General features: G+C 56.0%; 201 protein-coding genes and 1 riboswitch (2 of these 202 cut by a window edge). Of the genes, 105 read left to right on the forward strand and 96 right to left on the reverse strand.

All coding sequences use genetic code 11. The features are described from left to right. The 6 genes from HCH_RS00490 to HCH_RS00515 all read right to left on the reverse strand — a co-directional run. Positions 1–762: the 5' portion of a Ni/Fe hydrogenase subunit alpha gene (locus tag HCH_RS00490; protein ID WP_011394103.1), read on the reverse strand. It extends 711 nt beyond the left edge of the window; the window shows 762 of its 1473 coding nt (coding positions 1–762); the start codon lies at positions 760–762; its stop codon lies beyond the left edge, outside the window. Positions 763–773: 11 nt separating this feature from the next. Continuing rightward, entirely contained in the window at positions 774–1337 is a 564-nt protein-coding gene (locus HCH_RS00495; RefSeq protein ID WP_011394104.1) for an NADP oxidoreductase, read from the reverse strand. Continuing rightward, positions 1334–2092: a 2Fe-2S iron-sulfur cluster-binding protein gene (locus tag HCH_RS00500; RefSeq protein ID WP_011394105.1), complete on the reverse strand. Its 759-nt coding sequence runs from the start codon at positions 2090–2092 to the stop codon at positions 1334–1336. The genes HCH_RS00495 and HCH_RS00500 overlap by 4 nt, the downstream gene beginning before the upstream one ends. Then, positions 2089–4002: an NAD(P)H-dependent oxidoreductase subunit E gene (locus tag HCH_RS00505; RefSeq protein WP_238384950.1), complete on the reverse strand. Its 1914-nt coding sequence runs from the start codon at positions 4000–4002 to the stop codon at positions 2089–2091. The genes HCH_RS00500 and HCH_RS00505 overlap by 4 nt, the downstream gene beginning before the upstream one ends. 68 nt (positions 4003–4070) lie before the next feature. Continuing rightward, positions 4071–4748: an SIR2 family NAD-dependent protein deacylase gene (locus HCH_RS00510; RefSeq protein ID WP_011394107.1), complete on the reverse strand. Its 678-nt coding sequence runs from the start codon at positions 4746–4748 to the stop codon at positions 4071–4073. A gap of 135 nt (positions 4749–4883) precedes the next feature. After that, complete coding sequence (locus HCH_RS00515; RefSeq protein WP_011394108.1) at positions 4884–5426, reverse strand: glutathione peroxidase; 543 nt, start codon at positions 5424–5426, stop codon at positions 4884–4886. Between the two features lie 196 nt (positions 5427–5622). On the opposite strand from HCH_RS00515, the gene HCH_RS00520 reads away from it, so the two are divergent. The 4 genes from HCH_RS00520 to HCH_RS00535 all read left to right on the forward strand — a co-directional run bounded on the left by HCH_RS00520 (position 5623) and on the right by HCH_RS00535 (position 10496). Next, positions 5623–6393: a glutathione S-transferase N-terminal domain-containing protein gene (locus HCH_RS00520; protein WP_011394109.1), complete on the forward strand. Its 771-nt coding sequence runs from the start codon at positions 5623–5625 to the stop codon at positions 6391–6393. Between the two features lie 320 nt (positions 6394–6713). Beyond that, entirely contained in the window at positions 6714–7727 is a 1014-nt protein-coding gene (locus HCH_RS00525) for a hypothetical protein (protein WP_041598334.1), read from the forward strand. 100 nt (positions 7728–7827) lie between these two features. Beyond that, on the forward strand, positions 7828–8712 hold the full coding sequence (locus tag HCH_RS00530; RefSeq protein WP_011394111.1) for a Tll0287-like domain-containing protein: 885 nt from the start codon (positions 7828–7830) through the stop codon (positions 8710–8712). A 350-nt stretch (positions 8713–9062) separates the two neighbouring features. Beyond that, positions 9063–10496: a serine/threonine-protein kinase gene (locus HCH_RS00535; RefSeq protein ID WP_083769686.1), complete on the forward strand. Its 1434-nt coding sequence runs from the start codon at positions 9063–9065 to the stop codon at positions 10494–10496. A gap of 57 nt (positions 10497–10553) precedes the next feature. Here the strand turns inward: HCH_RS00535 and HCH_RS00540 are convergent, their stop codons facing one another. Further along, positions 10554–11918, reverse strand: a complete 1365-nt coding sequence (locus HCH_RS00540) for a substrate-binding domain-containing protein (RefSeq protein WP_238384951.1) — start codon at positions 11916–11918, stop codon at positions 10554–10556. Between the two features lie 286 nt (positions 11919–12204). On the opposite strand from HCH_RS00540, the gene HCH_RS00545 reads away from it, so the two are divergent. The 3 genes from HCH_RS00545 to HCH_RS00555 all read left to right on the forward strand — a co-directional run bounded on the left by HCH_RS00545 (position 12205) and on the right by HCH_RS00555 (position 17531). Then, complete coding sequence (locus tag HCH_RS00545; RefSeq protein WP_011394114.1) at positions 12205–12957, forward strand: DUF1566 domain-containing protein; 753 nt, start codon at positions 12205–12207, stop codon at positions 12955–12957. Between the two features lie 93 nt (positions 12958–13050). Beyond that, on the forward strand, positions 13051–14055 hold the full coding sequence (locus tag HCH_RS00550; protein WP_011394115.1) for a serine/threonine protein kinase: 1005 nt from the start codon (positions 13051–13053) through the stop codon (positions 14053–14055). Between the two features lie 236 nt (positions 14056–14291). Further along, positions 14292–17531 carry a DUF2339 domain-containing protein gene (locus tag HCH_RS00555; protein WP_011394116.1) on the forward strand — a complete coding sequence of 1080 codons (3240 nt, stop codon included), beginning with the start codon at positions 14292–14294 and terminating at the stop codon, positions 17529–17531. Between the two features lie 3 nt (positions 17532–17534). Here the strand turns inward: HCH_RS00555 and HCH_RS00560 are convergent, their stop codons facing one another. Continuing rightward, positions 17535–18395 carry a dienelactone hydrolase family protein gene (locus HCH_RS00560; protein WP_011394117.1) on the reverse strand — a complete coding sequence of 287 codons (861 nt, stop codon included), beginning with the start codon at positions 18393–18395 and terminating at the stop codon, positions 17535–17537. A 180-nt stretch (positions 18396–18575) separates the two neighbouring features. On the opposite strand from HCH_RS00560, the gene HCH_RS00565 reads away from it, so the two are divergent. The 4 genes from HCH_RS00565 to HCH_RS00580 all read left to right on the forward strand — a co-directional run bounded on the left by HCH_RS00565 (position 18576) and on the right by HCH_RS00580 (position 24395). After that, positions 18576–20492, forward strand: a complete 1917-nt coding sequence (locus tag HCH_RS00565; RefSeq protein WP_011394118.1) for a PhoX family protein — start codon at positions 18576–18578, stop codon at positions 20490–20492. Between the two features lie 179 nt (positions 20493–20671). Beyond that, positions 20672–21631 (forward strand): fatty acid desaturase family protein, encoded by a 960-nt coding sequence (locus HCH_RS00570; RefSeq protein WP_041598335.1) that lies wholly within the window; start codon positions 20672–20674, stop codon positions 21629–21631. 274 nt (positions 21632–21905) lie between these two features. After that, entirely contained in the window at positions 21906–23525 is a 1620-nt protein-coding gene (locus HCH_RS00575) for an endonuclease (RefSeq protein ID WP_011394121.1), read from the forward strand. A 177-nt stretch (positions 23526–23702) separates the two neighbouring features. Next, complete coding sequence (locus tag HCH_RS00580) at positions 23703–24395, forward strand: DUF2461 domain-containing protein (RefSeq protein ID WP_011394122.1); 693 nt, start codon at positions 23703–23705, stop codon at positions 24393–24395. Between the two features lie 20 nt (positions 24396–24415). Here HCH_RS00580 and HCH_RS00585 read toward each other — a convergent pair whose 3' ends face one another. Then, entirely contained in the window at positions 24416–25207 is a 792-nt protein-coding gene (locus HCH_RS00585; protein WP_011394123.1) for an SDR family oxidoreductase, read from the reverse strand. Between the two features lie 39 nt (positions 25208–25246). Next, positions 25247–25870 carry a LysE family translocator gene (locus HCH_RS00590; RefSeq protein WP_011394124.1) on the reverse strand — a complete coding sequence of 208 codons (624 nt, stop codon included), beginning with the start codon at positions 25868–25870 and terminating at the stop codon, positions 25247–25249. Positions 25871–26006: 136 nt separating this feature from the next. Between HCH_RS00590 and HCH_RS00595 the strand changes: the two genes are divergently transcribed. Further along, a complete protein-coding gene (locus HCH_RS00595) occupies positions 26007–26747 on the forward strand; it encodes a DUF6901 family protein (RefSeq protein ID WP_011394125.1) in 741 nt (246 codons plus the stop codon). Here the strand turns inward: HCH_RS00595 and HCH_RS00600 are convergent. Further along, positions 26744–27304, reverse strand: coding sequence for an RNA 2'-phosphotransferase (locus HCH_RS00600; protein ID WP_011394126.1), 561 nt, complete (start codon positions 27302–27304; stop codon positions 26744–26746). The two genes, HCH_RS00595 and HCH_RS00600, sit on opposite strands and share 4 nt — an antisense overlap. Positions 27305–27323: 19 nt before the next feature. Continuing rightward, the gene (locus tag HCH_RS00605) at positions 27324–28052 is read right to left on the reverse strand and encodes a pyridoxine 5'-phosphate synthase (protein ID WP_011394127.1); all 729 of its coding nucleotides are present in this window, start codon (positions 28050–28052) and stop codon (positions 27324–27326) included. Positions 28053–28284: 232 nt separating this feature from the next. Between HCH_RS00605 and HCH_RS00610 the strand changes: the two genes are divergently transcribed. From HCH_RS00610 to HCH_RS00620, 3 genes are all read left to right on the forward strand, one after another. Next, positions 28285–29982, forward strand: a complete 1698-nt coding sequence (locus tag HCH_RS00610; protein WP_041598336.1) for a hypothetical protein — start codon at positions 28285–28287, stop codon at positions 29980–29982. An 86-nt stretch (positions 29983–30068) separates the two neighbouring features. Next, positions 30069–31778, forward strand: a complete 1710-nt coding sequence (locus HCH_RS00615; RefSeq protein WP_041598337.1) for a hypothetical protein — start codon at positions 30069–30071, stop codon at positions 31776–31778. A gap of 139 nt (positions 31779–31917) precedes the next feature. Then, positions 31918–33684, forward strand: coding sequence for a DUF4153 domain-containing protein (locus HCH_RS00620; protein WP_011394130.1), 1767 nt, complete (start codon positions 31918–31920; stop codon positions 33682–33684). A 210-nt stretch (positions 33685–33894) separates the two neighbouring features. Here the strand turns inward: HCH_RS00620 and HCH_RS34380 are convergent, their stop codons facing one another. Further along, the gene (locus HCH_RS34380) at positions 33895–34767 is read right to left on the reverse strand and encodes a hypothetical protein (RefSeq protein ID WP_011394131.1); all 873 of its coding nucleotides are present in this window, start codon (positions 34765–34767) and stop codon (positions 33895–33897) included. A 386-nt stretch (positions 34768–35153) separates the two neighbouring features. Continuing rightward, positions 35154–35258: riboswitch (TPP riboswitch) on the forward strand. A gap of 108 nt (positions 35259–35366) precedes the next feature. Between HCH_RS34380 and thiC the strand changes: the two genes are divergently transcribed. From thiC to HCH_RS00655, 6 genes are all read left to right on the forward strand, one after another. Continuing rightward, complete coding sequence (gene thiC / locus HCH_RS00630) at positions 35367–37283, forward strand: phosphomethylpyrimidine synthase ThiC (protein ID WP_011394133.1); 1917 nt, start codon at positions 35367–35369, stop codon at positions 37281–37283. A 4-nt stretch (positions 37284–37287) separates the two neighbouring features. After that, the gene (thiO, locus tag HCH_RS00635; RefSeq protein WP_011394134.1) at positions 37288–38352 is read left to right on the forward strand and encodes a glycine oxidase ThiO; all 1065 of its coding nucleotides are present in this window, start codon (positions 37288–37290) and stop codon (positions 38350–38352) included. Continuing rightward, on the forward strand, positions 38342–38551 hold the full coding sequence (gene thiS / locus HCH_RS00640) for a sulfur carrier protein ThiS (RefSeq protein WP_011394135.1): 210 nt from the start codon (positions 38342–38344) through the stop codon (positions 38549–38551). The genes thiO and thiS overlap by 11 nt, the downstream gene beginning before the upstream one ends. 47 nt (positions 38552–38598) lie before the next feature. Further along, on the forward strand, positions 38599–39387 hold the full coding sequence (locus HCH_RS00645; protein WP_011394136.1) for a thiazole synthase: 789 nt from the start codon (positions 38599–38601) through the stop codon (positions 39385–39387). After that, positions 39380–40843 carry a thiamine phosphate synthase gene (gene thiE, locus HCH_RS00650; protein WP_011394137.1) on the forward strand — a complete coding sequence of 488 codons (1464 nt, stop codon included), beginning with the start codon at positions 39380–39382 and terminating at the stop codon, positions 40841–40843. The genes HCH_RS00645 and thiE overlap by 8 nt, the downstream gene beginning before the upstream one ends. Positions 40844–41120: 277 nt before the next feature. Further along, the gene (locus HCH_RS00655; RefSeq protein WP_011394139.1) at positions 41121–41918 is read left to right on the forward strand and encodes a substrate-binding periplasmic protein; all 798 of its coding nucleotides are present in this window, start codon (positions 41121–41123) and stop codon (positions 41916–41918) included. 35 nt (positions 41919–41953) lie between these two features. Here the strand turns inward: HCH_RS00655 and HCH_RS00660 are convergent, their stop codons facing one another. From HCH_RS00660 to HCH_RS00675, 4 genes are all read right to left on the reverse strand, one after another. After that, complete coding sequence (locus HCH_RS00660; protein WP_041598339.1) at positions 41954–43759, reverse strand: ABC transporter ATP-binding protein; 1806 nt, start codon at positions 43757–43759, stop codon at positions 41954–41956. 302 nt (positions 43760–44061) lie between these two features. After that, a complete protein-coding gene (locus tag HCH_RS00665; RefSeq protein WP_011394141.1) occupies positions 44062–44736 on the reverse strand; it encodes a hypothetical protein in 675 nt (224 codons plus the stop codon). Between the two features lie 163 nt (positions 44737–44899). Then, complete coding sequence (locus tag HCH_RS00670; RefSeq protein ID WP_011394142.1) at positions 44900–46156, reverse strand: endonuclease/exonuclease/phosphatase family protein; 1257 nt, start codon at positions 46154–46156, stop codon at positions 44900–44902. 267 nt (positions 46157–46423) lie between these two features. After that, on the reverse strand, positions 46424–46846 hold the full coding sequence (locus tag HCH_RS00675; RefSeq protein WP_011394143.1) for a DUF4399 domain-containing protein: 423 nt from the start codon (positions 46844–46846) through the stop codon (positions 46424–46426). Positions 46847–47123: 277 nt separating this feature from the next. Between HCH_RS00675 and HCH_RS00680 the strand changes: the two genes are divergently transcribed. After that, positions 47124–47780, forward strand: a complete 657-nt coding sequence (locus HCH_RS00680; protein WP_011394144.1) for a DUF2959 family protein — start codon at positions 47124–47126, stop codon at positions 47778–47780. A 135-nt stretch (positions 47781–47915) separates the two neighbouring features. On the opposite strand, the gene HCH_RS00685 is transcribed toward HCH_RS00680, so the two are convergent. Continuing rightward, complete coding sequence (locus tag HCH_RS00685) at positions 47916–48248, reverse strand: hypothetical protein (RefSeq protein WP_011394145.1); 333 nt, start codon at positions 48246–48248, stop codon at positions 47916–47918. A gap of 322 nt (positions 48249–48570) precedes the next feature. Here HCH_RS00685 and HCH_RS00690 point away from each other — a divergent pair, with 322 nt between their 5' ends. Beyond that, positions 48571–49044, forward strand: coding sequence for an acyl-CoA thioesterase (locus HCH_RS00690; RefSeq protein ID WP_011394146.1), 474 nt, complete (start codon positions 48571–48573; stop codon positions 49042–49044). Between the two features lie 19 nt (positions 49045–49063). Here HCH_RS00690 and HCH_RS00695 read toward each other — a convergent pair whose 3' ends face one another. The 4 genes from HCH_RS00695 to HCH_RS00710 all read right to left on the reverse strand — a co-directional run bounded on the left by HCH_RS00695 (position 49064) and on the right by HCH_RS00710 (position 52383). Then, a complete protein-coding gene (locus HCH_RS00695) occupies positions 49064–49480 on the reverse strand; it encodes a CBS domain-containing protein (RefSeq protein ID WP_011394147.1) in 417 nt (138 codons plus the stop codon). 25 nt (positions 49481–49505) lie between these two features. Beyond that, positions 49506–50948, reverse strand: a complete 1443-nt coding sequence (locus HCH_RS00700) for a dihydrolipoyl dehydrogenase (protein WP_011394148.1) — start codon at positions 50946–50948, stop codon at positions 49506–49508. Between the two features lie 92 nt (positions 50949–51040). Further along, entirely contained in the window at positions 51041–51775 is a 735-nt protein-coding gene (locus HCH_RS00705) for a glutathione peroxidase (RefSeq protein ID WP_011394149.1), read from the reverse strand. A gap of 335 nt (positions 51776–52110) precedes the next feature. Continuing rightward, complete coding sequence (locus HCH_RS00710) at positions 52111–52383, reverse strand: RNA recognition motif domain-containing protein (protein ID WP_011394151.1); 273 nt, start codon at positions 52381–52383, stop codon at positions 52111–52113. A 663-nt stretch (positions 52384–53046) separates the two neighbouring features. Here HCH_RS00710 and HCH_RS00715 point away from each other — a divergent pair. Continuing rightward, positions 53047–55191 carry a ricin-type beta-trefoil lectin domain protein gene (locus HCH_RS00715; RefSeq protein WP_011394153.1) on the forward strand — a complete coding sequence of 715 codons (2145 nt, stop codon included), beginning with the start codon at positions 53047–53049 and terminating at the stop codon, positions 55189–55191. Between the two features lie 141 nt (positions 55192–55332). Continuing rightward, complete coding sequence (recQ, locus tag HCH_RS00720) at positions 55333–57144, forward strand: DNA helicase RecQ (RefSeq protein WP_011394154.1); 1812 nt, start codon at positions 55333–55335, stop codon at positions 57142–57144. A gap of 5 nt (positions 57145–57149) precedes the next feature. Here recQ and HCH_RS00725 read toward each other — a convergent pair whose 3' ends face one another. From HCH_RS00725 to osmF, 4 genes are read right to left on the reverse strand one after another with little or no spacing between them, the layout of a single operon-like run. Then, positions 57150–57884, reverse strand: a complete 735-nt coding sequence (locus HCH_RS00725) for an ABC transporter permease (protein WP_011394155.1) — start codon at positions 57882–57884, stop codon at positions 57150–57152. Beyond that, positions 57884–58951, reverse strand: a complete 1068-nt coding sequence (locus HCH_RS00730; protein WP_011394156.1) for an ABC transporter ATP-binding protein — start codon at positions 58949–58951, stop codon at positions 57884–57886. The genes HCH_RS00725 and HCH_RS00730 overlap by 1 nt, the downstream gene beginning before the upstream one ends. Beyond that, a complete protein-coding gene (locus HCH_RS00735) occupies positions 58948–60081 on the reverse strand; it encodes an ABC transporter permease (RefSeq protein ID WP_238384952.1) in 1134 nt (377 codons plus the stop codon). Before HCH_RS00735 ends, HCH_RS00730 begins: the two co-directional genes overlap by 4 nt. Positions 60082–60131: 50 nt before the next feature. Then, a complete protein-coding gene (gene osmF / locus HCH_RS00740; RefSeq protein WP_011394158.1) occupies positions 60132–61055 on the reverse strand; it encodes a glycine betaine ABC transporter substrate-binding protein OsmF in 924 nt (307 codons plus the stop codon). 490 nt (positions 61056–61545) lie between these two features. Between osmF and HCH_RS00745 the strand changes: the two genes are divergently transcribed. The 4 genes from HCH_RS00745 to HCH_RS00760 all read left to right on the forward strand — a co-directional run bounded on the left by HCH_RS00745 (position 61546) and on the right by HCH_RS00760 (position 63617). After that, the gene (locus tag HCH_RS00745) at positions 61546–61782 is read left to right on the forward strand and encodes a hypothetical protein (protein WP_041598340.1); all 237 of its coding nucleotides are present in this window, start codon (positions 61546–61548) and stop codon (positions 61780–61782) included. Positions 61783–62100: 318 nt separating this feature from the next. Next, positions 62101–62445: a hypothetical protein gene (locus HCH_RS00750; protein ID WP_011394159.1), complete on the forward strand. Its 345-nt coding sequence runs from the start codon at positions 62101–62103 to the stop codon at positions 62443–62445. A 71-nt stretch (positions 62446–62516) separates the two neighbouring features. Continuing rightward, positions 62517–63254 (forward strand): PLDc N-terminal domain-containing protein, encoded by a 738-nt coding sequence (locus HCH_RS00755; protein ID WP_011394160.1) that lies wholly within the window; start codon positions 62517–62519, stop codon positions 63252–63254. 9 nt (positions 63255–63263) lie between these two features. After that, entirely contained in the window at positions 63264–63617 is a 354-nt protein-coding gene (locus HCH_RS00760) for a hypothetical protein (RefSeq protein ID WP_011394161.1), read from the forward strand. 38 nt (positions 63618–63655) lie between these two features. On the opposite strand, the gene rtcA is transcribed toward HCH_RS00760, so the two are convergent. The 5 genes from rtcA to HCH_RS00785 form a co-directional block, all read right to left on the reverse strand. Continuing rightward, positions 63656–64657 carry an RNA 3'-terminal phosphate cyclase gene (gene rtcA, locus HCH_RS00765; RefSeq protein ID WP_011394162.1) on the reverse strand — a complete coding sequence of 334 codons (1002 nt, stop codon included), beginning with the start codon at positions 64655–64657 and terminating at the stop codon, positions 63656–63658. 49 nt (positions 64658–64706) lie between these two features. Further along, positions 64707–65921, reverse strand: a complete 1215-nt coding sequence (locus HCH_RS00770; RefSeq protein ID WP_085944406.1) for an RtcB family protein — start codon at positions 65919–65921, stop codon at positions 64707–64709. 225 nt (positions 65922–66146) lie between these two features. Next, on the reverse strand, positions 66147–67736 hold the full coding sequence (rtcR, locus tag HCH_RS00775; protein ID WP_011394164.1) for an RNA repair transcriptional activator RtcR: 1590 nt from the start codon (positions 67734–67736) through the stop codon (positions 66147–66149). Positions 67737–67913: 177 nt separating this feature from the next. Next, the gene (locus HCH_RS00780) at positions 67914–69278 is read right to left on the reverse strand and encodes an alanine/glycine:cation symporter family protein (RefSeq protein ID WP_011394165.1); all 1365 of its coding nucleotides are present in this window, start codon (positions 69276–69278) and stop codon (positions 67914–67916) included. Positions 69279–69502: 224 nt separating this feature from the next. Then, positions 69503–70753: a D-amino acid dehydrogenase gene (locus HCH_RS00785; RefSeq protein ID WP_011394166.1), complete on the reverse strand. Its 1251-nt coding sequence runs from the start codon at positions 70751–70753 to the stop codon at positions 69503–69505. A 499-nt stretch (positions 70754–71252) separates the two neighbouring features. On the opposite strand from HCH_RS00785, the gene HCH_RS00790 reads away from it, so the two are divergent. The 4 genes from HCH_RS00790 to HCH_RS00805 all read left to right on the forward strand — a co-directional run bounded on the left by HCH_RS00790 (position 71253) and on the right by HCH_RS00805 (position 74753). After that, on the forward strand, positions 71253–72008 hold the full coding sequence (locus HCH_RS00790; protein ID WP_011394168.1) for a nucleotidyltransferase domain-containing protein: 756 nt from the start codon (positions 71253–71255) through the stop codon (positions 72006–72008). Between the two features lie 146 nt (positions 72009–72154). After that, positions 72155–73078, forward strand: a complete 924-nt coding sequence (locus tag HCH_RS00795; protein WP_011394169.1) for a GGDEF domain-containing protein — start codon at positions 72155–72157, stop codon at positions 73076–73078. A gap of 131 nt (positions 73079–73209) precedes the next feature. Then, positions 73210–73848: a protocatechuate 3,4-dioxygenase subunit beta gene (locus HCH_RS31995; RefSeq protein WP_011394170.1), complete on the forward strand. Its 639-nt coding sequence runs from the start codon at positions 73210–73212 to the stop codon at positions 73846–73848. Positions 73849–73955: 107 nt separating this feature from the next. Continuing rightward, a complete protein-coding gene (locus HCH_RS00805) occupies positions 73956–74753 on the forward strand; it encodes a carbon-nitrogen hydrolase family protein (protein WP_011394171.1) in 798 nt (265 codons plus the stop codon). 2 nt (positions 74754–74755) lie between these two features. Here HCH_RS00805 and HCH_RS00810 read toward each other — a convergent pair whose 3' ends face one another. Further along, positions 74756–76408: a ricin-type beta-trefoil lectin domain protein gene (locus HCH_RS00810; RefSeq protein ID WP_011394172.1), complete on the reverse strand. Its 1653-nt coding sequence runs from the start codon at positions 76406–76408 to the stop codon at positions 74756–74758. A gap of 371 nt (positions 76409–76779) precedes the next feature. Between HCH_RS00810 and HCH_RS00815 the strand changes: the two genes are divergently transcribed. Next, on the forward strand, positions 76780–77067 hold the full coding sequence (locus HCH_RS00815; protein ID WP_011394173.1) for a hypothetical protein: 288 nt from the start codon (positions 76780–76782) through the stop codon (positions 77065–77067). Positions 77068–77178: 111 nt separating this feature from the next. Here the strand turns inward: HCH_RS00815 and HCH_RS00820 are convergent, their stop codons facing one another. The 5 genes from HCH_RS00820 to HCH_RS00840 form a co-directional block, all read right to left on the reverse strand. Next, the gene (locus HCH_RS00820) at positions 77179–77931 is read right to left on the reverse strand and encodes a helix-turn-helix domain-containing protein (protein WP_011394174.1); all 753 of its coding nucleotides are present in this window, start codon (positions 77929–77931) and stop codon (positions 77179–77181) included. Positions 77932–78050: 119 nt separating this feature from the next. Further along, positions 78051–79211, reverse strand: a complete 1161-nt coding sequence (locus HCH_RS00825; protein ID WP_011394175.1) for a DUF1513 domain-containing protein — start codon at positions 79209–79211, stop codon at positions 78051–78053. Position 79212: 1 nt separating this feature from the next. Next, positions 79213–80325, reverse strand: coding sequence for an imelysin family protein (locus tag HCH_RS00830; RefSeq protein WP_011394176.1), 1113 nt, complete (start codon positions 80323–80325; stop codon positions 79213–79215). A gap of 11 nt (positions 80326–80336) precedes the next feature. Next, positions 80337–81860: a di-heme oxidoredictase family protein gene (locus HCH_RS00835; RefSeq protein WP_011394177.1), complete on the reverse strand. Its 1524-nt coding sequence runs from the start codon at positions 81858–81860 to the stop codon at positions 80337–80339. An 89-nt stretch (positions 81861–81949) separates the two neighbouring features. Further along, positions 81950–83329 carry an imelysin family protein gene (locus HCH_RS00840; RefSeq protein ID WP_011394178.1) on the reverse strand — a complete coding sequence of 460 codons (1380 nt, stop codon included), beginning with the start codon at positions 83327–83329 and terminating at the stop codon, positions 81950–81952. Positions 83330–83552: 223 nt separating this feature from the next. On the opposite strand from HCH_RS00840, the gene HCH_RS00845 reads away from it, so the two are divergent. Beyond that, positions 83553–84185 carry a flavin reductase family protein gene (locus HCH_RS00845; RefSeq protein ID WP_011394179.1) on the forward strand — a complete coding sequence of 211 codons (633 nt, stop codon included), beginning with the start codon at positions 83553–83555 and terminating at the stop codon, positions 84183–84185. A 16-nt stretch (positions 84186–84201) separates the two neighbouring features. Here the strand turns inward: HCH_RS00845 and HCH_RS00850 are convergent, their stop codons facing one another. From HCH_RS00850 to HCH_RS00870, 5 genes are all read right to left on the reverse strand, one after another. Next, positions 84202–84780 (reverse strand): AAA family ATPase, encoded by a 579-nt coding sequence (locus tag HCH_RS00850; RefSeq protein WP_011394180.1) that lies wholly within the window; start codon positions 84778–84780, stop codon positions 84202–84204. Between the two features lie 50 nt (positions 84781–84830). Continuing rightward, positions 84831–85172 carry a ParD-like family protein gene (locus HCH_RS32000; protein WP_011394181.1) on the reverse strand — a complete coding sequence of 114 codons (342 nt, stop codon included), beginning with the start codon at positions 85170–85172 and terminating at the stop codon, positions 84831–84833. A gap of 103 nt (positions 85173–85275) precedes the next feature. Then, positions 85276–85638, reverse strand: a complete 363-nt coding sequence (locus HCH_RS00860) for a translation initiation factor Sui1 (protein ID WP_011394182.1) — start codon at positions 85636–85638, stop codon at positions 85276–85278. Between the two features lie 43 nt (positions 85639–85681). Then, positions 85682–86698, reverse strand: coding sequence for a YheT family hydrolase (locus HCH_RS00865; protein ID WP_011394183.1), 1017 nt, complete (start codon positions 86696–86698; stop codon positions 85682–85684). Between the two features lie 91 nt (positions 86699–86789). Further along, a complete protein-coding gene (locus HCH_RS00870; RefSeq protein ID WP_011394184.1) occupies positions 86790–88217 on the reverse strand; it encodes a PLP-dependent aminotransferase family protein in 1428 nt (475 codons plus the stop codon). A gap of 199 nt (positions 88218–88416) precedes the next feature. Here HCH_RS00870 and HCH_RS00875 point away from each other — a divergent pair, with 199 nt between their 5' ends. The 6 genes from HCH_RS00875 (at position 88417) to HCH_RS00900 (ending at position 91666) form a co-directional block, all read left to right on the forward strand. Then, positions 88417–88644, forward strand: coding sequence for a DUF1127 domain-containing protein (locus tag HCH_RS00875; protein WP_011394185.1), 228 nt, complete (start codon positions 88417–88419; stop codon positions 88642–88644). Between the two features lie 196 nt (positions 88645–88840). Beyond that, the gene (locus tag HCH_RS00880; RefSeq protein ID WP_011394186.1) at positions 88841–89455 is read left to right on the forward strand and encodes a LysE family translocator; all 615 of its coding nucleotides are present in this window, start codon (positions 88841–88843) and stop codon (positions 89453–89455) included. Positions 89456–89585: 130 nt separating this feature from the next. Further along, the gene (locus HCH_RS00885; protein ID WP_011394187.1) at positions 89586–89906 is read left to right on the forward strand and encodes a hypothetical protein; all 321 of its coding nucleotides are present in this window, start codon (positions 89586–89588) and stop codon (positions 89904–89906) included. A gap of 39 nt (positions 89907–89945) precedes the next feature. After that, positions 89946–90680 carry a helix-turn-helix transcriptional regulator gene (locus HCH_RS00890; protein ID WP_011394188.1) on the forward strand — a complete coding sequence of 245 codons (735 nt, stop codon included), beginning with the start codon at positions 89946–89948 and terminating at the stop codon, positions 90678–90680. Continuing rightward, a complete protein-coding gene (locus tag HCH_RS00895) occupies positions 90677–91093 on the forward strand; it encodes a hypothetical protein (RefSeq protein WP_011394189.1) in 417 nt (138 codons plus the stop codon). Before HCH_RS00890 ends, HCH_RS00895 begins: the two co-directional genes overlap by 4 nt. 3 nt (positions 91094–91096) lie before the next feature. Continuing rightward, complete coding sequence (locus tag HCH_RS00900; protein WP_011394190.1) at positions 91097–91666, forward strand: class I SAM-dependent methyltransferase; 570 nt, start codon at positions 91097–91099, stop codon at positions 91664–91666. A 75-nt stretch (positions 91667–91741) separates the two neighbouring features. On the opposite strand, the gene HCH_RS00905 is transcribed toward HCH_RS00900, so the two are convergent. Continuing rightward, positions 91742–93166 (reverse strand): DUF6880 family protein, encoded by a 1425-nt coding sequence (locus tag HCH_RS00905; RefSeq protein WP_011394191.1) that lies wholly within the window; start codon positions 93164–93166, stop codon positions 91742–91744. Between the two features lie 124 nt (positions 93167–93290). Between HCH_RS00905 and HCH_RS00910 the strand changes: the two genes are divergently transcribed. Then, on the forward strand, positions 93291–93866 hold the full coding sequence (locus HCH_RS00910; protein ID WP_011394192.1) for a DUF924 family protein: 576 nt from the start codon (positions 93291–93293) through the stop codon (positions 93864–93866). A gap of 18 nt (positions 93867–93884) precedes the next feature. On the opposite strand, the gene HCH_RS00915 is transcribed toward HCH_RS00910, so the two are convergent. After that, complete coding sequence (locus tag HCH_RS00915; RefSeq protein WP_011394193.1) at positions 93885–95567, reverse strand: alpha-glucosidase; 1683 nt, start codon at positions 95565–95567, stop codon at positions 93885–93887. A gap of 328 nt (positions 95568–95895) precedes the next feature. Between HCH_RS00915 and HCH_RS00920 the strand changes: the two genes are divergently transcribed. From HCH_RS00920 to hspQ, 8 genes are all read left to right on the forward strand, one after another. Then, entirely contained in the window at positions 95896–96303 is a 408-nt protein-coding gene (locus HCH_RS00920) for a glyoxalase superfamily protein (protein WP_011394194.1), read from the forward strand. 116 nt (positions 96304–96419) lie between these two features. Next, a complete protein-coding gene (locus HCH_RS00925; RefSeq protein WP_041599107.1) occupies positions 96420–97697 on the forward strand; it encodes an ABC transporter substrate-binding protein in 1278 nt (425 codons plus the stop codon). A 59-nt stretch (positions 97698–97756) separates the two neighbouring features. Continuing rightward, on the forward strand, positions 97757–98674 hold the full coding sequence (locus HCH_RS00930) for a carbohydrate ABC transporter permease (protein WP_011394196.1): 918 nt from the start codon (positions 97757–97759) through the stop codon (positions 98672–98674). Between the two features lies 1 nt (position 98675). Next, the gene (locus HCH_RS00935) at positions 98676–99521 is read left to right on the forward strand and encodes a carbohydrate ABC transporter permease (RefSeq protein ID WP_011394197.1); all 846 of its coding nucleotides are present in this window, start codon (positions 98676–98678) and stop codon (positions 99519–99521) included. 54 nt (positions 99522–99575) lie between these two features. Beyond that, positions 99576–101198 carry an alpha-glucosidase gene (locus tag HCH_RS00940; RefSeq protein WP_011394198.1) on the forward strand — a complete coding sequence of 541 codons (1623 nt, stop codon included), beginning with the start codon at positions 99576–99578 and terminating at the stop codon, positions 101196–101198. Between the two features lie 73 nt (positions 101199–101271). Next, a complete protein-coding gene (locus tag HCH_RS00945; protein ID WP_011394199.1) occupies positions 101272–102300 on the forward strand; it encodes an ABC transporter ATP-binding protein in 1029 nt (342 codons plus the stop codon). A 39-nt stretch (positions 102301–102339) separates the two neighbouring features. Continuing rightward, positions 102340–103182, forward strand: a complete 843-nt coding sequence (locus HCH_RS32005) for a helix-turn-helix domain-containing protein (protein ID WP_011394200.1) — start codon at positions 102340–102342, stop codon at positions 103180–103182. 74 nt (positions 103183–103256) lie between these two features. Next, positions 103257–103568, forward strand: a complete 312-nt coding sequence (gene hspQ / locus HCH_RS00955; RefSeq protein ID WP_011394201.1) for a heat shock protein HspQ — start codon at positions 103257–103259, stop codon at positions 103566–103568. Here the strand turns inward: hspQ and HCH_RS00960 are convergent. The 3 genes from HCH_RS00960 to yeiP form a co-directional block, all read right to left on the reverse strand. Then, a complete protein-coding gene (locus HCH_RS00960) occupies positions 103565–105091 on the reverse strand; it encodes a HAMP domain-containing sensor histidine kinase (protein WP_011394202.1) in 1527 nt (508 codons plus the stop codon). The genes hspQ and HCH_RS00960 overlap by 4 nt on opposite strands. A gap of 28 nt (positions 105092–105119) precedes the next feature. Continuing rightward, positions 105120–106253 (reverse strand): ABC transporter substrate-binding protein, encoded by a 1134-nt coding sequence (locus HCH_RS00965; protein ID WP_158304916.1) that lies wholly within the window; start codon positions 106251–106253, stop codon positions 105120–105122. Positions 106254–106395: 142 nt separating this feature from the next. Further along, on the reverse strand, positions 106396–106965 hold the full coding sequence (gene yeiP, locus HCH_RS00970) for an elongation factor P-like protein EfpL (protein ID WP_011394204.1): 570 nt from the start codon (positions 106963–106965) through the stop codon (positions 106396–106398). A 137-nt stretch (positions 106966–107102) separates the two neighbouring features. Between yeiP and HCH_RS00975 the strand changes: the two genes are divergently transcribed. Genes HCH_RS00975 through HCH_RS34385 form a run of 3 tightly spaced genes read left to right on the forward strand, consistent with a single transcriptional unit; the run spans position 107103 to position 109514 of the window. Beyond that, complete coding sequence (locus HCH_RS00975; RefSeq protein WP_011394205.1) at positions 107103–108947, forward strand: carbamoyltransferase family protein; 1845 nt, start codon at positions 107103–107105, stop codon at positions 108945–108947. Further along, complete coding sequence (locus HCH_RS00980) at positions 108940–109362, forward strand: SxtJ family membrane protein (RefSeq protein WP_011394206.1); 423 nt, start codon at positions 108940–108942, stop codon at positions 109360–109362. Before HCH_RS00975 ends, HCH_RS00980 begins: the two co-directional genes overlap by 8 nt. Beyond that, the gene (locus HCH_RS34385) at positions 109362–109514 is read left to right on the forward strand and encodes a DUF5989 family protein (RefSeq protein ID WP_011394207.1); all 153 of its coding nucleotides are present in this window, start codon (positions 109362–109364) and stop codon (positions 109512–109514) included. The genes HCH_RS00980 and HCH_RS34385 overlap by 1 nt, the downstream gene beginning before the upstream one ends. A gap of 44 nt (positions 109515–109558) precedes the next feature. Here the strand turns inward: HCH_RS34385 and HCH_RS00985 are convergent, their stop codons facing one another. Continuing rightward, on the reverse strand, positions 109559–110398 hold the full coding sequence (locus HCH_RS00985) for a pirin family protein (RefSeq protein ID WP_011394208.1): 840 nt from the start codon (positions 110396–110398) through the stop codon (positions 109559–109561). A 131-nt stretch (positions 110399–110529) separates the two neighbouring features. On the opposite strand from HCH_RS00985, the gene HCH_RS00990 reads away from it, so the two are divergent. Continuing rightward, positions 110530–111426: a LysR family transcriptional regulator gene (locus HCH_RS00990; RefSeq protein ID WP_011394209.1), complete on the forward strand. Its 897-nt coding sequence runs from the start codon at positions 110530–110532 to the stop codon at positions 111424–111426. 59 nt (positions 111427–111485) lie between these two features. Further along, positions 111486–112943 carry an aminoacyl-histidine dipeptidase gene (locus HCH_RS00995; RefSeq protein WP_011394210.1) on the forward strand — a complete coding sequence of 486 codons (1458 nt, stop codon included), beginning with the start codon at positions 111486–111488 and terminating at the stop codon, positions 112941–112943. 88 nt (positions 112944–113031) lie between these two features. On the opposite strand, the gene HCH_RS01000 is transcribed toward HCH_RS00995, so the two are convergent. The 4 genes from HCH_RS01000 to recC all read right to left on the reverse strand — a co-directional run bounded on the left by HCH_RS01000 (position 113032) and on the right by recC (position 122578). After that, entirely contained in the window at positions 113032–113478 is a 447-nt protein-coding gene (locus HCH_RS01000) for a CBS domain-containing protein (protein ID WP_011394211.1), read from the reverse strand. Positions 113479–113880: 402 nt separating this feature from the next. Beyond that, positions 113881–115818: an exodeoxyribonuclease V subunit alpha gene (gene recD / locus HCH_RS01005; RefSeq protein WP_011394214.1), complete on the reverse strand. Its 1938-nt coding sequence runs from the start codon at positions 115816–115818 to the stop codon at positions 113881–113883. Beyond that, positions 115815–119360: an exodeoxyribonuclease V subunit beta gene (gene recB, locus HCH_RS01010; RefSeq protein WP_011394215.1), complete on the reverse strand. Its 3546-nt coding sequence runs from the start codon at positions 119358–119360 to the stop codon at positions 115815–115817. The genes recD and recB overlap by 4 nt, the downstream gene beginning before the upstream one ends. Next, positions 119357–122578 (reverse strand): exodeoxyribonuclease V subunit gamma, encoded by a 3222-nt coding sequence (gene recC / locus HCH_RS01015; RefSeq protein ID WP_011394216.1) that lies wholly within the window; start codon positions 122576–122578, stop codon positions 119357–119359. The genes recB and recC overlap by 4 nt, the downstream gene beginning before the upstream one ends. A gap of 470 nt (positions 122579–123048) precedes the next feature. Here recC and HCH_RS01020 point away from each other — a divergent pair, with 470 nt between their 5' ends. From HCH_RS01020 to HCH_RS01055, 8 genes are all read left to right on the forward strand, one after another. Continuing rightward, complete coding sequence (locus HCH_RS01020; RefSeq protein WP_011394217.1) at positions 123049–126030, forward strand: M14 family metallopeptidase; 2982 nt, start codon at positions 123049–123051, stop codon at positions 126028–126030. A gap of 447 nt (positions 126031–126477) precedes the next feature. Then, a complete protein-coding gene (locus HCH_RS01025) occupies positions 126478–127341 on the forward strand; it encodes an outer membrane protein OmpK (RefSeq protein ID WP_011394218.1) in 864 nt (287 codons plus the stop codon). Between the two features lie 128 nt (positions 127342–127469). After that, on the forward strand, positions 127470–127958 hold the full coding sequence (locus tag HCH_RS01030) for a GNAT family N-acetyltransferase (RefSeq protein WP_011394220.1): 489 nt from the start codon (positions 127470–127472) through the stop codon (positions 127956–127958). A 106-nt stretch (positions 127959–128064) separates the two neighbouring features. Next, positions 128065–128715: a GTP-binding protein gene (locus HCH_RS01035; protein ID WP_011394221.1), complete on the forward strand. Its 651-nt coding sequence runs from the start codon at positions 128065–128067 to the stop codon at positions 128713–128715. 23 nt (positions 128716–128738) lie between these two features. Next, entirely contained in the window at positions 128739–129926 is a 1188-nt protein-coding gene (locus tag HCH_RS01040) for a sensor histidine kinase (RefSeq protein WP_011394222.1), read from the forward strand. Positions 129927–129933: 7 nt separating this feature from the next. Continuing rightward, positions 129934–132171, forward strand: a complete 2238-nt coding sequence (locus HCH_RS01045) for an ATPase, T2SS/T4P/T4SS family (RefSeq protein WP_011394223.1) — start codon at positions 129934–129936, stop codon at positions 132169–132171. Positions 132172–132387: 216 nt separating this feature from the next. Continuing rightward, positions 132388–133779 (forward strand): DUF3696 domain-containing protein, encoded by a 1392-nt coding sequence (locus HCH_RS01050; RefSeq protein ID WP_011394224.1) that lies wholly within the window; start codon positions 132388–132390, stop codon positions 133777–133779. Continuing rightward, entirely contained in the window at positions 133779–134264 is a 486-nt protein-coding gene (locus tag HCH_RS01055) for a hypothetical protein (protein ID WP_041598341.1), read from the forward strand. Before HCH_RS01050 ends, HCH_RS01055 begins: the two co-directional genes overlap by 1 nt. Positions 134265–134314: 50 nt before the next feature. Here the strand turns inward: HCH_RS01055 and HCH_RS01060 are convergent, their stop codons facing one another. The 5 genes from HCH_RS01060 to HCH_RS01080 all read right to left on the reverse strand — a co-directional run bounded on the left by HCH_RS01060 (position 134315) and on the right by HCH_RS01080 (position 138698). Further along, positions 134315–134905, reverse strand: coding sequence for a hypothetical protein (locus HCH_RS01060; RefSeq protein WP_011394225.1), 591 nt, complete (start codon positions 134903–134905; stop codon positions 134315–134317). A 322-nt stretch (positions 134906–135227) separates the two neighbouring features. After that, positions 135228–135560, reverse strand: coding sequence for a hypothetical protein (locus HCH_RS01065; RefSeq protein WP_011394226.1), 333 nt, complete (start codon positions 135558–135560; stop codon positions 135228–135230). A 117-nt stretch (positions 135561–135677) separates the two neighbouring features. After that, the gene (locus HCH_RS01070; RefSeq protein ID WP_011394227.1) at positions 135678–136814 is read right to left on the reverse strand and encodes an ABC transporter permease; all 1137 of its coding nucleotides are present in this window, start codon (positions 136812–136814) and stop codon (positions 135678–135680) included. Beyond that, on the reverse strand, positions 136808–137737 hold the full coding sequence (locus tag HCH_RS01075; protein ID WP_011394228.1) for an ABC transporter ATP-binding protein: 930 nt from the start codon (positions 137735–137737) through the stop codon (positions 136808–136810). Before HCH_RS01075 ends, HCH_RS01070 begins: the two co-directional genes overlap by 7 nt. Then, positions 137730–138698 (reverse strand): HlyD family secretion protein, encoded by a 969-nt coding sequence (locus HCH_RS01080; RefSeq protein WP_011394229.1) that lies wholly within the window; start codon positions 138696–138698, stop codon positions 137730–137732. The genes HCH_RS01075 and HCH_RS01080 overlap by 8 nt, the downstream gene beginning before the upstream one ends. Before the next feature lie 236 nt (positions 138699–138934). Between HCH_RS01080 and HCH_RS01085 the strand changes: the two genes are divergently transcribed. The 4 genes from HCH_RS01085 (at position 138935) to HCH_RS01100 (ending at position 143023) form a co-directional block, all read left to right on the forward strand. Beyond that, positions 138935–139378, forward strand: coding sequence for a hypothetical protein (locus HCH_RS01085; protein WP_011394230.1), 444 nt, complete (start codon positions 138935–138937; stop codon positions 139376–139378). 72 nt (positions 139379–139450) lie between these two features. Next, positions 139451–140491: a selenide, water dikinase SelD gene (selD, locus tag HCH_RS01090; RefSeq protein ID WP_011394231.1), complete on the forward strand. Its 1041-nt coding sequence runs from the start codon at positions 139451–139453 to the stop codon at positions 140489–140491. Beyond that, complete coding sequence (mnmH, locus tag HCH_RS01095) at positions 140492–141631, forward strand: tRNA 2-selenouridine(34) synthase MnmH (RefSeq protein WP_011394232.1); 1140 nt, start codon at positions 140492–140494, stop codon at positions 141629–141631. 42 nt (positions 141632–141673) lie between these two features. Continuing rightward, positions 141674–143023 (forward strand): esterase/lipase family protein, encoded by a 1350-nt coding sequence (locus HCH_RS01100; protein WP_011394233.1) that lies wholly within the window; start codon positions 141674–141676, stop codon positions 143021–143023. 1 nt (position 143024) lies between these two features. On the opposite strand, the gene HCH_RS01105 is transcribed toward HCH_RS01100, so the two are convergent. Next, entirely contained in the window at positions 143025–143651 is a 627-nt protein-coding gene (locus HCH_RS01105; protein WP_011394234.1) for a YopT-type cysteine protease domain-containing protein, read from the reverse strand. A 161-nt stretch (positions 143652–143812) separates the two neighbouring features. On the opposite strand from HCH_RS01105, the gene HCH_RS01110 reads away from it, so the two are divergent. Then, entirely contained in the window at positions 143813–144241 is a 429-nt protein-coding gene (locus HCH_RS01110) for a hypothetical protein (RefSeq protein WP_011394235.1), read from the forward strand. A gap of 37 nt (positions 144242–144278) precedes the next feature. Here the strand turns inward: HCH_RS01110 and HCH_RS34525 are convergent, their stop codons facing one another. Next, positions 144279–145103, reverse strand: coding sequence for a DUF1186 domain-containing protein (locus HCH_RS34525; protein WP_202945286.1), 825 nt, complete (start codon positions 145101–145103; stop codon positions 144279–144281). A gap of 126 nt (positions 145104–145229) precedes the next feature. Here HCH_RS34525 and HCH_RS01120 point away from each other — a divergent pair, with 126 nt between their 5' ends. Further along, positions 145230–145994 carry a hypothetical protein gene (locus tag HCH_RS01120; RefSeq protein WP_148212439.1) on the forward strand — a complete coding sequence of 255 codons (765 nt, stop codon included), beginning with the start codon at positions 145230–145232 and terminating at the stop codon, positions 145992–145994. Positions 145995–146067: 73 nt separating this feature from the next. Here HCH_RS01120 and HCH_RS01125 read toward each other — a convergent pair whose 3' ends face one another. Both HCH_RS01125 and HCH_RS01130 read right to left on the reverse strand, forming a co-directional pair. Then, positions 146068–146643 carry a YceI family protein gene (locus tag HCH_RS01125; protein ID WP_011394238.1) on the reverse strand — a complete coding sequence of 192 codons (576 nt, stop codon included), beginning with the start codon at positions 146641–146643 and terminating at the stop codon, positions 146068–146070. Between the two features lie 614 nt (positions 146644–147257). Beyond that, positions 147258–147743: a DUF6843 domain-containing protein gene (locus HCH_RS01130; protein ID WP_041598343.1), complete on the reverse strand. Its 486-nt coding sequence runs from the start codon at positions 147741–147743 to the stop codon at positions 147258–147260. On the opposite strand from HCH_RS01130, the gene HCH_RS34350 reads away from it, so the two are divergent. Further along, the gene (locus HCH_RS34350; RefSeq protein WP_011394240.1) at positions 147742–147972 is read left to right on the forward strand and encodes a hypothetical protein; all 231 of its coding nucleotides are present in this window, start codon (positions 147742–147744) and stop codon (positions 147970–147972) included. The two genes, HCH_RS01130 and HCH_RS34350, sit on opposite strands and share 2 nt — an antisense overlap. On the opposite strand, the gene HCH_RS01140 is transcribed toward HCH_RS34350, so the two are convergent. The 4 genes from HCH_RS01140 to HCH_RS01155 form a co-directional block, all read right to left on the reverse strand. After that, the gene (locus HCH_RS01140) at positions 147962–148489 is read right to left on the reverse strand and encodes a DUF6843 domain-containing protein (protein WP_011394241.1); all 528 of its coding nucleotides are present in this window, start codon (positions 148487–148489) and stop codon (positions 147962–147964) included. The genes HCH_RS34350 and HCH_RS01140 overlap by 11 nt on opposite strands. Before the next feature lie 197 nt (positions 148490–148686). Further along, a complete protein-coding gene (gene pulA, locus HCH_RS01145; protein WP_011394242.1) occupies positions 148687–152265 on the reverse strand; it encodes a pullulanase-type alpha-1,6-glucosidase in 3579 nt (1192 codons plus the stop codon). A 319-nt stretch (positions 152266–152584) separates the two neighbouring features. Beyond that, entirely contained in the window at positions 152585–153844 is a 1260-nt protein-coding gene (locus HCH_RS01150) for an ABC transporter substrate-binding protein (RefSeq protein ID WP_011394243.1), read from the reverse strand. A 518-nt stretch (positions 153845–154362) separates the two neighbouring features. Beyond that, complete coding sequence (locus tag HCH_RS01155) at positions 154363–154950, reverse strand: cysteine hydrolase family protein (protein WP_011394246.1); 588 nt, start codon at positions 154948–154950, stop codon at positions 154363–154365. Between the two features lie 153 nt (positions 154951–155103). Here HCH_RS01155 and HCH_RS01160 point away from each other — a divergent pair, with 153 nt between their 5' ends. Then, a complete protein-coding gene (locus HCH_RS01160; RefSeq protein WP_011394247.1) occupies positions 155104–156105 on the forward strand; it encodes a GlxA family transcriptional regulator in 1002 nt (333 codons plus the stop codon). Between the two features lie 6 nt (positions 156106–156111). On the opposite strand, the gene HCH_RS01165 is transcribed toward HCH_RS01160, so the two are convergent. Both HCH_RS01165 and HCH_RS01170 read right to left on the reverse strand, forming a co-directional pair. Further along, positions 156112–157536, reverse strand: a complete 1425-nt coding sequence (locus HCH_RS01165) for an HDOD domain-containing protein (RefSeq protein WP_011394248.1) — start codon at positions 157534–157536, stop codon at positions 156112–156114. A gap of 116 nt (positions 157537–157652) precedes the next feature. Then, positions 157653–158555: an SDR family oxidoreductase gene (locus tag HCH_RS01170; RefSeq protein ID WP_011394249.1), complete on the reverse strand. Its 903-nt coding sequence runs from the start codon at positions 158553–158555 to the stop codon at positions 157653–157655. 132 nt (positions 158556–158687) lie between these two features. Between HCH_RS01170 and HCH_RS01175 the strand changes: the two genes are divergently transcribed. From HCH_RS01175 to HCH_RS01210, 8 genes are all read left to right on the forward strand, one after another. Beyond that, positions 158688–159614: a DMT family transporter gene (locus tag HCH_RS01175; protein ID WP_011394250.1), complete on the forward strand. Its 927-nt coding sequence runs from the start codon at positions 158688–158690 to the stop codon at positions 159612–159614. A 142-nt stretch (positions 159615–159756) separates the two neighbouring features. Beyond that, positions 159757–160512, forward strand: coding sequence for an RDD family protein (locus HCH_RS01180; protein WP_011394251.1), 756 nt, complete (start codon positions 159757–159759; stop codon positions 160510–160512). Then, positions 160509–161474 (forward strand): stage II sporulation protein M, encoded by a 966-nt coding sequence (locus HCH_RS01185; protein WP_011394252.1) that lies wholly within the window; start codon positions 160509–160511, stop codon positions 161472–161474. Before HCH_RS01180 ends, HCH_RS01185 begins: the two co-directional genes overlap by 4 nt. Continuing rightward, a complete protein-coding gene (locus tag HCH_RS01190; RefSeq protein WP_011394253.1) occupies positions 161461–163047 on the forward strand; it encodes a DUF4129 domain-containing protein in 1587 nt (528 codons plus the stop codon). The genes HCH_RS01185 and HCH_RS01190 overlap by 14 nt, the downstream gene beginning before the upstream one ends. Next, the gene (locus HCH_RS01195; RefSeq protein WP_011394254.1) at positions 163034–164266 is read left to right on the forward strand and encodes a DUF4350 domain-containing protein; all 1233 of its coding nucleotides are present in this window, start codon (positions 163034–163036) and stop codon (positions 164264–164266) included. The genes HCH_RS01190 and HCH_RS01195 overlap by 14 nt, the downstream gene beginning before the upstream one ends. Next, complete coding sequence (locus tag HCH_RS01200; protein WP_011394255.1) at positions 164263–165246, forward strand: AAA family ATPase; 984 nt, start codon at positions 164263–164265, stop codon at positions 165244–165246. Before HCH_RS01195 ends, HCH_RS01200 begins: the two co-directional genes overlap by 4 nt. After that, positions 165243–166616, forward strand: coding sequence for a DUF58 domain-containing protein (locus HCH_RS01205; protein WP_011394256.1), 1374 nt, complete (start codon positions 165243–165245; stop codon positions 166614–166616). The genes HCH_RS01200 and HCH_RS01205 overlap by 4 nt, the downstream gene beginning before the upstream one ends. Positions 166617–166687: 71 nt before the next feature. Next, on the forward strand, positions 166688–167461 hold the full coding sequence (locus tag HCH_RS01210) for a BPSS1780 family membrane protein (RefSeq protein ID WP_011394257.1): 774 nt from the start codon (positions 166688–166690) through the stop codon (positions 167459–167461). 18 nt (positions 167462–167479) lie between these two features. Here HCH_RS01210 and HCH_RS01215 read toward each other — a convergent pair whose 3' ends face one another. The 4 genes from HCH_RS01215 to HCH_RS01230 all read right to left on the reverse strand — a co-directional run bounded on the left by HCH_RS01215 (position 167480) and on the right by HCH_RS01230 (position 172446). Beyond that, positions 167480–168259 (reverse strand): hypothetical protein, encoded by a 780-nt coding sequence (locus HCH_RS01215; RefSeq protein ID WP_148212440.1) that lies wholly within the window; start codon positions 168257–168259, stop codon positions 167480–167482. 195 nt (positions 168260–168454) lie between these two features. After that, positions 168455–170197: a sugar phosphorylase gene (locus tag HCH_RS01220; protein WP_011394259.1), complete on the reverse strand. Its 1743-nt coding sequence runs from the start codon at positions 170195–170197 to the stop codon at positions 168455–168457. 115 nt (positions 170198–170312) lie between these two features. Continuing rightward, entirely contained in the window at positions 170313–171539 is a 1227-nt protein-coding gene (locus tag HCH_RS01225) for a glycosyl transferase (protein ID WP_011394260.1), read from the reverse strand. A gap of 70 nt (positions 171540–171609) precedes the next feature. After that, a complete protein-coding gene (locus HCH_RS01230; protein ID WP_011394261.1) occupies positions 171610–172446 on the reverse strand; it encodes an HAD-IIB family hydrolase in 837 nt (278 codons plus the stop codon). 576 nt (positions 172447–173022) lie between these two features. On the opposite strand from HCH_RS01230, the gene HCH_RS01235 reads away from it, so the two are divergent. Then, positions 173023–174267, forward strand: a complete 1245-nt coding sequence (locus tag HCH_RS01235; protein WP_011394263.1) for an HD-GYP domain-containing protein — start codon at positions 173023–173025, stop codon at positions 174265–174267. Between the two features lie 11 nt (positions 174268–174278). Further along, the gene (locus HCH_RS01240) at positions 174279–175577 is read left to right on the forward strand and encodes a putative bifunctional diguanylate cyclase/phosphodiesterase (RefSeq protein ID WP_011394264.1); all 1299 of its coding nucleotides are present in this window, start codon (positions 174279–174281) and stop codon (positions 175575–175577) included. Between the two features lie 20 nt (positions 175578–175597). Here the strand turns inward: HCH_RS01240 and gap are convergent, their stop codons facing one another. The 6 genes from gap to HCH_RS01270 all read right to left on the reverse strand — a co-directional run bounded on the left by gap (position 175598) and on the right by HCH_RS01270 (position 181940). Further along, positions 175598–176596, reverse strand: a complete 999-nt coding sequence (gap, locus tag HCH_RS01245) for a type I glyceraldehyde-3-phosphate dehydrogenase (RefSeq protein WP_011394265.1) — start codon at positions 176594–176596, stop codon at positions 175598–175600. A gap of 128 nt (positions 176597–176724) precedes the next feature. Continuing rightward, positions 176725–178953, reverse strand: coding sequence for an NHL repeat-containing protein (locus HCH_RS01250; protein WP_011394266.1), 2229 nt, complete (start codon positions 178951–178953; stop codon positions 176725–176727). Positions 178954–179025: 72 nt separating this feature from the next. Continuing rightward, positions 179026–179796 (reverse strand): substrate-binding periplasmic protein, encoded by a 771-nt coding sequence (locus HCH_RS01255; RefSeq protein ID WP_011394267.1) that lies wholly within the window; start codon positions 179794–179796, stop codon positions 179026–179028. A 229-nt stretch (positions 179797–180025) separates the two neighbouring features. Next, positions 180026–180742, reverse strand: coding sequence for an FKBP-type peptidyl-prolyl cis-trans isomerase (locus tag HCH_RS01260; protein WP_011394268.1), 717 nt, complete (start codon positions 180740–180742; stop codon positions 180026–180028). Positions 180743–180868: 126 nt separating this feature from the next. After that, complete coding sequence (locus HCH_RS01265) at positions 180869–181372, reverse strand: DUF4124 domain-containing protein (protein WP_238384953.1); 504 nt, start codon at positions 181370–181372, stop codon at positions 180869–180871. A gap of 4 nt (positions 181373–181376) precedes the next feature. Then, positions 181377–181940: a TIGR02444 family protein gene (locus HCH_RS01270; protein WP_011394270.1), complete on the reverse strand. Its 564-nt coding sequence runs from the start codon at positions 181938–181940 to the stop codon at positions 181377–181379. A 48-nt stretch (positions 181941–181988) separates the two neighbouring features. On the opposite strand from HCH_RS01270, the gene HCH_RS01275 reads away from it, so the two are divergent. Further along, a complete protein-coding gene (locus HCH_RS01275) occupies positions 181989–183899 on the forward strand; it encodes an ABC-F family ATP-binding cassette domain-containing protein (protein WP_011394271.1) in 1911 nt (636 codons plus the stop codon). 112 nt (positions 183900–184011) lie between these two features. Continuing rightward, the gene (locus HCH_RS01280; protein ID WP_011394272.1) at positions 184012–185118 is read left to right on the forward strand and encodes a branched-chain amino acid ABC transporter substrate-binding protein; all 1107 of its coding nucleotides are present in this window, start codon (positions 184012–184014) and stop codon (positions 185116–185118) included. Positions 185119–185220: 102 nt separating this feature from the next. Here HCH_RS01280 and ppx read toward each other — a convergent pair whose 3' ends face one another. Then, positions 185221–186768 carry an exopolyphosphatase gene (ppx, locus tag HCH_RS01285; protein WP_011394273.1) on the reverse strand — a complete coding sequence of 516 codons (1548 nt, stop codon included), beginning with the start codon at positions 186766–186768 and terminating at the stop codon, positions 185221–185223. Positions 186769–187049: 281 nt separating this feature from the next. Between ppx and trxA the strand changes: the two genes are divergently transcribed. The 4 genes from trxA to HCH_RS01305 all read left to right on the forward strand — a co-directional run bounded on the left by trxA (position 187050) and on the right by HCH_RS01305 (position 191453). Then, entirely contained in the window at positions 187050–187376 is a 327-nt protein-coding gene (trxA, locus tag HCH_RS01290) for a thioredoxin TrxA (RefSeq protein ID WP_011394274.1), read from the forward strand. A gap of 202 nt (positions 187377–187578) precedes the next feature. Beyond that, on the forward strand, positions 187579–188841 hold the full coding sequence (gene rho, locus HCH_RS01295) for a transcription termination factor Rho (RefSeq protein WP_011394275.1): 1263 nt from the start codon (positions 187579–187581) through the stop codon (positions 188839–188841). Between the two features lie 133 nt (positions 188842–188974). Further along, positions 188975–190441 (forward strand): 4-hydroxy-3-polyprenylbenzoate decarboxylase, encoded by a 1467-nt coding sequence (gene ubiD, locus HCH_RS01300; RefSeq protein WP_041599123.1) that lies wholly within the window; start codon positions 188975–188977, stop codon positions 190439–190441. Then, positions 190410–191453 carry a CDP-6-deoxy-delta-3,4-glucoseen reductase gene (locus HCH_RS01305; protein ID WP_238384954.1) on the forward strand — a complete coding sequence of 348 codons (1044 nt, stop codon included), beginning with the start codon at positions 190410–190412 and terminating at the stop codon, positions 191451–191453. The genes ubiD and HCH_RS01305 overlap by 32 nt, the downstream gene beginning before the upstream one ends. 21 nt (positions 191454–191474) lie before the next feature. Here HCH_RS01305 and HCH_RS01310 read toward each other — a convergent pair whose 3' ends face one another. The 6 genes from HCH_RS01310 to HCH_RS01335 all read right to left on the reverse strand — a co-directional run bounded on the left by HCH_RS01310 (position 191475) and on the right by HCH_RS01335 (position 197775). Then, positions 191475–192725 carry a heme biosynthesis HemY N-terminal domain-containing protein gene (locus tag HCH_RS01310; RefSeq protein WP_011394278.1) on the reverse strand — a complete coding sequence of 417 codons (1251 nt, stop codon included), beginning with the start codon at positions 192723–192725 and terminating at the stop codon, positions 191475–191477. Then, positions 192722–194125, reverse strand: coding sequence for a uroporphyrinogen-III C-methyltransferase (locus tag HCH_RS01315; RefSeq protein WP_011394279.1), 1404 nt, complete (start codon positions 194123–194125; stop codon positions 192722–192724). Before HCH_RS01315 ends, HCH_RS01310 begins: the two co-directional genes overlap by 4 nt. 72 nt (positions 194126–194197) lie before the next feature. Continuing rightward, positions 194198–194980, reverse strand: a complete 783-nt coding sequence (locus HCH_RS01320) for a uroporphyrinogen-III synthase (protein WP_011394280.1) — start codon at positions 194978–194980, stop codon at positions 194198–194200. After that, positions 194964–195899, reverse strand: a complete 936-nt coding sequence (gene hemC / locus HCH_RS01325) for a hydroxymethylbilane synthase (RefSeq protein WP_011394281.1) — start codon at positions 195897–195899, stop codon at positions 194964–194966. Before hemC ends, HCH_RS01320 begins: the two co-directional genes overlap by 17 nt. 120 nt (positions 195900–196019) lie before the next feature. Next, entirely contained in the window at positions 196020–196760 is a 741-nt protein-coding gene (locus HCH_RS01330; RefSeq protein WP_011394282.1) for a LytR/AlgR family response regulator transcription factor, read from the reverse strand. A 40-nt stretch (positions 196761–196800) separates the two neighbouring features. After that, positions 196801–197775 (reverse strand): sensor histidine kinase, encoded by a 975-nt coding sequence (locus HCH_RS01335; protein ID WP_238384955.1) that lies wholly within the window; start codon positions 197773–197775, stop codon positions 196801–196803. Between the two features lie 250 nt (positions 197776–198025). On the opposite strand from HCH_RS01335, the gene argH reads away from it, so the two are divergent. The 10 genes from argH (at position 198026) to HCH_RS01380 (ending at position 210733) form a co-directional block, all read left to right on the forward strand. Further along, positions 198026–199432, forward strand: a complete 1407-nt coding sequence (gene argH, locus HCH_RS01340) for an argininosuccinate lyase (RefSeq protein ID WP_011394284.1) — start codon at positions 198026–198028, stop codon at positions 199430–199432. 122 nt (positions 199433–199554) lie between these two features. Next, positions 199555–202470: a class I adenylate cyclase gene (locus HCH_RS01345; protein ID WP_011394285.1), complete on the forward strand. Its 2916-nt coding sequence runs from the start codon at positions 199555–199557 to the stop codon at positions 202468–202470. Positions 202471–202614: 144 nt separating this feature from the next. Beyond that, entirely contained in the window at positions 202615–202761 is a 147-nt protein-coding gene (gene lptM / locus HCH_RS35130) for an LPS translocon maturation chaperone LptM (protein WP_371747882.1), read from the forward strand. A gap of 76 nt (positions 202762–202837) precedes the next feature. Then, positions 202838–204109: a diaminopimelate decarboxylase gene (gene lysA / locus HCH_RS01350; RefSeq protein WP_011394286.1), complete on the forward strand. Its 1272-nt coding sequence runs from the start codon at positions 202838–202840 to the stop codon at positions 204107–204109. Between the two features lie 12 nt (positions 204110–204121). Beyond that, positions 204122–204952 carry a diaminopimelate epimerase gene (dapF, locus tag HCH_RS01355; RefSeq protein ID WP_011394287.1) on the forward strand — a complete coding sequence of 277 codons (831 nt, stop codon included), beginning with the start codon at positions 204122–204124 and terminating at the stop codon, positions 204950–204952. A 120-nt stretch (positions 204953–205072) separates the two neighbouring features. Further along, positions 205073–205804, forward strand: coding sequence for a DUF484 family protein (locus HCH_RS01360; protein ID WP_011394288.1), 732 nt, complete (start codon positions 205073–205075; stop codon positions 205802–205804). A 36-nt stretch (positions 205805–205840) separates the two neighbouring features. Continuing rightward, positions 205841–206740, forward strand: coding sequence for a tyrosine recombinase XerC (gene xerC, locus HCH_RS01365; protein WP_202945317.1), 900 nt, complete (start codon positions 205841–205843; stop codon positions 206738–206740). Between the two features lie 217 nt (positions 206741–206957). After that, positions 206958–208694 (forward strand): GGDEF domain-containing protein, encoded by a 1737-nt coding sequence (locus tag HCH_RS01370; protein WP_011394291.1) that lies wholly within the window; start codon positions 206958–206960, stop codon positions 208692–208694. 222 nt (positions 208695–208916) lie between these two features. Next, on the forward strand, positions 208917–209957 hold the full coding sequence (locus HCH_RS01375) for a response regulator (protein ID WP_011394292.1): 1041 nt from the start codon (positions 208917–208919) through the stop codon (positions 209955–209957). Between the two features lie 152 nt (positions 209958–210109). After that, positions 210110–210733 carry a response regulator transcription factor gene (locus HCH_RS01380; RefSeq protein WP_011394293.1) on the forward strand — a complete coding sequence of 208 codons (624 nt, stop codon included), beginning with the start codon at positions 210110–210112 and terminating at the stop codon, positions 210731–210733. 202 nt (positions 210734–210935) lie between these two features. On the opposite strand, the gene HCH_RS32015 is transcribed toward HCH_RS01380, so the two are convergent. Together HCH_RS32015 and HCH_RS01390 are read right to left on the reverse strand one after the other, a co-directional pair. Next, on the reverse strand, positions 210936–212936 hold the full coding sequence (locus HCH_RS32015) for an ATP-binding response regulator (RefSeq protein WP_011394294.1): 2001 nt from the start codon (positions 212934–212936) through the stop codon (positions 210936–210938). Positions 212937–213267: 331 nt separating this feature from the next. Continuing rightward, entirely contained in the window at positions 213268–213501 is a 234-nt protein-coding gene (locus HCH_RS01390; RefSeq protein WP_011394297.1) for a DUF2789 domain-containing protein, read from the reverse strand. A 252-nt stretch (positions 213502–213753) separates the two neighbouring features. Here HCH_RS01390 and HCH_RS32020 point away from each other — a divergent pair, with 252 nt between their 5' ends. Then, positions 213754–216294 carry an ATP-binding protein gene (locus tag HCH_RS32020; protein ID WP_148212442.1) on the forward strand — a complete coding sequence of 847 codons (2541 nt, stop codon included), beginning with the start codon at positions 213754–213756 and terminating at the stop codon, positions 216292–216294. A 175-nt stretch (positions 216295–216469) separates the two neighbouring features. Next, positions 216470–216835: a hypothetical protein gene (locus HCH_RS32025; protein ID WP_011394299.1), complete on the forward strand. Its 366-nt coding sequence runs from the start codon at positions 216470–216472 to the stop codon at positions 216833–216835. 27 nt (positions 216836–216862) lie between these two features. Here HCH_RS32025 and HCH_RS01405 read toward each other — a convergent pair whose 3' ends face one another. The 5 genes from HCH_RS01405 to HCH_RS01425 form a co-directional block, all read right to left on the reverse strand. Continuing rightward, positions 216863–217102 (reverse strand): CPXCG motif-containing cysteine-rich protein, encoded by a 240-nt coding sequence (locus HCH_RS01405; protein WP_011394300.1) that lies wholly within the window; start codon positions 217100–217102, stop codon positions 216863–216865. Between the two features lie 32 nt (positions 217103–217134). Beyond that, on the reverse strand, positions 217135–217926 hold the full coding sequence (locus HCH_RS01410; RefSeq protein ID WP_011394301.1) for a hypothetical protein: 792 nt from the start codon (positions 217924–217926) through the stop codon (positions 217135–217137). A 68-nt stretch (positions 217927–217994) separates the two neighbouring features. After that, a complete protein-coding gene (locus tag HCH_RS01415; RefSeq protein ID WP_011394302.1) occupies positions 217995–218288 on the reverse strand; it encodes a DUF2470 domain-containing protein in 294 nt (97 codons plus the stop codon). Between the two features lie 158 nt (positions 218289–218446). Continuing rightward, positions 218447–218998 carry an alpha/beta fold hydrolase gene (locus HCH_RS01420; RefSeq protein WP_011394303.1) on the reverse strand — a complete coding sequence of 184 codons (552 nt, stop codon included), beginning with the start codon at positions 218996–218998 and terminating at the stop codon, positions 218447–218449. A 52-nt stretch (positions 218999–219050) separates the two neighbouring features. Beyond that, complete coding sequence (locus HCH_RS01425; protein ID WP_011394304.1) at positions 219051–219608, reverse strand: thioredoxin family protein; 558 nt, start codon at positions 219606–219608, stop codon at positions 219051–219053. Positions 219609–219707: 99 nt separating this feature from the next. Between HCH_RS01425 and HCH_RS01430 the strand changes: the two genes are divergently transcribed. After that, entirely contained in the window at positions 219708–220298 is a 591-nt protein-coding gene (locus HCH_RS01430; protein WP_011394305.1) for a hypothetical protein, read from the forward strand. 26 nt (positions 220299–220324) lie between these two features. On the opposite strand, the gene HCH_RS01435 is transcribed toward HCH_RS01430, so the two are convergent. From HCH_RS01435 to HCH_RS01450, 3 genes are all read right to left on the reverse strand, one after another. Further along, positions 220325–220810, reverse strand: a complete 486-nt coding sequence (locus tag HCH_RS01435; RefSeq protein WP_148212443.1) for a hypothetical protein — start codon at positions 220808–220810, stop codon at positions 220325–220327. Next, entirely contained in the window at positions 220783–221448 is a 666-nt protein-coding gene (locus tag HCH_RS01440; protein WP_011394307.1) for a GntR family transcriptional regulator, read from the reverse strand. Before HCH_RS01440 ends, HCH_RS01435 begins: the two co-directional genes overlap by 28 nt. A 479-nt stretch (positions 221449–221927) precedes the next feature. Beyond that, the gene (locus HCH_RS01450; protein ID WP_011394308.1) at positions 221928–222962 is read right to left on the reverse strand and encodes a Leu/Phe/Val dehydrogenase; all 1035 of its coding nucleotides are present in this window, start codon (positions 222960–222962) and stop codon (positions 221928–221930) included. 374 nt (positions 222963–223336) lie between these two features. Between HCH_RS01450 and HCH_RS34080 the strand changes: the two genes are divergently transcribed. Together HCH_RS34080 and HCH_RS01460 are read left to right on the forward strand one after the other, a co-directional pair. Continuing rightward, positions 223337–224158 carry a hypothetical protein gene (locus HCH_RS34080; protein ID WP_011394309.1) on the forward strand — a complete coding sequence of 274 codons (822 nt, stop codon included), beginning with the start codon at positions 223337–223339 and terminating at the stop codon, positions 224156–224158. Beyond that, complete coding sequence (locus tag HCH_RS01460) at positions 224136–224990, forward strand: fructosamine kinase family protein (protein WP_049780813.1); 855 nt, start codon at positions 224136–224138, stop codon at positions 224988–224990. The genes HCH_RS34080 and HCH_RS01460 overlap by 23 nt, the downstream gene beginning before the upstream one ends. A gap of 10 nt (positions 224991–225000) precedes the next feature. On the opposite strand, the gene HCH_RS01465 is transcribed toward HCH_RS01460, so the two are convergent. Further along, the gene (locus tag HCH_RS01465; RefSeq protein ID WP_011394311.1) at positions 225001–225948 is read right to left on the reverse strand and encodes an NADP-dependent oxidoreductase; all 948 of its coding nucleotides are present in this window, start codon (positions 225946–225948) and stop codon (positions 225001–225003) included. A gap of 401 nt (positions 225949–226349) precedes the next feature. Between HCH_RS01465 and HCH_RS01470 the strand changes: the two genes are divergently transcribed. Next, complete coding sequence (locus tag HCH_RS01470) at positions 226350–227297, forward strand: L,D-transpeptidase family protein (RefSeq protein ID WP_011394312.1); 948 nt, start codon at positions 226350–226352, stop codon at positions 227295–227297. Positions 227298–227306: 9 nt separating this feature from the next. Here the strand turns inward: HCH_RS01470 and HCH_RS01475 are convergent, their stop codons facing one another. Continuing rightward, on the reverse strand, positions 227307–227597 hold the full coding sequence (locus tag HCH_RS01475; RefSeq protein WP_011394313.1) for an Lpp/OprI family alanine-zipper lipoprotein: 291 nt from the start codon (positions 227595–227597) through the stop codon (positions 227307–227309). A gap of 295 nt (positions 227598–227892) precedes the next feature. On the opposite strand from HCH_RS01475, the gene HCH_RS01480 reads away from it, so the two are divergent. Together HCH_RS01480 and HCH_RS01485 are read left to right on the forward strand one after the other, a co-directional pair. Then, positions 227893–229860 (forward strand): sensor histidine kinase, encoded by a 1968-nt coding sequence (locus HCH_RS01480; RefSeq protein WP_011394314.1) that lies wholly within the window; start codon positions 227893–227895, stop codon positions 229858–229860. Between the two features lie 4 nt (positions 229861–229864). Continuing rightward, positions 229865–230686 carry the 5' portion of a sigma-54-dependent transcriptional regulator gene (locus tag HCH_RS01485; protein WP_011394315.1) on the forward strand. 567 nt of this gene lie beyond the right edge of the window, so 822 of the gene's 1389 nt are visible here — the first part of the coding sequence; it begins with the start codon at positions 229865–229867; its stop codon lies off the right edge, out of view.

Consider the following 230686-nt stretch of genomic DNA (forward strand, 5'->3'; position numbering starts at 1 on the left):
GGCGGCGTCAGTGGCGCGCAGGCCGCCGTGATACAGGTCCAGCGCGCCGTCTTCGCGCACCAGGGACAAATGACTGGAGTTGAAGTTGGCGAACTGCTCCACCTGAGACAGGTGTTCAAGCGTATAACGCTTGGCGACGTCCACCGCGCCTTTGGCCCAGACTTTCATCTGCTCAATGTCCTGCAACAACAGATCTCTTTCCTGCAGCGACAGGTTCTTGTTGATGCCGCCGGGGATGGCGCCGGTGCCGTGAATTTTCTTGCCGGCGGTATGCAGAATCACTTCCTGGCCGTACTTGCGCATCAGCACGCCTTGTTTGGCCAGATCGGGAAACTCTTTGATGACATTGAAGATATTACGCTTGCCGCGGGGCGCATCGAAGCCGAATAGCAGGTCCGGCGAACTCAGATGGAAGAAGTGCAGCACGTTGCTCTGCATCACCTGGCCATAGTGCATGAGGCGACGCATTTTCTCCGCTGTTGGCGGCAAAGCGTCGGCGCCGACGATCACATCCATCGCCTTGGCGGCGGCGATGTGGTGGCTGACCGGGCAGATGCCGCAAAGCCGCTGTACGATTACCGGCGCCTCCCACAACAGACGTCCGCGTATGAATCGCTCGAAGCCGCGGAACTCCACGATATGCAGGCGGGCTTCCGCTACATTGTTGTCATCGTCCAGATGAATGGTGACCTTGCCGTGACCTTCCACGCGGGTGACCGGTTCGATTTCCACAATGCGGGTTTTGGGCTTATCAAGATTCATCGGCGCCAGTCCTAATCGTATTTGATCATGTGGTATTCCTGCGGCGCCGGCTCACCTTTGATCAGCGCCGCCAACGTGGCCCACAGCACTTCACCGGAAGGCGGGCAGCCGGGAATCTGGTAGTCGATTTTGACCACTTCCGCGCAGGTGTACACCTTGTCCAGCAACAACGGCAACGCGGCGTCATTGGGAATCTGATTGCTGGGGTTATACACCTTGGCGCTGCTGGAATAGGCTTCCTCCAGACATTCCCGCAACGGATCTTTTGAGTGCATGATGGCGTTGCGCATCACCGGCAGGCCGCCCATGATAGCGCACTGCCCCACCGCCACCAGCACATCGCAGTGCTTGCGGAACTCCTGCAGGGTATGGACGTTTTCTTCATTGCAGCAGCCGCCTTCTATGACGCCGATATCGCAACGGCGGGAAAACGTTTTGAAATCGGTCAGCGGCGAGCGGTCAAACTCCGCCAGCTCCATTAATTCCAGGATATGCTCGTCCATGTCCAGTAAAGACATGTGACAACCGAAACAGCCGGCCAGGGAAACCGTGGCGATGCGTTTTTTCCGCTTCATGACTGCTCCTCGGACGGATCGATCTGATGCACGGCGATACGGTTTTTATGGCGGGCCTCGATTTCCCAGCCGATGGGCTTGTTGTCGAACTGGCGTTGGCCTATCGGGGCGAAAAAACCTTCGCGTTTACGGATAATGCAGCCTACCGGACAAACTTCCAGAGACATGGCGTAGTCGTCAATGGAGGCGTCGGTGGCGGCCAGGTTCTCTGCATTGACGCCAATCCTCTTGTGGATGCCGCGTCCCACATATTCAAAGATATTTTTGCCGTCCACATCACGTGAGGCTCGGATGCAGCGTCCACACAAGATGCAGCGGTTGGTGTCCAGGGCGATATCCGGATGAGAGGCGTCCACCGGACGCACCGGTTGCAGATAGGGATACAGACTGTCCTGGGATATCCCCAGGCGATACGCCATGGCTTGCAGCTCGCAGCGTCCGCTGGCCTCGCAGATCGGACACAGGTGGTTGCCCTCGTGAAACAGCATGCGCACTAGATCGCGACGATAGCCCTGAACCTGCGGCGTATCGTTTTCGACAGCGACGCCCGGCTCCGCTGGTTGAGTGCAGGCCGCTGCAGTGCGACCGTTGACCTTCACTGTACAGACGCGGCAACTGCCTTGCGGAACCAGTCCTTCCACGTCGCACAGACGGGGAATGTAAACGCCGGCGTCGTCGCAGGCGTCCATGATGGTCTGGCCGGGTTGGGCGACGACGGTTTCGCCGTCCACCGTAAATTCGAACTCTGTGCTCATTCCTTGTCTCCATAAGCCGGGTCATAGATGAGCGAGCGCCGCTTGGCGATGATTCTGGCTTCATCCAGCGCCTTTTGAATATTGAAGCCCGCCTGCATGCCTCCGGGTCGTTCTTTCACCATGGCGGAGTACACCAGAGGAAAATATTCCATAGTGGAGAGAATGGGATTGGGAGAAGTATGGCCGAGCCCGCAGCGACTGGTGGCGATGATGGTGTCGCTCAGGCTGCGCAGATAATCCAGATCCTCCGGTTCGCCTTCGCCATGCATGATTTTTTCCAGTCCTTTTTTCAGGAAAACATTGCCCACGCGACAAGGCGTGCAGTAGCCGCAGCTTTCTTCAATAAAGAAGTCCATGTAGTAGGCGGCGGCTTCAAGAATATTGCGGGAGCTGTTGAAGCAAACAATAGCGCCGGCGGAGGCGAGATCTTCAAAACACAGACGACGGTGAAACTCGGTGCGCCCGACAATCTGGCCGCTGGCTCCGCCTACAACAATTGCAGCGGCGTCCTGTGCGCCCGCCTGCGTGAGAATTTCCGCCAGTGTGACGCCGAAAGCGATTTCGTAAATTCCGGGGCGGACGCAGTCTCCGCTGACACTGAGCAGCTTGGTTCCTGAACTGCCCGTGGTTCCCATGCCGCGGAACCATGGCGCGCCTTGCTCCATGATGCGCGGAACGCAGCTCAGGGTTTCGACGTTATTAACAACAGTAGGGTGGCCCAGGTAGCCGGATTGCACAGGAAACGGCGGACGGTTTTTGGGCTCGCCGCGTTTGCCTTCGCAGGAGCTGATCAGAGAGCTTTCTTCCCCGCAAATATAGGCGCCGGCGCCCATCTGAATACGGATATCGAAAGAAAAATCGTCTCGCCCCAGAATGCCTGCGCCCAGTAAATTCTGTTCCCGGCGACGTTGCAGCGTTGCTTCCAGATAGGCGCGCAGATAGCGGTATTCACCGCGCAGATACAAGATGCCGTGACGGGCCCCCACCGCATAGGCGGCGATCGTCATGCCGGCGAACAGCAGGTCGGGTTTCTCGGTCAGCAGTACGCGATCTTTGAACGTGCCGGGCTCGCCTTCATCCGCGTTGCAGATGACGTAACGTTCTTCGGCGGGAGTGTTCGCCGCCAGTCGCCATTTTCTGCCAGTAGGGAACCCGGCGCCGCCGCGTCCGCGCAGAAGCGACTCCTCGACCTGGGCGATCACCTCCAGCGGCGATAACTGCAAAGCGGCTTGTAGGCCCTGATCTGGGTTGGCGTCGGTCAAGAGGACTGGTCCGGGCTGGCGAATGTTATTGCGCACCATGGCCTGGACCAGGGGATGGCTGTTGGCGCCATCGCCGGTTTTGCCGATCAGCGTTTGCGGATCTTTGGTCTTGCGCAGGGTTCGCAGAATATTTTTGACCTTGGCTGGCGTCAGACGGGTGACGACCACATCATTGATCAATACCGCAGGCGCCTGATCGCACATGCCGATGCAGGGCGTAAACTCCAGGGAAAAAGCGCCGTCGGCGCTGGTTTCGCCCGGCTGGATTCCGAGAGCGTCGGAAAACGCCTCGGCCACGGCTTGGGCGCCGGCATGACGGTCAACGATGTCATCGCACAAGCGAATCGTGATATCGCCTTTGCGCTTGTCGGAAAAAAATGCATAGAAGCTGACAACGCCTTCCACTTCCACCCGATAGGTCCCGGTTAGGGCGGCGATCAGCGACATAGCGTCGCCATCAATGCAGCGTAGTTTGTCCTGCACCTGCCACAGGATGTCCATCATCCGGCGCGGATCGTTGTCATAGTCGGCGCAGGCTTGCTTGATGAGAGTTGCGTTATCGTTATCCATGCTTCGTCCCGTCGGCGCGTGCGAGATTTCCCGGTTGGGTTGATGACGCTGAACGACGGATGCATGTCGCAACGCCACCCAGCGTATTCCATAGTATCGTCAGTCAGGGAAGAGACTTTGACTTGTGTCTGTTTTCCCCTGAAACATCATAGCTTAAGGGATGCGATCCATTCAGGTACGCCGGCGCAGGCGGTTTTACGGATAATCGTGGCGCCTTTGACTTTCACATCCTCGCCGGGATCAATTACCGTTATTGGACAATTGGGCCGCGCGCAGTCAACCAATCCCGCGGCGGGATAGACCTGCAGGGAAGTACCCACCACTAACAGAACGTCCGCCGTGGCGACAATATCCGCAGCGGATTCCAGCATAGGAACCATTTCTCCGAACCAGACCACATGAGGGCGCATTTGTTTGCCTTGGGGGCAGAGGTCGCCCAGGGCGATATCCTGGTCATTCATTTCGACCAGGTAGGATTCATCCACGCTGCTGCGCGCCTTCATGATTTCACCGTGCAGATGCACCACGTTGCTGGACCCCGCGCGTTCGTGCAGGTCGTCGATGTTTTGCGTGATGATGGTGACGCGATGTTGCGACTCCAGCGCAGCGAGCGCCGTGTGCGCAGCATTGGGCTGGGCTTCCCGGGCCTGCTGGCGGCGGGTGTTGTAGAACTCCAGCACTAATTGCGGGTTGCGTTCCCAGCCGCCGGGAGACGCCAGATCATGTACGCTGTATTGTTTCCATAGTCCGCCCACGTCCCGAAACGTAGGCAGGCCGCTTTCGGCGCTTATGCCAGCGCCGCTGAGCACGACGATATGAGCCACGAACTTTCCTCAGATTATATATAGCTGTGCGTTCGCCGGCGGAACCGGCCTGAACAGGGCCGCGTAAGGTAAGCGGCCCAATACGGCTAAACATAGCCCGCTGCGGCGCAGGGGTAAAGCATGGACGGCTCAGCTTTAGAGAACGCTTTCCACGGCGGCGATGAAGTCCGCATCTTCCGGTGTGGTGCGACTGGGAAATGCGGCGACGACGCGACCTTCTTTGTCTACCACATATTTGTGAAAGTTCCATTGCGGAGGTTGCCCGGTTTGCTCCGCCAGGTTTCGGAACAAGGGATGCGCGTTGGGTCCTTTGACGGGATGGGCGTCTGTCATGGTGAAAGTCACGCCGTAATTGACGAAGCACACTTCGGCGGTTTTTTCTGCGTCATCGTCTTCTTGGTTGAAGTCGTCGGAAGGCATACCGATCACTTCCAGACCTTTCTCCTGATAACGCTTATACATCGCCTCCAAACCTTTGAACTGAGGCGTGAAGCCGCAATAGCTGGCGGTATTGACGATCACCAGCGGCTTGCCGACGAAGCGCTCACATAAATTGATGGTCTGGCTGGTATGCAGCTTTTTGACCTCGCCGTCCAGTAAGGCGGGACATCCCGCCAACGTTGAGGCGCTCTGGCAAAGTAGAAGACTCAATAGCGTGGGTTTTAATATTTTGGGCATGACCGTTTTCCTTGTTAGTCAGTACTGAATGATTGTGCGACAAGGAGTCGTGGAAAGTCTATTCCGGCGACAAGCGCCACTCCGCTGCGTTTAATCTCTACGGCGCATATCTTCATAGAGATTGCGAGAGCCACTTGATCCTGTGAAAAAAGCGGGCATAGAATAACTGACCTTTGGTCATTACGAGGCGTTAGTCATGTTCAACTCTCATAATTTTGATGTGCTGGGCTCTACTCTTGCTTCCACTCTGCGACGTTGGCGAGGGACCATGGGGAGCCGGAAAACGGCGCAACCTGACAAAGCGCCGGAACTTTTTGATCGCGAAGGCTGTGCGCATTGTCGCCTGGTGCGGGAAGCGCTGACGGAGTTGAATCTTGACGCCATGATTTATCCGGTTCCACAAGGGGGCGTCAGACACCGTCAGCGTTTACAGGAACTTTCCGGTGGCGGGGCGGTCCCATTTCTGTACGATCCGAATACGGAAGAAAAAGTTACGGGCGCACAGGACATCGTCACTTACCTGTTTCGTCAATATCGCGCTAAAGAGCCGCCTGCGGCGCTAAGGGAGTCCTTCATCAATCTGACTGGCTCCAGGCTGGCGACTATGGTGCGAAGAGGGAAAGGCCTGAAGGCGGCGCCGTCCAATACGCCGAAAAAACCGCTGGCGCTGTATAGTTTTGAATCCAGTCCATACTCGCGACTGGTTCGTGAACGCTTATGCGAACTGGAAATACCCTATCTACTGATCAATCTGAGCAAGCAGCAGCTGGCGGATATGGGGCCAGCTGTGCGACGGCTGCATTTTGGTGAATATAAACCTTTGCCGGGAAGCAAAAGGGACGCTTTTCTCAAGGAGCATGGGCGTGTACAGGCGCCGTTTCTGGTTGACCCGAATCGCAGCGAAGGCGCGGGACTGTTTGAATCCGCGGAAATTCTTAAGTATTTGAACGCCGCCTATGCGGCTTGAACCTGCGGTTTGTGCTGATAATTACTTGAAAGCATTAACATTCCCACCGCGTTATACTGTCGCTCCGTGACCTATCGCACGTCCCTGTAACCTAGTGGAACGTGCGCCGCGTGTTCTATAAGGGAGAGTCCTTTCATTTGGGAGTGGGCGAAATGAGGAGGGCGTTTCGCAACAAACTCTCATGACTATATAAAATAGGCATTGAAGCCAACGCGGGCAATTGCCATGATTAGCAGCTCGGCCTGCGCCGCTTATCGCGGTCGGATGCGCCAATTATGGAATCTCGAACAACTATCTGGATGAATGTGCTAAGGCTAGAAATGAAAACTAAGTTGTCTGCGAAGGACTTGTGCTTCTCTATTCCGCGTAATCTGCTGCTGGCGGGAGCGGTTGCTCTCAGCGGCTGTAACATGTCCTCAATTAAACCCTCAACGGACTCCGGCTCCAAGACGGAAGACAAGCAGTACGCCACCTCCTCTACCTCTGAAACGACCCATGCGACAACGTCGCAAGACGTGGCGACGGCAACGACGCCCGCTATGACGGACGCGACGCCGGCAACGGGTTCCGTCACGATGGAAAGCGCCAGCGACGCTGATCAAACCAGCGCCAATAATGCTGCGCAGAAAACCACATCGACCGCTAAACAGAAAACCGCGACCTCCGCCGCTAAAAAGCCCGTAAAGGAAAAAACCGCGAGCAAGAAAACTTCCAGCTCTTCAAACGGGTCCTCCGTGAAAAAGAAAGAACCGGAAAAGACTCAGACCAAATCGGTGGCGGCTAAAGAAAACGCAAAGAAAGAGTCAGCGAAAAAAGAGACAGTAGAAGCCAGCGCAGAGACAAAACCCGTCGTTGAGACCGCTATGCTGTCGCAACCAAAAGATACATCAGGACTACAGATTACCGGCAGCATGTTGCCCTATGATTTTGGCGGCTGGATGCTGGAGAAGGATTGGGACAGCGCGCACATCGGCGTATGCCGGTTACGTTCTGAACGCCATCCGATATTCGACGGCTATGAAAACTCCAGCGTATGGATTGAGGTATTGGCCAAAGAGGTCAATGTATACACCCGATCGAATGTCGATCTCACCTATCCTGGCGTTGGCCTGCAATTAGCTGAACAGACCGTTCTGGACTTTAATGAAGTGTTTCAGGAAACAAACGCGCGGATAAAAGGAGACCATACCCGCGCGCTGCAAAACGCCAGCAAACTGACGGTTAAAATAGGTTTTTGGCCCAGCTGGCCGCAAACCCAAACCCAGCAGGCGGTGATACCAGCGACGGTATTGAAGCAGGCGATACCGGTTTTTCTTAACTGCAAAAACCTGTAACACGCCGACCAGATACGGGATGAGCGGCGGCGTCAAAGGTAATTGCAACGACCGCCCGGCCTGACAATAAAGTAAATCATAGCTGAAGGATGTTTCGGGGATGACCTTAAGACTTAAATTTAACCTTGTATTAGGTTTGGCTTCTTGCGCCGGCATCGCCCTGGCGGCTTTCCTGGTGTATGAGCTATTGCAGAAAAACGCGCGGGAAGAGGTGCTCGACAGCGCCCGGATCATGATGCAGAGCGCGTTCGCCGTTCGCGGCTATACCGTTGACGAAGTACGCCCGCTGCTGGCGTTGCAGCAAAAGCGTCAGTTTTTGCCGCAGACCGTGCCAGCTTACGCGGCGCACCGTTATATCGGCAAACTGCAGAAGGAATATCCTGAATACAGCTACCGGGAAGCCACATTGAACCCAACCAATCCCGCGGACCGCGCTTCGGATTGGGAGGCGGACATTATTAACCATTTCCGCAACAACGATGACGCGCCGGAACTGGTCGGCACTCGGGAAACGCCGACAGGCCCTTCACTGTACATGAGCCGCCCGATCAAGATCACCGACCCGAAGTGTCTGGCTTGTCACAGCACTCCCAGCGCGGCGCCGCAGACCATGATCGACATGTACGGCAGCTCCAACGGTTTCGGCTGGAAACAGGATGAAGTGGTCGGCGCCCAGATCGTGTCGGTGCCCATGTCGCTGCCGCTGCAACGGGCGGACGAAACCTTCAAACTGTTCATTGGCTTGCTGGTGGGCGTGTTCCTGGTGATTGCGGTGCTGCTCAACGTTATGCTGGATTTCGTGGTTATCCGCCCGGTTAAGAAACTGTCGGATAAAGCCAACGAGGTCAGCCTGGGCGCTTTGGAAGCGGAAGAAATGCCGGTGAAAGGCAACGATGAGATTTCTTCTCTGACGCAGTCCTTTAACCGTATGCACCGCAGTTTGGCTAACGCTGTCAGATTGTTGGACGAAACTGGCGAGCCTTGAACATAAAGCAGTCAATTCAGGTGAGACGCCAGCGCGCCCGACGACTGTGTCGGGCGTGGGTTGATTACAACCTTTTAAGTGGCCGCTATGGCGATGACGTGAAGGTTCGCGCTATATTGGCCGCATTGTAAGTCAAGTCCGGGACCTCTTCTCAAGCTTACAAAAATCAACGAATTGGTTTGTATGGTTCGAGTAAGCGTAGAGTAAGCTTACCTATACTGAAGGACTTTTGGGGATACGCCGCACTGCTCTGTGCGCAGGCGGGTTAAATCGGATGTTACACGGAAGACGGCTGTCGGCGCCCGCTCACCAGCGGCGCGGCGGTTTGCTTTGCTCAGTACGTAAGAACTATGTCGACGAAACCACCATTTGACGTAATCGGAAAATATAGCGTTGAGTCCACCATCGGCCAGGGCGCAATGGGCGTGGTGTACAAAGGTCATGACCCGGATATTGATCGCCCGGTCGCTATCAAAATGCTACACGCCCACCTGATGGTGGATCAGTCCGACGGAGGCCTGCTTGCCCGTTTCCGTCAGGAAGCCCAGGCGGCGGCCCGCTGTCTGCACACCAATATTGTTACTGTCTTCGATTTTGGCGTTTTCAAGAACTCGCCTTATATGGTGATGGAGTTCGTCGACGGCATCGACCTGCGTTCTTTCCTGCGGGAAAACATGCAGCTTTCCGTGCGTCAGATCGGCGATTTGGTGATTCAGGTGCTGGAAGCCCTGGACTACGCGCATCTGAAAGGGGTGGTGCACCGCGACGTTAAACCCGCCAACATTCTTTTGCTGGAGTCCGGCCATGTGAAAGTGACGGATTTCGGCGTCGCTAAACTGGATACTTCAGAGCTGACCAACGTCGGCGACGTGATCGGCACACCCAGTTACATGTCCCCTGAAGCGTTGCGCGGCGACAGAGTGGATGGGCGCAGCGACTTGTTTTCCGCTGGCATCGTATTGCTTGAATTGATCGCCGGCAAACGTCCGCAAAAGGGCGGCTTGCCCTGGACGGAAAAAGAAATCCTGCAGTTCATCGCCGACAGTCCCACGCTGCCGGTGCAATTGGATCGCGCTTTCTCCAGCTTGTTGGCGAAAGCGTTGACCGCAGATCCAAGTGATCGTTATGAAACCGGGCAGGAATTCGCTATCGCGCTGAAGACGCTGCTGGCGCCTAATCAGGTGTACGTGCCGGATCTCAACGATCTCGCCGCTACGGTGATCCAAAGCAAGGTCACTTTCGCCGGCCGTCAGTCGGATCAACCTTCTACATACAGTTCGTCTTCAAGCTCCCAGATCGCGTTGTCGCCGGAAGTTTCTCTGATCCTGAGTCAGACGCTGGCGCCGTTTCTGGGGCCGGTTGCGCACCATATGATCCGCAACGCCGCCGCATCCTCTACGACATTACAGGAGATGATTGAGAAACTATCTCGCCATATTCCCAATGAAGTCGAGCGACGTAATTTCCTCAATACGTTGAATCGCACCGGGATTCGCTCTATGCCCAGCGAAACCACCGGTAGCGGCGCGTCGCGCATCACCACCATTGGTTCGCGCTCGTCCATCAGGCCCGGACAAGCTGGTCCGCTGACGCTGAGCGGAGAAACATTGCAGAAGCTGACCCAGTTGCTGGCTCATCATGTTGGCCCGCTGGCTTCTCGGCTGGTGCGTAAGTCGGTGAAAAGCTCATCGGATATGGAGACGTTGTTCAAGGATTTGGCTAACAGCATTCCAGACGAATCGGAACGCACCCAGTTTATCTCCAAGGCGCGTAAATCCATCTAACGCGGACCCTATCTAAAAAGACAGCATCGCCGCTAGTGAGCCAGCGGCGATCGATTGTTATTTCGCGTCTTTACGCACCCAGACTTCCACCCGTCCATTACGGCTCGCGCCATGTTCGCCGCCGGTGGCGCCCACAGTCTTGTATTGGCCGTAGCCGGTAACGGCCTTAACCTCTGCACCGCGCTCTTTCAACGCACGACTGACTGCGGTAGCGCGGAGTTCAGACACCATTTGCGCGCGCAGCTCATCCCCGCTTTTATCTGCGAAACCAATCAGCATCAGATCCGTTGGCGAGCGACTGCTTTCACGCAAATACTCCAGTAAACGCTCCAGATCGCGGTGGGCCTTGTTATCGAGCTTGCTGCGTCCCGCGGCGAAACGGAAGTTAACCGTCAACCGGTTGTAATTACGGGTTAACTGGCGGAAAGACTCTGGAACGCTGTTATCCAGCTTGGGGGCGACTTCCATAATGTTTTGAGAAACAAAGCCGCTGTTCGCGACAATATCCTGACCCGTCGCGGAGTGAGTGAAGTGGATGAACCCGTCAATGGCGGACTTATCCGGACGACCACTGGTGTAAAAGAACAAGCGACGCGCCAGGGGGTAATCTTCCGTAGCCAGGCTGAGCTGGTCGGGAGCGATGGCGGGGCCGTTCGCCTCAGCGACCGCCAGGGCTTTGCTGCTGCGTACTGAAGCAAAGCCGCTGAAACCAATAGCGCCGCGGTCTTTGCTGACGTCATCGGATAGCTGATCATTGGATTCATAGCGCCTGGCGGCTTTCACCAGCTTGTAGTCGTCACCGAGCACCAGGTTGGAGAAGGTATCCCAGGTGCCTGAACTTTCGTCACGGGCGTAAACGGTAACCGCCATGTCTGGGCCGCCGACCTGCTTCCAATTGCTGATTTTGCCGGAAAACAGCTCCGCCACCTGAGTGGTGGTAAGCGATTTCACCGGATTGCGCGGATGCGCCAGAATGGCCAGGCCGTCAACGGCGATGACATGTTCCGATTCCAGCGCTTTCAGGTCTGCGCGTTTCTGATGCTCCTTCGCTTCGGAGTCTTTGACGGGACGTGATGACGCCCAGACACCCGCCTCTCCGGATTTTAATGCTTTATAACCGGTGCTGGAGCCATGAGCGGCGACTTTGACGGCGATGGGTTGGCCTTGCACGGTTCCGCTGACGACGGCTTCATTTTCTTTGCCAGCGCTTTTCACCGTGACGTTCTGCGCTCCGCGTTCTTCCAAGTAGCGCTTCACCAGGGCTGGGGCCAAGGCGGCGCCAATGGTGTTGGAGCCATGAACCTCGAATAAATATCCTTTTGTGGGAATGTCTTCCTGACTGAATGGGGTTAACGCATAGACACGCAGGCTGGCGAAGATAAGCGCCAGGCTTATGAAAGCAGTGAACCGACGTGCGCGCACAATTTTTATATCTCTCATTTGAAAAGAATAGTGTGTCAGGTTGGAAATGAGCGTTGATGCTATTAAGTATTTATGACAGAAATATGACAGAACTGTAACAAAAGGTTCCAGGTTGAAAGCCTCATTGTTTCAGCTTCGGCACGAGTGCGTGAAAAAGCATAGCCTCGCTAAATGAATAAAATATGATAGATAAGAGGCGTTGTTTTCCTGAGAGTCCATAATAATTTGGATAGAGGCTATCCTCAGAGCCGAATCTTCCGCTTTCTGATAACGAGTTGAGCCTGCTATGCGTCGATCCGTTGCCTGGGCCACATTCCTGGAAGTGCTATGTGCGATTCTGCTGATGGCGGCGTTGATCGCCGCGTTGTTGTATATCTTCAATACGCCTGAAGCATCCGTGCAGGAAGAGACGTTAGCGCTTGATCAGGGCAGTCCGGAACTACCCAATAGTGTAAGCGGCTCAGGAGAGCGGGATCAGCCTCTTGTCAGCATGGAGGAAGGCCCCCGATTCGTTAAAATTGACGCCGGCGGCGTAGAGTTGGCGCCGGAGGCGGGGGATTGGTCCTGCGTACTCGATCGCAGCACTGGACTGTTGTGGGAAGTGAAGCGGGTTGACGGCGGTTTGCAGGATGCGGAGCACACCTACTCGTGGGCGCGGGAAGGCGACCTGCCGGCTGATGCGGAGCCGGACGCGCCACCGCCGGGAGGCAGCGTCTATAACCGTGGCCTGTGTCTGTATTCTGAGTGCGATACGGCAGCGTATGTGCGGGAAGTACGTGAATTAGGTCTGTGCGGCGCTTCCGACTGGCGTCTGCCTGAGGCGGCGGAGCTGCGTACTTTGGAGCACCCCACCCGTTATTATCCGGATATCGATACGGACTTCTTCCCCAACACGATCTCCGGCAATTACTGGACCTCGACGGAAGTGGAAAAGGCGAGGACGCTGGCTTGGTCCGTGGACTTTAACAATGGCTTCCCCTACATCGCTGAAAAGCGTCTGGCCCATCACCTTCGGTTAACCTCAGGACCTGTTCGCTAAGGACGTTATCGCGTTTCTATGTGGGTAAGGTTCACTATCGCTGAACCGGCTCAGATCTGCTATGTTGGGCGCACTTGGATACAGGATCTCAACATGACTGCGCCGAACACACATCCCTTCGATGCTTTAACCCCCGAATTTATCATGGACGCCGTCGAGAGCCAGGGCTATTTGTGCGATGGACGTATTTTCGCTCTCAATAGCTACGAAAACCGCGTCTATCAGGTCGGCATAGAAGGCGCCGATCCCTTGATCGCTAAATTTTACCGGCCGAATCGCTGGAGTCGGGAGCAAATCCTCGAAGAACATGAGTTCTGCTACGAACTGGTCGAGGCGGAGCTGCCCGTGGTGGCGCCGCTAAGAATGAATGATGGGGAAACGCTGCCGCAAGCTGGCGAATTCCACTTCTCTCTGTTCCCTCGCAAAGGCGGCCACGCGCCGGAACTGGATAACTTCGACAGCCTGCTGACGCTGGGCCGCCTGCTGGCCCGTATTCATGCGGTGGGAGCGGTCAAGCCCTTTCAGCACCGCCCGCGCATCGATACGCAAAGCTTTGGCCGCGACGCGGTAGCGTTGGTCAGGGAACAATTCGTCCCCAGTGAGTTACGCGCTTCCTATGACTCATTGACGCGCGATCTATTACAGGCGCTGGAAGAAATCATCGGTGACGGCGGCGACTATGTTTATATCCGCACTCATGGCGATTGTCACGTAGGCAACATTCTGTGGCGCGATGATGCGGCGCATTTTGTCGACTTTGACGATACCCGCATGGCTCCGGCCATACAGGACCTTTGGATGTTGCTCTCCGGCGACCGTCCCAACCGCACTGCGCAGTTGGTGGAGATCGTCGAGGGTTATAACGAATTCTATGATTTCCGCCCTTCTGAACTGAGACTGGTTGAAGCGTTGCGGACGTTACGCATGTTGAACTATTGCGCATGGCTGGCCAGCCGTTGGAGCGATCCCGCGTTTCCGCGCAATTTCCCCTGGTTCAACTCCGCCCGTTACTGGGGGGATCACATCCTGGAGTTACGTGAGCAACTTGCGGCGTTAAACGAAGAGCCTTTGCGACTCCCTTCCTACCAAGTTCGCTAAAACGCGATTCAATGAGATTGTATCGCCATGTAGGTATTGAAAACCGATACCTTACATGGCGGATTCCAACACTTCCCAGTTGCAGCTTCCGCTTTGCACAAAGCTCTTACATGTTGAGAGATGGCTGAAATCAGTTCTACCGTTAATAATTTCCTGCGTAGATGCGATGTGCCGGCGGTGAGTTCACATCGGTGATTCAGCTTTGGTCGTAAAACTATTCAAGGTGCGTGGTCAGCATGGACATTCTTATTCTTCTGGTAGTCGGCGCGGTGGTCGGCGGAGCCGCTTTGCAGTCCTTTGGCGGCGCGCTGATGGGCGCTGCGTTGGGCGCTTTGGCGGCCAGCTTTCATCGCCTGCAGATCAAAGTTCAAAAGCTGGAGAAAAAAGTCAGCGCATTTGAAAAAGCGCGTTCTGAGCCTGTCGCCGCACCGCCGCCAACGGTGGATCTCCCTCTTGCCTCAAACATGGAAATAGCGCCGTCACCGCAGCCTATGGCGACAACCTCGACAACTGTGACGGAAAGCGTGACGGTGTTGGGTGAGGTTGACGAGGTTAGGGAGAAGGTGGAGGACGCTTCTCTTGATATCAGCGACCTGCAGTTGGATCTGGAGCCGCCTTCAGCGCAGGCAGCCGAGATGGGGCAAACGTCCGACACCACATCGACAATGCCTGAGACAGAGCCGTCCCTGGAAGAACCCGCTATTACGCAAGCGCCGCCGGCTAAGGTTGTTCAGCCCGACTCCCTACGCGCCGCGTCAGCTGAACCGCCAGCTCCCAATATTGCCGACAAAGTAATGGCTTGGGTGACCAATTACTTCACCGGCGGCAATATTGTGGTGCGAGTGGGCGTGATTATCCTGTTTTTCGGCGTGGCGTTTTTATTGAAGTACGCGTCGCAAAAAGTCGTTATTCCCCTAGAGCTACGTTACCTGGGTGTGGCGGCGGGCGCCGCCGCCATGTTCGCTATCGGCTGGCGTTTACGCCGTAAAAATCAAAGCTATGGCCTCATTATGCAGGGCGGCGCGATTGGCCTTTTGTACATCATTATCTTCGCCGCATTCCGCCTGCATGGTTTGCTGTCTTCACTGACCAGCTTCTCATTGATGGTGGCGGTGGTGTGTTGCGGCATATTGATCGCCGTTTTGCAGAACGCCCATGCGCTGGCGGCGGTGAGCGTCATCGGCGGCTTCGCTGCGCCCATTCTCGCCTCTACCGGGCAGGGCTCGCATGTGGAGTTGTTTACTTACTATTTGCTTCTCAATCTGGGCGTTACCGCCATCGCCTGGTTTAAGTCCTGGCGCACGCTGAACTGGTTGGGGTTTGTTTTCACTTTCGGCATCGGCATGATCTGGGGCGCGCAGTATTACACCCCCATGTTCTTCCATTCTACTGAACCCTTCCTGATCGCCTTTGCGGTGATGTATAGCTTGATCGCCCTGCTGTTCGCCTTGCGTCAACCTCCCAACTTGAAGGGCCTGGTGGATGGCACCCTGGTGTTCGGGACGCCTACGGTCTTTATCGCCCTGCAATCGTTGATGGTTAAAGACACGCAATACGCCATGGCCTGGAGCAGCGCAGGCGTTGGCGTTTTCTATCTGACCCTGAGCTTGCTGGTGCGCGCACGTCCCCAGATGCGCTTGTTGTACGAATGCTATCTGGCGTTGACGGTGGCGTTTCTCACTCTGGCGATTCCTCTCGCCTTTGACGGCCGCGTTACTTCTGCGCTGTGGGCGGTGGAAGGCGTCGCCCTGTTTTGGGTGGGCGCGCGCCAACAGCGGCTGCTGCCGCGCTTTTCCGGACTGGGGTTGATGCTCTTCGGCGGCGGGATGTATCTCACTGAGCCGCCATCCCAGGAACCGCAATGGTTTGTGTTGAATGCGGACTTTATTGGAACTTTGCTGGTGGCCATCGCAGGTGGGCTCGCCGCCCGCATCGCGATGCGTTATCAGGATCGCCTGTTGCGTCAGGAAGTGCAGTGGGCTCCGATTATTCTGTCTTTGTGGGCCTATGCATGGTGGATGGCGGGCGGTCTGTTTGAGATTCATCGACACATTGCAGATACGCACCTGCCGATAGCCGGCAGTCTGTTCACTGTGCTGACCGCGGCGGCCTGTCAGTTCTTTGCGGGAAGATGGCGCTCGCCGCACTTGCCCTGGTTGGCGATGGCGAGTTTTGTGATCGGGGTGATCCACCTGTTTATGCACTATCAGGTAGACGCCCGCGCTATCGCGTGGCTGAACGCAGATTTCCTGGCGTCCATGACGTTGGTGTCGTATGCCTTAGGAGCGGGGATATTCGCCTGGCGCGGCGAGCAAAGCCGGTATTTTGCGCCGGCGGAAATGGTCAACGCGCTGGTGCTGGGCGTGGCGGTGGCGTTAGGCTCTTTGGCCGGCGGGGTCGAAGCTGCGGAGCAGTATCCGTCAGCGATGGAGGCGTCGGCGTTTTTACTGTTCTACACGTTCTTCATCGGCGTCTTTGCGCTTTCATACCTGCGCTTGCAATGGGCGACAGCGGCTTACCCCGCGTTATTGCTGGCTCCGGCGATATTACTTGTTTTGTTCATTTATGTGCTGGAATACCGGGCGTTATACGCCAACGCCGGCTGGTTAGCGTTCCCAGTGGCGTGGGCGGCGCATTTCGGATATCTGCGCCTGATACAGGATCGCGTACGCGCGCCAGTAGGTCTGTTTCACTGCGTAATGCTCTTAGCTCTGATTTTCGCAATCACTTGGCAGATTCATTTTGAAATCACCGGCGAATATGATCCTGAAACCATGGCCGGGCAGGCGATATGGGGATTGGTTCCCGCTCTGGCGTTGCTGGCTCTGCGGCGCGGCATGTCCTCGGTCTGGCCCTTTAGGCGCTATCCGAACGAGCTGCTGCAGTGGCTTCCACGCGCAATAATGGCGAGCGTTGGATTGTGGATGTTGTGGAGTAACATGGTTGCGCCGGCGAACAAGGGGCTGGCGCTGTTGAACCCGCTTGATCTGGTGAACCTACTGGCTTTGTGGGTGCTGTGGACGGAGGTGCGCCGCCATGGCGCGCTGGATGCGCTTAAGCAACGAGTCGCTTCATATGGCGTGGTGGCGGCGTTTTGCTTCCTGTGGCTCAACGCAGCCCTGTTTCGCGCATTTCATTTTAGTCTGGCGATACCTTATCGCTTCGACGATATGGTGTCGTCCATTGTGGTGCAGAGCGGCATGAGTCTGCTGTGGAGCATTGCGGGCATGCTGTGCATGCTGGTCGGCGCGCGCAGGGCGCATCGCTCTGTATGGATGATCGGCGGCGGACTGATGGTGGCGGTGGTGGCCAAACTGTTTCTTTTCGACCTCTCCGGTACGGGCACCGTGGCCCGTATTGTGGCCTTTATCAGTGTTGGCGTGGTGTTGTTGCTGGTGGGTTACTTCGCGCCGGTCCCGCCCCGGGAGGGCGCTGAGAAAGCGCCCTCGTCGGAAGCGGAAAGTGGTGTGGAGTAAGCGTCAGGCCAAGGCTTGTTTAAGGAAGGCGATGGTGCGCTCCCAGGCTAACTGAGCGGCTTTCGCGTCATAACGGGAGGCGTTGGCGTCATTGTGAAAGGCGTGATTGACGCCTTCGTACATGTGCAGTTCATAGCGCGCGCCAGCGGCGTCCAGGGCTTCACGGTAGTCGGGAATGCCCTGGTTAATACGGTCATCCAAACCCGCATAGTGGAGTTGTAGCGGGACTTTGATCCTGGCTGCGTCAGCAGCGCTTGCCTGCCTGCCGTAAAAGGCCACGGCGGCGCTGAGATCCTGAGAGTGAGCCGCCAACTGATTGGCCATGGCGCCGCCCCAACAGAAACCAACGCAGCCTACCTTGCCATTGCAGTCCTCGCGTTTTTTGACGTAGGAGACCGCCGCCTCAAAGTCGCGGCGAGCCTTGTCGCCGTCCAATTGCGCAATCATGCCGCGGGCTTTGTCCTGATCGCCCGGCGTGCCTCCCAGAGGGGACAACCCATCCGGAGCAAGGGCGATGAAGCCCGCCAGCGCCGCGCGTCTCGCCACGTCTTCAATGTGTGGATGCAGTCCTTTATTCTCATGAATGATCACTACGCCAGGCAGCGGTGCGGATGTGTCTTTGGGTTTGGCGAGATAAGCGCGGATGACGCTCTCGCCGCCGGGATACTCCACATAATCGCTGGATAAACGGGAGTCGTCCTTAGCGATGGTTTCCGCCCGTGCGTAGTTGTTTTCCAGTAGTGGGAGAAGGGCCATGGCCGCCGTGGTCCCGCCAGCAAGTCTGGTCAGGCGCTCAATGAAGGTTCTGCGACTCATGGTGGAGTGCGTGTATTCGTCGTAAAGCTGGATGTACTTTTGTTCCATGGAAAGCTCCTTCTCTTGTTGATCCGCTATTGATCAGCGGCTTGTCGCCGCGCAGGCGCATTCTTGTTTTTGGGTACTGCTTAACTAACGAAAATCTTTAGCCGTAACCGCTCAGTTCACGAAACTGTCATTTACTTGCAGTAAAAGAGCTGTCGGATCAACGCTGTTAAGGTTTAAAAAATGACTGTACAACATCCTCAATATGGTTGGGAAATCAAAGACTCTGATGACATTCCCTCCAGTCCTGAGCAGGGCCGGAGCTTCTTTGACATCCTGCAGGCGCGGACTTCCCGTCGCAGCGTACTGCGCGGTTTCGCTGCGGGCGCGGCGGCCTCCGGCGTTTCACTGACCGGCTGCAGCGCAATCATGGCTGGCTCGGACAAGGGAGAGCTGACTTTCACGGAGTTGCCTCACGGCCAGGATGAAACATTCCATGTGGCGCCCGGTTATGAGCACGACGTCCTGATCAGCTGGGGCGATAAAGTGTTAGCGGATGCGCCGGCGTTTGATCCCCATAACCAGAGCGCGCAAGCGCAATCCAAACAGTTCGGTTACAACAACGATTTTGTCGGCTTTCTGTCTTTACCGTTGGGCTCCGACAATTCAGATCACGGTCTGCTGGCTGTGAACCACGAATACACTATCTCTGAGCTGATGTTCCCAGGTTCGCCGAAAACGGACCAGATGAGCAAGGCGCAGGCGGATATCGACATGATGGCGCACGGTCTCAGCATCATCGAAATCAAGAAAACCGACGGCAAGTGGGCGGTTGTGCAAGGCTCAAAATACAACCGTCGCATCACGCCGGTAACGGAAATGCGCATGACCGGCCCGGCCGCCGGCAGCGACCGCTTGCGCACCGCGATTTCCCAGGATGGAGTAAGAACCCTGGGCACCTACGGCAACTGCGCCGGCGGCGTCACGCCCTGGGGTACGGTATTGACCGCTGAAGAAAATGTGCAGAACTACTTCAAAGGCGATCCGACCAAGACCAAAGAAGCGGAAAACTACAGGCGCTTTGGCTTATCCGGCGAACATGAATACGCCTGGGCCAATTACTATGACCGCTGGAACCTGGCGAAAAGCCCCAACGAACCGCTGCATGTGGGCTGGATCGTGGAGATCGACCCGTTTGATCCCGAATCCAGGCCGCAAAAGCGCACTGCCCTGGGTCGTTGCAAGCATGAAGGCTGTAATGTCTATGTGAACAAGGACAACCGCGTGGTGGCCTACACCGGCGACGATCAACGCTTCGAGTATGTCTACAAGTTTGTGAGCAAGAACAAATACGATCCCAGCAACCGCGCCGCCAATATGCGCCTGCTGGAGGAAGGAACGCTGTACGTGGCGGAGTTCACGGACGGCGGTCTGGTGACCTGGCGTCCGCTGGTATTCGGCCAGGGCCCGCTGACGGCGGCCAACGGCTTCCGTAATCAGGGCGATGTCATGATTGACGTGCGTAAGGCGGCGGATCTGCTCGGCGCCACCCGCATGGATCGCCCTGAAGATGTGGAAGTGAACCCACAAACCGGTTCAGTGTTTGTGATGCTGACTAACAACAGCAAGCGTAAGGAAGGCGACACCAACGCCGCCAACCCTCGCGCCAAAAACCAGTCCGGCCATATTATCGAAATGACGCCGCCGGATGGCGACCACACAGCGGATCGCTTTATGTGGGATATGTTCATTATCGCCGGCAATCCGCAGACGGAAGGCGCTAAATATCACCCGGATATTTCCGCCAACGGCTGGTTCGCCGACCCGGACAACTGCGCCTTCGACAATCACGGCAACCTCTGGATCGCGACCGACGGCGCCTACAAAGACGGCGTCGCCGATGGCGTCTGGGCCTGTGCGGTATCCGGCGAAGCGCGTGCGTTGACCAAACATTTCCTGCGCACGCCGTTGCAGGCGGAGCTGTGCGGGCCGTTCTTCACCCCGGACAATCAGTCTTTCTTCTGCTCGGTGCAGCATCCCGGCGAAGAAGGTACTTATGATCAACCCACCACGCGCTGGCCGGATTTCCGCAACGACCTGCCGCCGCGTCCTTCCGTAGTGGCGATCAATAAGACCGGCGGCGGCCGCATCGGTAGCTGACGCATTATCGATCGCATAATCTGAAGGTAACGAGAAAACCGGTGCTGGAAACAGCGCCGGTTTTTTTTATGCGTGAATGTTTATTGAGCGTTTTCGCCAATGGTTTGGAAGATTACGCCATTCTCCGACGCTGGCGATCTTAATAGTATGAATTTGCGTTCACACTTTAGATGACAGCTATGAAACTCGACAGCTATCTCTCCAAACAAGAACAACAAGAATTAAGACAGGGCTCCAATTTTCGGGGCATGATAGGCTTCGTGACTACTTGGGGGCTGATCGTCGGTGTGAGCGCGCTTTTTGCTCTCTATCCTAATGTTTTCACTCTGATTCTGGCGCTCGTCGTGCTCGCCAATCGGCAGCTGGCGTTGGGGATTTTATTGCATGACTGTTCCCATCGCTCCTGGTTCCGTAGCCAATGGCTGAACGATCAGCTGGGACACTGGCTGGCTGGCGTTCCGGTGCTGGTTCCGTTGCCTTTCTATCGCAAATATCACTTTATTCATCACGTTAAGACCGGCGCGGACGAAGATCCGGACGTGGGCAATATCCGCAGCTATCCGGTCAGTAAAACCAGTATGCGACGTAAGGTTTTTCGTGACTTCACCGGGCAGTCCGGGCTGAAGAATGCGTTGGCGCTGCTGCTGTATGTGAATACCGGCAGACCCGGCAACGCAGTGTCCATGGGGGTGCAGACCCGGCAGGTCGATAAGGCGGAAGTGCGTCGCACCACGCTGCGTAACTTCAGCCATCTGTTGCTGATGCACGGCGGTTTCCTGGGTCTGTGTGTGGCGTTGGGCCACTGGGAAGTCTATCTGTTGTGGTGGGTCGCCTATATCTTCACGTACCCCTTTATCATCCGCGTGCGCCAGGTCGCCGAACATGGGGCTATGCCGGCGTTATCCTCCGATGACGTGCGCGACACCACGCGCACCACGCTGGCGCGCTGGTGGGAGCGTCTCTTGTTTGCGCCACATTATGTGAACTATCACTGCGAGCATCATGCTTTGCCCACTGTCCCCGGTTATAACCTGCCGCGCATGCATCAGATGCTGCGCGACCGCGGCTTCTATCAGGATAAGCCCGCAGCCTTGGTTGTCGGCTATCCAGAGATCATCCGTAAAGCCGCTTCCGCCTAAATCTTTCTTACCTTCATATCCGTCTTTTCTGCCTTTTTTGTTTTTCTGACTTTGCGCATTCCTGCGCGCTTTTTGCGTGCGCGTAATCCGCTCGTAACTCCCTGTTGTAGCGGTCTTAGTCCATATAACGTCTACCATTTCACCTGTACGGCCTATTCTTTGCTGACCAGAAACCGGCTATCAATATCGTCACAAAAATAACCATAAGCTGTCATAGCGGCCACGTAGGGTATTCCAGTTGTACGCCCGGCATTACTAACCTGGAGCCAGTTAAATGAATAAGAACCTATGGATGATCCTGCTGGGGGCGATGGGGCAAATGATCTGCCCGTCTTCTCATGGGGAATTGTTGATCAGTGAAGTGTTGTACGACGCGCCTGATAACGACGCGTCGCAAGAGTGGGTGGAAATTTTCAATCCGTCCTGCCAGAGCGTGAGTCTGGCGGACTACAGTTTGCAGGACAACGGCGGCGCTTATCCATTGAGCGGTGTGATCGGCGCGGGTTCTTATGTCAGCGTGGCGAAGAACACGGCTGGATTCCAAGGTCTGTTCGGGGCCAACCCGACGCTTTCAGGAATGTCCTTAAGTCTCGGTAACTCCGGTGATTTCGTCAAGCTGATGAAAGGGACTCAGGAAGTGGACATGGTGGCCTGGGAAGGGGCGGTGTCCCAGTGGTATTTGAATGCGCAAAATGTGTCTCTGATGCGCTTCGCCAGCGACGACACGGACACCCAGCAGGACTGGATCGTCGCCGCGACGGCGGGCGCGCCGGGCGTGGGCGATCTTGACGCCGGCTGCGGCGGGTCTGACCAGGGACCCGGCGACGACTCGCCGACCACAGGCGCCCTCGTCAACGGCGTCGCCAAGACAGGACTGGCGGGCGCAGCAGGCTCGCAGACGTTCTATGTCGGCGAGGTTCCCGCCGGCGCGGTCAGCCTTAAGTTCGAGCAGTACGACGGCAAAGGCGATGCGGACTTATTCGTGCGTTTCGGCGCGGCGCCCACTTCCTCTGTCTACGACTGTCGCCCCTATGCGGGAGGCAACAACGAAACCTGCGAATTTAAAGGCCCGGCAGCGGGGGATTATCACGTCATGGTGAGCGGCTATAGCGATTACAGCGGGCTCAGCCTGCGTATGAGCTACAGCGTCGACAGCGGAGGCGATGATGGATACGACGACGTTGACGGCTATTACTCTTCCGCGATGGGGAAAACCGGGGCGGCGCTGAAATCAGCGCTCAATGGCATTTTGCGTGACCATGCGGCAATGAGTTACTCCCAGGTTTGGGACGCCCTCAAGTACACGGATGAAGACCCTGACGACAGCGGGAATGTGATGTTGTTGTATTCCGGCCGCTCTATCGACAAAGACGATAACGCCGGACAGTCCAATTCCGGCGACGCCTGGAATCGGGAACATGTATGGCCCAAGAGTCATGGCTTCAGCAGTAGTAGTCAGCATGCCCACACCGACATCCATCACCTGCGTCCGGCGGATGTTTCTATCAATGGCGATCGCGGCAATAAAGACTTCGATCTGGGCGGAAGTCCGATCAGCGAGGCTCCGGAGAACAAGACGGACGCTGACAGCTTTGAACCCAGAAATGCGGTGAAAGGCGATGTGGCGCGCATGATTTTCTACATGGATGTGCGCTATGAAGGCGGCGATGACAGCGGCACCCCGAATCTGCAGCTCGTCAACTATTCCGGCACCGGGACCAACGATCCCAAACTGGGCAAGCTATGCCAGCTGTTGCAATGGCATAACCAGGACCCGGTGGACGCCTGGGAGAAACGTCGCAACCAGCGTATTTATGAACGCCAGGGTAATCGCAATCCGTTTATTGATAATCCGGGATGGGCGCAGGAAATCTACGCGGCTTCTTGCCAGTAGCGCTCATCGCGTTTATTAAAAGCGCAAAGGCGCGCCGCGGTCGTGGGGATCGCGGCGGTTTATCTATTCGCTATATTCGTCATAGTCGAAGCGGGAACTTTCCTGTTATAAACGTGGGTTTATGCTTTTGTACTTCGAATTCAGGCGAGCACTCGCGAAGGGGGAGGCGGCGTTATCATGGCGGAATTTTCTGGATTTTCCCCAGCGTTTTTTGAATTTTTCCAGCAATTGCAGGCAAATAACAACAAGGAATGGTTTGAAGAGAACAAAGCGCGCTTCAAACAGGACGTGCAGCAGCCGCTGGTGCGCTTTATTGAGGCCATGGCGCCGGAGCTGATGAAAGTCTCTCCTTATTTTGTGGCGGACCCGCGCTTGAACGGCGGCTCAATCTTTCGCATCTACCGGGACACCCGTTTCTCCAAGGACAAGACGCCTTACAAAACCCACGCCGCCGCGCAATTCCGGCATCAACAATATAAGAACGTGCATACGCCTGGCTTTTATGTGCATCTGGCGACGGATGAAATCTTCTTCGGCGGCGGTATCTGGATGCCGGAGTCGCAAGAGCTGTTGAAGATTCGTGAGCGTATTCGCGATAAGCCAAGCGCCTGGGAGAAGGTGTTGGCGGATAAGAAACTGAAGAAGGCGCATGGCGGCGTAACCGGAGATGGGCTCACGCGACCGCCGAAAGGCTTCGACGCGGACACGCCTCATATTGACGACATCAAGCGCAAGAGTTTCTTCGCCATGACGCAATGTCCTTTGGACGCGGCCATGGATAAAGATTTCCATAAACAGGTCGCCGCCGGCTTTGCGGCGGCGGGACCTTTGGTGGCGTTTTTGTGCGGCGCGATGAACGTACAGTTCTAACCGCGGCTTCGAGATAGACGCTAGAACAGCGTCTTCATGGTTCCCCCATCCACCACCAATGACGCCCCGGTGATGTAGCTGGCGGCGTCGGACAACAGAAATACCGCCGCATTGGCGAATTCCTCCGGGCTGCCGTATCGACCCAGGGGGATGCTGGATGCGGAGGCGTCGCGCTGTTGCTCAACCGATACGCCTTTTTTCGCTGCTGCGGTGGCGTCCAGAGACTGAACCCGAGGCGTGTCGATGCGCCCGGGAATCAGATTATTGACGCGAATACCTTCGCTTGCCAGGCTCCGCGACAGACTCTTCATCAGGCTGGTCACCCCAGAGCGCATGACGTTGGACAGCAACAGCATGTCGATGGGTTCTTTCACTGAGGAAGAGGTGATGCTGAGAATGCTGCCTTTCCCCTGTCCGCGCATGGCGGGCAATACCGCGCGCACCATGCGTACGCTGCTCATTAAGGTGAGTTCGAAAGCCCCGATCCAGGCGGCGTCGTCAAAATCGTCAAATTGTCCCGCTGGAGGTCCGCCGGCGTTCACCACCAGCCCCTGAGGGACTCCCAACTCATCGACGGTTCGTTGCGCCCAGGCGCTGATGGCGGAGGCGTCCCTGGCGTCCACGGACATCGCCAGCACCTTGGCTCCTGTGGCGGCGCGGATTTTTTCCGCCGCTGCGTCAATGCCTTCCTGGGATCGGCTCATAATGGATAAACGGGCGCCCTGACGCGCGCATTCAATGGCGATCGCGAAGCCCAGGCCGGAGCTGGCGGCGGCCACCATGACGGTCTTATCCTGCAATCCAAATTCCATCGTCGCTTACCTCTTTGAAGTGATAGGGACTGGCTGGCGTCAGCGGCTGGAGCCGGCCATCACCAGACCGAAACTGATGAATACGCCGCCGGTGACTTTGTTAAAGCGGTTCATGATTTTCTCTTTGCGCAAATAGGCGCGCAGGCGGGTGGACAAGGCGGCGTAAAAAGACAGGAAACCAAATGAACACACTGCGAAAGTCAGCGCCAAAGGCGGGAACTGTTGAAGAAAGGGTTTGGATACGTCAATGAACTGGGGAAACAAGGCGGTGAAAAAGGCGATGGCCTTGGGGTTGCTGATGCCGGTCAGAAAGCCTTCCCGGTACAGTTCCCAACGGCTGTAAGCCAGCGTGGAAACCTCGCCGTCCGCGTCAATGGGAAGCGCGCCCTTGCTGCGCCAGGCTTTGACGCCGAGATAAATCAGATAAAGCCCGCCCAGCACTTTGATGATAGTGAACAAAGTAGCGGACGCCAGAATCGCGGAGCCTAAGCCCAGTGCGGAGACCGCCGCCAGCAGCAAAACGGCGGTGACGTTGCCGGCGATGCTGACGCTGGCGCCTTTAAGACCATACTTGGCCCCATTCTTCACCGCCAGAAATACGGCGGGTCCGGGACTGGCGATAGCGGTGGCGACAATGGCCAGGAATATCAGGTACTCCGTCATGCTTTATTCTCCTTGTTGTCTATGGCGCGCCAGCGTTTATCTGTGATTGCTTCGTTTTTTCCGCGCCGTTGTCCAGCTCACCCCACGCAGGGCAACTATACTGAGAGGGTCTGACGGCAATTAAAGGCGGCCGGAAATGGAACCAATTAAAATCGGATATCGGTTCAAGCTCGATAAGTCGCGCAGCGAAAATTTTGAAATCACGCTCGATGAGAACAATGTAGAAGTTCTTGATCGAAATATAAAAGACTTTCCAGAGTGGACACAACTGGATTGTCATAAATGCCCTCATTGTCCACTCGACTCCATGTACCATCCTCACTGCCCGGCGGCTTTAAGCCTAGTGGAGGTGGTGCAGCGCTGCCAGGATATTATGTCTTACGAGCAGGTAGATCTTGAGGTGGCGATTGGGGACAAGAAAATCTGCCAGCATACCTCGGCGCAAAAAGCGTTGAGCGCGTTGATAGGGTTGCTGATGTCCACCAGCGGCTGTCCGCACCTGGATTTTTTCCGTCCTATGGCGCGCCTGCATCTGCCGATGGCGACGGAGCAGGACACTGTGTTCCGCGCCGCCGGCATGTACCTGCTGGCGCAGTATTTCCGGGCGGCGGAAGGTCGGGATATCGATTTGACTCTGCGTGGGCTGAAGACCATTTATCGTAATCTGCATCAACTCAATTTGTGCATCTCCAAGCGACTGCGCACTGCGTCGGAAGCGGACTCTTCTGTAAACGCGGTCATTTTGTTGGATCTGTTCAGCACCGTGATTCCCATCATTATCGAAGACAATCTGGAAGATATACGCGACTGGTTCGATCCCTACATGTCGGAGCTGTTCGACAGGGTATTGGAGCAGGCGGATAAAGAACAGGACTAGCCCTGCGGCGATGTGTCCAGCAGGCTGAGATACTGTGGCGGTACGGCGTCGGTAAGCCATACCTGATTGGCGGAGAGATAGAAAGCGTGTCCCGCCAGGGTTAACGCTTTGGCGTCGATGCGGAAGATCACAGGCTTGCCATGTCGGCTTCCCACCTTATGGGCGGTCTCCACATCCGCGCTCAAGTGGACATGGCGACGTTGACCGGGTTGTAAGCCTGTAGCGAGGATGGCGTCCGTGAATCGCGTGGCGGAGCCGTGATACAGCTCATCCGGCGGCGTCACCGGCGTCAATTGCAGGTCCACGTCAATAGAATGTCCCTGGCTGGCGCGAATGCGACGTTTGTCCCCGGACAGGGCGAAGCGCTGTTTGTCATTGGTGGCGACGATCTCCAGCACGTCCTGCAAACTGATATTCACGCCCTGACGGGCGGCGCCCGCCAGTAACACCTCGATATCGGCCCAGCCGTTGGCGTCCAGAGGAAGCTGGATCAGTTCCGGCTGATGACGCAGCACCAGGCTGAGAAACTTGCTTTTTGATTTCAGCTTCTTATCCATGGACGCCAGACCTGCGGAGTTAGGAAAGAATCTCGACGTATTTTTGAATCACCTGATCAAAGCCCATTTCCAACGCCTCCACTGTTAACGCATGGCCGATGGACACTTCCGCGATCGTGCCTTCCGCCACCAGCGGCGCCAGATTCTCCAGGTTAAGATCGTGTCCGGCGTTCACTGTCAGGCCCAGAGACACGGCGTAGCGAGCGCAGGCCAGATACTTGGCGGCGATGGCGTCGAATTGCGGGGCTCCATAAGCGTGGGCGTATTCTTCCGTGTACAGTTCGATGCGCTTGGCGCCGGTTTCCTGGGCCAGTTTGATCTGGGCTTCATCGGGGTCCATAAACAGACTGACGCGTACGCCGGCGGCCTGTACTTTACGTACGATATCGGTGACGAATTCGCCGTCCTGGTTTAAATCCCAGCCGTGATCGGAAGTGATCTGGTCGGGCTTGTCCGGCACCAGCGTGAATTGATGAGGCTTGTAACGCAGCACCTGCTCGATCAGCTCTTCTTCCGGGTAACCTTCGATGTTCAGCTCGGCGTCGGCGAACTCCTTCACCAGCTCGCTCAGGTCGGCGATGTCGCTGTAACGGGCGTGACGCTGATCAGGACGCGGGTGAATGGTGACCCCACCGGCGCCCGCCTGCAACGCGCGGCGTCCGAACGCCTTCACGCTGGGATAATCGCGCCCTCTCGAATTGCGGATCAGGGCGATCTTGTTGAGGTTTACGCTCAGAACGGTCTTCATATCTGCTGGGTCCTTATAAAACTGTCACGCGATGTTGCAGGATCATAGCACCCCGCAGCGGACAAACCCACTGCGACGCCGCGCAGCCAAGGGTTTTCCCCAGAAGTTTGTAAGTGCTTATTATGCTTAAATAAAGCACCCAATAACCGGTATTGAGGTCGCCTTTCTGATGACTCAACGACTTTGCCCCCTACGGATATCGCGCGTCATAAGACGTAGCGCTGCGCTGATTATGCTCCTGCTGTCCTTTTCCGCCCTGGCCGTCCCGGAGGGATGGAAAGTGTTGATGGATAACGGCGAAGAGCTGTTTATTCCCGGAGACCTGAAAGCGGACGAAGAATACCGCATGTTTATTTCCGTGGCGGAAGACGTTCCGCAAAGTGGATATCGGGATTGGTTTGAACGTGTGCTGAAAGAAGACGGCGGCAAGCTGGGCGAGGTTATCGACACGCTGGCGGTCAAAGAAAATAAAGGCGGCGTACTTAGCTCTACAGTGATGATGCAGACCGAGGGTAAGGCGCGATTCGTCCACTATATGGCGTTTTACGGTAAGGGGAAGGCGGTATACATGCGCATTTTCGCTTCAGACGGCGCTAAATTAGTTGCCCGCTACGGCGCAGGCATGCAGCAGATAATGAAGGAAACCCTGCCGTTACGGCTCAAGGGCGTCGCCAGTCAGTTAGGCGCTGCGACTCCGGCTCAGCCTGCGACGCAGAAATCTGCGCCGAGCCTTCCTGCATCAACCCAAAGTACAGGTGTAACCAGAAAAACGGATATCCAAAAAGTCGATAATGGCTCTCTTCCAAAGTATTCCTTGCCTTCGCATTACGAAGCGCTGGTGTGCGATTACACAACGGGCATCTCCAACTCCAACTACAAAGTGGATAACTTTGTTTATCTGTTATTTAAGGACGGTAGCGCTTACAAGCGCTTGACGGTTCCCCCTGAAGATTTCGACATCGCCAAAGCACGCAAAGAAAATCCGAAAAACTGGGGCGTCTGGAAGAAGAACGGCGACGGATACCGGGTTAAGGTCGGCGGCGACTGGCGTGAGCTTAAGCACAGCGACCTTCTGGAGCCTGCGCGGATCGGGGAACGACTGAACCGTTACATCTACATCATGAACGCGTATGGTATGGCGGGCATTTCCAGCACCTCCAGCGTGTACACCAACAGTTGGACCTTTCTCGGCTCAGGGCGCTTCACCAAAGGTTCCTCCAGCCTGCATGGCTCGGGGGGGGCGGCGTCAGCCCTGACCGGAACCAGTGTATACGCCTCCAGCAAAAGCGATGAGCACGGAGACAGCTCGGTGGCTGGCGGGATGGCGCCGGGTGTGGTGACCTCCACAACCAGAGAGAACAACGACGGCGCTAAAAACCGGGGCGCATATCAACTGAACGGCTACGCCATGAATCTGAGTTTCGATAACGGCGAAAAACAGCGCATGCTGTTTGGATTTTGCCACGGCGACCGTACAGATCCTTTTCTCGGCGGAACCCAGTATTGGATGAAGGAGTCTGACGCTGAGCGTGATCTGCCGACCGACTGGAAAATGGTGATCACTGAAAATGAGGACCAGTTTTATATTCCCGGCGATCTCAAGGAAGGGGAAGTCTATCGTCTGGTGATCTCTCCGAAAGTGGAATTAAACGGACGCTCGATGGAGGACTGGTTTAAGCAGACGGTGACGGAAAACCTGTCGTATCTCGGTGAACCGCTCTTGGCCCAAAACTGGACAGGCCAGCAGGGGCTTTATCAGTACTACAATGCGTTCAAGGAAAATGGCAGAGACCTGTATGTGGTGTATTACGGCATGAAGACACGAGGTCGATTCGGGCGCTTCGTTCGTCTCGTAATCTCCGATTCCGCTATGGCTAAGCGTTATACCAAGGAGTTACAACCGGCTTTTAAAGAAGCTTTCCGACAATAACGTCGCCAGAGGTTTGAAAGTTGCCATCGTCACGCTTTGCTAGAACTCTACACAGACTGCGGGTCTTTATCGCCACGCTACCTTTTGTGCTTTATACATCGGTGGTCCTCGCCGCCCCGGATGGCTGGTCAGTCCTGGTCGAAAACGGGGAAGAGATATTTATACCCGGTGATTTGGCTGGCGGGGAAGAATATCGGCTCTTCGTTTCCCCGGCTGTGACGCTTCCGCAAAACGGCTATTCGCAGTGGTTCAAAGAACGCATCGACCAGGACGCCGGCAAGTGGGGCGAGGTGTTGTCTGCGCCGCAGCCCCAGCAAAATGATGGCGGCGTAATGACGGCGACTTATGCGCTGCAGAGGCGGGACGGCGTCCGCCGTTACGCGCATTTCATGGGATTCTATGGGCAAGGCAAAGCAGTCTATCTGCGCATCATATCCTCGGATGTGACGACTCTGGTGGCGCGATACGCCAGCGGCATGCAGCAGGTTATGAAAGAGACCATGCCGCAACGCTTGCAGGGGGTAGCCGTTTCCCAGACGGCGTCCGACGCGCCTGTTGAAAAGTCAGCGCCGGACTCCACCACTGCCGTCGCCACTGCAACCAAGCAAACTTCCAACGCGGCTTCATCGGAGTTAAAACGAATCGATAATGTTTCCGCCCCTGAATATTCTCTACCTGAACCATATCAGGCGCTGGTGTGCGACTTCACTGAGAACAGGGTGAATAACACCTACTACGATTATGTTGTGCTGTTGCTTAAAGACGGGACCGCCTACAAAGGTCTGACGGCGCCGCCTGAAGATCTGAACATTGAGGTATCTCGTCGGCAAGAACCTGACCGCTGGGGAATCTGGGAAGAGGATGACGATAAGCGTTACAGAATAAAGATTCCCGCCAGCGCGGAGAAATGGCGCCCGCTATCCAAAAGCCGGCGTTTGGCTCCTGCGCGGATGGGCGAACAGCTCAACCGTTACATTTATAAATCCACTGCGGACAATATGGGCATGGTCGGCGGCGGTGGGTCATTCACCAACAGTTGGACTTTTCTCGGCTCCGGACGCTTCACCCGAGGTCGCTCCAGCCTGTTCAACAGCGGCATGATGGCTTCCGTCACGGCGGGGACCAGCGTTTACGCCGCATCATACAGCGACGAAGCCGGGGATAGCTCTTTTGTCAGCGGAAATTCTCCTGGCGTAGGCGTCACCTCCCAGAAAAAACACAATGACGGTTCTAATAACCGCGGTTGGTATAGCTTGAACGGATACGCCATGGAGCTGGCCTACGATAATGGCGAGACGGATAGGCGTCTATTCGGCTTTTGTTATGACGACCGCACACAGCCTTTCTTCGGCGGAACGCTGTTTTGGATGAGTAAATCAGGTCCGGCGGATAAGCTGCCTTCTAAATGGCGTATGCAGATCAGTCTCAATGAAGAACGTTACTACGTGCCGAAAGAGCTAAAAGAGGGAGAGGTCTTCAGGGTGGTATTCTCGCCAAGAGCCGAGCTGGACGCCGCGCCGCTGAATGAGTGGTTTAAAAAAGCGGTGACGCAGAACTTTTCTTATCTTGGCCAACCCCAGATGAAGAGAGAATGGGGCAATATGAAAACGGGCTTGATGACTTATTTCAATAGCTATGTGGACGCGCAAGGCAAGCTGCTGGCTGTGCTGTATTACGGCGCCAAAACTCAGGGAGAATATGGTCGCTTTGTACGTATTACTATGTCAGATGCAAGCTTGAACAAGCAGTACCATGAGCAACTAAAGCCCGCCATTTTAAATGCGTTCCGACCTTGATTTGCAGAGGGCGGAGCGTATCTGACGGCCGCTCTGTTCCTTGCGCCATAATTCGCCATAATCCCACCTCTCGAAAGACAGGATTACTGTGTATGCTGGCGCTTTATCTAGATTCTGATTTTATTTAGCAGTGGACACTATGACCCCTCAAGAAACCCGTTTTCCCTTTTTCTCCACTTTGCTCGCTGGTATAGCGACGGGCGTGGCCGCCTGGCTGGGTACTGAGTATTGGCCGAATGATCTTATGGCTCAGAAGGCTGCGGCTGTCGCGATCACTTTTATTTTTGTCTTCGCCGGCGCATTTTTGTTTACCGGCAGAACGCGCAGGAGCGCTTCGAATTGGGCGCTGGCGGCGGGCATCGCCATTGTAATTGGCTTATCCGCGGTCTGGTTAATCACCAACACGTTCAAACCAGAGGGCGGTAGCTACGAGGGCTCCTCAGATCTGGTGACCTCATGGTGGGTGACAATCGTGCCGCTGCTATTTGCGCTGCTGCCCTTTGTTCAATGTGATTTTCAAAAGAATCAGAGTTTTATGAGCGATATTCTCAATGTAGAGCTGTATCGCAAGTATTGGGAAAACCTGTTTATTCTGGCGTTTGCCGGCCTGTTAGTTGGGTTGTACTGGCTGGTCGCGACGTTATGCGCGGCTTTGTTCGATATCCTGAAGATTGTTGAGCTGGGGCGGTTTATTGAATACGAGCCTGTAGGTTGGACTGCGTCAGCGATCATTTTCGCCTTGGGAATCAGCCTGGGATGTCGCTACCCCAACTTGTTGAATATGCTGACCGGACTTATCGCTACGATATGTCGTGCGATTCTGCCGCCAGTGGCGGTGTTCATGATCGCCTTTGCAGTCGCCTTGTCTATCGTAGGTTTGGATATGATCTGGAGCACTGGTCGCTCCACTCCGATGTTGTTGGCGATGATTCTGGTGGCGGTCATATCGTTGAACGGCGCAGCCCAGTGTGGCGGTGAGGGCGGTAATCCATATCCACAATGGCTACGCGGCGTCATCTATGTTTTGTTGGCGTTATTGCCTGTCTTCGCCATACTGGCGGGGTACTCGTTATATCAACGTATAGACCAGTACGGCCTGACTCCGGATCGTTATTACCCAGCTTTATTGGTCGTGTTGGCGCTGGCGCTGACTTTGAGCTATTGCGTCATGTTTATTATGAAACGCGCGTCTTGGCTGACGACGCTGAATACGGTAAATATCCCGGTTGTTCTGGCGGCGGCGCTGATGGCGATGTTGACGCTTACCCCTTGGCTGAACTCCCAGGAAGTCAGTGCAAGCAACCAGTTTGCAAGACTGGAGGCGGGAAAAAGCACCGCGGAAAATGTCGATCTGGGCTTGTTCCGTTTTCAGTTAGGGCGCTCCGGCCAAGAGCGCTTAACGCAGATCAAAGCGATGGTGGAGGGCGAAAGCTCTCTGCCTCAAGCCCAGGCGCAAGTACTCTCTCAACGTCTTGAAGTACTAAAAACCGCTAATTATTACTATGACTGGAAAGAGAAAGAGCGTCTGGCTGAGTTGTACTCAAAGCCAATAGGGCTGGAGTGGCTGGATGAAGGCGTCGCCGATGTTGCAGCATTTGAAGGCGCTGTGGAGTTGGAAATGTGTCGGGAGAGATTGTGTTTCGCTTTCACGGTAGATCTCGATCAGGACGGCGATAAAGAAGTATTGGTGGCGGAAGAGATCGAGTACGTGTATGACCTCAAAGTCTACGATGCTGACGATGCTGGTGTGTGGCGCAAGATGGGCCAACTGGACTTATCTAGAGCGTCGTCGTGTTGCAATAGGGATATCGTCGAGCTATTGAAGAGCAGAGACTTTGAGTTGCAGCAACCGCGCTACCAATCTTTGCGTCTCGGCGACACTCTATTTTCCTTCTCGCCTGATTAGATCAAGCAATAATGGTACGTTCGCCTGCTTGCAATGGGCTTTATTAATCCAGCAGGCAATTAGCGCCTTTCTACTTGCCTGAAACGATAGGGCCTGCGTATGTCAGGTCCTATCTTCCATGGCGAGTCGTCCCGCAGACGTCAGCATGCGTCGGTCGTCGCCATGTCAATAAAGCAAAGAGAGGCCCGCGTTGCAGAGGTCCTTTTCGTCTTAGCCTTTTGCGTCCACTCGCGTTTCTTCAGGGCATTTGGCGGCGGCGCTGAATGCCTGTTCCGGCTCCAGAAACACCACATTCACGTCATCAATCAGCCATTCGGCGCCTTCCTGTACATACGCCAGATAAAACGTTAGCGGTTCACCGCCGATGCCGTAGCCATTGACCGTCAGGCAGCCGCTATCCTCTCCAACTGCGGCGGAATGGGAGTGCTCCCGCAGCATGTAGGCTTTGAACCCCAGCTGTGCGAACGCCGCCTGATCGCCCGTCACTTGGTCCACAACCCGGCGCGAAAAATACAGCGGATAGTCCGCGCTCAAGGCGTTGGCGTCAACGGCTTCCGCGTACAGGCGGTAATTCGGATACAAGGGATCGAGCGGGCCAACGGATGCGCATCCTGTTGCAAGCAGACAGAGAATCAGTCCCCAGATTTTCATGCTCAGTTCCCCCATGATATTCCGTAATTGTTCGTCGTAGGCGTGATTGCGTTGCTGCATGGCTTTGGCGGCGCGGCACAACAGGCCGGAGCAGGAAGTAATCAACTCCTCAATATCAAAACTGCCGCCCACGCTAAGACTGATAAGCCCGATGGAAAACGTGGCGTTGTACTTGATCAGATTGCCTTCGCCGTTGGCGAACGTAATGCTCACCCACTTCACCCTGGCTCCAATCGCCTTCAATGCGGGATCGCCGCTAAAAGTCAGCACCCCCGCCGAACCGGACAGCGTCGCCTTACCATCCTGATCCACCGCCAGCTTAAACGACCCCTTACTACGCACAATCTTCGCCGTCAGTCCCTTGTCCGTCGAATAAGCCGTTTCAATCAACCTGGCGACAGAAATCTTCAACTCAGCCCGCGTCGGATTCATCTCATGTTTCCTCAAAAGCCTGTTAAATTCAATTTTTATTGGCAATAAACATTGCTTTTAAGAAAATAGAGCAGAAAAAAGCACAAGAGAATCGGTGTTTTGGTTTAAGGAAAAGCGACTAACCGGAAATGCCGAAAAGCTGGCTTGGTAAACAAAGGAACTTTCAGGAAGGAGTGTTTGTCATGAAAATGTTAATAAATATAGGCAAAAGCTCCTATCATCCTGAAAATTGTCTTATTTTGTCGTAAATGGATATACGCTTATAACGAGGATTTGATACGGAATCCGCCTGATACTCGCTTTATCCGCAAGAGATATAAAATACACTAGTAATTGTATATCGCGTCCACTTGCCATCCACCCGCGACCAAGCCTAAACTAATCGGCACATCTTGTCGGGGTGCCTGGAGTAACAGGCTGAGACCACAACAGTGGGGCCCGTAGAACCTGATCTGGTTAGTACCAGCGTAGGAAACAAGTAGTTCATCAAACGTTCACCGCGGCGCGCCATCCTCAGGATGCAGCCGAGTCACACAGCAAGACGTTGATGCCCTCTCTCCTAACTGGTGCTACCCCATACAACCAACTAGGAGAGTACTGTGGGCGGCACAATCGATATCAATAAAATCAGCAAACTCAGTGAGTCGGCGCAGGTGGACGCGCTGTCGACGCAACCCTTTCCCGCTTCCAAGAAAATTTACGCCGAAGGCAGTCGTCCCGACATTCGGGTGGCGATGCGCGAAATCACGTTGACGCCGACGCCACTGCAGGATGGCGCGACAGAAGAGAACGCGCCGCTGCGGGTATACGATACCTCTGGACCCTACACCGACCCCGCTGTCGAGATCGACGTGCGACGCGGCTTACCGCGAATGCGCGAAGCCTGGATCAATGACCGCGCCGACACTGAACATCTCACCGGCGCGACTTCGTTTTACGCCAAAAGCCGGGAGCAGAATCTGTCCCTGGACAATCTGCGTTTTGAACATCGCCACGCCCCGCGTAAAGCGCTGGCGGGCGGCAATGTCAGCCAGTTACATTACGCCCGTAAAGGCATTATTACGCCGGAGATGGAATACATCGCCATTCGGGAAAATCTGGCGCTGGAGCAGGCGGAAATTGAAAACGCCATGCGCAGCCAGCATCCCGGTATGAACTTCGGCGCCAACACGCCCCGTTACATCACCCCGGAGTTCGTGCGTCAGGAAGTGGCGGCGGGACGGGCGGTGATTCCCTGCAACATCAATCACCCGGAAGCGGAGCCGATGATCATCGGCCGCAACTTTCATGTGAAAGTAAACGCCAATATCGGCAACTCTGCGGTGACCTCGTCTATTGAAGAAGAAGTGGAGAAGCTGGTGTGGGCGACCCGCTGGGGCGCGGATACGGTGATGGATTTATCCACGGGTAAAAACATTCACGAAACCCGTGAGTGGATCATCCGCAACAGCCCGGTTCCTATCGGTACAGTGCCGATTTATCAGGCGCTGGAGAAAGTCGATGGCGTCGCCGAAGACCTCAACTGGGAGGTGTTCCGCGACACGCTGATTGAGCAGGCGGAGCAGGGGGTGGATTACTTTACTATTCATGCCGGCGTGCTGTTGCGATATGTGCCCATGACCGCCAAACGTCTGACCGGTATTGTCTCCCGCGGCGGCTCCATCATGGCGAAGTGGTGTCTGGCGCATCACCAGGAGAATTTCCTCTACACCCACTTCGAGGAAATCTGCGAGATTATGAAAGCCTATGACGTCAGCTTCTCACTGGGAGACGGGTTGCGTCCCGGCTGTATCGCCGACGCCAATGACGAGGCGCAATTCAGTGAGCTGCGCACATTGGGCGAACTCACCGAGATCGCCTGGAAGCACGATGTGCAGACGATCATTGAAGGCCCCGGTCATGTGCCCATGCACATGATCAAGGAAAACATGGAAGAGCAGCTCAAGCACTGCAAAGAAGCGCCCTTCTACACTTTGGGGCCGCTGATCACGGATATTTCCCCCGGTTACGACCATTTCAGCTCCGGCATCGGCGCCGCCATGATTGGCTGGTACGGTTGCGCCATGCTGTGTTACGTCACGCCCAAAGAACACTTGGGCCTGCCCAACAAGGATGACGTCAAACAAGGACTGATCGCCTACAAAATCGCCGCCCATGCCGCGGATCTGGCGAAAGGCCATCCCGGCGCGCAACTGCGGGATAACGCCATGTCCAAAGCGCGATTCGAATTCCGCTGGGAAGACCAGTTCAATATCGCGCTGGACCCGGACACCGCCCGCGCCTATCACGATGAAACCCTGCCCAAGGAAGGCCACAAGCTGGCGCATTTCTGTTCCATGTGTGGTCCCAAATTCTGCTCCATGAAAATCACCCAGGATGTGCGTGATTATTCCGCCAAACTGGAGGCGGAGAAGGCCCAGGCCGAGGGTGCGTCGCAGCAGGAGGCGGAGCAGGGTATGCAGGAGATGTCGCAGAAATACAAAGACGCCGGGCGGCGTCTGTATCATGAAGTCTAGCGCCATGAGATCCCGACTGCGTATCGGGATCGCCGGCGGCGGTCTGCTCGGGCGCTTGTGCGCCTGGCGGCTGGCGCTGCGGAAGCATGAGGTCACGCTGTTTGACGCCGGAGACTTCGAGCGCCCCGGCGGCGCCTGCTGGACAGCGGCGGGCATGATTTCTCCCTTGAGCGAGTTGGTCTCCGCGGAGCCGGAAGTCTATCGCATGGGACTGCGCAGCCTGGAACTATGGCCACAATGGATCGCCGAGCTGGAACGGCAAACCGGATTGTCCGCAAGCTATCGGCACGCGGGCTCCCTAGTGGTGGCGCACCCATTGGATAAGGCGGAACTGGCGCAGTTTCAAAGCGACCTCAACGCCAAGCTTCCTGCTGGGGAGACCCTGCAATGGCTGGATCGGGCGGGGGTAGCCGCCCTGGAACCTGGTTTGGCGGAACATTTTGAGCAAGGCCTGTATCTGCCCTCTGAAGCCGACGTCAACAGTCGTCTGCTGTTGCAAGCGTTGCTCGCCGCGTTGCGACAAAGCGAAGTCCGCCTGGTCGCCAACACTATGGTGGAATGCGCCGCGAACCGCATTCACTGGAACAGCGGCAGCGAGCGCTTCGACTGGGTGATCGACGTGCGCGGTCTTGGCGCCAGCCGCAAAATGACCGGGCTGCGCGGCGTACGCGGGGAGGTCGTGATTATCGAAACCTCCGAAGTCAGCCTGAACCGACCTGTGCGCCTGATGCATCCCCGCTATAAGCTTTACGCCGTGCCGCGCTTGCACGGTCAGATCATTATCGGCGCGACGGAAATAGAAAGCGCCGACATGTCCCCCATCAGTCTGCAATCCACTCTGGAGCTAAGCAGCGCCTTGTACGCCCTGAACCCGGCGTTTGCGGAGGCGAGGGTGGTGGAGACCAGCGTCAACTGTCGGCCGGCGCTGCCGGACAACCTGCCTCGCGTAACGCGGGAGCCGGGATTGATCTGCGCCAATGGTTTGTATCGCCATGGCTACCTGTTGGGTCCGGTGGTGGTAGGACAGGTGTTGGACCATTTTCTACGTGAGGAAAAGCATGCCGCCTGACATTGAAATTACGCTGAATGGCGAACCCAGGCATGTGCGCGACGCCGCGTTGAGCAAGGTGCTGGAAACATGCGGTTATCAGGGCGTCGGTTTCGCCGTGGCGATCAATGGCGAATTTGTGCCCCGTTCCGCCTATACGCAAACCGCCGTGAACCCGGGCGACATGATCGATGTCGTGGCCCCGGTGGCGGGCGGCTGACGCGCGGTGAAATAAATACAGGTGGTCGACGCCACCGGAGGTAAATCGTGGATAAGCTGTCTCTGTATGGAGAAACCTTTACGAGCCGACTGCTGATTGGCTCGGCTTTGTATCCGTCGCCGGCCATCATGCTGGATTCGGTGCGGGCCAGCGGCGCGGAAATCATCACTTTATCCCTGCGGCGGCAGAATCCGGCCCAGCAGGACGGCAAGGCGATCTGGGATTACATTCGCTCCAGCGGCTGCAAACTGCTGCCGAACACCGCAGGCTGCAAGTCTGCGAAAGAAGCGGTGACGCTGGCGGAAATGTCCCGGGAGATCTTCCAGACGGACTGGCTGAAACTGGAAGTCATTGGCGATGATTACACCCTGCAACCGGACCCCTATGGACTGGTCGAAGCGGCGAAGGAACTGAGCAAGCGCGGCTTCAAAGTGCTGCCCTATTGCACGGAAGATCTGGTGCTGTGCCGACGCTTACTGGACGCAGGCTGTGAGGCGCTGATGCCCTGGGGCGCGCCGATTGGCACCGGTCAGGGGTTATTAAACAAATACAATCTGGGCATGCTGCGGGAGCGGTTGCCGGATACGCCGATGATCATCGACGCCGGGCTGGGCGCGCCCTCCCACGCGACGGAAGCGATGGAAATGGGCTTTGACGCCGTTTTGTTGAATACGGCGATCGCTAAAGCGCATGATCCCGTCGGCATGGGCGTCGCGTTCAAGCTGGCGGTGGAGGCCGGTCGCGCCGGATACAACGCTGGCCTGATGCTGAAGCGGCAAACCGCCAGTCCCAGCACGCCGACCATCGGAATGCCTTTCTGGCGTCGCCATGACTAACCACACGCCCAAAGTATGGATTATCGCAGCGTCCGACAGCGCTGGCGCTTCCGGGATACAGGCGGACCTCGCCACGTTGCGCGGATTGGAAGTCCATGGCGGCGTGGCCCTGACCGCCGTCACCGCGCAAAACTCGCAGGAAGTCCTCAGCATTAACCCTGTCGCCACCGCGGTCTTGCGGGACCAGCTGAGGGCTTTACGTGCTGACGGCGACGCCGTGGCGATCAAGATTGGATTGCTGACCGATGCGGAGCAGGTCGATGTCCTGCGGGAGTTCCTGTGCGCATACTCCGGCCTGGTGGTGCTTGACCCTGTGCTGGGCAGCTCCACCGGCGCGGGCTTCGGTATGTCCGTGGCGGCGTTGAAAAGCCTGCTTCCTTATGTCGATGTAGTGACGCCGAATATCCCGGAAGCGGAGCAACTGGCGGATAGGCGCATCAGCAGCCCGGCGGATATGCTGTCCGCCGCCGTCCGGTTGCGTGAGCTTGGCGCCAAAGGCGTCTGGTTGAAAGGCGGCCATTTGGGCCTGGGCGAGCAATGCCTGGATTTGGTCTGGCTCTCGGAGCAGCCATATTGGTTTGCGCAACCCCGTCTCTCCGTCCGCCATCATCGCGGCACCGGCTGTACGCTCGCCAGCGCCTTGGCCGCTTTTGTCGCCAGAGGAGAGAGCCTTCTTGATGCGGCGGCGCTCGCCAACGCTTATGTGAAGCAAGGGCTGCGTCAGGGATACGCCATCGGTCCCGGACCCGGGCCCATCGCGCGCCAAGGCTGGCCCTCTCTGATGACGGACTTCCCCCGGATCACCGATCGTCTGGATTGGCTGGACTATGCCGCTTTCCCAGATTGCGGCGCATCGTCCCTGGGACTGTATCCAGTGGTGGATTCGGTGGAGTGGTTGCGCAAGTTATTGCCTCTGGGCATAGATACCTGCCAGTTGCGTATTAAAAGCAATGACCTGACGCTGTTGGAGGGCGCAATCAGCGAGGCGGCGAAATTAGGTCGTCAATATGGCTGCCGCCTGTTTATCAACGACCACTGGCGACTCGCGATCAAGCATGGCGCTTACGGCGTGCATTTAGGTCAGGAAGACATTGCAGACGCAGATCTGAACGCCATCCGCGACGCAGGGTTGCGCCTGGGCGTCAGCACCCATGGCGACTTTGAGTGGGCCCGCGCGGCGACAATCCAACCAAGCTATATCGCCATTGGCGCGATTTTCCCAACGCAGACCAAAGAAGTGCGTATCGTCGGCCTGGAGAAGCTGGCGCGCTGGGTTGCGCTATTGCAAGATCACTATCCTCTCACCGCCATCGGCGGCATTAATCTCAGCAATATGGACGTTATTCTGAAAACAGGCGTTGATTCAGTCGCAGTAGTGTCCGCCATTACTCAGGCGCCGGACTTACGCGACGCTGTGACGAACCTGAGCCGTAAACTTTTGAAAGGATGGGAATAACCCGGCATTATGCCGCCCCAGTGTGATACAGGTCGACGGAACCCTCTGATTTAAAGGAGAAAAATAGATGGCCGCGATTAATTATGACTGGGAAAAACTCGTCAATCTCATGGCTTGGGGGCGGCCGAATCCGCTGAAATTACGCAACATCGCCGTTACAGCGTGTGCGTCGCGATGAAATTACAGTGGTTGCCTGGAGAGAAATTGAACAATTTGTGTTCAGGGTCAATACTGATAGCTCCTGAAATGGAAAACCACAACATTCGGGATCAACGCAATGGCCCATTCTAAAAGCGAATACGGTCAGAGAACTGGCGTTCTCGGCGTCTTGTTATGCTTGGCGCTGGCCGGTCCGGCCTTCGCCGATTGCGAACGTCCGCTGTCGGTCGGCTGGGAGTCATGGCGTCCTTACATGTACAAGAACGAGGAAGGGCGTTTGAGCGGCTTGGATATTGAGTTGATTCAGGCGGTTGCTGACCGGATGGGGTGTCAGCTGGAATTTTCCGAGACGCCTTTCAAGCGGCACCTGTTGCAATTACGTCAGGGTAAAATTGATCTCGCCACCTCGGTGCAGAAAACCGCCGACCGTGAAGAATACGCCTGGTTTTCCCAGACCTATCGCTCTTCCGCCTCCAATCTGATTATCCGACGGGAAGACGCTGAGCGATACCATTTCAAATCCTTCAAAGAAATGACGCAAAGCCAGTTTCGCTTAGGTGTGACGCGGGGCTACTTCTACGGCAATGACGTTAACGAATATATCGAGAAGGATGACGGGAAGCTGCATGTGGAAGACGTGGTGTCTGATGAGCTGAATTTGATGAAGTTGCTGGCCAAACGTGTGGACGGCATTTTTGCAGACCCCATCGTGATCTACAGTATGGCGGGAGATATTGGAAGGAAGGATGAGATTGCGATGCACCCCTTGGGTCTTGTCTCGTCCACGTTTTACATCATGGGCAGTAAAGCTTCCGTGTCGCCCAAAACCATGGATAACCTGAATCAGGCGTTGCAGGATCTGCAACAGAGCGGCGAGTTCGACGCCATCGTTAATCGCTATCTGGATGGCGGCTGAGGCGCCGCAACAAGGACGCCCCAGCCCGTTTCCGATCAGGAAAATACCGTTTCCACTTCCGCTTCGCCGCCGGTCTGCACCTGCCATTGCGACCAGTACATGCCTTTGCGTTCCAGCAGCTGGCGGTGGTCGCCTTGCTCCACCACCTTGCCGTGATCGACCACTACGATGTTGTCCGCGTGAACGATCGTCGAAAGACGGTGCGCGATCATCACCACGGTGCGGCCGTGAGCGATATGCTTCAGCGAGCGCTGGATGGCGGCTTCGGTTTCGTTATCGACGGCGCTGGTGGCTTCGTCGAGCACCAGAATTGGCGGATCTTTCAACAGCGCGCGTGCTAGAGACAAGCGCTGGCGCTGGCCGCCGGACAGTTTGACGCCGCGCTCGCCGACGGGCGTATCCAGTCCTTCCGGCAGACGTGCGATAAACTCCCAGGCTTCTGCGGTTCTGGCGGCGGCGATGATCTCCTCTTCGCTGGCCGTGGGACGGCCATAGGCGATGTTTTCACGAATGCTGCCTTCAAACAGGAACACATCCTGGCTGACCAGACCGATAGCGCCGCGCAGCTCCTTAAGCGGCAATTGCTCAATAGGAACGCCGTCCACCAGTATCGAGCCCTGCCTGGGTCTATAAAAGCGCAGCAACAGCTTGATAAGCGTCGATTTACCGGAGCCTGTGGCGCCGACCAGAGCCAGCGTGGAGCCGGCTTTGACCTGCAGGTTGACGTTTTCCACCCCACCCGCGCCGGCGGCGTACTCGAAGCTGACGTTCTGGAAGTCGACTTCACCGCGAACGGGCTGCGGTAGCGAATGAGAGCCTTCGTCACGCACGTCGATGGGCGTTTCTATCACGCCCAGGATGCGCCGGGTGCTGGCCATGGCGCGTTCGAACAGATCCACGGTTTGCGCCAGATTTGTCAACGGCCACAGCAGACGCTGGGTCAGAAACACCAGTACGCCGTAAGCGCCGGCGTTGAGTTCACCGGACAGGGCCTGCAGACCGCCCACGGTGAAAGTGGCGAGAAAGCCCGCCAGAATCGCCATCCGGATAACCGGAATGAAGGCGGAGCTGACTGCGATCGCCTTGCGGTTGGCCTGAACATAAGCGTCGCTGGCCTCGCGCAGACGCTCGGATTCCTGCGCTTCCGCAGTGAAGCTCTTGATGGTGGCGATGCCGCCAATGTTGTTGGCCAGACGAGAAGCAAGTCCGCCCACTTTCTCACGCACGTCCGCGTATAGAGGATTGGCCCGCTTCAGGAAGAAAAACGCGCCCCAGACGATGATGGGTATAGGGGTGAACGCCAGTAGTGCGATAAAGGGCGAAATCGCCAGGAAGACGCCGCCGACGGCGACCACGGTGACGAACACCTGAATCAGGTTATTGGCGCCGCCGTCGAGAAAGCGCTCCAACTGGTTCACATCGTCATTGATGATGGAGACGAGTTGCCCGGAACTGCGCGACTCGAAAAACGCCATATCCAGCCGCTGGACATGGTCATAGGCGTCCTGGCGAAGGTCCGCCTGCAACACCTGGCCAAGATTACGCCACATAATCAGGTGGAGGTACTCAAAAATGGACTCGCCGGCCCAAATGAAAAACGTCAAAACCCCTAACGCGAGGATTTGCTGCTGCGGGGTGTTGAATCCCATGGCGGCGACGAAACTTTGCTCTTTGTTCACCACCACGTCGATGGCGATGCCGATGAGAATTTCCGGGGCGATGTCGAAGAGTTTATTGATGATGGAACAGGAACCGGCGGCGATGATGCGTCGACGGTAGCCACGAGCGTAACGCAGCAGGCTCAGCAGCGCCTGAAAGCTGGACTGGGATTGCGAGGCCATAGGATTCCTTGTGTACAGACTGGGAGGGACGCGCCGCGTGCGGTGCGACAGACACATCAGCCTATCCTGTGACGGCGTAAATGCAAGTGGTAATTATTCTACTAATCAGGCAGACAAATAGCTTCCTTCTATTTGTCTGCAACGACAAGGCCTGCACATGTCAGGCCTTGTCTCCCGCGGCTCGCCGCCGCGCAGGCGCATCCATGCGCCTGATTATTAGACGGCGCGTAACGCCAAGGAGGGAATGACGGACAAAAAAAAACCGGAGTCAATGCTCCGGTTTTCGTACGCCGTGACCGATATCAGGCTTTGGCGGCGGAGGCTCTGCGGTTCAGAATGAAGGCGCAGAAAGCGATCGCCAGCAGGGCGGGTACGCCAGGTTCGCTCACCGGTACAGACTCAGTTTCCAGCTTCAGCTTGATATTGCCGCCGTTATAGCCTTTGTCGGAGTAGCCGAACAGGAAGTCGATGCCGTCGTTGGCGGTGATCAGACTGCCGCCCAGAGCGAACAGGTCGTTGGCGGCATTCAAGGCAGTCAGCGCAGCGCTGTTGAGTACGATATCGATATAGCTGTAGTTGCTGCTCCACGACACGCGGGTAGCGCCGAACAGTTCGCCTGAGCCCAGATCGTTGTATGCATTAACGCCGCCAAAACCGGACAGCAATGTGCTGATGTCGGTGTTGACGTCAAACAGCGCGAACCACTCGGAATAATCGTTGGATTCGTAGCCGTTGCAGGGGTTGAAGATGCTCAATGTGGCGGAAACGATGGAGCCTTCCACGTCGCTCATGTCAAAGGCGAAGAAGTTGTTGTGCTTCTTGCCTGTGTAGTAATTAGTGTTGCTCGGCGAGTGATAGCCGTTGGATTTATACCAGCCGGAGTCGTAAGCGTTCAAAACGACAGGCGTGGCCTGAGCGGCGCTGCTCAGGAAAGCGGTCAGCAAAAGCGAACAGAGAGCGGCGTACAACTTGGACATGCGTTACCTTTACAAAAACAGTTAGAAAGTCACGTTATAAAACTGTCGGCAATTGTACGCGTTAGTTATTTAAATGTAGGTAAAACAATGTCAAACGCAGTTACTGAGTGTAACTGCGTTTTGCAGAGGGAAATCAGAAAGAAGTCAGGAGGAAAGCGCTTACTCAGCGCAGTCGGATATCCACCCAGACCAGTCGGTGGTCGGAGCTGACGGCGCCGCCATCGCCGACCAATCGATACAGCTCATCGTCAGCGCTGGGCCAGAACACGCCGGAGTCGATGATCGTCAGGTCGGAGGAAGGCAGTACATAGTCGGTGCGCAGGTTGCCCGGGTTGGCGTCATTAAAGTCTCCGGTGTCCTGCGCCCGATTGCCGATCTGCAGGGCGTTGGCCTCACCCTGTCTGAACGCGGCGTCCGCAGAGCCGGCGCTGAGAGGCGTATGCTTTACATTGACCCGAGGATGCTCCAACAATTGCGTCATGGGATTCTGCGTGGCGTCGCCGTCAAAGGGGTCGGCGTTTTGGTCACCCATGATCACAAAACTTTCTCTATCGCCGAGCCCGCCGCGGCGTCCTTCATCATCCACGATGTAACGGCTGATGCGACAGCCGGAAATGTAGTCCGCCCAAAAACGGATTTCATCATGATTGCGGGTTCCGTTGCGGTCTTCCGGACCGTCGAAGACAGGAGGCGTGGGGTGGCTGACCAACGCGTGAATACGACGTCCGCGAATGTTGATCGGCGCGTCCCAATGACTCTTGGATGACAGTCGCACCACCTCCAGCTCCTCGGCGCTGAACCAGTCTGCGGGGGCATCGGTGTCGGGGTTATCCGGCAGTAAGGCGTTGGGCATATCGCGCCAGAGAAAATTTTGGAAAGTACGAGTTCGTTGCTCCTGAATGGGGTATTTGGACAACAGCAGCATGCCATACTGGCCTTCGAATACGCCAAAGCCGAAAGCATCGTTGGCCAGCTCGAATCCTGACTCACCGACGACGCCGTCGTTATTGAGGTCAAAACCGGAGGCCACGCCGGTGTTGGAAGGCGCGGAGTAAACATAAGGGTAGATCGCTGGCGCAGCGCCATTCTGGCTGAGCGACAGATAATTCTGCTGGAACAGTCGAGCGGCCTCTCCTGCGGCGTCATAGTCAAATTCATTGATCAGCAGCACATCGGGTTGGGTGCGCTGAATAATCTCCGCTACCGCTTGGATCTGGGCGTTGTCGCCGCTGTTCAGATCTGCGATGAGTTCTCCCGGCGCCGAACGGTTCAGCGATGCATTGAAAGTGGCGAATCGCACCGTCTCCGTGGAGTGGCGGTCGCGCCAGTGAGATTCTGCGGAAGCCAGGAAGGGGTGAGCCGCCAGTGCGCCGCCCAATAAAAAGCGGGCTGCTGTCCCAAGCAGTTTGGACGCATTCATGATAATCCTCTTTATGCAGCAATATTTGACGTGTACGAAATGCGAACGGCGCGTCGCGCTTTGGTCAAGCCAGATTAGAGCGGGGGTGGAATTGAGCCGTTGCGGGAAGACAACCAATGTCAAAGAGCCGCCGGACCTGTTTACAGCTCGAATGACAGGCCGGCGTTCATTTCTAAGGGGCGTCGTCTCCAGTTATAGAGACGTATTATTAAGAAAAGATGATAGCGGTAAGTCTATCGCTCCGTTTTCTTAATAGCGATTACGCCCTTATTTCACCGTGATAGTGATTTTCTCAGACACCACCGGATGTGCGTGAGGCTGATGCAGATGGTCGCCCAGAATCAGTTGCAGGGTGTGCTGACCGGGCGGCAGCTCCAGTGTGGTTTCAGTCTGGCCGCCGCCAAAGTGTTTGACGTCCGAGCCCAGAGGCATATTCATGTCCGGCATCTTCTCGCCGTCGATGAGCAGGTGATGATGGCCGGTATTCTCGCGCTCAACGCCGGCCGGCGCCACGCCCATGCCTTCCAGACCGAAGCGCACCACGAATTTGCTGGATACGGTTTCGCCGTCAGTGGGTGAAATGATATAGGCTTTGGCGCTTTCAGGATTGTCGGTTTTGGGAAGGCCGGCGGCCATAGCGACGCTGCTGAGGCCGAGCAAGGATACGGAAATCAAATAACGAATATTCACGGATTGTCTCCATTATGAGTTATTGAGGCTGTTGCAGAAACTGTCGTCGGCCTGGTTATGATTTTGAATGCTTGGCCGATCTTCTTTTATGTCGCACGCGTTAACGCGCGGGCTTTACACCGAAGCGACATGATATCGTTTTCCCCGTCAGTGCAGGTAGAAATAGTATAGGCCCGGAGTCTCGACTTTCACTGTCAGCCGGCGGATTTGCAGCGCCAGAGGTCAGCGCCTACAATCCCGGGGCGCATTGTTATGAAACCAGGATAAGGATCTTGCTATGTCTTCTCTGTTATTCCGCCTTCCATTGCTGCTATGTCTGCTGCTGGGACTGTCCGCCTGTCAGAGCGCCTACTACAGCGCCATGGAAAAAGTGGGCGTGCATAAGCGCGACATTATGGTGGATCGCGTTGGCGCCGCCCGTGACGCTCAGGAGGAGGCCAAAGAGGAGTTCAAGTCTGCGCTGGACCGGTTCCAAAACATGTTTGGCAAAAAAGATTCCACCTTGCAGAAGCAATACGATCAGCTAAGCGCAGCGTTTGAAGATAGTGAAGATGCGGCGGAAGAGGTGAGCAAGCGCATCGATGCGGTGGAGGATGTGTCCGAAGCCTTGTTCGAAGAATGGGAAGAGGAGCTGGAGCTTTACACCAGTCCTAAGCTAAAGCAGGACAGCGCCGCCAAACTGGCCGCCACCAAGAAGAAATATCAGCGACTCATTACCGCCATGCGGGCGGCGGAAAACCGCATGCAGCCGGTGCTTAACGCACTGCGCGATCAGGTGTTGTACCTCAAGCACAATCTTAACGCGTCCGCAATCGATGGCCTGAAAGGCGAACTGCGCTCGGTGGAGAGCAATGTGTCCAGACTGGTGGCGGATATGGAGAAATCCATCGCCGAGGCGGAGTCGTTTATCGCTACGTTGAGCGATAAGGGTTAAAGGGTTATCGTGGGCTGACGATCAGAGAAGAAGCGTGACTGCAGTGAGACGACAGGGTTGACGCTCTGCCGGGCCAGCTGCAGGCTTGCGCTGAAGGGACAATTCCTATTGTCACCCGGCGGACGGAGAGAAAGCTCACGCTGTGGCGCGCCCCGGCAAGACTTTCAAATGGGCTTCCCGACTGGCTTCCACGCGACCGCGAATGGATTCTCCGTGAAAATTCGCAGGCAGGTGCGCGGCGGGGTGATTGTCGCGCCCTTCCAACTCCACCCGGCTGACATGGGCGCCTGTCATCTTCAACAGCGTATGCGCCATATCCTTGGTCATGCTGACATCGGAAAGTTTGGCGAACTCGACGACGTTCTGTAAAACATCGGGATCAGTGAGACGCAAGGTTCCCAGATTTTCTTCTTTGAAACGGCGACGCAGGGTCTTCAGAATATTAAACATTTCATTGGTGTATAACATTGCCCGCTCCTTGTATCGGGCGGCTCGGCGCCCGCAGTTGAGTTCTTTACTGTCCCGTACTCCCTAAGCCGCCGGGAGCGTTCCTGCAAATAAACTCGGGTTGATGTCATCTCAGGACTGCAAAAGACCCTGAGTCACTATGCAGTGTAGACAGCGGCAAGTCCCTATTTCCGTTGTGTTTTTGCTTCAAAAATCTGAAAAACGTAATCTTGTTGGATGAGTTCACATAAATCCCGTTTGCGTTAATCTAAAAGGGCTGCTACCGGTCCCCATACCCGGTGGCGGCAGCCTGCAAACCAACAAGAAACGGAAATAACGTGAAATGACCTATGTCGATGCAATCAGTTGGGACATGCTTAACCCCTTCATCATGCCCATCAAAGTCCTAGAGCCGCACACAGACCGGCTGGGACACACCAACAACACGACTTACCTTAATTGGATGGAGGAAGTCAGCTGGCGTCATATCGACCCGCTCGGGATGAGCTGGGCCGCCCATGAAAAACTGGGCAAAGCCATGGCGATCACCCGTACGGAAGTGGATTATCTTGCTGCTTCCCATGCCGACGATGAGCTGTATATCGGCACCTGGATTACCGCGTGCGACGGACGCCTGCAGTCCAGTCGTCACTTTCAGATATTTCGCCCTGCGGACGGCAAAACCATTGTCCGCGCCAACAGTCATTACGCTTGCATCGATATGAAGAGCGGCAAGCCGACCCGGATGCCGAAAGAGTTTGTCGAAGCGCATCGCAAAGCCATGGAAGCCCATGGCCTTACGCCGGCGCCGGATTGACCGATGACGCAGGGACGCGTCAGGAATGTTGACTGCACTGTAACTGTTTTTGTTTGAGCGCCATCAGTACGTGAGTGCGGCTGATGACCCCGACAAGCTTGCCGTCGTCCACCACCGGGTAGACTTTGGGGCGATGGTCGTCCATGTAGTTGGCCAGATCGACGATGCTCGCCTCAGGGTCCACCGTCACAGTCGCCTTATGCATGACCTCGCCCACAGTGGCGGGCGCGTCGCAATGATAGCTGCTCAGCAGCAGTTTCTTGATGCAGTCCTTCTCGGATATGAAGCCGATGACGTGCTTGTGTTCATTCACCACTGGCGCGCCGGATATCCCTTTTTTCAGAAGGATGTCCACCGCCTCAATGATCGAAGCGTCGGCGGCGACGAACGCGGGGTGCGTGTCCATAAAGTCGCTGATTTTGATATCTGCGTTCATAGCTTTCCTCCTGCGGGTTGGTGATTTAGGCGCCAGGTCCGCAATCAAGACAACGCTCGATGACGTCCGGCCCTAAATGGAGTTTGCTGTTCAGATCGCGTAGCGCCGTGCGCACGCCTTCCTCGATCACCGGATGATAAAAGGGCATCTCCAGAATCTGACTGACCGTCAGGCGTTGCTGCACGCACCAGCTCAGCAGGTGAGCGATATGTTCCGCCGCCGGGCCAAACATTTCCGCGCCCAGAAACAAGCCCGTGCCTTGCTCGCCATACACTTTCAGCAGACCCAGATTTTTACCCATCACCCGACTGCGTCCCTGATCTTCAAAAGACACTACACCTTCAGCATAGCAACTGCGGCAGCGTTCTTTCACCTGATTAATATTCAGTCCAAGAAACGCAATCTGCGGATCGCTGAACACTACGCCAATGGGCGTGCGGCGTTTGCCAGCGCGAATATCCGGATAGCGGCCGGCGTTATCCCCTGCAATGCGGCCTTCGTCAGCGGCTTCATGCAATAGCGGCAGATCATTATTGGCGTCGCCAGCGATGAAAATATGGCTATCGCCGCATTGCATGGTGTAACGATCAAACACCGGCATGCCTCTGGCGTCCATTTGCAGCTCCGCCTTTTCGATATTCAGATTATCGACGTTGGGACGGCGTCCGGTAGCGGCGAGAACATACTCGAATGTTTCCGTGATCTCTCCCTGTTCCTTGTCCTGGAAGGTGATCGCCACACCCTGTTCGGTGCGCTTGACGCTGCTGACTTTGGCGTCGGGGTCCAGAGGAAACTCACGATTAAAGATCCTCTCCGCATAGGCGCGAATATCCGGGTCCTGAATCGGCCCAATGGCGCCGCCGACGCCGAACATGCGTACTCGCACGCCGAGACGGCTCAAGGCCTGACCTAATTCGAGACCAATGACGCCGGGACCGAACACCGCGACGCTGGAGGGGAGATCGCGCCATTCGAACAGATCGTCGTTGATGATCAGACGGTCGCCCGCATTTTTCAAAAAAGGCGGCGTATTCGGACGTGACCCCGTGGCGATAACGATGCGCTGCGCTTCAACGATAAGGTCGTCATCCACCTGTAATCGATGTGGCGAAATGAACTTCGCTTTACCACGAACCTTATGCTCGGCGGGAAATCCTTCTACGGAATCGACGACAAATCCGGCGAAACGATCCCGCTCATTGCGCACCCGCTCCATGACCTTGCGGCCGTCTATATGAGGGTTGTTGGAAGCAACGCCAAACAGATCGGAATGGCGGTGGTGATAGGCGGCCTCCGCTGCAGCGATCAACAGCTTGCTGGGCATGCATCCGACGCGGGCGCAAGTGGTGCCGTAGGGGCCGCTTTCAATCAATAGCACATTTTGCGTGTGCTCGCGCGCGGCGCGGTATGCGCCCAAGCCTGCAGTGCCGGCTCCAATAATAGCTACGTCCACTTTGCGTGTTTGCACTGGGTCATCTCCCCTGCTTGCTGTATTCCTAATAATTCTGGTTAGTCGGTCCGGTTGTGGTTATACGCAGGACCGACGCTGGCTTGCGCGCATTAGACGCCGAAGTGGGCTTCCAGATCATCGGCCCCGCCGATGCGCTGTCCGTCAATGTATATTTGCGGCGTAGTGCCTTGCCCCGTCACAGCCTGTAGTGTGCTGTAGCTAAGACCGTTGGCGCCTAGAACGATGTTCTCAAAGCTGATGCCGCGATCATTCAGCAGTTTGTGCGCACGAGCGCAGTGGGGACACCCTGGCTTGCTGAATACGGTTACCCGGTTGGGCAGTACCGCTTCTTTATTAATGTAGTTGAGCATGGTGTCGGCGTCGCTTACTTTGAAAGGGTCGCCCGGCAGTTCAGGCTCGATGAACATTTTCTCAATCACGCCGTCCCGCACCAGCATACTGTAACGCCAGGAGCGCTTGCCGAAGCCCAGCTCGCTTTTCTCCACCAGCATGCCCATGCCTGCGGAAAACTCACCGTTGCCATCCGCGAGGAAGTAGATATTTTCTGCTTTCTGGTCTGCTTTCCAGGAGTTCATGACGAACGTGTCGTTAACGGACAGACAGATAATCGCGTCTATGCCGTTTTGTTTGAACACGGGAGCCAGCTCGTTGTAACGCGGCAAATGCGTGCTTGAACAAGTGGGGGTGAAGGCGCCTGGCAGTGCGAATACGATGACGTTTTTGCCTTTGAATAGGTCGTCGGTGGTCACCTGAACCCATTTTTCTCCTTCACGCAGATTGAAAGTAACGCTGGGTACGGTTTGTCCTTCTCTACTCTGTAACATTCATTGGTCCTCTATATTTCGTTTTTCATCCACTTGAGCGGGGAGCTAAGTGCTTAATCTTTAAGACGAGGAGCAGTGTCGCAGAGATTTATGATTGAATAAATTTATAAAAAAATATCAATTTAATTGTTAATTGCTATCGAAAGGGTTTGTTGATAGTCAGGCGCTAATGGTTTTTAAGGGGGGGGAAGAGGTTGAAGACGTTAAGTTAAACGACGAGGAGATTTGAAAGAGAGAAAAATGGGAGAGGGGAATTCAGAATCTTAAAAATAAAACGGGCGCCGAAGCGCCCGCCTTGTCAGTCTGCCGAAACTGCGCAGACCGCAGTAAACTGCTTAGTAACGTGGTCTGCGAGCTGGACGCTCTTCACGTGGCTTAGCTTGGTTTACTTTGATATTGCGGCCTTTCAACGCTGTGTCGTTCAGACCCTTGATAGCGGCGTCCGCTTCAGAGTTGTTCGACATCTCGACAAACGCGAAACCTTTGGACTGGCCGGTATTACGGTCAATGATCAGGTTAGCGCTGGTAACTTCTCCAAAAGAGGAAAAAGCTTCTCTCAATTCTTCTTCAGTGACGCCGTAGGCCAGATTTCCAACGTAAATATTCATATCGATCTCGTGTGATTTATGCGTTTTCCACAAATAAAGTGACGCCGCAAGCAAACGCACAAATTCGCGGAGTCGCCATCAGCTGATTAAGCTAACAGAAAGCAGTCTAGCAGTAATCTTTAAGGTTGTATGCATTTTATTCAGGTTTTTATTAAAAAAGTTTGATGTGCTTGATAACTTTATGATTATTAACAAATTAATACGATTTTTTTGGCTCTTTTTTAGCGTCAAATGCGTCCATTTAATCAAAAAAAGGGCCGCTCAGAGCGACCCGGAAAATAACTCCAACTGGAGTTTTAGCATTCGTTGCTTCCGCAGAGCGCAACCGGCGGATGTGATAGCGCCGATTGCAGAAAATTCAAGGGCGAACATTGTTGCAGCATATAAATAGCATCTTTTTTATTCAGATCAATTTTTCAGCGATTCATCCTGAAAAAGACCTGTTACGGATACCCCGTCATGTCTGGCCAATCGGGGAGCATTAAGACGGAACTATGTTAAGGAATGATGACGCCGAGACGGCGTTGGGGCCGGGAAACAGGCCGTATTTGTTAGCCCGAGGCGTAAGAGACTAGGCCCTATTGTCGTTTCGCGAGGTTGTTTCTTCACCTAAAATTAAGGTTTTTTCATACTTGCCAAATACTTAATTCCGGGATGACCGCGATGACCACGCTCAGAAGGACGCTTACGCTAACTCTGCTTACAACTCTGCTCGCCGCCTGTAGCGACGGCCCCAAGGTGTCTCAGGACGCCAAGGTGATCGAAGATGCAGGCGCGCTGCGACCGGAAACGGTGGGAACCTCTGAGATGGTGTTTGAGTCGAAACAGGCCGTCGCCGACGTGAAGCCCGGTTCAGTGATTGTATCCGGCGCTTCGGACAATGCGCCTTATGGCTTTCTAAAGCGGGTCAAGAGTAAGACGGAAGTGGATGGCGATACGGTCTTATCGGTAGAAGACGCGCAACTTACGGATGTGGTGGAGGAAGCCGAGGTTTCTCTGAGCGGCGCGTTGCATCCCAACGCGTCACCAGCGCCGCGTTTAGCCGCCAAGGGGATGGATCTATCAGCGCGTGGCATCACCGTATATTCTCCTGGCGAGTCGGCGGATTTACCTGACGCCTGTGCGGATAAAGATTTCCGCGTTGCTTTTGAGGCTACTGAGGCCGCTCCTTATGTCACCGTCACCGGGTGTGTGGGCTTCAGCAGCAACTTCATTTTTGATCTGGAAATCGAACACTTTCAGGCGACGCGCGCAGAGTTTGTTGTGGACAGCAAAATCGGCAGCGCCCTGGCTTTGAAGTCTGATGTCGAGTTGGCCAGCATCAATCAGAAAACTGAGCTGGCGCGTTTTGACGTAGAGCCGATCAATTTCCAGATCGGGCCGATACCTGTGGTAGTCGTGCCGGAAATCGTGCTGGTCATGGGAGTGGACGGTAAAGTCGACGTCAACGTGGATATCAGCGCAAGCCACGAGTTAAGCGCCCAGGTGGGTTTGCTGTACGCGGATAACCGCTGGTCCACCGTCAACGAAAGCCAACAGAAATTCGATATGCCTTTGCCTCAGGGCGATGGCTCCGCCAACGCCCGCGTATACGCCGGCCCGGAAATGGAGTTCATGTTCTACGGCGTCGCGGGCCCAGGCGCCAATATTTACGTTTTCTCCCGCATGAACGCTGATGTGGACGCCGTTAACCCGACCAAATCCAACTATGAGTTGTGGGCGGGCGCTCAGGCCGGAGCTTCCTTCCGCGTGGAAGTGTTTGATAAGACGCTGTTCAAGATTCATGAGTCCAACCTGATTGGCTACGAGGGCTTGATCGCCTCTTCTGAATATGACGGTTTGGCGCCGCCAGGGACAGGTAAAGTGATTGGCGTTATTGGCGACGCCATGCAGGGCAAGCTGGTCAGCGGAGACGATATTATTCGCGACAATTTATCCGGGGAGCTTGTGGACTTATTGAAAGGGCTCGCCGCAAACGAAGATGATTCCGACGGCGGTTACACGGTGGCGGAAGCCAATGCCCGTCCCCGCTGGCGGGAACTGAAAATCGCCGGCCGTTGCCTGCAGCCGGATTACGTCGGCCATCTTGCGATGATTCGTCCGGTTGCCTGCGATGGCGGCGATAAGCAGAAATGGTGGTGGGACACCAATGGCGCAGTGCATCCCAAAGCCAACGCCAAACTGTGCATCGATGGTCTCGGTGTCACGGCAGGCGTCAATCTGGCGCTTTGGGGGTGCCATGGCGGCGACAATCAGGAGTGGGTCTTTGAAGATGGCCGTATGCGCAATAAGCGCAGTGAGTCCCTGTTCGTCACTTACGAAAAAGATATTTTCAACTGGCTCGACTACGCCCAGTTGAAAAGTCTTAAAGAAAACACCGATAAACAGTTCGCTCAGTGGGGCCAGGAAGAGCGCGTCAACGGCGTCGCCGCTTCGCATTTCCGTCCGCTGAAGAATGCCCGCACCGGACTGTGTTTGGGCGTACAAACGGGGAGCGCCTCCCCGGAGTTGCAGGCATGCGGAAAGGCTTCGCGACAGCTTTGGTTCTACGACAGCGTGGCGCGAACGCTTTACAACGCGGCGGGAGACTGCCTGAGCCACCATAGCGAGAACTACAACGGAGCCACATTATTCGTGGAGACGTGCTCGACATCTACAAATCAGACGTTTGACTTCGCCGATGGCGCTATCAGAACGACCGCGGATACGGCGATTGTCGTCGACGCATATGGCTCGGAGGAAGGCGCGATGGTTGGTCAGTGGATGTTCCATGGCGGCGCCAATCAACTCTGGTTGTGGGGCGAGTGAGACTTTATTGATACGCTTTTCCTGACTTTGGTTGTTGACTGCCCAGCTATTGCGACCATGTTCTATGGATGAGAAAAGGAGGTAGCCCGCCAGGGTTATCTCTACTGTGAGCCCAGGCTGCAACCTGTATAATGCGCGGCTATGAATCGCATATCATCTTCTCTTCAATCGCCACTGCAGGCTTTGCAGACTTTATTCGGGTACGACGCTTTTCGTGGCCCGCAGGAAGCCGTCATCGGGGAACTGATGGCTGGTCGGGACGCCCTGGTTTTGATGCCTACCGGCGGCGGTAAATCGCTGTGTTATCAAATTCCCGCTATCTTGCGTGATGGCGTGGGGGTGGTGATTTCCCCTTTGATCGCATTGATGCAGGACCAGGTGGACGCGCTGAGACAGGTCGGCGTTAACGCGGGTTTCCTGAATTCCAGTCTCAGCCTGGCGGAGTTGCGGGATATGGAGCGCGCGCTGTTGGACCAGGAGCTGGACATGCTCTATATCGCGCCAGAGCGTTTGACCCAGGAGCGCACGCTGGAGTTGCTGCAACGCACGCCAATCTCTCTATTCGCCATTGACGAAGCGCACTGTGTGTCGCAATGGGGGCATGATTTCCGCGCCGATTATCTCCAGCTTAACTTGTTGCAGGAGCGATTCCCTCATGTGCCCCGGGTGGCGTTGACCGCCACCGCCGACGAACGCACCAGAAAAGAAATCGCCGAACGCCTGGGGCTGACGGAAGCGCAGCATTTTATCAGCGGCTTTGACCGTCCCAATATTCAATATCGCATCACCCAGAAACAAAACGCACGGCAGCAGTTATTGCGTTTTTTACGGGCTGAACACGCCAACGATGCAGGCATTGTTTACTGCTTATCCCGCAATAAAGTCGAGCAAGTGGCGGAATGGCTGCGCAAGGAAGGCTTCAACGCATTGCCTTATCACGCGGGCTTGCCGGCGGATGTGCGACAGGAACATCAGCAGCGATTTTTAAGGGAAGACGGCGTTATTGTAGTGGCCACCATCGCTTTCGGTATGGGGATTGATAAGCCGGATGTGCGCTTTGTCGCCCACCTGGATCTCCCCAAAAGCATTGAATCCTATTATCAGGAAACCGGACGCGCAGGCCGTGACGGGCTACCGTCCACCGCCTGGATGGCTTACGGGCTGCAGGATGTAATCAAACTGCGGCAAATGATGGAAGGCTCTCCCGGCGCAGAGCAATTCAAACGAGCGGAGAGGCAGAAGCTCGACGCCATGCTGGGACTCTGTGAGATTGTCAGCTGCCGTCGCCGGGCGCTGTTACGCTATTTTGGCGAGACGGCGCCTGAGCAATGCGGCAACTGCGACGCTTGTCTGAACCCAGCGGAAACCTGGGATGCGACGGTGGCGGCGCAGAAAGTTCTGTCCTGTATTTATCGCACGGGGCAGCGCTTTGGCGTCAATCATCTTATTGATGTAGTGCGAGGCGAACTGACCGACAAGGTGAAACAATTCGGTCATGAGCGCCTTCCTACCTTCGGCGTTGGCGAAGACCTGGATGTGGCGCAATGGCGTTCGGTACTGCGCCAGTTGACCGCGCGGGGGCTGTTGAATGTGGATCTGGATGGCTTTGGCGCCCTGAAGCTTACGGAGGCCTGTCGGCCCATATTACGGGGCGAACAGGAAGTGCGGTTACGGCGAGACGTTAAAGAAGTTATGACTAAGGCGCCGAAACGCAGCGGCGAATCTTTGCGTGAGGAAGATCTGCCTCTATGGGATGCTTTACGTATCCGCCGCAAAGAGTTGGCGGAGGAGCAGGGCGTGGCGCCTTATATGATTTTCCATGACGCCACGCTGATGGAAATCCTGCGCCATCGTCCTCAGAACGACATGGAGTTTCTGGCTCTCAACGGCGTCGGTAAGAGCAAGCTGGAGCGCTATGGTGAAGACTTCATGGAAATTGTCCGCAACGCTTGAACCTGTCAGGCGGAGGCGTTTTCTATACGTTCGAAAATGGCGTCCGCCGCCACAGCCAGCAAAGCCACCAGAATAGCGCCCTGTAGCACATAGGCGGTATTGCCGTTGATCAAGCCCGCCACAATAGGGTCGCCGAGAGTTTTGGCTCCGATGGTGGAGCCGATAGCGGCGGTGGCGATGTTAATGGTCACAGAAGTGCGTACGCCCGCCATGATCACTTTGAAGGCGAGGGGCAGCTCCACCTTCCACAACACTTGCGACGGCGACATGCCCATGCCGCGCGCCGCCTCCAGCACTGCGCCGGAGACGCCTTCCAGACCCGCAATCGTGTTACGCACCACAGGCAGCAGTCCGTAAAGCGTCAGGGCGACGACGGTGGGCGCGCCGCCGAAGCCGGTCATGGGAACCGCCAGCGCGAGCACGGCGACGGGAGGAAAAGTCTGACCAATGGAGGCGACGTTGTTCACCAGAGGCAGGAAATCCCGTCCGGATTCCCGAGTCACCAATATGCCGGAAACGACGCCAACCACCGTGGCGATAGCCCCGGACAGCAATACCAGACCGGCATGGCTCAGTAGTAACCGCCAAAAGCTGTCGCGGTCATAAATCACCTGGGCGGAGTCTGGCTGCAGCCAGCGAAACAGCACTTCCATATGGGGGAACAAACTGGCGCACAGGATTAATAGCAGGACGGGCGCCAATGCCCTCCAGGGCAAATAAGTGGCGGTGGCTCGCCACATCAGGCGCAACCTCCCACCAGGTCCGCCATACGAACTTCCGCCAATAGCGCCCCGTCAGGCGACAGGACCGGCAGTGCGCCTACTTTTCGCCACAGCATTTTGGAGATCGCCAGTTTGACGCTGTCTTCCGCCTGCAGACCCATGTCCGGCGTAACGTCGATTTCCCGCCAACGATAGCTGGCGTCGCCGTCCACGGTTGCCTGCAGTAATCGCACCGGCGCGTTCGCGCCATCAACGGCCCACAGTCTGCCTGCGCCCTGGCATGGGGGCGCTACGCCTTGTATACGGGGCGGATCGGGGCGCATGATTTCGCGCACCTGCTTGCAGGACGCCGCTTTCAGGCCCCGGTCCTGGCTGCCGATAATATTCTCGACGAAGGGGTTCGCGGGGCGGTGCAGAATATTTTCCGGTGTGTCGTACTGGACTATCTGACCTGCGTCCATCACCACAATACGGGTGGCGAGCTTCAATGCTTCTTCAATATCGTGGGTAACGAATACGATGGTTTTTTTAATCTGCGATTGAATCCGCAGCATCTCTTCCTGCAGGCTTTCCCGGGTGATAGGGTCGAGGGCGCCGAAGGGTTCGTCCATGAGCAGAATGTCCGGGTCCGCCGCCAGCGCGCGCGCGACGCCAACCCGCTGCGCTTGTCCTCCTGACAATTCATGAGGCATTTTTTCGGCGAAAATGGCGGGATCGAGGGCGAAAAGCTCCAGTAATTCATTAACCCGATTTTGTATGCGTTGCGGTTCCCATTTAAGTAGGCGAGGGACCACGGCGATATTTTTCGCTACGTTCCAGTGTGGAAACAGACCGATGCTTTGAATGGCGTAGCCAATCCGTCGGCGCAGCGTGTTGATCTCGAAGCTGGCGATTTCCTGGTTATTGATCAGAATGCGGCCTTTGCTATGCTCCGCCAGTCGGTTGATCATTTTTAGCGTGGTGGACTTGCCACAGCCAGAGGTGCCTACCAGCACGCAAAAGTCGCCGCTGGCGATATCTAAAGAGAGGTTGCGTACGGCGTAATGCTCGCCGTATTGCATGGATACGTTGTCCAGTCGGATCATGGGGCGCCTCGGGTTGTGGCGGTCAAAAATGCGAATAGAGCGTCTGCGGTAAGCGCGAACAAAATGGTGGGAATGGCGCCTAACAGCACCAGATCCATCGCCGCCTGTCCCAAGCCCTGAAAAATGAAGGTTCCCATACCGCCGGCGCCGATTAACGCGGCGACGGCGGTAAGGCCGATGGTTTGCACGGTCATGATGCGCAGTCCTTCCAGAATCACGGGAGCCGCCAATGGCAGGCGCACCTGCAGGAATACCTGGCTTTCACTCATGCCCATGCCGCGCGCAGCCTCCAGAACGGGTTCAGGGGTTCCGGTGAGAGCGACGTAAGCGTTACGGGTCATAGGTAATAGACTGTAGCCAATCAGTGCGATCAAGGCCGGGGTGAAGCCAATGCCCTGAACGCCGATAGCGCGCAGCCACTCAAACTCGTTGGCGAGGTAACTCAGAGGCGCGATCAATAGTCCGAAAAGCGCCAGGCTCGGGATGGTCTGCAGCACGCTTAGCACGCCGAATAATCCGCGCCGGGCCTTTTCCGAACGCGTCGCCCAGATGGCGAGCGCCATGCCCATCAGTGCGCTGGGCAGCATTGACCAGAAAACCAAGCTGAAATGCGCGCCCATCTCCGTGACAAACTGCCGTTGTCTGACATGAAACTCCTGCGCCAGGGATAACTTTTCCAGTGCGCCATAGTGATAGGCGATAGCAATGGCCCCGCCCACGACTATGACGCTGGCCAGTTTCAGCCAGACGCCAGCCTGTAACTTATGACAGGCTTCAACCACGATCAGCGCCATAAAAAAGCCAGCGAGCCAGAAGCCGCCACCCAGCGCTGCACGGCCATGGCGCAGGCCTTCGGCTGCGCGTTCCAGGCCGAATACGCCCGCCATCACCGGCAATAAGGCGATCACTGTAGTCGCCGTCAACAACATGACGAGATAAGCGTTGTATGTGGGGCGCCAAGATAAAAAGGCGATGGCGACGGCTCCGCCGAAAATGGGGAGGCTCCACTGCAGGGAAAGCGCATTCGTTAACGCAACGCCTTCGCCAGGAAGTATGCGATTAGGTTGAAAGGATGCGAAATCCAGAAACAGCAGCGCGACTATGGCCAGGACGGACATGGATAGCGTCACACGGTTTGCGCCAGACAGCGCGCTGTTGTTTCTCGTCGGAGATGTGTGGGTCAGAGCAGTCCGGCGGATTGTAGAAACTCCCGGGCGACTTCTTTGGGGTCCAGACCATTTACGGCGACGTCGGCGTTGAGGCGTTGTAGCGTAGTCAGGTCGAGCTTTTCGAATATCGCGTCAATCATTGGACCGATGTCAGGATTTGCTTTCAGCACTTCGCCGCGGATCACCGCTGCGGGCTCATAGACCGGCTGCACATTGCGCGGGTCCTGCAACACCACCATATCCAGAGCGCTCAGACCGCCATCAGTTCCATACGCCATCGCCGCATTGACGCCGTTGGTGCGCAGGGCGGCGGCGCGTATAGTCGCGGCGGTGTTGCCGCCGGATAATACCAACAACTGGTCGGCGCTCAGTTGAAAGCCATAGGCTTTCTGAAAGGCGGGCAGGGCGAACTCAGATTCCACAAACTCTGCGCTGGCGGCGAGCTTTATTTCTCCGCCATCTTTCAGAAAACGGGAAAGGTCATCCAGGGTCGCCAGTTTTTGTTCTCGAGCCAAATCGCCGCGTACGCTAATCGCCCAGGTGTTGTTGGCGTCAGCGGGATGCAGCCAGACTAAATTATTGGCGGCAAGGTCTTTTTCTTTTGCGGTGGCGTAGGCTTTGGCCGGGTCCTTCCAAACCGGGCTGTCCGCCATATCGAAGAAGAAGGCCGCATTTCCCGTGTATTCCGGATAAACGTCTATCTGGCCATTGATCAGCGCGGTGCGGACGATTTTGGTGGCGCCCAATTGGATGCGGTCTTCTACCTCATAGCCGGCTTTTTCCAGCTGAAGCAGAATCATGTTGCCGAGCACGGAGCCTTCCGTGTCGATTTTAGAAGCGACGACAATCTTGTCTTTGGCCGCGACGTGAGTGGCGATGGACAGGCCCAGTACGAGGGCGGCGGCAAGTCGTCCAAGTCTGCTCTTGCGGTTCACGATATGTCTCCTGTCGGTCAGGTCGGTAATTCAATCAGGGAAGCGGCATGAGGATCTCATTCGTTTGATGCGCCCACTTTTTCCTGTCAGGAGGCAGCAGTGTCCCCCATGGCGCGTCTTGATTCAACCTTGGCCCGGCAATGCGGAATGGGATTGGTAGTTTGTGAGATGCAGTATGCGAAAACCGAGACTATGGATATAAGTGGTTGACATGGCGCAATAAAATGGAGTTTTATAGCCGCTCAGCACATGCGAAAAACGCGAGGGGGAGCCACATGATGACTCAATCAACTCATCAAAAAAGAGCCAAGGATCTGCGATCTACTCAAGGTTGCTCTGTCTCCTTAGCTTTCCGTGTGCTGACGAACCACTAAATACTATCTATCAGCCGCGGAACTCATCGCGGCTGGTTGGATATGCATCTGAAGTACCCATACCCATAATACCCTTCCTTCCCGATGTGTTCCCGGCGATAACCGAGGAATACACGATGAAAAAGTTTTTCGTTCGCATTAACGCTGCCGCACGTCGTATTTTTGTTGGAACTCCACGTATCGAAGGCCTGTATGGTATGAGCGACCACTTGCTGAGAGATATCGGAATGGAGCGAATCAGCGGAAAAGGCCTGCAGCCAATGGTGAACCCAGAGTCCACTATCGAACGTAAGCGTCCTGCCCGTGAAAGGGCGGAGACGCCTCTTCCGATACCTGAATTGACGAAGATATAGACCACCGCGCCGCAGCCAGAAAGGTTGCGGCGCTATCTATATGTCCTCGCCTTCACTTTAATACTTATAGTACTTAGATCCCGTCTTTAGCTTTTCCTCTTCGTTCGCAACGCCTCTCTAAGCATGCCTATGCTTTTTCACTTTTAATGAACGACGTCACAGACCGCCCACCGTAATTTTGAAGTAATTACGAACTCTTTTATTAAATATCGGTTAGAATGCGCGGAAATTTTTCACCCCCCACTTCAGGGAGAGCGCCGGTCAATCGCATTTCTTGCTAACGGCGTTTATAGGATTTAGATATCAAAGCGTTGGTTTATGCAAAAACTCACTTCATTTCTGTTTGCGTTTCTGGCGTGCGCCGGCATTTTCGTGCAGGTGTTTGTGTCCTGGTATTGGATGAATACTGATGCGCCGAAGCAATTCTTAGATTTTTTCAACTCCCTGTACGGCGCTGCGCCAGCCTGGTCCCAATGGGCGTTTGCATTTAAGCAAAGCTCCTGGTGGCCTCCTTTGCTGTGCGCCGCACTGTTGATTTTCGCCATAGTGAAAAGACCCACGCAGAGGCTGTTGGGCGCGGTGGCGGGAGTGTCCCTGTCAGTTGCAGGCGGCTTGGTTTACGCCATGTATCCCCTGCATCTGATGTTGCAATCGCCGGTTTAGACTGTCGTTTATTCGAAGCCAACCGTCTGAGCAATTCTATTTACCTGATGTTATAGAGTAAGAAGTTAGAAATGCCTATTTTCGCCTTATCCATTATTTTTCAAGTCGCCCTGGTGGTGCACATTGTTAAGACAGGCCGTAGTACAACCTGGATCTGGATTGTGGTCATGTTGCCCTTCGCAGGTTCTGTCGCTTATTTACTGGTGGAAGTGCTGCCGGAACTGGCGGGAAGCCGCACGGGTAGAAACGCGCAGCGCAAGATGCAGTCTATTGTGAATCCCGACAAGGCGGTCAAACAGGCGGCCTTCAATTACTCCATAACCGATAGCGTGGAAACGTCTATGCGGCTGGCGGAAGAGTGGTTGGCTAAGGGAATGTTCGGTGAAGCCAAAGCGATGTATGAAAAGTCCCTGAAGGGAATTCATCAGACTGATCCACACATCATGTACGGCCTGGCCCGTTCGGAGTTTGGTCTGAAAAACTTTGGCGCAGTCCGCTCTGTGATGGACGATCTGATCCGCCACAACCCTGATTTCAAAAACGCGGAAGCGCATCTACTTTACGCCCGGGCGTTGGCGGAACTGAACGAAACCTCGGCAGCGCAACATGAATTCGAGGCGCTGGAAGCATACTTCCCCGGCCCCGAAGCCAGTTATTGGTTCGGGATGTTCTTGAAAGCCCAAGGCAGGGAAAGAGATTCGCAGGAGCAGTTCAAAAAGATCCTGGAAAAAGCGAAGGTATCCGGCAGACACTACCACTCTTATCATAAGAAATGGTTGAAGCTGGCGAAGCAGGAGTATACGGGTTGATAGATTCGCGTGATTGAGTTTTCTGAACATACTCGGAACGCACAAGTTCTGGCGCTGCATTATGCGCGGAGGTTGGGGGATGATTATGTGGTGGCGGTGATGTCTTCGCAGGCGGAGATTGCCACGTCTGAGGAGGCCTTACGGGTGGCGGCTTGCTTTTGGGAGATGACAGATCTGGCGGTTGAAGACGATAATGCGGGGCGCACTGTTGTCGACATCGACGACCTGCAATTCTGGATGTATAGGTTGTTCAATCATGTTTATGGCTATCTAACCAAAGCGGGCTTTCTTGAAGAATGGAAACAGGCATCCCGAGAGCAATATCAAGAAGATTCATACAAGAGTAAGCTGCAATCAAAATAAGGAGAGGCGGGGCTCCTCTCCATTAGTTAATAGCTTCATCACTCCATCCACATGATGGCGCCGTCACACTCTATTTTGCGTGACGTGAACAGTTCGATCACTTCCGCATTGGTCTCCGCATGCAAAGACCACTCTGCGATGGAAAACCTGCCGCCACCCGCTATCAGCATTGGCAGCATCATTTGATCCGTTAGATGTTCATCCAGCACCGCCTTGCTGTCCAAATAGGACTTCACCTTCTGGCTGAGCAGCTTGGAAACCAGCTCCGCTCGACGCCGCACCTGACCCAATTCGGAAATACAAATACGATGGTCATCGAACTGCAGGTCCACCGCCAACAGGTTGCCGGCGCAGCCCGCTTCCGGTTTGCGCTGCCGTGATTCATGCACGGGATGTTCGCGCAACGAGAGATAAGCCTGTACTTCCCGCTCGCCGACCTTACCGGGAATGTTGTAGCAATAGGCAGTCAAGCGGCTGTGGTTCAGCTCGCCCCGCTTAACGCGTTCAATCGGTCGTAACGCTGCGGGTTGTATGCGAATACGCCATTTACCGCCGCCCGCGGGCATAAAGCCCCAGCGTTCTGCTTCTATTTCGATACGGGCGCCCATGTCCCGCAACAACGGTAGAAAGGAGCGCTCAATTTCCGTAAGAGGCGGTGCGAAAGGGTTATGAGTGCCGCCGCCGAATTCGACAGTGGAAACCCCTTCCGCTTGTAACAGAGGCAATAATATTGTCTGGAACACCAGCGTCGTGCTGCCTGCACTGCCTACATCGAATTTGTAATTGCCGCCTTTTATCGGGCCGGGCTTGAACGTCAAGCGGGAGGAGCCCAGCTCCGCCCCGTCTACTTTTGCGTTGCATATCGTCTGGGCGGCCTTAACGCAAGTCAGATGTTGACGCATCAGACCCGGTTTGGGGCGCTTGCCGCGTATATGATTTATTTCTATTTCTTTGCCGTACAACATGGCCAGGGTCAGGGACGATCTCAAAATCTGCCCTCCGCCTTCGCCCATGCGTCCGTCTATTACAACTTTATCCATTATAAATACCGTACAACTAATAGCACCGGCGGCGTGAAGCCGCCTCTCTTCAACCTTTTACGCACACAACCTGTCTCAGGGTATGCACGACTTCAACCAGGTCGGACTGCGCCGCCATCACGGCGTCGATATCTTTGTAAGCGGAAGGCGTTTCGTCCACAACCGCCGCGTCTTTTCGGCATTCCACATGCGCTGTGGCGCGCGCGTGCTCTTCTACGGATACGCGCTTTTTCGCCTCGGTTCGAGACATCACTCTTCCTGCGCCGTGGCTACAGCTACAGAAGCTTTCCGCGTTGCCTTTTCCGCGCACTATGTAGGAGCGGGCTCCCATGCTGCCTGGGATAATCCCCAGTTGGCCTTCCTGCGCGCTTACCGCGCCCTTACGGGTCAACCACACGTTTTTCCCGTAGTGGTTTTCCTTTTGCACATAGTTATGGTGGCAGTTCACCGCTTCCAGCTCGGCGATAACCGGCTTGTTCAAGGTAGTCGCCAGGGCGTTCAGCGCCCGTTGCATCATCGCCTGACGGTTGATGCGCGCGAAATCCTGCGCCCAACCTACAGCCTGTACATAATCGTTGAAGTAATCGGTTCCCTCCGCCAGATACGCCAGATCTTTATCTGGCAGGTTTACGAAGAAGCGCTCCATTTCCTTCTTCGCCAGCTTGATGAAGTGCTCGCCGATACGGTTCCCAACTCCGCGTGATCCGGAGTGCAGCATAATCCACACATCGTTGTTCTCATCCAGGCACACTTCGATGAAGTGGTTACCCGTTCCCAGGGTTCCCAGATGGTTCACGTTGTTGGTGTTTTTCAAAACCGGGTGCTTTTCGCACAGGATTTTGAAACGATCCGCCAGCTCGTGAGTCCAACGCGCGCCCACATCTTCCGGGATATCATGCCAGGAACCCCGATCGCGGCGTCCTGGTTGACGACCATGGGGTATCGCCGCTTCTATCGCGCTACGCAGCGGTCCCAGAGAGTCCGGCAATTGCGTTGCATGCACGTTGGTTTTCACCGCCATCATACCGCAACCGATATCCACTCCCACGGCAGCGGGAATAATAGCGCCGGAAGTGGGAATAACAGAGCCGATGGTTGCGCCCTTACCTAAGTGTACGTCCGGCATCGCAGCCACCCACTTATGAATGAACGGCAGGGACGCAATGTTTTTCAATTGTTTGCGCGCTTCCGGCTCGAACGGAACGCCGATAGTCCAGCTTTTGATTGGAACGCCTTTTTCTACGTTAGTAACTTCATATGGCATTTGGGGTTTCGTGCTTTGCATCATTCTCAAACCTTTTTGGTGGGACTCTCATGTCCCGGATCAGCTGTATTTGGGGAGACGCCTTTCAGCAGGTACATCTCGATGCCATTACTATTACAAAACGCGGGCCAACTTTTATTTTATATATAAGTGTATGAAAATTAACGAAAATTATTTTTGTTATAAGATTCGGATTTTTAGTAAATTATCTATTTTGATAGATACTTATGATTTCAGATTGTCAAACTCCAGGTCGAATTTGTTCAGATACTGCCGCAGCCGGTGGGAGTCGTTACTGGAGCTTTTACGCAATCGAGAGCGATTGAAGAGCTGGCGTCCCGCCTCTGACAAAGAGCGGCTGTTACGGCAAAGCGCAATCACGCTGCGTAATTGATATTGGTCGAAGGTATCGATTTCCGCCATTTGTCCTGGGGACAGATAATCCTCCAGTAACGGCAGGGACTCATGAGCGCCGCTACGCCGCCAAAAATGTTGCAGGCGTTCGCACTCTTCATCCACCAGCGTCTCGTTGATGCGGCCGCCTTCGGATAGCGTAGCCATGCGCTGTACACAGGCATTCAGGTCGCGGAAATTGCCCTGCCATAAGGAGTCCGGTTGTTGGGCGAAATGCAGAAATCTCGCTCGCGCGGCTTTATTGAAGCTGACCTTATGTCCTAACTGCTGCTCGGCTTTTTGTAGCTCATAGTCCAGATTGGGCTCTATGTCTTCGCGTCGGTCTTTCAGCCCGGGCAGTTCATAACTCCACAAATTGATGCGGGCCAGCAGATCCTCCCGAAAGCTGCCGTTGTCGACCTGCTTCTGCAGGTCGCGATTGGTGCCGGCAATAAGCTGGAAGTCGCTGTGCGCAGGATTGTCGGAACCGACGGGGTAGAAGCGCTTCTCTTCAATGGCGTGCAGCAGCATCGCCTGTTCATCCAGGCCTAGCTCACCGATTTCATCCAGGAACAACAGTCCCTGATCGGCCTTGGCGAGCAGGCCCTTGCGTGCGGTTTGCGCGCCGGTGAATGCGCCCTTGTTATGACCGAACAGCGCCGACATGGCGCTGTCGCCACGTAGCGTGGCGCAGTTGATCGACACAAATTCGCCTTTCACGGAGCCGCGGATTTTCTTCAGCTCAAAAATCTTGCCAGCGAGCTGGGATTTGCCTGCTCCTGTAGGGCCGGTGATCAGAATCGGCGCCTGAGAGCGTATAGCCACTCTCTCGATCTGCTGGATCATGGCGTTGAAGCGGGCGTTACGGGTAGCGATGCCTGACTTGAGAAACTCCGTTCCTTCCAGTTGCTGGCGCTTGAAGCGGGAGCTGATGGCGTCGTATTTGGAGAGGTCGAGATCTATCAGGTGATATTTGCCGGCGGCGACGCGCTCGCCCCGGTCTGGAGAAGTCTGCAAAATCTGCGCGGGGATATAATTCGCCTCACATAGCAGGAACCAGCAAATCTGCGCAACATGGGTGCCGGTGGTGATATGCAGTAGATAACGCTCTTCATCTGGCTTGAAAGGATAGTTTTCGGCGAAATCCAGCAGGGTGCTGTAAACCTGTTCGAAATCCCAGGGATCGCTGAAACTGATTTGGCGCAGGCTCACTTCTGTATCCGGCGATACAGTCTCGATATCCGCGCCCACGTTATTGGCCAGGCGTGAGTCTCTGGCGTCATGCAGCAGCTCGATGCGATCAATCAGCAGGTCCTGTTGCATGAATATGCCGACGGTCGGCCTCCATGTCTCCCAGCGCGCAGGCCCCTTGCCGCGTTTATCCATGGTGGCGCCCAACAGGCCGATGACTACGTTTTTCATATGATCTTTTTCGATAAATGGTTACAGACAGCGATCATATTCTCCGAAGGCCGAGAGGAAGGCAACTTGATAGCTGGAGTGTATGTTTGTAGGGATTAAGTTGGAGAGGGGCGGGAAGTCTATGGATGAGTATAAAAAAAGGCCGCGCAAAGGCGGCCACAGGGGTTTATGAGATCGTTAAGATCTAACCGCCGCCATTTTGACGGTGGCGAAGTGCTCATTGGTCAACTTGACCAGAATGGGCGATAACAGCAATAGCGACAATAGATTGGGGATGGCCATGAAGGCGTTGAAGACATCGCCAATCAGCCAGACGAACTCCAACTGCGCCAAGGCGCCAATCATGACGCACAGGGTGCTCAGCAGGCGATAAGGAATAATCGCGGCGGAGCCCATCAGGTATTCCCAGCACTTTTCGCCGTAGTAGGCCCAACCCAGAATGGTGGTGAAGGCGAATACGATCAACTGGATCGCCAGCAAATATTCGCCGAACCCCGGCATCGCCGCTGCAAACGCGCTGGCGGTGAGCGCCGCGCCTGACACGCCGCTTTCCCAGACGCCGCTGGCGATCAACGCCAGGCCGGTCAGGGTGCAAACGATGATCGTGTCGATAAAAGTGCCCATCATGCCAATCAGGCCCGAGGTGACCGGATCAGAGGTTTTTCCCGCCGCTTGCGCGATGCCTGCGGTGCCAAGGCCTGCCTCGTTGGAGAAGATGCCTCGGGCCACGCCGTAGCGAATCGCCATCATGACGGCGGCGCCGGCGAATCCGCCTGTTGCGGCGGTGGGAGAAAAGGCGTGTGTGAAAATCAGGTCGAAGGCGTGAGGGATGCGGTCAGAGAAAGTGAAAAGAATATAGAAGGCGCAGAGAATATAGGAAATACACATGGTGGGCACCAGCGCCTGAGCCACTGCGCCAATGCGTTTGATGCCGCCGAGCAGCACGAAGCCGATCAACACGGTCATCACGACGCCGGAAGCGGCGGCGGGAATGTCGAAGGAAGTGCTCATCACTTCCGCGATGCTGTTGGACTGCACCATGTTGCCAGCGCCGAATCCCGCCAGACCGCCGAACAGTGCGAAAGCGCCGCCCAGCCAGGCCCATTTGGGGCCCAGGCCGTTTTTGATGGCGTACATGGGGCCGCCAACGTATTCGCCATTCTCGTCTTTTTCCCGGAAGCGCACCGCCAGCACCACTTCCGCGTACTTGGTCGCCATGCCGACCAGGGCGGTGGCCCACATCCAGAACAGCGCTCCTGGTCCACCCAGGGCCAGAGCCGTCGCCACGCCGGCGATATTTCCGGTTCCGACAGTGGCGGCCAATGCTGTCATCAGCGCGGCGAAAGGACTGATTTCTCCCGGATCGCGGGTATCCGGCTTACGACCTCTCCATACCAACTGCAGGCCCAGTTTGAGCGTGAACAAGGGCATGAACTTCAAACGGAATTGCAAAAACAGCCCTACGCCCAGAATAAGAATGAGCATGGGGGGGCCCCATACGAAATCATTCAGGTCGGATACCAGGTTATGAATAGTTTCCAAGGGATCTTCTCCTCTCTTTATTTGTCAGGCTGCGCTATGGGGGGCGCTGCGCTGCTTCCCATACGTTTTTTGTAAGACGCGGCGTCACGCCGGGTCACAGCTCCCGGCGCGCGCCAGACACAGGATGTGGATCAAGCGTGCGTCCAATGGTTCGCCGTTCATTGAGAACGGCGGCGAGGCGGAGCTCCATCCGCCAGCGACGGTCCCTCACATAGCAGTGGTTATCAGTAGCGGTCTATTCCCAGTCCCTCAGTGTCAATCTCAGGTTGGCGTCCGGATACAATATCCGCCATGACGCGTCCCGTTCCCGCCGCCATGGTCCAGCCCAAAGTGCCGTGGCCGCTGGCGACATAAAGTTTATTAATAGGCGTCGCCCCCACGATGGGGGTTCCGTCTGGAGTCATGGGGCGCAGCCCGGTCCAGAATTCGGCTTCGCCATTGGCGTAACCGGTTCCGAACAGGTCGTCCGCCACAAACTCCAACGTGCTCTTTCTTGCCTGATGCAGGCGCAGGTCGTAACCGGCCAATTCCGCCGTTCCGCCGACCCGGATACGGTCGCCCAAGCGGGTGACGGCGACTTTGTAGGTTTCGTCCAGCAGCGTCGACTCTGGAGCCCGGTTTGGATTTTTGACCGGCAGGGTAATCGAATAACCTTTCACTGGAATGATGGGCGCTCTGAGCCCCAAAGGCTTCAATAGCAGAGGGGTATAGCTGCCGAGAGCGACGATATAGGCGTCCGCCTGCAGCGCGCCTTGACCCGTTTGTACGGACAGGATCGCATCGCCGCTCTTCTCCAGCCCATGGATGGTAACGCCCTGTTTGAAAACGACGCCTTTTTCTTCCGCCAGTGCGGCTAAGGCTTGTGTGAATTTGAAGCAATCCCCGGTTTCATCGCCAGGTAAACGCAGCCCGCCGCTGATTTTGTCTCTGACAGTGGCGAGTCCTGGTTCGTACTTAATGCAGCCATCGCGATCCAGCAGTTCATAAGGAACGCCAAAGGATTCCAGAATACGGGTGTCCGCCAGTGCGGCGTCGACTTGTTGCTGCTTGCGGAATAGTTGAATCGTGCCGCGACTGCGTTCGTCGTAACGGACGCCGGTCTCAACACGCAGTTGTTTGAGTACGTCGCGGCTGTATTCGGCCAGTCGCAACATCCGAGATTTATTCAGGTTGTAGCGGTGAGAATTGGCGTTAGCAAGAAATTGCGCTGTCCAGCGCCATAGATCGGGATTCAGGGTGGGGCGGACAACCAGAGGACGGTGCTTCATACACAGCCACTTAATTGCTTTCAAAGCAATCCCCGGGGCCGCCCAGGGCGCAGAGCAACCGGGTGAGATTTCGCCGGCGTTGCCGTAACTGGTTTCCAAGGCAGGACTGGATTGTCGGTCGACAACAGTCACTTCATGCCCGAGCTGGGCCAGATGGTATGCGGTGGAAACGCCGATGACGCCGCTGCCCAGGATAATTACACGCATTTATTGTCCTTGTTGTCTCTGCTTTGACTTCGCTGCGTGGCTCGCTGCACGCGCAGGCTGCGCCATTAAATAACAACCGTATATAAATCTGCATAAGTAATTCCCATAGTTGTACATGGAAAATTTGGGGTTGCGCCAGCGGATTTGTATATAAAATGATCCGATCTAAAAAGATAACTATCTATTCCATTAGATAGCTTGTTCTTGATACTTGGATTGCGTGAATAACTCTAATCTCAGCTTAACCGAAATTATATCCTTAAAAAACAATTGCTTAGAAAGTAATTCCTTTCTGTTGGAAAGATTGGCGCGTTCTTTGTAATTGACGGGGTCGAACAAAGGACGCGAAGGCGAAAAGGCGAGCCGCCGGCAAACGGGTTGCGCAGCCGGTGAAGGGTAATACCGAGACCATTCGGAGTAATGCCCGAAGTCATGGTTATTGTGGGTTCGAGTCCCACCGCGTCCACTTATATCAGAAGTAAAAACAGGAGTGGCGACAATGGAAAAGCGGATACAGGAAACTCTGGAGCGGATCGAGTGGGAGCACGATGTCAGAGTGCTCTACGCTTGTGAATCAGGCAGCCGGGCCTGGGGATTCGCTTCCCGGGATAGTGACTATGACGTTAGATTTATCTATCAACGTCCACTGTCTCATTATTTATCATTAGGCAAACGACGGGATGTAATTGAGCTTCCCATTGTGGATGAACTGGACGTTAACGGCTGGGATATCAGCAAGGCGTTGACGCTATTACGCAGCGGTTCGGCGACGTTGCAGGAATGGCTGAATTCGCCAATTGTTTATAGCCGGGACGTTGTGTTTCTCGCGCAGATGAAATATGTGGCGTCGCTTTCCGCGCGTCCCGTCACGTTGTTTCATCACTACTTCTCCATGGCGCGCAAGGAGCGTGAGAGATTGGCTGCGGGCGAGGTCAACGCCAAACGCTATGCCTATATGTTGCGGACGTTGCTGGCCGCGATGTGGGTGGCGGAGCATAGGACGCCTCCGCCGGTGCGCTTCTATGAATTGAAGGCGCGTATGTTGGGCGGCGGTTCGTTAGTGGCGGAAGTGGATGCATTGCTGGAGCGCAAGGCGAAGGGGAATGAAAAGGAAGTCATCAAACCTGTCACAGCGATAGACTGCTTTGCGGATGGTCAGTTTGAGGCGCTGGAGGCAGTGCGTTTTGACGCTGTGGACAAACTCGATCTGGAGACCATTGATCGAGTTTTCATGCAGATGCTAAACGCCGCATAGACCCTGCAATCAGGGCCGGACTTTTCCGGCCCTTCTCTTCACATCCCCTTCTATTACTGCAAAGCATTGGCGCAGCGCGCATTTCGGCTATACTTTCATCAGAATTCTCTTTAAATCTGAGCCATTTAGCAGTTGAGAACCGGTGGGTGCAAACAGATAGCAATAACAAGAGGCAACTCAACAAGCTCGTGGTGGGAGGCGTCGTCCTGGCGTTGACGATTCTGACTGTCCTGGCGTATTGGTATCACCGGCGCTCAGCGGAAGTTGAATGGCTGGGACTCAATCCCGACCCAGACGCGCAGACGCTGGTCTCTCCCTCACAGCCTCAGGGGTTGCCGCCAGAGATATTCACTGCCGAGCCGCAACACCGTGCGCTCGATGGCGACGTGGTCTACGTTACTCCCTTGCCGGGCGGTCAGCTTTGGCTGGTTCGTCGCAATCCCTCATCCACATTTATGTTCACGGCGATTTTACGCACTATCCCCGTCTTGCTATTGCTGATGAGTCTTGTCGTGCTTGGATATTACATCTGGAAAACGCGCATTTTTGCAGAGCGGGTGAAAGAGCTGATTATGTATGACCCGGTCACCAAGGTGCTGAATTGGCGATTTGCTGAAGAACGGTGCACGCAAATGGTGAAGCATTGTCGCCGCTACAAGGAGGAGTTCAGTTTCCTGGTGCTCGACGGTGATCACTTTATCTGGATCAACGACAACTTCGGACCGGAAGCGGGGGATGAGGCGTTGATTTTCCTGGCGGAAACCATCAAGAACGTGATTCGCGAGGTGGATATTCTCGGGCGTTACGGCGGTGAAAAATTCGTGATCGGGTTGCCTGCCACAGACCTCAATGGCGCAGTGGTGGTCGCGGAGCGCATTCGGCAACTGTTTGAGCAATGCAAACCCACCAGCTACGATGTGCGCTACAGCGTTAGCATCGGCTGCGCCCAGCTTATCCGCAATGAAGACCTTCATGACACTATCAAGCGGGCCACCCACGCCCTGTATCGGGCCATCAAGGGCGGCCGCAACCGCGTCGCGGCCTCCAAGAACCACGAAGCCGTCGCCTGACGGCGATTTGTTTTAGCTCACCTTTCGCACTTGCGCGTCGACGCGAACTATACTTGGACTAACTGCTGGTTGAACGGATAAGACGACCTTTATCCAACTTGCCTTTCACTTGCGGCCATGGAGGACGTCTCATGAACGCTGAGACTGCGCTGTACAGACGCGTTTTTCTCAAGCTTTTGCTGGGGGCGTCGTTGTGGCCCTGGCGTGGAGCGCATGCGGATGATCTTGAAAACGGTTCCTGCGGCGTCACGCAGGCGGCGCCGGAAGGTCCCTTTTATGTGCGTAACGCGAGAGAAACCGCCTATATCAACTACCGCAACTTTCCTGGTCGCTTGATGAGGGTGGAGGGAATAGTACTTGGAGGCCCACTGGGCGATCTTCCTTTGCCGGAAGCGCGCGTGGAGATCTGGCACGCGGATGGCGATGGCCGCTATCACCCCGCCGGCGACGGTGACGTCAGTGAGTACTCTCTGGATGCAGTGAACCTGCGTGGCGTTGGATATACCGACGTTTCAGGCCGCTATGCGTTCCATAGTATCGTTCCGGGAACCTATGGCGGTCGCCGCAGGCATATCCATTGGAAGTTCAGCGCGCCGGGGTACCGTGCGTTGACGACGCAAAGTTATTGGCGAGAGGACCAGAACAGCGCGCAGGCGTCTACGGATGTGGTTGACCGTAACCCGGAACGCTGCCGTTGGCTGGACTTCCCCCTTGACCGCAAAGGCATTCGGGTCGGCGTCTTTAATGTGGTTTTAAAGCCGTTGCAGTAACTTTTGCAGTTGATTTACACCGCCAAGCTGTACACAGCTCGTGGCGCGCCTGGACGCGCGTCGACGGGTTTATAAAAAAGGACGTACGCATACAAAAGGATTGATATATGAAAATTGCATTGGCATCTCCGCCGATCCCGAAGTCTGTCGATAATGCGTTGCAGTGGGTGGACCGTCTGGTCACGGAGGCGACTCTTTCGAAAGTGGATCTGATATGTTTTCCCGAAGCTTATGTGCCGGGAATTCGAGGCATGGACTTCAAAGTCGAAAACTGCTCGCCCAGGAAAATGCAGTCTGCGCTGGATCGGATCTGCGATCTGGCGCGTAAAACTTCCATTAACATCATACTTCCCATGGAATGGCCAGCCCCGGAAGGGCGTCGTAATGTCGCCTTTGTGGTGGATCGTCGTGGCGTGCTGCTGGGGAAACAGACGAAGAATCATCTTGAGCAGGGGGAGGAGGCGTATTTCATCCCGGGGGCCCGGCGTCAGCTGTTCGATGCGGATGGCGTGAAGTTCGGCATTGTGATCAGCCATGAAGGATGGCGCTGTCCGGAAACGGTGCGATGGGCGGCCAGTCGCGGCGCCAAGATCGTGTTTCATCCTCATTTTACAGGCAGTCATTTCAAAGGAGTGAAGCTGACGCAATGGGGAAAGTTGGAAAACCCATTCTACGAGCGGGCGATGCAATGTCGCGCTATCGAAAACACGGTATTTTTCGCCAGCGTCAATTACGCCATGGACTATCAGGGCTCCGCCACGACGTTAATTGCGCCGGACGGCGCTTGTGTGGCCTATCAGCCATATGCGGAAGTGGGAGCGTTGGTGATCAATATCGACGTCAGGGACGCCACCGGGGTTAACGCCCGGCGCTACGCCCCTGAACGGGATCTGGAGAAGGCCTGAGGTCAGTCCCAGCTCCAGCGTTGAGATTTGCCGCCGTGATACTCCCACAGATGCGCGCGTTGACCATCGCCCCAGAATGGGTCTTTGATGTCCAGCGCCATGTTTGTGGCGTTAGAGATACGGAAGCTGTTGCTGGGACCCTGCAGCCAGACCTGATTGGGACCGCCATGGCAATTCCATAGTACGATGCGGGCTCCTTTCTCCGTATCGGCTCCGGATACGTCGATGCACTTGTCCGGGGCCGATTTTGCGTGGATCATGCCGTATTGATCCTTCCACCATAGCTGACTGTCGGCGCCGTGACAGGACCATTGATGGATCTCCACGCCGTTATGGGTCTCACGGCCCTCAAGGTCCAGGCACTTTCCTTTGTCATTGCGCAGCTTGCGCCAAACCACGGCGCCATCGTCTCCCGGCAGAGTGACGGCAGGCTGATCGCCCGGCGCCCAGACCCCTTCTTGCGCCAAGTCAGAGTAGTTCAGCCACACATTGGCGTAGCCCTGCTCGGCCTTGGCGTTCTGCAGCAGTTGGTTCTGGTAGCCGTTTTTCGGCGTGGCGAAGCGATAATCGCCGCCGAATTCCTGTTGGCAGAAGAATTCTCCCTGTTCCCAGATTGCGTTGCTCTGCGTAACCGCCCAGGCGTCGTGGGTTTTGCTGTAACAGGCGAACGGGCGCGCATTAGTGCAGGCGGCGTCATTGAAGCGGCCATTGCCCCATTGCTCGGCGCAATGCTCGTTGTTATTGGCGTTGTTGGGCTCATTCTGATCCCAGCTCCATACTGCGGCGGTCATACGCTCGTCAAAGGCTTTCAGCTGGTCCAGGCCAACGACGCCCAGACTGCAACGTGCGGCCTGCGCCATTAATTCCGGAGTGATCGGCTGCGGCGGGTCGCCGAATACATCGGACAGGCGGGTGCTGTCCTCAAAGATGCGAACCAGATTATTCTGCACGAAGTTAAGGTCGTATTTATCCGTGCGGCATTCGGGATAGGGGTGAAAGTGATCGTTGTCAGTGGGAAAACCGTAATTGTAGACCGTCTGCGCCCAGGCGTCCGAACCGCAATTACCGCCAATCAACAGCACTTGCCTGCCGCTATTGAGAATGTCCGCCTTACTGATATTCATGGGCAGCGTAGCGCAGCTTCCCGGTTTGTAGATCAAATCCCCCATTTGCCGGTTTAACGCCGCCACAGCGTCATCGTAGCGGCCGTCCACATGTTCTTCGAGATAGATGATCAACACTTCACCGCGGTTGCCGTCCTGTCGCAACCAGGTCGCGACTTCTTTCAGGCCGTCCTCGAAGCGGCGGTCAAAAGCGGAACAGCCAGTGTGGTCGTTGGCGCCGTGGCATAGTTTCAGGTCACCGTAGGTGTAATGAACGTCCAGCTCCAAAGCGCGTATGCCCATATCCAGTTGATCCACCAGACTGTAAATATGGTTGGGGTCCCAGTAGCTGCCCAGGTTGGCGTAAGCGGATGAGTTATAGCTGTTATGTGTATAAGGAAAGTTGGCGCGGCCCAGCGGTTCTCCCAGGTCCAGGGTGCGTTGATGCGTCAGAGCGCGGTAAGTCCAGCTATTGCGGAAGTCTTCAATCTCGTTGGCGCAGACCGAAGACGCGGCCGCCGCAATCGCTGCGGCGTATGCGAGTTTTTTCATGAGAGGTATCCCTATCTTATCGTTATTTTGCCAGGGGCTTTTTATATCCGGTCCAGGTTACAACCTAGATACAGGGCTTAACCGGACGGATACAAAGATAAGGTTACAAAGTGTTCTATTTTCTTCCAATGCAAGGGGTGTGAAATGCTTGGCGGGTCACAAAATAAGCGGCAGTTGGGCTGCGTAGCTATGCATCCGCTATGCCACACATTGTTACAAATACGTACGCAAGCCTACGCTTTTTTGTGAACAAAAATTAACCAGTTTGTGGGCGCCAATAAGCGGAATTTATGGTCCAAACTAAAAAAGAGGCCGTAATTTTTGGCGCAGCAGGAACAACATGACTCCCAAAAAAACTGAGGAGGTGACGTATGTGTACTAAACAATCAGTAGGCTTTGTTGCTGGTTTAGCTCTAGCGTTGGCCAGTTCCTTATCGGTCGCGGGCGATTTGAGTATCGCAAATCAGAAAGCCGAGAATATTGAGCACCAGGACATTGAACAACTGGTGGCGGATTTTTATCTTGAATACGGTGAACCCACTGCAGCGGGACCCGGTACGATGAAAGATGGTAAAACCATGCGCTATGGCCGCTCTATGATGGATGATGATGCGTCAGCGCGGGATTTGAAATGGGAGAACTTTGGAAGCAACAATTAAAGCCTGCGAGGGCGCCTGTAACCTCCTAGTTTAGGTGTGCAGGGAATTGCCCATGATTGATTAGCAGGGACCGGCGGTGAAGTTGGTCCCTGCTGCGTTTTCAGGGCGCGCCTAGAACTTCTTCGTAGACGGCTCACGACGCAATCGAGTAAAGGATTGCGGTTCCCAGGGCCGAATCGCCATGACGAAAGCGGTGCCGAATTTATCATTCAGTGGGATGGATTCATCTTCCGCCACCAAAGCGTGAAATTCCGCCGCCAAACGTTGCATGCGTCGCTGAATTTCCGCATTGGAACGTCGCGATAGCATTCCGCTCAGGAATAGACGGCTTTCTCCGTTCTTGTTAAAGCGCGACTGCAGAAATTCGTTTTGCACTTGTTGCTCAAAGAATTGTTGTATAGGCCCATGTGGCCGCCAGGAGAAATGTCGGGATATCTTCAGTTTCACCCGGTTGCCCGGCAACAATTCAATCAGTTTCATGCGGTCGAGCTTGGCCAGCAGTCGCACGCCTTCCAGCTCTTCGATTTGATAAGTGCCAATAATTTCCTTGAACGTCCATTTGTTCAGCAACAATTGGGCGGTCAGCAACAAGTTGATATCGGCGGCGAGCTCTTTCTCCTGCTCTTCGGTCAGTTCAGTGATTTCACCGGAACTGTTTTCCATGCTGCGCACCAGATCGGAGATTTCGATGCCGAGAAATTCACAGACGCGATCCAGCCGTTGCAATGAGAAGCTGCGCTCGGAAAACAGGCGCTTGACGCTGGCTTCGGATAGCTCCAGTGCGTCAGCGACGTCAGCGTAGGTTTTCCCTTGGGCTTTGAGGGTGCGTTTGAGAGTGTCGATCAAAGCGATGGTCTGCGGCATAACAATCCTTCCGGGGGGATAGCGGACCCAAATAATAGCCCTGTCACAGGGTGGCGTCGAGAGAGGAGGAAAACGGGTTACCGTCAGCCGTTCCCTGGGGCCGTACTGACCCTGGCGGGCTAACCCGCCAGGGTCATGTGGTTGTCCCAGCGTGTGCCAGCGACAGACCAATGTTGTTCAACTTTCATCGTCAGCGGATCGACGCGGATGACTTTCCCTTCGCCGCTGCTGGCCAGGAACTCTTTGCCGTCAGGCGTCAATGAGAGCCCGCAGACGTCCGGCAGGCTTATCTTCCCGACGCACTTCTGAGCGTCCAGGCTCCACAATGTGATGGAGTCGCCTCTGGGAGAAGTGACGCCCGCCACGCGCAGGCGTGAATTGATCACTACGCTGCCGGTGTAATTCTTCAGGCTGCGCCACAGGCTGTATTCAGCTGATGCAGCCTGGATTGGCGAGCCGGATTTGTGCATATAGACCAACGGCGGCGTATCCGTGGGAGGGCCTTCGTACTGACAGCCGAAGCAGACGGCGCCGTCGTCCGCCACATCCAAATGGCGAATACTGAGCTTTTTATCTTCCAGCTCCCAGCGCTCCAATAACGCTCCGCTGGCGATGTCGATATAAGCCAGCGAAGGCTCCATGGCGTCAGGGTTCATTTTTTCCCGTGGATTATCCGGGTGAGTCAGGATGCCGCCATTGGCCACCACCAACGCTTTGCCGTCTGCGGATAAATGCAGTTCATGCGGCCCGATTCCGCCGCTGGACCATTCGCCCACCTGACGGTAACCGTCCTGGGCGTCGCGAACGCCAATGACGCCGCGGCCGCTGGCGTAATCGTTTTCCGTGGTGTAAAGGTAGCGACCATCGCGGGAATAACAGGCGTGTCCGAAGAAGTGTCTGTCTTCTGCGCTGGAGAGCTCTTCATAACTGGGCTCGCCATCCGCCTGGCGGCGCACTATTGCTGCGAAACGGGCGGGACGGCGGCCGACCAGGACGAACTCTTCGCCGGACGGATGACGCGCCACGCCGTGTCCGCGTCCAGGCAGGGCGTGCTCCATCAGTATGTCGCCTTGCAGACTCCAGAGTATCAGACGGGAGTCGCCGCCAGCGCCATTCACGGATGAGAACAGCGCGCCCGCGGCGGCGCTGCCGTTGGTCGTTTGTTTGGCGCCGAACGCCCAGGCAGGGGCGGCCATAGCCAGTCCGCCAAGCGCCAGTCCGCGAGCCAGCTGGCGGCGGGTTAAGGTAAGTTGGGCGTGGAGATTGGATTGGGCGCGCATATCAGTCCCCATCCTCGCTGTTGAAATCCCGAGTAACGCCGATAACGGGAAACAGCTCTTTTTCCACGGCCGCCTGCAACTGGCGCAGCGCTTCGTATAATTTTTTGACCTTGGCGTTTTTTTCCGCGTCATTCACGGCGTCTTCCAGGGCGAAATCGATCTGCGCCAGTTGCGCGTCAACCCCATCCAGCAATCCGGTGATCTTTTTATGCATGGCGGCGCTTTCGCGGGAGAGCAGGAAATCGTCAAGTCCGTAGCCGTCGCCGCCCATATAGAAACGTCTGAGGGCGCTGAGATTGTTGCGAATATTGGCGATGGAATTGCGGCTATGAAAGGACTCCAATGCTTTCAGCTTGGCGGAGCGGCCCTCCAGTCCCATCGGCGTCGCCACTTTGTTGGCGGTGATTTGCTGGATTCCGGTCATGAGTCCGTTCAGGTACTCATCGACGCTTTCCTGGGGCACACTGAGATTTCCGTCAGCTTCAAAGGGGTTTTCGAAGTTGTCGCCGAAGCCGCCTTTCCATTCCTTTTCCAGCTCCGTCGCCAGGTCAACACTGTGGCTGGCGATCGCAGTCAGAGCCTGGCACCGGCGGGCTCCCTGATCGGCGGACTGCAGTTTATCGAGAGCGTTTTTACCGAATAGCAAATATTCGATAGCGGGCAATCCCTGGATCGCGATACTGCCGTTGTTGATGGCGGCTTGCAGTGGATCTGATCCGGAAGCCAGCGCCTCAACGGCGCGCTCCAGCAGCTTTTCCCGGATTGGCCAGCTCTGCATGCGCAGGCGGCGGTCTTGCTCCTGCAGTGGGCCGAACTGGATGAGCGATACGCTCATCCAGGTTTGCATGGCCTCGCGCCACGCCTGTTGCGCATGCTCAAGAGATTGCGCATTCGTCTCTTCGCACAGCGCCGTCGTTTTGGCCTTTAGCGCCTGGACTTTAGCGCTGAGCTGCGCGTGGGCGGGAACGATAATATCGCTTCTGGCCTGCTGCAGAATTTGCAGGTATTCCTTTTCAAGGCTTTCTGCCGCCGCGCCTGAAGACAACGACAGCGCGGACGCCGCCAGGACGCCGGCGCTGAACAGTCTGAATAGACTTGTCGATCTAAAATTCAAAGCGGATTCCTCTACAGAGATTCCAAAAACTTCACCAGCGCATCACGCTCGTCAGCCTTGAACGTCAACACCTTATCCCGTGACTGTTGCGCCTCGCCACCGTGCCAAAGCACAGCTTCCAGCAAAGTGCGCGCGCGTCCGTCATGCAGATAAGTCGCCTGGGCATTGACGACCTGGCTTAATCCGATGCCCCAAAGCGGCGGCGTGCGCCATTCCGTTGCGGTGGCGTCGTGCTCCACCACTTCGTCCGCAGACGCAGGAGAACCGTTCAGTTTCAAGTCCGCCAGGTCAGGGCCCATATCGTGGAGCAGCATGTCCGTGTAAGGGAAAATAATCTGCTCGGATTGTTCGATGTGGTCTTTGCCCAGTTTCGCGGTGACGAAAGACTCATTGTGACAGGCGTTGCAACCAGCTTCTCGGAACAGGCCATGACCTCTTTGCACAGCGCTGTCCTCAATGTTGCGACGCGCGGGAACCGCCAGGTTGCGGCTGTAAAAGGCGACAAAGTCGAGGACGTCGTCGCGAATCTCGACACCGTTTTCATCGGCGCCATTGGGCGCTTTTTTGCATGCGCTTTGGGCGTCAGTACAGTGGTCCGCTGCAAACAGGGAAGAGGTGAGGCCCATGTCGCCGTTGAAGGCGCCGGCAGTCTGCTGTTTGACGGTGGGCTGACCGGCTTTCCAGCCGAAACGGCCGAGCGCCAGAGCGTTTTTCTCTACGTCCCAAACCCGATTGGGGCGACCGGATACGCCGTCCTGGTTACTGTCCTGCGGGTCCGCCAGGGCTTCAATATCGGCTTGGGGAATGGCTTCCAACAGTCCAAGTCCGATGACCGGCGGCGCCACTCGCAAAGACAGGGTCAGGTCGTCCGCAGGCTCGCCGTAGGCCCAGTTGCGCAAACGCCACTGTGGCCGCCGCAGGTTGACTTTGAAGCCGTCAGCGAAACTTACGGTCTCTTCGTTGTAGCTGACCTCAATGCGGGCCTCAGGGGATACACCGGGAATGGCGCGGTCCTGCAATTGACCGCCATAGACGGGATCGCCCAGATTGGCGACTTCGGGGTTGTTCAACAGCGCTTGTTCGTCAGCGTTACGCGCGGGTCGGCTCAAACGGATCAGCAGGCTGTCGGCGTCATCCGCCGCATCAGCCGGAGCATGGCCGCGGCCGTCATTGAAGTGACAGCTTTGACAGGCGCTGACATTGAACAGCGGTCCCAGGCCGTCGCGCAGATCCGTGGTCGCCGGCGCGATGACCCAGGGATCTTCAAAAAAATCGTTGCCGATCAGGAAGTCACCCTTGCGACGGGAGCTCATGTTGGCGGAATTCAGACTGAAAGCGCCAGCGTGGGTCGCCTGTACAGTAGTGTCTCCGCCAGCCTGTTTCTGGGTGGCGAGATCGTATTCCACGGCTGCGGCATAGATGGGGGCGGCGAGGAAAAAAGCGCCCTGTATAAACGCAAAAAAAGCGCCTTGGCGCTTCCCGGTGTGTTTGGTCAATGGAAGTGGGTAAAAGGGGGTTGGTCCCGATTTCTTCATTATTTCATCACAGCTTATTATCAGAGATTACGGCGATCGGTCGGGGATTTTACCCGATTTGCGACCGATCGCCGTGATTTACATCAGGATCAGGATTCGCAGTCGCCTACGTCCTCAGTCGGGCAGGTGCCGGCGTCGAATTCCTGCAGGCTCAGAGCCAGCACTTTGGACACGCCTTCGCTCAATGGTTCTTCCAGGCTAACCAGCGCCGCCGCGGCGTCCAGCACCAGTTTTTTGTCTTCCGCGCTACCGCCGACCAGCTGATCGAACTTTTTGCCGCCGGACTTGGCTTCCGCTTTGTCGACGATGGCGCGCATACGGCTCTCGATCAAGCTCATATGCTCATCCATTTGTTGTTTGAGCGCGGGGTTATGATGCGCTACCAGGTCCGCAATGCTGGGACCGCTGACTACGCTGCCGTCCAGGCGGGCATAGCTGCCGCGATACGCGTCCACCACGCCCATGGCGTTGTTATAGATAGCGATGTGGGTCAGGTCGCTGAAGCAGTCGTGCTCGTCTTCGGTGCTGCCGAACAGGATGGCGACTTTCATACGCTCGCTGGCCAGTTCGCCGATGGCCATATCGCCCATGGAGTCCAGGATGCGTTGCAGGCCGTCGCCGCGAGTGAGGAAATCGTTACGCAGCGTGCCTTTTTTCGCGCCGGCGGCGGGGGTCCACTCCGCCTCCATCGCCTGCAGGTCGCTGACCAGCAGGTCGGCTGCGGCTTTCAGGTACTGGGCGCGGCGCTGACAGATCTTGTAATCGGACTTTTTGTCGCCGCTGGTGCAGGCGCCCTGGCTGGAGTCGGTGTAATAGTCGCTGACGGGACGCGCCCCGGCGCCAGGCCCAGTACCGTTAAGGTCCTGGCCCCACAGCAGGAATTCAATCGCATGCACGCCGCTGGTGACGTTGGCTTCCGCGCCGCCGATTTCATTCATGCCGGCGATCAGCTCCGGGGTGATGGTGGAGATGTCAATGCTCTGACCGCCTACGGTGAAAACGCCAGTGCTGTTGATGATGTTCTTGGGCGAGTTGTATTCGCCTTCATAGGAACCGGAAACGTAATCGATCAAGGCTTCGTCCAGCGGCCATGCGTTGACCTGACCTTCCCAGGCGTCGATGCTGGCGAGACCGCCATCCGCATCCAGGCCTTCCGTTACATGGCCGTTTTCGACGTCAAAGCGCAATACTTCGCTTTGCTGATAAGGAACCCGCGCCTGTGCGTAGGCGGCTTTGGCCGCATCCAGGTTCGCCTGGGTGGGGGTGGCCAGAAATACGTCGATGGACTTGTTCAACTGCGTCGCCGCTTGCAGGGAATCTGCATACATAGCGTGGGCCATGTTCGCGAAGTGATCGACAACTTGTTTCGGTTCAACTACTTGGCTGGTGCTAGAAGCCTGGTGCCCGGCGCAGGCGGACATTAACAGCGGAACAGCGAAAGCTGCGGCGAGTTTGCAAGGGCGCATCATGGGATCGGTTCCTATTGGTGAATAGTACTAATAATGTAAATGATAATAGTTACTATTATTTCATTATTCAATAACACCTGGGGGGAGCGGCGTTGAGCTTCATTGCGGCAGTATGGTCGGACAAGCCGCTGGACCCTGGTGAGAGCGGGTTGATGTGAACCTGAAGTGGAAAATACGCGTATAGTTAGCGGTTTGCAGTCATTATTTGCAGGGTGAGAGCCGCATGCTGATTAATCATGAAGATATCGAATCGATGCCGCATCTGTATCGGGTGGCGTTTATTAACTCTCTTTCCGGGTTCAAGAGCGCCAATCTGGTAGGAACGGCAGATAAGAAAGGGCTCACCAACCTCTCCATTGTCAGCTCTTGTACGCACATCGGCGCGCATCCGCCGCTGGTGGCCATGATTATTCGCCCGCATTCGGTAGAACGGCATACCTTGGAAAATATCCTTGCAACAAGCTTTTACACACTGAATCAAGTACATGCAGGCATTTATCGGCCCTCTCATCAGACCTCCGCCCGCTATCCCAAAGAGGTTTCCGAGTTCGCCGCAGTGGGACTGACGGAAGCCTGGCGGCAGGACTTCGCTGCGCCCTATGTGAAAGAAAGCAAAATTTCGCTGGGCATGGCGCTGAGGGAGCATCATCACCTCAGCATCAATGGAACGGAACTGCTTATCGGTGAAATCATGCAGGTGCAATTACCGTCGGAGTGTTTGTCGCAAGATGGCTTTGTGGATATCGAAAAAGCTGAAACCGTAGCGCTGTCCGGTCTCGACAGCTATCACCGCAGCCAGCGTTTGGCCCGACTGAGCTACGCCAAACCGGATGCACCCTTGAGTGAGATAGAATAACGCGACAACGCAGACGCTAGTCCGCAATCATGCGCAATGCCCAATCCGGGGTGGTTTCGCCCCACTGTACCGGTCGGCCATGCTCCAGTTTGACGATAAACTGATAGGGCGCTTCCGCGCTTGTGTTATCAAAGAAATACGCAAAGTCGACGAAGTTGATGGCGGCGCTGACGTTTTCCCGCAGCCTTGGCAGGCGGCGGCGCAGGCGCTCCTCCGGCACATCGTGACCCCCTGCGCGTACGCGCTGCGACACTCTGTTGACGTGCAGGTCTTCCAACTGCAAATGAATATAAACCAAAGTGATTTCATAGCCATGGCGCTTGGCGGACAGTAACAGATCCACTTTGGAAGGGTGGGAAAATACGGTTTCCATGCAGAATGAGCGCCGCTCGCGCAGCAGCTGCTCCCGAAGGTCATGCGCTTCCCGCGCTGCGCGCAAGGTGACGTCATCGTCAATCGTTTCGCCGTAGCCCTTGGCGATTTCATCCGCATTGACGAAGGGAATGTCCAGATGTGCGAGCTTATGTTTGTAAAAAGTGCTTTTGCCCGCGCCGTTGCCGCCGACTAGGACCCATAAAACCGGTTTACGTCTCACTCTCCGTCCTTATTGTTGTGTTTCCGTAGATTGAATGACTTTCGGGTCAGTCAGGGCTCATAACGTTTGATCGATTCGCCGTCCTCGCTGCCATAATAAGTGTCATCGCGCTCTTTCAGTTCGTCCGTCACTGAACTGAAGTCGTCGTCGATGAACTGATCAAACAGCGTGCGGGACGCCATCAGCCGCTCGTCATTGTTCAGATTGTCTATCTGTATCTCGCCGGATAGGAAGCTTCTGATGCGTTCATAGGATAAAACGCCCGAACGCTCCACCATCTGGCCAATCTTGGCCCAATGTTCAATCTGGCCCTGGACGGATCGGTGCGCGCCTTTGGCTTCGCGTCTGGCGCTGTCAATAAGAAAGTCGTCGATTCGGACGGACTGGGGCATGGCGGGCTCCAACAACTTGGGTGTCGATAATGAACAAATTATAGCCGCAATCGCAAAATGCGATCAAGCTGTGTTTAAGGCGCAGCCTCGCCTTGTCCCTCTGTCAGCCTCCTGCTTTTTTCGCGGTGAATCCCTTCTTTTTCAGCTCTTCCACAATCAGATCGCGATGATCGCCCTGAATTTCAATCACTCCGTCTTTCACCGTGCCGCCAACGCCGCATTTCTGCTTCAAATGTTTGGCGAGATCTTTTAACTCTTCGCCCGCCAGCAGTACGCCTTTCACCACGGTGACGCCCTTGCCTTTTCTACCGGCGGTTTCGCGACTGACCCGTACGACGCCATCGCCCTGAGGAACGGCGGATTGACCGCAAACGCAGGCGTCTACAGGTTTGCCGCAATCCGGACACATCCGGCCGAATTCAGTGGAGTAAACCAGTCCGGAGTTTTTAGCGCTTTTCTTCGACATAGATCATTCGTGCCTGTTCAAAATCATGTATTCGTGAGAGAGGTCAGCCTTGCGCGCCTTCCGCCAGAAAGTCGGCGATATAGCGGTCCACCCAACTTTCCATTTTGAAGTTTTCGATAAACCCGCAGTGCCCGCCGTAGGGGGAGCGTATGATCTTCAACAGCGGGTTGCCGTTCAGGTGCTCCAGATCCCGGGCGGGAATTACCGGATCGTCTTCGGCCAGCACCAATCGGGTTTCCACCTGTATCTGACGCAGGCGCTCCCCGGTGACGGCGTAACCTTTGAAGTATACTTCGGAGTTGGGGTAGGGCGTATGGGCGCCGACGAAGTAGTCGCTCATTTCTGTCAGGCTTTTACGGTCATAGAACGCGTCGTAATCAATCAGCCCGGGGTGGTTATCCGCCTTTTTGCGCAATGAGCGTAACCACTTCTTGCGGAAATAGCTGCGATAGATCGGCAGACCATGCTCCAGAGCCCACAAGGTGTGCATTGGCTCCAGAACGGGGGAGATCGCCGCCACTTTACTTAAATTAAGCTCAAATTTCCGGACTTTCGTCGCCACTCGCAGAGCGAAATTGCCTCCCAGGGAAAAACCGGCCAAGTACCACTGCTCCGGCTCCAGTTGCGTCTGCATCTTGTTAAGCGCTTCACAGACTTCATCCAGGCGGTTGGCGTGAAACAGTTCCTCAGTCAGATGATGAGTGGGACCATGATCCCGCAGATGCAGCCGGAAGATATCGTAGCCGGTGTTGTACAGATGCGCGGCGAGGGAGAGGATATACAGCGAATCGGCGCAACCTTCCCAGCCATGAATCAACACAGCGAGTTTGCGTGGCTTGTCTTCCCGACAACTGAGCAGGCCGTGGATTTTGCCGCCATCGGCGCAGTCGAAAATATAGGGACGGGCGCGGTCGAGCACTTCCTGAGCGCGTTTCGCCATCATGGGACGACGCAGTTTCACCGAGGCGAACAGCGACTGAACGTGCCGGTTGCGCAGGCCGAACTGGGGTTTCCATTCGGCGGTTTCTTCACTGTGGCGGTCGTCTGTGGCGTCGTTCATGGCGGCGATACCCTGCTTCAGAGTGGTCTTGAGAGCATTCAGTATAAATCCTGCAAACGCTCCCGTCTCTGAGACTTGCGCAGGGGGCGCGTCAGGACGATTGCAGTTCTTCTCTCACCCACTGACCGATCTTACGCACCGCCAGCTCACGTTCCGGCGACCAGCCCTGGGCGTAATTGAGGCGGAAGCAGTGGCGATACTGGCCCGAGATGGAGAACAGCTCGCCGGGGGCGAGCATCACGCCTTCCGCATGGGCGCGGTGATAAAGCTGGGTAGTGTCGATCTTACGCGGCAATTCGAACCAGGCTACCAGTCCCCCCTGTGGCCGGGAGATACGGGTGCCTTCGGGGAAGTGTTCGTTGACCAGATCCAGCAGGCGCGCAAAACGCTGCCGATAGCACTCCCGCGCCTGTCGCAGGTGGCGGTCGTACATGCCTTGGGAAAGCACTTCCGCCATCACCATCTGCGGCAATGTCGGCAGGGCGATGCTGTTGATGAACTTGCGGTGGCTGACCGCCTCGAAATAACGGCCCGGCATCACCCAGCCCAGGCGCAACTGTGGATCGATGGTTTTCGATAGCGAGGAGCACAGCAGCACCCGTCCGTCCGGATCAAACGCCTTGACGGCTTTGGGACGGTGGTCGCCGAAGTACAGATCGCCGTATACGTCATCTTCGATCAGCGGGATGTCATAGCGGCCGAGTATTTTCACCAGTTCAGCTTTACGCTCGTCCGGCATCAGCGAACCGATGGGATTGGAAAACGTGGCGACGGTCAGCGCCACTTTGATCGGCCACTTCTCCAGCGCCAGCTGTAACGCCTCCAGGCTCAGGCCGGTCTGTGGATGAGCGGGTATCTCCAGCGCTTTGAGGCCGAAGGTCTCGATCATTTGCAGCAGGCCGTAGTAACAGGGTGATTCCACCGCCACGATATCGCCGGGTTGCGTCAGTACCCGCAGGCATAACGCCATGGCGTTCTGGCAGCCGGCGGTAGTGATGATGCATTCCGGTGAAATAAATACCCCTGCGTCTACGGCGCGGCGGGCGATCTGGTGGCGAAACTCGCGTACGCCTTCCGGAGAATCATAGCCGATGCCCAGAAATGTCTTGCTGCGCGCCATTTGCGCGAAGGTGCGCTGTACCTGCTTGAGAATAGGGAAGTCCAGGGCCGGAATCGCCGCGCTCATACTTACCCCTTTGCGGGCGGCGGCGTCGCGCTGCACTTCCATCACCAACTGAGAGGTATTCGCCGGACGCGGCTTGGGCGTGTGGCGGGTCTGCGTCGGGGTGGCGAGCCGGTCCTCATTGCGCTTGCGCACGTAGTAACCGGACTTGGGCCGCGCCTCTATCCAGCCGCGATCCTCCAGGACGCCGTAAGCGGTGTTGACGGTGGAGATGCTGACTTGTTGTTTCTTCGCCATTTGGCGTACGGAAGGGAGCTTGTCGCCGACGCGAAACACGCCTTCGCGAATCTGATCCGCCAACTGGTCGGCCAGACGCGCATAAAGATTCATTTCCATAAGCAGTACAGATTTAGCCGGTTAACACCATAACAGAAGGGTAATTAGGAAATCTGTTATGGTCAACATGTTTGGTTTTTGAATCTGTAACGGCTCAAAAAAGGGCGATAAAGTATGCAACCTAGATTGGTGGCGAAAATTAAGGCGCGACCAGAAGTACAGATTTGTCCGGATCGCGTCCGAGCAGAGGAGATGAAGCATGGCCGTAGCACATTTTGGAAAATTCGGTCGGAATGCGACGCCTTCCGACAGTCATGGCGCGCATGACGCCACAAGACAGGGTTTGAGAGATTTGATTGGCAAGTGGCGCCGCAATATCGATACCCGGCATCAGCTGTCATTGATGTCGGACAGTATGCTGGATGATATCGGTCTGACCCGCGAGGCGGCGGAAGCGGAAGCCAGAAAACCTTTCTGGCGCGACTAAGGTTGCACTGAGGCGAGATCGTTTAGCACTTTTGTCTTCCCATACGAGTTTACCCTCGTATTTTTCGCCTCCGGATACCTCATCCGGAGGCTCTTTTAACCCTTACAGCTTTGCAAATCCATACGCGCTTCGGGTTTCTCCTGACCCGCGCATTCCGGTAGTTGCAGTTATTCCGCTTCGGCGGGGAGTCGTCATCATGGAATTATTTTTCGCCGTACTGTTGTTTGCTGTTTCCACCACTGTCACCCCCGGACCGAATAACATCATGGTGATGGCCTCCGGCGTCAACTTTGGCGTGCGCCGCACCCTGCCGCATTTCCTGGGCATTTGTCTGGGATTCCCTTCCATGGTCGCCGCAGTCGGATTGGGTCTGGGAACCATTTTCGCCCAGGCGCCGGCGCTGCATGTGATCGTTAAAGTGGTGGGCGTGACCTATATGTTGTATCTGGCCTGGAAAATCGCTATGACGGACACATCCATTCGCGCCGACAAAGATGTCAGACCCATGACGTTCTGGCAGGCGGCGGTGTTTCAGTGGGTGAACCCCAAGGCCTGGATCATGGCGATTGGCGCGGTGGCGGCTTTCACCACGGTCAGTGGCGACATGAATGCGCAGGTGGCGGTGATCGCCCTGGCGTTTCTCTCCGTCAGCTTTCCCTGTGTCGGCGTGTGGATGCTGGGCGGCGCCATTTTGCAGAAAGTGCTGACCCGGCCCAGGCAGCAGCGCGTATTCAACCTGACTATGTCGTTTCTCCTGGTAGCCTCCATTATGCCGATGATCGCCGCCAACCTCAGCGACGCTCCGGTCTGACTCAGCGCGGCCATCGCGTCGCGCAACGTTTTTATCCTCAACCCCCATTTCTCCTGACAGAATGCTGTCAGGAGCTCTTTTTTATGCTGTCTCCGTGTTCTTAATATCACTTCCATCAAGGAGACTGAGCATGAGCCAGATTGTAGAGCTTGTAACCTTCAAACTATTGCCTAGCGCGGATAAAGGCGCTTTCGCCCAGGCCAGTGAGGGCGTCAACGCGTTCGTTAGAGACCGCGAGGGCTTTCTGTATCGCAGCCTGTGTGAAAACCCAAAGGAAAACAGCTGGACGGACATTGTGTACTGGCGGGACATGGACGCCGCCAAGCAGGCGGGGGAAATGTTCATGACGTCAGAACTGACGCGCGGCTTTATGAGCTATATTGATCCGACTTCCGTTACAATGCGGCATCTGCAGGTGGCGAACGACTCTGGTTGTTCAACGACCGCCTGAGAACCGAAATTTCCCATGTCGTGAGGAACCCTTTCCCGGATGCGCAGAGCTGATCGTCTTTTTCAAATTGTGACTATTCTGCGCAGCCGGCGTGGGGCGACCACCGCCAAAATTATCGCGGAACAGCTAGAGGTGTCGGAGCGCACTATCTATCGCGATATCCAGGCGCTGATGGTGTCCGGCGTGCCTATAGAGAGCGAAGCCGGCGTGGGATATCGGTTGATGAGGGGCTTTACCTTGCCGCCGCTCAACTTTCAAGAAGACGAACTGGAAGCGCTGTTGCTGGGAATGCGCATGGTGCAGGCCTGGAGCGACCGCGCCATGGGCCGCGCCGCCACCCACGCCCTGCAGAAGATTCTGGCGGAGTTGCCTTCTCATCTGAAGCGCATGGGCGAGCAGACCCAGATATATTCTCCTCAATTCTTCGTGGACGCCAAGGCCGCTCAGTTTGGCGAGGAGTTACGCGCCGCAATCAGACAAAAAACCTTGATCTGGGTGCGTTACAAGCGGGTCGACGGCGTTGAAAGCGAACGCTGGCTGGAACCGCTAGGCATGTTTTTCTGGGGGCGTACCTGGACCTTGGTCGCCTGGTGTCGTCTGAGAAAAGAGTATCGCGAATTCCGACTGGACCGTCTGCTGGAGCTCAGGGCCGCGCAAGAGACGTTCGAGACCCAAAAAGACAAATGTTTAGATCATTACCTGGATCGTGTAACCTCGCTGTATAACGAATACTTTCAGGAACACGCCAGAACAGAACTGCCTGACCCCCAATGAGTGATGCTCCCTCTTCGGGCGTAATCGGCGACTTTCCCGGCAAACGCTGGTTGAAGATAGCGCTGCGTACGCTGCATATTCTCAGCGTCGTCGGCGTGTGCGGCGGGATCTGGTTTGGTCACGCACAAGAGGAGTGGCGCGGATTCTGGATGTTCGCCCTGGCCACCGGCATGGCGATGCTGCTTCTTGATGCGCTCTCCAACTGGCTGTGGCTGGTGCAGGTCCGCGGCGTGACGATTCTCTCCAAATTCATTCTATTCTCCATGCTGGGCGTGTATCCCTCTGCGGATCGCTGGCTTCTGACTGCGATCATTGTGGCTTCCGTGGTAATTTCCCATGCCCCTGGCTCAATTAGATACTATTCTTTATTACATCGGCGCGTGATGCGTTCACTCACGGATATGAAAGGATGACAGATGTATTGTCATGATGAAGAACCGTCGCCTTTACTGATCAATTGGCAGGATGCGTTTCGTGACGCGCCGGTTGCGCCGGTGCTTGATCTGGCCTGTGGCCATGGCCGCAATGGGCTGTGGCTGGCGCGTCGGGGGCGGGATGTTGTTTTCGCCGACCGGGACGCTGAAGCGCTGGACGGCATTGCCGAGGTGCTGTCGCAGGAAGGGCTGCCGGGGCGAATCTGGTGCATCGACCTGGAGACGCGCCTGCCGGATCTGGACGACGATAGTTTTTCTGCGATTCTGGTGTTCCGCTATCTGCATCGACCGCTGTTTCCTTTGTTGAGACGCGCCCTGGCCCCTGGCGGCTATCTCTTCTATGAAACTTTCACATGGGAGCAGCCGCAGTACGGTCGCCCCTCCAATCCTGACTTTCTGTTGCAGCCCGGCGAATTGCGACGTGAATTCGGCGCCTGGGATGAAGTGCATTATTTTGAGGGCGTGGACCCTGAGAAACCCCTGGCGATTTCTCAGTGGGTCGGGCAAAAACCCCGTCTCGCCATCGCGGAATTACCGCCATTGCCTGCTTGAGCGAGGGATAGACATCACCTGAGCTGGATGGCGCATTGCGCGACGCACCCTGAAAACGCGTTGTGCAGACTGCATTCAGACGCTGCGTAATAGTACGGAACCGTCCACCCGGCTCCAGAAGCCGGTTTTATCCGGGTGTGTGCGGCGCAGTGCAACCAGAAAGGCGCTGTGATCCGGCGTACTTTGATAGTCCGGTCCAGCGGCGTCCAGCTCCGTCAGTTCCTTTATGTAATCAGCGGCGTAGGCGTAAGCCTTGGCGTAACTGCGATTGAGAATGTCCTCCAGCAGGGCGCGATAGCAAAGAATGGCGCCCAGGACGATGCGGTTTTCTTTAAAGCGTTCCGCCAGCGCCAGCAGGTCGCCGTGATAATACTGCTGTAACGCCTCGCCCTGTTGTTGCAATAGCGCCAGCGCCCTTTGCGGTTGCTGCAGCTCCAGCAACAAACTGGCCGCCAGCGCGCCGTCGCCGGCCTGCTCCGCGCTTTGAATGGCGTCGTCAATAATCTCTTCGCGCTCCTCTCGCGGCGCCAGATGCAACAGCGCCTGTAGATGCTCCGGGGTGGGCTCCAGATTGAACAGGCGTTGCAACGCGTCGCGTTTGTTGGCGCGATCGCCGAGCTGTTCATAAGCCAGCAGGCGTATTTTCAGCAGGTCGGGACTGTCTGCTTCCGGCGTATCCAGGCAGGCGAGGGCTTTATCCGGCTCCGACGCCTTCAGGTAGTTCTCCGCCAGCTCGATCTTCAAAAAGTCGCTCAGTTCAGGGTAGGCCAGCTTGACCGCCTGGGCATACAGATCCGGGTCGTTCAGCGCTTGCGCAGCGCCCTGTAATCCCGTCAGCGCCTCGCGAAAGTAGTCATCCTGAGGCGCCAGTCCTTTTTTTACCGCCTGACGCAGCTGCCGCTCATAGCGCCAGGCCAACTGACTGAGTTCGCTGTCAGTAAAGCAGGATTTGTCCGACGCCAATAAGCCGAGCAACAGATTGCCGGCGTCTCTGTCGCGCCACTCGGCGAAGCGACTCAACCAGTAACCTTCTGGAAATCGTTGCCGCCGTCGCGCAGAGGTGATCGCCCTGGCCATGGTGGAGACCGCTTCTCGATATACGTCGCTGATGGCGCCGGCGGAGTCGTCGCTGCGCACAAATACTTTTTCGTGGGTGATGATGAACTCGGCCAGGATGTCGCAGGCTTGCAGCGGGTAATCTTCCATCAGGCTCGCCTCGATATCCTGCAGTAATTGTTGCAGTTGCGCGGCATAGCCGAAGGTTTCGCCATAGCGGATAAACTGCCTGCTTTGTCCGATCGCCTGGATGCGCTCGCTCAAATTGGCCGCCAGAGCGGAGGGCGAACGCCGTAGCAGAAATAGATCAATGAAGGCGTCCACCTCTTCATGCCTGCCGTGCAGCTCCAGCAATAATTGAGTCAACTCGCTTTTACTCAGCTTTTTGAGTCGGCGCTGCAGGTCGCGGGAGTTGGTGAGATCGCGGGAGTCGGAGGAGGGCATGAGGCACCTTTGCTTGCGGGACCCTTTGACGAATTGCGTCGCAGGCGTCCGATTAGTGGCGTTGGCGGTCAACGTGTAAACTGCCTTATGTTATTAATTTTAGACAAACTACAGAGGGATGGACATGACGAATGAGTCAGGTTTGCAAAATGCGCCGTCGCTGACCGCCGAGGACGTGCTGCGATTCTGGTTTGAAGAATTGAGCCCCGCGGATTGGTTTCGTAAAAGCGACGAACTGGATCGTCGCATCGCTGAGCGCTTCGGCCCCTTGCTGACGGCCGCCAGAGCGGGGGAGCTATCCCATTGGCGTAACGAGCCCCGCGGCCGGTTGGCGGAAGTAATCGTTCTGGACCAGTTTTCCCGCAATATCTTTCGCGATCAGGCTGAGTCCTTCGCCGCGGACAATCTGGCGTTGGCGCTGGCTCAGGAAGCGGTGCGGGCGGGAGCGGACAAGGAGCTGGGCGACGAGGAGAAGAGCTTTCTGTATATGCCGTATATGCATAGCGAATCCGCAGTAGTCCATGAAGAGGCCGTGCGTTTGTTCAGCCAGCCCGGACTGGAGAACAATCTGGATTTTGAACACAGACACTTGGCGATTATCAAACGCTTTGGCCGCTATCCCCATCGCAATGCGATTCTAGGACGCGAATCCACGCCGGAAGAGTTGGCGTTTTTAAAAGAGCCCGGGTCTGGGTTTTGATTCAATGACGCCGCTTGCTCAAGGCAAGCGGCCGAAGAACGCCTCGTAGGGCGGCAGATAAATACGATTATCCCGCAACTCGCCGCGAAAACCATGACCGCTCAGGACTTCTGGCGGTTGCGGCAGGTTGAGCTCGATTTCAGCCGGCTCATAGGACACATTGAAGGCGGCCAGCAATCGCCCCCCTTTATGTTTGCGCAGCAACAGCAACACTGACGCATCCGCGTGAATGATCGACATGGAGCCCAACAGTATTTCCGGCTGTTGTTCGCGCCAGCGTATGAACTGCTGCACGCGACGCAGGACGGATTCCGGGTCCTTTTGCTGCACATTGATAGCGTGGGACAAGTGGCGCGGATCGATGGGCAACCAGGGTGTATGGGTCGAGAATCCGGCGTGAGGCGGTTTGTCGTCCCAGGGCAGCGGCGTGCGGCAACCGTCGCGCCCCATATACTGCGGCCAGGACAGTTTGCCGTAAGGGTCGCACAGATTATCGAATGGAATATAAGCTTCCTCCAGACCCAGCTCGTCCCCTTGAAACAGGACGGGCGTTCCCCTCAGCGACAGGTGCAGAGCCAACACAATGGCGGCCAGTCGGGGGGCGTCATGATCTCCTTCCCAGCGCGACACCAGACGGGCGACGTCGTGGTTGTTCAGCATCCAATAAGGCCAGACCTGATCGCAATTCTCCTCGAAGGTTTGCACTACGCTGACCAGACCAGGCAGGTTATAGACGCTGGGCAGGGCTTCATAAATATTGGCCATCTGCAGGCCTTCCTGTGAGCCGCTGTAAATGTTCAGCATTTCAAAGGTGGCGCTACTGGTGACGCTGCCCAGCAAGGCGGCTTCGTAGCGATCGCACAGGCGGCGGATGCGGGCCAGCGTCGGCAGGGTTTCGGGCCGGTTCTGGTTATAGATCTGCAACTGATATTCGAACGGGTTGATCAACGCTTCTTCGGGAATCGTCGCCATATTGCGCCGCGGCGGGTTATTACGCAGCTTTTTATCATGGGTATACAGGTTCGGGCAGTCCAGGCGGAAGCCGGCGACGCCGCGCTCCAGCCAGAACTGCAGAATACTGAGCACTTCGGCGATGACTTCGCTGTTATGGAAGTTGAGATCCGCCTGCCGGCTGGTGGCGTTGTGCAGGTAGTACTGGCCGCGGGTGGAGCTCCATGACCAGGCCGGGTGGCCAAAGGTCGTCTGCCAGTTGTTGGGAACCGTGCCGTCCGCTTGCGCGTCCGCCCATACGTACCAGTCCGCTTTCGGATTATTGCGATCCTGTTTGCTTTCCAGAAACCAGGGATGCTGCACGGAAGTATGGCTGATGACGATGTCGAGCAGTACCTTGAGGCCACGGTTGTTCGCTGCGCGGATCAGCGCGTCGAAGTCGTCCAGATCGCCGAAAGCGGGGTCGAGGCTGTAGTAATCGCTGACATCAAAGCCGAAGTCGCTCATCGGCGAGGTAAACACCGGCGTCAGCGCAATGGCGGCCACGCCGAGTTCGACGAAATAGTCCAGTTTTGCGGTCAGGCCTTTGATATCGCCGACGCCATCGTTATTGGCGTCGAAAAAGCTGCGCACGTTGACCTGATAAATAACGCCGTATTTCCACCAGTCATCCTGTGTGTCTGCAGGTCGTTGCGTCTGTGGCCGCTGATTGTTCCGCTGTCCCGGAAGTTGCGGATCGGATGATTTCATAAAGCGCTCGCGTTGCCGGATTCCTGGCGCCGAATTTTGCTGTCCGGATTATTTGTCTGACGCCGGTAGCGCCCAGTGTACGTGCGCGACAGAGGCTTGTCCACGTACCCCCGCGGCATGGAAATTTGGGCTATGTAGAAGTCGGCTCTTGTCTTGATGAAAAGTTTTTGTTAACTTCGATCCTCACAGGTGTTGATATACGCCTGCCGCCCACACAGGCAAAGTCGAGTACGACATTATCTACAAATCTATGAGTGTTATAGGTTTAGTGACTCATGAGACAAGATGTGAGTGGGCCGCGTCATTGCCGTTGTAGCGAGACATTGCTATGAATCATGCGACCTGCAGACACGTATCGGAAACCACGCTGAAGAATTTCAAGCGTGACGCCAAGAAAATCAAACGTAGCCAAGGAATCTCCCACGCCCAGGCGTTGGATCTTGTTGCTGTGGAACATGGATTCCGTTCCTGGTTTGATGTTCTAAACCGCGCCAAAGGTCTCTCCTCAGCGCGTCCGCAGCCGCAGAAACCTCAAACAACGAATCGCGCCAGCGTAGTCGTAAATCCTTTCGGCAAGCACATTTCCCTGTTCGCAGAATCTTTCGCTCATGCGGTGCCATACAGTTGGCGCATCGCACGACGCAGTATTGGCTCCGGCGTCGCCGGCCATGCGGGGCGTCGCGAGGGTTCAGTCCATTCCGTAGTCGTATCTCCCAGCGCCTGGTCTTTGATCTGACGAGGGTTTGATGCCGGCGGCGTCCTCACGGTCGCTCCGCATACGGTGTATCTTTATTTTCATTCTCGCAATCCACGTAATGTGCTCCATATAACAATAACTCGGAGGAATCCATGATGAAAAAAACCATAATTAAGGCTATTGGTACGGGTGTATTTCTGTCCGCCGCTTTCAGTCTGCAAGCGCATGCGGAAACGTTGACCATCTCCTGCGGCGCCGTCGGCGCGGAGCTGGAGCTGTGTAAGGACGGCGTCAAGGCCTGGGCGGAGAAAACCGGCAATGAGGTGAAGGTGGTGTCCACGCCCAATTCCTCATCCGAGCGTCTGGCGCTCTACCAGCAACTGCTGGCTGCGGGCAGTCAGGACATCGACATATTCCAGATCGACGTGGTGTGGCCGGGTATGCTGGGCCAGCACTTCGTCGACCTCAAACCTTTCAGCAATGGCGCTGAAAAAGAGCACTTTGAATCTATCGTCAACAACAACACTGTGGACGGCAAACTGGTGGCCATGCCCTGGTTTACTGACGCTGGCGTGTTGTACTACCGCAAAGACCTGCTGGAGAAATACAGCCAGCAGCCTCCGGAAACCTGGGAGCAACTGGAAGCCTCCGCGAAACTGGTGCAGGACGGCGAGCGCAAGGCGGGTAATGACAAAATGTGGGGCTTCGTCTGGCAAGGCCGCGCTTATGAAGGTTTGACCTGTAACGCGACGGAGTGGGTCGCCAGCTTCAACGGCGGCACAGTGGTGGATGAGAAAGGCAAGATCACCATCAACAATCCGCAGGCCGCCAAGGCCCTCAATACCGCCGCCGGCTGGATTGGGACTATCAGTCCGCAGGGCGTGACCAACTACGCGGAAGAAGAGTCCCGCGGCGTGTTCCAGTCCGGCAACGCCGTGTTCATGCGTAACTGGCCTTACGCCTGGTCGCTGGCGCAGGCTGAAGACAGCGCCATCAAAGACAAAGTGGGCGTAGTCGCCCTGCCAAAGGGAGGTGAAGACGGTCGCCATAGCGCGACTTTGGGCGGCTGGCAGCTGGCGGTCTCCAAGTACGCCAAAAACCCGAAACTGTCAGCGGATCTGGTCATGTACCTGACCAGCTATGAAGAACAGAAGCGCCGCGCTATCAAGGCTTCCTACAACCCCACCATCAACGCCCTGTACAAAGACAAGGACGTGCTGGCTGCGACGCCTTTCTTCGGCAGCCTGTACGAAACCTTCGTCAGCGGCGTACCGCGTCCCTCCAGTGTGACCAAGAGCAAGTACAACCAGGTCAGCACCGCCTTCTTCAACGCTGTGCACAGCGTTTTGTCCGGCAAGGAAAAAGCCGAAGCCAGTCTGGCTCAGTTGGAAGGCCAACTGCGTCGATTCGCCCGTAACGGAAAGTGGAAATGAAACTCTCTCAATCCGGCGCTGCATCCGCAGCGCCTCCCCGGCCTGAGGTAAGCGACAAGATGTCCCAGTCGTCCCGACAACGCCAGCGCGCCCGCAGCGCCTGGCTGTTCCTGGCCCCGATGATCTGTACGCTGCTGTTGGTCGCCGGTTGGCCGCTACTACGCACGATCTGGTTCAGTTTCACTGACGCCAGTCTGACGGATCTTAACGCAGCCGAGTTTATCGGCTGGGGGAACTACTTATACAAGGAAGATGGCGAGTGGTATGGCCTGCTGGCCGACGCCGTGTGGTGGAAATCGGTATGGAACACCCTGACGTTCACGCTGATCTCCGTGTCGTTTGAGCTGGTGCTGGGCATGATCGTGGCGCTGGCCTTGAACGTGAACTTCGCCGGTCGCGGTCTGGTGCGCGCAGCGGTGCTGATTCCCTGGGCGATACCCACCATTGTTTCAGCCAAGATGTGGAGCTGGATGCTGCACGACCAGTTCGGAATTCTCAACGACATGCTGATGGGGGTCGGACTGATCTCGGCGCCGCTGGCCTGGACCGCGGATGCGGATCTGTCGATGGTGGCGGTGATCATGGTCGATGTCTGGAAAACCACGCCTTTCATGGCGCTACTGATGCTCGCTGCGCTGCAGATGCTGCCCAAGGACTGTTATGAGGCGGCGAAAGTGGATGGCATCCATCCAGTAAGAGTTTTCTTCCGAGTGACCCTGCCGCTGATTATGCCGGCCGTGCTGGTGGCGGTGGTGTTCAGGGCTCTGGACGCGCTGCGGATCTTTGATTTGATTTATGTGCTGACTTCCAACAGTGAAGACACCATGTCCATGTCCGTTTTCGCCCGCCAGCAGCTGGTGGACTTCCAGGATGTGGGATACGGCTCCGCCGCGTCGACGGCCTTGTTCCTGGTGATCGCATTGCTGACGTTGGCCTATCTGTATCTGGGGCGCAAGTATATGCGCGTGGGGGACTGAGATGAGCCAGAGCGTCGATGTAAAACAGTTGCTGCGAAAAGCCGCCTTTTACCTTTTGGTGGCGGCCATCGTGGTGTTTTCCGTGTTCCCTTTCTATTACGCGATCCTGACGTCATTCAAGTCCGGCAGCGAGTTGTTCGTGGTGGACTACTGGCCCACTTCCGTTGATTGGGCGAACTATCTTTCCGTGTTCAAGGGCACGGCCTTTGGGGAAAACATCCTCAACTCGGTGATGGTGTCCAGCGCGGTGGTGCTGGTGTCCCTGATGCTGGGACTGACCGCCGCCTTCGCTCTGGCGCGGATTGATTTCCGCGGTCGCGGGCTGATGCTGATTGCGATTCTGTCGGTGTCCATGTTCCCGCAGGTGGCGGTGCTGTCCGGTCTGTTCGAAGTGATTCGCGGCCTGGGTCTGTACAACAACCTGCTGGGTCTGGTGCTCGCGTATTTGATTTTCACGCTGCCGTTCACGGTATGGGTGCTCACCACGTTCATGAAGCAGATGCCGAAGGAAGTGGAAGAAGCGGCGATTCTGGACGGCGCGTCCAACCTGACCATTATTTTCCGGGTGTTCCTGCCGATGATGTGGCCGGCGCTGGTCACGACCGGACTGCTGGCGTTCATCGCCGCCTGGAATGAATTTTTGTTCGCCCTGACGTTCACACTCACTGACGCGCAGCGCACGGTGCCGGTCGCCGTCGCGCTGATCAGCGGCAGCAGCCAGCATGAGCTGCCCTGGGGCGTGATCATGGCCGCATCGGTCATCGTGACCGTGCCGCTGGTGGCGCTGGTATTGGTGTTTCAACGTCGCATTGTGTCCGGCCTCACCGCTGGCGCAGTCAAAGGTTAAACGGGCGCCGCGCGGCGGGGCCTGCAGTTATAGATTGTTTTAGGAGTTTCTCTCATGTCGAAGGTTGAGCGGGATTGGTGGCGCGGTTGCACCATTTATCAGATTTATCCGCGTAGCTATCTGGATTCCAACCAGGACGGCATCGGCGATTTGCCGGGCATCGTCAGCAGGCTGGATTACATCGCCGGTCTGGGGGTGGACGCGATCTGGTTGTCCCCATTCTTTACGTCGCCAATGAAAGATTTTGGCTATGACGTGTCCGATTATCGCAGCGTTGATCCCATTTTTGGCGATCTGGACGACTTCAAGCGTCTGGTAGAAAAGTCTCATGCCTTAGGCATGAAGGTCATGATCGATCTGGTGATGAGCCATACTTCCGATCAGCACCTCTGGTTCCAGGAAAGCTCGCAGGATCGCACCAATCCGAAGGCGGACTGGTACGTGTGGGCCGATCCTAAACCGGACGGCACGCCGCCCAATAACTGGCTGGCCATGTTCGGCGGCTCCGCCTGGGCGTGGTGCGCCAAGCGTCGCCAGTACTATATGCACAACTTCCTGAGCAGCCAGCCGGATCTTAACTACCACAATCCGGAAGTGCAGGATCAAATGCTGGAGGAAGTGCGCTTCTGGCTGGACCTGGGCGTGGACGGCTTCCGTCTGGATACGGTCAACTATTACTTCCATGACAAGCAACTGCGCGACAATCCGCCGTTGCCGAAAGACGCCAAGAAAACGCTGGGCGCGCCGGAACAGAATCCGTATTCCTTACAGCTACATGTCTACGACATCAGCCGTCCGGACAACATTGGCTTCCTCAAGCGTCTGCGTGAGTTGCTGGATCAGTACGAAGGCATCACCACTGTCGGTGAGATCGGCGCCGATGAGCCGTTGAAAATCATGTCGGACTACACTTCCGGCAGCGACAAACTGCACATGGCGTATACCTTCGACCTGTTGAACGTATTCCATGAGCCGACCTACATCCGCGAAGTGGTGGAGCGTCTGGAAAACCAGATCGGCGACGGCTGGGCCTGCTGGGCGCTGTCCAATCACGATGTGGTGCGTTGCGTCACCCGCTGGGCCAACGGTCGTGATCGCGCGCCCTTCGCCAAGCTGTTGCTGGGCCTGTTGCTGTCTCTGCGCGGCAGCGCCTGCATCTATCAAGGTGAAGAGTTGGGACTGCCGGAAGCGGACGTTCCCTATGAACGTTTACAGGACCCATACGCCCTGCCGTTCTGGCCGGAGTACAAAGGCCGTGACGGCTGCCGTACGCCGATGGTGTGGGAAAGCGCTAAACCCTACGGCGGCTTCTCCTCCATTGACCCCTGGCTGCCGGTTTCCGAGGAGCATCTCGGACTGGCGCCGGACGTACAAGAGAAAGACCCGAACTCCGTGCTCAACTTCTATCGCGGCTTTATCCACTGGCGCAAGCGTCAGTCCGCGCTGAAGAACGGTTCCATTCGTATGCTGGACGCTCCAGCGGGCGGATTGCTGTTCGAGCGCTGCGACGAGGAACAACGCATCGTCATCGCCTTGAACATGACTGCGGAGACCATCCGCGTTCCCTGTCGCATGGCCAATGTCGAGCCGATGAGCGGACATGGCTACAGCGGCGAGCTGGAGGGCGAGGATATCGTATTGCCGCCGTATCAGGCGTTTTTCGGCGAGTTGAAGTAACTGCTACCAATAGCTGAAACACAAGGCGCGTGGACGCGCCTTTCGGCACAACAAATACAAGAGACGAGATGTTATGGCTGAGCTTAGATTACGCAACGTCAATAAAGTTTTTCAGCAGACCCATGTGCTGCACGACATCAATCTGCACATCGCGGACGGCGATTTTGTCGTATTTGTCGGCCCCTCCGGCTGCGGTAAGTCCACATTGCTGCGCACCATCGCCGGTTTGGAGGACATCACTTCCGGCGAACTCTATATCGGCGGCGCGCTGGTGAACGATGTAGCGCCGGCCAAGCGCGGCGTGGGTATGGTGTTCCAGTCCTACGCCCTGTACCCGCACATGACGGTGTATGAAAACATGGCGTTCGGATTGAAGCTCGACGGCGCCGGGCAGGATGAAATCCGCAGCAAGGTGGAGTCGGTGGCGCAAACCCTGCAATTGGGGGCGCTGCTCAAGCGAAAGCCGGCGGCGTTATCCGGCGGACAGCGGCAGCGGGTGGCCATCGGTCGCGCCATCGTACGCGAACCCAAAGTGTTTCTTTTCGATGAGCCGCTGTCCAACTTGGACGCCTCCCTGCGAGTGCAGACCCGTCTGGAGATCGCCAAGCTGCATGAACGTCTCGGCTCCACCATGATTTACGTCACCCATGATCAGGTCGAGGCCATGACTCTGGCGGACAAGATCGTGGTGATGAATCAGGGGCGCATAGAACAGGTAGGTACGCCGCTTGAGCTTTATAACCAGCCTGCATCCGAGTTTGTGGCCACTTTCATTGGGTCTCCCCGCATGAACATGCTGAAGGGCAAGGCGGCGGAAGATCTCGGCGGCGCTACTCTGGGCATACGGCCGGAGCATTTACAGGTGCGCACTCAGGGCGAAGCGGGGGATTGGAAAGGCGTGTTGCGCATGGCTGAGCATCTGGGCAGCGACACCTATGTTTATGTCGACGTCGCAGGCGTTGGCGAAATGACGGCGCGTATCGTGGGTGAAATGGAGCTGGAGCCGGGGTGCGAGCTGTACCTGCATGCGCCCTCGCAACATATGCATCTGTTCGACGCACAAGGCAAGCCGGTGGACGCATCGCTGCGCCGCACCGCCTGACATTCAGTCAGAGATTAAAACAACAACAATCGTCATCTCATGAAAACAGCAAATGTAGCAGCGGTCGCCGCTCCCAGGGGCGGCTCTCCGCACCATTATTTCGGCGCGCTGGCGGACTCTCCCAGTCTGGCGGACGCCGCACATTTCGAAGTCGCCATTTGTTGCGCCGGCGGCGCGGTGTTATGGGATGAACGCCGGCGTCTGGTGCTGGAGCCTTTCAGTCTGGTGTGCTTTTCCTCTCTCCATGGCGTTAAGCAGTTGCACAGTAATGCAGAAGCCTGGGGATTGCGCTTATGGTTGCCTTTGTCCTTTCTGGCGGAGCTGTGCATCCCCCATCGGATGAAACAGAAATTGCTGCATGGCGAGATTTGCGTGGCGGACGCCGCCAAGGCTTTGGAATCGGAAACAGTCGCGCGTTGGGCGGAGGAGCTGGCCTGTCAGGATGACTACTTGAAGGACTTGGTTTGGGACGAAATAGCCTTGCTGTTGCGGCGTTTGTTCAAAGACGCCCCGGGACCGGACGCCTGCGTCGCCAAGCCTGCGGGCGAGCCCAAGGGTTCCTGTCGCCATGTGCACAAGATGGTGGAGTATATGAACGAGCGTTATTGCGACTCCATCTCCGTTGCGGATGTCGCCGCGCATGTGCGACTGCATAAAAACTTCGCTATGGGATTGTTCAAACAGGTGCTGGACATGACCATTCTGGAATACCTGACTCAGTTGCGGGTGAATCACGCCGCCCGGTTATTGACCACGACTTCCTTGCGCGCCAGTCAGATCGCGTTTGAAAGCGGGTTTTCCTCTATCACCCGTTTTTACGAGGTATTTTCCCGCAGCTTTAGTCAGTCTCCCTGCGATTACCGTAAGTCGCGGCGGGTTTAAGCGACTGACTCGCGACTCATCACTGCGTCAGCGCGTCCCGCCAAGCCCGGCTATAATTAGGGACAGGAGGGGATATGGCGCAAGCACACTTTTTTGTCGGTCAGTTGGTTGAGCATAATTTATTTGGCTATCGCGGCGTGGTGATCGGCGTCGACCCGATGTTCAACCATACAGACGCCTGGTATGAGAGCGTCGCGAAGTCGCGTCCGCCCAAAGATCAGCCCTGGTATCATGTGCTGGTGCATGAGAGCGACCATATGACCTATGTGGCGGAGCGAAATCTGAGAGTCAGTCTGGATACGACTCAGATTGATCACCCTCTTTTGGGCGCTTACTTTGACCGTTACGATGGCGCCCGCTACTTCCCGCGTCACTCAATGCATTAATCCGCCGCTTCGGGCGCAGGGATATAGGGCAGTTCCAGATAGAAGGTAGCGCCGGTCGGCAGGGTGGAGTTGCTGGAAATTTCCTTGGCGATGGACTCAAAGTAAATCTGCCCGCCTTGTAACTCCACCAATCCTTTGGCCAAAGTCAAACTGAAGCCGGAACCCAGGGAATCGCTGCAGGCCTCGTCACTACGGGCCAGTCCCTCGAACAGGTAGGGGCGGATTTTTTTGGGAATGCCGGGGCCGTTGTCGCTGACCGACAAACTGATCAAAGCGCCTTCCCGGCGTAGATGAACGCTGATCTCTCCGCCTTTGCCGGAATGCCTGACGGCGTTGCTGAGCAGAATATCAATAATCTGCTGCAGACGCTTTTCATCGCCACGCACCCAGGCTTCCGCGACGCCGCTCTCAAAGTGCAGGTTTTTACTGGTCTGATAGGCCTTGTTGCGCCAGATCTCTGTCTGCGTCCGCGCCAGTTTGAGCAGATTGACCGGGCTTAAAGTCAGCACCAGAGAATGATTCTGAATCTGGTAGATATCGAACAGCACTTCAATCAGCTTTTGCATGCGCTCGCAGTTACGCTCGGCGACGTGCAGCATGTGCAAAGTCTTTTCCTGGATTTCCCCCGTCAGCCCGTTTTTGCACAGCATGACCGCCCCCTGAATGGCGGTCATGGGAGACCGAATTTCCTGGGACACCATGGCGAGCAGGCGCGCGCGCACCGTATTGTCGTGAGCGCTGTCTTCCCGCACTTGCTTTAATTGACGGGTCTTTTCCGCCACATTGAAAGTAAGGGAGTTCTGCAGGTCATAGAGAAGCCGACTGTTTTCCGAAAACTTCACCAACGCCCGGGCTACGTTGCCGATTTCATCGTTGCGCTGAGTGTGGGGAATTCGCTGCTCCAGATCGCCGTCCGCCAGCCGGGTGATGGCGGCGGTCAATTCCTCCAGCGGTTGCGTCATCCAGCGGCAGGCGAGGTAAATGGCGGCCAGACAGATAAATAGCGTAGCGCTGAGGGTGACGGAGCGTTCTGTCAGCTTGACCAGCATGGAGCTTTCCACCTGGCTGATATCGATCACAACATTGAGCGTGCCAATTTCTTTTTCACCGCCCTGATCCCAGAGCAGCGGACGGGTGATGCGCATCTGCGCGGCGCCGTCCGACAGTTTGCCGGCGGAGGCGATGACTTCGCCGTCCGGGTAGCGAATTGCGACCTGCATGATTTCCGGCATCGAGAACAGGTTATTGACGGCGTTGTTGATAATGTCGAAGTCAAAGTTCCACACCGCGGCGGCCAGCACCGATCGCTGCGCATCCGCCAACAGATAAGCTTCCTTCTCCAGGTTGGCGAGTTGCGCCCGGTAGTCGTACCAGGCGGTCACCGCCGCCTCCAGTGCGAACATGGAGACAATGATGATGGAAGTCAGCGTCATCAGCCTACGACGCAGGTAGGCGCTGTGCGGTTGACGTTTTTGTTTCCGGTCCTTGGGCAGCTCTTCGGTGATGGACTGATCTGGAAGCATTATGTCGTCGCGTCTCGCCAAAATGAGTTCAATGCTGCTGAAGCAGCCGCTCTAGTGAAAAATCATACTGCTTGAGTTGAGGGTTCAACACTTTTGAAAAGCGAGTGAAATCAATGTCACTCCAATTGACGCCGACAATGAACTGCAAATATTTGTCGACGTTATCCGGCGTGAGCAAACCCATATTGGAATGGATGGACACGCCTAGGTCATCTGCGAAGTCCCGGCCGAGGTGGTAGTCGTACATCAGCACGAGGCTCCATGCGCCCTGCATGAAATGGCCTCCGTAAGAACCCGCCAGCTTGCCTTCTTTGATGTATTCCAACGCGGAAGGACTCCAGTCGATACCTGCGATGAGCAGGTTTTCTCCCGGCTTGTAGCCGAGGCTTTGCGCGCCCCGTAGTGAGCCGACGGCGATGGAGTCGTTGGCGGCCCAGATCACGCGGGTGCGGGGGTAGCGTTTCAACAGCCCGACCGCCTGCTTATAAGCCAGCTCTTCATCCCAGCGGGCGGACACCAACTGCTGCAGTTCCACTTCCGGGCGTTCCGACAGTGAACGATGCAATCCCATTTCCCGTTCAATCGCGGCGTTGTCCGTGGGCGTGCCGCCGATAGCCAGAATTGGCAGCACCTGCCCGCCGCGCAGCAACTCGCGTGAGGAAGCGGAAGCGAACAACATGTTGGCGAGCGCGTACCCGGCGTTTTCATCGTTGGGCAGCATTTGTCCAATCCATTGTTTGAAGCGCTCCCGAGGGTGTCCGTAACGCCGCTCCTGCTCCACATTGAGACCGGAGTTAAAGACAAAGGAGCGCACTTTGGCTTCTTCCGCCAGGGCCAGCAATTCCGGAGCGTTGCCTTTGAAGTTTTTGTACATGATGAAGTCTGGCGGGTCGCTGGCCAGAATGTGCTTGATCTGCTGGCGCATGAGCAGTCGGTCGTGATTGGCGCTGAAAATGTCCAGGCGAATATTCAGGTCTTCCGCGGCGGCGCGGGCGAATCGAATTACTTCAGACCAGAAAGTATCGTCGCTGCTTTGCGGATTGAAGAACACCACATGCATCGCCGGCGTCATGGATGGAGCTGGAGCGGCGTGGGTCAATGGCGACGCCAGCAGCCAGAACAGCAGCCAAATCGCGCCTCTGCAGGACAACTTAAGTAGCATCGTTTCCGGCCGGACCAAGTTAGAATTCATTCACTCAGTGTAGCCGTAAATCCGGGTGTGCGCTTTCAGCGCGGAGAGGGGCGTCTGAAGCTGTGCAGCGACGATGGTGCGTCGCTGCAACGGCGATCAAAGGCGGCGCAATTTAGTCCGCGCGGCCCATGAAACGCTTTTCGGCGGTATGAATTTTAACGCGCTCGCCTTGTTCCAAATATTCAGGAACCTGAATTGTCAGGCCGGTGACGAATTTGGCGGGTTTGGTGCGGGCGCTGGCGGAAGCGGCTTTCATGGCGGGGGTGGTTTCGATCACTTCCATTTCCACCGTTTGCGGCAACTCCAATGCGAGAACCTGACCGTCCACCATTAGCACCTGGAGTCCCTGGATTTCTTCTGTCAGAAATAACAACTGGTCTTCGATGTCGTTCTTTTTCAGCATATATTGGGAGAAGTCTTCGTTGTCCATAAAGACATAATCGTCGCCGTCGATATAGGAGAACGCGACCTGACGACGCTCCAGCTGAGTGGTGCTCAGCATGTCGTCGCCTTTGAAACTTTCTTCGTATTTGAGACCGGTGCGCACATTGCTGAAGCGCATTTTGTACAGGGTGGCGGCGCCTCTGGCGCTGGGGCTGTGCACTTCGATGTCTTTAACAATCAGCAATTGCCCGTTTAAATCAACGACTTCGCCTTTTTTAATCTCACTGGCCCGCGGCATATGGATGTCTCCGGAAAAAATGGTTGCGCGCATTTTATGGCATCAGTAGTCTTAAGAAAACTATAGCGATAGCGACGACGGCCCTTTCCCGGCAAGTCATACCTCATACTACGCATAACGGATTGGCTTCCCTTTCAATGACCACGATTTTAGGCATTTCCGCTTATTACCATGATGCGGCGGCGACACTGGTAAAGGACGGCGTGATTCTGGCCGCGGCCCAGGAAGAGCGCTTTACCCGCAAGAAACATGATGCGGATTTTCCCCGCCACGCCATTGAGTATGTCCTCGACGCAGGCGGCGTCGCTCTGGACGAGGTGGACACCGTGGTTTTCTACGATAAACCGTTGCTGAAATTCGAACGGCTGCTGGAGACCTATCTGGCGTTTGCGCCGCGGGGCTTCCGCTCTTTCGCCACGGCGATGCCGGTGTGGCTCAAGGATAAACTGTTCCTTAAAAGTGAATTAAAGAAGGCGTTGAGGGGGCTGTTGCGCGACCCCAAAGCCGTGCTACCGCGCCTGCTGTTCGCCGAGCATCATCAGTCCCACGCGGCGTCAGCCTTTTACCCCAGTCCGTTTGAGAACGCCGCCGTTTTGTGTCTGGATGGGGTGGGCGAATGGGCGACCAGTTCGGTGTGGGTGGGTGAGGGAGCCTCACTGCGGCCCTTGTGGGAAATCGAGTTCCCGCACTCACTGGGTCTGCTGTATTCCGCTTTCACCTATTTTTGCGGCTTTAAGGTCAACGCCGGCGAATACAAGCTGATGGGGCTGGCGCCCTACGGTGAGCCGAAATACGTTGATCTGATCATGCAGCATCTGATTGACGTTAAGCCCGACGGCACTTTCCGGCTGCATTTGCGTTACTTCGACTTCATGACCGGTCTGCGTATGACCAATCAGCGTTTCGCCGAACTGTTCGGCCTGCCTCGACGCGAACCGGAGGCGCCGTTGACGCAGGCGTATATGGACCTTGCCCGCTCGGTGCAGGCGGTGACTGAGGAAATCGTATTGCGCCTTGGGCGCACCATCGCTGAAGAAACGGGACAACGTCACTTGTGTCTGGCCGGAGGCGTGGCGTTGAATTGCGTCGCCAATGGCCGCCTGCTGCGGGAAGGCCCGTTTGACGATATCTGGATTCAGCCGGCGTCCGGCGACGCAGGCGGTTCTCTCGGCGCCGCTTTGTTGGCCTGGCATCACTACCAGGGAGAACCCAGGGCGCGCCCGCTGCATGCCGAACAACTGGACGCCATGCAGGGCGCCTACTTAGGTCCGCAATACAGCGATGAAAACATCCAACGTTATCTGACCGAAATCGGTGCGGCGTTTGCGGTGCTGGAGGATGACGCCCTGTACGCCGATATCGCCGCTGATTTGGCGGGCGGCCAGGTAGTAGGCTGGTTTCAGGGACGCATGGAGTTCGGGCCCCGCGCTCTGGGCGCACGCTCTATTCTGGGCAATCCGCTGGACTCGGATATGCAGACCAAGATGAACCTTAAGATCAAGTTCCGCGAATCCTTCCGCCCCTTTGCGCCGGCGGTGGCGGCGGAGCATTGCGGTGATTATTTTGACCTGGATAAGGCCAGTCCCTACATGCTGCTGGTGGCGGACGTCCAGGAGCAGTGGCGCAAATCCACGGAACAGGGCCTGCAAGGCCTGGAGCGTCTGCGGCAGATTCGTTCGGATCTGCCCGCCATCACCCATGTCGACTATTCAGCACGGGTGCAGACGGTGCATCAGGAAACTAATCCCGAGTTTCATCGTCTAATAAAGGAGTTCGCCAAGCATAGCGGCCATCCGGTGCTGATCAACACCTCTTTTAACGTGCGGGGCGAGCCGCCGGTGTGTTCGCCGGACGATGCGTTTCGATGTTTTATGGCGACGGAGATGGATGTACTGGTATTGGGACGGTGCGTGCTGCGCAAAACCGCTCAGCCGGAGTCCCTGGTAAATAAAGACTGGTCCCGGGAGTTTGAACTTGACTGAACCATTGCGTCAAAACTTCGCCTCCGCGTCGGAAGGAGAATTGAGAAAGTTCGGCCTCATGATGGCCGTCTTTCTGATACTGGTATTTGCATTGTTTTTGCCTTGGATTTTTTCATTGAGCCTGCCGGTATGGCCTTATCCGGTCGCTGGCGCGTTCGCCGCCCTGGCGCTATTGAAACCGGCGCTATTGCGTCAGCCCTATGTCCTGTGGATGCGCTTCGCCTTAAGGCTGGGCAAGATAAACAGCGCTATCATTCTCGGCGCTGTTTTTATCGTCATGGTGGCGCCGCTGGGTTGGGCGCTGCGGCTGATGCACAAGCTGCAACTGCAAAAACGCGTTGATCCGCAGGCGACCACTTATCGAACCTTACGTAACGAACCTATGACCCCCGAGTCCATGGAGCGACCATTCTGATGTGGGAATTTGTGAAAGACCTTTGGGCGTTTATGCGACAAAGGAAAAAAGTGTGGCTGTTTCCGCTGGTGCTGACGTTGGTGATGCTGGGCGGCCTGATTGTGATTACTCAGGGCTCCGCGGTGGCGCCGTTCATCTATACCCTGTTTTGACACGGGTTGACCAACAGTAAGACGGCCTCACCAGAGGCCGTTTTTTATGCGGTCAGCTTGCCTTCCTGATAGTCCTTCACGGCGGCAAGGATTTCGTCATGGGTATTCATGACGAAAGGGCCGTAATGCGCCACTGGTTCATGTAAGGCTTCTCCAGCAAGCAACAGAAAATCCGCTCCGCCCTTGTCCGCGCTCAGTTGCAGGCGGTCGCCTTCGCCCAGGATGCCGAGCTGGCCTGTTTGCAGTACCGATCCCATGTGCACGCGTCCATTGTAGACATAAATCGCCGCCTGCTGATCCGGCTCCAGAGGCAGATCCAGTTTGCCGTTGGGCAGCAGGGAAATATCGAGCAGACCTGCGGATTGCGCCAGGCGATTTAACGGCGAGGCGCTGAAGTTGTCCTGAATGCGCCAGGAGCCGGCGATGACTCGAATTTCGCCGCAGCCCAGGATAATGGAGGGCAGCTCTTCCGGCTGCGCGTCACGCCACTCCGGCGCTTTCATTTTCTGGGTGCGGGGCAGGTTGATCCAGATTTGAAAGCCATGCATGCGCGCCGCTTCAGGAATCGGCATTTCCGAGTGAATCACGCCTTTGCCGGCGGACATCCACTGCGCGCCGCCGCTTTTGATGGCGCCCTGATTCCCCATATGGTCGCGATGCTCGAACCCGCCTTCTTTCATATAGGTGAGGGTTTCCAGGCCGCGGTGGGGATGTTCGGGAAAGCCGGCGATAAAGTCGTCCCGTTCGTCGGAACGGATTTCGTCGATCATTAAGAAAGGTTCCAGATCGGTAGCGGAAAATCCTGCGATCCGGGAAATCCTGACTCCCGCGCCGTCGGTCGCCGGGCTGGCGTTAATGATGCGCTTGAGTTCTCGTACAGCCATGGTGGTGTCCTCCCACTCCATTGCATGATTTGCGTATCCTGCAAGCAGTCTTATCATTGTTGCATTATGCATCGTAAAATTCGAAAATAAATTGCAATTATTCGTGTCTAAATTTCGATAAATTAGAATTCATGCCTAAATCGACGCTGGAACAATGGCGTATGCTGCACGCCGTAGTCGCCCATGGCGGTTTCGCCCAGGCGGCGGAGGTGGTGCACAAAAGCCAGTCCACCGTGCATCATGCCGTGCATAAGCTTGAGGAAATGCTGGGCGTGCAGATTCTGCAGGTGCAAGGCCGCAAGGCGACCCTGACCGAGGCGGGAAAACTGCTGCTGAGGCGTTCGGAAAACCTGCTGCAGCAGGCGGAGCAGCTGGAGTCCGTGGCCTCCGGCCTGGCCCAGGGCATTGAAGCGCACATCCAGATTGCGGTGGAAATCATCTATCCGCAGGAGGCGCTGTACTGCGCATTGGCGGAATTTTCCGAGCAATACCCCAATACCCGCATCGAAATTATCGAAACGGTTTTGTCCGGCGCTGAGGACCTGCTCAAGCAGGGCGTGTGCGATCTGGTCATAACCCCATTCGTACCGCAGGGATTTATCGGCGATTTGATTACCAACATTCCGTTTACTCCGGTGGCTAATCCGGAACATCCTCTGCACCAGCTCAATCGCACTCTGAATAAAGAAGATCTGGCCCGGCACCGGCAAATCGTCATCCGCGACTCCGGCGCCGTGCGCCGTAATTCCGGTTGGCTGGGCGCGGAGCAACGCTGGACGGTGACGCATATGAGCACCTCGGTGAATATGGTGAAGCGCGGGCTGGGTTTCACTTGGCTACCGGTTTCCTGGGTGGACGCCGATATTCAAAGCGGCGCCTTGAAGGCGCTGCCGCTGCAGGAAGGCGGCGATAGAGAAGTCCCGCTGTATCTGGTCTACGGCGATATGGACAGACAAGGGCCCGCCACGCTTTATCTGGGAAACCAGCTATTGCGACGGGGGCGTGAATGGACCAGATTTCCTGAATAGCCCTCTTGGCGCAGCGCTTTGAGGAACTCCAGAAAAATCAACAACAATTTGGCGACATTATGAGTTTAAGCGACCTGACCCCGCAGCCCCTGTGGCGATTTTTCCAGCTTTTATGCGATACCCCGCGGCCTTCCAAACAAGAGCAGTTGCTCAAGTCCCGCATCAGAGAAGCCCTGGCTGAATATGAGCTGGAAATCATCGAGGATCAGGTCGGCAATCTGATAATCCGCAAACCCGCGACGCCGGGCTACGAAGACGCTCCCGGCGTGGTGATGCAAAGCCACTTGGATATGGTGCCGCAGAAGAACGAAGGCTCTACCCACGATTTCAGCAAAGATCCGATTCAACCTTATATCGACGGCGACTGGGTGCGCGCCCGCGGCACTACCTTGGGTGCGGATAACGGCATTGGCGTAGCGGCCATTCTGTCCGTACTGACGTCCAAAGACATGATCCATGGCCCGCTGGAAGGTCTGTTGACGGTGGACGAAGAAGCCGGGATGAGCGGCGCCAAAGGGCTGCAGGGCGGCGTATTGCAGGGCTCTTTGCTGCTGAATCTGGATACGGAAGAGGAAAACGAACTTTACATCGGCTGCGCTGGCGGCGTGGATATTGGCGGACGTTTCTCCTATCAGGCGGAGCCCCGGGATGATCGTCGTCAGTATTGGCGCATCGCGTTGAAAGGGCTGCGCGGCGGCCACTCCGGACTGGATATCCATTCGGGGCGCGGCAATGCGTTGAAGCTGGTGAATCGCGCTCTGGATCAATTACGCAAACAGTTTCCCGCCTTGCGGGTCGCCTCTTTGACTGGCGGCACCCTGCGGAACGCCATCCCGCGCGAAGCCTTCGCCGTAGTGGCGGCGCCGGCGGAGCTGGGCGAGGCGATCAGCCGCCGCGTTAGCGAACTGCAGCAGCTGTTCTTGCAGGAGCTGAAATCGGTTGAGCCGCATTTGCATTTGACCATCAGCGACACCGATTCCGCCGATTTGTTGCCCGAGGATATGGTGGACCGCTTACAACGCGTGATTTTCGCCTGTCCTCACGGCGTGTTCCGTATGAGCGCGGATTTCCCCGGCGTGACGGAAACGTCAAACAATCTGGCGCGAGTAGTGATGGATAGCGGCCATATCGAAGTGCACTGTCTGGCGCGCAGCCTGGTGGACTCTTTGCGGGATGACGCAGCGCAATCCGTGGCGGGCGTCTTTGAACTGGCGGGGGCGGAAACGTCGGTGGGCAACAGCTATCCCGGATGGGCGCCGGACAAAAACTCTCGTCTGCTGGATAACCTGACCCGTCTGCACGAGAAAGTCGTGGGCGTTGTCCCCAAGATTCAAGTGATTCATGCGGGACTGGAATGCGGCATCCTGGGGGCGAACTATCCCCACTGGGACATGATTTCTTTCGGGCCGACCATTCGCGGCGCGCACTCGCCGGATGAAGCGGTGCACGCGCCAAGCGTGGCGAACTTCTGGAAATTCCTGGAAGCGACGCTGGCGCATCTGGCTAAACCCGACTGAAACAAGCATTGAGCTAGCGGGCGTCGTTACTGGCGCCCGGCGCTAACGTCACCTCGCTGGTTTCGTTGGCGCCAATTGCGCTTTTCAGTCAGCTGGGCTCTTCTTCCGGCTCCACTTCCACCAGATCCAGCAGATTAATCGCGATTTTGATAAAGTCGCCCCCCGTCAAAATGCCTACGACATGACCGTTTTCCACCACGGGCAGACAACCGTATTTCTTGGTTTGCAGAAACTCCGCTGCTTTACGGATTGGCGTATCCAGGCTGGCGGTGGCGACTTTAGTCCGCATCACCTGGGTGACGGGAATTTCGGACTCATGGGCTTCCATCAGCTCCGGGGGCATGTCATACACGGAGGAATCCATGGCGGCGAAGACGTCGCGCTGGGTGACGAGGCCTTCCAGTTTATTTTTGGCGTTGACGACCGGAATATGGCGGATGCCTTGTTCCTGCATCATTTTGCGCGCATCGGCGAGGCTGTTCTCAGTGCTCAGCGTGTGCACGGGGTGGCTCATTACATCTTTCATCAGGATCATGCTTACCTCCAATTGCGTAAGCTTTAAGGTAATGGAACCGGCGTCGGTATGGCTTGATGCGAGTCAAACCCGCCGCGACCCAGGGCCTGGTGACGTTTCGGCGTCATCTCCTGAAGTATAGACAGCCTGGACGGACCAGGGCTTATGGGGTTGACGCTGTCACACAGGCAGCCTCTAGTGTATGCCTCGGCGCGCTGTTGGGACAGCCCAATAATTGTCTAAAAGTTACTCAGGCTGTGGATTGAAAGAGGCGATGACGAAGTAGAAGGCAGGATCTGGCCGTAAGTAAAGGAATGCGCCTGAAAATAGAGGTAACGCACTTTGAGCGCTACTCAAGTGCGTCTCAACTCGCCTTCGGCATTGGCGTGACGGAAGAGTTCTAACCTCCCGGCGTCTACGTACTCACCACAGGTCCAACTGCACGCCGTCGCCAGACGGTTCATCTGGTTTATCGTCAACCGCGGGGCCTGCTGGCTGAAGCTCACCCCAGATTCTGCGGGCGAGCCCGGACATTCTTTGGGTTGGGCGTTTTATGGACTTGATCAATAGATGGCGCGGTCCCCATACGCTGATTCGTTTCTTGGCGCGGGTGACGCCCGTGTACAGCAGTTCCCGCGTCAGTACTGGTTGGTCGGTTTCAGGCAACGCCACGACGCAATGATCAAACTCGGAACCCTGGCTTTTGTGAATGGTCATAGCGTACACGGTTTCGTGGGCGGGCAGCCGGTATAGGGGAATGCTGCGCAGAGGTCCGTCCGCATCCGGGAACCACGCCCTTAGCTGCCCTGATGCCGGATCGCGCCAGATCAGGCCCACATCGCCGTTGAACAAGCCCAGACTATAGTCGTTGCGGGTCACCATGACAGGGCGACCGTGGTAGTGCAGTTGGTAGCGCGGGGCCAGGCCTTTGCGTTGCAGCGCCGCTTCCACCCACTGATTGATTTCCTGCACGCCGCCATGGCCTTCTTTCACGGCGCAGAGAATGCGGAAGCGATTCATGGCGTCCAGGGCGGTTTCCACCGAATCTGCTTTGAAGCAGGGCTCATAGGCGTTGGCGGCGGTCTGCTGGATGATCGACTGTAATTGCGACGGCGGCAGATTTTCCCAGTCCGCGTCTTCAAACTCCGGCTGTCTGAACACCTGCAGAGCGGCTTCCGAATCGCCGGCGTTGATCGCCTGCGCCAGTCGACCGATGCCGCTGCGGGCGTGAAAGCGATGACTGACTTCCAGGCGAATGACGCAGTCAGCAACAGGTGCGGCTTTCTCTTCTTCGGGGTAGGGGGGCGTCAGGCCAATTTTGCGCAGGTAACTCGCCATATCCGGGCTGACCCCTGCTGTGGCTCTTTGCGAGCAGATATCGCCAATGACGCTGCCGGCCTCGACCGAAGCAAGCTGTTCGCTGTCGCCCAGCAACATCAGGCGGGCGTGAGGAGGCAGCGCCTCTACGATACGCAGCATCATCGCCAGATCCACCATCGACACTTCGTCTATCAATAATAAATCCACAGGAAGCGGATGACCGGCGTGGTGTACGAAGCCTTTGCCGTCGCCGCGGACTTTGAGCAGGCGATGCAGAGTGTAAGCGGTATCGGGAATGCGTTCGGGATGTGACAGACGTTCTCCCAACTGCAATTTGGCGTTACGGATGGACTCCATCAGACGCGCAGCCGCTTTGCCGGTCGGCGCCGCGAGCGCAATGCGCAGAGGCGGTTCGGACAGTTCTCCCAGCATGCCCAACAGCTTGGCTACCGTGGTGGTTTTTCCGGTGCCGGGACCGCCGACAATGGCGGTGAAGCCCTGGCGACAGGCCACGGCTGCGGCGATAGCCTGACGGTCCTCTGCGGCGACGGAAGGAAAGAAGCGCAACAGCGCCTGACGCACCTGTTCGGGCGGGAAAGCGGCGTGATGGGCGATGCGCTGTTGCAGGAGCCCGGCGAGTTGGCGCTCATACTCGAAATATCGGGCCAGATAGAAGCAGTTACGATCGTCAAGCACGCATGGACTGACCGGGCCGGCGTCGCCTATATCCGAATCCGCCTGGGTCAAACCGCTGGCGAGCAGCGCTTCGCGCCATAATTTGAGAGAAGGGGCGATAAAGGCGCGCATGTCTTCTTCCGCCGAGTCCGGCCACAACGAGCGGCCGGCGTATTGCGACAGGTCCAGACAGGTATGGCCGTTAGCCAGGGCGTTGGAGGTTAGCGCGACGGTCAGCGCCAGCAGTTCCCGCTGTTCTTCCGTCGCCGCGGTCGCCAGTTCTGCGAACTGCTGACCCAGGTAATAATCCAGCGGCCGCAGCAGATTGCTTTGTCGGGCGGCGTCAATCAAGTGGGCGATGCTCATGCCGGTTCTCCCTGCAGAATCTCTGCAAAAGCGGCCACGGCTTCACGCGAGGGACGGTCGAAAAACACCCCTAGCTCCGGTTGCTGTTGGCTGTGCATGCCACGCAAAAACAGATAGTAAACGCCGCCAAAATGGGTCTCGTAGTCATATGCGGGCAGGCTGCGCTGCAAATAACGGTGCAGCGCCAGCGTATAAATCAGATATTGCAGATCGTAGCGGTGCGCGAGAATTTCGTTGCGCAGGTTGTCGGGGGCGTAACTCTCCCGCTTTTCTCCAAGCCAGCTGCCCTTGTAGTCGGCGATATAGAAACGTCCTTCATGCTGAAAAGTGAGGTCGATAAAGCCGTGCATCAGGCCTTCGTTGGCGGCGACGTTTAAATTAACCGGCGCTTCCGAGCCGGAGTAGTCCGCCAGGAAGCGGGCGAGCCGCGCCTGCTGTATCAGCGTCACGGGAAACAAAAACTCCATTTCCACCTGCATATTGGCCTTGTCGAGTTGCGACAGTGAAAAGGGCGTGACGCCGTTTTGCCGCAGCGGCGTATTCACCACTTGCCATAACTGCTCCGCCACGCAGGCCACCCATTCTTCGCCGAAGCCATGTTGTTGCAGGCTGTGACTGGTGAGTTCATGCAATATTTCGGCGCTTTCCGCCTGAAACGGCATATTTTCCAGAATATGGTGAAAACACTGTCCGGCCCAGGCGCCTTTGGGGAACTGGAAAATATCGCTCACGTCCGGTTGCAGACGGGGCTGGACCTCCAGAGTCGCTTCCGCCTCGTCCAAAGGCTCTTCGCTATGGCGTCCGCCGCCACCGGCGGCCAGTTGCGAATAACTGGACAAACGCCAGTTTTGCTCCACGGTGCGCTGGGCGGAGCGCGCGCGCCACTGACCGGCGCCTTCGCCGGGTTGATGGCGCTGATGCACCGGCTCAGGCGCCGGACTCCAGTAAAAGTCAGTTTGCGCCGCAAGGCGGGTCAGAGGCTCCGCCAGTTGGGTATCGTCCAGATTTTTGAGAGACGTCAGCCAGTCAGTCAGACTGCCCGTGGCGCCGCCATACAGCAGCCAGGCCATGGCGGCGTACTGGAACTCATTCACAGCGCCCCAGGCCCAGACGCACAATTGTTTGGCCCGGGTCAGCGCCACATAAAGCAGACGCAGGTCTTCCGCCAAACGCTCGCGCTCCGCCTGTTCTCGTAAGCGGTCGCCGCCGCTCAGATCGAGCACCAGACGATGTTCCCTTTCTGGGTCATGACACATTAAATAATCGTCTTTGCCGCTACGGCCAAACCCCAGAAAAGGCAGAAACACCAACGGATATTCAAGCCCTTTGGAACTGTGGATGGTGACGATTTTCACCAGCGCCTCGTCACTTTCCAGACGTAACTGATGCTCGTCGCCGCGTCCGTCCGCCTGCTCCAGTTGTCCTTGATACCAGGCCAGCAGGCGTTCAGGCGTGGGGTAGTCGCGTCCCGCCTGTTGCAATAGTTCAGCCAGCTGCAACAGATTGGTGAGGCGGCGCTCGCCTTCCGGGAGACCCAGTAGTCTGGCGGCGACGCTAAAGTTCTGCAGCCATTTCTGAAACATGGGCATGAAACCGGCGTCCTGCCATTCCTCCCGCAACTGGTGCAACGAGGTCAGCATGTTTTCCCAGCGCTGTTCATCCCGCGCCAGCGTCTCCAGCTCTGCGGCGGTCCATCCCCAGCTCAGGGTCACCAGCGCAGCGCGCAGGCGACGTTCGTCATTAGGCTCCAGTAACGCGCGCAGCAGACGCAGCAGGTCGGTAGCCTCTTCGCTCTGATAGACGCTTTCCCGAGTCAGAAACACACTGCTGACGCCAACGGCGGAGAGCTTTTCCGACATGATGCGGGCCTGTTTATTATCCCGCACCAGTACGGCGATGTCGCCGGCGCTGAGCGGGCGTTCGCCCAGACGGGCGCGGCCGCATTCTCCCAGGTTGAGCCAGTTGGCGATTTCACTGGCGGTGATTTGCGCCAACTGCGGTCGCGCCTGATCTTTACTGATGGTCTTTCCGCCGTCTTCACGGCCGAGCAGCCAGGCCTGCAATGGCGTCACGGGGACGTCGTCCAATGTCAGAACGGAGGCGTCAGCGGCGCCGGCGGCCTGCACGGGAATGAATTCTATATCGCCGGCGAACAGGAAAGGATTGGCGCACTGTTCGAACAATCCATTAACCGCCGCCACCAGTTCTTTACGGGAGCGCCAGTTAGTGTCCATGGTGTAGCGATTATCCTGGGGCGTGCGCTGCTTGGCTTGCAGATAGGCGTAAATATCCGCGCCCCGGAAGCTGTAAATCGCCTGCTTGGGGTCGCCGATCATAAACAAAGTGGCGTTACCGTCGGCGGCGTCATACAGGGAGGAGAAGATGCGATACTGAGATGGGTCGGTATCTTGAAACTCGTCAATCAGGGCGACTGGGTAGCGGCGTTGCAGCGCCTGGCGTAACTGGGGGCCGGTGGCGGCTGCGAGGGCGTCTTTGAGACTGCCGATCAGATCATCGAAGCCCAGGATTTCCGCCTGGGTTTTCAGACGCTGCAGTACGTCCTTGAAGGCGGTCAGCGTGGCGCCTACCAGCCAGGCGTCTAACTGCGTCTGTTGGGTCAGAAACTGGTCAAGAGCGGTGAAGAAAGCATGCTGTGGCGCGCCAAGTCCTTTATCCGCCGCTTTTTTCAACACAGACGCATCGAGAACGCTCTGACTGAACAGGGCTGCGGCGGGAGGCAGCGTCATCTGTTCTTCCGTGCGGCTCCAGATAGTAAGGCTGAGAATCGCATCGTTCAGTTTGTCTTCCCGGTAAGTTTTCTCCGCGCGGCCCAGTATTTTGTTCTCCGCCGCTTCCCGTACGGCGGCGGTAAGGTCATCGCCTTGTTGACGCCATTGGGCTTTCAGCGCGCCAGCCAGATGGCTGAGGGCTTGCGGGTCTACATCCGGGCGGATCAACTCCAGATCGCCTTGCGCCAGATAGCTGCGCAGTCCGTTCAGCATATCCGCCGGCTCGCCCCACTTGGCTTGCGCCAGCTCCGCCAGCAATCGGTCGGGATAGAACAGCTTACGCCAGGTGTCCTCCGCCGCCTGCTGCAGCAATGGGCCCAGGTCTTCCTGCAGGCGCAGGTCAAACAAGAGCCCGCTTTCGAATGCGTTGTCCTGCAGGGCGCGCTGGCAGAAACCGTGAATAGTGAATATAGACGCCTCGTCCATGTTCAACAGCGCCTGCTGCAACAGAGCGAGCGCATCGCCATTGCGTTCCGGGTCGCGCCAGGGTTGCAGCCACTCCGCAATATCTGTTTCCGGCGGAGCTTGCAGCGTCTGCATGACCTCGCGGATGCGCTGGCGAATCCGCGTGCGCAGTTCTTCTGTGGCGGCGCGAGTAAAGGTGACCACCAGAATCTGTCTGACGTCGAGCTGACGTTCCAGCAACAGACGCAGATACAAGGTGGTGATGGTATAGGTCTTCCCCGTTCCGGCGCTGGCTTCGATGAGCTGTACGCCTTGTAGAGGAATGGCGATCGGGTCCAGCGGCCTCATGCCGGCGCCTCCCAATGCTCCAGCGCAGGCTCCCAGATGCTTTCCGCCAGCGCCACGAAGCGTTCGTTCAAAGTTTCCGCTTCAAAACGCCACACCAGAAAGTGATGCGCATCCGCCAGTTCACCCGGCTGCCACTCGTTACCCAGCCAGCAGTTCAGAGCGGCGTTGATGGGTTCGCTGCGGCTACGTGGATTATTTTTGGTTTCCACATACTTCAACGATGTTTTGGGGAAGAAACGCACCGGTTCATTCTCACTTTGCGTCAGCAGATCCATTAGCTCCGCCAGTAATTGTCTGGCCTGGTTTTGAGCCACTGGGCGGTAATGGCCAACGCCTTGGCGGCACACCAGGAAACTGGGGCGGGCCAGGGCGTCGGCGGTGACGCCGCATAACGCCAGATGCTCCAGCCACAGCAACAACATGCGGGAAGCGCTGCAGCCAGCGGTGGTCAGGTGCAGCAGGCCGCGCGGGCCGATGCCCGCCACCGCGCCGCGCAATGGCAGCCCGGATTTTTCCGGGGTAATTTCGATACGATCCTTGCCATACAGCTCACGGGCTTGCTCGCGCAGGGCTTCCAGTTGCTGTCGCGTTTGCTTGCGGCTGATGGCGCCGACGGCGCCGCCGGGCAGCAACCCTTTGGCTTCCAGGTAGCTTTCCGCCTCTTCATCCGTCGCTGCGTTCATCAGTTCCTGCAGCCACAGTTCTTTTACCTGGAAGCCGTGCAGGCCGGCCAGATCGAAAGGCTCCCGGTCCTGCGCGAGATCGCTGGCGTCCAGCAATATATTGAGCCGTTGCTGCACAAAGTAACGGGTCGGGTTGCGGAGAAAACGCCGCAGACTGTCCAACTCGACCGGATGGTCGGTGGAAAACGGCTCCCGCTCCCGGGGCGGTAAGGACTCTGGGCAGAACGCCTGATATTCCTGCTTGCTGTGTCGACCGTGCAGGGCGGGCAACCATTCCGACTGATAGCTGAAGTGGCCGCCGTCGGCGGTAAAATAATGCGGACTGAAAGGTTGTAGCGGGTGCTCCCTGAGAATGCGCCGTATCGCTGCTTCGCCGCCCTGCTCCTGAATCGTATCCAGTAGCTCGCTGAGAATGACCGATGGCGCGCACTCGCTGTTGTCGCGGATGCTGCGTCCCACATAGCTCAGATAAAACACGTCGCGGGCGGCCAGTAAGGCCTCCAGAAACAGAAAACGGTCTTCCTCGCGGCGGGCGCGATCGCCTTTACGAGGGTACTCGGCGATCAGGTCGAAACCCGGCTGCGTCTGGTGGCGCGGGAACTGGTCATGATTCAATCCCAGGACGGCGACCACGCGAAAGGGAATGCTGCGCATGGGCACCATGGCGCAGAAGGTGACCGCCCCGGTAAGGAAACTCTGACGCCGTAACGGGCTGTCCAGACGTCGGCGCAGATCCTGTTTCACCACCGCCAGCGGCAAGGGCTGATCGAAGCCCGCTGTCTGGGTCTCCTGCAGCCATTCCTGCACCGCCTCGCGGGCGACCTGCAGCGCCTGCTCTTCGTCCCGGTCAGGATCGAACAGATCGTTCATCCAGCTGTGTAAGAGGTCCGCCCATTGCTGGGGCGTCTGGCCGCGGGAGATCTGCGCGCGCCAGCGCGCCAGGGTGTCGATCAGTTGCGATAGCGCGCCCAGGCTGTCCGCATCGCCGCCCTGAATATGAGGATAAGGAGCCACGTCCTGATACATCTGCATCGCATCGGGCAGGGCGAAGCCCAGCAGCAGACGTTTGATCCCCGCCTTCCAGCTGAATTGATCGGCGCAGTCGACGCCATAGGCCTGTTGCGATTCCGCATCCAGGCCCCAGCGAATGGAGGCTTCATGCAGCCACTGGCGCAGACGGGATAACAGCTCTTCATCCAGGCCGAAACGTCGTCCCACAGCGGGAATTTCCAGCAGGCCCAGCACCTCGGACGCGGTAAAACGGCCGGGCAGCAAATCGAACAGTTGCAATACCGACTGCACCAGATTGAAGTCGCTGTAACGGCTCAGGTCGGCGAGGGACCAGGGAATCCGGCGCGCCCCTTGCTGGGCGCCGAATACCGCCTCGACAAGAGGCGCGTACTGCTCGATATCCGGCGTCATCACCACGATATCCCGGGGAGACAGGCTGTGATCGGTTTGCAGCAGATCCATCAGTTGATCGTACAGCGCTTCTACTTCGCGCAAGGCGCTATGGCACAGATGCACCTGCAGCGAGCGGTCGTCAGCGGGGCTCTCAGGCCATGGCTCCTGACGCAGGTTGAAAACGTCCGCCTGCAGGCGTTGCAGCAAGGTTTGCGGCGGCGCGGGCGGGACGTAGCAGTCGGCTTCCGTGACGGACACGTCCTGCAGCACGTCCAGGTAATCCCGCAGCGGTTTGCCCCAGGACGCCAGCAGTCGGTGGCCCTCGTCGTACAGGCCAGAGACTTCCGCGCCATCGCGGGTGCGGATGCGGCTGATGTCCTTACGGGAGGCGATGTCGCCCCAGTAATGCTCCGTAGGGTTCCATTGATACATGTGCACTTCTATATGGCGGGCGGCGTTCTGCAGCACATCCAGGTACGCCGGCGCCATATAGGGAACGCCAAAGACGAACAAACGCGGCGGCAGTTTATCCACATGCTGCGGCAGCTGCGCGGCCAACTCCTGCAGTACGCGGGCCCGGTGCGGCGCGTCGCTGTCGTGGGTCAGGCCGCGCCAGAGCTCAATCTGCCAGGCGTGCTCGCTGGCGCCGGCTTCGGTTGGCAGACCTTGCTCCCACTCTGATAGCCAGTCCGGGCGATACATTAAATAGTGATCGAAGACATCGGCGATGCGTTGGCTCAGCTGATAGTTGCGCAACAGGTCCGGCGATTTGCGATCCGGGCCTGTGTGCAGATAGCGATGCAGGGCGTCGAATTCGCCGCTGTCAGGAAGCCCAGGCGCCAGTTGCATGAGACGCCAGGTCAGGATGGATTTGTCAAAAGGATGCAGTTCAGGCAAATCATCCCGACACAGTCGCGCCAGCCGCCAGATCAGCTGCGCCGGCAGTTGAAACTCCAGATTGGCGGCGACGCCGTTGATCTCCGCCAGTTGCTGGCTCAGCCAACGGCTCATACCCTGGCTTTGTACGATCAGTATGTCGCTTTGCAATGGGTTGGCTTTGGGGCGCGCGAGGGCGTCGGCGAGCAAGGCGAGCAGCTGTTCCTGACGGTTGCTGTAGTAGATTTTCAGCATGAAGGAGGCGTAAACGATGACCGTGAAATTGTGTGTGAGCTATTTATCATTTTCGCTAGGAGTATAAGGAAATCCAAGGATGGCTGCATGGATAAATCATTTTCCTGGTCAATCGGTCAAACCCGCGGCGTGCGCCGTCTCAGCGTCGTCGTTAGGGGTTTTCACTTATATTTAAAATCGTTATAAGGATATAGTGGAAAACCGCTATATCAAGCTGAGTTCCTATCACATATAGAGGTAAGTGCAGTCCGTTAGCGCCTGCTGTTAGGTTTTCCCAAAAGCGCTGTTCCCGCCGGTTACCCCATTTGACCGGTTAAACGACGTTGACCCAGCCGGAAACCTATCCGCGAAAGGCCTGTAACGGCACATGGATCGAGTGCTTAGGGCTCCCCCTCACCCCCTTGGCCGTAGTCTAGCAGTAGTCCGAACTAACTTTCCGTTAACGATAACCATGAAATAAGGAAAACATCATGAAATTAGTTAGATGGCTAGCCTTGATTTGTACGATACTGCCGGGGGTCGCGCTGGCCGGGCAACTTAGCATGGCGCGTATCACCCTCAACAGCGGCGATGAGTTGAAATCGGCCAAGAAACTCGGCCTCGACATCGTCCACTACCACAAACTGAAAAATCTGACCGCAGGCGTGAAAGGGGAATCCTTTACGGTGGAAGCGGTGTTGTCTCCCATTGACAAAGAAAAGCTGGATAAAGCCGGCATCAAGTGGGAGCCAATGCAGATGACGTCGCAGTTCCGCTCCGCGTTTTCCGCCAGCGGCGAAACCGCCTATCACAGCTTTGACGAACCTGAACTGGGCATTGAGGATCGTCTATATGCTTTGGCGGAAAAATACCCCGCTCTGGTGACGCTGTATAAAATCGGCGAATCCCATCAGGGACGTCCTTTGATTGTCGCCAAACTGACCCGTAAAACCTGGTGGGAGCGTTGGTTCGATCGCGGCGGCGATCTGAAGGAAGGCTATGGCGTCAGCCATCAGCCTCCCGGACGCAAAAAGCCCGAGGTCTTCTACGTGGCCACGCATCACGCCCGCGAGTGGGTGGCGACGCAAATGGCCATGCGTTACCTGGACTACCTGACCGAGAACTACGGCAAGATTGAGCGCATTACCAAACTGCTGAATCATAACGAGTTGTGGATTATGCCGGTGGCTAACCCGGACGGTTATGAGTACACCTTCACCAACGAGCGCCTGTGGCGGAAAAATCTGCGCGATAACGACGGCGACGGCCAGATCACGCTGCAGGACGGCGTCGACCTGAACCGTAACTTCGCCGAGCATTGGGGACTGGACGACGAGGGCTCAAGCCCGGTGATGTCCGATCAAACCTATCGCGGACCTTCAGCGGAAAGCGAACCGGAAACCGTGGCGCTGACCAGCTTTATTCAAGCTCATGACTTCCGTTTCACGCTGTCCTATCACACATACAGTAACCTGATTCTGTATCCCTTTGGATGGCAGGTGCAGACCCCTAGCTTCGACAATCCTATTTTCGTGGCGCAGGCGGGTACTGACGACAATCCCGCAATCTACGACAGCATTATCGAAGCGGGTTATGATCCCGGCGTCAGCGCTGACCTGTACACCACCAACGGCGACTTCACCGACTGGTCCTATGGCGCGTTGGGCATTCCTTCCTACACCGTGGAGCTGACATCCGGTCAGGACAAAGAAGGCAACGCCTACGGCTTTGAATTCCCGGACGATGAAAAAATGCTGCAGGCGGTTTTCAACGATAACCTGGAGTTCGCGCTGACTCTCGCAGAGAGCGCAAGAAGACCGGATAGCCCTGTTTCCGCTGTGGGTATCGAAACCGAGGATGTCTATCACGAGCCGCTGACCACTTCCTGGGGCGCGTCTCAGTCCATAGATATCCTGGCCAAGCGTCGCATCGGCGATCGCAGCTTCCTGGTGTATCAAGTAGACGGCGGCCCACCCAAGCTGACTCGCTTCCGCAGGAGTTTCGGCGACCGTTACAACACGGAACAGGGAACTTACTTCAATCGCTATGAAGCGAAAGTCCGCGGACAGGCCGTCGGCAGCACTATCACCTACTGGATCAAGACGGTGAAAGGCGAGGAGTTCGGTCCCTACAGCTACACCGTAGAAAAAGCCAGCGGCGCGAAAGTGCTGGTGGTGGCGGCGGAGGATTACACCGGCGAATACCCTGTGTATGAGAACAACACCGCTCCGAACTATCTGACTTACTATACCGACGCACTGGACGGCGCCGGCTACACCTATGACGTGTGGGATGTGGACGCCAGAGGCGCCGTGCCGCTGGCGCGTGAAGTCATGAGCCATTACGACGCGGTGATCTGGTATACCGGCGATGATTTTGTGTCGACTGTTCTGGAAGGCTTCCAGGCCCATGAACAGATGAAGCTGCAGGCGCGCGAGTACATTAACTACTGGGACGGCAAAGTCATGGCCACTGGTCAGGGCTTGTCCGAAGCCTCTACGGTGTACGCTCAGTTCAACGATGACTTCTTCCAGTACTACATGGGCGCGTTCCTGCACCTGGAAACATCCGGTCTGGGCAAAGAAGGCAATGCGCTGGATGTCGTGGGTCAGGATGATGATCCCATCATGGCGGGCCTGCGCTTCTCCCTGAATGGCGGCGACAGCGCCAATAACCAGCAGACTCCAGACAGCTTCCTGGTCACCAGCAGCTTTGTGGACGAGTATCACCAGACTCTGGCGGCGACCTATGATCGTCCAGGCGGCGGCTTCAACCCCACTTCCGGCACGCATTATGTGTACAGCCAGCAAGCGGATCAGAGCTACAAACGTCTGGGCGGAACCATTGAAGTGCCTGCGGATGCGCCTTACATCACGTTCAACATGGCCCATGAAACCGAAGCGGATTGGGACTTTGTGTTCGTTGAAATCGCCGAGCAGGGCAGCGACAACTGGACCACTCTCCCGGAAGCCAATGGTTTGACCAGCCAGAACACCGGCGAAAGCTGCACCTCCGGCTGGATTGACCTGCATCCGACATTGGCTCACTACATGGACGCAAGTTGTAATCCGACTGGAACCACTGGCCAGTGGAACGCCATGAGCGGCAGCAGCGCCGGTTTCCGCACCATGCTGTTCGACCTGTCCGCCTATGCGGGTAAAACAGTCGAAATCTACATTACCTACGCGTCTGACTGGGGCACTCAGGGCCTGGGCGTGTTCGTCGATGATGTAAAAGTTGGTGAGAACGATGCGGAAGACTTCGAAGACGGCTTCGGTCAGTGGGAGCCAGGCGCTCCTGATGGCGCGTTCAACATCAATAACTGGGAAAACATCGAAGGCGCAGGCTTTGTTGACGGTCCTGTCATCCGTGACGAAGACACCATCTATATGGGCTTCGGTCTGGAAGGCGTCGACGGTTACGAAAACCGCGTTAAGCTGATTGAGCGTTCAATGAACTACTTCGGTCTGTAATCTCAGACTAGCCACTCTATAGAGAGGGGCGCCCGCATTCGCAGGCGCCCCTTTTTTCACCTCGCTTTCTTGCAGACTTAGACTTTCGTCTATATCCTTCGCCGCCTTTTACGCGCTGCGCCGATTTGGGGCTAAGTTATTTTTTGCGCCCTGTTTTCAGGCATGAATTTTATATTGGGCTGCGCGTAAATCATTCAAATTGTGCATTTAAATTGCAAATTGTTGACTAAAAGGTCAGTATTTGCCGGTCATCATTGTCGTTGGCGCGCATATTGCTCCTCAGCTCCCTGTCGATAAATACGCACAGCGCGGGGAGACGACGGCATATGTGGGGCGATGGGTCGGAAAAGTCCGGCTGCGTCGCAGGGGGGCGGTGGCTTTCCCCGCGCGGTGATGTATTTGCAGGAAAACAATCAAAACAAAGCAAACACAGAAGTAGGAGTATTCATGACTCTCAAGAAACAGTCGGCCCTGGCCGCAGCAAGCGGCGCGTTGGTCGCCGGTCTGCTTTTTTCTTCAGCTGCGAGTGCTGTAGAAGTTCCGGAAGATATTCACGCCGCGGACTATCATTGGATGAACTGGCATCTGTATCGAGGGATTGATCAGCGTGGCGGACCTTACAAGTTCGACGACACCTATTTCGAAATCGAGTTTGGCGGCCGCTCCGGCGCCCTGGACTTTTTCGGCTATGTGGATTTTCTGGATATTCTGGGCGATTCCGGCAATTCCGATAAAAATCGCGGCGATAACTTCTTCGCGGACATCGAGCCCCGTCTTTCCATCGACTACCTCACCGGAATGGATCTGTCTGTCGGTCCGATTAAAGAATGGTATCTCGCTTTTGACCTGCTGATGGCTGACACAGGCCCAATCGGCGGTCTGCAGGTATTGTGGTCGGGGATTGGCACAGATACGGAGCTGCCCTGGCTGGGTAAAACAGGCATCGCTGTATATGCTCGTTATGTGGGCGAGAACTACGGCGCGAAGAATGAAGGCAGTTGGGACGGTTATGTCGCCCACATCAACTGGTTCAAACCCTTCTATCATAATGGCGATGACTTTGTCGCTTTCCAGGGCTACGCAGATTACGAGTTCGCCTCGGATCTGGGCGACGATGACCCGGCCCGGTCCTCCGACTCATTCCAGTCCTACCTGGGCGTCTGGTACCATTCCAAGCAATGGGCGGTGGGGTATGGCGCCAAGGTATACCGCAATATGACCCAGTTTGAGGACGGTGCGCCGGGATTTGCCGGCCCGGACCAGGACACCACTGGCGTTGGCCATTACTTCAACCTGACCTACAAAATCTAGCCGCCGTTGATGCGCCGCATTACGCGGCGCCGGATTTCGGAGACGAATCCGAACGACCTGAAGACGCAGCGACGTCTTGGGATTCGTCTCCTTTTTCGGGAAAAGTAACGACTTCAGGAAAAGGAACAATGCAGACAGTCTCCACTTACTATCTGGAAATGACTTCTCCGTCAGACTTACGGGCGAAAAGCCCGGTAGCGGAGTTGCAGATCATGGAATGTGAAATCCGGCAGTTCGAATACAGCCGCTTTCTCTACACGTTGGTAGGCGGCGCCTGGGGATGGACGGACAAGCTGTCCTGGAGCGACGAACAGTGGCGGGATTATGCGGAGAACGAGAATCTGCGCACCTGGGTGGCATACTTCAAAGGCTCGCCGGCGGGCTATTTTGAGTTGCAGAAACAGCCTGGACGGCAAGTGGAAATTTCATACTTCGGACTGGCGCCCAAATTCATTGGCCAGGGACTCGGCGGCTATTTGCTCACCCAATGCATTCGCGAAGCCTGGAACTGGGATGCGGAACGGGTGTGGGTGCACACCTGCACGCTGGATCATCCAGGGGCGCTGGCCAACTATCAGGCCCGTGGCATGCGTCTTTACCTGACAGAGACGGATTGACCCGTCTTCCGTGCTCAGCCATAAGTTCGGGCGCCTCTGGGGAAGTCTTCTATACTGAGGGGATAGGAATATCCCAGCCGGAGAAGTCTTGCCGGGAAGGAGCGTTATGGCGGAGCTGGATGAACAATCGAATCGACTGACTTTGAAGCTGGTCTATTATGGCCCGGCGCTGAGTGGGAAAACCACGAACCTCGGCGCGCTGCATGAGTTATCCTCGCCGGAATTGAAAGGCGAGATGATGGTGCTGGAGACGCAAAAAGACCGCACGCTGTTTTTTGATCTTTTTCCGCTGGGGTTCGAAGCGCCCAGCGGTCTGTTGATTCAACTCAAGCTCTACACCGTTCCGGGTCAGGTGCAGCATGACAGCACCCGCAAAGCCGTTTTATCCCGCGCCGACGGCGTCGCCTTTATCGCCGATTCCCAGCATAACCAAAGCCATACCAACCTTGAGTCATTCGAGAATCTCGCCGCCAACGCCGGCCGTGTGGGCATCGATTTTGATCGTCTGCCGCTGGTGGTGCAGTTCAATAAGCGCGACCTGAAAAATATCCTGAGCGAGCAAGAGATTCGCGAACGCTGGGAACCCAGTCCCTGGTGGCCGGTGGTGTTCGCCAGCGCCTTGCAGAATCAGGGCGTGCTGGAGACGCTGGAGCTATTGCTGCAGCGGGTCTACCCGGGGCTGGATGAAGAGTACAAGCTGGCCGCTGCGCATCAGTTGAGCCGGGAGGCGTTTGTCGCCGGCTTGTTGGGGAAATAACGGAAGCAGGGGGTTCCATTGTCGTGAATGACATTGATCCGGAATTCACGCTTGCCGATCTATTGACGGCGAAAGACATTGAGTCGCTGCAAAATCGATTGTCGCCGCTGTTGGAAACCTCCGTCAGTATTGTCCCTGCGCAGGATAAGCCGGACGCTGACGCTTGGCCTATTCGCTATCAGATCCGCGCCGTCGCCTATTTAGTCGCCTCAGCCCCCAAAGAAAAAGCGGAAGCCGCCTGCAAGCTGGTGGAAGCCATCCTGCATCAGGCCGCCCGCTACCGGCTGGCGGCCTCCCTGCATCATCATGTGGTGGAGCAGGATTACGAGGAGCTGCAGCGTAAGCATCAGGCGCTGCAGGAGTCGGAAGCCAGGTATCGGGAGCTGGCGGAGCAGCTTGAACGCCGCGTGGAGGAGCAGGTGGCCCAGATCGAGCTGCGTCGCAAGCAGGTTTACGAAGCGGAGAAACTGAGCGCATTGGGCCAGCTCGGCGCCGGCGTCGCTCATGAGATTAACAATCCCCTGGGTTTTATCCAGTCAAACCTGAACTCAGGCAAAGGCTATCTGCAGGATATTAGCGATGCGCTGACCGAGATGTCCCGCGGTCACGATGTGAAGGCGATTTTCAGTCGCTATGAATTGGACTTCGTCATCAAAGACCTGCATATCCTGATGAGCGACACCCTGGACGGCGTGGCGCGGGTCGCCAAGATCGTCAAGGATCTGAAGGGCTTCGCCGGCACGGATGGCGGCTCCAGGCAGAAAGTAGCCATGGAGGAGTTAATGGAAAGCGTCTGTAACCTCGCCAAACCCCTGATGGGCGGGCATATTCATTTGCGCAAGGAATATGAGCCGACGCCGTCGGTGTGGGTGGATTACTCGGCGTTCTGTCAGGCGGTGTACGCGATCATGTTGAATGCGGTGCAGGCCATTGGCGAACGGGGTGAGGTGCTGGTGCAGTGCGGTCCCGGCGCAAGCGGGGTGCGGATTGTGATTGAAGACACTGGCTGCGGTATGGACGCGGAAACTCTGAATCGCATTTTCGAACCGTTTTTCACCACCAAGCCGGTGGGCTCTGGCACAGGATTGGGCATGACCTTATGTCGGGATATTATCCGCGCCCATGGCGGTGAGATTCACGTCGCCAGCGAACCAGGCAAGGGCAGCCGCTTTTGCATTGAGCTGCCGATGACAGAAGAGGCCCCCGGATAAGTCATCTATGTCGAAATTCGCATCACTGTTCGTCAATAGCTCAGCTTCTGATCAGGATGAGGACAAAGGTAAGCCCAAAGTATCCTACAGTGTTTTGCTGGTGGACGATGAGCCTGCTGTGCTGAGTGCGTTGAGCCGGGTTTTCCGCAAGGAGAGCTATGACATTCTGACCGCCAATAATGCGATGGAAGCGCTGGAAATCATCAACCAGCGCCGTGTTCATTTATTAGTTTCAGACTACATGATGCCGGGCATGACCGGCGCGGATCTGTTGCGTAAGGTAAAAGAGCAATCCCCGGATACGATTCGAATTATGCTGACCGGACAGGCGGATACTACCGCAGTGATGGCCGCCATCAATGAGGGTGCGGTCTATCGCTTTATTCTCAAGCCCTGGAATGATGACGACTTACGCGTCACTGTGGCCCTGGCGCTGGAGCAGTATGATCTCATTCAGAAGAACAAGGAGCTTGAGAAGACCAACGCCAAACAGCAAAAAGATTTGCAGGCGTTCAGCAAGCTGGCGCAACAAAACCGCAGCCAGCTGGCGATCATGCTGCATAAGCACAATCTTTTGAATAAACAGCAGGTTCAGGAAGTCTTCAAGCTGCAGCAAAGCCGCAAGGAGACGGTGATCAAACTGTTGCTGGAAAAACAATGGATTGATGAACGTAAGCTGGTGCAGTTGCTGAAAAAGGAAATGTTCTTTGAAGAAGTGTCCCTGGCTGAGTTTCAAATCGAGCCGGTGACGTTGTCGCTCATACCCAAATCCCTGTGTCAGAAGCAGCTCATCATTCCTCTGAGAGTCAGCGGCAAGCGTTTGTTATTAGCCATGGCGGACCCGCTTAACGTGGAGCTGATAGACGAACTGGGCTTCACCACGGGCATGCAGATCGATCCTGTAGTCGCTACGGTCAGCGCAATGGAGTTGAAACTCGCCGAGCTGTTCGAGGAAGAGGAAACCTCCATCAAAGAGCTGGAAAGCATAGTGACGGGGATCGATCCTTTCGAAGGCATCGAAGTGGTGATCGAAGATGACGACGATGATTCTCTGGAAGATCTGTTAAGCCAGACCGAACAACCGCCGGCGGTGCGCCTGGTCAATGCGATCATCATTGAGGCCTTGCGCCTGGGCGCCAGCGATATCCATATCCATCCCCGCACCAATCAGGTCATCGTGCGCTATCGCATTGACGGCGTGCTGGAGGATAAGATCCGCATCCCGCATAGCATGCATATGTCTCTGGTCTCCCGTATCAAGGTCATGTCTGAGCTGGACATCACCGAACGCCGCCGTCCCCAGGACGGGCGCATCACGGTGAAAACGCCGATGCGGGTGGTGGACCTGCGCATTTCCACACTGCCCACATTGAACGGGGAGAAAGTGGTGATGCGGGTGTTGGAGCGTAATTCCTCAGTGAAAAACCTGACTCATTTGGGGCTGTCGGAACTCAACTCCCGACGCATGGAAGCCGCCATCAATAAACCCCAGGGCATGATTCTCGCGACAGGCCCTACCGGCAGCGGCAAAAGCACGTCGCTCTATGCGTTGTTGCAGCATAACGCCACCACGGAGAAGAATTACGTTACCATCGAAGACCCGGTGGAGTTCTATCTGGACATGGCCGGGCAGGTATCCGTACGAGAGAAAATCGGCCTGAGTTTCGCTTCCATTCTGCGCGCCATTTTGCGCCAGGACCCGGATATCATTCTGCTGGGAGAAATTCGCGACTTCGAGACGGCGGAAGTCGCGTTGCATGCGGCGTTGACCGGACACTTGGTATTCTCCACGCTGCACACCAACTCCTCCATCGGCACCATCGCCCGGTTGTTGGATCTGGGCATCAAACCCTTCGTCGCGGCCCAGGCGTTAGAGTGCATCATCGCGCAGCGGCTGGTGCGGCGCATCTGCGATCATTGTCGTGAAGAAGTGACGCCCAACGAGGAGGAAATATACCTGCTGGGCCCTCTGTTCAACGATCCCCACCTGAAAACCTATCACGGCCGCGGCTGCCATAAATGCAACCACGGCTATAAAGGCCGCATCGGCCTGTATGAAGTCCTCACCATCACAGAAGAACTGCGCCACCACATCGCCGGCGGCGCATCCAGTAAAGAACTTCACGAAATCGCCGTCGCCAACGGTCTGGTCACCCTCGTCGCCGACGCCAAAACCCGCGTCCACAACGGACTCACCACCACCTACGAAGTCCTGCGGGTGCTGGGAACGCAGATTGAGGTGTAAAAATTAGAAATTTTAGTGGAGGGTATAAAATAATTACTAGATAAATATCCTGATATGTTCTTATTTTACTTGGCGTTTGCTTTTTTTGTATTTTCAGTGTCGATTTTTGTGTCTTTTTTATCTCTGGATTTTTCTATTTTTTGTACTAGTAATTCATATGTGAATCGATCATTTATATAATATAAATTTATATATTTATAACGAAATGGGTGTTTTATGCATGAGGAAAAATCTTCTGGTGATGATGATAAAAGTTTAGTGCATAGTGATTACCAAATAAGATGGAAGAATTATAGAAGGTTTGAGGATACAGACTGGATTACAATTAAACCTATCACAATTCTTATTGGTGCAAATAATTGTGGTAAGAGCAGTATATTAGCTCCTCTTTTGCTTCTCAACCAAACTATAAAATCTAACGATACTGAAACGCCTTTAGTAACTAGAGGAAGGCTTATTGATGCGGGTAACTATAAGGACTTTATTCATCATCATGAGGAAAATAGAAATTTATTCTTAGGATTAAGATTCCATCTTCATGAAAACAGAAAGGCAAATAAGCCGGTAGGAAGCTATCCCCCTGGAGCTATTGAATTAACCTTTTCCAAAGGTAGAGAAGCTCATCAACTAATTCTCAATAAATACGAGCTTTATGACATATTTAAGAGGAAATATTTGTCTCAATCATTGAATAAAAGTGGAAAATACTCTCTGAGCGGAAATATCTCATATTCTAAAATGAGTGATAGAGAAAAGGCTGCAGTTTTAAAGTCTGAAGTGGTTAACTTTCTATTCTCTCCTACGTCTACATTGTACTCACTGGAATTACCTAGTGATGAGAGTGAGGAGTCTGAGGTTGAAAGATTTTCAGAAGAGTTTTCACATTATTTAAGAGCTATTGGTTACGCCTTCTCTGAAATAAGAAGCTTATTTCAAAATTTGAGTTATGTGGGTCCACTGAGAAAGAAAATAGAAAGATATTACAGAATTGCATCTGAAACACCTCAGACTGTTGGGCCTCAAGGTGAAAATGCACCCAACTTATTCAGGCGTAACTACGAAAATCTCAAGCATGACGTTGATAGATGGGTAAAGCACTTTGAATTTGGTGACTCTCTACATTTTGATGATGTGAATGATGACATTTTTCAGTTATTTCTTGGTTCTGGGGATCAGAGAGTAAATGTTGCTGATGTAGGGTTTGGAGCATCTCAAGTATTGCCTCTAATTATTCAGGCGCTTGCAGCTCCTCCTGATAGCCTAACATTGGCAGAGCAGCCGGAGATTCATTTGAATCCAAGGCTCCAGTGTGCATTAGCCGACTTATTTGTACATATGGCCAATAACGGTCATAGAGTTTTAGTGGAAACTCATAGTGAACACTTAATAATGCGACTCCGAAAGTTTGTCGCAAATGGTGATATAAAAAAGGATGATGTCGCTCTTTATTTTTTAGAGAGAGATGGTGACAGGTCAGTTATTAAACAAGTTAATATAGAAAATAATGGGCATATTAATACGGAATCATGGCCAAAAGGATTTTTTGATGATGCACTTCGCGAAGCTCTAGCACTAGCGAGCGCACAAGCAAAAATTAGGAGTAAATGATGTGCATATTTGATGTAACTATAGACACTAATGTGTTGATGCATGGCAGCAACCCTAATGAAAATCGATTTCATGATACTGTAGAATTTTTGCAACTTCTTTTAGAGTGTGAGACGCATATATGTGTTGATATGGGTTTTAATTTCGAGGAGGGAGTTAATAATAGCATTATTGGGCATGAGTACTTAACGAAACTTGTCCACGGACAGTTTGGTTATGCTGTTATTACTCAAATGGCGCAAACAGGGAGGATTGACATGGTGGAAACTGATATCGGAATGGCTAAGAATCGCTCCCTTATAAATATGATTTCTAATAAGCATGATAGAGTCTTTGTTAGAGTTGCAGCAAACTCTCGGGCGCACGTACTAGTTTCTCACGATCTAAGGGACTTTCCTCCTCACACAAGAAAAGAGCTTAAGAAATTATTTGAGTTATTTGTTTCAGAAGCGTCAGAAGCTAAGAACTTATTGGCAGATGAGTAGTTTGAAAATCCCCTAGATTATTTTCTACCATCTGGGGGATTTTGAATTGCTCAACAAAGATCCGCATCCTCGACTCTGAGAATCGCCAGGCCGGGGCTGCCGGCGGTGCTGGTTCGGCTGAGGATGGCTTCGATGTAGTAAGCGTTTTGTATGAAGTCGAAGCTGGTGGTCCAACAGCCGTCGCTGACGCTGTGGGTCTGGTAGGCCGCGTTGGCGGGACGGGTGTTGCTGTCCAGCGTCAACAGCGTAGTGGTGACGCCGGTGTTGTAGTTGTACTGGCGGAGTGACAGCACGACTCTGGCGTCGCTTCCGTTATCGCGGAAACGGGCGCTGAGGCGTTTGTTGACGCCGCCGTTATCGAGGTCGGCGATGGCGGTGACGTTATACCGTAAAGTAACGCTGCTGGATGCTGGCGCTGCGCCACTGATCTGGGCGACGCCGCTGGAGAAGTTAACCTCCGCCGCATCCGCTTCGTCGACAACGCCGGTGGAGCCTACCGCCGTCCACGGCGAAGCCGCCCAGGCTGCGCCCACAAAACCGGTTGCGAGCGTGAAGGCGCCGGCCTGCAATAAAGTCGTCAGTTTTTGTGAGGGGCGTAGCCACTGACGTGAATGGCTGTGAGTTCCGCTGACTCGTTCCATACTTGCTGTCTCCGTTTCTTATTGGGGCGGCGTGGCCGGCCGCCGAGCGGGCTTCGGCGCATGGCGCCGGAACATAGCAAGCTTAGACTTGGAAAGAGGATCGCGCGTGGGAATATGTCGCAGCGGCTGCGTTAAAAAGTACCACGACAATATTAACGTGGCAATGATATTGGCATGTTAATAATCAGACGCATGGATGCGCCTGCGCGGCGGCTAGCCGCGGGAGACAGAGCCTGACATGTGCAGGCTCTGTCGTTGCAGACAAATAGAAGGAAGCTATTTGTCTGCCTGATTAATAGTGCTGGAAATCATCTCTGTCGGCTCACTGCTGCAAGGCCAGAATCACTCCGCCGCCGACCGCCAGGCTGATTAGCATGCCCAGTGCGGGAGCGTAAAACTGGGGCTTTTTGTAGTGCTTGTAAAGGTTGATAAGAATCAGCGCGACGAAGGCGATCAGGGCCAGTGACAGGGCGGGAATCGCCAGCGGCTTGAACATGACGGAGGCGGTGCCGGCGACCACCAGGCCAACGAGGAACACCAGTCCCATTTTGGCGTCATGAAAAAAGATCTGCATGAACATGAAACTCGCACTGGCGAAAAAGATCACGAACAAGACTGTGAACAGATTGAGGTTGGTTAAAACGACTTCGGACATGTGAGTTCCACGCGCTGGTTGGGCTGAAGGTCTGGTGCGAGCCCGACGATCATAATCCACCCTGACGAAAATGCAATTGCGGGCGGGGCGTATGTTGACGTAGGACCTGTGCGCCAGTTAGTCCAGGGTGCGCCGGTATTGGCGTAACCCAACGGCCATCATCACCGCGGTGAAAGCCAGCAGCGGCCATAAGTGCTCCCAGGCGGTCGTCCATTCGTTGCCTTTCAACAATAATCCACGGATAAAACGCAGGAAATGCGTCAGCGGCAGTGCTTCGCCAATAATCTGAGCCCATTGCGGCATGCCGCGAAAGGGAAACATAAAGCCGGACAGCAGGATGGACGGCATGAAAAAGAAAAACGACATCTGCATGGCCTGGGCCTGATTACGCGCGATGCTGGAGATGGTGATGCCGACGGTGAGGTTGGCGAGGATAAACAACAACACGCCGAGCATCAGCAGCAACGCCGATCCCAGCATCGGCACATGAAACACCCACAGAGCCGCGGCGAGAATAACGAGCACCTGAATGTAGCCGATCAGAATATAGGGCGTGATTTTACCGACCATGACCTCCAGCGGCTGCACCGGCATAGCCAGCAGATTTTCCATGGTGCCGCGTTCGTGCTCACGGGTGATGGCGAGTGAGGTCATCATGATCATCGTCATAGTCAGAATTACCCCCATCAGGCCGGGCACAATGTTGTACTGGGTGATGCCCTCGGGGTTATAGCGACGGTGGATATCAATGGAAAACGGCGCGCCGTTGCTCTGCAAGGAGGCCAGCGGCCCGTTGAGGTCATGAGCCAGCGCGGTGTTGGGGATCTGTTTGATCGCCGCCAGGGCGTTGGAGGTGGCGGCGGGATCGGTGGCGTCCGCTTCCAGCAGCAGGCTTGGCCGTTCTCCACGCAGCAGGCGGCGGGTAAAGTCGGCGGGAATGTTGATGACAAACTGCGCCGCGCCGCGGGCCAGGATCTCATTGGCGGTTTGCTCGGAGTCGGTGATTTCGGTGACATTGAAGTAGCGGGTGTTGACGATCGCCTGGATGATGCTGCGGGTATAGGCGCTGGATTCCGCGCTGCGCACCGCCATGGGCAGCTCTTTGGGGTCCGAATTGATGGCGAAACCGAACAACGCGAGCTGAATCAGGGGAATGCCGATGATCATGGCGAAGGTCAGCCGGTCGCGGCGCAACTGAATGAACTCTTTGGCGACCACCGCCCACAGACGGATGGGAGAAAGGAGCGTCACCATCTTTTTTCCTCCGAGCTGCGCATCAGCTGAATAAACACGTCTTCCAGGCGCGGCTGGGTGCGCTCAGGATTGACGTCTTCCTGCTCCGCGAAGGCGCTCAGATCCTTCTCCAGTTGCTGGGCGTCCGTGCCGGAAACAAACAAACGGGTTCCAAACGGCGCCACCTGCTCCACCGCGTCGATGCGCCTGAGCTTTTCCGCCACCTGATGAATGTCGTCGCTTTCTATGCGCCAGGTGGCCAGCCCGGAGTCGGCGATCAGAGACTGGGGCGACCCTTCCCCCACCAGGTGGCCATAAGCGATATAGGCGAGGCGATTACAACGCTCGGCTTCGTCCATATAGTGCGTGGACACTAGAACGGTGACGCCCTCGTCGGCCAAACGATGGATTTCCTCCCAGAAATCCCGTCGCGCCTCCGGGTCGACTCCAGACGTGGGTTCGTCCAGCAGCAACAGTTTGGGCTTGTGCAGCATACAGGCGGTCAGCGCCAGTCGCTGCTTCCAGCCGCCGGACAGCTCCCCCGCCAGTTGAGTCTGGCGACTTTTCATTCCCTGATTAGCGAGCGCTTCATCCACTGCTTTTCGGCGTTCTTGCAAGTGGTACATGCGGGCGACGAACTCCAGGTTCTCCCGCACGCTAAGGTCTTCATAAAAGCTGAAGCGCTGGGTCATGTAGCCGACCTGGCGTTTGATATGGCGGGCTTCCTTGATAATGTCATGTCCAAGACAGCGACCTTCCCCTTCGTCTGGCGTGAGCAGACCGCACAGCAGACGGATGGTGGTGGTTTTGCCGCTGCCGTTGGGACCCAGAAATCCGAAGATATCGCCCTTGTATACGCTGAGGCTGACCTTATCCACCGCCACTTTATCGCCGAAGGACTTCGACATGTCCTTGACCTTGATGACTTCCTCGCGATTATTCATGCGCTTCGAAACCGGGCGGCGTCACATCCACGGGTTGTCCCGGATGCAATTGCGGCGATTTGTCAGCGTTGGGCCAGGCCTTTACCAGATAGACGAACTTGTCCCGACTCTCCTTGCTGTAGATGTAAGGCGGCGTGAACTCCGCGTTCGGGCTGATATAACGTACGGTGGCCATGAACGGCGCGCCGCAACCGTCGCAGTGAACGCTGACCTGATCCCCGGTTTTAATGGCGTGCAGCGCTGTTTCCGGTACAAAGAAGCGCACATTGATTCGCTCTGGCGGCAGCAGTTCCACCACGGGTTGTCCGGCGGGTACAAATTCACCCGGGCGATATAGCACCTGCCGCACCAGCGCCTGCGTCGGCGCCGCCTGTTGTTTCTGCTGCAGGCTCCAGCGCGCTTCCCGCAAGGCGGCTTGCGCCGCCGCCACCTGCGCTTTGGCTGCTTCGAGCTGATCGGAACGGGCGGCGAGACGGGCGGAACTCATTTGCGCTTCAATTTCCTGGATCTGGCGCAGATTACGTGTGTGAGTCGTCTCCGCTTCGTCCAGGCTGGAACGGCTGGCGAGTTTGTTGGTGTACAGGTCGCGAGTGCGCAACAGCTGTTTGGAAGAGAGTTCGGCGGCGGCCTGGGCTTGTTCGTATTGGGCTTCGATTACCGCCAGTTCCTGCGGTCGTTTGCCCTTTTCCATGTCCGCCAGCTCTGCGCGGGCGCGTAGCAACTGAGCCTCCGCCTGTTGTTCCGCCGCGCGTTGGGGCTCATCGTCAATGCTGAACAGGTGGGCTGCGGCGCTGACTTGATCGCCTTCCTCCACCGCAACCTCAGTGAGCGCGCCGGCGGAGGGCGCTGCGATGAATATCGAGTCGCCTTCAATGTACCCCTGCCAGTACTCACTTGCGGCGGAGTCGCAACCTGCCAGCGCCAGTAGAGCCGCCAGTGCTGCAAAATTTCCGTAATCCATCGTTCTGCTCCTTGAACTGGAATAGGCGCCGTCCTCAGGAAGAACTGCGACGGCGATCGACTGTGATCAGCATCGCTCGTTGTAACTGATTGATCAATACAGACTTTTGACTAACCTGGAAAAATTTGACGTCTATTCGCGCCCGCTGGCCTCGAAGCGTACTCTCCCGGTGCGCAGCTATGGTAACTTAGCGGCTTTGCGCCTTTACCCCACCTTCTTCAAGGAGCGATCTTCCCGTGTACGAAATTCTCGACGCTATCGCCGATAGCTATAACCCTTTGATTGGCCTTGTGACGCTGGCGCTGTTGGCGTACACAACGTGGCGACGTCGCTGGGCGGCGGCAGGTCGATTGGCGCTGACATTGTTTGGCGGACTGGCGGTTGTCTATTCGTTGCAGTGGCTGGATCACTCTTTGGGTATATGGCCCGCGTTGGGCATGGACTACAGCACGCATACCGCGGTAGCCGTCGTCATTACGCTGAGCCTGATCGCCGCTGCGCCGCACCTGCGAATACCCGCTTTAACCGGCCTGCTCGGATATGGCCTGCTAATGCTATACCAGGAGTATCACAGCGTCGCCGATCTTCTCTCCACCGCCCTGGTCATTGCGCCGCTATGGTGGGGGTTGTCGCTGCTGTCTCGAGCCGTCTCCAGGGAAGTCGCGACGCAGTCGGCATAGCGGCGCTCAGCGCTGTGACAAGGCGCCTGCGAAGACCTATCATACGTCCTTCCATCGTCAACGGAGGGGCGTATGCAAGACGCATCGATCAAGCTCACGGAATTCAGTCACGGCGCAGGCTGCGGCTGTAAGATTGCTCCCGCAATTCTCGACCGCATTCTTCTTTCCCACTTGCCGTCCATCAACGATCCCCGACTGCTGGTGGGCAACGCGTCGAAAGACGACGCCGCCGCCTACGATTTGGGCGACGGACGCATTATTCTCAGCACCACAGATTTTTTCATGCCCATCGTCGATGATCCGTTCGACTTTGGCCGCATCGCCGCCGCCAACGCCATCAGCGATATTTACGCCATGGGCGGCGAGCCTTTGATGGCGGTGGCCATACTAGGCTGGCCGGTCAATACCCTGTCAGCGGAAGTTGCTCAGCGGGTAGTGGAAGGCGGTCGTCACGCCTGTCATGAAGCGGGAATCATGCTGGCGGGCGGGCACAGCATCGACGCGCCGGAGCCCATATTCGGGCTGGCGGTGACCGGCTCCACTGCTCATACGCACCTTAAGCGCAACGACACGGCTGTCGACGGCTGTTTGCTATACCTCACCAAGCCCTTGGGCGTCGGCGTGCTGACCACCGCGCAAAAGCAGAAGAAATTACAGCCGGAACACGCCCACTTGGCCTTGGAGCAGATGTGCGCCTTGAACAAGGTCGGCGCCAAGGCGGCGGGTCTGGCGGAGGTCTGCGCGATGACCGATGTGACAGGGTTTGGGCTGATGGGGCATCTGCTGGAGATGTGCGAAGGCGCCGGTTTACAGGCGCAAATACGCTACGAGGCGATTCCGCGCCTGGAGCCGGTGTTGGACTATATCCGACTGGGTTGCGTGCCTGGCGGCGCCCGCCGCAATTTCGACAGCTATGGCGAGCGTCTGGGCGCCATGACTGAAGAACAAAGACTGCTGCTGTGCGATCCGCAGACCAGCGGCGGGCTGCTTATCGCCGTCGCCCCAGAAGGCAGAAACGCGCTGGAGCGCATATTGAAGGACGCCGGCATCGCCCCTGCGCTGATAGGAACCTTGCAGGCCTATCGCGATGGCCCGCGCATCGAGGTGATGTGAATGAAGGCGTTTGGAGACGGACAGGATACTGAAGATTACCTTAATCTGTTTTTATCCGGCGCGCCGTTGCTCGATACCCGCGCTCCGGTGGAGTTCCACAAAGGCGCATTTCCCGGCGCCGTCAATCTGCCGTTGATGACGGACGACGAGCGCGCTCAGGTAGGACGCTGCTACAAACGTCACGGCCAGCAGGCGGCGATAGAGTTGGGACACAGGTTGGCGCATGGCGCGGTGAAAGAGTCGCGGGTGCAGGGCTGGCGTGAGTTCGCGCAGCGCCATCCGCAGGGATATTTGTACTGCTTTCGCGGTGGTCTGCGCTCCAGCATTTGTCAGCAGTGGCTGGCGGAGAGCGGCGTAGCCTATCCCCGTGTTCTCGGCGGTTACAAGGCCATGCGGCGTTTCCTGATCGAGTCTCTGGAAAGCATTTGCCAGGAAGCCCGCTTAGTTCTGCTGGCGGGACATACCGGCGGCGGCAAGACCGACTTGCTGGCGCGTATTCCGGGTGCGGTGGATCTGGAGCGTCTGGCTCATCATCGCGGCAGCGCCTTTGGCCGTCGCGCTGATGGGCAGCCCTCGCAAATCGACTTTGAAAACGCTCTGGCGGTGGCGTTGTTGCGGCAGCGTCATGGGTTCGCAAACGCGCCGCTCCTGCTGGAGGACGAAAGTCATCTGATCGGTCGCTGCGCATTGCCGCAGAGTCTGCGGCGGGCCATGGCGCAAGCGCCGCTGGTGGTGGTTGAGGTCGCGCTGGAACAACGAGTGGAACACAGTTTTCGTAACTATATTCTGCATAAATTAGACGAGTGGCGACGCCGCCAGGGCGAGGATGAAGGCTTTGAGCGCTTCGCCGACGATCTGCGTCAATCGATGTACAACATTCGCACGCGCTTGGGCGGGTTGCGTTATCAACAACTGAGCGAGATGCTGGAGGCGGCGCTGGCGCGGCATCGGCAGGGAGATCCCGCTTATCACCGGGATTGGATCAGATGTTTATTGGAAGACTATTATGATCCTATGTACGCCTACCAATTGCAGAAGCGTGCGGAGCGTATTTGTTTTCGCGGCGATGCCGCAGCAGTGCGCGACTATTTTGCGCATTCATCGTCAACGACGGCGACAGTCAGGGATAAGCGACTTTGACCGACGCGTAGCGGTCGCAATGCCTAAGGGCGGGAGAGGACAATGGCGGACAGCGAGACAAAACCTCTGGATTGGCGACGTTGGGGCGGCCTCGGGCAGGCGGCCCTGAACGGCGTCTTCGGCGATTATCTGGCCCGACGGGGCAACCCACTGGCGATTGAGATGGATTTCTATCATCAGCGACGGCCGCTGCCGTTGGATGAGACGCTGGCGCTACGCTCCGGGCTGGTGCTTTCCAACAAAATCGTCGTCTTGCTGCACGGGCTCACCAATCTGGAAAGCATCTGGGACATCAAACCCAGGCAAGCCGAGGCGGTTATGGAGCCCAAGCCGGATAATTATGGCTTGAGACTGCAACGTGATTTCGGCTACACCCCCCTGTTTCTGCGGTACAACAGCGGTCTACCGGTGCGGGAGAACGGGCTGCGTTTTTCCCAGCTGATGACGCGTTTGTTCGCCGCCTACCCGCTGGAAATCGACGAAGTCATTCTGATTGGTTTCAGTATGGGCGGATTGGTGATGCGCAGCGCGCAGAAATCAGCGGATCTGTCCGACGCTCCCTGGTTGCCGAAGCTCAAACGCTGTTTCTACATAGGCAGCCCCCATGAGGGGTCGCCTTTTGAACAAATGGGGCATCGCTTCAGCGCCTTCGTGCGCGAGTTTCCCCGGGATTACATCAATCAGTGGGCGGATTGGATCGACGGTCGCAGCGAAGGTATTCGCGATCTTCGGCAGGGACTGGACCCAGCGCCGCCTGTTGCGCCGGGGCGCGGCTTTTACCCTGGCGCCAGGCATTGCTTCATCAGTGGTTCGGTATCCCCGAATAACGGCAGCCTGATCAACAAACTGGTGGGAGACAGTCTGGTCACGCAAGCCAGCGCGCACCCCCGCGCTGCGCCAGCGGACAGCCGCTTCGCTCACTTCGAAGGCGTGCCGCACATTCCCCTGGCGCATAGCAATCGCGTGTATCGCCAGATTCAGCAATGGTGTGAAGAGGATGCGCTGGCAGGCGGATCGCCGCCATTGCGGCAAACCATTTCACTGACGCCGGTTGCCGCGCCTGAGGCAGCGATGTGGCGTGATGGGCGGCTGGCGGCGGGTGTGGTGGATTTACTGGCGGATGGCTATCTGCAAACGGTGGGCGCGGTGGAGTCCATGCACCGGGCCATCGCCCGCGACCCGCAGGAGGTGTTGGCCAGAATTCCGTTGGTGTGGCCGGTGGCGAGAGTAGTGGATGAATCCCACAAGGGCGTCGCCGGCGTCGTATACGGTTCGCTGAAATTGGGAGGGAAGCTGGTGCAGGGGGGAACTCGGTTCGTCGCCGGGCGCTGGGCCGGCAAGAGGTCGGATGGACGCCATCGGGAAGACGACGATCCGACCGTCGACAATTAAATCAACTGGGCGCCACGCACTTCACCATATGCGAGGCGACGGTCCCGCCGTAGTAGGTTCTGAATTTGCGGAACCACTTATGAAACTCCGCTTCCGGCACGTGAAACTCGCCGTAGTTGGGGTCAAATACGACGATGGTGGCGTCATTGGGAACGACCTGTCCCTGACGACCGGATATGGAGCGGAAGAAACCAATCGTATGCGCGCCGTCGGCGCCGACCACTTTCATCGGAAACCAGAAAGAATAGATGTAACCGGCGTATTGCGGTGACATCAACGTGCTTTCCAGCCAGCGCTGGCTGAAGTGAGAGTAGTCTTTGAGAAGCGCGACTTCTTTCAGGCCGCGTATTTGTATCATCAGTTTGTCCGCCTGCTTGTAGGCATTGCCGCCTTCATCCCAGCGATCCCCAAAGGCTTTTTGCAGCACCGGATTGCCAGCGCCTGAACGCACCCCTAACTTCGCCATCCGCTGCCTGGCGCGGGTGATGTCGCCATTGTCCTGAAACATCAGGCTCAGCCAGTTGATGGTGAAGTTATGACAGGCGCCCTCCGAAGCGGCCTGAGATCGTCCCGCCAGTCCCGACATGGCCACCGTCTGGTCAAACTCCGCTATCCTTCTGATAATCATGACTACCTCTACTACTCAAAAAAGATGATGCGGGCGGAGACAGCCTGACGGCGTTACTCAGCGCGCAAAACTTCGACTCGGGTTTTCAGGGGGAAGTTCATAAGCTTATGAAGAATAAGCGTTAATTAAATTTAATGGTGATCAATTAATTTGAGGAATGCATGAACAACAAAGCGCTGTTCTTAAAAATCGCGGCGGAGATTAACGCCATTAACGTCTGTGATTTGGCCTCCGCCTCCAGCAACAAAGCCCTGCTACAGGAGAAGCTGGCGTTGATGAAGTCTGTGATGAGCGAGGAAGGCGTCAGGTTTTGGGATGATTTTCTCTATGAATGCGAGGAGGCGACGGAGGACCTGGAGCTGGAGGAAGACTTTGAGGGCTGGGATCGTCAGCGGTTATCCAGATATATTGCAGCCGCGATTCATGAAAGCGGCGTCTTTAACCTGCTTGGCTTTCCTCAGAACCAGACCGCGTCCTTGTTAAATCTGCAAGACATGGCGGAAACGGAAATAGTGGAAATTTATGAGCACATCGAGAAAGTACAGTGGCGCATTATGGAGCTGTGCGTGGCGGAGCGTATGACGGCCTGACATCCATGATCAGTCAGGCCGATAGCAAGCGAGTTGCTTAACTCATCCCACAACACTTTTTGTATTTATGGCCGCTGCCGCACACGCAGGGATCATTGCGGCCGATTTTGCGATTGATAGGAAGCGCTGGCGCTGGGGGTTCAGGTTCTTCCTGTTGGCGTTGCGCGCCATATTCCTCCAGGTCCAGCAGCTCTTCAATACTGAGTCTGGGCGTGGAGCGTTCTTTGCGGAATCCCAGGCTGATTTCCGCATCCTCCAGGTCGCCGCCGCAGATCAGGTCCACGCAGTTGAGCGTATATAACCGGCGGATGCCGTCGATGGCCTGAGTGGCGTTCAGCTCCAGCAAGCGGGCGACCAATATGCCGTTGAGGACTTTGGCGGATCGGTTCGGAAATTCCATGTATGCGCGGAAAATCTCCACCACCTGATCTTTGTGCGCCGGTTGTGCGACCGCAATAGCCGCCAGCGCCTTAACCGCCAGTGCGGGAATCAGCTCGTCTTCGGCGGGCTCCTGCAGCTTTCTCGCCAGCGGCGCGATAGCCACCGGGCCGATCATGGCGAAGGCGCGATGAATTTCCGCCAGGGCCCAATCCTGAATATAGAGAAAGTCAAAACTGTTCAGCAAAGGCATAACGGCCCGTTCCGCCTGCAATTGCCCCAGCGCGCGGCAGGCGTGCAACGGCGCCCATGACAGGCTGCTGTTTTCGTCTTCGAGATTAAGGCTCTCATCCGTCAAAATCTGGATAAGTTCGGGGATGTCATCCTGGTTAAAACCATACTGCGCCACATAGTCCGGCCAGTCGAAATTTTTAGGAGGGCCGATATTCAGCAAGGCTTTGATTTTAGGATTATTCGTGATCATAAAATACGTTGGTTCCAACTTATCCATTGGTCGGGATTACTGAGGCGGACCGCGCAATTGAGTCCCGCCCCGGAAAAGTGCTTAAATGCGCGGCGGAAGGATATCAGGTGAGATCGCGACGCTTAAGTGGAAATTGCAAACTTCAATAACGCAGGTGCGGATGCATACCCCAATCGATCAGAAAACCGACGTCGCGGGCTACTGTGGGTCGCGTTGCTGGGATCTGTCGGCGCGCATTTGGGGCTATTAATGTCTCCATCCATGGAGTGGCCAGTCGCATCGCGCCCAGTCTCGTCCACCATTACGATTCAGATCAGAACGCAGCAAGCGCCAGATACATCAGTTCCAGAAGCGGACATTGCTGAGACCCCCGTTCCTGATTCCACGCCTGCAACCTCGGAGGCAAAGCCCGAGCCTCCGCAACCGACACAGGTCAAACCCGAACAACGAGTCGTCGAGACGCCGCCCAAGCCTCGTAAGCAGGAAGAACCGGCTGCGCTGGAAAAGGCGCCGCCTGCAGCGACGGTTAAATTACAAACGGAGCCGGCAAGCCAGCCGCGAAAAAAACTGTTGCTGGATAATGCCCTGGAATACGCCAGGGACAATGTGAGGACTGAGCCAGAAGACAAGCCCAAACATTTTGATCGACGTCTGGATCAGGCGCTCATGGATGCGAAAATCTATAACCAGGAGGGCGAATACCCGCCTGATGCCGTGGAGAGCTTTGAGGACAGCGCCGGGCGCCGTTTCGTTAAAGTGCAGGGAGGCGGTTGCTTTGAATTGGTGAGTGAGGAAATGAGTCGGCGCAAAGGCGACGTCTGGTACTTTTCCGACGGTTGCGGAGGCTCCGATGACGATAAAATCCAAATCGACTTTAAGAATCTGAATTAGGAAGGGGAGTTAAGGCGTCGCCGAATACACGCAGAAAGCGTGATCCCCCGCCTGGGCGGGGGAGGAAACCGACTTACTTGGCGTCAAACGTCAAGTTGAAGGTGACGGGAACGGAAATGCTGATGGAAGGCAGCTTGGCGATGTCCTTCAGCTTCATGACGCCGTCTTTCAGAGCGAAATCCGCGGCGTTGATGACCAGCGGCTGCAGCGTGGAAACCACCACCTGCTTATCGGAGACGCGATTGATCACGACTTCCGCTTTCACTTCTTTCTTCACGTCGTGCAGTTCCAGAGATCCGTCCAGGCTCGTCACGATGGATGCGCCGGGAGCGGCTTTTTTCAGCAGCTCAGGATCAAGTTTTACGCTGTAAGTCGCTTTCGGGAATTGCCCGGTCTGAAAAAGTTCTTTCTTCATCCGCTCATTACGGATATCGATGTTAGTGGCGACGCTGTTCAGGTCGATTTCCAATATGGCTTCGCCTGCGTCATTGATGCTGCCGCTCAATTGGCCAAAGTGGTGCACTTCAGCGACATCGGTGGCTTTGATGGAGATAAAGCTTAACTTGGATTCTTCGTTGTTCAGCTGCCAGTTCGCAAATACGGAGCTGCTGATACAACACAAACCCGCCAATAACCACTTTGCTTTCACGTTTTCACCTCGCTGTGACTGTATAGTTTAATCCCTGGTTTCGGAACGTAACTGGGGATGGGTACTGTAAAAGGCGGTTACTGTACCAGAAAATGACCTGGATTAAATAAAGTAAAAATATAAAGCTTTTGTTAAATTTTACTAATATTCAATGAGTTGCAAGACAGCTTGTTACTTCTTCGAAGGGATTAGGCAAGATGGGGCGACCATCTGAAGAGGCCGGTTAGGCGGGGCGATGCTTTCTTATTAATCAGGCAGTCAAATAGCTTCCTTCTATTTGTCTGCAACGACAGGGCCTGCGCATGTCAGGCCCTGTCTCCCGCGGCTGGCCGCCGCGCAGGCGCGTCCATGCGCCTGGTTATTAACATGCCAATATCATTGTCATATTAATAAGTCGGTCGGGAAAAAGAAGTAGTTCGGAAAAATGTAGGTTGGAAAAGCGAAGCGCCTTCCAACGCTGCTGAATAGCCACTGATCCGCTCCCAAGTCAGTATTAAGCGCCTTTGCCATTTTCGGCGATAGTCCGACATGGGTCGTTGGATGGCGCGTTGCTTATCCAACCTACGTTTGCTTTAAGTCCTTGCCATCTCTGCTCCCGTTGAAACAAGAAAATGCTACGGGCACTGAAATGGGTGCTCAGCCAAATATTCTTCTAATCCGAACTGATTCTTTCCCTCCAGCGCGTCTGCTTTCAGCCCGACATAGTAATACTGATATGTCACATCGCAGGGAATGCCTGGGTCTGAATAAACCCCAGCGCCGCCGCCAAAAATTGTAAGCTCAGGGTCGTTTCGATTTTCTGGCGTATCATCCAGGCTCGTTGTCCATCTTCCTTTAATTTCTACGCGCTGGCCGTTTTCCCCAACGTAGTAATATTTTACGTCTTCGGCGGCTATCCAACCCTCGTTCAGTTCCCCTTGGGTCAGCAAAACGCCTGATGGAGGAATTTCATAAATCCGACTCCCCTTCTCGTGCCTGACAGGCTCTCCAGAAGGAGTGTTAAACAGGATATAAAACATACCTACAAAATTATCTGGCAACAGATAGATTTCTGGTTCTGGCGAAGCCGCTTTTTGTCCGCAGGCGGCGACAAGCGACATGGAGGTCAGCAAGAGACAGATAGGTAACTTATTCATTAGCTTTGATTATCGAGACAGGGTGACGCGCAGTATTTCTGATAAGGCCGTCGCCTTCAATGGACTAAAAGGCATAGCGTCAGGTGAATTGAGAGAAGAAGGGAAAAGGCTGGTGGACCGAGAAAACAAGCCGACGCTTGAGCCGTTGCTGGCGCCAAGCGTGATAGGCTTGCCTGATGGAGTTATTTCATAGGGCACTGGAATGGGTGCTTATCCAAATATTCGTCTAATCCGAACTGATTTTTCCCCTCTAGTACGTCTGCTTTCAACCCGACATAGTAAGACTGGTATGTCACGCTACAGGGAATGCTTGGGTCTGAAATAACCCCAACTCCGCCGCCAAAAATTGTAAGCTCAGGGTCGTTTCGATTTTCTGCCGTATCATCCAGGCTCGTTGTCCATCTGCCTTTAATTTCTACGCGCTGGCCGTCTTCCCTGACGTAGTAATATTTTACGTCTTCGGCGGCTATCCAACCCTCGTTCAGTTCCCCTTGGGTTAGCAAGACGCCTGATGGGGGAATGTCATAAATCCGACTTTCTTTCTCATGCCTGACGGGCTCTCCGGCAGGGGTGTTAAACAGGATATAAAACTTACCTACAAAATTATCAGGCAACAGATAGATTTCGGGTTCAGGCGAAGCCGCTTTTTGTCCGCAGGCGGCGACAAGCGACATGGAGGTCAGCAAGAGACAGATAGGTAACTTATTCATTAGCCTTGATTATCGAGACAGGATGACGCGCAGTATTTCTGATAAGGCCGTCGCCTTCAATGGACTAAAAGGCATAGCGACGGGTGAAAAAAGAAAAGTAGGAGGAGGAAATGGCAGGCGGATCGAGAAAACAAACCGACGCTTGAGCCATTGCTGGCGCCAAGCGTCGGGTGGAATGAACGTTTTAGCTGAAGCCGTTAATTTATGTCAGTCACAGCGGTGGTCGTTACGGTCAGTGTGGTCGCATCTTTGTCGGATGCGTTAAAGCGGAAGGTGACTTGGCTTTCTTCCGTCAGGGTCAGGCTGAGGTTATCGCCGTCGGCGGTAAGCGCGGCGGTTTCCCCCGGCGTCAGCGTCAGGCCTCCGCCGAGGTTGATGGCCGCCCAGTCCGCATCGGCGATTTTCAGGCCGTAGCTCCCCGCCGCAAGAGTCAGTGTGGCGACATAGTCGCCATTGCTGCTGAAGGTCAGGGGCGTATCAGTACTCCAGCCGTTCATGTCCCCGCGCAGATACACCGTGGTTGCGCCGTAAGGCGGAATGGCGGAGGGATCTTTGTTGTCGTAATTCACCGGCAGGCCGGCGCCTTGTGACGCCCCCTGGGGTTTGACGAAGACGGCGCTGGTGAGGGCGGGGACGGTGAAGCTGTCGCCGCTGCTTGTAGCGCCTGCCGCCACGGGATCGGCGCCGGAGGCCTGGGCGTCGATCAATTGGAAGCCGCTGGCGCTGGGAACAGTGATAGTCTGCTGCGCGCCAGTGGCGTTGATGATCGCTACGATAGCGTCGTGATCAGGATCAAGATCGGTCAGGCCGGTTCCATCGTCGATGGACATGGCGATCAGACCGGGAATCTGGCTTGAACCCACATTATGGAAGTCCACTCGCGCTTTGATATCAGCGGCGCTTTCCAGACGGAACAGCTTGCTGCCGCTGCGAATGCGCAGGAAGTCGCGGAATATGGCGGCGGCGTCGGTAATCTGAGCGGCTGACGTTTGCGCATTGGCGTTGGCGATAATGCTCTGGATCAACGGCCAGTTGGCGCCGTCTTTATCTTCTCTCGGCAGCCCGACATTCCAGTTGTTGTCGGCGTAGCTGAAGTCCACTTTATTGAACCAGTCGCCGGAATCGTAACTATCGCGCTGCATGGACTTGGAGCGCAGGATTTCCGATCCCATGTGCAGGAAAGGCACGCCCTGGCTCAACAGTGGAATGCTGAGGGCCAGCAATTGCATGCGCACGCGATCCTGGGCGCTGACGTCCGTAGCGATCTTGTACTGGTTGTTGTCCCACAAGGTCTGATTGTCGTGCTTGGAAACGTAATTGATCGTGTCAGCCGGGTCTTTCGCATAAGCGGTAGGCTGGCCGTTGTAGTCCAGATTAGCGCCGACGTTGGTGGCGCCGGAGGCGTCCACCAGCACGAAGTCCGTCAGGTTGCCCGCCATGCCGACGCGAATATTATCGGTCAGGCCCAGTAGCGTGGCTTTTTCTGTATCGGAGCCGCTGTTGAACTCGTTGGGCAGGGTATACAGCCCGTTAGCGAAGCCCTGGTTGGCGCGCAGGCTGTCTGCGGAATCAAAGGGACCGCCGCCGCGAACCGCGTCGCGCAGGCGGTCGGTGAAGGTGCCGATCTGGCTGCCGCTCATATTGAGCTGCGTGGCCTGGACGAAACGGGCGTCATTCTGCACTTCGCCGAAGTTCCAGCCTTCGCCATAGAAGTAGACGTTGCTGCGTACGGCGCGCACTTTGGCGAGGGCGGATTCGATGCCGGATTTGGGATGATGGCCCATCAGATCGAAGCGGAACGAATCGATGTGATAGTCACGGGCCCACACCACCAGTGAATCCTCCATCAACTTCTGGAACATGGCGGCCTCGGTGGCGGTGTTGGAGCAACAGGTGGAGTTTTCCACCGCGCCGGATTCAGGATTCAGGCGCTGGTAATACCCGGGAACAATCTTGTCCAGCACGGATTTTTCAGCGGCGCCGGCGTCGTTAGTGTGGTTATACACCACATCCATGACCACATTCAGTCCCATATCATGCAGCGCCTTCACCATACGACGGAATTCCAGAATGCGCGAGGTTCCCTCCGGTTCATTGGCGTAGCCGCCTTCCGGCGCGGTGTAGTGATAAGGGTCATAGCCCCAGTTAAAGCTGTCCAGGGCGCGCAGATCGTTCATCAACGCCTGGGCGCAGCCGCTTGCGGGGTCGCAAGCTTCCAGTACGCTGCGCAGGGTGGCGGAGTCCGTTACGGATGTATCTCCGCACAGGGCGGCGGCGCTGCGGAGTGCGCAGAATTCGGCTTTGGTGCTGTCCAGGTCAGCGCGGGCGCCCTGGCGTTCGTCAACCGTAGCGATATCGAACGCAGGCAGCAGGTGAAGGTGGGTTAATCCCGCGTCTTTTAAGGCTTGCAGATGCGTCATGCTTTCCCGGCCAGGTTCGGTGTACGCCAGGAATTTACCGTTATAAGCGGCTGTGCCGTTGTTATCTGAGCCGCTGAAGTCGCGAATATGCGTTTCGTAGATGATAATGTCCTCCGGCGCTGCTACGGCGTAAGCGGAGGGATCGGCGTCTGCGCTCCAGCCGCTTGGTTGCAGGGCGGCGTCATTCAAATCCGCCACCTGGCTGTATTCGCTGTTGGCGGAGAGGCTGAGAGAATAGGGATCGGTGACGTCGAACGTTTCAACGCCGCCGGTCTGAGGGTGATACACCTTCACTTCATAGCGGTAGTAGCGGCCGTTGTCATTCTGGTCGCTGGCGAAAGTCCAGACGCCGCTGGCGCTGTCTTCCGTCATGACGTCGGCGGAAAGCAGATTTTTATCTGCGTCATAACGTTTCAACTTCACGCTTTGCGCCGTCGGCGCCCAGAGTTTGTAGACGGTGGCGCCGGCAGTGACGGCGCCCAGTTGCGCGTCGGCGGCGGCTTCGGCATAGAGCGCATCCAACGCGCCTCGCGTCTGCACTTGCGTGGCGTCGCGCAACTCGCCGCCGGTGCTGAATTGCGCCACGACCAGTTGTTCTTTCAGCAACGCTTTGGCGTCGACTGAGTCAGGCAAAGTCCAGGCGCTGTAAGAGGCCAGATGTGGAAAACGGGCTTTGACCTGATCGCTCAAGCTGGAGGAGGTCAGTTCAATCGTTTCGCCTCCGCTCAGTTCGCCAGTGGCGGGGTTCACGGTGATTGAGGCGTTAGCGGAATGGTACAGACGCACGCTGCCGGAGCCGTTATAGGCGATGAGGTCGGCGTCCAGCCAATGGGCTTTGGCGCCTTCCAGCGCGACGGGGGGACTGGTTAGCGGATCGGGATAAAGTACGCCCACTCCGCTGAAGGAAAAGGCGTCGTCGCCCAGGGTCGCTTTGGAGTAGGTATGGTCCTGACCGCCGAGATCCTTGTCATCGCCTTTGTGCATAATCAGATTGAATGACGACCAATTGGCGCTGTCGAAATCAATCACGTAATACGCGCCGTATTTGCTGCTGACGCCTGTGGCGGGGAGGGGGTTGGACCAGCTGGTTTCACCGCCGCTGATGTATTCGCTGGAGCTGAAAGCAGCGCCGGAGGCGCTCCACAGGTGCAGTCCCCAGCCGTCGTAATTGTTGTCTTCGCGTTTGTAGTAAATAACGGCCTGGGAGGCGGTGGGCGTGTAGAGGCCGTCATCGCCGTCACTAGTTCCATCGCCTTTATCGCCGCCCCCGTTGGAGCAGCCGAACAGGGTCAGTAGAGTCAACGCCAGCAAGACGCTGACGCCTTGCCTGCAGTTCCATGTAAAACAACGTTTCATAGAGGTACGCCTTTCTGATTATATTTGTTGTTGCTTTGAGTGCGTTTGGTGAGGCTATGCTAATGGCAACGCGCGCCCCTCACCAACCAGCCGCCCGAGCCGTGGATGCGCGATATTGTATTTTATAATCAATAGGTTACGTAGTTTATACGGACGGCGATCGAATCCAGATAGCGAAATTCCCCCCTAAAATCCCCCCTGGAGGAGATGGCGCAGGCTTATCCTCCTTGCTGGCGGCGCAGATCGGCGTATAAAAGATGAAAATACGCCCCCAGGGTCATCCCCAGGGGCGCTGAGAGGCCAGGTTGGAGGGAGTGCGTCAGTTGATGGCGTAGGAGCCGTAGCGCATGCGTTTGGCCAGTGTGACAGTGGCTTTTTCCGGGCTCATGCCGGGATCGTGCAGAAACTCGTGCAACACGGCGTAGAACTCTTCCTGCACCCGCGCGGTGGTGGCCATACCGTGGGCGATGCTGGGCAGCAAACCGCCGTTTTTCTCCGCCGCCAGAAAGTCCGCGCGGCTCAGGCGGGCGCAGTCGTCGAACTGGTCCAGGCTGACATCCCTGCGCGCAGGGATGGAGCCTTTTTTCAGATTGAACACATTCTGGAAAGTCTCGCTCATGATGGCGTCCGCCAGGTCCTGTTGCGCGGCTTGGGCGCTTTCAGATTTGAGCTGGAACATCACCAGCGTGTCGATGTTGTAGAGAAACTGGTTGGACGTGCCCGGCATGGGCGCGCAGAGGAAATCTTTACCGGCCTTCTGGCCCGCTTTTTCAAACTCGCCTTTGGCCCAGTCGCCCATGAACTGGAACGCGGCCTGACCATTGATGACCGCCTGGGTGGCGACGTTCCAGTCCTGGCTTTTCAGGTCAGTCTTGAAATAAGGCTGCAAGCGGCGGAATTGCGCCAGCACTTTGGTCATAGTGTCGCTTTTGATGACGCCATAGTCGTTCTCAACAAAAGCCAGCCGATAGAACTCTTCGCCGCCCACCGCCAGCGCGACGGACTCGAACACGGTGGCGTCCTGCCAGGACTGGTCGCCATGAGCGATGACCGGATAGCCTTTGGCTTGAATCTTCTTCGCGGCGGTTTCGAACTCTTCCCAGGTGGTGGGAACGGCGACGCCGACGTCATCAAGAATGCGTTTGTTGATCCACATCCAGTTGACCCGGTGCACGTTTACGGGCGTGGAAACATAGTGGCCGCGAAATTTGGCGACGTCCGCGATCACGGGAGGCAGTTTCTCGTCCCATTGCTGCTTCTGCGCCAACTCGTCCAGATTCTGCAGAAAACCCAATCTGGCCCAGCGTTCGATATCCGGGCCCTTGACCATGGCGGAAGCGGGCGGGTCGCCCTGGATCACGCGCTTTTTCAGTTCGGCGTTGGCGCTTTCGCCGCCGCCCCCCGGGACCACAAAGTCGCGCCAGGTATGCCCGCCTTTTTTCACCAGATCCTTCAGCACGTCGATGGCGGCGGCCTCTCCCCCGGAGGTCCAGTAATGCAGCACCTCGACTTCGCCGGCCGTTGCGGCCTGACTCTGCCAGCATAGCGCCAATGAGAGAAGGATCGTTTTCTTATTCATGGGTTTTCTCCTCGTGCGAACTTAAACTGCAGTTCAATTGAGCCACGCTGCCGGTTTCCGAAACGACGCCAAACGCCGCAGCCTTTCGGTCCGGCTTTCTTAATCGTTTAACGTACAACGCCCGCACTCCGGCGAGCCCTGGCGCTTTCCCCGCCAGCCTCCCTGCATTCCGGACAAACTGCAGTCTGCAATTCGGGCCGGCTTCCTTACCCGCCGCCGACGCTCCAACAGGAAAAGAGTCGGTCCGGTCAGGTCGCGCGCTTGCTGCGGCTACCTTCCCACGCTAAAGGGGAAATGGGTAAAAGACTTACGGCTTTTGGGGAATTTCATTCGGGAAAGTAATCTGCAGGCGGCCAGTGAACTGTCCATACTGTAAAACGCCAGCCATGGGCGGCGACTCTCTCCATCAAGGCGGCAAAGGTAATGAAAAGCGGCGGCATTGCAATCGGAAAATGCGAGCGGGCCGCCTGAATGTGACAGACAGCCCGGTTTTCTGCTTTTTCTTATGGGGCAGGAAGTTAGATCAGCTTATGTTGTTGCAGGAAGCCATCCGCCGTCGTGACTTCGGCGAAGAAGCCGATGACGCTGGCGAGCATGGCCCGTTGCACTTGCTCCGCCGGGACGCTCTCTCCGTCAAGAATAAGGTCGCGGGTGGCGGTGGCGTCGCCGATCAGAGTGACGCCGTAGCCATGCTCCGCCGCGGCGCGCACCGTGGTGTTGACGCACATGTGCGTCATCATGCCGACGATCACCAGATGTTTGATGCCCTGCTTCTCTAAGAGTTGATCCAGTTCGGTGCGAAGGAAGCTGCTGGGGTAGTTTTTCACGACGACGGTTTCATCTGCTTCAGGCGTGACGGAAGCGTGAATCTTTTGCCCTTCCGTACCGGGAAGAAAGAACCCGCGGTCGCCAACCATTTCATGCTGGATGTGGATCACCGGCAAGCTGGCGCGGCGGAATCCCTGCAACACCCTGGCGGCCTGCGCGGCGGCCTGTTCGGATTGATGCAGCGCCATGGCGCCGCCAGGGAAGTAGTCGTTCTGGATGTCGATTAACAGCAATGCTGTGTTGTGTAGGTTGATCGCTGGCAGGTTGGTCGCAGTCATGCTTGTCTCCTTTTGTCTTCAATAGGGTTCAGGTGGCCTGCCCCGCTGGCTTGGCGATGGGGTTCGGCTGGCGGATCAGGTTGAGGACTATCTTAGGGACTGGAGGCGGGATATGCTGATGTCGTAAACGACAAATGCGGGGTGGATTACGACATGGCGCAAACCCAATCAGGCATCAAACGTTACGAGGTGGGCGTGCTGCTTTATCCCACTTCCATGCAGTCGGCGGTGTTTGGACTGAAAGACTTGTTATCCGTGGCGGAAGAATACCGGCGGCAGGCGGCGTCGCCGCATTGGCCTGAGTTGCGGGTCAGTTTTTGGCGCACAGGGGAGGACGCCGGGCAGCCGGGTCTGAGTTCCCGTCCGCTGCATGAGGCGCTGCAGGCGGCTCCAGACGTGCTTATCGTTCCGCCCTGCTTTGACGCTCTGGCGGTGGACTGGCGCCAACCGGCGCTGACAACCGGATTGCAGGCGTTGCATGAGCATGGCGCCATCATGGCGTCCGCCTGCGCCGGCAGTTTCGCCCTGGCCGGCGCGGGTTTACTGGATGGCCGTAAAGCCACGACCCACTGGCGGCTGGCGAAGGATTTTCAGGCCATGTTTCCGTTGGTTGAGCTGGTGGAGGATGAGTTGCTGGTGGATCAGGGCGACGTGGTCACCGCGGGCGGCGTCAGCGCCTGGATGGATCTGGGGCTGCGTATGATTCAACGGGTGACCTCCGCCTCCCTGACCATGAACCTGGGCAAGTTTTTTCTGGTGGATACTGGCCCTCGTCGCCAGCAGTATTATCAATTGTTCGCCCCGGATTTCTCCCACGGCGACAGCGCCGTGCGCAAACTGCAGTTATGGTTGCAGGAACGCATGGCGCAGGACGTCTCGCTTGAAGAAATGGCGGCTGTGGCCCGGGTTGGCGAGCGTACGCTGCAACGGCGTTTTCGCAAAGCCCTGGGCATGACGCCGCTGCAATATGTGCAGCAACTGCGCATTCAACGCGCCAGGGAGCTTCTGGAAACCAGCATGGCGACAGTGGAGCGTATTATCTGGGATGTGGGCTACGAAGACCCCAGCTCTTTTCGCAAACTGTTCAAACTCGCCACCGGCCTGACCATGACGGAGTATCGCGCCCGCTTTCAGCCAACCTGTATGAGCTGGTGACCCGCTTCAAGAACTGGCGCTTTGCGACTGCTCGGACAGCTGCAGCAGGCCAAGCTGGGCCTGCTGGGTAAAGTGGCAGAAGGAAAAAAACTGCTCCGGTGACGGACGCGTGCGACAATCCGCGTTATCGGCGTATATCAGTCCGACAATGCGCGGGCCTACGCGCAACGGCGTGAACATGCTCGGCGTGCGTCCGATCAGGCGGTCGAAGTCCGGTCCGCGCAGAATCCGCCAGGCGGGATCGTCCGCATTGGTGAAACAACCGCTTTGCAGCGCTTTCGCCATGGCCGCGAGCAGGCTGTCTGACTCCAGATTGACGTAGAAATTTTCTTTCCAGTGATCCGTATGCGGCCCCAGCACCTTCTTCGGAACCAGTTGCTTCTGGCTGCGGTCGGTCATCAGCAGCGCCACGCGGGTCAGGCCGACTGCGCGGTGCAGGCCTTCCACTACCGTCATGAGTATCAAGTTGATGTCAGGCTTTTCCGTCAGCATCACTGACAGGTCGCGCAGAATCTGCAACTGCAACGCCGGGTCTGCCGGTTGCGGCGGCGTTTGTTCGCCGGCGTAGCGGGCGTTATGGCCGGGGATATGGTTGACAATCTGTTTCATGCCGATGGCCGCGGCGATTTTTGCCGCCTCCTGAGCGTTGGTTTTCAGGCGCTGCTCCAGGTTGTCCGGTTGCTCGTTCAACTGCGAGGCGAGGTGGTTGATGGACTGTCGTAAGGTAGGCGAATTCCAGCCCTGTTCGGCCTCTTCCACCAGGCCAACGATACTGCGGATCATCGTCACCATCTGGTTGTCCGCCTTGCCGCCGCTGACTACTGCTTGCAGCAGCGGGCCCAGTTTCCAGCAGTCCACCAGCCCCCGTGTGATGGCGGGGAAAGTGGCGCCGAGAACCTGTTTCTGGGCGGTGACCGGCTCCTCCCGAACCAATAGCTCATCAAGGGCCTCCGCCTGCGGCGTGCGACAGGACCAGAACGCCAGCTCGCCAATATTGCTGAGCAACGCGGCGATGAAAATCTCTTCACTGCGCGATGGCGTGAATTTGCCCAGCAAACGCTTGGCCTGCACCGCCGCATGCAGTGCGCGGGCGAGGCTTTTCTGTAAATGGATGCGGGGCGATTTGCTTAACAGCGCGTCGATCACCAGGGAGGAAACGGCGATAGAGCGAACGGTTTCGAAGCCCAGCAGCATGATGGAGCGACTGATGGTGCTCACCGGCTGACAGGATGGATTATAGAAGGCGGTGTTGGATTGCCGGATGACTTGCGAAGTCAGGTCGGCGTCTTTCAATATGACGTCCGCCAGCTGCTGTACGGAACAGTCGCCGGTAGCGGTGAGCTCGTTGATTTCCCGCATTGTCTGAGAAAGTACGGGCAATTCGACTCGGCTCAGAAAGTCGACCCAGGCTTGGCAGTTCTTGGCGATCATTAAAGGTCCCCCCTGTCGCCCAGTATGACCGGCGAAACAGGGGAATTCCGTAACGGTTTTGCAACCGGACTTGTACGGAAGGTGTGAACTCTGTGCAGATTTGCGTTAGTCAGTGACTAAATGTTGCGCAGCTCCGCCAGCATTTCATCCATGAACGGGGTCTTATAGCCAAGGCCCCTGGCGCGGCGGCTGTCCAGACTGACGTCGCGGGGGCGCTTGGCCGGCATGATGACATCCCTTTGTTTTTGCTCCTGAACCAGATCTTCATCAAGTCCAAAGGTACGCGCCAGGGCTTTAAGAAAGTGATGGCGGGAGACGGTCTCTATGCCGCCCAGGTGCAGGGTGAGACCTTGCTGCATCTGGAAAAAGCGTACGATGCCCTGAGCGGCGGTGGCGTAATCCACCGCGGAGCGATATTCGTCGACAAAGCCGGTGAGCGTCTCGCCCTGACGCAGGCGCTCCAGCCATTGCGTCACGCCGCTCGGCTTGAGCAGACCCAGGCCGAACATCCAGGGCATACGCACGATGGTGGCGCGGGGATGCTGTTCGCGGATCAACTTCTCCGCCATCGCCTTGTGCTCGCCATAGCGGTTGATGGGGTTCACCGGATCGCTTTCCCGGTATACGCCCTGACGGCCGTCGAACACCAGATCGGTGGAGGTGAACAGCAGCGGAATATCTCTCTCCGCGCATAAAGCGGCGAGCAGGCGCGTCGCTTCCACGTTCACTTGCAGAGAACGCTCCGGTTGCTGCTGGCAGGTATTGGGATCGGACAATGCGGCGGCGTGGATTACGGCGTCCGGCGTCAAATTGCGGAACATGGCCTGCGTCAGCTCGGCGTCGCACAGATCCTGGCGCACGCGAAACGGCGCTAAATCCTCCGGCAGCGTCACCTGATGGCTCTGCGCCAGCACTTCGTAATCCTGATTCAGCGCCCGGCAGATATGCGCGCCTAAAAAGCCGCTGGCGCCGGTGACCAGCACTCTGGGTTTTTTGGCTTCGTTGGAAAAAAGTTGCATGAAAGTCCCTTGGTTTTTGGCCTGAGCCTGTGAACGGCAAGTCTGCCATTTAAGGCGGTTGTGATACAATCGGCGGTTTGTTTGCGGCCTTTGGACTTTTTTATTTTCCCTTGGGGATGATGGAGGTAGTTGATGAGAGTCGGCGCGTATCGTTCGGAAGCGATGTTGATTGTCGCGGCGGCGATTTGGGGGTTCGCCTTTGTCGCCCAGGTGGCGGGCATGGAGCACGTAGGCCCCTTTACTTTCAACGCCGCCCGCTTTGTGCTCGGCGGCCTGTCATTGATTCCTCTGCTCATCATCTTGCCGCGCCTGCAGCGGGTGGCGCCGGCCAAGCCCAAGGCTAAAGGCCTGTTACTGGGAAGCTGTCTGGCGGGTTTTTTTCTGTTCGCCGGCGCCTCGCTGCAACAGGTGGGGCTGCAGTACACCACCGCCGGTAAGGCGGGCTTCATCACCGGGCTTTATATCATTCTGGTTCCGATGTTTGCGTTATGCTGGGGACAGCGGGCCGAAGCCAAAATATGGTTTGGCGCGGCGCTATGCGTCATTGGCTTGTTTTATCTCAGCGTGCGGGAAGACTTTACCGTCTCCTATGGCGACTCCCTGCAATTGATCGGCGCCGGATTCTGGGCGGGGCATGTGTTGATGATCGGCTGGCTGTCCCCCCGGTTTAACCCTTTGCATATCTCCATCTTGCAGTTCCTGGTGTGCGGCGTAGTGAGCTGGATAGTGGCGTTCGCCGTTGAAACGCCCACTTGGAGCGGTCTGTGGGGCGCTTCCTGGTCAATCGCCTATGCGGGCTTCATGTCTGTGGGAATCGCCTATACTTTGCAGGTGATCGGCCAACAGCATGCGCCGGCGACCCGGGTCGCCATCATCATCAGCCTGGAGACGGTTTTCGCGGTGCTGGGCGGGTGGTTGCTGCTTCAGGAAGTCCTGGATGAAAAAGCCATTTATGGCTGTGGTCTTATGCTTGCCGGCATGATAGTTTCGCAGCTGAATTTCAACCGTGGCCGCACCCGAGAGAGAAAGTTGCTGGACTCCGGCGCGGCGGGTTCCTGATCAGGCCTTTCGGTCTGAACACAACGCTTAAAAAACGCCTGTTGGACTGTATAAGACGCCAGTTGGGCTATGCAAGTCCGCCAACTACTGTAAAATACGGGGCCTTTTTTGATGTACTCCTTATTAAGGTGATTAAGCCGGGATGCTGGATACTTCCATCGCAATAGAAACGCCGGAAGGCGTGGATTTCGATCTCACTCCCGCCGGGCCGCTTTCCCGCGCGCTGGCGTACATGGCCGACTTCTTCATTCGGTTGGGCGTCGTCCTGGCCTGTATGATTGTCCTGTCTATCCTTGGTGAAGCCGGTTACGGCATAGGACTGATTATTTACTTTGTGCTGGAGTGGTTTTACCCGGTGCTGTTTGAGGTATACCGGGGCGCGACGCCGGGCAAAAAGTGGATGAACCTCATCGTAGTCCACGACGATGGCGCTCCTATTACGTTTTCTTCCTCGCTGCTGCGCAACCTCCTGCGCGCAGCGGACATTCTGCCGGTGTTTTACGCTTTGGGCCTGGTGTCCATGATGTGCAACAAACAATTCAAGCGTCTGGGCGATATCGCCGCAGGCACAGTGGTCGTCAGAGCGCGTCGCGCGGAGGCGTTGACGGCGCTGGCGGAGCCGGGCGTGCGGGCGCCGAGCGTCCCCCTCAAACCGGAAGAGCAGAAGGCCATCGTGCAATTTGCGCAACGGGCTGGCGTGCTGTCCCAGGCGCGCCGTCAGGAACTGGCCAACATTCTGGAGCCGTTGCATCACGAAAAAGACGAAGCGGCGGTCGTTAATCTCAATCAGATGGCGAACTATCTGCTGGGCAAGACGCCGGGTCCTGAGCCTGTGCAGGAGCCTTTCGCGCCAGAGCCGTCATCATCCATCGCGCAACCACCTGAGGAGCGGCAGTGAAGCAGGACGTATTTGAGCGCCAACAGCAGCATTTTTGGAGCGAGTACGCAGTATTACTGCAAAGGCTGGAGACAGGCGACACAACGGGCTATCGCAATTTCGCCAGTTCTTACCGGCGTCTGTGTCAGCACTTGTCCGTCGCCCGTCATCGCAGCTATTCGCCGCATCTGGTCACCTATCTGAATGACTTGATGCTGCGCGGGCATCAGATGCTGTATCGTCGCCCCAGTCATTTCTGGCTGAGTTTTCTGGGGTTTATCCGCTATGACTTTCCCCAGGCGGTGCGCGCCAATCAGCACTATGTCTGGTTGGCCAGCGCTTTGTTGTATCTGCCATTCATCCTGCTGATCATCGCTATCAAGCTGCAGCCGGATCTGGTGAACCTGGTGCTGGACCCGCACGACGTCGCTTCATACGAAGCGATGTACGACCCCACTTCGGAACGCTTGGGACGTTCGCGAGAGGCGTCTACCGACGTACAGATGTTCGGGTTTTACATCTATAACAACATCGGTATTGCTTTCCGCACTTTCGCCACGGGCATTCTGTATACCCTGGGCAGCCTTTTCTTTTTGATTTACAACGGCATTCATATGGGCGCCGTCGCCGGACATTTGACGGAGATCGGGTATACCGAGCCGTTCTGGACCTTCGTTATCGCCCATGGCGCCTTTGAGCTCACGGCGATTGTGTTTTCCGGGGCGGCGGGCATTAAGCTGGGCTTCTCTCTGTTATCTCCCGGCAATCTCTCCCGCATGGAGTCCCTGAAGCGCTCGGCGAAGGCGTGTACGCCCATTCTGTTCGGCATGGTGGGGATGTTGCTGATCGCTGCGTTTATTGAAGCGTTCTGGTCTTCCGATCACACCATGCCGGCGACAGTGAAATATACCGTTGGCGCAGTCATGTGGGCGTTGGTGACCTGTTATTTTGTTTTCAGCGGGAGGGTGCGTGAACCCCGCTAATATCAATTTCCGTTTACGCCCCCGGGACCACTATGAAGCCGTGGACCTGGGCTGTCAGTTCGTGCGGCGCTGGTGGAAACAGCTCTACGCGGTATGGCTATTGACGATGGTTCCGGTGGTGGCGGTGTGCTGGCTGCTGATTGACGACCTCAACTATGTCAGTATCGCCGTGTGGTGGGTGAAGCCGCTGTTTGAGCGCGGGCAATTGTATTTTCTGAGCCGCGCGGTTTTCGGCGCCCCGCCGACAATTAAGGAAACCCTGCGGCAAACGCCGAAGCTGATGTTTCTGCAATGTTTCGCCACGCTGACCTGGCGGCGTTTCAGTCCGACCCGTTCCTTTGATTTGCCTGTCATCCAGTTGGAGGGATTAAAAGGCAAGAGCCGGCAGCAACGCATGACAGTGCTGCATCGCGATAACGCGGCGTCCGTCAGCTTTTGGGTCACCATCGTCGGCGTGCATCTGGAGAACTTTCTGATGCTCGCTGCGGTGGGGCTGGTTGTGATGTTTGTCCCTCAAGGCGTACAGCTTGAATGGGAGACCTTCTTTGATGCGGCGCCGCTGTTCATCGTTTGTTACTTTGTCGGCATGGCCCTGGTGGGTCCTATATACGCCGCCAGCGGATTCGCTTTGTACCTGAATCGTCGCATCATGCTGGAAGGCTGGGACCTGGAGTTGATATTCCGTCAGCTGGGTCAGCGTCTGGAAGAGCGTCAAGGATCGTTTCCTTCCGGCGATGGCGGCGCTGCGCGTCGAGTGACTCAGGCTCTGTGTCTGGTATTGGCGTTGGGCGCGTTGGCGCTTCCCCCTTCTGGCTCCGTTCGCGCAGAAACGGCGACTGAGCAGGCAGAGGAGGGGGACAGTCAAAACTGGGACGCCGACAGATCCGCGCTGACGCCGGATAAGGCGAAAGAAGACATCGAGAAAATTCTGAAAGGACCGGACTTCCGTAACATCGTCAAGAAAGAGGCGCCCAAATTCTGGAAAGAGTGGGAAGACCAGCAGGAAGAAAAGCGCGATAAGCAGCTGGACGACCTCAAAAGCTCCGACTTTTCCTTTGGCGAATATTTCGCGCAGATCTTCAAGTTACTGGTCTGGGCGACGCTGATTGGCCTGATTTTATACCTGCTGTACCGCTACCGGGACTCTATCCTGGCGTTGTCATGGATGCCTCGCATCGAACGCAAGGAGAAGAGCAAACCGACCCATGTGTTTGACCTTGATATCCGCGAGGAGTCGTTGCCGCCGCAGTTGGCCGACGAAGCCTGGGCATTGTGGGAGCAGGGACGTCACCGGGACGCTTTGGGCTTGTTATACCGCGGCGGCCTGTCTCGTCTGGTGCATCGCCACGGCTTGCGTCTGAATCGCGGCGCCACAGAGGGGGATTGCGTGGCGATGCTGAAGCGTCGTCAGAGCGGCGCGCTCAGCGACTATTTCGCCAGTCTGACCAGCGCCTGGCAGCATTTGGCGTACGCTCACGAACTGCCGACCTCTGAGCGTTTTCAGGAGCTGTGTCAGGGCTGGAGCAAGGTTTTTGACGCAGAGAGGGAAGGAGGCGAGTATGCAGCGCAGTAATTCCTTCGCCGCTATCGGTATCGTCATCGCTGTTTTAGTGTTAGTGGCTTTGGGCGTCTATTGGTATCAGGGACTGGAGTGGATCGAGTATGAGCGCGACCTGGGACCGAATGAGAAAGCCCGACGCGAGCCATTCCTGGCGGCCCAGTTATTCATTGAGAAGCGTGGTTATAAGCTGGAGAGCAACCCCAGTTTTCGTGACTTCGATGATCCGGATTTTGCGCTGAAAACATCCACGGAAGACGCCATTGTGCTGGTGGATGCGTATGGCTCGCTGTCGCAGAAGCGGACGCAAACCCTGCTGGAGTGGGTGGAGCGCGGCGGTCACTTGATGGTGACGGCGAAGAACCCCTATCTCAAAGGGATGGATAAGATCCAGGACCCGATTTTCGAAGAGTTTGGAGTGGAAGTGGAGCGCAACGGTCAGGGCGACTTCGATGAGGAGCTGTGGGGCGCGATAAGCACCATTGGCGGTTACGTCGGCATCACGCAAGAGGATCTATGCCCCATGCTTTATCCCCAGGCGGAATTCTCGTTCGAGGGGGATGAAAACAGCATTGGCGTGCACTTCCTTTCCAACGATACGCTCTATGGCCAGGACGATTACCTCTACGCCTCCGTCGGCCCGGATGGCGCTTCGCGCATGCTGCAGTATGAGTATGGCGACGGCATGGTGACTTACATGGTCAGCCTGGATATGTGGAAGAACTTCGCCATCGGCTGTCAGGACCACGCTTATATGCTGTGGCAGATGGCGCCCGGGGACAGCGGGGTCATGCATTTTTATTACAACCGGGATTTTCCCAGTCTGGGCTCCGTGCTCTGGCGTCACTTCTATGCGGCGATCGCGGTCGGAGCGCTGACGCTGTTTTTATGGTTGTGGTATCGGGGTATGCGTTTCGGTCCGTTGCGGGATGAAGAGCCGGGAACCCAGCGCCAGATTCTTGAGCACATCGCCGCCAGCGCCCGTTTCCTGTGGCGTATGGATAAAGGACAAGCTCTGGTGGAAAGCGTCAGAGCGGAAACCTGGCAGGCGATTTCGAAGCGGCTGCAGCATATTACGCGGCTGGAGCAATCCGTTCAGATCGCCCAGCTGGCCAAGCATTTTCAAATGAATGAACAAGCGGTGGAGGCGGCCCTGTTCGGCCCCATACCCAATGATCCGGTAAGTTTTGTCAATATTATTCGAGCGTTGAAGCGAATAAAGGATAAGTTATGAGTGAAGCCCACATCGAAGAATCCGAACTGCAATCCATCAGCCAGCAACTGCAGACTCTGAAGTCTGAGCTGGAAAAGGCGATAGTGGGGCAGTCCGACATTATCGAACATACCCTGATCGCCCTGGTGGCCGGAGGTCACGTGCTGATCGAAGGCGTTCCCGGTCTGGGCAAGACGCTGCTGGTGCGGGCGCTGGCGAAAACCTTTCAGGGCAAGTTCGGGCGCATTCAGTTCACCCCGGATCTGATGCCCAGCGACGTCACCGGCCACTCCATGTATCACATGGAGACGCAGAGCTTCAAAATCCGTAAGGGACCGGCGTTCACCAACCTGCTGCTGGCGGACGAAATCAACCGCGCCCCGGCGAAAACCCAGGCGGCGTTGCTGGAAGTGATGCAGGAATATCAGGTCACTATCGATGGCACGTCTTTCCCGGTGCCTACGCCTTTCATGGTGCTGGCGACCCAGAACCCGATCGAGCAGGAAGGCACTTATCCGTTGCCGGAAGCGGAGTTGGATCGTTTCATTATGAAACTGCTGATTGAGTTCCCCAGCGCGGAAAACGAAGCCTCCATCGTACGTCAGGTCAATGACAGCCGCGGCGCCAAAGTGGATTATCTGGCCCGGGTCAGCGCGCTGACTTCGCCGGAAGAAGTCGGCGTTTGGCAGGCGGCGGCCTGGCGAATTCTGGCGGATGACGCGGTGGTGGATTACGCGGTGCGCATCACCCGCGCCACTCGTGAATGGCCGGGGGTCGCTCGCGGCGCCGGTCCACGCGGCAGCATCAACCTGATTCGCGCGGCGAAAGCGCGGGCGCTGATGGAAGGACGTCCTTACATTCTGCCTGACGACGTCAAATTGCTGGCCCCGGCGGTGCTGCGCCATCGTTTGCTGCTGTCCGCAGATATGGAGATTGAAGGCGTTAGCGTCGATAAACTCCTCGCCGGCATGCTGGAAGAGATTGAGGCCCCCCGTAAATGAGACGCAGAGGGTTGCAACCCAGTCCGCAGTTGCTCTACTGCGGACTCGCCGTCACGCTCGCTCTGCTGTGCTGGCAGGGCTATGAGCTGTGGACGGGCGACGGCGACTGGCTGCCGGCGCCTGGAAGTGAGGTCGGCGAAGGCTTTTTCAATGTGCTGATGGGGCTTGCGACAGTAGCGGTCCTGCTGCTGGCGGCGGATCTGTTCGTGTCCTGGCGTCTGCCGTCGGCGCAGATTCACCGCGAAGTGCGTCACAATCTGGCGCTGGACCAGTGGATTCCCGTCAAACTCACCATCACCCATGACTTTCCTTACGCGGCCACGCTGGAAGTGCACGACCATATTCCGGTGGACTGCGAGTTCGAAGGACTGCCTTTGGTTGTTCCGATGGAGCCGGGTCACCGCACGACCGTGGAGTATCGACTGCGGCCCCGTCGCCGTGGCCCTTTGGAGTTAACCCGGGCGGAAGTCCGCGTGCGCTCGGTGGCGGGATTCTGGCTGTTGCGCCAGATCCATGTCGTGGAAACCTCCGCCAAGGTGTTTCCTGACTTCGCCTCTATTGAAGGCTACCAGTTACTGGCCACGGACAATCATACCAGCCAGATGGGCATTCGCCGTAAGCCGCGTCGCGGCGAAGGCATGGATTTCCATCAGTTAAGGGAATATCGACAGGGTGATTCACAGCGGCAGATCGACTGGAAAGCCACCTCCCGTCGCCAGAAACTGATTTCCCGAGAGTATCAGGACGAGCGCGATCAGCAGGTCATCCTGCTGCTGGACGGCGGTCGTCGTATGCTGACGCAGGATGGCGTGAGCACGCATTTCGATCACTGTCTGAACTGTTTGCTGATGCTGTCGTATGTCGCCTTACGCCAGGGAGACGCTGTAGGTATGATGAGTTTCGGCGCTTCCGTAAAGCATGCTTCGCCGATTAAGGGCGCCACCAACATCAACCGTCTGATCAACCACTTCTACGACTTTTATCCGGATAAGTCTGCGCCGGATTATCTGGAGGCGGCCCGTGAGTTGATGCAGCGGTATCGCAAGCGTTCTCTGGTGGTGCTCACCACCAACCTGAGGGAAGAGGACAGCGACGACATCATCAACGCCTGTCGCCTGCTGCAAAAACGCCACTTGGTGCTGGTAGCGAACCTGCGTGAGGAAACTCTGGATCGGACGCTTGCGGAGGATGTTCGCAATTTCGATCAAGCGGTGGTTTACGCCGGTGTTGTGGATTATCTGCGCCAGCGTGACAAACTGCAGGAGAAACTGCGCGCACAGGGCCTGTTCTTTGTAGATTGCGCCCCCAGCAAACTCACCGCGCAGGTTATCAACAGCTACTTCTCCATCAAGCGGGCGGGCTACCTCTAGCTCCTCTACACGCTTCGGGACGGGCTCTGCTATGCTTGCATTTGTCGCAGCATTTTATAGGAGCCTGTCCCGTGTCCGACCCTAATCCCTACCAACCGCCGTCCTCAGAAGTGATGGATGAATCCAACTCGCCCGTCACATTGGGTCCGCCGCAAAGCATGCCCGCCGGCTGCGGCTGGAGCTGGATCACGGAAGGCTTCGCGATTTTTCGCGCAGGCCCAGGACCCTGGATTGGTATGGTGATAGTGTATCTCCTGATCATGTTTGTGGTGGGGATACTGCCTTTGATCTCTATCGTTCTGGTGAACATTCTGGCGCCTCTGCTGATGGCGGGATTTATGATCGCCAGTCGCCGAGGCGCCACCACGGGACGTATTGAGTTCGCCGATATGTTCGTCGCAGTGCAGGAAAAGTCGACGCCGTTGATTCTGTTGGGCCTTATTATTTTAGGGTTCAGCGCAGTGATAATGATCATCAGCGGCGCACTGTTTTTTTCCTCTGTGGCGGACTCCATGGACGCCGCGCAGTTCGGCGGCGCGCCTGACGCCAAGTTCCTGCTGGCGGTTTTGATCTATCTGGGATTATTAATACCGCTGATGATGGGCGCCTGGTTCGCGCCGGCGCTGATCGTTTTTCACGATCTGGGTCCGTGGGATGCTTTCACTACGAGTTTCAAAGGCTGTCTGGTGAATATCATCCCGTTTCTACTATACGGAATTATCGCTTTCATTCTAATGATCCCGGCGATAATTCCTTTAGGCCTGGGAATGTTGGTGTTGGGGCCGACTCTGATTGGCTCGATCTACGCCGCCTACAAGGATATTTTTCTGGTCACTGAGCAATAGCGAACGGGCGTCAGATTTCTAGGGTCTGATGCTGCGCAACAGCGCCAGCAGGTCCGGCGCCAGTTGCGCGTAGCTGGCCAACAGCCCGGCGGCGTCCAAAGCGTCGGCTTTGCTGGCCAGCGCATTCTCTTGCACCTGATCCACCAGTCGATGTAGATAGCGTTCGCCACGCAGACGGTTCACCGCGATTTCCGATACCGGCGCCAGCAGCGGCGCGATGGCGATGGCGGCCACCACGCCGGCGGCGGCTCCGCTCCAGGTCACCCAGGCGGGCGCGCCGGCCCATTGCACCCAGAGCGCCCCCCACCAGGATTGCTGCGCCAGATACAGGCTGCTCGCCATGGCGCTGCCGGTGGCGATGGCGCTGCCGAAGGTCGCCTGTCCGCCGAGACTTTTCCCCAGCGCGCCGATCAACAGAAACACCAATAGATCGCGGCCGCCCTCCCGGGGACCGCTCAGCGACTGCATGCGCTGGCTCAGAAAAGACTGAATCTCATGCTGGTGATGCTGCATATGGGGCTGACGCATCAGCTCTCCACATTCCTGCAGCTCAGGAATATGGCGTTCCATCAGGCGCTGAATTTTGTTTTGTAGAACAGGTAATTGCAGCAGCTCTTCCGTGATAATGCGCAACATCGCCTGCTCTTTACCGGACAGCTCCGTCTGCACCGCCGCTTTATTGCGGCGAATCAACTTGCCGGCGACGCGGACCAACCCCCGCGGCAGACTCAACAGGTCCGCCGGGATGTCACGGCGATGGGTCCAGTGGCGCCGCAGAATGGCTTTGGTGGAGGACATATGCTCCGCGTACACCTGGGGAACGCGGGCATGCGCAGCAGTGAAGTGGAGCCGGAGCGTTTGTTCAATGTCCTGCTCAAGTTGATCTGTGGCGATAGCGTCTGACACGGTGAGGGCGCTGCTTGAAGTAAATGGTTAATGCGCTCCCGATTTTACCCTATCGCGCCGCAAACCGGCATACCGCTTTGTTTTTCCTTACAGCCTCACGTTGGTCAGCCAGATGTATTGATAGGGACGCAGGATAATCTGGCCCACCCGGTCCTCGAATATCTGCTCGGAGATCAAATCGAACCACTGATCCGTGGAAATCAAGTTTAACTCAGCGAGATTGATGGTCTGCGGCTGATCTGAAACGTTATGAATGGCGAAAATACTTTGCATGCGATCCTGGCTTTGACGCCAGAACGAGAACAGCGCGTCGCCGGTGTGCAGGGTGTATTGGGTCGCATTGGGATGGAAGGCTTTTTGGCGTCGACGGATGGCGATCAGCTTTTGCATGGCGGCGAACACTTTCGGAGGGTGGCCCTCTCCCTGCAGCACGGCGTCCAAGTCTTCCCCCCGCCAGATATGGCGGTTGATAGAGCGGAGCTGGCCGGTATGCTCCACCCGCTCGTCATCGTTTTCCGTTCCAATCAGACTATGAATATAAAACGCGGGGACGCCCTCCAGCGCCAGCATGATGGCGTGGGCGCACAGGAAGCGGGCGAAGCCCAAGTTATCGGGCCCGTGTTGCACAGTGCCGCTAAGGGCGTTCCACAGACTGATGTTAATTTCGTAGAACTTGGGCTGGCCGTCGGGCCCTGTGCGCGCGCTAGCCTTGCCGCCGAACTTCTGCATCGTGGACACCAGCGCATCCAGCTCCCAGTCGCTCAGCAGCCCTTCTGTGGGGCGCAGACCCACGCCGTCATGGGAGGCGATGAAGTTCAGGTACGTGGTTCCTTGCTGCGCCGGCGGCATGCTCATCAACCACTTTTTCAGATATTCACAGCTACCGGTGACCAGACTGTTGATCAGCAAAGGCGGCAGGGAGAAGTTGTAGATCAAATGCGCTTCGTTGGCGTTGCCGAAATAAGTGAGGTTCTCATGATTGGGAATGTTGGTCTCGGTGATGATGACCGCATCGTGGGCGCGATGCTCGATCAGCAGACGCAGCAAGCGGATCATTTCATGGGTTTCCGGCAGGTTGATGCAGGAGGTCCCCGGAGTTTTCCACAGAAACGCCACGGCATCCAGGCGGAACCAGCGCACGCCTTTGTCCAGATATAGACGCAGTATGCGCAGAAACTCCAGCAGCACCTGTGGATTGCGGAAATTCAGGTCGATCTGATCATGGCTAAAGGTGCACCAGACATGGCGCACGCCGGAAGCGGTGGCGACCTCCCGCAGCAGCGGCGAGGTGCGCGGGCGCACTACCTGGGTTAAGTCGGTATCGGGAGCGGCTTCCACGAAATAATCCGCGCCGGGCGTCTGCCCCGTCTTGTAATTTTCAAACCAGAGTGAGCGACTGGAGCAATGGTTGATGACCAGGTCCCCCATCACCTTGAACTCGCGAGTGAAGGCGGCGATATCCTCCCAGTCGCCGAGGGTGGGGACCACGGTGGTGTAATCCATCACGCTGAAGCCGTCGTCGGAGCTGTAGGGAAAGAAAGGCAGAATATGCACGATGCTGATGCATTGGCGCAGTCGGGTGCGTAGAAAATCATGCAGACTGTGCAGCGGCGGTTCGTTATCCCTTCGCAGGGTGTCGCCGTAAGTAATGAGGACGACGTCCTCCTGCGACCAGGGATTACGATGAGGCTGCGGAGGCGGCGCGTCGGGTTGTATACCGAATGTATCCAGACATTCTTTGATGAAATTGAGCGCATTGACGTCTGGATACAGCGTTTTGACGTGCTCCATCAGGCGCTGCTCCAATTGAGTGAGCGAGGCGTGCTCCATAATTTTGCAGTACTCCTGGTCAGGAAGAGATTCAACTGTATGGCGACACATACAGCATAGTCTGTGACTGGGCGGTTTTGGCGTCTCCGCGGCGACGCCAAAACCACAGCGGACGTTACAGGACTGCGTACTCCCGCATGTCGGCGTCTACGGCGTCATACAGTTGCGTCAGCACGCTGGGAAAGGCGCTGATAACCCGGTTCCATGACGGGATGAACGGCGCCTCCATGGGATGTTCCAGAAAGTATTCGCCGGCCTTCATGATATTTTTCGCGAACAGCTCCACGGCTTGCTCCTCATGATGCACATCAAGCGCCAGACCGTTGATTTCCGCGTCGTTGCGATAGGTTTCCACGAAATCCAGGGCGATGCGGAAGTAGCAGGCCTTGATCGTGCGGAAGGTTTCCTGATTGAAGACGATGCCCTGGGTGGCCAGTTTGCGGAACAGGGCTTTGGTGATGTCGATGGACATTTTCGACAGCCCGGCGTCATCGTTGTCTGCGGACAGGTCCTGGTGCTTGTGATCATAAACGTCGGCGATGTCCACCTGACACAGGCGGTTGGTGGAGTAGTTGCGCTTCATCTCGCTCAATACGCCGATTTCCAGGCCCCAGTCGCTGGGGATTCGGATGTCGTTGATCACGTCTTTGCGGAACGAGAACTCCCCCGCCAGGGGGTAGCGGTAGCTGTCCAGGTAATCGAGGAAGTCCAGGTGGCCGAGCACTTTCTTGAGCGCCCGCAACAGCGGCGTCACCAGCAAGCGGCTCACGCGACCGTTGATTTTGCCGTTGGCCACCCGGGCGTAATAGCCTTTGCAGAACTCATAGTTGAAGTTGGGATTGGCCACGGGATAAATCAGGCGCGCCAGTAATTCGCGATCGTAGGTGACGATATCGCAGTCATGCAGGGCGACGGATTCACAGGCGCCGGACGCCAGCACATAGCCGAGGCAAAACCACACGTTGCGCCCCTTGCCCGGTTCCCGCGGCGACAGCGACTCCTGTTTCAACTCCGCGTCGATAGCGCGTAACCGGGGACCGTCATTCCACAATACCCGATGGCGCTGCGGCAGTGCGGAGAAGAAATGCAGAGCTTCCCGGTACTGCCCCTCATCCGCCCGATCCAGACCAATGATGATTTCCTCCAGATACGGCACTTTACATAAGTGCTCCAGGATGCGCGGCATGGCTTCGCCCTGCAGCTCTGAATACAGGCAGGGAAGCACCAGCGCCAAAGGCCTGCGTTGAGAAAAGGCCACCAGTTCCCGTTCGATATCCTCCAGTGGACGACGGGACAGGTTATGCAGGGTGGTTACGATGCCGTTTTGATAAAAATCGCCCATGCTTGATCCTCTTTATGGTCGGCGTGCGTCCCCTGAATGCAGCCGGAACGCAGCGGCGTCCCGGCGCAGGTTACGAACGCATGGATGGCGCGTTCAGCGACTGTTGCGACGCAAGCACCTGTTCTACGGCTTCGGCCCAGCCTTCCGGACCGAACTTCTTGGTCAGGATGCGCTCCTTGCGCTCCAGGGACGGCGGCAGATGCGAAGGGGAACGCACCACCACCGGAATATCCGCGGCGTTTAGCATGGCGATATCGTTGTGGCTGTCGCCCAGGGCCATGCACACCGGCGTCTCGCCGTAACGTTCGGCGTACAGGTCCGTCAACCATTGCATGGCGGTGGCTTTATTGAACTGCCCCATCACATGCAAGAAGCGTCCGCCGCGTAAAATTTGCAAACCGGTGTCGTTGAGTTCGGCGGTGAATTGCTTTAGCGCCGCTGGGCTGTCCTCCCATACCAGCGGCTCGGTAAATTCGCGTTGCTTGGCGAGGGCTGCGTCTGTTTTGGATAAGCCGGTGAGTTCCGCCACTGTCTCGGCGTCCATCTCGTAAAAGCTTCTGAATTCGTAGGAGTCTTTAAACTCCTGCAAAACCTCCAGAATATGCTGACGGCTGGGACCGAAGCTCTTGGCGTAAAACTCGTCGCTGACCCGCGCGCCGCAGAAGGGTTCCTGGAACTGGGATTTGGGTAGATATACCGCGGCGCCGTTCTCAACGATGAAAGGGTCCTGATGATGCAGTCTTTGTCGTAATACGCGCAGTTCGGCGTAAGTTTTACTGGTGTTCCAGACGCAGGGGACGCGCCATTGCTTTAACTTGGCCAACGTGGGTAATGCTGAATCCGCAGCGTAGGTGTGGTGATCGAGCAAAGTGCCGTCCAGGTCGGTATAAATAATCAGTTGGCTCATATCGTTCCCACTGGGACTATCGTCCGGTTGATGTCGTTGTGATGATGTTTCTGCAAATCCGATACCAGCTTCCGTGCGACCGGGGAGTTTCTTCCGTTCATTTCCTGTTCAATTTGATCTGAAGTAGGCAGATGACGCGGGAGTTCCCGGCCAGTGCGTCGATTGCGCCCTAAAAGCGGGCGTCAATCAGGCTGTTGCGCCAGAGCGCCTTATTTTGGTGCGCAGAACGCAATAAAGCCTGTTCTCTTTTTCTTTTACGCTTCCAGACGCACGGACGCAACGGAGTGGGATGCTTTGGCATGCGTCAGCCGCTGAGAGGAATTCACACAATCAGCTACAAATTTCTGCATGTCATCCATATATAAATTAAGCTATAAGAAAAGGATGACTGAATCAGCCATATGGAAAAGGCGCCTGCGGCGCGCGCGACGAAAAGCTGACTTAATTCGTTAACAATAAACGCATAGCTGAAACTCACGAAACATCCCGCCGGCAAGCGCCTAAGGCGCACGAACCGAAACAGCGCCGATGGAAACGGCGAAAATCTCCATCTGCGCTTAACTGAATCGGGTACGCATGAAACACGAAATAAAGACGATCGAACTTCCCTGCGGCAAGCTTGAAGTGGGCATGTTCGTCAGCCAGTTGGATCGTCCCTGGCTGGATACGCCGTTTCCGTTACAGGGCTTTTTGCTGCGCACCCGGCGTGATATCGAATTACTGCAACAGTTTTGCGATTACGTTTATATCGATACGGTTAAGGGTCGCAAACCCAAGGGCGGCGTTTCGCCCTTGGCGGTGAATATTAAAGACTCTCTACAACGTCGTCGCAAATTGCTGCCCGGCGTCAAGCTGCACAATTATGTGGACGTCGCGCCGTTGGAAGAAGAGATGCCGGTGGCCAAAGCGCTGTACAAAGACTTCAGCGCCAATGTCGCTTATCTGATGGATGAAATGAGCCGCGGCGCGTCCTTTCAGCTTAAAAAATTTCAGGCGTTGGTGGCGCCTATGGTGGAGAGCGTTATTCGCAATCCGGACGCTTGCGCCTTGATGGCCCGCATGAAGAATCAGGACTCATACGCCTATAAACATTCAATGAGCGTCTCCGTCTGGTGCGTCATCATGGGGCGTCAACTGGGCCTGTCGCAGAAAGATCTTGAAGAGTTGGCGGTCGGCGGACTGTTGCTGGATGTCGGCAAGCTGCAGCTCCCGGCGGAACTGTTGATGCAGGCGCGACGCCTTGAGGATCACGAGTTCGAACTGATGAAAAGCCATGTGGCGCGCGGGCTGGAGACAGTGAAGAACATCGAAGGCGTCAGCCGCACGATATTGGCCATGGTGGAGAACCACCATGAACGCCACAATGGTTCCGGCTATCCACGGGGCATGGCGGCGAACGCGATTCCCATCTACGCCCGCATTGCGTCTCTGGCGGATTGCTATGACGCCATCACCAGCCAACGGCCATACGCTCATCCTCTGCCTCCCTCTGAAGCGGTGCGCAAACTGTATGAATGGCGCAATGTGGAATTTCAGGCGGAACTTGTAGAAGAGTTTATCCAGGCGGTGGGTATTTATCCCGCCGGCACGCTGGTTGAGTTGACCGACGGGCAAGTGGGCATTGTCATCGGCGAATACCGTTCCAGACGCTTGCGCCCCCGTTTGCTGATGTTGCTCGATTGCGAGAAAAATCTCTACGACGTTCCCAAAGAGCTCGATTTGCTGGATTGTCTGGAAAACAGCGCAGGTCAGCCGCTGCATATCGAACGGAGCCTGGAGCCGGGCTCTTATGACATTGATCCTGAAACGCTCTATATCTAGATGGAGTCAACATGAGCGACGCCTTCAACACGACGACGCCGCAGCGCAGTGAGTTTCTGCAGGAGCTGCGACGCGCTGCGACAGTGTTGCCGGAAGGACGTGTGCTGGGCGTCATTGTCTTCGACCTGCGGCGTTTGCTGCGGACCAACGAAATATATGGCGACGCGGTCGGCGACCACCTGTTTCAGGCCGTCGGCGAGCGCCTGCATAAACTCAGAGAAGGAAAAGGCCCGGTCTATTGTGTGGGCGACGGACGCTTCGCCATCACAGTGCAGGCGGTCAGCGCGGCGATATTGCAACTGGCGGCGCAGCAAATGCTAAAGGTGCTGGAACAGCCCTTGGATATCGATAGTCACCGCCTTAGCGTGCATCTCACCTGTGGCGGCGCCAGTTACCCCGCTCATGCTTCCAAGCCGGAGACCTTGCTGACCTGTGCGGAGCAGGCGCTGTCCGGAGCCAAGTATCTGCGCGTGCGCTATATGGACTATAGCGACATGCCGGAAAGCCATCGGCTGGGAGACTGGAACATTGAAAGGGAAGTCATCCAGGCGATTGAGCAGAACTCACTGGAACTGTACTTCCAGCCTAAAATTCATATTCCCTCGCAATCCGTCGCCGGCGCTGAAGCGCTATTGCGGTGGCGCAGTCCGACCCGAGGATATGTGTCGCCGGAACTGTTTATTCCCTATATCGAAAACGCCGGTCTTTCCTATGAACTGCAGAAGTGGGTGCTCAATACCGCCTTGCGCCTGGGACGCGACTGGCTGGACCGCTATCCTGACTTCGCCCTGGCGGTGAATATCTCGCCGGAGTTCGTCTCCAATCCTGAACTGAGCAATCTGGTGTTGGGCGCGTTGGGCATATGGGACACCGAGCCGGAAAATCTGGTGCTGGAGCTAACGGAAACTGTGCTGTTATGGGAGCGCAACCGCAGTATCGATAACCTGGAGGCGCTTAGGGTGACAGGTGTATCCGTAGCGATCGACGACTTCGGCACGGGTTACTCATCGCTGGAATACTTCAAAGATCTGCCCGCCAACCAATTAAAGATCGATAAGGCGTTCGTCTTTCGCATGCTGGACCACCCCGCGGACGGCGATATGGTGGGCTTGATGATCCGTCTGGCGCACATTTTCGGCATGCAGGTGGTGGCGGAGGGCGTAGAGGACGCCGCCTCGTTGCATCGGTTGGCGGCCATGGGCTGTGAGCAGGCGCAGGGCTACTATTTTTGCAAACCCATTCCCCGCGACGCGTTCACCGAATGGATGCAGGCGTTCCATCCGGCGCAGTATTTCCGCGAGGACGCCTAGCGCTTGCGCGCTCATCCGTATCAGGCGCTCATCATCGTCAGCGCGGTGTCCAGCATACGGTGAGAAAACCCCCACTCGTTGTCATACCAGGCCAGCACTTTGACCATGCCTTCGTGTGACTGCGTGTGATTGGCGTCGAAGATGGCGGAGGCGGTGGAATGTGTGAAGTCGATGGAGACCAGCGGCTGATCGTTGTACTCCAGAACCGGCGTCTCCCGACTGGCCGCCAGCATCATGGCGTTGATCTCCTCGGCGCTGACATGACGCGCCACTTGCAAAGATAAATCCAGCAGAGAGACATTGGCGGTGGGCACGCGCACCGCCATGCCGGTTAAACGCCCTTCCAGCCCCGGCAGCACTTTTCCAATAGCGCGCGCGGCGCCTGTGCGGGTGGGAATCATGGAAAGGCCGGCGGCTCTGGCGCGAAACAGGTCTTTCTTGTGCGCCAGATCCAGCAGGTGCTGGTCGTTGGTATAGCTGTGAATGGTGGTCAGTACGCCTTGCTCAATGCCCAGATTCTCATGCAGCACCATTGCAATGGGGGCAAGGCAGTTCGTGGTGCAGGAGGCGTTGGAGACAATCGCGTGGCGGGCCTCCAGCACATGCTCGTTGACGCCATACACCACGGTGGCGTCGGCGTCTTCGGAAGGGGCGGAGATCAACACTTTTGACGCGCCGGCCATGATATGGGCCTCGGCTTTTTCCCGTTTGGTGAACCTGCCAGTGCATTCCAGCACCAGATCCACATTGGCCACCGCCCAGGGTAACTCCAGGGGATCGCTATGCTGCAGCATGGCGATGTCGTCGCCGGCGATTCGCAACAGCTCGCCGCTGAGCCGGACGTCCTGATTGAATTTGCCATGAATGGAGTCATAGCGCAGCAGGTGAGCGCAGGTCTCCCGGTCCGCCAAGTCATTGATCGCCACCACTTGGATCATGTCCCGATATCCGGATTCATAGATGGCGCGTAATATATTGCGTCCGATGCGACCGAAACCGTTAATGCCGACCCGTATCATGTAAAACTCCTTCGCATGGCCCTGTCGTTTCAGACAAATAGAAGGAAGCTATTTGTCTGCCTGATTAACTATTTGTCTATCTGATTAATAAGTATAGAGCCTGCGCGAAACTTCGTTATTTCGCGCCTTTAGAGAAACATAGTGGGCGGCGGATGTTTCGCGCGTAATCGTGCGTGAGCTTCCTGCAAGCGGTCCAGATGCGCTTCCCGCAATTCCGGCTGTTGCTGTTGTTCCGACTGACTGGCCAGCACCAGCAAGTGCTCTCTGATTTCTTCAGCGGCGGCCTTGGTTTCCGGGTGCATCCTGTGGCGAAGGGGCGCCGGCGTGCGCTGCAAACGCACCTGGCGCTCGCCATTGAGGACAGGCGAGGGTTTGCGCGCATCCAGTTCATACAGATGCACCACATTCAGCGCGCAATCGGGGACGGCGATGAAGTTGCCCGCGCCGTGAAGAAGAAAAGGCATCCATAGCTGTCCTGTGCCCGGTTCGGCGCCCAGGCCCGCATAGCTGCAGATAAACTGACCGTCCGGGGTAAACACCTTGAGCGCGCGATTAACGAGGTCGTTCACCACTAGATGACCATTGACGTAATGCACGCCGGTGGGAAGCAGGAAATGGTCTCCGGTATCGCCATATCCCGCTTGGCCGAAAGCGCCGATATAGGTTCCGTCCGCCTTGAAAATCTGGATGCGGTTGTTGAATTGATCGCTGACATAGACGCGCCCGCTTTCATCCAGGGTGACGTCGCTGGGGGAGTGGAACTCTCCCGGACCAGCGCCGAAACGACCGAAAGTCCGCACATGGCCGACAATGCCGTGACTGTCGATGCGCCATTGCGAAATCCGGTGGTTGCCGGAATCCGCGATATAAATATCCCCCTGCGGCGATACCGCCATGCCCATCGGTTTTGACAACTCCCAAGGATCGTCGCCAGGTCCGCCGAAAAAGGCGTAAAGCGTCAGGTCGTTGAGGAAAGGGTTATATTGCAGGATGGAGATGAAGCCGCTCAGGTAGTTGCCGAGCAGCAGCAATGGAGCGTCGGCGTCGACTTGTCCGGGCAGGGGGTGTGGCGGCTGATAAATGTCGACGCCCAACATGCCGGCGAACATGGCGTAGCTGATTTGTTCGGGAGTCTCCACTTGCTCGTTGAGGTCGGAATGCAGCACCGTGCGCGGGACGGCGTTCATCATCCAAACGCCCACGTCCGGGTCCTCGCGCACGTTGCGCGCGGAACGCCACCACAGTTGGCAGGCGTCCCAATAGTGAAACCACCACTGTGCGGACATTTGCGCCGGCCAGAATGGGGACGCCGGGTCAACTTGCGGCGGCCTCACCCTGGGCTTATCCACCATCGCCACAGAGGTCACGTAATAAAACTGACCGGGATTGCTGCGCGGATTGCCGGCCTGGGCGATGAACGTGGGAGTATCCAGTCCGGGAATCAGATCTTTGGGATCAAGCAGGTAAACGGTCGCCAGGATAGGATCGGAAACCAGCAGGCGATTGGTTTTGCCTGGGACGGCGGTGACCTGGATCGGCGCGAAAAAGCCGTGCATGGAGTCCAGCGGCTGGCCTTCGCGATCGAAGACGCCTATCTGATATTCGCCACTGCCGGGAATATATAGACGGCCGTGGGCCACGGTCACATCCCGGGCGACGCCAAGGCCGGTCAGTTCGCTGCGTCCCCCGGTGGCGAAAGGAACGCCTTTGCCTTGCAGGTTGCAGCGGAGTACGTTGGCGTGGCCAGTATTGGCGATATACAGGCGTCCTTCTTCGTCTGTGCTCAGACCTTGCGGCCAGAGCAGCGTTAGTTGTTCGCCGCTGCAGTCGATATGTTGGATGTCATGGCTGAACTCGCCGGCCTCGGTGAAAATGGCGATACGGCTGTCGCCCTCGCTGTTGGCGTAGAACTCATCAGCAACGCAGAGATAGCCGTCAACAAAAGTCAGTCCGTTAGGTCCTACCAATGGGTCTTTTTGCTTATCCCCAAAAAATACGTTGACCACTTCCAACTGCAGGTCTTTGCGATAGGCGATGACCTGGATGCGGCGATTCGCCAGATCCGATACATACATGAGCGCTTTCGTGGGATGCGGACACAGGCGGAAGGGCATGTTGAAGCGGCCGGGCTCTTTGCCCGGACCGCCGAACACCGCCAGCACTTCGCTGAGGTAGGAATTCATGATCACCAGGCGGTTGTTGCCGGTATCCGCGATCCAGATGCGTCGGTGGCGATCCACCGCCAGGCCGACCGGCGAGTTGAATGTAAACTCCGGATGAGTGGCGAGTACGAAAGGCGTGGCGACGGTGGCGGCGGTTTCAGTATGACCAAGCGAAGAGCGATAACTCAGCAACATGACGGGCTCCCTTTCTGGCTGAGCGATACAGGCGGTTCCTGACCAGGTTGCGCTACTTTCGGGTCAATTGCGTTACGGTGGCGGCAGAAACCATTTTCCCTCTGCGACCAGCTCATGCAGCGCGTCTTCCAGATCCTTGAGCAATTTGGCGGCGTGATCACGTTTCTTGCTTACGACGAAACGCGCGTCCAGAGAAGACAAACGCTTGCGATGCAGGTCCTGAACCGGCTGCTTTTTCAGCTCCAGCCGCATAGGTCCATCATAGTTTAGTAGATAATCGCAGCGTTTCACTTTGAGCATGCTGATGGCCTGGGCATGGTTGAAAGCGGAGCAGTCACGAATGCGGTTGACCGGGTCTCTGAGAAAGCTGATGGCTCCGCCGTAACTGAATCCATGCAATAGAACCACGCTTTCGCCAGTCAGGTCTTCAATGCGGCTGATGGTTTTTTTGTCGCCCTGCCAGTAAGCGTTGAGTTCGATTCGAGATACGATGGAGTCGCCCACCAGGGTCGTCCCAGTGAATTCCGGCAGCGTGGCGAGGCCTATCCAGAGATCAATCTTACCGTCCGCCAGTTCAATAGCCATACGTCGGGTAGGGCGGGAGACAGCGCGCCAGGGATAGTGTTTTTTCTCCATCAGCATGCGCGCGAGGTCGATCAGATAGCCTTCCGGCTTTCCCTCGTCATTGGTGAAGAAAACGGGCGGGAATTCTATGTAGCCGACAATGACTTCATTGTCTTCCGCGTGCGGATCATGAATGGTGACGTCAGCGAAAGAGAGCGACGAGACCCACGCCAAGGCTCCCGAAAGCAATAACCTGATCAGACGGTGAAAGGTGTTCAAGATGACTCACATTGAATGCATAAGCGTTCAGCCGACGCTCGGCTTTTATTCCTTCAAAACACAGGAGCGAGTCCTGTAGCGAAAGTCCTGTTCGCAGTCGTCAATGCGATTGTGTCAGCCGAAAGGAATACAGGCTCCGGAGGCTGATGCGGGCGTTTGACCCTTCTGACGGTCTGCCTGAACAATGCTATAAAGCATAGCATTGTTGCGGGCAAACAATAGCGGCGGATTAGCCGTCGGATTTCTCAGATTTGACTGACAGCAGCTCAACTTCGAACAACAGGGTTTCGTTCGGGCCGATGCGACCGTTGCCGCCAGGACCGTAAGCCAGTTTGGCGGGGATGAAAAGCTGCCATTTGGCGCCGGGCTTCATCAGCTGCAGTGCTTCGGTCCAGCCGGGAATAACGCCGTTAACCGGGAAGGATACGGGCTCGCCGCGCTGTACGGAGCTGTCGAATACTTCGCCATTGATCAGGCTGCCGGTGTAATGCACTTCAACGGTGTCCTGCGCTTTGGGGCTGTCGCCTTCGCCGGCTTTCAGCACTTTGTACTGCAGGCCGCTGTCAGTCGTAACGATGCCTTCTTTTTTGGCGTTATCGGCCAGGAAGGTGTCGCCTTTCTTGGCGTTTTCCTCAGCCATCTTCTCGAACTGCTCCATTTGCTTCTTCTGCATGGCTTGCTGGTATTGCTGAACCTGCGCAGAGATCTCTTCGTCGGTCATCATGGAAGGTTTGCCGGCGTATGCGTCGGCGACGCCTTTGGTGAAGCTCTCGATATCCAGCTCGGGCATGGAGTCCGCCAGACGACGACCGAACATTTGACCGAAGCTGTAGCCGGTTTTTTGCGCATCGTTAGTGAGCTTTTCCGTTTCCGCATGGACTGCGACAGGCAAAGATAACGCCACAGCGCATAGCAGACCGCTCATGCTGGCTAACGCTTTTTTCATAATTATTCCTCAAAAAATTTACATGGATCGGCAGTATAAAGCGCTTTAAGGTACAGCTTTTTGGCGCCCTGCGCTAGGGGATGTCAACGTCGGGAACCGGCAGTATCCCGGGCTTGGTTCACAGTTCTAACCGCCGTTGACTTGCTGCAACTGCTTGTTGCGTTCATTCATGAGGTCGCGCACCGCCTTGGCTTCATCCATGAGGTTCAGCGCGCGTTCAAAGCTGAGGGTGTCTTTGTTTTCCGCATCCTCCAGGGTCTTGCGCGTTTCTGGAGGCAGCGCGTCGCGAGGAGATCCGGTGGCGACCTGGGGCTCTTCCTTCTTCTCCGTGGGAACCGACTGAATAATATTGGTTTTGTTGCTGACGCTAATCACGTCCACGTTGACGCCTTCGGGAGGCGGGGCGTCGCTGTATTGCAGCACGCCTTCAGCGTCGCGCCATTTGTATACCTGACGCACCACTTCCTGCTCCGGCAGCTTTTTATCCATGGTCATCAGGGTGGGCGTTTCGGTTCCTTCCGGTAAGGGCAGCCGCCACATGGGCGAACCTGTCTTATCTTTAATAAAAAAAGGCAGAGCAAGGGCGACCCCAAGCGAGGCCAATGTCAGAAATCGAAAAATCCACTTCAAAAGTTCACATCTCCGTGGCCAGGCAATTGGCCATCAAATTCAATTGCGCCTGATTTACTTCCAACGCGCCGTCGAGGCGGGAGAGGTAATCAAGCAGATTGCGACGGCAAAGAGAAACCGTCTCCATCGCTTCCTGCGGAGATGATAAATCCTCTTTCTCCGTACCTGATAGTAAAGCATAGATAAGCGATATTTCGTAGCGTTCCGCCTGTAATTCCAGCTGGAGAATGCGCTCTCTGAGCGTGTTTTGGCGACGGTGCTTTTTATCCAGTCCGTTGCGGGCCGACCGCAATGGAATAACGATGTCGGCGCGCCAGGAATTGATGGCGTTGAAATCGAGGTCGGGATCAAAACCGCGTTGTCGTTGCGCCAACCAGCCGCAGGCGAGCAGCAGATTAACGTCGGCGTCAAACTCATTTTGCCATTGCAGGCAAATATCCCGGACCTGAGGATTCGCGTAATGCGTCAGAGCGTAATTCCAGAGGGGGTTGTCCAGGGAAACCAGAATGCTCCGACTTGGGTTCCTGGAAACGTTTGTCTTCGGCGTGTCAGGGGCGTTCGCGCGCATAGAAAACTCTTTAAAGAATCGCTGGCAAGCGTGCTAAAATCCGCCGCCATGTTAAGTCTAAATCAGTTATCGATCCAACGTTCCGGCCAGTATCTGCTGGAAAACGCCACTGTCACCGTTACGGCGCGCAGCCGCGTCGCTATTGTCGGCCCTAACGGTTGCGGTAAATCCACATTGTTCAGCCTTATTTTGGGAGAACTCGGCGCCGATTCCGGGGATATTTCCTTTCCAGGCGGAACGCGCATTTCCCACATGGCTCAGGAGACGCCTGCGCTGGATTGCTCCGCGCTGGACTTCGTCCTCGACGGCGATAAGCGACTGCGTCAATTGCAGGCGGAACTGGCGCTGGCGGAGCAGGCGGACGACGGCGTCGCCACTGCGCGGTTGCACCATGAGCTTGATCTGATCGACGGCTACAGCGCGGAAGTACGCGCGCGCCGCCTCCTGGAAGGCCTGGGCTTTCCCACGCACTGGCACTCGCGCGCAGTGGGAGAATTTTCCGGGGGCTGGCGAATTCGGCTCAACCTTGCGCAGGCGCTGATGTGTCCGTCCGAATTGTTGCTGTTGGACGAACCCACCAACCACTTGGATCTGGACGCCCTGGTCTGGCTGGAGAACTGGTTGCTGCGTTACCAGGGGACGTTGCTGTTTATCTCCCACGACCGTGATTTCATTGATCATCTGGCGACGCATGTGTTGCATTATGATCAACGCTCGCTGATGTTGTACACCGGAGGCTACAGCCAGTTCGAGGAAGCGCGGGCGATGCGGTTGGCGCAGCAGCAGGCGCTGTATGTGAAGCAACAGGCGCGCATTGCGGAAATTCAGTCATTTGTACGGCGCTTTGGCGCCAAAGCCACCAAGGCTAAGCAGGCGCAGAGTCGTCTGAAAGAGCTGGAGCGTATGGAGTTGATTGCGGCGGCGCACGTGGACTCCCCATTCAGCTTTTCCCTGCCGTGCAGCGACAAAATCTCCAGCCCGCTTTTGGTGATAGACGACGCTGGCTTAGGGTATGACGCGCAGCCGGTTCTACAGCATGTGAACCTGACGTTACTGCCTGGCGCCCGTCTGGGCGTACTCGGCGCCAATGGCGAAGGTAAATCCACCCTGATCAAAACGCTGGCGGGTCAACTGCCGTTGATTTCTGGTCGCAGAACAGGCGGTGAGCATCTAAGGATTGGCTACTTCGCCCAGCATCAGTTGGAAGCGCTGGACCCAGGCGCAACGCCGATGCAGCATCTGCAAAAAGTCAGGCCGCAGGCGTCGGAGCAGGAAATTCGTAATTTCCTGGGCGGATTCGGTTTCCCTGGCGAGCAGGCGGCGGGAGACATCAAGAATTTTTCCGGCGGCGAGCGGGCGCGTCTGGCGCTGGCGTTGATCGCCTGGAACAAACCTAATCTGTTATTGCTGGACGAACCCACCAACCACCTTGATCTGGATATGCGCCACGCTCTGAACATGGCGCTGCAGGAATATCCTGGCGCGGTTATCGTTGTGTCTCACGACCGGCATCTGTTGCGGGCGATGGCGGATCAGTTTGTCTGGGTGCATGGCGGCCGTATGGAACCCTATAACGGCTCCCTGGAAGACTACGAAAAAGAACTGCTAAGCCGCCTGCGGGCGAATCAGCCGGAAGCGGCGAAAAGCGATGCTTCCGCAGAAGAGGAGATGCAGGAAAGCGCGGAGGATCGCAAGCGTCGTAAGCGGGAAGAGGCGGAAAAAAGGCAGCGTTTAAGCCCCTTGCGGAAAAAAATAGCTACACTGGAAGCTGAGATAGAAAAGTTGCAGGGCAAACTGCAGGAGATTGAAGCGCAATTGGGAGAAGGAGATCTTTACGAGGACAAGAACAAGGAACAACTGAAAGCGCTTCTGGAATCCCAGCGGGTGAACCGCCAAAGTCTGTCTGAGGCGGAGGAGACCTGGCTGGAGTTGAATGAGGAGTTGGAAGGACTGCTCTGATCGGCCTATCTCTCTATGCGTATATATGCCTATAGACCGCTTCGCCGCTACGGAGTTTAGTTAGAGTCCTTGCAACCACGATAATCACAATATATTCGCAAGGAGTATTCCCATGAAACTGTGGAAACGCACCCTGACCGGGCTGGCCGTTGGCCTGTGTCTCTCCTCCGCTCTTCAAGCCGCTGAAACTATCAAAATCGCCATTGCAGGACCCCAATCCGGGTCGGTCGCCCAATATGGCGAGATGCAGTTTAACGGCGTGCACGCAGCCATTGACCTGATCAACAAAGCAGGAGGCGTCAAGGGCAAAATGCTGGAAGCAGTTGAATATGACGACGCTTGCGAACCCAAGCAGGCCGTGGCGGTCGCCAACAAAGTCGTCAACGATGGCGTGCAGTATGTAGTCGGGCATTTGTGCTCCGGCTCCACCCAACCCGCCACTGATGTTTATGAAGACGAAGGCATTCTCGCGGTGACCTGCTCCACCAACCCCTCGATCACCGAACGCGGTTTCCGCTACATCTTCCGCACCATCGGTCTGGACTCCGCGCAAGGACCCACCGCCGGTAAATATATCGCTGAACATCTCAAGCCCAAGCGCGTCGCGGTCATTCACGATAAACAACAGTACGGCGAAGGCATCGCGAGTTCTGTGAAAAGCACGCTGGAAAGCATGGGCGTCAACGTCGTTGCGTTTGAAGGCGTGACCGCAGGCGACAAAGACTTCTCTTCACTGATCGCGAAACTGAAGAAAGAGAATGTGGATCTGGTTTACTACGGTGGTTACCACCCGGAACTGGGCCTGATCCTGAGACAAAGCAACGACGCTGGCTTTAAGCCGCAGTTCATGGGGCCCGAAGCAGTTGGCAACAAAGAGATTTCCTCTATCGCCGGTCCTGCTTCAGAAGGCTTGATTGTGACTTTGCCCGCCAGATACGACCTGAACGAGAGTAACGCGGATGTCGTGGCGTTGATGAAGTCCAAAGGACAGGACCCTACAGGCCCGTTCGTGTGGACCAGCGTCGCAGCCGTGCAGTCACTGGTTGAAGCGATGAACAAAGTCGGCGATGGCGATACTGAGAAAGTTGCTGATTACCTGCGCGAAAACACCATCAATACGTCGATGGGTCCTCTGACCTGGGATGACAAAGGCGATCTCGAAGGCTTTGAGTTCGGTTTGTTCACCTGGCATCAAGACGGCACTTCCACGCCGCTGTAATTTGGTGAGTATAAGAGGGGCGTCCATTCGGCGCTCCTCTATTTATCCTCTGTTATATACTTCCTAAACACTGCGCAGCCAGCGGAAAGAAGAGCCGGGCGTTCAGCTATCCTCTTCCTTAAATTCCATATCAATGCCGAATTTGGTGAGCAGCCCTTTTTCTGCTTCCAGATCCGCGCAGGTCAGAGGGCGGGATTGCAGCCAGTCCTTCGGAAAAATCAGCGTTAACGACCTTTTGTTCGCTTTCACTTTAATGGAATCCAGCACTTCGCCGTTACGAGAGTGTTGCAGGACCACCGCAAGCCGCAGCGCCACAGCTAATTGCTTCAATGGATCAGCATCTTCCAGCGCATACTCATCAAAAACGGTATCCAGAATTTTCCGGCGATGAACGCGGATCAGCATCGCCAGCGATTGCTGAGTCTGCCGGGAAAAGCCCGCCAAATCGGAGTAGCGAATCAGGTAGGCGCCATGTTTGTGGAATTGAGTATGGGAGATAGCCAGACCAACCTCATGCAGACGCGACGCCCAGCGTAATAACTCTGTCAGTTCCTCGCTCGGCAATTTCCACTGCTCCGCGAGCTGTTTCCATAACGCTATGGCGGTCCCCTCGACGGCGGCGGCATGCTCGCGGTCGATATGATAGCGCTCCTGCAGGCTGTTGATGGTGCGCTCTCGTACATCCTCATGATGGATGCGGCCGATCATGTCATAAAGCAGGCCTTCGCGCAGGGCCCCATCGCAGAATTCCATCTCTTCGATTTGCAGCACATCAAACGCCGCCATCAATATCGCCAGTCCAGCCGGGAAAATCGACAGCCGGTCTTTGCGCACGCCAAGCTTGGTAAGCTGGCTGATTTTGCCCAGACGCACGACTTCATCCTTGAGCTTAACCAAGCCATCCGGAGTGATTTTGTGCGTTCCCCATTGATTGTGCGCGAGCACTTGCTCAATGGCCTTGATGGAACCCGAAGAGCCCACGCAATGATGCCAGCCGACGCTGCGGTAGCGGTTGCGGATGTTGAGCAGTTCACGGGAGGCTTCTACAAAAGCGCGGGCGAATTGCAGCTGAGTGATCTTGCCATCGCCGAAAAAGCGATCCCGGTAGGACACGCACCCCATGTGCAAACTTTCCAGCTCCTTGGTTTCAAATCGCTGACCGATGATGAACTCCGTACTGCCGCCGCCGATGTCGATCACCAGCCGGTTGTCGGCGTCGTCGGAAAGAGAGTGGGCGACGCCTAGGTAAATGAGTCGCGCTTCTTCCCGTCCGCTTATCACTGAGATGGGGTGGCCGATGAGTTTTTCCGCCTTGCGTATAAAGGCGCGGGCGTTTTTCGCCACCCGTAAAGCGTTGGTGCCTACAATCTGTACTGCGCCGCGGGGCATGCCGCTGATGCGCTGCGCGAAACGCTCCAGACAGGCTAACGCCCGATGCTGGGAGGCTTCGTCGAGAAAATTGCGTTCGTCCAGACCGGCTGCGAGCTGGACTTTTTCGCCTAGTTTCTCCAGCGGCCGGATTTCATTGTGGACCAGCTGGGCGACGACCATATGGAAACTGTTCGAGCCCATATCGATGGCGGCGATCAGTTCTGGAGAAGAAGGCGCCGGAGAGACGGCGTCCGCCGGGGTGGTGGATGATATTGTCATGAACTCTCTTGAAATCCTTGCGCTAAACCTTATATTTAGGAAATCTCGTTTTAGATTGTCAACTTGCTTGCTGAATTAGTCGACCTAAGCGGTCAATTTTCAGTTGTACTGATTGCTCCAATATTAAGGTCAGCCGACCGAAATAAGCCGGCGGAGAATGGAACCACTTCTTTCACAGGACGTCAAAGTCATTTTCCTAACCGGATTTTAAGGTTATTTTTACCAGGCCCACCTTATATAGTAGTCGGTAAAAGCATTCACCTCTTAGCCAGGATTAAATAATGAGCAGCCGAATTGTTAACGTAACTGATGACTCTTTTGAAAGTGAAGTCTTGAAGGCCGATGGCCCTGTGCTGGTGGATTACTGGGCTGAGTGGTGCGGTCCCTGTAAGATGATTGCGCCGGTGTTGGAAGAGATTGCGGAAGAATATGGCGATCGTCTGAAAATCTGCAAACTGAACATCGACGAAAATGAAAAGACTCCGCCCAAGTTCAGCATCCGTGGTATTCCAACCCTGATGTTGTTCAAAAATGGCGCTGTAGATGCGACCAAAGTAGGCGCTTTATCCAAGTCCCAGCTGACGGCTTTCCTGGACAGCAACCTTTAATATACGCCTTCTGTGAGCGGGGGTCTGACCCCTGCTCAAAATGCGCGTAATTTTCTGGACGAAGGCTATAATTCAACCTATACTGATTTTGCTTTCAACTTTTTGGCGATAGTCCTCCTTTCGCTGGATTAATAAGTAAAACGATAAACTCTTCCATCTATAACCTAACCCTCTCCAATCAGGTCAACTGTTTTTCGATCCTATGAATCTTACTGAATTAAAAAAGAAACCCGTTCCTGAGCTATTAACCATCGCCGAAGAAATGGGCCTGGAAAATATGGCTCGCTCCCGCAAACAGGATGTGATTTTCAGTATTCTGAAAAAGCACGCCAAAAGCGGCGAAGACATCTACGGCGATGGCGTTCTGGAAATTCTGCAGGATGGCTTCGGCTTCTTGCGTTCCGCGGACAGTTCTTATCTGGCCGGCCCTGACGACATCTACGTCTCACCCAGTCAAATCCGCCGTTTCAACCTCAGAACGGGCGATACAATCGCCGGTAAGATTCGACCGCCGAAAGACGGCGAGCGTTATTTCGCACTGTTGAAAGTGAATGAGATCAACTTCGACAAACCTGAAAACGCCCGCAACAAAATCCTGTTTGAAAACCTGACGCCCTTGTTCCCACAGGAAAGGTTGCGTTTGGAAGCCGGCAACGGCAGTACGGAAGATTTGTCAGCGCGTATTCTGGATTTGGTCGCGCCTATCGGTAAAGGGCAGCGCGGTTTGATCGTGTCGCCGCCGAAAGCCGGTAAAACCCTCCTCATGCAGAACATCGCCCAATCCATCACCCGCAACAACCCAGAAACTCATTTAATGGTTCTGCTGATCGACGAACGCCCTGAAGAGGTGACCGAGATGCAGCGCACCGTGCGTGGTGAAGTGGTTGCGAGCACCTTCGACGAGCCGCCGGCCCGTCACGTTCAGGTTGCTGAGATGGTTATCGAAAAAGCCAAACGTCTGGTTGAGCACAAGAAAGACGTAGTGATCCTGCTGGATTCCATCACGCGTCTGGCGCGCGCATACAACACTATTATCCCGTCCTCCGGCAAAGTACTGACCGGTGGTGTGGACGCCCATGCGCTGGAACGTCCCAAGCGCTTTTTCGGCGCCGCGCGGAATGTCGAGGAAGGCGGCAGCCTGACCATCGTCGCGACGGCGTTGATTGACACTGGCTCCAAAATGGACGAAGTGATTTACGAAGAGTTCAAGGGCACCGGTAACCTGGAAGTGCACTTGGACCGTAGAATTTCTGAAAAACGCGTCTTCCCTGCGATTAACATCCGTCGCTCCGGCACTCGTCGTGAAGAGCTGCTGATGTCTGAGGAAGAGCTGCAAAGAGTGTGGATTCTGCGCAAGCTGCTGCACTCTATGGAAGACGATATTGCCGCGGTGGAGTTCCTGCTGGATAAGTTGAAGGACACCAAGACCAACGACGAATTCTTCCAGGCCATGAAAAAGCGCTAAGCGCATGGCTGACCTGAGATGAGTTTAAGCCCCTGTCGCCAATCGGCGCAGGGGTTTTCTTTTATCCGCCGCGCCTATATTGTGCGCCTATGAATCAATCGACCCCAGCCTGTCTAAATCGAATCTTATGAGTCTGCAATACCGAGATCTGCGAGACTTCATCCGCATATTGGAACAACGCGGCGAGCTGAAACGCATTACCGCGGAAGTCGACCCCCATCTGGAAATGACCGAAATCTGTGACCGTACGCTACGGCGTGAAGGTCCCGCTTTATTGTTTGAAAACCCTCGGGGCTATTCAATTCCTGTTCTTGGCAACCTGTTTGGCACGCCTGGGCGCGTGGCTTTGGGCATGGGCGCGGAGAGCGTCGAGAGTTTGCGGGAAATTGGCAAGCTATTAGCCTTTTTGAAAGAGCCGGAGCCGCCCAAGGGCCTGCGGGATGCCTGGAGCAAGCTGCCGATCTTCAAGCAAGTAATGAATATGGGGCCGAAAGAAGTCAGCTCCGCGTCTTGTCAGGAAGTGATTATTGAAGGCGATGACGTCGACCTCTATCAATATCCGATTCAAACCTGCTGGCCGGGAGACGCCGGTCCGTTGGTGACCTGGCCCTTGGTGATCACCCGTGGTCCCAACAAGGCGCGGCAGAACCTGGGAATTTACCGGCAGCAACTGATTGGCCGCAACAAACTGATTATGCGCTGGCTGTCGCACCGGGGCGGCGCTCTCGACTACCGCGAGTGGCGGGAAGCCCATCCCATGGAGCCATTCCCGGTCGCAGTGGCTTTGGGCGCGGACCCAGCGACGATTCTGGGCGCAGTGACGCCAGTGCCTGATACCCTGTCCGAGTACGCATTTGCGGGACTATTGCGAGGCAATAAGACCGAGGTGGTGCGTTGTATCGGTAGCGATTTGCAAGCGCCCGCCAGCGCGGAGATTGTGCTGGAGGGAGTGATTCATCCGGGAGAAATGGCGCCGGAAGGTCCCTTTGGCGATCACACAGGTTACTACAACGAGGTGGATCGTTTTCCTGTGTTCACCGTTGAGCGCATTACGCAGCGGAAAAAGCCGATTTATCACAGTACCTATACTGGACGTCCGCCAGATGAGCCTGCGGTATTGGGCGTCGCTCTGAACGAGGTGTTCGTGCCAATTTTGCAGAAACAGTTTCCGGAAATTGTCGATTTCTATCTGCCGCCGGAAGGCTGCTCTTATCGCATGGCGGTAGTGACCATGAAGAAGCAGTATCCCGGTCACGCTAAACGGGTAATGATGGGCGTCTGGTCGTTTCTGCGACAATTCATGTACACCAAGTTTGTGATCGTCACTGACGACGACGTCAACGCCCGTGACTGGAAGGACGTCATCTGGGCTATTACGACGCGCATGGACCCGGCGCGGGACACCGTCATGGTGGAGAATACGCCTATTGATTATCTGGACTTTGCTTCTCCCGTCTCCGGATTGGGCTCCAAAATGGGCTTGGACGCCACTAACAAATGGCCCGGCGAAACACAGCGGGAGTGGGGGCGCACCATTCAGATGGATGCGGACGTCAAAGCGCGCGTCGATGACCTCTGGTCGCAGCTGGGTATTGACTAAGGATCTGCTGATGCGTCGCCACCTGCGCTTTCAACCCTCCGGTCATGAGTTTGACGCCGCGGAAGGGGAGACGATATTGGCGGCGGCGTTGCGACAGGGATACAAGATTCTCCATGCGTGTGATAATGGCGTCTGTCATATTTGCGCGGCCAGGCTTCTTAAAGGGAATGTTGCAGGCGGCGTTGGAGAATCGGGGCGTCGGCGCCTGGGCGCGGATGAAGTTTTATTATGCAAAGCGACGCCTGAGGGCGATTGTGAGTTTGAATTAAGACGGATTTGGGGACCAAACGAATTGGAAACAAAAACACTGGCGTTTCAAATCAAGGCGGTCACTGCGCTGTCCGACGATGTATATCAAGTGCAATTGCTGGCGCCCGCCGGCGCTTTGCCGGAGTTTTTCGCCGGACAATACCTGGAGCTATTGGCGCCGGGCGTTGAGGCGGCTTTCTTCTCTATCGCCAACGCGCCAGGAACGAGGGAAGTTGAACTGCACATCCAGGTCCATCAGGAAAGTCGCAGCGCCCTGGCCATCTATCAGTATTTGACTTCAGAGTCGGTCGTGCGCGCCCGATTGCCGTTGGGGAAGTGTTTCATTTCTGGCGTTCCCGATATGGATGTCTCCCTGATCGCCGCAGGCACTGGGTTTGCGCAAATCAAGTCCATCGTTGAATATCTGCTGGCGCAAGGGTTTGAGCGTAAGCTGTCGATATATTGGGGCGTAAGACAGTCACAGGAGATGTATGCTCGCGCTCTGTCTGAAGCCTGGGCTGAACGTCACGAGAATGTCTCTTTCACGCCAGTGATGGCGGATAATCGTGATAATGAATGGCAAGGCCATCATGCGGAACTGGTGCGTGCGGTGCTGGCTGAGCGGCGGCATTGGGACAACAGTCTGGTGTATGTGAGCGGTTCGCCGACAATGGTGTATACCGCGATGGATGCGCTGGCCCCGCTGGGATTGCCCGGCGAGCAGTTCTTTTCGGATGTGCTGGAGTATGCGCCCAGGGGCTGAACGCCCCTGGGTTAGGTTGGATCAGGCGCTGCGCCGTTGGGATTTCGGCGAAGGCAGGTCAGGCAGTTTGGCGCTGTCCTGTAAGGCCTGAATAAAGTAGTCGTTGCTGGCTTGAGGTTGATCCATGGCGGCCAGCAAGCGCGCCAGTTCATAGTACGTTTCCCGGCGACGTTTTAGCTTCAGGCTCGCTTCAAAATACTCTTTGGCTTTGCTCCAGCGTTCATTTCTCAGGCACAGACGCCCCAGAGCCAGCAGTAAGCCAGCGTCATTGGGACGTTCTTTCAGCCAGTGTTCCGCGGCCAGCAACTGCTCCGCCACATTCGCTCCTGCGATCTGGCCATACAGGTCGATCAGGATGTCGCTCCAGTGCTGCTTCAATGCCTTGCGTAAAAGCGTTTCCGCCTGGCCGCTGGCGCCAAGCCGCATCAGTTGCGAGGCATAGGCGTAGATGACGTGAGGGTTCTTGCGCAGGTTGGCGGGCATTCGATCCCAGATCGCGTTCAGAGGTTCGCTGTTGAAATCCCCTTTACGGCCCCGGAGTGCTTCGTCGCAAGCATGGCGCAGCAGATTGAGCCAGGTTTCCAGCTCCAGCTTTTCCACCTCGTCGTCTTTCAGCACTTTGTATTTGCGCAGCTCCGGTAAGATCTCACTCATTTTTTGCCAGTCGTTCAGGCGGGTGTAAACCTGTTGCAACAACTTCAGTACGAATGGGTGATGAGGCGTCTTCTTACGCAGGTTCAACAAGGTGGACAGGCACTGTTCCAACTGCCCGCGGGCCAGCTGCAGTTGCGCCTGAGTCACGCCGATGGCGACATCGCCGCCAGGGGTGTTGTCGAACGCTTTCTTCAAGAATAAGTCGCTCTCTTTTTCATTGCCCAGTTCATTGGCGGCCTGAGCGGAGGCGAGGTAGTTGATCAGCGGGGTGTCGGACTGTTCCGCGCTGCCGGACAAAAACTTCTGCGCCTGTTTCCAGTTGCCCTCTGCGTAGTGCAGCAAACCGCGAATGGTATTCTGCTGCGCCCGGCTGTATTTGCGCTTCTTACGCCATTGTCGCCAGCCAGCTCTGACAGCAAGCGTGGTCGATAGCGTTCTGAATAAATAGTGCAGGGCGAAGTAAAACCCTATCAGCAGGGCGAGAGCGATCCAGACGTTGGTCTCCAGCAGCCAGTTCAGCCAGGAGACGCGCACATAACCTGCGTCCAATTGCACCAAAAAGCCCAGCGCCACGCCGATGGCGAGGGATATCAGCAGCACCAGCGCATAGAAATTCATGAGGCCAGCTCCTTGTCGTCCAGGGTAAGCGAGCCGGTTGCAGGCTTACCGCCGCGCTTGTACAGGGACTCCATCAGATTCTTCAGCATACGCAAGGAGGAGGAGATATCCGGTAATTCCGGGTCGATAGGCTCTTTTTTCAGCTGTTGCAGGTTTTCCAGCAGAGCTTTGGCGGAGGCGTTGTTGATGACGAAATAATCCGCCACCCACTTTTCCGCTTTCTCGAGGCTGTGCACGTAAACGTCCTGGTTTTTCTCCAGCAGTGCGAGCTCCGCCTGCTCCAGCATCATGCGGAGATTCTGGCGCAGGTAGTAAATTTGTTCTGGCGCCAGCAGCGGCTCCACCGGAGCATCCAGACGGCGGATGGAGAAGTATTTTTCCAGTTTGCTCATGGAAGCCAGAGCGCTGTCGTACCAGTGGCTTTCTCCACTGGGAGCAGGGTTTTCCTCGGGAACCGGATTATCGCTCAGCATGGTCGTGTCTTTCAGGAACAGGCGCTGATCCAGGTTTTCCACCTGATTGATCAACGCTTCCAGACGCAGGTAGATGCCTTGACGGTCAATGTCCGCAATCGCCTGGAGGCTGACGATTTCTTCCGCCAAAGCCTTACGTACGGGATAGGCGGCGACTTCTTTGGTTTCCGCCAGCACTTGGTCGGCGGCCTGCAGAATAGCGAGCGAGCCGACGTAGTCTTTCTCCATATGCAGGCGCTGATTGGCGAGACGCAACAGATATTCGGCTTCGGCGAACAGCCAGTCGACTCGACCGGTTTCCCCTTTACTCAATAAGTTTCTGGCGGTTTGATCCATCATCTGCTGCAACTGCGTCTGGCTTTCGCGCTGCTTGGCGACGGCGGCGTCCAGCTTGTCCAGGCGATCCTGGTAACGGAGCCCAACTTCGTCAGCAAGCTGTTTTCCCGCCTGGCTTTGATCCATGGCGCGATCTAACTTGGCTTGCCAAGTCTGCATGTAAGTCCAAAACCAACCGGCGCCAACGGCCATGACGACCAGTAGAACAAGAATCGCCAGCCATAACGGCCCGGTTTTAGGCGTCTTAGCCGCTACAGGCGGTGTTGCGGGTGGCGGGGGAGACAACGGAGGCGGAGCTGGATTGGGAGAGGACTCTTTGACAGGCTCTTCCGCTTTCGTTGAGGGTTGTTCCAGTTCGGATGTGTTGGGCTCGGTTTTAGGCGTCGCCACGCTATCCTTTTCTGCGCTGGCTTCCGGTCGAGACAAAGTAAATGAGGCGGATAAGCTTGCGTCAGGCGTAGACTCTGCTGCGCTTTCCTTGGCGTTGGCGGGTTCCATTCCGGGTTCAGGAGAAGTCGAGGGCTCCTGTTCCAGAGCGGACTTATCTTGCTCTGGCTGTTCTGGTTTGTTTGGTTTTGATTCTTCCGTCACACTCGTTCCTACCCAGTAATCTAAGTAATCAACGCGCCTGCAGGCAACGGCGACCCTCTTTGGTGGAGAGGGTTAACATGCCGTTTTGAGGAGGGCCAGTAAGGCCTCGTCGGATAACTCCGGCGCGATTTTGTAATTCAGACGGTTCTCCTGCGCCAGGGTGGCGACTCTGGCGCTGGGGATGACGAACAGCGTGTCGCCCCAGGCGTAACCGATATTCTGGCCCAGTTGGCAAAGGTGCAGCAGAGTCTCGCCGGATAAGGTGACGACAACCTCTGGACGCCATTGCTTGAGGGCTTCGTTTAATTCATTGGGGTCATATTCCAGCGTTTTACGCTCATATAACTCCAATGTAGCGACATGCGCGCCACGCTCCTGCATGGTTTCCGTCAACAATTCGCGTCCGCCGCAGCCTTTCACAATCAACACGCGCATGGGGGGCTCGTCTTCGTTGCGCGCCTGCAGACCGGGGTGTTCCAGCAATTGCTCGGAGGCGCAGCCCTGCTCTGGGGTATTAACCGTCAGTCCGTAGCTGCGTAGCGGCGCAGCGCTGCTTTCGCCGATAGCGAACCAGCGCACGCCCTGTGGCGCTTGCGGCCAGTAAGCGTCTATCAGTTCCAACAGCAGACGCGATGCATGTTTACTCACGCAGATCACATGAGTATAGCGATCCAGATCGAGGATGCAGTCTTTTATGGCTTGCGTTTCGGGCAAGGGCTCAATGGCGATGGCCGGCAACACCCGAACTTCCGCGCTGTTTTGCTCCAACAGCGCGCGCAAGGAATCGTTTTCTCCCTGAGGGCGGGTCAACAGCACTCTGAGGCCGCTCAGCTCCTGACTAAGAGTGGTTTCCATACACGGCTTCCAGAATTTTTCCTGCTCCTTGTTGCAATAGACGCTCGGCCAGCTCCGTGCCGAGGGCTTCCGCTGCGGCGACAGGCCCTTCTACTTCATCCCGGAGCACTTGCGCGCCGTCCGGGCTGCCTACTAAGCCGCGTAATCTCATTTGGTCGCCAGTAATTTCCGCATAGCCGGCGATGGGAACCTGACATCCCCCTTGCAGACGGTGATTCATGGCTCTTTCCGCTGACACCCGCGCAGTGGTTTCCGCATCCTGTAACTGTGCGATAAGCGCCATAGCTTCAGGGTCGTCGAGACGGCATTCAATACCAAGCGCTCCCTGTCCGACGGCGGGCAAACTGACTTCCGGCGTCAGCTCTTCGCGGATGCGACCAGAAAAGCCCAGGCGTTTCAGCCCGGAGGCCGCGAGGATAATGGCGTCGAAGTCGCCGGCGTCGAGCTTGGCCAATCGTGTATTGACGTTGCCGCGCAGAGACAGGATTTTCAGGTCTGGCCGCCGCTCGGACAGCTGGCACTGACGACGCAGGCTGGAGGTGCCCACGACAGCGCCTTCAGGCAGCTCATCCAGGCTGGCGTACTGATTGCTGACAAAAGCGTCCATTGGAGTTTCCCGCTCCAGAATCGCCCCAAGGCCCAGTCCGGGGGGGAACTCCATCGGCACGTCTTTCATGGAGTGTACGGCGATATCGGCGCGTCCCTCCAGCATGGCTGTCTCCAGCTCCTTGACGAAGAGCCCTTTGCCGCCGACTTTGGCGAGTGGCGTATCGAGAATGATATCGCCTTTGGTGGTTAATCCGAGCAATTCGACGGTCAATCCGGGGTGTAACGCTTCAAGGCGTTGCTTGACGTGCTCCGCCTGCCATAGCGCGAGCGCGCTTTGACGTGTGGCGATCACAAGGTGCTGTTTCGGCATAGTTTAAAATTGCGCTAATTGTGTCGTATCCGGCGAAAAAGTCAGTTGAAATTACACGTAAATCCAACCGCAGGCGCTAGCATACTCATTTTCCCGCCGCTTGTCTTTGCCGGAGGTCGATCAGGTCGGCTGCGCCAGAAATTGTTTGACCTCTGTCACCAGACGCCGGCTGACTGGAAGCGCCTCTCTGACGCCCCGCAGGCGCACCTCGTAATGGCCGTCGTGGCGACGTTGCAGTATTTCTATGTAGTGGCGGTTGATCAGCGTATTGCGATGGATGCGCAGAAAATGAGGATGTAAAGCCTGTTCCAGCTCTTTCAATGGTTGATCGCTGAGCGTCTCTCCCTGAGCATGAAATACCGTCACGTACTTGTGTTCTGCTTGCAAGTAAAGGATGTCGCTGATTTTAATGCGTTCCATTCCTCGACTGCTGCGGCACACCACCACCGCCGGCGCCTCGTCCTGCCCGTTGATCTCTTGCTTCAGGCTTTGCAGCTGGGCGCGATTCACTTGCGTGACGTTTTGCAGGGCGCGCATCAGGTCTTCGCGACGGATGGGTTTGAGCAGATAGTCCTGGGCGCGCACCCGGAACGCCTGGATGGCGTATTCATCGTAGGCGGTGGTGAAGATCACGGCGGGCGGTTGGGGATGTTGCGCCAGCTCCGCCGCCACTTCCAAACCGTCCTTGCCGGGCATGCGGATATCAAGCAGGACGATATCCGGCGAGTGGAGGCGGATGCGTTCAAGGGCTTCATCCCCGCCGGAGGCTTCCGCGCAGACCTCATAGTGTGTGTCCAGCAGCAATCGTTTCAGGCGTTCTCTAGCCAGGGGCTCGTCGTCGACGATGATCACTTTCGTCATATCGCATTCATGTATTCAAAGAGTTGCATGTTATAGCCGCTCACCCTTTTTTATGTAAAGGCGCGCGCATGGTGGCGGTGAAGCGGCCGTCCATCTGACTGGTTTTCAGCACCGCCTGATCGCCGAAAAACGCCTGCAGACGACTGCGTATGTTTTGCATGGCGATGCGATTGCCTTTATGTCCCTGGCTGGGATCGCCGTTATGGACGGGATTACTGATCAATACATACAGCCAGGACCCTTGTTCGTAGGCGGTGATGGTGATGAGCCCGCCTTCCGCTGAGGGTTGCACGCCATGATAAACCGCGTTTTCCACCAAAGGTTGAATGCTCAGCGGGGGCACTCGCGCGGCGTCGGAGATATTACGCATGTCCCATTTTACTGTGAGTCGATCGCCCAGCCGCAGTTGCTCAATGCGCAGATAACGCTCACATAGCGCCAGTTCCTCTTTGAGCGGCGCCAGGGATGAAGACTCTTTTAGCGCGGCCCGAAACAGCTCGGCCAAATCCAGCACGGCTTCTTCCGCCTCGTTGGGATTTATCGGAATCAGACCTGCGATGGAGTTCATGCTGTTGAACAGAAAGTGCGGACGGATTCTCGCCTGCAAGGCCTGCACTCTGGACTCCAGTTCGGATTTCTGCTGCAAGTGCCAGAGGTGCTGGAGATAGAAGTAACGCAGAATGATCCCGGTTAAGATGGCGCTGATCGCCACCGCCTGCACCACGAACCAGAAGCCTGATCCGGGCTCCTCCAGCGCGCCTTTGCGGAAGAGGGCGTTAGCGAGTATGGCGTAGATCAGCGTAATCGCCGGCGCTATAAGGTAAGCAACCAGGGCCTGGCGGGACATGCTCCAGCCTGCGCCGAGTATGCGCAGACGACACAGAATCAGCGCGCTGGTCAGCACCACCCATAGCATGAAGAGCGAGGTGAGCGCGAAATAATCCCAGTCGAAATGACCGGGCCCTGCATAGATAAGCGTAAACAACAGCGCGCAAAGCCCCGTGGCGATCACCATCAAGAGGACCGCCTGAACATTGCAAAGCTCTGGTAAAAACACCCCTGGAGGGGACGAAGACTTGGGGGACTGCTCCATTTTTATGCCGTCAAACCTGGTTGGCGAATACAAACGCCCCGCCCCTTCGCCTTGCATGTCTACAGAGCGCGGGAAACTGTTATAATCGCGGGCCTTTACCTATCATGCCACAGGTTGGGCATGGGTTCCGTGCGCTTCGATTCATTTCCAAGTATGAGGCAACTTGACCATCATGACAAAGCAGGACACTACCGATAAGCTCTGGGGCGGCCGCTTCACAGAAGCCACCGACGCCTTCGTAGAACGTTTCACGGCCTCCGTGGATTTTGACAGGCGCATGTATCATCACGACATCCGCGGCTCCATCGCTCACGCTACGATGCTGGCCAAAGTCGGGGTGCTGACTGAAGAAGAGCGCGACCAGATCATCAATGGGTTGCGCGAAATTGAAGCGGAAATCGAAGCCGGCGCTTTTGAGTGGTCGGTCAAGCTGGAAGACGTGCACATGAACATCGAGGCGCGCCTGACCCAGAAAATAGGCATTACCGGTAAAAAACTGCATACCGGACGTTCGCGCAATGACCAGGTAGCGACGGATATTCGTCTTTATCTGCGCGACGAAGTCGATGTCATCGCCGCTGAGCTGTTGCGTTTGATCGCCGCCCTGGCGGATCTGGCCGAACGTGAGGCGGACGCCATTATGCCTGGCTTCACTCACTTACAGACTGCGCAACCGGTGACGTTCGGCCACCACATGCTGGCCTGGGCGGAAATGCTGAAACGCGACTTCAGCCGCCTGGCGGACTGTCGCGAGCGTTTCAACGTATCTCCCTTGGGCGCGGCTGCGCTGGCGGGCACCACTTATTCCATCGATCGTCAGTACACCAGCGAACTGCTGGGCTTCAACGGGCCGGCGGAGAACTCCCTGGATGCGGTCAGCGATCGCGATTTCGCTATTGAGTTCTGCAGCTTCGCCAGTTTGTTGATGATGCATCTGTCTCGTTTCTCTGAGGAGTTGGTGCTGTGGACTTCCGCCCAGTTCAACTTCATCAATCTGCCGGACCGTTTCTGCACAGGCTCCTCCATCATGCCGCAGAAGAAAAATCCGGATGTGCCAGAGCTGATTCGCGGTAAGAGCGGTCGTGTCAGCGGTCATCTCATCAGTCTGCTGATGTTGATGAAAAGCCAGCCGCTGGCTTACAACAAAGACAACCAGGAAGACAAAGAGCCGCTGTTCGACGCCATCGATACGGTCAAAGGCTGTCTGAAAGCCTATGGCGATATGATGCCGGCGGTGTCGGTCAATCGTGACGCCATGGCGGAATCGGCGCGTCGCGGTTTTTCCACTGCAACGGATCTGGCGGATTATCTTGTGCGCAAAGGTTTGCCATTCCGCGACGCCCATGAAGTGGTCGGCAAGGCGGTGGCGCTGGGCGTATCCAGCGGCAGAGACCTGAGCGAAATGAGCCTGGAGGAGTTGCGCGAGTTCAGTGCGGACATTGAGGTGGATGTGTTCGAGGTACTGACGTTAGAAGGTTCCGTCAATGCTCGTAATCACATTGGCGGTACGGCGCCGGAACAGGTGCGCGCCGCTGTGGTCCGTACTCGGGAATGGCTCAAACGCAACACTGAGATGTAAATCTCCCGCGTTTTATCGCAGTTTCGCCCGGGCGGTCTAACCGACCCGGGCCTTTACATTCCTTTGCCTAATAAATACCGACCGTCGCAAACGCAACGCGCCGCCCCCGCTATACTCTATGCATGAGTTACCGGCGCAGCTTAAATCCCGATTACACCGAAGGCGTGGACCGTAAAGTCCTGAAAACGCTATGTCAGCGTTTCATTACTTTGGTGGAACATCGTTTACAACGCACCCGCCTGGCGTTGACGCCACGGCAGCAGGTTGTGTTGGAGCTATTGCCGCTGCTTTTTCATGTCAATCACCCTTTGTTGCCTGGCTATGTTTCCCGCACCACGCCCCATCGACTGGTTAACTATGAGCCGGACAAGAACGTCGTCGCGCAGGCGCAGCGTCTCAGCCGCTCTTTTAATTACCGGGAGCCGGCGCGCCATCATGGAGATATCGCCAGCCTCTATTTAATGGGCAGCACGGGCTCGATCGCCCATTCCGGGGGCAGCGATTTTGATGTTTGGCTTTGCCATCGACCTGATCTGGACGCAATGGCGTTAATGGAGCTGCAGCGCAAAGCGGACCTGGTGTGCCAATGGGCGATGGAGATGGGCTCGGAGATGCACATCTTCCTGATGGACGCGGAGGCGTTTCGCAGCGGCCGTCATGACGCCGCCGCCGACTCTGAAGATTGCGGCACCGCCCAGCATTATTTGTTACTGGATGAGTTTTACCGAACCGGAATCTGGTTGGGCGGCGCCTACCCTCTGTGGTGGTTGATTCCGCCCGACCAGGAAGCGAGCTATGCTGATCTGGCGGAACTATTGCTGGAAAAGCGATTCATCAAGCCCAAGGACTATATCGACTTTGGCGGCTGCGCCCGGATTCCTTCCAACGAATTTGTCGGCGCCGGCATGTGGCAGCTGTATAAAGGCATCGACTCTCCTTATAAGTCGGTGCTTAAACTGATGCTGGTGGAGTCCTACGCGAAGGAGGAGGATACGCTGCCCAATCTCAGTCTGGCGTATAAGCAGGCCATCTTCGCAGACAGGCTTGATCCCGATGAGCTGGACCCCTACGTCATGGTCTATCGGCGTCTTGAACAGTCCTTGCAATCCCGGCGCGAACAAGGACGTCTGGAACTGGTGCGACGTAGCTTCTACTTGAAAATTGGCGAGCGCCTGTCGGTTTTCGTTCCAGAAAGAGAAAAGTCCTGGCGTCGCAAAGTCATGGAAAAGCTGACTCATGAATGGGAGTGGTCAGAGCGGGAATTGCGTTACCTGGATGGCCGCAGCGCATGGAAAGTGGATCAGGTGATTCAGGAGAAACGCGCAGTGGTCAATGAACTCACCGGCTGTTACCGGTTCCTGTCCTCCTATGCGAGGGAGAAGGGGTTAGCGGCGGCGATCAGCGCCCGCGATATTAACTTGCTGGGCCGTAAGCTCTATGCGGCATTCCAGCGTAAGGCCGGCAAAGTTGAGATGATCAACCCCGGCATTGCCCCGAATCTGTCGGAGGATAATCTGGCGTTTCATCATCTCAGCAGCCAGGCCATCGGCGCCGCTGGCAACGGTTGGCTGTTGTATCGAAATCTGTCCAACCCTATGGACGCGGCTTTCAATCCCGCGGTCAAACGCTCAAACAGCCTCATTGAGTTGCTGGTCTGGGCGTATTGCAATGGCCTGTTGGACCGTAGCACCAGCGTTAGCCTGGCCTCAGGAGAAAGCCACGCCAGTCAATATGAGTTGCAACAAATCATTTCCAGTTTGCGTTCGCTGATAAGCCTGCCGTTGCCGGCCGTGACGCAACAGGATTATCGCGCCAAAGCCAGACTGCGGGCGACCCTGGTCTATGTGAACGTCGGCGTCGACCCTATGGCGGATCTGAGTCGCCGCGGTCTGCACAAGCTCAGCAACCGCAATGATGCGCTGGGCTACGCTTCCGAGCGCGCCAATCTGGTGGTGACGCTGGATCAGGTCATCATCAACAGTTGGAATGAGGTGATGGTGCAGCGTTATGAGTCCGGCGACACCCTGGTGCAGTGCCTGAAAAACTACCTTGCCGCGCTGGCCGAAAGCGAGCAGTTCGGCGAAGGGCTGCCGCAACTGTCCGTGCTCTGTTATTGCCCTACTCGGGCGGGGGCGATCGCGCAGCGGGTCAACCAGTTGTTTCAGCAAGTGGTGTTCTGCTATTTCAGCGACAAAGAGCGTGCGCGCAGCCGCTATATTCTGCAGATGGAAGACCGTTACTTCGTGCTGCAGTTTGTCGATGATCAACCCCGTTTCACGGCTTTGGAGGACTACGTCGGGTTATGTGAATTTCTGGCGCAGCCGCAAAAACATTACAGCTCGATTGTCGTGGATGACTACGCATTGAGCGAAGATGTGCTGCGCGCGGTGTTCGCCCGTATGCGTCCCCATGCGGTGCAGGTGTTTTATCTGAATCAGGGGCGCATTACCGATATCTACGTGATTGACGAGAAAGGCTCGCTGTTGGTTTATCGGGAAACAGGTTCTGACATCAATGTGCTGTTGGGATCATTGAAGCAATTTCTGCTGGGGGTGCAGGAACGCAAGCAGATGCATGACTCCCTGGCGGACGATGGCGCCGGATTCCTTGAAGTGGAATTCTATCAACTACAGCCGGGGAAACCGGAATACCGGACTGAAAAACGGGATATCAGTCTGCATAAAGGGTTTGGCGATTACGTGGAAATACAGGCGATCGGCGCTTATGAGAATGGTCGCGAACTGGATTTCAACCTCTACTGTGAGCACAAAGAATTCACGGTGCTGGAGCATGGAGGACGGGTAGCGGCGGCGCTGGCGCATTATTTAAGCAGCCGCTTTCGTAACAGCGCCGCATTGCCAGGATATATCATCGATCTCAGCTTGCCTCACGATCTGGAGCGTGAGGAATATCAGAGCCATCTGCAAACCACTCAGTATCTGCAATATAAAGCGGTGCTGGAGCGCGAGATACGCGCGGCCCGCACTGACGGCGGCGCGGCGGCGTTGCCCAATATGAATCCCGCCGCGGCCAGGTAAGCGGCGCAGGCGGGTTTTGCTACAGTGTTATTTATTTTCCTCGCAACGCTGCCGCCCGGCGGCGGTTCTATTGTGTTCAGGACTGTTTCTATTGTGTTACTGCGCCGTTATACTGGCGGAATTTGATTAATTCCGGGATGGGTTATGCGCGCAATCGGCGTGATCTTGTTGGTATACGCTTCTACTTGGTTAATGTCCTGCGGTCAGAAAGGTCCTTTGCAACTACCTGACCAACAGACATGGCGGAGCGGGGACGTCCGCATTGAGTTGAAAGCGCCGTCGGGGTATTGACCCTGATCAGGATCAGGTCCGGCCGCTGCGTCGTCAGGGGCCAGAGCGACACCCGTTCCGCAGCTTGAGTTGACCTATGGACCACTTTGAATATCGCAATCATCAGCTCTTCGCTGAAGACCTTTCCGTTCAGGAAATCGCCGAGCATTACGGCACGCCTTGCTATATCTACTCCCGGGCCACGCTGGAAAGGCATCTGAAAGCCTATCAGACTGCGATGGACGGCTACCCCCACATGATCTGCTACGCCGTCAAAGCAAACTCCAATCTTGCAGTGTTGAATGTCCTGGCGCGACTGGGCGCGGGTTTCGACATCGTTTCTGTGGGAGAAATGGAGCGGGTGTTGGCGGCGGGCGGCAAGCCGGAGCGAATTGTGTTCTCCGGCGTTGGCAAGCTGGAGCATGAAATGCGTCGCGCGCTGGAAGTCGGCGTGCATTGCTTCAATGTGGAGTCCGCGCCTGAGCTGGAAAGATTGCAGCAGGTCGCCGCGGATATGGGCAAAAAAGCGCCAATCTCCATTCGCGTCAATCCGGATGTGGACCCGCAAACGCATCCCTACATCTCCACCGGACTTAAAGAAAACAAGTTTGGCGTCAGCATTGATGAAGCGCTGGAGCTGTATCACTCCGCCGCCGTGTCGCCGCACTTGGACGTTATCGGTATTGACTGCCATATTGGTTCGCAACTGACTCAGATAAGCCCGTTCCTGGATGCGCTGGAGCGCGTGCTGAACATCATCGAGACTTTGCGCAACGAAGGTATTCGCCTCAAGCATTTGGATCTGGGCGGCGGCCTGGGCGTCACCTATAACCAGGAAACGCCTCCGCACCCCAACGAGTACGCCCGCGCCGTCATGGAGCGCCTGAAGGGCAGCGGCCTGACGCTGGTGCTGGAGCCGGGGCGTTCTATCGCCGCCAATGCTGGCCTGATGGTCACCCGCGTAGAGTACCTGAAGCATAACGGCCACAAAGACTTCGCCATCGTCGACGCGGCGATGAACGACCTGATCCGCCCATCTCTGTACGGCGCCTGGCAGAATATCGTGCCGGTGAGGCAGCACAGCGAAGGCAAAGAAGCGCGTTATGATATTGTCGGGCCGGTATGCGAAACTGGCGACTTCATTGGTAAAGAGCGTCTTTTGAACCTGAAGCCGGGGGATCTGCTGGCGGTGCGTTCCGCAGGAGCCTATGGTTTCGTCATGAGTTCCAACTACAACTCTCGCGGTCGCGCCGCAGAGGTGATGGTGGATGGCGACAAGCATTACCTTGTGCGTCGTCGTGAAACTATCGAAGAGTTGTTCGCGGGAGAGTGCGCGCTGCCGGAGAGCGCTTCGGTAAAACCTGCATAAAAGTGAGCTGAAATGTTAATAAAGTTCACCAAAATGCATGGTTTGGGCAACGACTTCATGGTTGTCGATCTCATCTCCCAGCATGCGCACTTTCGTCCGGAACAAGTACGCAGACTGGCTGATCGCAACTTTGGCGTAGGCTTCGATCAGTTGCTGATCGTCGAACCGCCAGGACGCCCCGATGCGGATTTCAGATACCGGATTTTCAATGCCGATGGCTCGGAAGTGGAGCAGTGCGGCAATGGCGCACGTTGTTTTGCGCGCTTTGTTAAAGAAAACCGTCTGACCAACAAGAAAAACATCCGTGTGGAGACCAAAAAGGGAATTATCGAACTGATCGTCAACAAGGATGGTTTGGTGACCGTGGATATGGGCGCGCCCAGACTGGCTCCGGCGGATATTCCTTTTGTCGCCGAGACGCAGGAGGCGATTTATCCGATTGAAGTCAACGGCGTAATGTATGAAATCAGCGCGGTTTCCATGGGTAATCCGCATGGCGTATTGGTGGTGGATGACGTTAACAAAGCCCCAGTGCATAAACTGGGTAAAGCGTTGGAAAATCACCCTCGCTTTCCAGAACGCGCCAATATTGGATTTTTACAGGTGGTTCACCGCCGCTTTGCTAAGCTTAGAGTGTTCGAGAGAGGCGCGGGAGAAACCCTGGCCTGCGGTACCGGCGCCTGTGCGGCGGTGGTGGCGGGCAGGCTGCGCGGCCTGTTGGATCGCAAGGTGGAAATCAAGCTGCCGGGCGGCAACCTCAAGATAAGCTGGGAAGGCGAAGGCCACCCGGTCATGATGACAGGGCCGGCGGTGCGCGTTTTTGACGGTCAGGTAAGGATATAACTCGGCAGGGATACTGACAGGAATAAAATAGACGGACTATTAATACAAACGTCAGGCATACAACCGGAACTCACAAGCCCTGATGGGCGCTTAAGTAGAGTTCCGGCAGTGGAGTGGTGAATGAATAATCAGGCAAAGCGCAGTGACGAAAATCCGGCGCTGACAGCAGAAGCTGTGGTGGCTTACCTGCGTGAGCACCCCAACTTTTTTGTTGAGCATGAAGAACTGCTCAATGAAATAAGGCTGCCGCACCGGTCCGGCGCGGCGATTTCCCTGGTTGAGCGACAAATCAGCCTGTTTCGGGAACAACGCGATCATTATGAGCGGCAACTGTACGATTTGATTGATACGGCGCGTCAGAACGACCGCTTCTTTGAAAAAAGCAAACGTTTGCTGATGAACTTGCTGGAAGCACGTTCGCTGGACGAAGTGGTGATTGTGCTGGAGGACAGTTTCACCGGCGACTTCCAGGTGGATTTCTGTAGCCTGGTGTTGTTCGCCGAGCATAAAGACTTCCCGATCAGCAATGTTTCCACTGCTTCACTGATGGAATGTTCCGATGCGCTGGGCGAAGAACTGCTTAACAGCGTCAAGGCGGTTTGCGGCAATCTGGAAGCCAGGCAGCTGCAGGTTCTATTTCCTCACAATCATGCTGACATTGCGTCCTGCGCGGTTATTCCCCTTAGATACGGCGATTTGCTGGGGATGTTGAGCATCGGCAGTCGCAATGAGCGTTATTTCAATACCGGCATGGGATCGCTGTTCCTGTCATACATCAGTGAGTCTCTTAGCCGTATGCTTCCGCCTTTATTGGCTAAAGAGGGGCGGGGAGACGAGCATTTCCCGGATTAGCGATTGGTTGCGAGTCTTGGAGAGCCTTCAATGAGTTTGTCCACGCAAGTGGAGGCGTTTATTGCCTATCTGCATAGCGAACGCCGTTACTCCGTGCATACCGTCAGCAGCTACAATCGGGATTTACGACGCGTCGTTGCATACTGTGACGCCAATGGCGTTGCTAGCTGGAAAGACCTGCATACGCCACAGCTCCGCCAGGCTCTCAGCGAGTTTCATCGACGTGGACTCGGCAGCCGCTCGTTGCACCGCTTGCTGTCTACAGTCCGACGTTTCTATGAGTATCTCTTGCGAGAGCGCCTCGTATACGAAAACCCCGCCAATGGCGTACGCGCCCCTAAAATGACCAAGCGTTTACCGGCGACTATGGACGTTGATCAGGCTAAGCAGTTGCTGGATTCCCCAGTGGAGGAAGAAGAACTGGAAATACGCGATCAGGCGATCGCCGAACTATTTTATACGTCCGGCATCCGTCTAAGCGAGCTGGCGGGGTTGGACCTGGCGCATTTGGATTTAAGCGAGGGCTTGGCCAGGGTGTTGGGGAAAGGCGGCAAAGAGCGTTTAGTTCCCGTTGGCGGTCAGGCGCGCAAGGCGCTGCGAGATTGGTTGCAGGCGAGAGCTTCTCTCGCGGTGGCGGGAGAGCCCGCTGTGTTCGTCAGTCTGCGAGGCGGGCGCTTGTCCCGACGCAGCATTCAGGAGCGTCTGCGCCAATGGGCGCAAAAGAAAGGCTTCAGCGGTCGCTTGTACCCCCACTTATTTCGCCACTCTTGCGCCAGCCATCTATTGGAGTCCAGCGGCGATCTGCGGGCGGTGCAGGAGTTACTCGGACATGCTGACATCTCCACTACGCAGATATATACCCATTTGAATTTTCAACATCTGGCGGAAGTCTACGATAAAGCCCATCCTCGCGCGCGCAAGCGTAAGAAGGATTAGCCTTCACGCATAAATCGTCCCCTAACGCCGTTAAACCTCCGTGTTTGTCAGCCTCTCTGTTGGCGTTCAATGTTTTAGAAACCGCCTATACTCATAGTGAACCGGGTCGGCATTGATGATTGCCTGCCCGACGCCGGCTTTACTTTACGTTCGGTGTCCAAGTGTTCAATGAACGCTGAATGCATTGCTAACATCCTGAAAATAAAATCCTTTCTTCATGGCTTCTGAAAACGATCGCTGGAAAAAAAAGTATTTCGACAAACTGGATGAGTTCGAGCAGGTGGAGTCCGGTCTTAAAGAGCGCATTCATGTACTGGAGCGCATAGTTGTCCGCGTCAGCTTGGCGGCGGAAGGCGTGGACAAAGATCTGGACCGGGAGCTGGAAGCGCTACGCAATATTCTGAGAAGGGAAAACGGAAGCTCCCGTGAACTGAACCAACAACTGGATAGTATAGAAAAAAAGGTGCTGGCGCTGGATCAGCACAAGCAGGCGATTTCAGGCGGCGTGCTGGAGGCCCTGGGAGAATTAATAGAGCAGTTGTCACAACAAAATATTTCACGAGAAGCGCGTAAGCAGTTAAAGAAATATGGCAAACAACTCAAAAATCGGGTGGAGGATCTACGACATTACCCGCAGCTATTGAAGGAGTTTTCTCAGCTCCAAGCGGCGGTGCTACAGGAGCTGTTCAGTGATTCAGATGGGCGTAAGGATAAGAAAGAGGGCTTTTTAAGTCGGTTATTCGCCAATCGCGAAGGCGGCGAGAGCGTCGTCCAAGAGGAGTTGGAGGAAGATATTGAAGCCCCGCCGCCGCAATCTCAGGATGCTGAAGAGAGTCGCTATGCGTTGGAAGTAGGTCAGGATGCAGCGGCTTCCACTTTGGACGGCGGAAACTTCGAACCAGGCTTTTCTGCAATTGCCGATCATGTGTGCATATCTTTGAATCATCTGATTGATCAGCTGGTATTGCCGCCAAACATGCTGGGGGATTCTGAGAAACTAAAGAATAAAATCAGCGGAGGCCTGAACTGGTATGAGCTGGCTCCAACCCTGGACGATGTGGCTGCGCTGGCGATTGCGGCGGTCGGCCGGGGGCAACGAGAGTTTGAGAGTTTCCTGAAGGCATTGGATGAACGCTTGGCGAGTATTCAGAATTTTCTCCAGGGAAGCCAAGCCAATGTTCAGGAGTCGCGAGACAATAATGCGGAGCTGGAAAAAAGCGTGCGTGAGCAAGTGACTTCCATGCAGGAGAATGTGCGGGGAGCGACGGATATAGATTCGTTGAAATGCTCAGTGCAACACAATCTGGACACTCTGATATCTTCCATCGATCGCTTCATGCATAAAGAGGCTGATCGAGAAGCGCGTCTTAGCGAAGAAGTTGAATTGCTGCATCACCGCCTGCGTGAATTGGAGAGTGAATCCGGCGAAGTGCGCGAACGGTTGGAGATAGAACGCGCCAGGGCGCTTACAGACGCTCTTACAGCGCTTCCAAACAGGGAAGCCTATGAGAACCGCGTGCGCGATGAGTTTGAGCGCTGGCGGCGTTACGGCAACCCTCTGACGCTGGTGGTGGCGGACATCGACCGTTTTAAAGAGGTGAATGATAAGTTCGGGCATCTGGCGGGAGACAAAGTTATTCAACTGATAGGCAAGGAAGTCTCGCGCAGAATACGTAAAACGGATTTTATCGCCCGTTATGGCGGTGAAGAGTTTGTCGTACTATTGCCGGAGACCCCGGCCAGCATTGCTGCGGAAGTAATGGATAAGACCCGGGAAATGATTTCCCGGCTACCCTTTCATTTTCGTAATGAAAAAGTCCGCATTACCATGTCATTTGGCGTTTGCGAGTTTCACGGTGACGCAACAGTGCAGGGGGTATTTGAAAAGGCGGATCAGGCGCTTTACAAAGCCAAGCGCAGTGGCCGCAATCAGGTGCAGATTGCGGGGGTATGAAGCGTAAGTACTTTGCCTTTTGCAATAGCCGGTTAGTGATAGGCGTTAGTTTTTAATGCATACTCCGTCACGGTTCTGCTAATGGTCTAGTCTTTTCGGGTTAGGATAAACGGGATGAATCATCCTTCGGGCTTATTGTTTGGGTCGTAAACTTATGTAACATTTTGTGATTAGCTAAGTGGATAGTTAGCATTAATCTAATGTTGCATATAGGGTTTCCCCATGTCACGCGAGTCCTCCAAACATCAAGACGCAGGTCTGTTTAAAAGACTCTTGTCAAAGCTTGGATTAGCGAGTGGTCGTTCTGGCGGTCGGGATGGAGCCCAAATCAACTATGAACTCAATTGGGAAATGAGCGCCATGGAGGCGTTGCGGGTGAGTACGCTTGGCTACGCCTCACCAGCGGCCACAAGTAAACTGGTTTCTTCGCAAAGCGAAACATTGAAACCGGCGGCTCATACCGAAATATCGGCGTCACAACCGGCCATGACGCCGGCCAAACAAGCCGTGAGGTCGGACGCGCAGTCTGTCATGGTGGTGGATGGCTCCGACAACCTGCATGCTACGCTCGACAAATTATTCGAACATATGGGCGTGCGTTTGGTGTCTGCGCGCAGCGGCGCTGAAGCGCAACGCCTCATAAATACAATCAAGCCTGCTTTGATTTTGGTTGATGCGGCCCTTCCAGACATGGAATGGGCGCGGTTGGCGACTTGGATTCGCCGTAACGAACAGCTTACTGAATCCCCCATTGTGTTGATGGCGGAAGACGATAGGGAGTTAGAGCATGTCTCTCATCCCTGGCTGGAGATCAACGACTTTCTGCTCAAGCCGTTCAACTTATATGGCTTGCAGGATATGTTAAGCAAATACTGTCGGCTTTCGGCGAATGTCGCCAAACCGGCGGTGCGCGGTGTGCTGGGACTGGTGGTCGATGACGATGAGCAGCGTTTGGTTCTACGACGCTTTCTTAGTCGCAAGGGCTACCACGTGCCGGTAAGCTGCTCGCCGGACGCCAGGGAGTGCTGTCTGTTATTAAATGGCTCCAAGGAAGTAACCAGTTGGCTCGTACAGATACAGGACGAGGATAAATGTATCGAGGTCGTTAGCGAATTCGACTCGATCTATGATGCGCCAGTGCTAGTGGGACTGGAAATGGCGCCCGACAGTTCCCAGACCAGCAAGGAGCGTGGGAACTGGGAGTCGAGATTACTGGACAAGTTGTCCAGAGTTGCGGCCAAGGATGAGTTAGATGCCGCTTAAGACATCGAACAGGTCAAAAAACGATAGATTAGTTATTAGTCACAAACGGGAGTTTGCTATAGTTTAGGTATGTGTCCGATACGCATAGGCAATACTCGCATAAGCAAGCATACTGCTGTTTGTCTGAACCCTTAATTCAACGCCAAGTAACCATGAACAACAGATTCGTAATTACTGATGACCACGGCATTTTTCGCAGTGGTTTAAAACTGATCATTAGTGGTCTGTATCCTGATGCAGAAATCCTGGAAGCCGCCTCGGGATCGGAAGTGTTTCGGTTGCTGAACGCCAACACTGACGTGGATTTGGTGTTGCTGGATCTCAGCATGCCGGATAGCCAGGGACTTGAGCTGTTACGCAAACTCAAACAAGAGTTTGTCATGACTCCCTTCGCTGTTATTTCCGCCAGTGAGGAAGCGGCTTTGATTCAGGGCGCAATTCAATTGGGCGCGCTGGGTTATGTCCCCAAATCCTCTTCCAATGCGGTTATCGCCAGTGCGATTCAGCTAATGCTTTCCGGCGGTGTTTATATTCCGCACGAATTGCTGCGGACCGGACACGATGAAGGCATGCCCACAGGCGACATCTGCTTGACTCCGCGTCAGCATGAAGTCTTGGGATTGTTGGCGGAAGGGATGTCGAACAAGCAAATCGGCACCAAACTCAGCATTGCGCCAGGGACTATCAAGGCGCATATCGCAGCTATTTTCAGAGAACTGAACGCCGCTAATCGTACACAGGCGGTTCATCGCGCCAGAGAACTGAAGTTACTCTAACAACATCTCTGAGCCATACGCTTCCCGTAGCCTTTGTGTTCCTGCAGGGCTGCGGGTAGCTGTTATTTTCACTCATCTTCTCCCCACTCTAAATCGCCTGCCACAGCCATTAGTTCTCGCCAGTACGATATAAATTTATCGTGGAGGATGATGGTGATCGGGAATCAGGAAGCCCAAAGGGACTTCCTGATTCAGGACGTTATCAAGAAGTCTGAGGCGCGCCCATTTTCAATACGGACATGCAAACCGAGCGTAATTGCGCGGGTTTGATCGGCTTGTGCAGCAGAGGATAAGGCGAGTCGTAAGCTAGTTTCACCCTGTCTGGCGCTGTATCGCCTGTAATCAACAGGGAAGGGATATTGGAGCGGAAGTGCTGGTGCATGCGTTGAATGGCGTCAAGACCGGTGACGCCAGCCTGTAGACGCAGGTCGCTGATAATCAGATCCGGCTTTTGCTTATAGGATTTACAAAGATCTAACGCTTCTTCGATGGATTTCGCAAGTATGGGTTGCAACTGCCATGATTCCAGAAGCGCTTTCATTCCCAGCAGGATGGAAGCATCATCGTCGATCACTAACACTCTTTCATAGCGCAAGGGCGCAACAGTCGCCTTGGGCGGTGTGGGGCGCTGTGACTTGTTCAATCCAAGCGGCGCGATAATCTCAAAGCGGGTGCCTTGCTCCAACTGTGAAGAGAAGCGGATTGGATGATTCAACAGCTGACAGGTGCGCTTGACGATGGATAGTCCAAGCCCCAAGCCTTTACTGCGATCACGCTCAGGATTGCTCAACTGCACGAACTCTTTAAACACAGAGCCTTGGTCATCCGGTGGAATGCCGGGGCCGCTATCCCAAACCAGCAAGCGAGCTCGTTTTCCTTCCCGCTTGCAGCCAATAAAGATAAATCCGCTTTCAGTGTACTTAATCGCGTTGGAGACCAGGTTCACCAACACCTGTTCAAGCAAATGCGGATCGGAATAGATGAATGAGCGGCTGGGAACAATACGCAAGTCCAGACCTTTGTCCATCGCCTGCTGACGGAACACCACTTCCAGGCGGTCATAAATACGCTGTAGGGGGAAGTGCTCTTTCTTCGGCTTGAGCACGCCGGCTTCAAGCTTGGAGATGTCCAGGAGCGAATTGAACAACTCTTTCATGGTTTCCAGCGAGCGCGCCAAATTGCGATGGATTTCCTGCGCTTGTCTGGTGGTCAGTTGCGGCTGCAGGGCTTCGATAAATAAGCTCATGGCGTGCAGTGGCTGCCGTAGATCGTGACTGGCCGCAGCCAGGAAGCGGGTTTTGTCCTGGTTGGCTTTCTCCGCCTCCCAGCGCGCCTGTTTGGCCGCCAGTGCGGAGGCTTTGGCGTCGAACTGCTGTTGCACAAACTTTTTGTTCAGCTCCACCAGTTCGGAAGTGCGCTCATGCACCAACTTTTCCAAATGACGGCGGTGGGTTTTTATTTCGTCTTCAATTTCTTTGCGGCGTCGCAACTGTGAATCAATGCCTAACAACATCTGGTTAATATGCGACGCGAGTACGTCCAGCTCATCCTGAATTCGCAGGGCTCCGCGTAACGGCAACAAATGTCTGGCGGGGCGATTGTAGTTGATCTGCGCCAGACGCTGCAGGATACCGTGCAGCGGACGTTCAATGGCCTGGCTCAACTGGATGCTGTGAAATAAGTACAGAATGATGAGACAGGCCAGGCCCGTGCTCCAAAGAGGCAGTGTCTGTTGAGCGAGCTCTTCCATCAATACAGCGGGTTGCAGCTCTACCCAAAGTTCTCCTTTCGCCGCGCTTTGCGGAGCGGTGGCGGTGGTTGGCAACTCAAAGAGTTGGGCGCCGATAGTGGGTAAGAAGCCGAATACGGCGTGCCAGGGCGCGCCCTCTTTTCTCTCTATTTCGTAGCGCAGTAATACCGCGCCCTGTTTTTCCCTAAGAATGGCTTCCCGCAGTGGCAGTAACTTATTAAGAGTCTGCAGAGTGGCGATAGCTTGCGACTCGTTTTTAGCGGCCAACGCTGCGGCTAAATCGTCCTGGATGATGGAGACGCTGTTATTCATGGCGCTACGCCACTTCTGTTCCAGCGTCAGCCAGCTCAACGCCAGCATGACGCAGGCCAGTAACATGCCGAACAACAGATAGGCCAACAGGGTTCTGCGCCTTAGCCGATGCGAAATGTATTGCTGATTATTGAGATTCATCCTGGCGCCGCGCTGAGCTGTGAATTGGGAGTGGCATTGTGTAATCCGGTCAACTTCTTATAGCGCAAAATAATTATGGAGGCGCAGCCTCGAAACGCTCGCCATGACAGTCGATCAAGGCGTTGAAGATGTGTGCGGGAAAACCGCGGCCGATTACAAACAAAGCCGGCGAATTACGCATGATACTACGTCTGTCGGCAAGAATTAATCTCCCAACCCGTTTGGACTAGGCCCGTCTGGCGCGGCCTAGGCGGCTGTTTTGAAAATAAAACGTTGCATCAAACTGGCGCCATGTAAAGTGATAAAAAGTTCTTTCCAGGCAAGCCTCTACCTAGTGGCGAAGCAGCGCATCGAGTTCGTCGATCGCCTCGCACCAGTCAGAGTCTTCTTCCCAGGCTTGCATGATGAAATCGCGTTGCGCTTCATTCCAGAAGGGCGCGTTAGCCAGGGAAACCGCGCTGTTTAGTGGGCTGTGACTGCTAATCCATTGTTTTACTTGGGCTGGGTCGTTTTCCAGGCCAAGTTGGGCGAAGAGGGTGTTCATGTTGTGTGTCGATGTATCCATCAGACATCTCCTCTTTAAGTTTATGTTGAGCCTGTGATCAGCGTCTCAATTTGTCCGCAGCAGCTCTCAAAGTATAGGCGAAGTGCGAGCAATTGCGGGCGGCTGTCAATAATGCTCAATCATGCCATAATGTTACCCGCTCCGGCCGTAGGGCTTCGCCGTCATATTCTGAGTCGGGCGCCATCACAAGGGGACTGGGCGGGTGACGATCCGTTTTTATTCACATCTATTGTTCTGCACAGGCTTGTCGGCATGAAGGCGAAACCATGCGTTGTTCGTCAACAGCACTGGTTGGCGCGCCTGGGCGTGGCGCTTTTGTTCCTGTTATGCGGCTGTCTGGCGCCGGCGAGCGCGGATGAAGGCCCGGCAGACATTTTGACCCCGTTTGAGCGTTCCTGGTTGCAGGCGCACCCCAACATCCGCATCGCTGGCGACCCTCACTGGCCCCCTTTTGAAATGATTGATGAGGAAGGCAATTACCAGGGCATTGTAGCGGACTATATTCAGCTGCTGGAGCAACGCTTGAATTATCGTTTTGAGCGCACCCGACGGGAGAACTGGACCGCCACCCTCGGCGCCATGCAGACCCGGGAGCTGGACGTTATCGCCGCCGTAGCGGTGACGCCCCGCCGAGAAGGGCGTATGTTGTTCTCCGAACATTACCTTTCTTATCCGATTGTGATGGCGGTTCGTGATGAGATGCGCTTTATTGGTTCTCTGGAAGAACTTGACCGGGAGCGCGTCGCCGTCGTTAAGGATTACGCCAGCCAGGATTTTCTGTTGATCAACCACCCCAACCTGAATCTGGTGTTCGTGGATACTTTGGAAGAAGGACTACTCGGTGTTTCCAACGGCGATATTGATGTTCTGATCAGCAATATTCCCAGCATCAGTTATTTGGTCAACCATCTTGGCGTCAGCAATATCAAGTTGACCGGCATCACTCCATACACTTATGACATCGCTATTGGCGTACGGTCGGATTGGCCGATACTGACGCGGATTCTGGATAAAGGCCTCAACACTATCACCACGGAAGAGCAGGAGGCGATTTACAAGAAGTGGATCACTTTCAGCTACGAGGAGAAAATCGACTACGCGCTGGTATGGCGCATCACCACTGTAGCGGTAGTGGTAATCATCATCTTTCTGTATTGGAACCGTAAATTATCTCGGGAAGTGGCGGAGCGGATTCGTTCTGAAGAGGCGCTGCGCAAGAGCGAAGAGCGCCTGCGAGCGGCGATGAAACATGCTGAACATCTGGCGAAAGCCGCGGACTCAGCCAATAAAGCGAAAAGCGAATTCCTCGCCAACATGTCTCATGAGATTCGTACGCCGATGAATGCCGTCATTGGTTATACCGAACTGTTGGAAGGGCTGATTCATGACGCCAAACAGAAATCCTATCTGGACGCCATTAAGAAAGGCAGCCGGGCTCTGTTGACCATCATCAACGATATTCTTGATCTGTCCAAAGTGGAGTCCGGCAAGTTGCGCATTGAATACGCGCCTTTGGACCCGCATCGTCTATTACAGGATGTGGCGCAGATATTTTCCGCCCGCATTTCTCAGAAGAAGCTGGATTTGCGCATTGTGCTGGATGATCAGTTGCCGCACTCCCTGGTGCTGGATGAAGTGCGTTTGCGGCAGGTGATATTCAATCTGGTGGGCAACGCAATCAAATTCACTCATGAGGGTTACATTTCCCTGTGCGCTAAAGCGTCTTCAATTCCAGGGGATGACGATCACATTGAGCTGGAAATTGCGGTAGAGGATAGCGGTATTGGTATTGCGCAGGATCAGCAGGCGCGGATATTCAATGCGTTTGAGCAGCACGAAGGGCAGAGTAACCGCCAGTATGGCGGTACGGGACTTGGCTTGGCTATCAGCAAAAAGCTGGTGGAGATGATGAATGGTGAAATCGGCCTTAAAAGCGAGCTGGGTAAAGGCTCTCGCTTTGAAATTCGCCTGCATCACGTCTCTGTCAGTCAGCGTAAAGAAGAGAACAAATACGAGTTGCGCTCCGCTAAGGCGCCGCGCTTCCGTCCGGCGAGAATCCTGCTGGTGGACGATGTGGAGACAAATCGCAAATTGATCAAGGAGTTCTTCAGCGGTACGGAGTTGATCATTATGGAAGCCTGTGACGGACGTGAAGCGCTAACATTGGCGCGACAGGAGAAGCCGGATCTGATTCTGATGGACTTGCGTATGCCGCGCATGGACGGTTACGAGGCGACTCGTTTGCTCAAGCAACATCCGCTCACCGCCAAGATTCCCGTCATCGCTTTGACTGGCTCCACACTGGCGGATGAGTTTGTGCGCATCGACCAGCTTGGTTTCTCGGACGCGCTGCGCAAACCGATTGAACGCGCTTTACTGTTTAACGTGCTGACCCATTATCTGGCGGTAGTAAAAACCAAAAAAACGAGGGCTGATAGTCCGTCGACGCGCGAGCGCGCGAAACCGGAGGCCAAGGTGAAGCTGGCGACTGAAGCGCAAATGAACTCCATGGCGCAGCAGAAATTGGCGTCGGAACTGAAGCAGGAGCTGTGGACGGATTGGGAAGACTTGAAAGACAGTGGCGATCTGCAGCGCGTGCAGGAGTTCGCCAGTCGTCTCAGCGCCATGGCTGAGACTTATGCCCATGAAGGATTGGAGGAGTACGCCCGCTCGCTGTCGACATTGGCGACTCAGTTTGATCTGCAGGGATTGCAGGCGCAGTTGGCGGCTTATCCGCAGGAGGTGGAAAAGCTGATGTCGGAAACGGAGGATGGAGTCAAAAATACCGCATAACCTGATGTAAACATCCTAACTGACGGGAGATTGACGAAGTTTTATATTCTCTTGCAGTCAAGTTTGCGTCGCCTTTGTAAACCAATGAAAAACCCGTTGGTTCGGGGCGATGCGATAAACAAGTTTGGCTAATAATTATGCAGTGTTCATGTGAACGCTTCAGGGGAGAAGGTCAATGGTACGTCAATGGTTCTTTGTTTTGATGGTTTCCATCGGTTGCGCCCCAGCCGTTTTCGCAGAATCGCCCACCCGGCACCTGCACCTGGCTCTTGCTGACATGGAGAGAATCAGCTCGGATATGTATTTCATTGGTTATCAGAGCGTGGAGCTCAGTCAGCCTGATCAATATGGTGTAAAGAAGTACATGGTGTTGGACTTTCGATTCGCCGGGCAGTTGGCGCACAAGGATACCGACGCCCAAGTGCGGCGCATTTGCCGCAGGGTGCTTGATAATCCCGTCCTGCTGAAGGACCTGTCCTCAATGGGATACGAAATGGTCTCAGTGGCCTTCGACGAAGCTGAGCAGTTCGATTGTCTCTGATTTACGTCGCCGGCGTGTAAGCGCCGGCTACGCCTCATCCTCGCTTCTTACGCTCAGGTCCAGCACTTCCCCTTCATAGCTGCAAGTTACATGCATGGACATAGAGCGGCAGCAGATACGGCAATCTTCGTAATAATCCTGAATCTCGGTGGAACAGTCGACAGCGACAGTCTGGGTTTCTCCGCAATAAGGACAGGAAACCTCACAGTAACGCAACATTTCTACTTTCTCGGGCAAATACAGATAGGTATTTAAGTGATAGATCAAAAAATGCGCTTAAGCAAGCGCATTTGGATTTATCAGGTCTTCTGCTCCGCCCGCTGGCGTATGAGGCCCAGCAGTGCGAGATAAAGGACGGCGACGACGAAGCCGGCGAGGGTGCCCGTGAGAGCGCCAAGATTGTCGTAGGTCAACGCCACAGTCAGAGTGTAGGCGAGCAGAGATCCGAGTCCAATAGGATAGAATTTGATAAGCGTGCTGGCCGGCTCTGGACCGTAGCTTAAGTGAACGATGAGCAGAAGGGGAAGAAAGGTCACCGGGAATGCTGCAAACAGCCCCGCCAATAACGTATTGCCGAGATAGGCTATAGCTGTAACAGCAAGCACCAGCGTGGAGGATAGAAAGCCGCGCAAAAATAGTACCGGGTAGGTCAGACGTACGGAGGCGGCGATATTCACCGAAGGGATATTTTTGTAGGCGATGGCGATCAGCGCGACGCCGGCGCCAGCGACCGCCAGATTACGCCATAAGCCCCCACTGATCAGGCTTAGTCCGCCATTCGCCGCAATAAACGCAAGAATGCCCGCCAGAGGCGCCCAGATTGCGGAAGAGGATAGTTTGAGGCAGAACAAATAGGCGGTCGTCATCGCCAGCGCCGCCAGGAAGCCAAGCAAAGCGTGGGAGGCGCTGGCGGCGGCGAACTCCGGCCCCTGCTCTATCGCTATGAACGCCAAGGCGATAGCGGTGCCCAGGGGAAAACCGGACAGTAGTCCGGCGGTGCGAGTACTTACTCTCTCGGCGACCCAGGCCAGGACCATTACTGTCGCCACCGTCGTGACAACCTTGGCTGCCTGCAAGATCAGGATATCCATAGAGGAACTCTGATAAATACAGACGAAAAACCGGCTTTGGAATGACGCGTTTCTATGGAGTCCAGCCTCTAGTAACTCTTCTCACTGGCGAGTCCGGCTTTGGCCTGTTTGGCCATTTCCACCAAGACTTGTCGCGCTTCCTCAGTTGAGTGAATAGAGCGAATCAGGGGGACGGACAGTTTGCAGGAGAGACTGTGGGCGATCACCTGCAAATAAAGCTCGTGGCTGGTGATCTCAGTGAGCTCCGCGGACACCACGTCATGGACGCCGCCATAGTAGCGAACGTAATTACAGAGCGTTTCTGCGTGGTCGTCGTTCATATGTTGAATAATGCCGGCTACGTCTTGGGTAGAAAGGGTCATAGCTTTATGTTCCGATGGTTATCAATATGGCAATGATATTGGCATGTTAATAATCAGGCGCATGAATGCGCCAGCGCGGCTAGCCGCGGGAGACAGGGCCTGACATGTGCAGGCCCTGTCGTTGCAGACAAATAGAAGGAAGCTATTTGTCTGCCTGATTAATAGTATGCTTTGGCGGCGCTATAACAGGTCGCTTGCAGCCTGTTTTCGACGTCACGCAGCCGCGCTGTCAGGAAATCCTCGAACCAGCCGCCAATCTGCGGCAGGCTGATCAACAAACGATGGTTGTCATCGACAAAATGCAGGGTGCAACGATGCTGGCTTCCCCATTTGAGCACATTTTGCGGCTCAATCAGATGGTCCCGCCAGCCATGCACTACTTCCGTATGCGGCGCTGACGGCTCCAGCCAGGGGTCTGCATAGCCTGGCAAACCGATCGCCGGCGCCAATAAAAACAGCCCTTCGACGGGATGTTCTTTGGAAACTTTCAGCGAGACGTAAGCGCCCATACTGGAGCCCACCAGGATTAAACGTTCGTCGTCAGGCAGATGTTTTAACAAATGCTCCGCCCGCTCATCAGGGTCAGGCATGCCGCGGTAATCCACGCTGGTGATGGAGAAACCCAGGCGCCCTGCGATATCCGATAAATACTGAATTTTTCCGCCCCAAGGACCGCTATCCCGACCGTGAGAAAAAATCACCCGCCACATTGTTTATCCCTTCGCCTTCTTCCAAGTTGTCGATACTAAGGCGTTACAACCGTTAAGCGTCGCGCCACTTTATATTGCACCCCATACTTGGACGTTGATCGGAGGCAATTTCGCCGCCGTTTAATAGCGCGTCCACCGCTTGGCGTAAATCTTTTCCCGTAACGGGCTTGTCGGCGCCGGGGCGGCTATCGTCGAATTGCCCCCGATAGACCAGACGGCGTTGGGCGTCGAACAGGAAAAAGTCCGGAGTACAGGCGGCATGATAGGCTTTGGCGATTTCCTGCGTCTCGTCGTACACGTAGGGGAACACATATTTGTAGCGCGCCACTTCCAGCGCCATATTTTCCGGGGAGTCCGCCGGGTAGGCGCTGGCGTCGTTGGCGTTGACGGCGATGACGCCAAGGCCCTTGGCGGCGTAGTCGCGGGCGAAATCCGCCAGCGCTGTTTTCAGGTGGATGACATAGGGGCAGTGATTGCAGATGAACATCACCAGCAGCGCCGGATCGTCACTGAAATCCGCCAGCGACCAGTGGCGTCCCTGAGTATCGCTAAGATTGAAGTTCGGCGCGCGGGAGCCCAGTGCGAGCATGGTGGAAGAGGTCAGGGCCATTGTAGTCTCCTTCTTTGTTTTCCTGGGGGAATTTGGCGTATTGACTGGCAAGGCTGACGGGTAGAGTTTACCATTAAAAAGAAACTGAAGGAGATATGAGTGGCGCAATACGAATTAGTGTTTACTGGCGGCTTGGCGGACGGTTTTTCGCTGGACCAGGTTAAAGAAAATGTCGCTAAGTTATTTAAGGCGTCCCCCGCGCAAGTGGACCAGATGTTCTCAGGCAAGGCGGTGGTGCTGCGTAACCGACTGGATGACGTTACCGCCCAGAAATACAAAGCGGTGCTGCATAAGAACGGCGCCGTTTGCCTGATTCGTGAAATGGGAGCGCCGGAGGTCAACGAGCCAGCGCCAACCGCCGTTTCGTCTGCGCCAGTTCAACCCGTTGTGCGTGAGCCCACACCGCAGGCGGCCACGACCGCCGCCAAGCCGGTTAAATCCTCTGCGCCAACAGGCGGTCTGCCTGTCGCCGGCGAGAAGGTGGATGACATTCTGTCAGAGGTGGATTGGGATATCGCTCCAGTCGGGTCTGTCATGTCCGAACATCATGAGACCTTGCCTTTACCTGAACCGGACTTGTCGCATCTGCAGCTGGCCCCTGCCGGCAGCGATCTTGGCCAGAAGAAAAAAGGTCCGCCGCCGCCAGCCCCGGACACCAGCCACATCAAGCTGGAAGAACCCCGCAAATAGGGTTTTCCCCATACAAGCGCCCCTGTTTAGTGCAAAGGTCCCATTAGCTCGTAGAATTCTTCAGGGCAGGGGCCGCTGTATTTTTTATAGCGAATCGCCCGAAACTCCTCTCCCGGCTGGGGGCTGGGCGTTCCTGGCGGCGTTGGGTAGATAAACTCCAGATCCCCGGGATAAAAGTTCATTAGCCATTGGCGGGGATAGGTCTCCAATACTTCCGCTACGCCTTTTAGCGGCCTGAAGACGCAGGTTTCCTTCTGCTTTGGTTTGGTCTTGCGAGTGGGCGGTTTAGGCTCAGGCGCCTCTGCTTCAGGAGTGGGCTGCATATCTTCGAACGTTGGCGTTTCAGCCTGCGGTTCGGGTATGACGGGTGGCGTGGTTTGTCCGGCGCAGCCAGCCAGCAGCGCTAAGCCGAGCATCAGCGGCAACACTTTTCCATGACAGGAAGAATAAGGCCGCGGTAAACAGCCGGTCATTTGCTCTGTTCTCACCGCCGCGTCTGCGCTCTCAGACACTCAATAACTTGCTGGCGCTGGCTTTCCGCATAGGAAGTCAGGATGGATTGCAGGCTGCGCTCGTCACGTTGATGGATGGCGTCCAACGAGCTGCGCATATAAGACAGGTTGTCTTCAATTATTTTGGGTCCCTGACGCAGGGCCATAAAGCTGCAGCGCTTGGCGGAGGGCCAGAGGTCGTTGACCATATTGATAATGAAATAGTTGTCTGCATAGACCAATGAGGCTTGCGTGTATTCGACGCCGATCTTATGAAAATTCAGCAGATCGCCTTTTTCGAAGCATGTTTTCATCTGCGTATAAAGCGATTCCAGACGCTCCATATCATGAGGCCGCCAGCTACACACCAGTTTGACGCCGGTGTGACTCAATATCAGCAGCAGGGTTTCATACAGGCTATCGACGAAGTGTTCGTTCAGCTCGGTAACGAAAGCGCCTTTGCGGGGCACGTTGGTTACAAGATAACGCTTTTCCAGTAACAAAAGGGCTTCTCGGATGGAGCCGTGGCTGACTTCCAGTTCCTTGGACATGGCGTTCTCAAAGATTCTTTGGCCGGACTGCAGCTGGCCGAGCACGATGAGATCTTCCAAATGCTGGGCGACCTGTTCGGTCAGCGTCTCCTTGGGTTTGAACGTCATTTATACCCCGGTGCGGGCGAACGAAAGATGGGATAGGGTTACAGGGCGCTAATGGTTGCATAGAAATTGCTTGAAGAAAACCGCAGAAGCCGTAACCTGCGGGCGGATTACGGTTTTAACGGATAACAAAGCGTTCTCAATAAATAACTTAAAGTTATATGAAACGGCGCCGATACCCCTGAAGCAGACTGCGCGTTTCTATAAATGCTTCAGGCAAAAAAAAGCGGAGCCGCATCCGGCTCCGCAAGCGCAGCAGATAAAGAACGTTCCCTTGCACGTCGACTACACACGAACGAGAGCAATCGCCAGTGTCTGACGCTCAATAGGGGGCGTCCTTATAAACCAGTGTAGACCGTTCCCGGTCATTTACCATCTGGGAAATTCCCCGTTCGCCCCGTCATTCGCGGGCGGACGGGGAATTGACTCCGTATTTTTCCCGTTTTATGCGAATTTGTGTTCTAGCGCAGCTCTATTTCAGTTTAAGCAGCTTCGGAAAGTCCTTGATAAAGCCGCATTTCCGCCAATTGGTCTGCGATTTCGCTGGTTGGCGCGCGCTGTTGTTCTGATTGAGTAAAGATTTCCGTCAAGGTGTTGGCGATTCGCGCCGTTTTGTCGTCAATGAGTAACTGTTTATTACCGCTATGGTGCAGTGAGGCGTAAATCAGCCCTCCGGCGTTGATAACATAGTCCGGCGCATACAGAATTCCGCGTTGGTGGAGGGCGTCGCCGTGGCGAGTCTCGCCCAGCTGGTTATTCGCTGAACCGGCGACGATAGCGCAATGAAGATGCGCAAGCGTTTTGTCATTGATAACTCCGCCAAGGCCGCAGGGAGCGAAGACGTCGCAAGGCGTACGATAGATGTCAGCCGGACTCGCCGCCTCCGCATTGAATTCTTCCTTTACGCGCTGGATACGCGCGGAATCGATATCCGTGACGATCAGTCTGGCGCCGGCCTGGTACAGAAACTTGCATAGAAGGTAACCGACATTGCCGACCCCCTGCACGGCGACCTTTACGCCGCTCAAGTCGCGTTTGAGTTTATAGGCCACGGCGGCTTTGATGCCCTCGAACACGCCCCTGGCGGTATATAAAGAGGGATTGTCCTCGTCACTGGTGCTGGTGACGTGGTTGGTTTCGCGTCGGATATAATCCATCTCCCGGGCGCTGGTGCCGGAATCGATTGCGGTGATGTAACGTCCGTTAATAGATTCAATAAAGCGGCCGAAGGTGCGGAAAAGTTTTTCCGCATCGTAAGCGCCTTTGGGCTTCAGGATAACGGACTTGCCGCCGCCCTGCTCCACGCCCGCCAGTACAGCTTTGTAGCTCATGCCTCTGGCGAGCCTAACGGCGTCCAGAAGCGCCGCTTCCGTGGAATCGTAAGAGATAAAACGGCATCCGCCCAAGGCGGGGCCGAACCGGGTATTGTGAATAGCGATAATCGCTTTGAGCCCACTGTCTGCATCGTCTCTGACATGCAATTCGTTGACTCGATATTTGTCGAGCAGATCAAACATGACTGCACTCCTCTTAAAAACTCACGCTGCAGCTAAGGGGAAAGGAGGCTTGTGGCCGCCGCGCCTGGCTGGAGCCGTGAAAGGTGATAACCTCGCGTCAACAGAGGAAACGCGCTTTTTTATTTTGTGCGGATGCGCTTTGCTGTAAGAAACTAAGGACCCGCGTTAGAGGGTATATCCCGCACTAAAGACGGGCCATAACCTCGTTTGAGTATAAAACGACCCGGCCGCTTAATAAACCCGCGGTCAGGCCCGGGGAAAATACTGGCGCAGTGACAGAGCGAAGCGGCTTGACTATGCTCATAGGTATCGGAGAAACCCATTAAAAATAACTAATTAAGCTGGCGCTCCAAAGCGTAGAGGAGATTCCGGCCGTGCGTACGATTGAAGAACTTGCGCTGGCGAGTGAATTGATGAAATGGGCGTACGTGAAAAAACTCACGTTGCATCCTGACTCTGAAGATTTATCCGCCATTCTCGAACAGCATCCTAAATTGGTGGTGGCGATGAACCACGGCCCGGCGCTGGGCGCTTTGGCCGCCGCCATTGCTCTGATGCACGCCTACTTACGTAGTGGCGGCGAAGAGCGCGTGCCTTTTGCATTGACGTGGCGGGGTTATTATCAGGTTCCCGTGTTTAAGCAGTTATTCACGTTATTGACGCAGGTTGATCGCGCGTTGTCGTTCAATGATGTGTTGCGATTGATGCGAGCCAGTCGCTATACGGACTGCCTGATCATGCCGGAGGGCGAGAACTGCAGCTTTGGCGACGGTCTGAACGTGCAGCCTTTCCTGAGTCCGCGTTTTATTGAGCTTTCCTTGCGGGCTCGCGCGCCATTGTTACTGTGTCTGCATCAGGGAGCGGAGTCCTGGGCCAAAGCTGTGCGCATTCCCCCGTGGCTGTTGGGCGTGGGGAGAGTGTTGCCCAGAAATATGGAGCTGCGGCTGCGGGACTCGCGAATGCTCAGCATTCCCTGCTTCCCACGCAAGCTCAGTAATCTGAATGTGATGTTCCGACTTTATCATCCTCGCCTGTCGGAAAAAGATCTCAGCGATGACGTTTCGATCAGGATGCGTCAGCTCTGGCAGGAAGCCTGGCAGATCCACGCTGTCATGCAATCCCATATTGAAAATATGGCGCAGGCGACGGCGCCCAGCTTACATGGAAATGACTATGAGCTTCACTCAGGAGGTTAGCGCGTGGCTGTCGGAGAACGGATATGGCGAACTTGAATCGTCTCAGTCCGTGGGGGGAGGGTGTATTAATCAAACCCTGGAGATTCACACCAGCCACAAAGAGCGGTTTTTTCTGAAGTATCATGGCTCGCCGCCGGTGGGTATGTTTTCGGTGGAGGCGCGTTCGTTGGATATTTTGCGTGAAGCCAGAGGCGTGCGCGTTCCAGTAGTCATCGCCAATGCCGAGCATTATCTGTTGTTGGAGTGGGTGGAGCCCCGCGAGAGAGCCCCGGATTACTGGGCCCGCTTTGGTGAAGGGCTGGCGAAGCAGCATCAGGTCGTCGCGCCGGAATTTGGCTTTGGCTTCGCCACCTACTGCGGAACGACCTTGCAGCCCAATGATAATTACACCGATGGATATGTTTTCTTCGCACAGCAGCGTTTGCTGTTTCAGGGGCAGCTCGCTTACGACAGCGGTAAACTGGAAAGTGGCTCCATGTGGCGTTTGGAAGCCCTTTGCCGCAAGCTTCCGGAACTGGTTCCACAGCAGCCGCCATCGTTGCTGCATGGCGATTTATGGTCCGGCAATGCGCATCAGGATGAAAATGGCGCTCCGGTGTTGATCGATCCCGCCTGCTATTACGGTTGGCGCGAGGCGGAGCTGGGCATGACTATGTTGTTCGGCGGATTTGGAGAGGCGTTCTACGCCGCCTATGAAGCGGCGTATCCATTGGAAAAAAGCTGGCGCGACAGGGTCGACATCTACAACCTTTATCATTTATTGAACCATCTCAACTTATTTGGAGGCGGTTACTCCGGGCAGGTGCAACGCATACTGGGCGCATACACCTGATTGGCGTTCCTTAGTCGTTCATCGTCAGTACGACTTTTCCACGCACGTGGCCGCCTTCCAGAAGGCGATGGGCTTCCGCAGCCTGCTCAAGCGGAAAGGTCGCTTGTACTTCCACATGTAGTTTTTCCTTGGCGGCGGACGTCAACAATGTCTGTAAACGGCGCGGATCGGGATGCACGGTATAGCCGCTGGCCTGTTTCCCCTGAACTTTTGCGGCGTCGCAAATATAGGGCGCGCTGATGGTCGGCAATGTCACCAATGCGCCTTTGGGTGAGAGAAAGTCCAAAGCCGCCAAACCGGTTTCTCCGCCCACGGCGTCAAAAATGAAATCCATATTGCGCAATTTTTCCAGCTCATGCGGATTGTGGTAGTCCACGGGAGTGATTCCCATACTGCTGAGGAAATCATGGTGGGACTTTGAAGCCGTCCCCCATACATAGGCGCTCTTGCTTTTCGCCAGTTGCGCAGCGAGATGCCCAACGCCGCCTGCTGCGGCCAGAATAACGACTTTTTGCCCTGCGCATAGCGCGCCCACTTCGAACAGGCCCTGCCAGGCGGTCAGGCCGGCCAAAGGTAACGCGGCGGCTTGCACATAAGAAAGTTCTGCAGGAATTTTGACCAGATTATCGGTGGGTAGGGCGATATATTCACTGTATCCCCCGGCGGGCAAAGGGAAGTTAACCAGACCGCAAACCCGGTCGCCGGGCCCAAAGGACAGGCCTGCGCCATTCACTTCAACAATCTCGCCTGCGATATCGTATCCGGGCGTCCAGGGCATACGGGTTTTGACCTTCTCCGCCACGAATCCCAAGCCTCTGCGAGTTTTAAAATCAATGGGGTTGACGCCGCAGGCGCGCACTTTTATCAGTGCTTGATTAGGGGTGGGCGTTGGGATTTTCGCTTCGGTCAATCGTAAAGTGGACGGGTCGCCAAATTCACTTATCTGGACGATCTTCATGGGGGAAATACCTCCTGTGAACAACCTCTAAAGACGGCCTCACTGCAGGTGAGTATTATTCTTTTGAGTTATTTAAACGTTATTTAATGTGGGCAAGTATACCTTTTCGGCGCCTCAGTTTCAGTGTGGCGGAGAGGTTTATTTGTTTGTGTTTAAATAGAAATGACTTGACGCGGCGGCGCCACGTGAGTGGATTTTTAATTTTGAATGAATAGATTATTGTATATAGCGCATAAGTTATGCGGCGTATATGCAATGGAGCGGAAAGTTTGCGTGAGTAATCACCAGATTGAGATAGGTACACCCCGCTCTGGGATTGTCGGGGGTTAGTGCTAAAATGCCGCTCAGATGACAACCTCAAAAGAACGAACCTATTTAGTCTCGTTACAGGAATTCGAATAATGAAGCTGAAAGCAGCCCTGATTGGATTAGTTGGCGCAGTGAGCATCCAGGCGTTAAGCGGTTCGGCCGGGGCGCTTGAGCTGACGTGGAATCCCAAGCAGGATATCGTCGGTAGAGAACATAGGCTGGTCGCGAAAAAAGAATACACATTCGTCGATCTCGGTGAGCAGTACAATTTTGGGTTTAATGAACTGGTTAGCGCCAACCCCGGCGTAGACGCCTGGTTGCCGGCGGAGGGCGACCAAATAGTCATTCCTGGCCGTTTTATCCTGCCGCCGGGATTACGCAATGGCATCCTGATTAATCTGGCTGAGTACCGCCTTTACTATTTTCAGCCGGATAAGAAGCGTCTGTATACCGTGCCTATTGGCATCGGCACCGTCGATTTCCCCACGCCGATCATGGACACCAAGATCGTCACACGAATGAAAAATCCCACATGGTACCCGCCAGAATCCATTCGTCAGAGACAGTTGGATGAGTATGGCGAGCAATTGCCGCGAGCGGTTCCCGCCGGGCCGGATAACCCATTGGGAGCCTATGCGTTCAAACTGGATGCGGACAGCTATCTGATTCATGGCACCAATAAAGGCGTTGGCATCGGGATGCGCGTCAGTCATGGCTGTATCCGACTGTATAACTGGGATATCAAACAGATGATGTCGATGGTGCCGGACAATACGCCGGTTAAGGTCATCAACCAGTCCGTCAAGCTGGCGGTGGATGGCGGCAAACTCTGGATGGAAGTGCATGCGGAGGCTGACGTCACTGAACAACAGTTACGGGAAGAGTATGCCTATCAACTGCTTAAGCTACAGTCGACTGGCGTCAGTGTGATGGTGGACGAAGAGAAGGTGACGAAAGCACTGGCGGAATTGACTGGCCTTCCCTCGCCTGTTGGAGAGCTGCAGCCGTCCCTGGCCGCAAGCATGTCATCCGGTTCGTAATGAACCGGATTACTTCATGCTGGCTCTTTCCAGCATGCGACGCGCGCGTTCGTTTGCTTCGTTAGCCGCTTTTTGAGCAGCCAGAGCTGCAGCTAAAGCTTCTTCAGCTTTGGCGTAAGCTTCGTTAGCGCGGGACAGAGCTGTATCGGCAGTGTTTTGCGCACCGGAAACAGCTTGCTCTGCGTTGTTCGCAGTAGTCGTGGCGGCGTCGAGGGCTTGACGGTCTTGCTCAGTCAAGCTGGCGCAACCACCGGCAAGCAACGAAGACATAACGATCCCTGAAACTAGAAGTTTTTTCATTGAGGTTTCCCCCTTTTTTATGGGTAATGATAATCTGTTGTGACTTTGAACCGGAGGTCCAAAGCGCCGGGTTAGTTTAATTAGACTGCATCGGGTTTTAAAGCCATTAAGTATAAATGCTAATCGGAATAATTAATTAGTAAGTTCTGCTCAGATATCAATTTATTTATGCTCTATAACAGGGCGTTTCAGTGGACGCTCCCATAATCGCTGCCTAATATTCTCCCTGTTCTCGCGAAACGAACGATAATTAAGGGTGTGTCGACTAAATATGCTTAATCAGATTTATTAATAAATGGTCATATTTAAAAGCGGGATTAAGCGACAAGCGTCCAAGCAGCAGATGACGCCAGGCTCTGGCGCCGGCGGTATGCGTTATTTGCGCAGCGGTATTTTTGTTTTGGTTTTATGTTTGCTTTTCAGCGGTATGATTTATGTCACTGAAGACTGGGCCAGGGCCTCTGCTGTTCGGGAGCTGGAGCAGGACGCCGCTAATGAATTGCAGCGCTCCGTTTCCAGCCTGCAAGCGTTGCTGAGTAAATATGAATCCCTGCCCCATATTCTCGCTGTAGATCCCCGTTTGCTGGCGTTGTTGCAGGATCCGACGAATGCTGAACTGACCAACCGTACTAACGCCTATCTTGAATCCATCAACTTTATTGGCGGCGCGGCGGATGTATATCTGCTGAATGCGCGAGGGGACACTATTGCGGCCAGTAATTGGCGCTTGCCGAGAACCTTTCTCGGACACAACTTTTCCTATCGGCCATATTATTCAGACGCCATGCAGGGACGCTCCGGGCAGTACTTCGCACTGGGGACGACCTCTGGCGTTCGGGGCTTCTATTTCTCTTTTCCGGTGTCCGATGACGATGTCATTCTGGGCGTCATCGTGGTCAAAATCGATCTCTCCGCCGTTGAGCAGCGTTGGGGCAGCCCTTGGGGGAAAAACGCCTACGAAGTGCTGGTCACGGATAATTATGGCGTGGTGTTTATATCCACCCGCGCGGAATGGCGTTTCCGGCTCACCCGTCCGCTCGGCGCTGCGGAAGCTCAGGAGATAGAAAGAGAGCAGCGTTATGATCCGGAGCTGTTGAAACCCATGTTGCTGACGCAAACGCAGGCGTCGGGTCAGCTGCTCGACTCCGCCACGCAATTTGTCCGCGCGGGTCTGAATGACGATGGCGCACAGACCTATCTGACCAAATCCGCAGACATGCCGCAGGCCGGGTGGAGGGTACGGGTCCTTTTGCCTATGGAGCGGGTGAAAAAAGAAATCAGCAACGTCCTGCTGCTCAGCCTGTCGATGATTTTTATCATTGTGCTACTGGCGTTGCTTTTAGTGGAGCGCGCGCGACGGGAACGGGCGTTGCGCGCCGCCCGCGATCTGCTGGAGGCGCGCGTGCAACATCGCACCCGTGATCTTTCTGAGGCTAATGCGCGGCTGCTTGAAGAGGTGGAGGAGCGTGAGCGGGCGGAGAAAGAGCTTAAACTGACCCAGGACGAGCTGATTCAAGCCGCTAAACTAGCTCTGCTGGGGCAGTTATCCGCGGGCATCAATCACGAGCTTAATCAACCGCTGACGGCGCTGCGCACCTATGCGCAGAATGCGCAGGCTTTCATTGAGCGTAATATGCCGGAGAAGGCGCAGTTGAACTTACGGGAAATTGTTGGCCTCACTGACCACATGGCTTCCATCATCGGGCAACTGAAAATCTTCGCCCGCAAAGAAGCCAATGTGTCTGGACCGGTGCACGTGAACAGTTGTATCGACGCGGCCTTGAAAATCACCGAACCGGAATTGCGCCGCGCACATGTGAATTGGCGCGTAGACGCCGCGGCGGACGATATTTATGTCCAGGGAGATATGGTGCGTTTGGAGCAGGTGCTGATCAACCTGATCACCAACGCATTGCACGCCATGTCCGGCAGTCAGGAAAAGCAGTTGCGCATTCAATGCCTCAATCTGGAGGACAAGGTGCGGATTCAGGTTCGCGATACCGGCTCAGGCATCCCTGAGCATGTAATGCAGCACATCTTCGAGCCATTTTATACGACCAAAAACAGAGGTCAGGGCCTGGGATTGGGTCTTTCTATTTCATACCGAATCATCGAGTCGATGAAGGGCGAATTGCGCGCCGCCAACAATGAGGAAGGGGGCGCGCTGTTTATGATTGAGCTGCCGCTGGCTCAGGCGGACGTCTCCAATGTTCACGACTCGCAAGCCGCCCTGCAATCTGTTGGCGGCGAAAATGAGGAGTAAGACTTTGCAGTCAGAGAATGCGGGCGCGTCAGGCGCCGAACTGATGGTGTATTTCATCGACGATGACCGCCATATTCTGCAGTCCGTCGGCCAGACATTGGAGCTGGAAGGCCTGCAGGTGGAAACCTTTCTCAGTGCGGAAGAGGCGCTGCGAAATCTGCAGACCGACTGGCCCGGCGTGCTGGTCAGCGATATCAATATGCCGGGAATGGATGGATTGCAGTTGATGCAGGCGCTGCAGAAAGTGGATTCCGAGACGCCGGTGATTCTGGTGACCGGGCACGGCGATATTTCAACGGCTGTATCCGCCATGCGCGAGGGGGCCTATGACTTTATTGAAAAGCCCTTCAGCAACGAACGTCTGCTGGATACGATTCGACGGGCCATGGATAAGCGTCGTCTGACGCTGGAGAACCGTGACCTGCGCAGAGAGTTGCAGGAGCAGAACGCTCCTGGGCCGCGCATTCTGGGACGCACTCCAGCGATTCAACGATTACGACGTGTACTGCAACAGATCATGAACACGCCAGCGGATATTCTGTTGTTTGGCGAAACCGGCGTCGGCAAAGAGCTGGTGGCGCGTTACCTGCACGAGCACAGCAACCGGCGCGAGCACAACTTTGTGGCCATTAATTGCGGCGCGGTGCCGGAGAATCTCATTGAAAGCGAACTGTTCGGCCATGAAGCGGGCGCGTTTACCGGCGCGGATAAGCGCCGTATCGGCAAATTTGAGCACGCCAATGGCGGAACCCTGTTTCTGGATGAAATAGAAAGTATGCCGCTGTCCCTGCAGGTCAAAATTCTACGGGTGCTGGAAGAGCGCAAA

It is taken from the genome of Hahella chejuensis KCTC 2396, assembly GCF_000012985.1.
In the GTDB taxonomy this organism is placed as follows: domain Bacteria; phylum Pseudomonadota; class Gammaproteobacteria; order Pseudomonadales; family Oleiphilaceae; genus Hahella; species Hahella chejuensis.

What these genes read in the sequence shown, in the direction of transcription:
- HCH_RS00685 (WP_011394145.1), bottom strand. Translation starts at nt 48,248, where the DNA reads ATGTTATACACCAATGAAATGTTTAATATTCTGAAGACCCTGCGTCGC.
- HCH_RS01025 (WP_011394218.1), top strand. Translation starts at nt 126,478, where the DNA reads ATGACTCTCAAGAAACAGTCGGCCCTGGCCGCAGCAAGCGGCGCGTTG.
- lysA (WP_011394286.1), top strand. Translation starts at nt 202,838, where the DNA reads ATGGACCACTTTGAATATCGCAATCATCAGCTCTTCGCTGAAGACCTT.
- recC (WP_011394216.1), bottom strand. Translation starts at nt 122,578, where the DNA reads ATGCTGAAAATCTACTACAGCAACCGTCAGGAACAGCTGCTCGCCTTG.
- HCH_RS00710 (WP_011394151.1), bottom strand. Translation starts at nt 52,383, where the DNA reads ATGAATATTTACGTTGGAAATCTGGCCTACGGCGTCACTGAAGAAGAA.
- dapF (WP_011394287.1), top strand. Translation starts at nt 204,122, where the DNA reads ATGTTAATAAAGTTCACCAAAATGCATGGTTTGGGCAACGACTTCATG.
- rho (WP_011394275.1), top strand. Translation starts at nt 187,579, where the DNA reads ATGAATCTTACTGAATTAAAAAAGAAACCCGTTCCTGAGCTATTAACC.
- thiS (WP_011394135.1), top strand. Translation starts at nt 38,342, where the DNA reads ATGCCGCCTGACATTGAAATTACGCTGAATGGCGAACCCAGGCATGTG.
- HCH_RS00745 (WP_041598340.1), top strand. Translation starts at nt 61,546, where the DNA reads ATGAAAAAGTTTTTCGTTCGCATTAACGCTGCCGCACGTCGTATTTTT.
- HCH_RS01065 (WP_011394226.1), bottom strand. Translation starts at nt 135,560, where the DNA reads ATGTCCGAAGTCGTTTTAACCAACCTCAATCTGTTCACAGTCTTGTTC.
- HCH_RS01460 (WP_049780813.1), top strand. Translation starts at nt 224,136, where the DNA reads ATGAGCTTCACTCAGGAGGTTAGCGCGTGGCTGTCGGAGAACGGATAT.
- HCH_RS00975 (WP_011394205.1), top strand. Translation starts at nt 107,103, where the DNA reads ATGACCACGATTTTAGGCATTTCCGCTTATTACCATGATGCGGCGGCG.
- HCH_RS00930 (WP_011394196.1), top strand. Translation starts at nt 97,757, where the DNA reads ATGTCCCAGTCGTCCCGACAACGCCAGCGCGCCCGCAGCGCCTGGCTG.
- HCH_RS00820 (WP_011394174.1), bottom strand. Translation starts at nt 77,931, where the DNA reads ATGCCGCAGACCATCGCTTTGATCGACACTCTCAAACGCACCCTCAAA.
- HCH_RS00915 (WP_011394193.1), bottom strand. Translation starts at nt 95,567, where the DNA reads ATGAAATCATCCGATCCGCAACTTCCGGGACAGCGGAACAATCAGCGG.
- rtcR (WP_011394164.1), bottom strand. Translation starts at nt 67,736, where the DNA reads ATGAAAAACGTAGTCATCGGCCTGTTGGGCGCCACCATGGATAAACGC.
- HCH_RS01195 (WP_011394254.1), top strand. Translation starts at nt 163,034, where the DNA reads ATGCAGCGCAGTAATTCCTTCGCCGCTATCGGTATCGTCATCGCTGTT.
- HCH_RS01220 (WP_011394259.1), bottom strand. Translation starts at nt 170,197, where the DNA reads ATGGAGCACGCCTCGCTCACTCAATTGGAGCAGCGCCTGATGGAGCAC.
- HCH_RS00660 (WP_041598339.1), bottom strand. Translation starts at nt 43,759, where the DNA reads ATGGCCTCGCAATCCCAGTCCAGCTTTCAGGCGCTGCTGAGCCTGCTG.
- HCH_RS01345 (WP_011394285.1), top strand. Translation starts at nt 199,555, where the DNA reads ATGAGTTACCGGCGCAGCTTAAATCCCGATTACACCGAAGGCGTGGAC.
- HCH_RS34380 (WP_011394131.1), bottom strand. Translation starts at nt 34,767, where the DNA reads ATGAATCCGACGCGGGCTGAGTTGAAGATTTCTGTCGCCAGGTTGATT.
- HCH_RS00560 (WP_011394117.1), bottom strand. Translation starts at nt 18,395, where the DNA reads ATGGAACAAAAGTACATCCAGCTTTACGACGAATACACGCACTCCACC.
- yeiP (WP_011394204.1), bottom strand. Translation starts at nt 106,965, where the DNA reads ATGCCGCGGGCCAGTGAGATTAAAAAAGGCGAAGTCGTTGATTTAAAC.
- HCH_RS00730 (WP_011394156.1), bottom strand. Translation starts at nt 58,951, where the DNA reads ATGATCCGACTGGACAACGTATCCATGCAATACGGCGAGCATTACGCC.
- HCH_RS01475 (WP_011394313.1), bottom strand. Translation starts at nt 227,597, where the DNA reads ATGAAAAAACTTCTAGTTTCAGGGATCGTTATGTCTTCGTTGCTTGCC.
- HCH_RS00880 (WP_011394186.1), top strand. Translation starts at nt 88,841, where the DNA reads ATGGAATTATTTTTCGCCGTACTGTTGTTTGCTGTTTCCACCACTGTC.
- HCH_RS00555 (WP_011394116.1), top strand. Translation starts at nt 14,292, where the DNA reads ATGGACATTCTTATTCTTCTGGTAGTCGGCGCGGTGGTCGGCGGAGCC.
- HCH_RS00495 (WP_011394104.1), bottom strand. Translation starts at nt 1,337, where the DNA reads ATGAAGCGGAAAAAACGCATCGCCACGGTTTCCCTGGCCGGCTGTTTC.
- trxA (WP_011394274.1), top strand. Translation starts at nt 187,050, where the DNA reads ATGAGCAGCCGAATTGTTAACGTAACTGATGACTCTTTTGAAAGTGAA.
- HCH_RS00750 (WP_011394159.1), top strand. Translation starts at nt 62,101, where the DNA reads ATGCAAAAACTCACTTCATTTCTGTTTGCGTTTCTGGCGTGCGCCGGC.
- HCH_RS01270 (WP_011394270.1), bottom strand. Translation starts at nt 181,940, where the DNA reads ATGCGCGCGAACGCCCCTGACACGCCGAAGACAAACGTTTCCAGGAAC.
- hemC (WP_011394281.1), bottom strand. Translation starts at nt 195,899, where the DNA reads ATGCCGAAACAGCACCTTGTGATCGCCACACGTCAAAGCGCGCTCGCG.
- HCH_RS01420 (WP_011394303.1), bottom strand. Translation starts at nt 218,998, where the DNA reads ATGTGGCGGGTGATTTTTTCTCACGGTCGGGATAGCGGTCCTTGGGGC.
- HCH_RS00620 (WP_011394130.1), top strand. Translation starts at nt 31,918, where the DNA reads ATGACCCCTCAAGAAACCCGTTTTCCCTTTTTCTCCACTTTGCTCGCT.
- HCH_RS00825 (WP_011394175.1), bottom strand. Translation starts at nt 79,211, where the DNA reads ATGCGCGCCCAATCCAATCTCCACGCCCAACTTACCTTAACCCGCCGC.
- HCH_RS01100 (WP_011394233.1), top strand. Translation starts at nt 141,674, where the DNA reads ATGGCGGACAGCGAGACAAAACCTCTGGATTGGCGACGTTGGGGCGGC.
- HCH_RS01250 (WP_011394266.1), bottom strand. Translation starts at nt 178,953, where the DNA reads ATGTTGCTGAGTTATCGCTCTTCGCTTGGTCATACTGAAACCGCCGCC.
- HCH_RS01260 (WP_011394268.1), bottom strand. Translation starts at nt 180,742, where the DNA reads ATGAAAAAAGCGTTAGCCAGCATGAGCGGTCTGCTATGCGCTGTGGCG.
- ppx (WP_011394273.1), bottom strand. Translation starts at nt 186,768, where the DNA reads ATGACAATATCATCCACCACCCCGGCGGACGCCGTCTCTCCGGCGCCT.
- HCH_RS00670 (WP_011394142.1), bottom strand. Translation starts at nt 46,156, where the DNA reads ATGAATGCGTCCAAACTGCTTGGGACAGCAGCCCGCTTTTTATTGGGC.
- HCH_RS01070 (WP_011394227.1), bottom strand. Translation starts at nt 136,814, where the DNA reads ATGGTGACGCTCCTTTCTCCCATCCGTCTGTGGGCGGTGGTCGCCAAA.
- HCH_RS00605 (WP_011394127.1), bottom strand. Translation starts at nt 28,052, where the DNA reads ATGAAGACCGTTCTGAGCGTAAACCTCAACAAGATCGCCCTGATCCGC.
- HCH_RS00785 (WP_011394166.1), bottom strand. Translation starts at nt 70,753, where the DNA reads ATGCGTGTAATTATCCTGGGCAGCGGCGTCATCGGCGTTTCCACCGCA.
- HCH_RS01020 (WP_011394217.1), top strand. Translation starts at nt 123,049, where the DNA reads ATGAAATTAGTTAGATGGCTAGCCTTGATTTGTACGATACTGCCGGGG.
- HCH_RS00595 (WP_011394125.1), top strand. Translation starts at nt 26,007, where the DNA reads ATGGAACCAATTAAAATCGGATATCGGTTCAAGCTCGATAAGTCGCGC.
- HCH_RS01320 (WP_011394280.1), bottom strand. Translation starts at nt 194,980, where the DNA reads ATGGAAACCACTCTTAGTCAGGAGCTGAGCGGCCTCAGAGTGCTGTTG.
- HCH_RS00535 (WP_083769686.1), top strand. Translation starts at nt 9,063, where the DNA reads ATGTCGACGAAACCACCATTTGACGTAATCGGAAAATATAGCGTTGAG.
- HCH_RS01000 (WP_011394211.1), bottom strand. Translation starts at nt 113,478, where the DNA reads ATGATCCTGATGAAAGATGTAATGAGCCACCCCGTGCACACGCTGAGC.
- HCH_RS00530 (WP_011394111.1), top strand. Translation starts at nt 7,828, where the DNA reads ATGACCTTAAGACTTAAATTTAACCTTGTATTAGGTTTGGCTTCTTGC.
- HCH_RS01200 (WP_011394255.1), top strand. Translation starts at nt 164,263, where the DNA reads ATGAGTGAAGCCCACATCGAAGAATCCGAACTGCAATCCATCAGCCAG.
- HCH_RS00655 (WP_011394139.1), top strand. Translation starts at nt 41,121, where the DNA reads ATGGCCCATTCTAAAAGCGAATACGGTCAGAGAACTGGCGTTCTCGGC.
- HCH_RS01180 (WP_011394251.1), top strand. Translation starts at nt 159,757, where the DNA reads ATGCTGGATACTTCCATCGCAATAGAAACGCCGGAAGGCGTGGATTTC.
- HCH_RS01310 (WP_011394278.1), bottom strand. Translation starts at nt 192,725, where the DNA reads ATGAATTTCTATGCGCTGGTGCTGCTGATATCCCTCGCCATCGGCGTG.
- HCH_RS01150 (WP_011394243.1), bottom strand. Translation starts at nt 153,844, where the DNA reads ATGAATAAGAAAACGATCCTTCTCTCATTGGCGCTATGCTGGCAGAGT.
- HCH_RS01370 (WP_011394291.1), top strand. Translation starts at nt 206,958, where the DNA reads ATGGCTTCTGAAAACGATCGCTGGAAAAAAAAGTATTTCGACAAACTG.
- HCH_RS01450 (WP_011394308.1), bottom strand. Translation starts at nt 222,962, where the DNA reads ATGTTTGATCTGCTCGACAAATATCGAGTCAACGAATTGCATGTCAGA.
- HCH_RS00815 (WP_011394173.1), top strand. Translation starts at nt 76,780, where the DNA reads ATGTGTACTAAACAATCAGTAGGCTTTGTTGCTGGTTTAGCTCTAGCG.
- HCH_RS00835 (WP_011394177.1), bottom strand. Translation starts at nt 81,860, where the DNA reads ATGAAGAAATCGGGACCAACCCCCTTTTACCCACTTCCATTGACCAAA.
- HCH_RS01165 (WP_011394248.1), bottom strand. Translation starts at nt 157,536, where the DNA reads ATGATCGCCAAGAACTGCCAAGCCTGGGTCGACTTTCTGAGCCGAGTC.
- HCH_RS32005 (WP_011394200.1), top strand. Translation starts at nt 102,340, where the DNA reads ATGAAAACAGCAAATGTAGCAGCGGTCGCCGCTCCCAGGGGCGGCTCT.
- HCH_RS00575 (WP_011394121.1), top strand. Translation starts at nt 21,906, where the DNA reads ATGAATAAGAACCTATGGATGATCCTGCTGGGGGCGATGGGGCAAATG.
- HCH_RS00545 (WP_011394114.1), top strand. Translation starts at nt 12,205, where the DNA reads ATGCGTCGATCCGTTGCCTGGGCCACATTCCTGGAAGTGCTATGTGCG.
- HCH_RS00905 (WP_011394191.1), bottom strand. Translation starts at nt 93,166, where the DNA reads ATGCCCTCCTCCGACTCCCGCGATCTCACCAACTCCCGCGACCTGCAG.
- HCH_RS31995 (WP_011394170.1), top strand. Translation starts at nt 73,210, where the DNA reads ATGAACGCTGAGACTGCGCTGTACAGACGCGTTTTTCTCAAGCTTTTG.
- HCH_RS01480 (WP_011394314.1), top strand. Translation starts at nt 227,893, where the DNA reads ATGGTCATATTTAAAAGCGGGATTAAGCGACAAGCGTCCAAGCAGCAG.
- argH (WP_011394284.1), top strand. Translation starts at nt 198,026, where the DNA reads ATGACAAAGCAGGACACTACCGATAAGCTCTGGGGCGGCCGCTTCACA.
- HCH_RS00890 (WP_011394188.1), top strand. Translation starts at nt 89,946, where the DNA reads ATGCGCAGAGCTGATCGTCTTTTTCAAATTGTGACTATTCTGCGCAGC.
- recD (WP_011394214.1), bottom strand. Translation starts at nt 115,818, where the DNA reads ATGAGCATCGCCCACTTGATTGACGCCGCCCGACAAAGCAATCTGCTG.
- HCH_RS00515 (WP_011394108.1), bottom strand. Translation starts at nt 5,426, where the DNA reads ATGCCCAAAATATTAAAACCCACGCTATTGAGTCTTCTACTTTGCCAG.
- HCH_RS01175 (WP_011394250.1), top strand. Translation starts at nt 158,688, where the DNA reads ATGAGAGTCGGCGCGTATCGTTCGGAAGCGATGTTGATTGTCGCGGCG.
- HCH_RS00790 (WP_011394168.1), top strand. Translation starts at nt 71,253, where the DNA reads ATGGAAAAGCGGATACAGGAAACTCTGGAGCGGATCGAGTGGGAGCAC.
- HCH_RS00875 (WP_011394185.1), top strand. Translation starts at nt 88,417, where the DNA reads ATGGCCGTAGCACATTTTGGAAAATTCGGTCGGAATGCGACGCCTTCC.
- HCH_RS00810 (WP_011394172.1), bottom strand. Translation starts at nt 76,408, where the DNA reads ATGAAAAAACTCGCATACGCCGCAGCGATTGCGGCGGCCGCGTCTTCG.
- HCH_RS01140 (WP_011394241.1), bottom strand. Translation starts at nt 148,489, where the DNA reads ATGAATAAGTTACCTATCTGTCTCTTGCTGACCTCCATGTCGCTTGTC.
- HCH_RS00705 (WP_011394149.1), bottom strand. Translation starts at nt 51,775, where the DNA reads ATGTTACAGAGTAGAGAAGGACAAACCGTACCCAGCGTTACTTTCAAT.
- HCH_RS00755 (WP_011394160.1), top strand. Translation starts at nt 62,517, where the DNA reads ATGCCTATTTTCGCCTTATCCATTATTTTTCAAGTCGCCCTGGTGGTG.
- HCH_RS00870 (WP_011394184.1), bottom strand. Translation starts at nt 88,217, where the DNA reads ATGGAAATGAATCTTTATGCGCGTCTGGCCGACCAGTTGGCGGATCAG.
- HCH_RS00600 (WP_011394126.1), bottom strand. Translation starts at nt 27,304, where the DNA reads ATGGATAAGAAGCTGAAATCAAAAAGCAAGTTTCTCAGCCTGGTGCTG.
- HCH_RS01330 (WP_011394282.1), bottom strand. Translation starts at nt 196,760, where the DNA reads ATGACGAAAGTGATCATCGTCGACGACGAGCCCCTGGCTAGAGAACGC.
- HCH_RS01470 (WP_011394312.1), top strand. Translation starts at nt 226,350, where the DNA reads ATGAAGCTGAAAGCAGCCCTGATTGGATTAGTTGGCGCAGTGAGCATC.
- HCH_RS00610 (WP_041598336.1), top strand. Translation starts at nt 28,285, where the DNA reads ATGCTCCTGCTGTCCTTTTCCGCCCTGGCCGTCCCGGAGGGATGGAAA.
- HCH_RS01130 (WP_041598343.1), bottom strand. Translation starts at nt 147,743, where the DNA reads ATGTCGCTTGTCGCCGCCTGCGGACAAAAAGCGGCTTCGCCAGAACCA.
- HCH_RS00925 (WP_041599107.1), top strand. Translation starts at nt 96,420, where the DNA reads ATGAAAAAAACCATAATTAAGGCTATTGGTACGGGTGTATTTCTGTCC.
- HCH_RS00570 (WP_041598335.1), top strand. Translation starts at nt 20,672, where the DNA reads ATGAAACTCGACAGCTATCTCTCCAAACAAGAACAACAAGAATTAAGA.
- HCH_RS32020 (WP_148212442.1), top strand. Translation starts at nt 213,754, where the DNA reads ATGAAGGCGAAACCATGCGTTGTTCGTCAACAGCACTGGTTGGCGCGC.
- HCH_RS01170 (WP_011394249.1), bottom strand. Translation starts at nt 158,555, where the DNA reads ATGCAACTTTTTTCCAACGAAGCCAAAAAACCCAGAGTGCTGGTCACC.
- HCH_RS01240 (WP_011394264.1), top strand. Translation starts at nt 174,279, where the DNA reads ATGAGCGACGCCTTCAACACGACGACGCCGCAGCGCAGTGAGTTTCTG.
- HCH_RS00845 (WP_011394179.1), top strand. Translation starts at nt 83,553, where the DNA reads ATGCTGATTAATCATGAAGATATCGAATCGATGCCGCATCTGTATCGG.
- HCH_RS01035 (WP_011394221.1), top strand. Translation starts at nt 128,065, where the DNA reads ATGGCGGAGCTGGATGAACAATCGAATCGACTGACTTTGAAGCTGGTC.
- HCH_RS00900 (WP_011394190.1), top strand. Translation starts at nt 91,097, where the DNA reads ATGTATTGTCATGATGAAGAACCGTCGCCTTTACTGATCAATTGGCAG.
- selD (WP_011394231.1), top strand. Translation starts at nt 139,451, where the DNA reads ATGCAAGACGCATCGATCAAGCTCACGGAATTCAGTCACGGCGCAGGC.
- HCH_RS00580 (WP_011394122.1), top strand. Translation starts at nt 23,703, where the DNA reads ATGGCGGAATTTTCTGGATTTTCCCCAGCGTTTTTTGAATTTTTCCAG.
- HCH_RS01390 (WP_011394297.1), bottom strand. Translation starts at nt 213,501, where the DNA reads ATGGATACATCGACACACAACATGAACACCCTCTTCGCCCAACTTGGC.
- recB (WP_011394215.1), bottom strand. Translation starts at nt 119,360, where the DNA reads ATGAGGCCGCTGGACCCGATCGCCATTCCTCTACAAGGCGTACAGCTC.
- thiO (WP_011394134.1), top strand. Translation starts at nt 37,288, where the DNA reads ATGAGATCCCGACTGCGTATCGGGATCGCCGGCGGCGGTCTGCTCGGG.
- HCH_RS00865 (WP_011394183.1), bottom strand. Translation starts at nt 86,698, where the DNA reads ATGAACGACGCCACAGACGACCGCCACAGTGAAGAAACCGCCGAATGG.
- HCH_RS01425 (WP_011394304.1), bottom strand. Translation starts at nt 219,608, where the DNA reads ATGGCCCTGACCTCTTCCACCATGCTCGCACTGGGCTCCCGCGCGCCG.
- HCH_RS00920 (WP_011394194.1), top strand. Translation starts at nt 95,896, where the DNA reads ATGAATCATGCGACCTGCAGACACGTATCGGAAACCACGCTGAAGAAT.
- HCH_RS00985 (WP_011394208.1), bottom strand. Translation starts at nt 110,398, where the DNA reads ATGGCTGTACGAGAACTCAAGCGCATCATTAACGCCAGCCCGGCGACC.
- HCH_RS00520 (WP_011394109.1), top strand. Translation starts at nt 5,623, where the DNA reads ATGTTCAACTCTCATAATTTTGATGTGCTGGGCTCTACTCTTGCTTCC.
- HCH_RS01230 (WP_011394261.1), bottom strand. Translation starts at nt 172,446, where the DNA reads ATGAGCCAACTGATTATTTATACCGACCTGGACGGCACTTTGCTCGAT.
- HCH_RS01235 (WP_011394263.1), top strand. Translation starts at nt 173,023, where the DNA reads ATGAAACACGAAATAAAGACGATCGAACTTCCCTGCGGCAAGCTTGAA.
- HCH_RS00960 (WP_011394202.1), bottom strand. Translation starts at nt 105,091, where the DNA reads ATGCTTCCAGATCAGTCCATCACCGAAGAGCTGCCCAAGGACCGGAAA.
- HCH_RS34350 (WP_011394240.1), top strand. Translation starts at nt 147,742, where the DNA reads ATGGAGGTCAGCAAGAGACAGATAGGTAACTTATTCATTAGCTTTGAT.
- HCH_RS01465 (WP_011394311.1), bottom strand. Translation starts at nt 225,948, where the DNA reads ATGAAGATCGTCCAGATAAGTGAATTTGGCGACCCGTCCACTTTACGA.
- recQ (WP_011394154.1), top strand. Translation starts at nt 55,333, where the DNA reads ATGAATCGCATATCATCTTCTCTTCAATCGCCACTGCAGGCTTTGCAG.
- HCH_RS01075 (WP_011394228.1), bottom strand. Translation starts at nt 137,737, where the DNA reads ATGAATAATCGCGAGGAAGTCATCAAGGTCAAGGACATGTCGAAGTCC.
- HCH_RS34385 (WP_011394207.1), top strand. Translation starts at nt 109,362, where the DNA reads ATGTGGGAATTTGTGAAAGACCTTTGGGCGTTTATGCGACAAAGGAAA.
- thiE (WP_011394137.1), top strand. Translation starts at nt 39,380, where the DNA reads ATGACTAACCACACGCCCAAAGTATGGATTATCGCAGCGTCCGACAGC.
- HCH_RS00895 (WP_011394189.1), top strand. Translation starts at nt 90,677, where the DNA reads ATGAGTGATGCTCCCTCTTCGGGCGTAATCGGCGACTTTCCCGGCAAA.
- HCH_RS00725 (WP_011394155.1), bottom strand. Translation starts at nt 57,884, where the DNA reads ATGTGGCGAGCCACCGCCACTTATTTGCCCTGGAGGGCATTGGCGCCC.
- HCH_RS01225 (WP_011394260.1), bottom strand. Translation starts at nt 171,539, where the DNA reads ATGGGCGATTTTTATCAAAACGGCATCGTAACCACCCTGCATAACCTG.
- HCH_RS00695 (WP_011394147.1), bottom strand. Translation starts at nt 49,480, where the DNA reads ATGAACGCAGATATCAAAATCAGCGACTTTATGGACACGCACCCCGCG.
- HCH_RS01060 (WP_011394225.1), bottom strand. Translation starts at nt 134,905, where the DNA reads ATGGAACGAGTCAGCGGAACTCACAGCCATTCACGTCAGTGGCTACGC.
- HCH_RS00680 (WP_011394144.1), top strand. Translation starts at nt 47,124, where the DNA reads ATGTCTTCTCTGTTATTCCGCCTTCCATTGCTGCTATGTCTGCTGCTG.
- HCH_RS00935 (WP_011394197.1), top strand. Translation starts at nt 98,676, where the DNA reads ATGAGCCAGAGCGTCGATGTAAAACAGTTGCTGCGAAAAGCCGCCTTT.
- HCH_RS01105 (WP_011394234.1), bottom strand. Translation starts at nt 143,651, where the DNA reads ATGATTATCAGAAGGATAGCGGAGTTTGACCAGACGGTGGCCATGTCG.
- HCH_RS00525 (WP_041598334.1), top strand. Translation starts at nt 6,714, where the DNA reads ATGAAAACTAAGTTGTCTGCGAAGGACTTGTGCTTCTCTATTCCGCGT.
- HCH_RS00565 (WP_011394118.1), top strand. Translation starts at nt 18,576, where the DNA reads ATGACTGTACAACATCCTCAATATGGTTGGGAAATCAAAGACTCTGAT.
- HCH_RS01440 (WP_011394307.1), bottom strand. Translation starts at nt 221,448, where the DNA reads ATGACGTTCAAACCCAAGGAGACGCTGACCGAACAGGTCGCCCAGCAT.
- HCH_RS01415 (WP_011394302.1), bottom strand. Translation starts at nt 218,288, where the DNA reads ATGACCCTTTCTACCCAAGACGTAGCCGGCATTATTCAACATATGAAC.
- HCH_RS01410 (WP_011394301.1), bottom strand. Translation starts at nt 217,926, where the DNA reads ATGGATATCCTGATCTTGCAGGCAGCCAAGGTTGTCACGACGGTGGCG.
- HCH_RS00805 (WP_011394171.1), top strand. Translation starts at nt 73,956, where the DNA reads ATGAAAATTGCATTGGCATCTCCGCCGATCCCGAAGTCTGTCGATAAT.
- HCH_RS32025 (WP_011394299.1), top strand. Translation starts at nt 216,470, where the DNA reads ATGGTACGTCAATGGTTCTTTGTTTTGATGGTTTCCATCGGTTGCGCC.
- HCH_RS01080 (WP_011394229.1), bottom strand. Translation starts at nt 138,698, where the DNA reads ATGGATTACGGAAATTTTGCAGCACTGGCGGCTCTACTGGCGCTGGCA.
- HCH_RS00860 (WP_011394182.1), bottom strand. Translation starts at nt 85,638, where the DNA reads ATGTCGAAGAAAAGCGCTAAAAACTCCGGACTGGTTTACTCCACTGAA.
- HCH_RS00990 (WP_011394209.1), top strand. Translation starts at nt 110,530, where the DNA reads ATGCCTAAATCGACGCTGGAACAATGGCGTATGCTGCACGCCGTAGTC.
- HCH_RS01110 (WP_011394235.1), top strand. Translation starts at nt 143,813, where the DNA reads ATGAACAACAAAGCGCTGTTCTTAAAAATCGCGGCGGAGATTAACGCC.
- HCH_RS00500 (WP_011394105.1), bottom strand. Translation starts at nt 2,092, where the DNA reads ATGAGCACAGAGTTCGAATTTACGGTGGACGGCGAAACCGTCGTCGCC.
- HCH_RS01305 (WP_238384954.1), top strand. Translation starts at nt 190,410, where the DNA reads ATGACCTCTGGTCGCAGCTGGGTATTGACTAAGGATCTGCTGATGCGT.
- pulA (WP_011394242.1), bottom strand. Translation starts at nt 152,265, where the DNA reads ATGAAACGTTGTTTTACATGGAACTGCAGGCAAGGCGTCAGCGTCTTG.
- HCH_RS01360 (WP_011394288.1), top strand. Translation starts at nt 205,073, where the DNA reads ATGAATAATCAGGCAAAGCGCAGTGACGAAAATCCGGCGCTGACAGCA.
- hspQ (WP_011394201.1), top strand. Translation starts at nt 103,257, where the DNA reads ATGGCGCAAGCACACTTTTTTGTCGGTCAGTTGGTTGAGCATAATTTA.
- HCH_RS01205 (WP_011394256.1), top strand. Translation starts at nt 165,243, where the DNA reads ATGAGACGCAGAGGGTTGCAACCCAGTCCGCAGTTGCTCTACTGCGGA.
- HCH_RS00590 (WP_011394124.1), bottom strand. Translation starts at nt 25,870, where the DNA reads ATGACGGAGTACCTGATATTCCTGGCCATTGTCGCCACCGCTATCGCC.
- HCH_RS00945 (WP_011394199.1), top strand. Translation starts at nt 101,272, where the DNA reads ATGGCTGAGCTTAGATTACGCAACGTCAATAAAGTTTTTCAGCAGACC.
- HCH_RS00910 (WP_011394192.1), top strand. Translation starts at nt 93,291, where the DNA reads ATGACGAATGAGTCAGGTTTGCAAAATGCGCCGTCGCTGACCGCCGAG.
- rtcA (WP_011394162.1), bottom strand. Translation starts at nt 64,657, where the DNA reads ATGGATAAAGTTGTAATAGACGGACGCATGGGCGAAGGCGGAGGGCAG.
- HCH_RS00995 (WP_011394210.1), top strand. Translation starts at nt 111,486, where the DNA reads ATGAGTTTAAGCGACCTGACCCCGCAGCCCCTGTGGCGATTTTTCCAG.
- HCH_RS01375 (WP_011394292.1), top strand. Translation starts at nt 208,917, where the DNA reads ATGTCACGCGAGTCCTCCAAACATCAAGACGCAGGTCTGTTTAAAAGA.
- HCH_RS00840 (WP_011394178.1), bottom strand. Translation starts at nt 83,329, where the DNA reads ATGATGCGCCCTTGCAAACTCGCCGCAGCTTTCGCTGTTCCGCTGTTA.
- HCH_RS01050 (WP_011394224.1), top strand. Translation starts at nt 132,388, where the DNA reads ATGCATGAGGAAAAATCTTCTGGTGATGATGATAAAAGTTTAGTGCAT.
- HCH_RS00690 (WP_011394146.1), top strand. Translation starts at nt 48,571, where the DNA reads ATGACCTATGTCGATGCAATCAGTTGGGACATGCTTAACCCCTTCATC.
- HCH_RS00715 (WP_011394153.1), top strand. Translation starts at nt 53,047, where the DNA reads ATGACCACGCTCAGAAGGACGCTTACGCTAACTCTGCTTACAACTCTG.
- HCH_RS01055 (WP_041598341.1), top strand. Translation starts at nt 133,779, where the DNA reads ATGTGCATATTTGATGTAACTATAGACACTAATGTGTTGATGCATGGC.
- HCH_RS01275 (WP_011394271.1), top strand. Translation starts at nt 181,989, where the DNA reads ATGTTAAGTCTAAATCAGTTATCGATCCAACGTTCCGGCCAGTATCTG.
- HCH_RS01280 (WP_011394272.1), top strand. Translation starts at nt 184,012, where the DNA reads ATGAAACTGTGGAAACGCACCCTGACCGGGCTGGCCGTTGGCCTGTGT.
- HCH_RS00550 (WP_011394115.1), top strand. Translation starts at nt 13,051, where the DNA reads ATGACTGCGCCGAACACACATCCCTTCGATGCTTTAACCCCCGAATTT.
- HCH_RS01160 (WP_011394247.1), top strand. Translation starts at nt 155,104, where the DNA reads ATGGCGCAAACCCAATCAGGCATCAAACGTTACGAGGTGGGCGTGCTG.
- HCH_RS01380 (WP_011394293.1), top strand. Translation starts at nt 210,110, where the DNA reads ATGAACAACAGATTCGTAATTACTGATGACCACGGCATTTTTCGCAGT.
- HCH_RS01045 (WP_011394223.1), top strand. Translation starts at nt 129,934, where the DNA reads ATGTCGAAATTCGCATCACTGTTCGTCAATAGCTCAGCTTCTGATCAG.
- HCH_RS34525 (WP_202945286.1), bottom strand. Translation starts at nt 145,103, where the DNA reads ATGATCACGAATAATCCTAAAATCAAAGCCTTGCTGAATATCGGCCCT.
- HCH_RS32015 (WP_011394294.1), bottom strand. Translation starts at nt 212,936, where the DNA reads ATGAATCTCAATAATCAGCAATACATTTCGCATCGGCTAAGGCGCAGA.
- HCH_RS00965 (WP_158304916.1), bottom strand. Translation starts at nt 106,253, where the DNA reads ATGCTACTTAAGTTGTCCTGCAGAGGCGCGATTTGGCTGCTGTTCTGG.
- HCH_RS00770 (WP_085944406.1), bottom strand. Translation starts at nt 65,921, where the DNA reads ATGCCATATGAAGTTACTAACGTAGAAAAAGGCGTTCCAATCAAAAGC.
- mnmH (WP_011394232.1), top strand. Translation starts at nt 140,492, where the DNA reads ATGAAGGCGTTTGGAGACGGACAGGATACTGAAGATTACCTTAATCTG.
- HCH_RS32000 (WP_011394181.1), bottom strand. Translation starts at nt 85,172, where the DNA reads ATGCCCCAGTCCGTCCGAATCGACGACTTTCTTATTGACAGCGCCAGA.
- HCH_RS01030 (WP_011394220.1), top strand. Translation starts at nt 127,470, where the DNA reads ATGCAGACAGTCTCCACTTACTATCTGGAAATGACTTCTCCGTCAGAC.
- HCH_RS01155 (WP_011394246.1), bottom strand. Translation starts at nt 154,950, where the DNA reads ATGACTGCGACCAACCTGCCAGCGATCAACCTACACAACACAGCATTG.
- HCH_RS01335 (WP_238384955.1), bottom strand. Translation starts at nt 197,775, where the DNA reads ATGGTGATCGCCACGGGGCTTTGCGCGCTGTTGTTTACGCTTATCTAT.
- HCH_RS00885 (WP_011394187.1), top strand. Translation starts at nt 89,586, where the DNA reads ATGAGCCAGATTGTAGAGCTTGTAACCTTCAAACTATTGCCTAGCGCG.
- HCH_RS00940 (WP_011394198.1), top strand. Translation starts at nt 99,576, where the DNA reads ATGTCGAAGGTTGAGCGGGATTGGTGGCGCGGTTGCACCATTTATCAG.
- HCH_RS00585 (WP_011394123.1), bottom strand. Translation starts at nt 25,207, where the DNA reads ATGGAATTTGGATTGCAGGATAAGACCGTCATGGTGGCCGCCGCCAGC.
- gap (WP_011394265.1), bottom strand. Translation starts at nt 176,596, where the DNA reads ATGATACGGGTCGGCATTAACGGTTTCGGTCGCATCGGACGCAATATA.
- HCH_RS01215 (WP_148212440.1), bottom strand. Translation starts at nt 168,259, where the DNA reads ATGTCCTCCACCAAAGCCATTCTGCGGCGCCACTGGACCCATCGCCGT.
- HCH_RS00665 (WP_011394141.1), bottom strand. Translation starts at nt 44,736, where the DNA reads ATGTCCAAGTTGTACGCCGCTCTCTGTTCGCTTTTGCTGACCGCTTTC.
- lptM (WP_371747882.1), top strand. Translation starts at nt 202,615, where the DNA reads ATGCGCGCAATCGGCGTGATCTTGTTGGTATACGCTTCTACTTGGTTA.